Below are 230,686 nucleotides of genomic sequence, written 5' to 3' on the forward strand. Positions count from 1 at the left end.
ATCTGCTGGGGGCCTTCGCTGTTTCCTTGACCTGTGTATGATTCGGCCGGTTACAACCCCCGAATAGGAGAACACCCCAGATGGACATCCTCAGCGGCCTCGCCACCTACATCAGCACCATGATCTCTGCTCTGGCCAGCGGCTCGGGCGACTGAGTCATCGGCAACCGGACTCTCTGCCGTCGGCGAGTTCACAGTACTTTCACAACCCACAGCTAGCCGTTGTGCAGCCAGAATCCGGATGATGGAGGGTACGCCGGTGGAGCTGCCCCCGGAGCAGTGACGAAAGGGATCCCCATGGTGGTGCTCACAGCACCCAACCAGGAGACGACGACGCCGACCGTTTCGGCTACGACGTCCGGCTTCCGCTGGCGTCGGCTGTTCCTACCGGCTACCTACGGCTACGGGGCGCTGCTCATCCTGGTGACCGTGCTGGTCTCGGTGCTGAGCAACTCCGCGCAGACTCGGGTCATGCTGCACGCCAGCACGAATCTGTACAACCTGCTGAACGGCCACATCGGCACACTGCTGTCCAGCGCGCTGCTGATCGGCGATACCGACACCTCACTGCTGGTTCTGCCGCTGCTGATCTGTCTGCTCGCCCTGGCCGAGCTCAAATTCGGCGCGAGCCGCCTGATTCGCATATTTCTCGCCGGACACCTCGGATCGACGCTGCTGGTCGCATTCGGGCTCTGGGTGGCGGTCCAGGCCCACTGGCTGCCGCTGGAGATCACGCACGCCGAGGACGTCGGCATCAGTTACGGCTCGATGGCGCTGATCGGGGCCTTCCTGGTCCTGATGCCGTCGCGTTGGCGGCCGACCTGGGCGATCACCTGGCTCGCCGTCGCCGTCGCCGGTGTGGCGATGGGACGCTCCTTCACCAATGTCGGGCATCTGCTGTCCGTATCCATCGGTCTGCTGGTGGGCCTGTGGTTGATCCGCGGCGGCCGGACGGTTCCGCAGCGTTTCAAGCGGATCGAGATCGTGCTGCTGGTCATCGCGACTCTGCTCGGATACACGATCCTCGTGGGCTGAACAGCGCACAGCTGAGGAAGGTGTCCATGGTCGGGGTGATGACGGCCGAGCGGGCACAGAGCGGAATATCTTCTGTCATCGCAGTTCTGCGTCGGCGACACTGGCTGCCGGTCACCGTCGGCTATGTGGCGGCGCTGATCGTGGTCGCGGTGATCTACGCGCGGGTCGGGCCCGATGTTCAGGCTCGAATCCTGGCGGGCACCAGTACGAATCTCGACAATCTTCGGCACGGCCGTCTCGGGACGCTGCTGTCCAGCGCGTTCGTCATCGGGGATACCGATTCGACGATCACGAATGTCCCGCTGCTGGCCTGTCTGCTGGCACTGGTGGAACTGCGATTCGGTGCGCTGCGGGCGATCTGGACCTTCCTGGCCGGTCATATCGGCGCGACGCTGCTGGTGGCGGTCGGCCTGTGGGTGGGGATCGGTATGCACTGGCTGCCCAGCAGCATCGGTGATTCCGAGGATGTGGGGATCAGTTACGGCGTCATGACGCTGTTCGGCTCGCTCGTCGTGCTCGTGCCGAAGGGCCGGCGGATTCCGTGGGCCGCGGTGTGGCTGGTGATCGCGGTGAAGGGGGTGGTCGACATCCGGGATTTCACCAGTGTCGGTCATCTGCTGTCCTACCTGATCGGTACCGGGATCGGGGTGCTGATGATCGCCCGCGGTCGGTACGCGGAACGTCGGATGAGTTGGTTCGATCCGGTTCCGCTGGTGGCTGCTTCGGCGCTGGCGGTGTCGTTTCTGCTGAATTGACCCGGCGTCGCGGATCGTAGGTGGCCCTTGCTGATCGGGGCTGTGCGGCGGTCGCCTAGAGTGCCTGGGGTGCGCCTCGTGATTGCTCGTTGTCAGGTCGACTACGTGGGTCGGCTCACCGCTCATCTCCCGATGGCTCGACGTCTGCTACTGATGAAGGCGGACGGATCCGTACTCGTACATTCGGACGGCGGCTCCTACAAGCCGCTGAACTGGATGAGTCCGCCGTGCTGGCTGGAGGAGCGCGATGCCGCGTCCGATGGCGGCGCCTCCGTGGCTGCGGACGGTGCCGCTCCGGACGCCGAGGTGAGCGTCGCCGAACCCGCCAAGCTGTGGGTGGTGACCAACAAGGCCGGTGAGGAACTGCGCATCACCGTCGAGGAGATCGAGCACGACACCTCGCACGAACTCGGTGTCGATCCCGGGTTGGTGAAGGACGGCGTCGAGGCGCATCTGCAGGAACTGCTGGCCGAGCACATCGAAACCCTCGGTGCCGGTTATACATTGATCCGTCGCGAGTACATGACCGCGATCGGTCCGGTCGACATCCTGTGCCGGGACGCCGACGGCGCGACGGTCGCGGTGGAGATCAAGCGGCGCGGTGAGATCGACGGCGTCGAACAGCTCACCCGCTACCTCGAACTGCTCAATCGTGACCCGCTGCTCGCTCCGGTGAGTGGCGTCTTCGCGGCGCAGCAGATCAAGCCGCAGGCTCGCACCCTCGCCACCGATCGCGGAATACGCTGTGTCACACTCGATTACAACGCCCTCCGCGGTACAGAGAGCGACGAGTTCCGCCTCTTCTGACGAGTGAGTGATTTCCGTCACGCCTCAACGAGTTCTGATTGCCCACAGGGCAAATCCTCTGAACCTGCTACGTAACAACTGATTTCGTACGCACATGGGTAACTCCTCGGGAACCCCTGCAACGCAACCGAATACCTGACCGTCGGCCCGACAACGCAAGTCTCCCCGCGCCTGACGGCACGCTGAAGTCCCGGAGAGGCGGGGGAGTGAGGCGGACAGGCTCAGCTCCAGCGGCGGGTGATGGTTCTGGTGTGGCGGCCTCGCCAGCAGCCGGTGTGCCAGTGGCGGCGGTCATCTTCGCCGCCTACTGCGGCCCAGGCGACGATATGTGCTGTGCCCGGGGGGATTTCGTGATCGCAGCCGGGGCAGCGGTAGGTCTTCACCGCGCGGGAGCCCGGAATCGTGCGCACCACATAGGTTTCCGCGCCGCCGGGGCCGTTTTCAGTGCGTCCGAAGACGTCGCCGATCGGACGCGGCTCCCTCGGGGACCGCGCCGAGGATCTCCTGGGACTCGGTTTCCGGCGAGGCATGACATGTCGAGGGTAACCCGGCGGACAACTAAAGAAGGCCGCCCCCCTTGCGGGGGGCGGCCTTGGAACGGATATCTGTCGCCCGGGTGGGACCAGTGCTACTAGTGTGCGACTTCCGCGCTCTCGCGCTGCTCTTCGTCGACGACCTCATCCTCGGCATCACGCATCTCGGGGATGGCCTTCTGCTGGCGTCCGGACCCGGACTGCTTGCTGGACAGCGACCGCGGTTCGGGGGCGCCGTCGAGCAGTTCGCTCTCGCGGTTGACCGCGGCGAGCATGGCCGGAACGGAATCGAGCTGGCCGCGAATTCCCAAGAGCTGAGCCAGAACTCGGCCGCGCAGCACGCGCATCTCCTCGGCGAGTTCCTTGGCGTGGGCGATCTTGCGGTCGGCCTGCTGGGTGGCGTTTCCGACCAGACGGTTGGACTCGTCGGTCGCATCCTTGATGCGCTGCGCGGCGTCGGAGCGGCTGGTGGCCTCCAGCTCCTCCATGGCGCGGGTCAGCTTGGTGCGCCGGTCGGCCATGCTGACCTCGAAGTCCTGCTGCGCGGCCTTGCGCTTGGCCTCGGCCTCCTTGGTGAGGCGATCGGCCTCGGCCGTGGCGGCCTCGACGATCTTGGCGGACTCGGTCCGCGCGTTGGCGAGGGTCTGCTCGAACTCGATCTCGAGCGCCTCGCGCTTCTCCTTGGTCTCGGCCAGCAGCGATTCGTACTTACCACGCATTTCGGTGGCCTGCTGTTCGGCGATGGAGACCATCTCGGCGGCTTCGGCCTGGGCCTGCGCGCGGACCTCGGACGCCTCGTCGGAGGCCAGACGGAGCATGCGCGAGATACGGTCGCTCATGCCCTCCGCGGTGGTCGGGGGGACTGACAGACGGTCGACTTCCTTACGCAGCTCATCGATTTCGTCACGCGCATCCTCCAGCTGGGCGGCCAGGTTCCGGGCCTGGGCAGCGGCGGCATCGCGGTCGGTGGCGGTGACCCTCAGTTCGGCATCGAATCGGTCGAAGTAATTGCGAACTTCATCGCGGTCATACCCCTTCCGGACCACGGTAAAGGGCAACGCGACGAAGCGATTGCGATCGGGCTCAGTGGACGACATGCCCCACAAACTACCGCTTGCGCGCGTGCCATGGTGACCCGACCGCGAATGTCGTTACGAAAGGTTTTCGCGGTCGGATTGCGGTACTAGTGAGTAGGATTCGCGTTCGGCTCGACGAGCTCGATGAGCACACCGCCAGCATCCTTGGGGTGCAGGAAATTGATGCGCGAGCCCGCGGTGCCCGGACGCGGTGCGTCGTAGAGCAGGCGTACGCCCCGGTCTCGGAGATTGTTCGAAACGGCGTCGATATCGGTCACGCGGTAAGCCAGCTGCTGCAGCCCCGGACCGTTGCGATTGATGAATTTTGCAATGGTCGATTCCTCGTTGAGGGGAGCCAGCAACTGCAGAGCAGTCGACCTGTCTCCGGCAGCGGGCAGCGACAGCATTGCCTCGTGCACCCCCTGGCCCTCGTTGACCTCACGGTGCGTCTCGATCATACCGAGCTTTTCGGAGTACCAGGCCACAGCTGCGTCGAGATCCGGGACGGCGATGCCGACATGGTCCACGGCGATCACATAGTCGGCGGGAATGAATTCGGTCTTTTCGGAAGTGCTCACCTTTCGAACGGTAGCGCGCACCACCGTGGTGCTGTCGAGAGTGCCCGGGTTACCGTGGAGTATCGAGCGGTTACGTCCCGCCCGTACGCTGCATCGACTCGAGAAGTGAGGCTCATCGTGACCACCACCTCCGTCATCGTCTCCGGCGCCCGCACACCGGTTGGTCGGTTGCTCGGTGGGCTCGCCGGATTCTCCGGTTCCGACCTGGGCGGATTCGCGATCAAGGCCGCGCTGGAGAAGGGCGGAGTTGCCCCCGAGTCGGTCGACTACGTGATCATGGGCCAGGTGCTGACCGCTGGTGCGGGGCAGATCCCGGCCCGGCAGGCCGCGGTGGCCGCGGGTATCCCGATGGACGTTCCGGCGCTGACGGTGAACAAGGTGTGTCTGTCGGGTATCAACGCGATCGCGTTGGCGGATCAGCTGATTCGCGCCGGTGAGTACGAGATCGTGGTGGCCGGCGGGCAGGAGTCGATGACGCAGGCGCCGCATCTGCTGGAGAAGAGCCGGGAGGGCTTCAAGTACGGCGATGTGACGTTGCGCGACCACATGGCCTTCGACGGGCTGCACGACATCTTCACCGATCAGGCGATGGGCCTGCTGACCGAGCAGCGCAACGACGTCGATCGCATCAGTCGCGAGGATCAGGACGCGTTCGCCGCGGCCTCGCATCAGAAGGCGGCCGCGGCGTGGAAGAACGGCGTGTTCGACGACGAGGTGGTTCCGGTCGCCGTCCCGCAGCGCAAGGGTGATCCGGTGCTGTTCGGGCAGGACGAGGGCATTCGCGCGGACACCACGGCCGAGTCGCTGGGCAAGCTGCGTCCGGCGTTCCGCAAGGACGGCACGGTCACCGCCGGTTCCGCCTCGCAGATCTCCGACGGCGCGGCCGCGGTGGTCGTGATGAGCAAGGCCAAGGCGCAGGAACTCGGCCTGAGCTGGATCGCGGAGATCGGCGCCGCGGGTGTGGTGGCCGGTCCGGATTCCACCCTGCAGGAGCAGCCCGCCAACGCGATCGCCAAAGCCTGTGCGCGCGAAGGTATTTCGCCCGCCGACCTGGATGTGGTGGAGATCAACGAAGCCTTCGCCGCGGTCGGCGTGGCCTCGACCCGCAAGCTCGGCATCGACCCGGAGAAGGTGAACGTCAACGGCGGCGCGATCGCGATCGGCCACCCGCTGGGCATGTCCGGCGCGCGCATCGTGCTGCACCTCGCGCTCGAGCTGAAGCGTCGCGGCGGCGGTGTCGGCGCGGCGGCCCTGTGCGGTGGCGGCGGTCAGGGTGACGCTCTGATCGTGAAGGTGTAGCCCGGCAGGGGGTCGCGACAGCCGAGATTCGTTCGGGTGGATCTCGGCTGTATGACCGGCTCTCTCGATGCGGTACGGCTTCCCGGATGTGGGAAGTTGCGAAATCCTCTGTCGCCGACTGCCCCTAGGTTCGGTGAGGCACGGTGTCCGGCGTGTGGGGGGAACTCGGCGCGCCGGATGCGACATGAGAGAGAAAAGGCTCAATTTTGATCAACACCCGAAAGTTCATCGCTGTCTGTGCCGCCGCGCTCGGGATCTCCGCCGGTGCGGCGGCACTCGTCCCGGCCACGGCCTCCGCGGCGGCGCCGTACGGCGGCCAGTGCGGTGCGGGCTTCAACGTCGTCGACAAGCATGAGCTGAAGGCAGGCACGATCTTCCTCACCTACAACGGCAGGACCAACTGCGTGGTCACCGTGCGGGACCACGCGGGTGCGGCGATCCCGATGGGCGCCGCGGTTCGGCAATCGAAGGACCACTCGGCGGTGGTCATCAACGACGGGCACAAGTTCACCGACTTCGCCTTCGCGAAGGTCGAGGCGCAGGGCAAGTGCATCGACTGGGGCGGCTACATCGGGGACGACCTCTGGCAGCAGTTCAACGTGCACTGCGGCCGCTGATCCGCGTTTTCCTGAGAGAATGGGCACACCCACTACGAAGCGTCGTAGCCATTGGGCACAATGGGGAGTCATGGGCGAGATCTTCGACGTGAGCACCCTGGCCAAGCGGGTGCGACTTTTCGGCATCCTCGAGGTGTTCGGGTGGGTGCTGCTGTTCATCGGCATGTACTTCAAGCACGGGGTGACACCACCGGTCGAATGGCCGCTCATGGTGTTCGGCATGGTGCACGGGATCATCTTCCTGGCGTACGCGTTCAGCTTGCTGATGGCGTGGCGGGAGTTCGAGTGGCCGGGGCGCACGATCCTGCTCGGGCTCGTCTCGACGGTGATCCCGTTCACCTCGTTCTTGTTCGAGCGGTGGGCCATCCGGTCCGGACAGTTGGGCGAATTGAGCCCGGCCCAGGCACCTGCCGCCGCGGGCTCGTGACAAACTGGAAGCTGTGACTCGACCAGCTGCACGTCGTCCCTCGCCCGCCGCTGCTGCCGCCATGTCCGGCGCGGTGGATCTGTCCAGCTTGAAACAGCCTGCTGCCACCGATGTTCCGAGTGATCACGCGGTCACCGAGGCCAATTTCGAGACTCAGGTGCTGCGTCGCTCGATGCAGGTGCCGGTGGTCGTGGTGCTGTACTCGCAGCGCAGTCCGGGCAGCGTGGAGCTGGTGAAGCTGTTCGAGCGGCTGGTCGGCGAGGCCGACGGCGGCTGGGACCTGGCGACCGTGGAGGCCGAGCCGAATATGCGCATCGCGCAGGCGTTCGGTGTGCAGGGCATTCCGACGGTGGTCGCGGTGGCCGGTGGTCAGCCGCTGGCCGACTTCCAGGGCGCTCAGCCCGAGCCGCAGGTCAAGCAGTGGCTCACGGCGGTGATGGAGGCCGTGCGCGGGCAGTTGCCCGATTCGCCGGACGGTCCGCAGCCCGAGCCCGAGGATCCGCGTTTCACCGCGGCCGAGGAGGCACTGGACCGCGGTGACGTCGAGGGCGCGATCAGCGCCTACGAGGCGATTCTTGCCGCCGAACCGGCCAATGCGGAGGCCAAGGCCGCGCTGCGGCAGGTTCGCTTCTACTCGCGCACGCAGGGGCTGCCGCAGGATGCGATCGCCCGTGCCGATGCGGATCCGGCCGATATCGATGCCGCCTTCGCCGCCGCGGATATGGAACTGTTCAACAGCGAGCCCGATGCGGCCTTCACCCGCTTGATCAACCTGATCAAGCGCACCGCCGGCGATGATCGCAATCGTGTGCGCACGCGGCTGGTGGAGCTGTTCGAGCTGTTCGACACCGCGGACCCGGTGGTCGTCGCGGCCCGCCGCAAACTGGCGAGCGCGCTGTACTAGACGCCGGACGTGAGATTTTTCACGTCCGATATCTGTTCGGGGGCGAGCCAGATCCCGCTGTTGGGCGCGAGGGTGATCGCGGCCGAGACGGGCCGGTTGTGCCAGGGGATCTCGGCGGTGTCCACGCCGCCGAGGTTGCCGATTCCGCTGCCACCGTAGGGGATCGCGTCGGTGTTCAGGATTTCGCGCCAGTGGCCCGATACGGGCAGGCCGACGCGGTAGTCGCGGTGTTCGGAGCCGGAGAAGTTGTAGAGGCAGGCTATCGGCGAGCCATCGCTGGCGTAGCGCAGAAAGGCCAGCACATTGTGGTCCCGGTCGTCGGCCTCGATCCAGGCGTAGCCGCCGGGGGAGGTGTCCTGGGTCCACAGCGCCGGGTGGGCGCGGTAGGCGGTGTTGAGATCGGCGACGAGGGTGCGGATGCCCGCGTGCAGCGGATTGTCCAATTCGTGCCAGTCCAGGCCGCGATCGTGTGACCATTCGCGGAACTGTCCGAAGTCCTGGCCCATGAACAGCAACTGTTTGCCGGGATGTGACCACATGTATGCCAGCAGTGCTCGTACGCCGCACGCCTTGGCGAAATCGTCGCCCGGCATGCGCGTCCACAGCGTCCCCTTGCCGTGGACGACCTCGTCGTGACTGATCGGCAGGACGTAGTTCTCACTCCACGCGTAGACCGCGGAGAAGGTGATCTCGTTGTGATGCCAGCTGCGGTGCACCTGATCGCGGCCGAGATAGCCGAGGGTGTCGTGCATCCAGCCCATGTTCCACTTCATGGTGAAGCCCAGGCCGCCGACGTCGGTGGGACGGGTGACGCCCGGCCAGGTGGTGGACTCCTCGGCGATGGTGACCACGCCCGGATGCCGGGCGTGCACCGTAGCGTTCATCTCCTGCAGGAACTGCGCGGCTTCCAGATTCTCCCGGCCGCCGTGGATATTGGCCTCCCAGCCGCCTTCGGGGCGTGAGTAGTCCAGGTAGAGCATGGAGGCGACGGCGTCCACGCGCAGGCCGTCGATGTGGAATTCCTCGAGCCAGTACAGCGCGTTGGCCACCAGGAAGTTGCGGACCTGGTTGCGGCCGAAGTCGAAAACGTAGGTGCCCCAGTCCAATTGCTCACCCCGGCGCGGGTCGGGATGCTCGTACAGGGGTGCGCCGTCGAAGCGGGCCAGGGCCCATTCGTCGCGCGGGAAGTGCGCCGGAACCCAGTCCAGCAGAACGCCGATGCCCGCGGCGTGCAGGATGTCCACGAAGGCGCGAAAGTCGTCGGGGGCGCCGAATCTGGCGGTCGGGGCGTAGTACGAGGTGACCTGGTAGCCCCAGGATCCGCCGAAGGGGTGTTCGGCGATCGGCAGCAGTTCGACATGGGTATAGCCCTGTGCGCGAACGTATTCGGCGAGTCTGGTGCCCATCTCGCGATAGCCGTGTCCGGGCTGCCACGAGCCCAGGTGCACTTCGTAGATGCTCATCGGGGCGCGGGTCGGATCGGCGGCGCCTCGGGCGCGTATCCACTCCTGATCGTGCCAGCTGTAGGAGCTTTCGGTGATGACCGAGGCCGTGGCGGGGGGTACTTCCGTGGCGAAGGCGAGTGGGTCGGCGTGTTCGACGATGCCGCCGTCCGCGCCGTGCACCCGGAACTTGTATTTATCGCCCGGCCCGAGCCCGGTGACGAACACCTCCCACACGCCCGAGCCGCCGAGCCGCCGCATGGGGGCGGTGTTGCCGCTCCAGCCGTCGAAATCGCCGATCACGCTGACGCCGCGGGCGTTCGGGGCCCACACCGCGAAGGAGGTGCCCGCGACCTCGCCGTCGAGGGTGGTGTATCGGCGCGGATGCGCGCCCAGGACCTCCCAGAGCCGTTCGTGCCTGCCTTCGCCGATCAGGTGCAGATCCAGGTCGCCGAGGGTGGGGAGGAATCGGTAGCCGTCGGCGTCCAGGACCGTGCGGCCGCCGGGATAGGAGGTCAGCAGGCGGTAGTCCCACAGCTCGGGATACGGCACGATGCCCTCGAACAGGCCGTGCTCCACGTGCTTCAGCAGATGATCCTGGTCGCCGATCCGGGCGGACACCGAATCCGCGTGCGGCCGAAGGGCTCTGACGACGGTGCCGTCGGGATGCGGGTGCGCGCCCAGCACCGAGTGCGGATCCGGGTGGGTGCCCGCGGCCAGCAGGAGCAGATCGCGCCGATTCACCGGAATGTCCTGCGGTAGGCCAACTCCGCGCGGGCGGCCGCCGAGACCGGCGGCAGCGCGATGATGTGCGCGACGGCCCGGACCGGGTCCAGACGTACGTAATTGGTTTGGCCCCAGTGGTATTCCTCACCGCTCACCTCGTCCATGACGACCGGATGGTCGTGCCATTCGCGGCCGATCGCGGGCATGTCGAGCGAGAGCATGCCGTCCTCGGCTCCGAACGGGTCCAGATTCACCACGACCAGTACCGCGTCGCCGGTGGCCGGATCCACCTTCGAATAGGCCAGCAGTGCGTCGTTGTCCACGTGATGCACGCTCAGACAGCGCAATTGCTGCAGGGCCGGGTGGGCGCGGCGGATCTCGTTGAGTCTGGTCAGCCAGGGTTCGAGCGATTCACCGCGCGCGGCGGCCTCGGCGAACGGACGCGGGCGCAGCTCGTACTTCTCCGAGTCGAGATACTCCTCGCTGCCCGGCCGCACCGCCTGATGTTCGAACAGTTCGAAACCCGAGTACACGCCCCAGGCCGGGCCCATCGTCGCGGCCAGCACCGCGCGGACGGCGAACATGCCCGGACCGCCGTGCTGCAGGCTCTCGTGCAGGATGTCGGGGGTGTTGACGAACAGGTTCGGTCGCGCCTCGTCGGCCTTGGCGGCCAGTTCCAGGGCGAATTCGGCGAGTTCGTGTTTGCCGGTGCGCCAGGTGAAATACGTGTAGGACTGGGTGAACCCGCGCCGGGCCAGGCCGTACATCCGGGCGGGGCGGGTGAACGCCTCGGACAGGAAGATCACGCCCGGGTCGTCGCGGTGCACCTGCGCGATCAGCCATTCCCAGAAGTCGGCGGGCTTGGTGTGCGGGTTGTCGACGCGGAAGATGGTGACGCCCAGCGAGATCCAGTACCGGACCACGCGCAGCACCTCGGCGTAGAGGCCGTCCGGATCGTTGTCGAAGTTGATCGGGTAGATGTCCTGGTACTTCTTCGGCGGATTCTCCGCGAAGGCGATGGTGCCGTCCGGCAGGGTGGTGAACCATTCGGGATGTTCGGTGACCCACGGATGGTCCGGGGCACACTGCAGCGCCAGATCCAGGGCCACCTCGAGCCCGAGTTGCCGTGCGACGTCGACGAATTCGGTGAAATCCGCGACGTCGCCGAGGTCCGGATGGATCGCGTCGTGCCCGCCCGCGGCCGAGCCGATCGCCCAGGGGGAGCCGACGTCGTCGGGTTCGCAGGTCAGAGAGTTGTTGCGGCCCTTGCGGTTCACCTTGCCGATCGGGTGGATCGGCGGCAGGTACACCACGTCGAAACCCATCGCGGCGATGCGGTGCAGCTCCTTCGCGGCGGTGGCGAAGGTGCCGTGCACGGGAGCGCCGTCGGCGTCCCGGCCGCCGGTGGAGCGGGGGAAGAATTCGTACCACGAGCCGCACAGGGCACGGCGGCGTTGCACCTGGACGGTGAATTGCGGTCCGCGGGTGACCAATTCGCGTAGCGGGTGGGCGCGCAGGATCTCGGCCACCTCGGCGCCGAACGCCGGGGCCACGCGCGCGGGCAGCTGGTCGTCGCTGCGCAGTGCGGTCGCGGCCGCGCGCAGACGTTCCCACTGTTTCTTCGGAACCGCCTGTGCCGCACGGTCGAACAGGCGTGCGCCGAGTTCCAGATCGTTGGCCAGATCCGCGGCACTCTGGCCGACGGCCAGTTTCGCCTCCACCGCCGCACGCCATCCCGCGATCGGATCGCTCCAGCCCTCGATGCGATAGGTCCACGCACCCGGCTCGGTGGGGGTGAACACGGCGTTGAACACATCGGGTTCGTAGTCTGGGGACATGCGGATGCGCTGCGTGCGCGAACTGCCCGGGGCGCGCACCGCGAGGGTCGCGGCGACGGCGTCGTGCCCTTCGCGCCAGACCACGGTGCGAACCGGGAACACCTCACCGACCACGGCCTTGGCCGGGTATCGCCCCGGTCCTAGGGCAGGGGCGGTGTCATCGATGGCGATGCGACCGGTCACGGCGTCAACCGTACCGGTAATCCGGACATGTTCGCGCCGATGACGGCGGACGGGTGGCTGCCGGGTGGCGGGAATCGATATGGGACGGTAGGACCGAAGCGGAACGCTCGCCTCTCTTTCGCGGCGGGCACGACGACGGCGAAAACACAGGAGGACCCACCATGACCGCAGTGCACGGCGTGTCGGTAGACATCCAGACTCCCGACGGCGTTGCCGATGCTTATGTGGCTCATCCCGACGACGGCGCCGCGCATCCGGGCGTGATCGTCTACCAGGATGCGTTCGGCCTGCGGCCCGCGCTGCGCGCGGTGGCCGATCGCATCGCTTCGCACGGCTACACGGTTCTGGTGCCGAACGCCTTCTACCGGGCGGGCCGCGCACCGCTGTTCGATCTGCCGGACCCGATCGATCTGAAGTCGCGGCCGGAGATCTTCGAGAAGATCCGGCCGCAGATGCAGGCGCTGACGCCCGAGGTCGTGAAGTCCGATTCGGCCGCGTACCTGGACTGGATGGCGGCATCGGAGCTGGTCAGTGACGGTCCGGTCGGTCTGACCGGATACTGCATGGGCGGGCGGCTGGTGCTGTTCACCGCGGCCGCGCATCCCGATCGGGTGGCGGCCGGTGGCTGTTTCCACACCGGTGGACTGGTCACCGACGGCCCCGACAGCACTCATCTGATGGTCGAGCCGATCACCGCGGAGCTGTTCTTCGGCTACGCCGACAACGACCAGGGGGCGACTCCCGAGCAGATCGAGACGTTCGGCAAGGCGCTGGACGCGGCGGGCGTCACGCACACCTCCGAGGTGTACGAGGGCTCGATCCACGGTTACACCCAGGCCGACACCGAGGCGTACAGCGCCGAGGCGGCCGAGCGTCACTACCGCGATCTGCTCGCGCTGCTCGATCGCACGCTGGGCTCGAAGTAGTTCCGTCCGGTTCCCGGGCCGCCGCGTAGGACCGATACGGCGGCCCGGGAATTCGATGAGTACAGGTCAGAGCCCTGCGGCGGGGTTGTTCGGTGCCGCGTGCGCCATCCTCGCCGTGTAGGTTCTACCCAATGAAGGCATTGCGTCGCTTCACCGTCCGTGCCCATCTGCCCGAGCGACTGTCCGCGCTCGGCGAACTCGCCACGAATCTGCGCTGGTCCTGGCATGCCCCGACGCAGGACGTGTTCGCCGAACTGGATCCGCGGCTGTGGGTGGAGCTCGGGCGCGATCCGGTGCGGATGCTGGGGGAGGTCCCGGCCGAACGCTTGGACGAACTGGCCGCCGACGAGGCGTACCTGCGCACGGTCGACGCCGCCGCGGCCGATCTGCAGGACTATCTGACCAGGCCGCGTTGGTTCGGCCGACAGGATCAGGGCCCGCGGTGCATCGCGTACTTCTCGATGGAGTTCGGCGTCACCGAGGTGCTGCCGAACTACTCCGGCGGATTGGGAATCCTGGCCGGTGACCATCTGAAAGCGGCGTCGGATCTGGGACTTCCGCTGATCGGCGTCGGGTTGCTGTACCGCTCAGGGTATTTTCGGCAGTCGCTGACCGCCGACGGCTGGCAGCGCGAACATTATCCGGATCTGGATCCGCAGGGGTTGCCGCTGCGGCTGCTCGCCGGCGCCGATGGTTCTCCGGTCCTGGTGCACGTGCCGATGCCCGAGGGGCGGGTGCTGCGGGCACGGGTGTGGATCGCCCAGGTGGGGCGGATTCCGTTGCTGCTGTTGGATTCCGACATCGCCGACAACGATCCCGAGTTGCGCGCGGTCACCGACCGGCTGTACGGCGGCGATCAGGACCATCGGATCAAGCAGGAGATTCTGGCCGGAATCGGCGGAGTGCGCGCGGTGCGGGCGTTCACCCGCGCGCACGGGCTGCTCGATCCGGATGTGTTCCACATGAACGAGGGGCACGCCGGATTTCTGGGGATCGAGCGGATTCGCGAATTCATGTCCGGCGGAATGGATTTCGACGCCGCGCTGACCGCAGTGCGGGCCGGGACGGTGTTCACCACGCACACCCCGGTGCCCGCGGGAATCGACCGGTTCGCCGGTGCGCTGGTGCGGCGGTATTTCGGCGGGGATCACGGGGAACGCGAATCTCCGCTGCTGCCGGGGGTTTCGGTGGATCGCATCGTGGCGCTGGGCCGGGAGGCCGATCCATCGGTGTTCAACATGGCTCATCTGGGGTTGCGGCTGGCTCAGCGCGCCAACGGCGTCTCGCAACTGCACGGCGCGGTCAGCCGGAGTATGTTCGCGCCGCTGTGGCCCGGATTCGATCCGGCCGAGGTGCCGATCGGCTCGGTCACCAACGGCGTGCACGCGCCGACTTGGGCCGCGCGCGAATGGATCGACAAGGCAAGGGAATTCGTCGGGCCGGAACTGGTCGAGGAGGCGCGCGGCTGGGAACGGTTGCACGACGTCGATCTGCGCGAGCTGTGGTCGACCCGAAATGCGTTGCGCGGCATTCTGGTCGACGAGGTGCGTCGGCGGGTGCGGGCCTCGTGGCTCGAGCGGGGCGCGGCTCCGGCCGAACTGGGTTGGGTGGACGAGGTTTTCGACCCGGCGGTGCTGACCGTCGGGTTCGCTCGCCGGGTGCCGACCTACAAACGCCTGACTCTGATGCTGCGCGACCCGGAACGGCTGCGCGGCATGCTGACCGATCCCGACCGTCCGGTGCAGCTGGTGGTCGCCGGTAAGAGCCATCCGGCCGATGACGGCGGTAAGGGGCTGATCCAGCAGGTGGTGCGCTTCGCCGACGACATCGGCGTGCGGCATCGCATCGTCTTCCTGCCCGATTACGACATGTCGATGGCTCGGTACCTGTACTGGGGATGCGATGTGTGGCTGAACAATCCGCTGCGTCCGCTCGAAGCGTGCGGTACGTCGGGGATGAAGGCCGCGCTCAACGGCGGACTCAACCTATCGATCCGGGACGGTTGGTGGGACGAGATGTACGACGGCGAGAACGGCTGGGCCATCCCCACCGCGGACGGCGTGCGCGACGAGCACCGCCGCGACGACCTGGAGGCCGCGGCGCTGTACGAGACGATGGAACGCGCTGTGCTGCCGCGCTTCTACGAGCGCGACCACGACGGGGTGCCGGTGCGCTGGATGGAGATGGTCCGCCACACGCTGCAGACCCTCGGGCCGAAGGTGCTGGCCTCCCGCATGGTCCGCGACTACGCGGTCGGCTACTACGCACCCGCCGCGGCCTCGTATGCCGCTGTGGCACAGGACGATTTCGCCGGAGCACGGGAGCTGGCCGAATACCGCCGCCGGATCGAAGCGGCCTGGCCGCAGGTCAAGGTGCTCCAGGTGGACAGCTCCGGTCTGGCCGACATCCCGGTCATCGGCAACGAACTGTCCCTGCGCGCCCGCATCGATCTGGCGGGTCTGACCCCCGCCGATGTCACCGTGCAGGCGGTGCTGGGCCGCGTCGACACGGATGACGACCTGTCCGAGGTCACCGATATCGAGATGACGCACGTCGGAAGTGATTCCGGGACGGAGATCTTCACTGTCGAGACCCCCGTTCCGCTCTCGGGCGCGGTCGGCTTCACCGTCCGGATCCTGCCGCGGCATCGGTTGTTGTCCGGTCCCGCCGAACTCGGTCTGGTGGTCTCACCGAGTCCCTGAGCCGGTTCCCGCCTTGCGACCGGGCGCTCAGATCGGTTGGGTGAGTGTGCGTTTGAGGATCTTGCCGGTGGCGTTGCGGGGGAGGGCGTCCAGGAACATGACGTCGCGGGGGACCGAGAAGCGGCCCAGGCGGCGTCGGATGTAGACGCGGATCATATCCGGGTCCAGGGCGAAGCCGTCGCGGGTGACGATGAAAGCGGCCAGGCGCTGGCCGAATTCGCGATCGGGGACGCCGATCACCGCGACCTCGCTGACCTGCGGCAGATGGGACAGCGCCTCCTCCACCGGCCGCGGGAAGACGTTCTCGCCGCCGGAGATGATCATCTCGTCGTCGCGTCCGGCCACGAACAGTCGTCCCGCGGCGTCCAGGTAACCGACATCGCCCGTGTCGAGCAAGCCGTCGGCCTCCGAGGGCGGATCGGCATCGGTGTAGCCGTCGAACAGCATGTGGTTGCCGATGAAGATGTGCCCGGTCGCGCCGATCGGGACGGGGCGCAGATCATCGTCCAGCACAGCGATTTTCGTGCCCAGTGGAGGACGTCCGGCGGTGGTCGGTGAGATGCGCAGATCGGCCGGATCGGCGATACTCGCCCAGGACACTTCGGTGGATCCGTAGAAGTTGTAGAGGATGTCGCCGAAGGTGTCCATGAAGCGCAGCACCGCCGCGCCGGGCAGCGGTGCACCGCAACTGGCCACCACACGCAGGCTCGAGGTGTCGTAACGCGCTCGCACCGAGGCGGGCAGATCCAGGATCCGGTGCACCATCACCGGGACGACGATCAGTGTGGTGACCCGGAATTCGGCGATCATGCGCAGGCAGTCCTGGGCGTCGAAATGTTCGGGCAGGACCACCGTCGCGCGCAGCGGCGTACTGATCTGCAGGGCCGCCAGACCCCAGGTGTGGAACACCGGCGCGGGAATCAGCATCGTCTCGTTCATCCGCAGTGGGATGCGGGACAGCACCGCCGCGACGGTGCCGAATCCCTTGGGATGCGGTCGCACAGCGCCTTTCGACCTGCCGCTGGTGCCCGAGGTCAGCACGACCAGTCGGCCGTGATCCTTCGGCTTGGTGAAATCGCCTGTGCCGGAGTTGATCAGATCCTCGACCGTGCGGCGGTCGGGAAGCATGCCGTCGTCCACGGTGTGGTAGCACGGCAGATCCTGCGGGATGAACCGCAGTAGATCCTCCAGCTCCGGATCGGCGAACAGCACTGCCAGTCGGTGGTTTTCGGCGATCTGGGCGATTCGTTCGGCCGGTAGACCGGTATTGAACAGCACCGCCTCGACGCCGAGTTTACTTGCGGCGGACATGACCTCGACCATCTCGGCGCTGTTGCGGGACAGCACGCCGATGGCGTCTCCGGCTGTCAGACCCATACCGGCCAGTGCGCTCGCGAGTGCGTGACTGCGGGTGTGCACCTCGCGGAACGTGCGCTCGCCCCGGTCGTCGATGATCGCGGTGCGGCGCGGGGAGTGCGCGGCCGCGGCCGCGTAGCCGCCCGCCAGGGTGAAACCCCAGGCGGCCAGGCCGCTGAGCTGTTTGATCATCCGGTCCGGGCGCAGGGTGCGCACGACACCCGTGGCCAACATCTGCCGAGCGACTCCGGCCTGCAGGCGTATCGAGGACTCCTCACCGTTGGCCAGGATCGAGGTCGGGACGCGGTCGGCGAGGTCGACCATGCGCTTCAGCCCGGCCGTGATCCATTCGACGACAGCCGAATTCGACAGCGCGGGCACCAGCGGATGCACCCGGGCGGGCGCGAAGCAGGTGATGACGACCTGCGTGCCCGCGGACGCCCCGCGCAGCCGGATCGCGGCGAAACTGCGCTGGGCCGGGCACTGCAGCTCGACGGTGTGTGCCTCGCGGTTCAGGACCAGCCGGACGTCCAGGACACGGATCTCGGTATCGGCACCGCCCACGCGCATGCGCCAACTCGGTGGGCCGTCGATGGTCTCCACCGGATCACATGCGCCGATGCCCGGGAACAGTCGGGGGTAGGTCTCCGGGTCCGCGAGCAGCTTCCACAGAACTCGGGGAGAGATTGCGAGATCGGCACTCGCGTCGACGATTTCGGTAACCACACACTTGCACTTCTGGCTGGGCCGGTTCGACAGCTCGGTTCGGCGGCTGACGTATTTGTAACGGGCCGCGCACGACTGGTCAAGGCGAACTAAATATTAGGTGAATCATGCATTAAATTGCAGGTGGGTTGCATGTGTTCACACGTCACAGATACCCCTGGACGGGTGTGGTTGTCAACTATTCGCCGGCGAGGCGTCGGGAAGCCGATATCCGCCCGCCTCGCCACGCCGTCATCGTCGGACAGGTTGTTGTGTCAGTACGCGTTTGAGGATGTTGCCGCTGGCGTTGCGGGGGAGCGCGTCGATGACCACGACATCGCGCGGCACCCAGGCGCGCCCGAGTCGAACCCGGATGTAATCGCGGATCGCATCGGCGTCGATGACATAGCCCGGCCGCGCGACGATGAAGGCCGAGAGTCGTTGGCCCGATTCGCGATCCGGTCCGCCCACCACCGCGCTCTCGCTGATCTGCGGCAGGTGCGCCAGCGCCTCCTCCACCGGGCGCGGGTAGACGGTCTGGCCGTCGCAGACGATCAATTCCTCTGCGCGGGCGACGACGAACAGTCGTCCGACCGCATCGACGTACCCCACATCGCCGGTGTCGATCATGCCGTCCACCTCCTCCGGCGGCGGCGCGTCGATATACCCCTCGGTCAGCAGATGGTGGCCGACGAACACCCGTCCGATCGCGCCCACCGGCAGCAGCCGCGAATCATGATCCAGCACAGCGAATTTCGCGCCGAGCGGCGGACTTCCCGCGGTGGTGGGCGAGACCCGCAGATCGGCCGGTTCGGCGATCGCGCCCAGGGACACCTCGGTCGATCCGTAGATGGTGTAGAGGATCTCGCCGAAGATCTCGGTGAACCGCAGCACCGTCGCCTCCGACAATGGTGCGCCGCCGCAGGTTACGACCTCCAGGCTGGACAGGTCGTACCGCGCCCGGACCGAAGCGGGCAGATCGAGGATGCGCTCCACCATGATCGGCACGACGATCAGCGTGCGCACCCGATGCTCGGCGATCAGGCGCAGGCACTCCGCGGCATCGAAGCGATCCAGCAGCACCACCTGGGCCCGCAGCGGGAGGCTGATGTGCATGGCCGCCAGGCCCCAGGAATGGGATAGCGACGCCGCGATCAGCATGGTCTCGTTCATCACGAACGGCAGGCGCGACAGCAGCGCCGCGATCGAGGAGAATCCGCGCGGCTGCGGGCGGACCGCCACCTTCGCGGGGCCGGAGGTGCCCGCCGTCAGCAGGATCTGCCGACCGGGATGGTCCGGTTTGCCGACATCGCCTCTGCCCGCAGCGATCAGCTCCTCCACGCCGATCTGGTCCGGGCGGGCAGGATCGCTGAACGTGCTGAAGCGCATCACGTCCGGCGGTACGTACGCCGTCAAGGGTGCCAACTCCGGATCGGCGAATATCGCTGCCATCCGGTGGCTCTCGGCCAGGGAGGCGATCCGCTGCGCGGGCAGCCAGGTGGTCAGGAAGATCAGATCGGCGCCGAGTTTGGCCACGGCCGTGACGATTTCGATCATCTCGAGGTGGCTGCGCGCGAGCAGGCCGACGACATCGCCCGCGCCGATACCCTGCTCGGCCAGTGCCGTCGCGAGACGCCCCGAGCGGGCGTGGATGTCGCCGAAGCTGCTCGCACCCCGATCGTCCACCACGGCAATGCGTTTCGGGGTATGTCCGGCCATCGCCGCATAGCCGCCCGCGAGGGTGAATCCGTAGGTGGCCAGGCCGTTGATCTGTTTGTACATCCGGTCGGGCCGGATGCTGCGCAGCACGCCGGTGGACAGGATCTGCATCGCGACCCCGGCCTGGGTGCGCACCGTGGAATCCTCGCCGTTGAGCACCATCGAGGTCGGCGCGCCGCGCACGAGATCGACCAGTCGATGCAGTCCGAACGAGATCCATTCCGCCGCAGCGGCATTGGGCAGACTGGGCATGAGTGGATGCACGCGGTCGGGAGCGACGCAGGTGATGGTGGCGCGCGTGCGATCGGCGCTGCCGGACAGGGCCACCGCGGCGAAACTGCGTCGCTCGGTGCACTGCAACTCCAGGGTGCCCGCCGCGCGATCGGCGATCACCCGGACGTCGAGGATGTGGATCTCGGTGTCGCTGCCGCCGATGCGCATGCGCCACACGGGGCGTCCGTCGACGATCTCGTGCACATCGCACGCGCCGATACCGGGAAAGACCCTCGCGTAGTTACGCGGATCGGTCAGCAGATCCCACAGGACCCCGGGGGCGATCGCGAGATCGGCGCTCGCATCGACGATTTCTGTAACCACTCACTTTGCAATTCTGACGTGGCCGGTTCGACGGGCTCGGTTCGGCGGATAACGTATTTGTAACGGCCCGCTGGGGAACGGTCAATAACTTGCATATACGAGGGGAATTCTGCATTTAATTGCCCGCCGATTGCGTCTGTCGAATATCCGAAGTAATTCGGTGATCGACCGGCCAGCCATGTGTTCGCTGGCCTGGATCGGCACTGTCGCAATCGATTGCCGCTCGTTCGCGGGACCGGAGATGCGCAACCGCAACGTGGCATATAGCGTGCTCGACAGGCACGTCCGTTCGGCCCAGGTGGAGAAGTAGATGACAATCGATGCTCAGTCGGGTGTGAAGGGGCGCGTGGACGCCTACTTCGGTATCAGCAGGCTCGGATCGACCGTGAAGCGCGAGATCATGGCCGGCACCGTCACCTTCCTCGCGATGTCCTATGTGCTGGCGGTCAATCCTGCGGTGCTCGGCGACCACGGCACGTTGGGGGCCAAGGGAATTCCCACCCAGGCGGTGTTCACCGCGACCGCCGTCGCCGCGGTGGTGGGCACCCTCGTGATGGGTTTGTGGGCGCGCTATCCCATCGCCCTCGCGCCGGGAATGGGACTGAACGCCTTCTTCGCCTATTCGGTGGTGCTCGGCATGGGCATCCACTGGCAGGTCGCGCTGTCGGGCACGCTGCTGTCGGGCGTGATCTTCTTCGTACTCGCGATCACCAGGATCCGCGAGAAGATCATCGACGCCATTCCGATGCAGCTGAAACTGGCCGTCGGCGCGGGCATCGGCATGTTCGTGGCGTTCCTCGGGCTGAAGAACGCGGGTCTGGTGGTGGCCAGCGAGTCCACCTTCGTCCATCTGGGCGACTTCACCAAGGGGACCACCCTGCTGGCCCTGTTCGGTCTGCTGGTGACGGTGATCTTCCTGGTGCTCGGCTGGCACGGCGCGGTGCTGTACGGCATCGTCGCTACCACGATCGTGGGCATCGTCAGCGGGCTGGTCTCGCTGCCGCATGCGGTGGTGGCCATGCCGCACGGACTGGACAAGACCTTCGGGCAGGCCATCGTGAATCTGCCGCACGCGTTCACCGGACAGATGGCGATCGTCGTGCTGACCATGCTGTTCGTCGACTTCTTCGATGCCTCGGGCACCCTGATCGGCATCGCCAACCAGGCCGGGCTGCTGACCTCCGAGGGCAAGTTGCCGCGTGCGGCGCAGGCGTTCGCCTCCGATTCCATCGGCACGGCGGCCGGCGCGATCATCGGCACCTCGACCACCACCGCCTACGTCGAATCCACCGCGGGCGTCAGCGCCGGCGGACGCACCGGGATCACCGCGGTCTCGACCGCCGGGTGGTTCCTGATCGCGATGTTCCTGTTTCCGGTCTTCGACGTCGTCGCGGGCGCACCCTCGGTGACCGCACCCGCCCTGATCGTGGTCGGCGTGCTGATGTCCCGCTCGCTCGGTCAAATCGACTGGGGCGAACTGGAATACGCCATCCCGGCCTTCATCACCGTGATCATGATGCCGCTGACCTACTCGATCGCCAACGGCATCGCGATGGGTCTGCTGTTCTACCCGATCGTCATGGTCGCCAAGCGTCGCGGCCGCGAGGTCCATCCGGTCGTCTGGGTGCTGGCGGTGATCTTCCTGGCCTACTTCTTCTTCCTGGCAAACAGGTAACTTCACTGGTCAACCGGTAATTTTCGCGGTCGGGCGAACCAAGGGGCGTCCGATATCGTGGTCTCATCGAACGCAGTCCGCAACGTTGCTCCCGCCGACCATCGGCACCGAGACCACGAGGACACCGATATGACCACCACCGCGCCACACGTATCCGCCGCCGACTCGGCGGGCACGGACATCGGCCTGCTCGTGCTCCGGGTCGGTTCCGGCGGCCTGCTGTTCGTCACCGGAAGTGAGAAATTGTTCGGCTGGTTCAACGGCGCCGGATGGCAGCGAACCACCGAGAGCTTCGAGGGGATGGGCTACCAACCGGGCAAGGTGTTCGGCACCCTGGCCGGGCTGTGTGAATTCGCGGGGGGCGCGCTGCTCGTGCTCGGGCTGCTGACCCCGCTCGCCGCGGCCGTCGTCATCGGCACCATGATCAACGCGGTGCACGTGACCTGGCCGCACGGCCTGGTCGCCGCCTCCTCGGCGGTGCTGCTGATCGTCGCCGCGGCCGCCCTCGGCTTCGCCGGACCGGGTCGGATCTCGCTGGACCACGATCGTCCCTGGCATCGCCGGGGACTCGCCTGGGGGCTGGGAGCCGTGGTCCTGGGGGCCGTCGCGGCGGCGATAACGCTCGCCGTGAAGTGACGCCTACTTCCCGGCGGCGTCCAAGCGCTCGAGCGCCTTGACGACGACCTCGGGGTCGGCGGTCTCCCAGTAGGGCGGCAGCGAGGCGCGCAGGTAGGAGCCGTAGCGGGCGGTGGCCAGGCGGGAGTCCAGGATGGCGACCACGCCGCGGTCCTCGACGCTGCGCAGCAGGCGGCCGGTGCCCTGGGCGAGCAGCAGGGCGGCGTGATTGGCCGCGATCGACATGAAGCCGTTGCCGCCGCGGGACTCCACCGCCTTCTGCCGGGCCACCAGCAGCGGATCGTCCGGGCGGGGGAACGGGATGCGGTCCAGGATCACCAGGCTCAGCGATGGGCCGGGGACGTCCACGCCCTGCCACAGCGACAACGTTCCGAACAGCGACGTCTCCGGATCGTCGGCGAATTTGCGCACCAGCGCGCCGGTGGCGTCCTCGCCCTGACACAGGATCGGGGTGTCCAGGCGCTCGCGCAGGGCCTCGGTGGCCGCCTTGGCCGCGCGCATCGAGGAGAACAGGCCCAGGGTGCGTCCGCCCGCGGCGCGGATGAGCCGGTCGATCTCGTCCAGATACGCCGGGGACAACCCGTCGCGGCCGGGGGCGGGCAGATGTTTGGCGACGTACAGGATGCCGGATCTGGCATGGTCGAACGGGGAGCCGACATCGAGCGAATTCCACCGCACCACATCGGAATCCGACGGCGCCTCACCACCGTTGGCCAACGCTGAGTCGATGTGGCGTTCGCGGGGCCCTACGTGGTTACGCGAGCTGTCGCCTCCGGGCCCGTCGCTACCGCCGGCGTCCACCCGGTTCGCCGACTGCGCCGGTAGCCCCCAGGTGATCGCCAGGCCGTCGAAGGAACCGCCCACCTGCAGGGTCGCCGAGGTCAGCACCACCGTCGCGGTGCCGAACAGGCGGCTGCGCAGCAGGCCGCCGACCGAGAGCGGGGCCATGTGCAGGGTGCGGCGGGCGATGCCGCGCAGTTCGTCGGCGGCCAGCCAGATCACGTCGCGACGTGCGGCGGGATCGGACTCCTCGAAGGTGGTCAGCGCGCGGACCGCGGCGTCGTGCACCTCCTCGACCGCCGACAAGGCCATGTTGCGGGCCGCCACCTCTTCCGGATCGCCTTGCGGCGCACCGGAACCCGAGGGCGCCAGCGCGGTGCGGGTGTTCCACGCCGCGTCGCGGATCAGCGCCAGCACCGGGCCCGCGCCGCCGGGCAGCTGATCCCAGCGGCCGGGCGGCAGATCCTCGAGCAGTTCGTGCCAGGCCTCCGCGGCGCCCTCGAGCCGATCGACCTCCTGCTCGTCGACGAGTTTGGCGCAGCGTTTGGCGGCCGCGCTGATCGCGCTCGTGGACAGTTCCGCGGTCGCGACGCCGGTGACCCGGTCGACCAGTTCGTGCGCCTCGTCGATCACCACGACGTCGTGTTCGGGCAGCACCTGCACACCGCTGATGGCGTCGATGGCCAGCAGCGCGTGATTGGTGACCACCACATCGGACTGACCGGATTCGGCGCGGGCGCGCTCGGCGAAGCAGTCGGTGCCGAACGGGCAGCGCGATTTGCCCAGACATTCCCGGGACGACACGCTCACCTGCCGCCACGCTCGATCCGTGACGCCCGGGGCCACCTCGTCGCGATCACCGGTCTCGGTGTCCGAGGCCCAGTCGTTGAGCCGCTGCACCTCGCGGCCCAGGCGCGAGATGGCGAACGCGTCGAACAGTTCGGCCTCGGGTTCCTCGTCCGGAATCGCACTGTTGATCTTGTTCAGGCACAGATAGTTGTTGCGGCCCTTGAGGATCGCGAATTTCGGCCGACGCCCCAGCGGCCCGGCCAGCGCCTCGGCCAACCGCGGCAGATCCCGGTCCACCAACTGCCGCTGCAAGGCGATCGTCGCGGTGGAGACCACGACCGTGCGCCCGGTCTGCACCGCGTGCCGCAGACTCGGCACCAGGTAAGCCAGCGACTTGCCGGTCCCGGTGCCGGCCTGCACCGCCAGATGCTCCTTGGTGTCGATCGAGTGCGCGACCGCGGCCGCCATGGTCTGCTGCCCCTTGCGCGCCTTACCGCCGAGCGCTTCGACGGCGGTCGTCAACAAAGTTGGAACAGCGGGGAGTTCGGGCACTCAGGCAGACTAGCGCTCGGCTACGACACCCAATCAGAGACATAGCCCAGCCCGCGCACCTCGTTCTGCCGACCTGGGACGACGCCGACACACTCCGGAGCGAAGCGGAGGCCCCGAATACAGTTCAACTATGGATTTGGAACTCTGCTGACGTTCCCGAGAACGGGACGCGCTGGCCGCTGTGGCTTTCCGAATCGCCGTAGTAGCGGATGCGGTATCTGCCCTCGGGGGTGTCGGCCGGACTGTTCCAGGTGATGGTGACCAGCGAACTCGAGGCCGCGCCGCGCGCCCAGCGGAATGTGGTGGCCCAGTCGCCGTCGTCGGCGATCATCCGCCAGCGGCCCGCGTCGTAATGCTGCACCATCAGGTAGGTGCCGCCGCGGTGCAGATCCCGGTTGGGGTGGGCTCCGGCGAACTCGACGACGACCTTCTGGCCCGCCCGATAGGAGTTCTCCGGTTCGGTGACCACATCGCCGAAATGTTTGCCCGCGGGCGGAAAGTCCGGCGGCAGTGTGGTTTTCGCCGGTTTCTGCTGATCGGCCAGATCGGGGGCGGCGATGCCGGGCGAGACGGGCTGCCCGTCGCGCATCGCGGTCGCCAGCCCGGACACCACCTGTTGCAGGGCCGGCAGCTCCCACCGGCCGAACAGCGTGCTGGCGCCCTCGTAGCGCTGTTCGTCGTACTCCTCGGGGGTGGTGATGTAGTGGATGTACGCGTTGGCGTATCCGGCGACCAGGACGTTCGGCAACTCCGCGCCCATGATCTCGGCGACCGCGCGCCGCAGGCGAAGGCCGGCGGTGATGGTCACCTCGCCGGGGATGCCGATCAGGAACAGCTCGCCGATCCGGATCAGCTGGACCGGCGCGATCTCCTGCACGTACGGTCCGCCGAAACGGTTGAGCAGGCTGCTCGGGGCGACGATCGCCTTGGGTGACTGCGCGTCACGCAGTTTCGAGTTGAACCGGTAGGCGAGTCGGGACATCCAGTCCCACATGGGATTACGTCCCTCGCGGAAGGTCTTCCAATTCGTCGGGCCGTCGAAACTCGCACCGGCGAAGGCGGATGCGCCCGCGGCGGGTTTGGCGGTGCGGTGTTCGCTGCCGTCACCGGTGAACTCCGCGGACACGGTCATCGCCGACAGATCGACGTGGATCAACCGGCAGTCGATGTCCCCGGCCATCCGCGGCATGTACCCGTCGGAGAGTTTCGCGGCGGCCTCGTACTGCCGGGTGCCGATCTGCCGGGTGTTCTCGACTTCGTCGTTGGTGGGGCCGTGACCGGGTGCGCCGTCCAGATTCGGTGAGACGTCACCGGCATTGGTCTGTGCGAACGCGGCGACGAAATCCGGATCCTCGGAATCGACCAGATAGTCCACACCCTCGACGATGCGCTCCCAGTAGTAGGCCGCGTACCCCTTGTTGTCGCCGCTGATCAGCGTGTTGCGGTTGGTCATCGAGGTGCAGTGGGCGGCGAACCAGTCGATCGCGCCGACCGGCTCGCCGTCCCGATCGATGCGCAGCAGGGTGTTCTGCGGATCGATCGCGTCGGGGAAGAAATCCTTGTCCGCCTGCGGATTTCGGTCGAATGCGGCACGCGAGCGGTTGACGCTCGCGTCGCGCAGTTCACCGTGCGCCAGGCGCAGTGTGGCCGGGGCCAGATCCTCGTGCGCGCGTTCGACCGCCTCCACGATCCCCTCGACGATCGCGCGGAACGTCGCGGGCCGGAACCCGTCGGTCGTCTTGTTGTAGAGCTGGTGATGCGAATAGCCGCCCGGCCCGCAGTGGGTGTGCGTGGCGGTGATCATCACGTTGGATTCGCCGTAGGTGTCACCGAACCGACCGCCCAGCCGGCGCAGCACCTCCTGGGTGATGCTGGAGAAGATCAGCGGCAGATCGTTGATGATCAGCAGCACCCGGTGATCGGTGATCGGATCGGCGAATACGAAGGCGCGCGAACGCAATCGGGTGTGGATGCCGGTGCTCTTCTGATCGGCCATGCCGTATCCGAGCATCCCAGCCTCGGCCGGTTCGCCGGTGATATCGGCGATCGCGCGCCCGACCCGATGTCGGTCGGTCGAGTAGTTGGTGTCGGACATCGACCTCGTCTTCCGTAGTGTTGGAACCGGCCTGTGGACCTGGTCCAGTCTTCAACACCGTCAAACTAGTCGTGCGAGGGGCTGCCCGCAGAGCGAATGCCCACTCATGATTCGGCGTGTCCGACGAGTTCGATTCCGGCGGTGCGCATCTGCGCCAGTGCGGTCTCGGTGGTGGCGGGTGCCACAGCCGCGGTCAGGTCCAACAGTACCCGGGTGTTCAGGCCCGCCGCGCGGGCGTCCAGGGCGGTGGCGCGCACACAGTGGTCGGTGGCGATGCCGCAGACGTCGACGGTGTCGATTCCTTTGGCACGCAACCAGTCCACGAGTGACGCGCCCGCGTCGGTGCTGCCCTCGAAACCCGAATACGCGGCCGAGTAGGCGCCTTTGGAGAACACCTCCTCGATCGGGGTGGTGTCCAGATCCGGGTGGAAGTCCGCGCCGGGCGTGCCGACGCGGCAGTGCGGCGGCCAGGTGTCCACGTAGTCGGGATCATCGGAGAAGTGCGCGCCGGGATCGATGTGATGGTCCCGCGTGGCCACGATCGCGGCGTACTCGCTCGCGCCCAGGTATTCGCTGATCCGCCCGGCCACCGCCGCGCCGCCGGTGACGGCCAGCGAGCCGCCCTCGCAGAAATCGTTCTGCACATCCACCACGATGAGTGCCCTGGTCATCTCTACGTACCTCGATTTCGCATGTCGATACCGCTGGCCCGGTCCGAGACGTTACGGGATGAACGTGGTCGGGATCGCCGGTTCGCCGGGCGAGAGTTTCAGCCCCTCCCAGGGCAGGCTGACCAGGCCGTGGGCGACCAGAGCGCGGCTGTCCTGCAGGGGCGGGCGGTCCTCGATGATCTTGCCGCCACGCACCATCGGGGTCAGCAGCTCACGCGCCTCGAAGCCGTCGGTCTCCGGCGCCGGCCCGGACGCCGGGTAGACGATCTCCTCCACGATCGTCCCGGTGTGCCGGGACAGCCGCACCGCGCGTTTGGTGCCGCCGCGGGATTCCTTGTGACTGCTGCGCTTGGCCACCGGCACCCCCTCGACCTCGACCAGTTTGTAGACCATCCCGGCGGTCGGCGCGCCCGATCCGGTCACCAGGGAGGTGCCCACGCCGTAGGCGTCGACCGGTTCCGCGCGCAGTGCGGCGATCGAGTACTCGTCCAGATCGCCGGAGACCACGATGCGGGTGCGGGTCGCGCCGAGGGCGTCCAGCTGATCGCGCACCTGCCGGGCCAGCACGCCCAGATCGCCGGAATCGATACGCACACCGCCCAATTCGGGCCCGGCCACCTCGATCGCGGTGGCCACGCCCTGGGTGATGTCGAAGGTGTCCACGAGCAGGGTGGTGCCGACGCCCAGCGCCTCGATCTGACTGCGGAACGCCGCGGCCTCGTGCGCGCCGTCCGAACCGCTGTGCAGCAGGGTGAACGCGTGCGCGCTGGTGCCCGCGCCGGGAACTCCGTAGCGGCGCACCGCTTCCAGATTGGACGTCGCGTCGAATCCGGCCAGATAGGCCGCCCGCGCACTGGCCGGTGCGGCCAACTCGTGGGTGCGCCGCGAGCCCATCTCGATCATCCGCCGCCCGCCCGCGGCGCTGACCATGCGCGCGGCCGCGGACGCGATCGCGCTGTCGTGATTGAGGATCGACAGGATCAGCGTCTCGAGCACCACGCATTCGGCGAAGCTGCCGCGCACCGACAGAATCGGCGAGCCCGGGAAATACAGCTCACCCTCGCCGTAACCATCGATATCGCCGCGGAACTCGTAATCGCGCAGCCAGTTCATCGTGTCGGCGGGCAGGAATTTCTCGGCCACCGCCAGTTCGGGTTCCCGGAAACGAAATTCGGCCAGCGCGTCCAGCATTCGCCCCGCACCCGCGGCCACGCCGTATCGACGGCCGTGCGGCAATCGTCGTGCGAATACCTCGAACGTGCATTGCCGATGCGCCGATCCATCGGCGAGCGCGGCCGCGAGCATGGTGAGTTCGTACTGGTCGGTCAGCAGCGCGGTGCTGGTTGCGACATGTGCGGTGTCCACGTCGTCACTGTAGACAGAATCGGCGCGAGGATCGCGCGGTGAGTGCGCGGAAACGACATCGGTCGGGTGTTGTTTCTCCGGAGCCGAGTCGTACCCTGAAGGTTATGGGCTTGTGCATGAAGGACGCCGTCCGGGTCGCCGCCGATTCGGGCGGAGTGAACACGACGGCGGCGCACGGGGCGGGCCCGGGGGTGATGATGGCCGGGCAGGCCGTGCCCGAGGCGGTCGAGGCCACCGAGATCCTCGAGGCCGAGGATCGGCCGTGGGTGACGGTCGTCTGGGACGACCCGGTGAATCTGATGCATTACGTCACCTACATCTTCCAGAAGCTCTTCGGGTACAGCAAAGGCAAAGCAACCGAATTGATGATGCAGGTGCACAACGAAGGAAAGGCGGTGGTGTCCTCGGGCTCGCGGGACAGGATGGAACATGACGTGCAGCGTCTGCACGCCGCGGGCCTCTGGGCGACCATGCAACGTGACGAATGAGGCGGGCGACTACCGTAATCCCGTGCGCAAGTGGAGCAGAAAGAACTCGCTGAGCGGGCTCAAGCTGCGGTCGGAGATGGACGCGCGGGAGGCCGACGTGCTGCGTTCGCTGGTCGGAGCCGTCACCGGACTGCTCACCGAACGGGCCTCCTCGGGCCCCGACGACGAGCTGGCCGCGCTGACCGGGCTACGGATCGGCAATGCCACCCCTCCCGACGACCCCCGGCTGGCTCGCCTGCTGCCGGACTTCCACCGCCCCGAATCCGGTTCGCCCGACGCCGATCGCGCCGACCTCAACAGTGCCCTGCGCAGCCTGCACGAGCCGGACATCATCGATCGCAAGGTGGCCGCGGGCTCGGTGGTGCTGGACACGCTGCCCGCCCGCGGCGGCAAGATCCTGCTCACCCCGGAACAGGCCGACGCCTGGCTGACCGCCCTGAACGATGTGCGGCTGGCGTTGGGCACGGCCATCGGCATCGACGCCGACACGCCCGATCGGCTGCACCCGGACGATCCGCGCGCTCCGCATCTGGACGTCTATCACTGGCTCACCTGGATGCAGGACTCGCTCCTGAGCGCGTTGGCCCCGTAGGAATTCCTGATTCGAATCTCACTGCGCGAAAGTATTGACATCTCCTGCCACCACCACATTTCCCGGGGCGGTGCGGGAAATGCGGGGGCTGCGGCATCGGACCTGGGAATAGCCGAATATTGTTGGCCGTTGAGGACAGCGTTCCGGCGCCGCGGCGCGGAAATGGCCGGGCGTGAACGGAAGGATGCGACAGTGCTGGTGATCGAGGCCGATCTCGTGGACGCGATGGTGGCGCACGCGCGCGCCGATCATCCGGACGAGGCCTGCGGGATCATCGCCGGGCCGGAGGGTTCGGACCGCCCCGAGCGGTTCGTCGCGATGATCAACGCCGAACGCTCGCCGACCTTCTACCGCTTCGACTCCGGTGAGCAGTTGCGGGTGTGGCGCGAGATGGACGATCGCGACGAGGAAGCGGTCGTGGTCTACCACTCGCACACCGGGACCGAGGCGTACCCGAGCCGCACCGACATCTCCTACGCCTCCGAGCCGAACGCACACTACGTGCTGATCTCCACCCGCGATCCGGAGCAGCACGAGCTGCGCAGCTACCGGATCCTCGAGGGCGAGGTCACCGAGGAACCCGTCCGGATCGTGCCCGCCTACGCCGGTTCGTGAGCTACGAAGAACAAGGAGTCACCCAATGTCGGTAACCGTGTCCATCCCGACCATCATGCGTCCCCTCACCGGAGGTGAGAAGCGTGTGCAGGCCACCGGCGCGACGCTCGCCGCACTGATCGACGACCTCGAGGCCAACCACGCGGGCCTGCGCGATCGGCTGCTCAAGGACGGCAAGCTGAACCGGTACGTCAACATCTATGTCGACGACGAGGACGTGCGTTTCACCGGCGGCCTCGAGGCCGAGGTGCCCGAGGGCGGCACCGTGACCATCCTGCCGGCGGTCGCCGGCGGCGCGCGCTGACTTCCCGTGGCGCGCTACGAATCGCTGATCGAGACCCTCGGCAATACGCCGCTGGTGGGTCTGCGCACGCTGTCCCCGCAGTGGGACGGCGATGACCACGTGCGGCTGTGGGCCAAACTCGAGGACCGCAACCCCACCGGTTCCATCAAGGACCGGCCCGCGCTGAAGATGATCGAACAGGCCGAGGCGCAGGGTCTGCTGCAACCCGGGTGCACGATTCTCGAGCCGACCAGCGGCAATACCGGTATCTCGCTGGCGATGGCGGCCAAGCTCAAGGGATATCGCCTGGTCTGCGTCATGCCGGAGAACACGTCGGTGGAACGTCGTCAGCTGCTGACCATGTTCGGTGCGGAGATCATCGATTCACCGGCCGCGGGCGGTTCGAATCAGGCTGTGGCACTGGCGAAGAAGATCGCCGCGGAGAATTCCGAATGGGTGATGCTGTATCAGTACGGCAATCCCGCCAATGCCCTGGCGCATTACGAGGGCACCGGGCCGGAGATTCTCGCCGATCTGCCGGAGATCACGCATTTCGTGGCCGGTCTGGGAACCACCGGCACATTGATGGGTACGGGACGTTATCTGCGCGAACAGGTTCCCGCCATCGATATCGTCGCCGCCGAGCCGCGCTACGGCGAACTCGTCTACGGGCTGCGCAATCTCGACGAGGGATTCGTCCCGGAGCTCTACGACGAATCCGTGCTCACCTCGCGTTTCTCCGTCGGGCCCTACGACGCTGTGCGCCGCACGCGTGAATTGGTGCTTCAGGAAGGGATTTTCGCGGGGATTTCCACCGGTGCGATCCTGCACGCCGCACTCGGTGTGGCGAGTAAGGCGCGCAAAGCGGGGAAGCGCGCGGATATCGCATTCGTCGTCGCGGACGGTGGATGGAAATATCTGTCGACGGGTGCCTACGACGGAACGCTGGAAGAGGCCGAGGACAAACTCGAAGGCCAGCTCTGGGCCTGAGTTTCGGCCTTCGCTTCGCGGCAGCGGGTGCGATCGCTTCGATGTGTCGGGCGCGGTCAGTACTCTCGTAGAGGTGAGGTCCGGTTTTCCGAACCGCCTGGCCGTCGCCGGGGTGCCCCCGGACCTTGCGAGGAGGTGAGGTCCGATGACCGCGGGGATGGGATCGTCGTTCGATCCGGATCGGATCGCGGCTGTGCGCGCGCAATTGGACAAGACGTCCGGGGGCGTGTCGCGGGCGGCGACGAAACAGTTGTGGGCGCGGGCGATCGCGATCACGCTCGGGTTCGCGGCGCTGCTGTACGTCATCGAGGGGATCGACGTACTCGCCGGACACCACCTCGACCAGGCCGGGATCCGGCCGCGGAGCGCGGCGGGGCTCGAGGGGGTGGCGTTCGCGCCGCTGCTGCACGCGAACTGGGCGCACCTGATGGGCAATACGCTGCCGGTGATCGTGCTCGGACTGCTGACCATGCTGACCGGGATCGGCCGGGGGTTGAGTGCGACCGCGATCATCTGGGTGGTCAGCGGCCTGGGCGCCTGGCTGATCAGTGCCTCCGGGACGACCACGGTCGGTGCGTCGGGTCTGGTGTTCGGCTGGCTGCTGTATCTGATCTCGCGGGGGTTGTTCGCGCGCAACGTCTGGCAGGTCCTGCTGGGCGTGATCGTCGGGCTGCTGTACGGCGGAATTCTGTGGGGCGCACTGCCGGGACAGGCCGGAATCTCGTGGCAAGCACATCTTTTCGGCGCGTTGGGTGGACTGATAGCCGGTTGGGTACTCTCCGGTAATGAACGTCGTCATCGTCGCGGGGATAGTGTCGGCCGCCTCGCCTCGCCGTGACGGCTGTGGACCCCGGCCGACGAGTTGGGGGATCCCCTCTTGACCAGTAGTGCAGCGTGGGAGCATGGGGGAATGCGCCTTACCGTCATCGGGTGCTCGGGCAGCGTGTCCGGCCCGGATTCCCCCGCCTCCGGATATCTGCTGACCGGCCCGGGGATGACTCCGACGGTGATCGACTTCGGCCCCGGCGTGCTGGGCGCATTGCAACGTCATCTGGATCCGGGTGAGGTCGACATCTTCCTGACCCACCTGCACGCCGACCACTGCCTGGATCTGCCGGGTCTGCTGGTGTGGCGGCGATACCACCCGAATCCGCCGAGCGGGCGCGCGATCGTGCGTGGTCCCTCGGACGCACCGCTGCGGATCGGCAACGCCTCGGCCGAGGTCGGCGGGGAATGCGACGACTGGTCCGATGTGATCGATATGCACGCCTGGAAAGAAGGCGAATCGATCAGCTTCGGTCCCGGGCACACCGTCACCGCGCGCCGGATGTATCACCCGCCGGAGTCCTATGGCCTGCGGATCACCACCGCGGCCGGGCGGACCCTGGTCTACACCGGGGACACCGCGCTGTGCCCGGCGGTGTTCGAACTCGCGCAGGGCGCGGACGTCCTGCTCGCCGAGGCGTCCTGGACGCACGATCCGGGCAATCGTCCCGAGGGCATCCACCTGTCCGGCACCGAGGCCGGGATGGTCGCCGCCCAGGCCGGGGTGGGTGAGTTGCTGCTGACCCACATTCCGCCGTGGACCTCGCGCGAGGACGTCATCGCCGAGGCGAAGGAGCAGTTCACCGGTCCGGTGCACGCGGTTTCGCCCGGTGAGGTCTTCGATATCTAGGATTCGCCCCGCGTGCGGCGCCGTCCGGGCTCTCGGCAGGAGAGATTCGGGGGGAGCGCGGATTTGGTGATCGGCTACCACTAGGCTGCTGGCTGTGTCGAGACGAGCCGATGGCAGGGCGGACGATGAGCTCCGCGAGGTCCGCATCACCCGGGGATTCACCACTCATCCCGCAGGGTCGGTGCTGGTGGAGTTCGGGCAGACGCGGGTGATGTGCACCGCGAGCGTCACCGACGGGGTTCCCCCGTGGCGCCGGGACTCCGGATTGGGCTGGCTCACAGCCGAATACGCGATGTTGCCCGCGGCCACGCACACCCGCAGCGGGCGCGAGTCGGTGAAGGGCAAGGTCGGCGGTCGCACCCAGGAGATCAGCCGGTTGGTCGGGCGCTCGCTGCGCGCCTGCATCGACCTGGCCGCGATCGGGGAGAACACCATCGCCATCGACTGCGACGTGTTGCAGGCCGACGGCGGCACCCGTACTGCCGCGATCACCGGTGCGTACGTCGCGCTGGCCGATGCGGTGACCTATCTGGGGGCGGCCGGACGCCTGGCCGACCCGCAGCCCATCTCGTGCATGATCGCCGCGGTGAGCGTCGGCGTGGTCGACGGCCGGGTGCGCCTGGACCTGCCGTACGAGGAGGATTCGCGCGCCGAGGTCGATATGAACGTGGTCGCCACCGACACCGGAACTCTGGTCGAGATCCAAGGCACCGGCGAGGGGGCGACGTTCCCGCGCTCCACCCTGGACAAAATGCTGGATTCCGCGCTGGCCGGATGTGAGCAGCTGTTCGCCGTCCAGAAGGCGGCGCTGGAGCAGCCGTATCCGGGCGTGCTGCCCGAGCCGGAGAAGAAGAAGTAGTGGCGCGCCGGGTACTGGTCGCCAGCCGCAACGCCAAGAAGCTCGGCGAGCTGCGCCGGATTCTGGCCGAGGCCGGCGTCGAGGGGCTCGAGATCGTCGGACTCGACGAGGTGCCCCCGTACGAGGAGGCTCCCGAAACCGGCGCGACCTTCGAGGAGAACGCCCTGGCCAAGGCCCGCGACGGCGCTGCGGCCACCGGATTGGCCTGTGTCGCGGACGATTCCGGCATCGCGGTGGATGCCCTGAACGGCATGCCGGGCGTGCTGTCCGCGCGCTGGTCCGGCCGTCACGGCGACGACCCGGCCAACAGCGACCTGCTGCTGGGCCAGCTCTCCGACGTTCCCGACGAGCGTCGCGGCGCACAGTTCGTCTCCGCCTGCGCCCTGGTCGCCGACGGTCGCGAGGTCGTCGAGATCGGCGAATGGCCCGGCCACATAGCCCGCAAACCCGCCGGCGACGGCGGCTTCGGCTATGACCCCCTCTTCGTCCCCCACGGCGGCACCGTCTCCGCCGCCGAACTCACCCCCGCCGAGAAGGACGCCGCTTCCCACCGCGGCCGCGCCCTGCGCGCCCTGCTCCCCGCCCTGGCAGCTCTCGCCGAGTAGTTGGTCCCGGCCACCCCGGGACTTCGTCGTCGAGTGCGCGGAGTCTCGGGTGTCGGGCCGACGGCTGACCGGCCGGTCACCTTCAGGGCGTGTCCGGGGAGTTACTCGTGTTCTTCCGAGATCAGTTGTCGCGCAACCGCGTCAGAAGTTGTACTTTTCCTTGACCTGTTTGGCGTTGGTGTGTTCGACGAAGAAGGACAGCAGGGGGATGGTGCCTGCCAGGAGGGTGCCGATGGTGCGGCCGACGGGCCAGCGGACCTTGACGGCGAGGTCGGCGGTGACGATCAGGTAGACGAAGTACACCCAGCCGTGGACCACGGCGATCCAGTTGGGGGTGTGCACGTCGAAGCCGTACTTGGCGATCATCTCGGCGCACAGCAACAGCAGCCAGGTACCGGTGGCCCAGGCCAGCACGCGGTAGCGCAGGAATGCCGGTCGAACCTTGGCGGCCGACGCGCCGCGGGCGGGCGCGGCCGGGGCATCCGGGGCCGGGGTGGCCGCGGGTGCGCTCACTTCGGCGGTTTCGATGTTCTCGCTGGCGCTCAACCGGCGCTCCTCTCGGTCTCGCGGGCATCGAGCCCGGCGGCACGCATCTGCTCGTGCAGGTCCTGGGCGTGCAGATCGGCCAGGTACCTGTTGTATTCGGCGAGCACCGGATCCTGCGTGCGCTGCACGGTCGGCCGCTCGGGCAGGATGCCCGCCGGAATCTCGCGCTGCACAGCGGGTTTCAAGATCTCGGGCTGTTCGGACTCGGGGGCGTCGGCCTCGCGTTCGAGGCGGACGAACCGCACGTAGGCGAACACCACGAATCCGGCGAACAGCGGCCACTGCAGTGCGTAGCCGAGGTTCTGCCCGGTCCCGGTCCCGGATTGGAATCGTCCCCACTGCCACCAGCCCAAAGCGAGGCAGGTCAGCGCCGCGACGATCACCAGGATGATCAGTGCTGGACGGCGGTGCGGAGCGGACACGGCTACCACGGTACTCGTCTACTACACGTTCCGTAGGGGCAGGTCCACTCCAGGGTAGCGATTGCCGTCACCCCGATCGAGCACCCGTGACCGGGGCTACGACAGGGGCCGGGTCCGCGGGCGATCAGAACGTGTAGTGCACGCCGGTGAGCCGCTCGGACTCGTCCCACAGTCGGCGCTGCAACTCGCGGTCCTCGGACAGCTTGCTCGACGGTGATACCCGCACCGGCCCTTGACTGCCGAACAGCCGAGTCGGGCCCCAGTACCGGTTCGGATCTGCATCGGGCATGGTGGCGGCGAACAGACTCGAGTGCGCGGCGCGGGCGGGCGAGTGTCCGATCACCGCGATCGCCGGTTTGGCCACCTTGTCCACCAGGGTCTCGGTCCGGGTGAACAGATCGGTCGCCGAGACGCCGGGATGCACCGCGTAGGAGCGTTTGGTCGAGCCGGCCTCGCTCAGGCGTCGCTGCAGTTCGCGGGCGAACATCAGGTTCGACAGCTTGGACTGGGCGTAGGCGAGATTGCGCTGATAGCGGCGGTGCTCGTAGTTCAGGTCGTCGATCCAGAGCTTGGGCGTCTGGCGGTGCGCGATGCTGGCCAGGGTCACCACTCGATCGCGCACGCGGTCCAGCAGTAGTCCGGTCAGCGCGAAATGGCCGAGATGGTTGACGCCCCACTGGGTTTCGAAACCGTCCTTGGTGCGCGAGAACGGGATGTTCATCAGTCCGGCGTTGTTGATCAGCACGTCGAATTCGCCGCTGTGCTCGGCGAATTCGCGGACCGAGGACAGATCGGCCAGATCCAGCGCCGCGACCGTGACCTCGCCGTCGATTCCGTCGGCGACCTGCTGGGCGGTGGCGGTGTTGCGGCAGGCCATGATCACTCTGGCCCCCTTACCGGCCAGCGCGGCCGTGGTGTGCTTGCCGATGCCGCCGTTCGCGCCGGTGATGACGAAGGTGCGGCCGGTCAGATCGGGAATTTCGCTGGGCTTCCAGGTCATTGCGCGGACCTTTGCTGGTGTGGTCGTCCGGGCAGCGCCCTGCTGCCCGTCAGCAATCTTACTTAGGAGTAAGTTCTGGCGGAAGGTTCCAGCGTGGCGTGTCTGTATTTGCTAATTATTTGCTCATATGACCTTGGTCCTGGCTGTCTTCGTGTCCTGCCCGTAGAACCGGTGTTCCCGGCACATACTGAGCTGATGACCGGTGCCCCCGCAGCAGTCGCCGACGTGCCGGCTCCCGTGAGCCACACCCGCGCCAATGTCGTATTCATCACAGTCGTGCTCGGCATGCTCATGGCCGCGCTCGATCAGACCATCGTGTCCACCGCGCTGCCCACGATCGTGGCGGATCTCGGTGGTTCGGGGCATATGGCCTGGGTGGTCACGTCCTATCTGCTGGCCGAGGCCGTGGCGACCGCGCTCGCCGGCAAATTCGGCGACCTGTTCGGCCGCAAACTCATATTCCAGCTCAGCGCGCTGATCTTCATCGTCGGCTCGATGGTCGCCGGACTGTCCAACGGCATGCTGCTGCTGATCATCGCGCGAGCCATCCAGGGGGTCGGCGCGGGCGGGCTGATGGTGACCTCGATGGCGTTGATCGCCGATGTCATCCCGCTGCGCGAACGCGGCAAATATCAAGGCGCACTGGGCGCGGTCTTCGGCGTCACCACCGTCGTCGGCCCGACCCTGGGCGGACTGTTCACCGATCATGCGAGCTGGCGGTGGTGCTTCTACGTCAACGTCCCCCTCGCGATCATCATGATCATCGTTGCGGCACGGGCGATTCCGCAGGTGCGCACGGTGATCCGGCCGATCATCGACTACGCGGGGATCGCCCTGGTCGCGATCGGCGTGAGCTGTCTGATCCTCGGCCTGGAGTGGGGTGGTCAGCAGTACGCCTGGGGATCGGCGACGATCATCGGGCTGTTCATCGCGGCGGCGATCCTGTTGACCGCGTTCGTGTTCGTGGAACTGCGTGCGGCCGAGCCGATGCTGCCGATGCATCTGTTCCGCAGCAACGTCTTCACCGTCTGCTCGATCCTGTCGTTCATCGTCGGGTTCGCGATGCTCGGTGCGATGACGTATCTGCCGGTCTATCTGCAATATGTGGACGGGATCTCGGCCACCGCATCCGGCCTGCGCACATTACCGCTGGTCGTGGGCCTGTTCACCACCTCGATCATGTCCGGTCAGGTGGTCGGGCGGACCGGCCGATACAAATACTTCCCGATCGCCGGGACCGCGGTCATGGCGGTGGGTCTGTATCTGATGTCGACGATGGGGCGCAGCACCGGCATCTGGCTCGAATCGCTGTACATGCTGATACTGGGTCTGGGCATCGGGTTGACCATGCAGGTGCTCACCATCGTCGTGCAGAACACCGTCCCCTATGCGGATCTGGGTACCGCCACCTCCGGGGTGACCTTCTTCCGGACTCTCGGAAGCACTTTCGGCACCGCGATCTTCGGCACCCTGTACAACAATCAGATCGGGACCAGGCTGGCCGAGGCGCTGGCCCGCACGCCCGGGGTGTCGGCGACGACCGCGCAGACTCCACAGTTGTTGCGCAAATTGCCCGAGGCACAGGCGAATCCGATCATCGACGCGTACGCCGCCTCGATCGATCACGTCTTCCGCTGGGTGGTGCCGGTGGCGATCCTGGGATTCCTGGTCGCCTGGCTGCTGAAGGAGGTTCCGTTGCGCGACAGCATGCGTGCGGAGGCCTCGGACGTCGGCGGTGGATTCTCGGTGCCGGAGTCTTCGGATTCGGTGGTGCGCCTGGAGTATGCGCTGGCCAGTCTGATGCGCAGGCTGCGCGAGGACGAACTGCCCGATCCGATGATCCTGGCGGCCTCGGGCACCTCGCTGACCAGGGATCAGGCCTGGGCGATCGGACAGGTGCAGATGTTGCGCAGAGCGCGCGGGGAGGCCACCCTGGACGCCATCGCCCGCGCGCACTGGATGCCTCCCGAGGTCCTGGAACCGGTGTACGACAAGGCCGTTCAGCTCGGGACCATCGAATTCGACGGTCCGCGAATGCAACTCACCGAGGCCGGACTCGCCGAGTCGGATCGGATCAGGGCCGCCTGGCGCAGTTGGGTGTGCGGCCGGATCGACGACTGGGACTGCGCGAATCCGAACGACCGGGCGTTGTTCGACAAGGCGCTGGACAACATCGCCACCAAACTTCTCGACGAGTCCGATCGTCCGGAGTTGCTCACCGCACGAGTCTGAGCGGCTCCGGGCAGCGCGATCGCCCGCTGCCCGGAACCGCCCGGCGCACTGGACGAGTCAGGCCCAGACCAGCTCGGATCGCTCGTTCACCGGTGCGTCCCAGTCGATCACGTAACTCTGCTCGCGGCGCATGGTCTCCTCGAGCTTCATCGCCTTGGCCGCCAGCGGCATGACCACCGGCATCATCCGGCGCATCACCGGGCCCATGGTCTTACCGTGGTTGATCTTCGCCCCGCGCTCGGCGATCCGCTCCACCCGCGGGCGGCGGATCCGCTCGTAGGTCGCGAAAGCCGTTGCCGGATCATCGAAGTCGCGCAGGCAACGGGCCAGCTGCACCGCCGACTCCACGGCCTGCGAGGCGCCCTGACCGGTGCTGTTCGAGGGTGCGTGCACCGCATCGCCGACCAGGACCATCCGGCCGCGATACCAGTTCGGCACCGGCGGCATGATGTGCATGCCGCCGATGACGACCAGATCCTCCGGTGCGGTGTTGCGGGCGAACTCGCCGCCGGGGGTGTCCTGGCCGTAGGTCTCCCGCAGAGTGCGCAACCACTGCTCGTTGGGGATCGCGCGGGCCTGGGACATGCTCAGGTATTCCGCGTTCGGCAGATTCGCGCCCCACCCGATCCGGCCGTCGGGCATCGCGCTGTAGAGGTAGTAGGCGTTCTTGCCGAAGGCGAAGTACATCGTGTCCGACGGGACGGCCACCGAGCATTCGACGGATGCGCCGAAGCCCAGCAGGCCGGTGTAGTTCGCCGTGGGCGCGTTCGGGTCGATGAGCGTGCGGACCTTCGACTTGATGCCGTCCGTGCCGATCAGGATGTCGGCGGTGGCGCTGGTGCCGTCGGCGAAGTGCGCGGTGACGCCACCGGCGTGCTCGTCGACGGAGACCAGACGCTTGTCGTAGCTGAAATCCACTCCGGCGGCGACGGCGTGATCGTGCAGCGCCCGATGCAGATCGCTGCGTTCGACGATCTGCAGCGGTTCGACGTCCTGCAGGCTGGGCATCTCGATGTGTTTGTGGCCCAACGACATCACCTGGTGCCGGATCGGCTGCGCGACCTTGCGCACCGCGTCGCCGGCGCCGATGAGGTCCAGTGCGGCAAGGCCGTTGGCGGCGAAGCCGAGGGTGCTGCCGATGTTGTGGGCCGGGCCCGGGTACGCCTCGAAGACGCGGCCCTCGATACCGGCCATGCGCAGTGCGGTGGCGGTGACCGGTCCGGCGATGCCGCCGCCGATGATCAGTGCGGAACGAATTGCGGACATGAGTGTTCTCCCTGTGGATGGGTGTGGATGCCCGATCCGATTCGTGCGCGGGGAGCCCAGTTATCCTGTAGTTGCCACTCTTGGGCCGGGTTCGCCTGCGCGGATGCGGTTCGGGACGGTAAAGGGAATCGGGCTCGGGAAGGTGTTGCCGCACCTGACCGGGCTCGTTTTCTGCTACTGCTGGCTTGTTTCGGTGGACTGCGTGAAATCCCCCCTCTCCACCATGCCCGCGACCTCCTGCGGGTCCATGTTCTCGGCATGCATCCGACGCCACCAGCCGACGTCCGGGAAGGCGCCGCTCGCGATCTCCTCGCGCAGCGCGTCCACCCAGGCGACCTCGGCCTCGAGCATCGCGACGGTGAATTCGTTCTCGACCAGGAACAGTCGCGGGACCGCGCCGCGAACCTTGTCCATCTCGGCGCGATCTTCGGCGATCCGGCGGGTCAGGCGTTCGCTGCGCTGCTCGAGCAGGGCGATGACGTCGTCGGGAGGGATGATCGCGGCGACGGACAGGCCGGAGACGAACGGATGATGTACGGGCGCGGGGGTGCTGAGCAACTCCCGCGTCCAGTCCTCGGTCTCGGCGCGACCGGCGGGGGTGAGCGCGTAGATGGTGCGTTCGGGGCGGGCCCCGTCGCGTTCGCTGCCGACGATCTCCAGGAAACCGTGCTTCTCCAGGTTCTGCACCACGGTGTAGAGCGAGCCCCACTTGACGTCCATATCGCGTTCCTTACCGCGATTGCGCATCTTGGCCGCGATCTCGTACCGGTGCATGGGGCCCTCGACCAGCGTGGCCAGTACAGCCAGCGCCAGCAGATTGCCGACCTTCCGCCGTTTCATCGGGACTCCATTCCGTTGCTCGTCTACGAATATACGTCGACGAGTATTCGTACGCAAATATTGAATCGAACTTGGTGCCGCCCTCGGGAAGATCGCCTGCCGCGTCGGGGTCGCGCGGCTCAATAGACTGCGAATCCGGCAGTGCTGCGCGGTCGGTGCGGTGCGGTGCGACGGGGCGAGGTGACGGATGTGGTGGAGCGCGGTGCGGAGGGCGGGCTGGATCTGATTCAGCTGCGGACCTTTCTGGCGGTCTACCGAGCGGGTTCGGTGACCGCGGCGGCGCGGTTGATCGGGCTGTCCCAGCCCACTGTGACCACACAGTTGCAGATGCTCGAAAAGTGTTTGGGGAGACAGCTTTTCGAACGGCTGCCGCGCGGGGTCGCGCCCACGGCGGCGGCCGAGGAACTGGCCGCGCGCCTGGCCGGGCCGATGGATGCGCTCGAGGCGATCGCCGGGGGCGGGGCGCAGGCGCCGACCGCGCAACCGCCGGTGCGACTGGCCGGTCCCGCGGAGATGCTGGCCGTCCTGGCCCTGCCCGCGCTGGCTGCGCTGGTGGCCCGCGACGTGCGGCTCACGGTGACCGCCGGTCTGGCCGAGGACCTGCTGGCCGGGCTGCGCACCGGACAATACGACCTGGTGATCTCGGTGATCCGCCCGCGCGGGCGCACGGTGCGCGCCGAGGTCCTGATGGACGAGGAATTCGTCCTGGTCGCCGCGCCCGCGGTGGCCTCGGGCATCGATACCCGGCGGCTGCGGTCGGCGGATCCCACCGCTCTGGCAACCGTCCCGCTACTGAGCTATGCCGCGGACCTGCCGATTCTGCGTCGCTTCTGGCGACACGTCTTCCACGCCCGGCTCGATGCCGAACCGGGCGTCGTCGCCGCGGACCTGCGCGCCCTGACCGCCCTGGTCGCCGCGGGCGCGGGAATCAGCGTTCTGCCACGTTATCTGGTTGCCGCACAACTGAAGTCGGGTGACCTGATCGCCCTGCTGGACCCCGAAGACCCGCCGATCAACACCGCCTTCCTCGCCCGCCGCATCGGCGCACCCGCCCTCCCGGACGTCGACGCCGTACGCCGAGCCCTGCTCGCAGCGGGCCGCAGCTGGTGAATGGTCGGCGGTGGATGATCAGGCTCGGGCGCGCTCGCGCAGGATCTGTGCGGTGGTCTCGTCGGCGGGCAGGAATGCCTCGAGTTGCAGTTCGGACAGGGTGATGTCGGTGGCGGTGGCGAACGAGGTCAGGGTGGTGATCAGTCGCAGCTCACCGGCGGCGGTGCGCAGCCGCAGCGGGACGGCGAATCCGAGGTAGTCCGGTCCGGGATCGGTGGGTGGCAGATAGCTCTCCAGCTCGGCGGCCAGTGCCTCCAGTTCGGGATCGGGGCTGGCTCGGACTCGGTCGCGCAGGGCCTCGGTGACGTGGCGGCCCCATTCGGGCAGGTTGAGCACGTGCTGCGCGAGTCCGTCGGGATGCAGGGCCAGCCGTCGCACGTTGACCGGGGAGCGCAGCAGCTCGGGGGAGCAGCCCTCGAAGAACAGATCGAACGCGGCATTGGACTCGATCAGGGTGCTGTGGCGATCCACGATCAGTGCCGGATAGGGCATGTGACCGTCCAGGATCTGCCGCAGCGCCGTGCGGACCGGCTCCAATTCCGTTGTCTCCATATCGGATTCGCTGAATATCGGCGCATAGCCGGCCGCGGCCAGCAGGCCGTTGCGCTCGCGCAGTGACAGGCCGAGCGATTCGGCCAGCCGCACCACCATCGCCCGGCCGGGCTGCGAACGGCCCTGCTCGAGGAAGCTCAGATGACGCTGGGTGGTGTCGGCGCGGATCGCGAGATCGAGCTGACTCCATCGCCGCAGGCCACGCCACCGGCGCAGCTCGCGACCGAAGGCGGGCGCGGCCAGAACTGTGGTCATGGTCCCCATGATCGACCCCGCACGGCCACGCTGCCATTCCCTCGGGGGAATCGCGCAACGGTGACCCGGCCGGTCCACCACGGGGTACATCGGAGCTACGCCGCGATGCCGGGGCGGTGGCTAGGCTGGGGTGGGTGAAGATCTTCCTGGCAGGGGCGAGCGGTGTGCTCGGTAGCCGATTGACTCCATTGTTGATTGCGACCGGATGCCAGGTGGCGGGGATGACCCGGTCACCGGAGAAGGCCGAGATGCTCGCCGGACTCGGCGCCGAGCCGGTGGTGTGCGACGTCTTCGACGCCGCCGCGCTCGAGCAGGCGGTGCGGGCCTACGCACCCGATCTGGTCATGCACCAGCTCACCGACCTGCCCGACCGCGTCGAGGATCTGGCCGCCGGGCGCGCGGCCAATGCGCGGATGCGCAAGGAGGGCACCGCCAATCTGATCGCGGCGGCGCAGGCCGCGGGCGCGAAACGCTTTCTGGCGCAGAGTGTTGCGTGGGAGATGTCCGGGGAGGGCCAGGCCGCCAAGGAATTCCTGGAGTCCTCGGTGCTCGGCCTGAGCGGCGTGGTGCTGCGCTACGGCCAATTCTATGGTCCCGGAACGTATTACCCGGATGGTGCCGCACTCCCGGACTCGCCGCGTATCCACGTCGACGAGGCCGCCGCTCGGACAGTTCTGGCACTCGATCTCGGCAGCGGGATCTATTCGCTGACCGATGACGGGGCCTCGGATTTCGTACCGGTGAAATGAGGACGAGATGGTGAACGCCGACCTGCAACACCGCTGGGTGACCGCTTTCCAGCGCAATATCGGCAATCCGATTCTGCGTCGTCTGCCGAGTCAGACTCTGCTGGAGACCACCGGCCGCGTCAGCGGGCAGGCTCGGCAGACGCCGATCGGCGGGGCGCGTCGCGGAGATTCGTTCTGGTTCGTCTCCGAATTCGGTGAGCGATCCCAGTACATCCGCAACATCCGAGCGCACGACCGGGTGCGGGTGCGCTTGGGTGGGCGCTGGTACAGCGGGACCGCGCACCTGCTGCCCGAGGACGACGCCAAGGCCCGCATGCGGGAGTTGCCGAAGTACAACAGCGCCGTCGTGGGCGCATTCGGCACCGATCTGCTGACCGTGCGCGTCGACCTGGACTCCGACCGCGCGTAGGTCTCAATCCGAACTAAATACGGATCAGACCGTCCCCTGTGCCGTGATCTTCGTTAACGTGCCTGGTGAGTGGGCTTTCGGATCAGCGGTTCGACTGGTGGACGAAAGGTTCCGGCTATGGCTTCACCCGAGATCGGACAGGAGAACGAGCCGCCGGACGGCGAACGCGGCGGCGGGAAGTACATGGCGGTGGCCGCGGTCGCGGTCCTCGCGGTGGCGGTCGTGGTCGGCGTGCTCGCCGTTCGATCGGAGCAGGGCGTGCGGTCCACGTCTGCCGACACCACGGTCACGGTCAGCGAGGGGCCCGTGGTCCGCACCGAGGGAGTGCCGGGCGCGGGGAAACCGCATCAGGAGGGCGACGACTGCTCGCACGACTTCATTGCGGCGCGCTGGCAGCAGCGCGATGGCCGGTGGGTGTGTGCGCCACCGGGAATCATGAGTTCGATCCATCACGAGGGTGAGGACTGCTCGCACGGCGACCTGATCGCCCAGTGGGTGGTGGGCCCGGGACCTGCGTGGTTGTGCCAGACCCAGCGCCGGGTGACGACCGAGGCCCCAGCTCCCGCACCCGTTGTGCCGACGCGTCCGCACACCGTTCAGCAGGCTCCGGTGCAGCAGGCTCCGGTGCAGCAGGCTCCGGTGCAGCAGGCCCCGGTGCAGCAGGCCCCGGTTCATGTGCCCCCGCCCGAACCGGCTCCGGTGATCACCCAGCCGCCCGCTCCCGCTCCTGCCCCCGCTCCCGCTCCCGCGCCGCGTCCCGCTCCCGCTCCTCCACCGGCGCTGCCGAAACTGCCGTTCCAGCTGCCGCAGATTCCGTTCCCGCTGCCTCCGCCGCCGCGCTGAACCGGCGATAGCCGGGCTGTGACCAGGGAACTGTGGCGACGACGGCGCGAACGGTCCGGTCGGGGTACTAGGGTGCTGGAGTGCCTCGTGAACTCGCTGACCTGTCGTACGCTCGTTTCCTGGAAGCGTTCGAGACGGAACTCGAGCCCGATGCGGATTACGAGAGTGTGCACGTAGACGGGCTCGACTTCCATGAACTCGACGCCCGGGGCGTGCGATTCACCCAATCCGCGCTGACCACGGTCGAGATCACCGGCGGCACGTTCCGGTACGGCCGGTTCGACGATGTCTGGTTGCGCGCGGTGCGCTGGATCGGCACCAATCTGGGCCAGAGTGGTTGGTTGAACTCCGAACTCGTGGAGTGCGCGCTGTCCGGTGTGGAGGCCGTCGGTGCGGGGTTGCGCCGAATCCGTTTCGAGGGGTGCAAATTCGATTCGGTGAATCTGCGCAATGCGTCGTTGCAGGATGTGACGTTCAGCGATTGCGTCCTGCGGGACACCGACTTCGGTGAGGCGACGCTGCGGCGGGTGAGTTTTCCGGGGACCAGGCTCGACGGGATCACCCTGCACGGCTCGAGCCTGCACGATGTCGACCTGCGCGGCGCGACGACGCTGGATCTCACCGCCGGAATCGATTCACTCCGCGGCGCAACGGTGAGCACCCCGCAGTTGCTCGACTTGGCCCCCGCCTTCGCTCGGGCGGCGGGGATCACGGTGCGCGACAACTGATTCGGGCTCGGGCGTCGGTTCACGCTGCGGGACGGGGAATCCCGGAAGCCCGCGGCGCGCCAGCGGGATCAGCAGGTGGATCAGCGGGCCGATGCCGAATGCGTACACCACGGTGCCCACGCCCACGCTGCCGCCGAGCAGCCAGCCGGTCGCCAGGACGGTTGCTTCGATTCCGGTGCGGATCGGCCAGACGGACCAGCTGGTCCGGGCGACCAGTCCAGTCATCAGTCCATCGCGTGGGCCCGGTCCCATCCCTGCGCCGATGTAGAGCACGGTGGCGACGGCGTTGAGCGCCACGGCCGCGATCATCGCGGCGATCTGCACCGCCAACAGGTGTGGATGCGGCAGCCAGCGCAGGGCGTTGTCCACCGAGACGGCGATCACCACGACATTGCTCAGCGTGCCGAGTCCGGGTCGCTGCCGTAGCGGAATCCAGGCCAGCAGCACCGCGACGCCGGTCAGTGCGGTGACGGTGCCGAAGCTGATCGGCAGGTGCCGGGCCACGCCCTGATGGAACACGTCCCACGGATCCAGGCCGAGCCCGGCCCGGATCATCACGGCCATCGAGAAGCCGTACATCCACAGTCCGGTGTAGAGCGCGAGCAGGCGGCGTAAGAGCATGGTGTACAGCCTGACCGACCACTGGACCCGCAATACAGATCCAATCGTCGATTACTGGACTGGAAATTTGAATGGGGGGTGGTGTGGATAATTCGCTCGACTCGGCCTGTGTGCCGCAGTAGTCTGGCCCGCATGCGGAACTGTGCGCGCCTCGCGTGGTGGCTGCCCTGACGGGCGGCCGAGCTCCGTATGCTCCGAACATCACGGCCGCCCGAATCGGGCGGCCGTTCTCGTCTGCGTGACGCGGTGGCGGTCCGGCCGGGCGGCCCCAGCACGAAAGGCGGAACATCATGTCCCGGCGTATCACCGGCTTCACCCCCTCGGGGGAGCTGCATCTCGGCAATTATTTCGGCGCGATCAAACCCCTTGTCGACCAACAGATTCCGGACCGGAGCATCGTGTTCGTCTCCGATCTGCACGCGCTTACCCTCGACCACGATCCGGCCGCGGTGCGCAGGCGCACACTGGAATTCGCGACCGTGCTGCTGGCCGCCGGGGCGGATCCGGCGCGGAGTATTTTCCTGGTGCAGTCCCACGTGCCCGAGCACACCGAACTGCACTATCTGCTGGAGAGTGCGACCGGCTACGGCGAGGTGCGGCGGATGATCCAGTTCAAGGAGAAATCGCGGGACAGCGACCGGGTCCGGGTGTCGCTGCTGACCTATCCGGTGCTGATGGCCGCCGATATCCTGCTGTACCAGGCCGGGGAGGTGCCGGTCGGCGAGGACCAACGGCAGCACGTCGAGTTGGCGCGCGACATCGCCGAACGCTTCAACACCGCCTACGGCCGGGTGTTCACCGTCCCGCGCATGGTGAACCCGCCGGTCGCCGCGCGCATCATGGACCTGTCCGACCCCACGGCCAAGATGAGCAAATCGACCTCGGTCACCGGATCGCTACGCCTGCTCGATTCGCCGGATACGTTGCGCCGCAAGGTAATGCGCGCGGTCACCGATCCAGGTTCCGCAGTCGAATACGATCCCGAGAACCGCCCCGGCATAGCGAATCTGCTCACCATCCTGGCAGCCTGCACCGGCGAGGACCCCGCCGACGCGGCCGCCCGATCCGGCGGCTACGCCGACCTGAAACGCGCGGTCGCCGACGCCGTCATCGCCACGACCGACCCGATCCGCCACCGCTACACCGAGCTGAGCGAGGACCCGGAATCGGTACGGAAGATAGTGCAGGACGGCGCAATCCGAGCCCGGCTGATCGCAGGCGATACGGTGACCGCCGCCAAGCGGGCCATCGGCCTGCTCCCGGCCTGAGTGTCCGCAGATGACTCTACCGGCATCGGTCGCGAATTACTCTGGCGCGGAACGATAATGACCCGGTGCCGTGCCGAACTCGCGTTTGAATGCCTTGGCGAAGGCGTACTCCGAGACGTAACCGACGCGTGCGGCGACGGACCGCAGCGGTAGGTCGGCCTCGCGTAACATTCGGGCTGACAAGGTCATTCGCCACCAGGTCAGGTAGGTCTGGGGCGGCATGCCCACTGTCGCGGTGAAGCGTTGTGCGAAAGCCGATCTGGACAGTCCCGCCAGACTGCCCAGGCGCTGGACCGTCCAGGGGGAGGCCGGGTCCTGATGCATCGCCTGCAGGGCCGGTGCGAGGTCGGGATCCCGCAGGGCCGCAGCCCATCCGGTGTCGTCGCGGGCCGACTGTTCCTCGTGCCAGGCGCGCAGGATGTAGAGCAGCAGTACCTCGAGCAGGGGCGGCAGCACGCCGGGCGCACCGGGTAGCGGGTCGGCGTCCAGTTCGCGGCCCAGCAGATCGATCGCTCCGCGCAGGGTCGGATGGCGGCCCACGCGCGCGGGTAGATGCACCACCTCGGGGAGTTCGGCCAGCAGGGGATGCACTCTGTTCTGGTCGAGAAGGTATGCGCCGCAGAGCAGTACGGTGGTCGGCTCGCCGAGCGGAGAATCATCGGCTTCGCTCGGCTCACGCAGTGGCGTGTCGAGTGAATCGGCGATGGCGTGGCCGAGTTCGTGCGGAATGAAGGCCACGTCACCGACCACCAGCCGGATCGGATCGCCCTGCACCGGGATCAGCCAGCATGCGCCCTGCAGGACGACGTGGAATCCGGCACCGCGCTGCGCCGGGAAGCGAATGCCCCAGGGGGCGCGCAGTTCGGTGCGATTGGAATGGGGTTGGCCGATGCGCATGGCAGCGACCGCGTCGCTGAGTACGTCCACCGTCTCAGGGTACTGCGGAATGCATATGCGCCGGACGATCGGACATCTTCTCCGGACTCTCTGGCATGGATCATCCGATTCGACGTTCGTAACGTCATGGTGTCGGCATTCGGCCGACACAGGATCATCACTCGGGAGTATGCGATGAGGATTGCGGTGTACGGGGCCAGCGGATTCACCGGATCGCTGGTGGTGACCGAGGCTCGACGGCGGGGTATCGAACCGGTGCTGGTGGGCCGGGACGTCCGGCGGTTGCGCAGAGCCGCCGAGGAGGCGGGTGTGCCGAACGCCGAGGTGCGTGCCGCGGGGCTGGACGAAGCCCGGGAAATGGCAGCGGTTTTCGCCGAATGCGATGCGGTCGTGAATTGCGCCGGGCCGTTCACGCGATGGGGCGAACCGGTGGTTCGTGCGGCGATCGCGGCCGGACGGCACTACGTCGACACCGCCGGCGAGCAGCAGCACATCCATCGGATACTCGGTGAATTCGATTCGGCAGCACAGGAATCAGCGATATCAGTTGTTCCGGGAGTGACGGACGACGGCGTCCCCGGAGATCTGGTCGCGCATCTGGCCGCCGCGCGGGTATCGATCGTCCGGGACGTTCTGATCGCGGACCTTCGTCTGCCAGGCGGCGTTTCGCGCGGAACGGCCCGATCGATGCTCGCGGTCGTCGGTAGTACGGGGCTCGAGTACGCCGCCGGTGGCTGGCATGCGGACAGTGGCGAGGAGTTCGATCCGATCACACCACCGGGGCAGACCCGGCCCGCATCCTTGCGCGCCTTCGCATTGCCCGGGGTGGTCACGATTCCCCGGCACGTCGCGGCCGGACGGGTGCGCGGTGCGATCCGGACGGAGGTGGCGACGTTGTTCACCGGGCTGACCGAGGAAGTGGCCGAGACGATTCCGGAGGTCGTCCCGATGCAGGCGCGACAAGCTGGGCAATGGCTCATGTTCGCCGGGGTGACCGGCGGGCACGGAGAGCGGATCCACGGCTGGGTCACCGGGCCCGATGGGTACGGTCTCACCGCGGTCATCGCTGTGGAGACCGCGCGTCGTCTGGTCGAGGTGGGTGCGCCCGCCGGTGCGCTGACTCCGGCACAGGCCGTGGACCCTGCGGATTTCCTGGAATTCCTGACCTCCGCGGGTGCGCAATGGCAGGTGGGCGAGGACTGAAATATCGGTTCAGAGACCGGAAACGCCTGCCAGTTGGCCGATGCCGTAGGTCACCGCCATGGCGAGTGCGCCGCCGATGACCACGCGCAGGACCGCGCGACGCGGATTGCTGCCGCCGAGGCGGGAGCTGATCGAACCGGTCAGTGCCAGGGCGATCAGCACGGCCGCGAAGGTCACCGGGATCCGCCACGACACCGGCGGCAGCAGGATCGCCAGGATCGGCAGAATCGCGCCCAGGGTGAACGACACCGCCGAGGAGATCGCCGCCTGCCACGGACTGGTCAGCTCGGCGGGGTCCAGGCCGAGTTCCGCCTCGGCGTGGGCGGTGAAGGCGTCGTGGGCGGTGAGTTCCTCCGCGACCAGGCGCGCGGTCTCCTCGGACAATCCCTTGCCCTCGTAGATCTGTGCCAGTTCGTTCAGTTCGTAATCGGGTTCCTCGGTCAGCTCCCTGCGCTCCTTGGACAGCAGGGCCCGTTCGGAATCGCGCTGTGTGCTCACCGAGATGTACTCGCCCACGGCCATGGAGATCGCGCCCGCCGTGAGCCCGGCCACACCCGCGGTCAGAATATTCGCGGTCGTGGTGGTCGCCGCCGCGACACCCACGACCAGCCCCGCGGTCGACACGATGCCGTCATTGGCCCCGAGCACCCCGGCCCGCAACCAGTTCAACCGCGAAGCCAGCCCGTTGCCGTGCGGTTCGTGCGGATGCGCCCCGTCCCCGAAGCCCCCGACCGTCCTGTCCACGACGAGCAGCCTACGGTCGCGCCACGCGTCGGTGGTGGAGGCCGCTCACCGGGATACGGTCATGCCGACATTCTCGGGGAGCAGATTCCGGGCTGGGAGGTGGGCCGGTAGGTGGATACACTCCGCCGATGCCGCTCACCTTTCCCTCGCATTCGCTGGCCGTGCTTCCGCTGAAGATACGGTGGCCGCGGCGGTGGGACGGGGTTGCGTTGGTGGTGGGGTCGGCGGTGCCGGACGCGTCGTATCCGGTGGCGGGGTTCTTCTCGATGCCGGAGACGCATGCGTTGGCTGCGTTGCTGTGGTGGTGCCTGCCGGTGGGGATCGTGGGGACGGTGGTGATTCGGTGGGGCGCGCCGTCGATCGCGGCGCATCTGCCGCGGCTCGGGGGATTCGATCTGCCCGCCTACGGCGTACTCGGTGAGGTGCGGCATCGGTGGTATGTCACGGGGTATTCGATTCTGATCGGCGCGCTCACGCACATCTGCTGGGACGGATTCACCCACGATCCGGCGGGCGGGCACGGTTGGGCGGTGGCCCGTTTTCCCGTGCTGCTGCATTCGGGATTGTTCGGCAGGCCGTGGTGGTATCTGCTGCAACAGGCGTCGACCGTGGGTGGTGCGGTGCTCGCGATCGGGGTGTTCTACTACATCGGCCGTCGCGGACTGATCCGAACCTGGCACGGTGCGCCGCGGGCCGTTGCGCGCGCGCCGCGCCGGTTCTGGTCGGCCGCGGGGCTGGTCGCAGTGCTGAGTCTGATCCTGATCTCGTTGATGCCCTTGGCATTTCAGCCCTTCGTACTGGGCGTGCGGTTGCTGTACGTCGCGGCGATCTCGCTGCTGGCGGGTGCGTTGGTGACACGTTCGGGCCGGGGGTCCTATCCGGGGGTAGCATCCGTGGCGTGAACCCGCTTGTCGCACGTGTGATGTCCACCGTCGCCGGTCAGCTCGGGCATCCGAGCGGGCTGCTGGGCAAAGGGGTGGGGCGGATACTCGACCGCACCAATCGATTCGTGATCCAGGAGAGCGTACTGGGCGCCGCGATCGTGCCGGGGGAGGCGGCGGCCGATATCGGGTTCGGTGGCGGAGTGGGACTTTCGCTGCTGCTGGACCGGGTCGGTGCGGACGGCACGGTGCACGGTGTGGAGCTTTCGCGGGATATGTTGGCGGGGGCCAGATCTCGGTTCACCCGGGAGATCGGTACCGGGCGGCTGCGGGTGCTCGAGGGTTCGCTCACCGAACTGCCGCTGGCCGATGCGAGTCTGGATGCGGTGATCACCGTCAACACGGTCTATTTCGTCGCCGAACTCGACCTCGCGTGTGCGGAGTTGGCGCGGGTGCTGCGGCCGCAGGGGCGGGTCGTGATCGGCATCGGCGATCCCGATGCGATGAGCTCTCTGCCGTTCACGGCGCACGGATTTCGGCTGCGTCCGGTCGCGGAGCTGACCGATGCCCTCGAACGCGTCGGTCTGACCGTCGAACATCGTGCCCTCGAACGCAAACCGTTGCCCGGTCACCTGCTGATCGGTCGCCGGGCCTAGCGGTTGCCTCGGCCTCAGAGTTTGCGCGCGTCGGCTGGGACGAGTGCGGCCTGGGCGAATCGGTAGATCTCTTCGGCGGCGTCGAATTCGGTGGATGTCACGGTGTTCGGGCCGTTGTCCCATTCGGGCGGAGTCGGTTTGCCCGGCCAGGTGTGCCCGCCGTCGAACACCGTCCATGCGGTGACCCGGCTGCCACCGACCCCGCCCTCGACGGCATGTCTGCTGGACCGGTCGGTGGTGACGGTCGTGCCTTCACCCGAACATCGGTTCGCAGCCTGCCACCACGCGGCGGATTCGGCCAAACCCAGTGTGCGGCCCCGCAATTCACCATCCGGCCCACGATGACGGGAGTAACCGCCGGTGATCGGCACCGCCTCGTCGGCCGTTCCGTTGATCAGCAGGGCCGATACCGCGTGCGTGGGCTCGATCCGTTCCAGCGCGACCGGCAGACCCCCTGCCACCGCGCCGAATGCGGGCACCAGATCACTCGATTCGAGTCCGAGACGATGTGCCATGAACGCGCCGTTGGAAATCCCCGCGGGGATGGTCCATTCCGGGCGGGTGCCGAATTCCGCTGCGCACCAGTGGATCAGCTCACGAAGAAATGCGACGTCATCGACACCGGCCTCGTCGGCGAGAGTGACGCCGCGCCCGTCCGCCCAGCATCGATCCCATCCGTCGGGATAGGCGACGGCGATGCCCCACTCCTGCGCGTGCGCACCGAAACTGGTCCACTCGTCCATCATCAGCCCGGGACGTCGCTGCTGCGAGGGCAATCGCGAGGCATTCCCGTGTAATGCCAGCACCAGCGGCGCGCCGTCCTGCTGCGGCGCGCGCAGCCCGAACGTGCGCACCCGGCCGTCGACCGTCAACTCGGCCGCTGTGAACTCACCGGACATCGGCGCCCCTTCCTCCCCGAAGCTCATCCGACCAGAATAGGCGGCCCCGAGTGCCCGGCACCGGACGGATTCTCCGGGAATCAGCGGGCGAAGTCGGCGCGCGAGTTCGCCCGGAATGCGCCGGATCGCCTCGCGGGCAGTGCGATCGCCGCCCCGGCCCGGCGGACGGGCCGGTCAACGCGCCGGGAACCCTGGCGTGCGCCGGTTCGCGTGGCCGGTACTCTGGTGGCCATGGTGATGCGATGGACTGCACTGATGGTGTGCGCGTTCGTCGTCTCCGTGTGGGCTGCGCTGCTGTTTCCGGCGGGTGAGTCGAATTCCCTGCTGGCCCTGGGCACCGCGGTCATGGTGGCATTGGCCGTAGTGGCGGCGCATTCCACTCGGGTGCGGTTGCTGCCGGTCGTCGTTCGCACCGGTCCGCCGGTGTCGGCGCAACGGCGGCGGCGCGGATCGTTCCTGCGGCAGAGCAATCCGGACACAGCGGGCCGGGTGCGGCCCAGGGCGCCGGGACACGGCGGCTGACCGCGCGGCTGCGCGGTCGGCCTCTTCGCCGACCCTGTTCACCATAGGCCCGTTCGCGGGTACCTCGTAGTGAGGTGTTTGCCCATGCTCGATTTCGTGTACTATCCCCTGTCCGGCGTGTTGTGGTTGTGGCACACCGGATTTGCCGCCCTCCTCGGACCGGCCAGCGGCCTGGCCTGGGCGCTGGCGATCATGTTCCTCGTGCTCACCCTGCGCGCCGCGCTGTACAAGCCGTTCGTGGCGCAGGTGCGGTTCCAGCGCACCATGTCGGTGCTGCGGCCCAAGATGAAGGAGTTGCAGGAACGGCACGCCGGCGACAAGGAGCGTCTCGCGGCCGAGATGCGCACACTGCAGCAGCAACATCAGTTCAACGTGTTCAGCGGCTGCCTGCCGGTGATCGTGCAACTGGTGATCTTCGTGGGCCTGCTGCACGTGTTGAGTTCGTTCGGCCGCACCGGATCCGGTTCGATCGTGCGCTTGCTGTGGCATCCGGTGCATGCCGCCGCGGCGCAGACGGTGACCTCGAACTACTTCTTCTCCGTCACCCAGGTGCAGTCCTTCCTGCACGCCAAGTTGTTCACCGCACCGCTGACCGCGACCCTGCTGACCTCCGGATCGGCCTGGGGCCCGGTCGCCGCGGTGGCGATCCCGCTGGTCGTGATCGGTGCGGTGGCCACGCATTTCACCGCCCGCGCCTCGGTGGTCCGGCAGACCGAGATGACCACCCAGACCCGGCTGATCAACTTCATGACCATGTGGTTGTTCCCGCTGGGCACCCTCGCGGCCGGGCTGGTCATGCCGATCGGCGTGCTGGTGTACTTCGCCACCAGCAACACCTGGACGTTCGTGCAGCAGTACTTCGTGCACAAGCGATTCGGGCCGGTGGACGCCGAACCGGCGGTCGAACAGCTGAGCTGACCGACGGTCGAGATCCGGTGCGGCGCACGGCCGCACCTCATCTCATCCGTGCGTCCCGGTCGGCTGCGCGGCGGTGGAGAGCGCCTCAGCGCGCCTGGTCGCCCGGACGGGCGGAACGACCGCCGCGTCCGGGCCTGCGGGGTGCGCGATCACCACCGCCGCGACCGTCAGGATCTGCTCGATCTCGACATCGCGCGAGGCCAGCCGGGCGATGATGCCCAGCCGACGTTCGGCGCTGTGCGGCCCGATCGGAATCTCCCGCGAGCCGTTCTGCGCGATGAACCGCTGCCAGCGCGCATCCCAGCGCGTCGGCAGCCCGTCGCGCACGGCCCGGTAGGCATCGAGGTCGAGCTCGCGATGGCGGACCGGATCGATCATCAGGTCCGCGATACGCTCCTCGGCGCTGGTGAGCAGGGGTGAGCGCTGCATCGGGCGGAGAAACCCCGCCTGCACGACCAGTCGCCGACGGTAGTCCTCGACGGGTTTGCGCAGCAGCTCCCGGTGCCGCTGTGCCTCGACGACCAAACGGCTGCCGGCACTGTCATCGGACGTCGACGAGCGGAGCTCGGACATGGACACGCCTTTCCTAGGGTTGCGGATTACTTTGCGGTGCAACCTGATCGGCGTCCGATACGGCTATTGTGCCCTAGGGGTACGACAAGTTCGGTGAGGCAGCGGGTCGCTGCGTCCGGGGTGCGGTGTGAACGCCCGTCGTGGTTGCTCCGGGAACTGCTGCGCAGTGAGTGTATCGAACAAATGTTCGAACAGCCAGAGGTTGTCCGGAGCGTCGCGGCGCGTCCCGGTCAGTCGGGGTCGCTTGTCGCCGTGCGGTTTCGCGCGCCGACGATGCCGTACAGCAGGAGGTCCTCCAGCGATTCGGCGAAGCCGTCCAGATCCTCGACGTCGCGGATGCACATGGCGAACAGGGCCGCACCGGCGATCGTGTCCAGCAGGGTGTTCGGGTTCAGGCCGGGGCGGGGGGAGGCCGGGTCGGCGGGCAGGTATTCGGCCAGTTCGTCGCGCGTCGGAGTGTCCAGGCGGGCCGAAAGTTTCTGATACAAACCCGAATCCGCGCGCATTTCGGTCATCAGGCCGGGCATGGCCGCGCGCGCTTCGGCCGAGCCGAACAGCTGGATCGTGCCCCCGATGACCTTGCGGATCTCGGCGATCAGATCGGGGGCGACCTGCTCGGAGCCGACGTCCGGGAATACCGCCTTGGCGATCAGATGTGCCTTGGACGGCCAGCGGCGATAGATCGCCGGACGGCTGACGCCGGCGCGGGTCGCGATCGCATCGATGGAGGTCGCGGCGTATCCGCGTTCGACGAGCAGGCTGCGGGCGGCCTCGAGCACCGCGCGGTCCACCGCGGGATCGCGGTGCGGGCCGAGGCGATGGCGTGTGGTCACGAAATGCATCCTTGTCAGCGCGGACGAGAGTCGTTACAGTCTGTCACATCTAAGTCGTTACATACTGTAACTGCTGGAATTCTAGGAGGAGTCGTGCCCGCCGACGCGCATGTCACCACGCCCGCCGAGACTTATCGCCCGGTGCCGCTGCTGCAGGACAAAGTCATCGTGCTCTCGGGCGTCGGGCCCGGTCTGGGGCGTTCGCTGGCTCTGGAAGCCGCGCACATGGGTGCGGATCTCGTGCTGGTCAGCCGGACCGCGCGGCGTCTGGAGAAGTTGGCCGAGGAGATTCGCGCGCTGGGTCGCACCGCGGCGGTCGTCCCGACCGACATCACCGACGAGGATCAGCGCGTCGCACTGGTCGAACGCGCCCTGGCCGCATTCGACCGGATCGACTGCCTGATCAACAATGCCTTCGCCATCCCGCCGATGGATCCGATCAGCCAGATCGATCCGGCTGCCCTGCGCGTGGCGAACGAGACGAACGTCTTCGCGCCGCTGCGGCTGTCGGCGCTGTTCGCCGACGCTCTCGCGCGGTCCCGGGGCTCGATCATCATGCTCAACTCGTGCGTGTCCTACAGTTCGCAGCCCGAGTACTCCGGCTACAAACTCTCCAAAGGCGCTCTGGCGCACCTGGCTTCGTCACTGGCCACCGAGCTGGGACCGCGCGGGATCCGGGTGAACAGCGTCGCGCCGTCCTATGTGTACGAGGACATCAACAAGGCGTACTTCGACTGGCTCGCCTCGCAGGCGGGTGTCACGCACGACGACATCTACCGTGAGAAGGCCGCGCCGACCGATCTGCAGCGGCTGGCCGCGCCCGAAGAGGTGGCCCGCGCGGCGCTGTTCCTGGCCAGCGATCTGGCCACGGCCGTCACCGGGCAGATGCTGACCGTCGACTGCGGCGAATTCCACCGCTGAATCAGGAGGACCCGTGTCCAACGAGAAGAAGCGAATCGTGCTGTGGGGTACCGGTGTTGTCGGGTCGATGGTGCTGGCGCAGGTCCTGCGGCACCCGCGGTTCGAACTGGTCGGCGTGGGCGTGAGCAATCCGGCGAAGGTCGGCGTGGACGCCGGCGATCTGTGCGGGGCCGGGAAAACTGGTGTGGCGGCGACGAATTCGGTCGAGGAGTTGATCGCGCTGCGGCCGGACGCGGTGGTGCACTACGGCCCCACCGCGCAGTTCGCCGATGAGAACATCCGGGTGATCGGTGAATTCCTGCGTGCCGGAATCGATGTGTGCTCCACGGCCATGACGCCGTGGGTGTGGCCGTCGATGCAGCAGTTGCCGGACGTGTGGCGCGATCCGATCGCCGAGGCGTGCGCGGCGGGCGGCGCGTCCTGTTTCACCACCGGTATCGATCCCGGCTTCGCCAACGACCTGTTCCCGATGACGTTGATGGGCCTGTGCGGCGAGGTCACCTCGGTGCGCGCCTCGGAACTGCTCGACTACACCGATTACGAGGGCGATTACGAATTCGAGATGGGCATCGGTCATCCGCCGGAATTCTCTGCGCTGCTGGAACATCCGGATCTGCTGATCATGGCGTGGGGTGCGACGGTGCCGATGATCGCGCACGCCGCCGGTATCGAACTGGACCGCATCACCACCACGTGGGACAAGTGGGTCACCCCGACCGACCGCCGCTCCGCGAAGGGTACGGTCGCGGCGGGCACGGTCGCCGCGATCCGCTTCACCATCAACGGCGTCTACCGGGACCGTGAGGTCATCACCCTCGAGCACGTCAACCGGATCGGTCTCGACGCCGCCCCCGACTGGCCCGCGGGTACCCGCGACGACGTCTACCGCGTCGACATCCTCGGCTCCCCGTCCATCTCCCAGGAAACCTCGTTCCGGTTCACCGACGGCTCCGGGCGCACTCCCGCCGTGGCCGGTTGCCTGGCCACCGGCATGCGCGCCCTGAACGCCGTCCCCGCCGTCAACGACCTCCCGCCCGGCTGGGTCACGGCTCTGGACCTGCCCCTGATCCCCGGAGTCGGCACCATCCGCTGAACAGCCTCGCTCGATTCTCGCGCGACCGCTTCGGGAAGTGTTCCGACACCGAAAGATCGGCCGCCGACACTGAAGTGCTTCGTGCCGGAGGTTCCGGAGCGATTGTCGAGACCTCTTCGGCCGGAACATTATTCGCCGCGCCCTGCTACCTGCGGGGTGCGGCGAACGGCTTTGTCGGCCAACGGTTTCAGGTCAACCGAGACCGGCGGTGAGTTTGTGCATGCAGTCCGTGACGAGGTCGGCGGGGGAGCCGGGGCCGGTGGCGGGTGCGTCGCCGGTGGCCCATTGTTCGAGGGCCACCCGGATGGCTCCGGCGGCCGCGACGGCGGTGAGACGTAGTCGGAGAGTGTCGGTTTCGGGGGACAGGCCGGTCAGGACCGTGAGCAGGGACTGCTCTCCGGTGAGGTTGACGCGGTGCCACACCGCGCGCAGGGCCGGATCCTGTTCCATGGCGCGCAGCAGACCGCGCATGACGTCCATTTCCGTGCCGTCGTCGCGTGGGGTCAGGGCTCGGGCGGCGGCGGCGGCGAACTCCGCGGGGGTGGGCAGGCGCGCGGGTCCGTCGGCGAGGGAGTCCAGCCAGCGGGACGCGCCGGTCGACAGCAGCGGTTCCACGGCATCCTCTTTGGTGCGGCAATACCGGTAGAACGTGCGTAGGCCGACGCCGGATTCGGCGGCGATCCGCTCGGCGGTGACCGTCGCGGTGCCTTCCGCGGCGAACAGTCGTGCGGCCGTGCGGGCGATCTCGAAACGGGTCTGTGCCTTGCGTCGCTCGGACAGGCTCGGTCGCGATGCCGGGGCCGGTCGTGCTGCGGGCATCCTCGGCACCTCCTTCCGGTCCTATAATACCGGAGATTGCCATAGTGGCATGACGTGCCACTCGGGCGTAATGTGTCAGCAAGAATCTCACATCGGGTAAGGAGTCCCCCATGGAACGTTTCGCCGACCGTCGAGTCCTGATCACCGGCGCCGGATCCGGGATCGGCCGCGCTACCGTGCTTCGCATCCTGTCCGAGGGCGGCACCGTCGTCGGCGCGGACGTCAACGAGGCCGGACTCGCCGAGACCGCTGCGCTGGCAGCCGAACGAGGCACTGCCGACCGATTCGGCACGGTGCGGATCGATATCTCCGACGAGTCCTCGGTGCAGACCGGAGTCGCAACCGCGCTGGAGAGGCTCGGTGGGCTGGACGCGCTGGTCAACGCCGCCGGAATCCTGCGCTCGGCGCATACGCACGAGTTGTCGCTGGCCGACTGGAATCGGATCATCACCACCAATCTCACCGGCACCTTCCTGATGACTCGCGAGGCGCTGGCCCCGTTGCTCGAGACCGGGCGCGGGGTCATCGTGAACTTCGCCTCGACCTCGACCTTCTTCGCGCACCCGTACATGGCCGCGTACGCCGCGTCCAAGGGCGGCATCATGTCGATGACGCACGCGCTGGCCGCGGAGTACGCCAAGCAGGGGCTGCGCGTGGTCGCGGTGGCCCCGGGTTCGATCTCCAGCGATATGACCGACGGCCGCGGTCCGGGCCTGCCGGAGGACGCGGATCTGCAGCTGTTCATGAAACTGATGCCGATGCTGGGCAAGGGATTCGCCTCGCCCGATACGGTCGCGGGCGTGGTGGCCATGCTGGCCTCGGACGACGGCGCGTTCATCACCGGAACCGAGGTGCGCATCGACGGCGGCACCCACGCCTGACCTCGCCGGAGGAAGTTCGTCCACGGCAATTCGCGACGAAAAACTGAAACGTATTCTACCCTGATCGCGGATCGACAATCTGGAGGTTTCTGTGACCGATCTGGCCGCTATCGAGGACATTCGCTCGCTCAAATATCGCTATCTGCGCGCACTGGACCTCAAGAACTGGGACGAGTTCGCCGGAACTCTCGCCGAGGATGCCACCGGGGCCTACGGCTCGCCGTCCGGCGGCGGTCCGCTGAAGTTCGACAGCAGGGACGCCATCGTCGGCTACATGCGCTCCGCGCTGGAGAACGACATCATCACCGTGCACGTGGGCAATCACCCGGTGATCGAGGTCGATGGCGAAACGGCCAGTGGCACATGGTGTCTGGAAGACACCGTGATCGTCCCCCAGTACGGCGTGATGATCCGTGGCGCGGCCTATTACCACGACCGCTACCGGCGCATCGACGGTCGCTGGTATATCGCGCACACCGGATACGACCGCATCTACGAAGCATCGATGCCGTTGCAGGACTTGGGTTTCCGGCTCACCGCCAACCGCTGGGCGGACCGGTCCCCGGATCGGGGCTGATCCGGGAATCGGTTCGCGGTCCGGCACAGGCGTGCGGTGCACTGCTCACGGCCGGGCCAGGGAGTGATCCCGGCGGATCGCGGAGGGGGTCGTGTCCCACCAGCGTTGGCAACTGCGGGTGAAGGTGGACTGTTCGGACAGGCCGAGTAGTGAGGCGATCTGACTCATCGGCAGGTCGGTGGTGGTGAGGTAGCGGCGGGCCTCGATCCGGCGCACCTCGTCGAGGATGGCGGCGAATCCGGTGCGTTCGGCGGCCAGGCGACGTTGCAGCGTGCGCGGGTGCAGCATCATCAGCCGGGCCACGGCCGCGATATCGGGCGTGCTGGTGGGAAGGAGTTGTTCGACCGCGGCGCGGACCTGCGGGACGATCGATCCGCCCGCGTCGGCGGCCTGTTCGGCGAGGAAGGCGATGGCCAGCCGGTTCAGGTGTTCGTCGCCGCCGGGTACCGCCCGGGTGGCCAGGCTGCCCGGGACTCGCAGCATCGCGACCGGACGGTCGAATCGCACTGGCGCACCGAAGAATTTCTCATAGGTCTCGCGCGGTGCGGGCGGGTGATACGGCAGTTCGACCGAGCGCAGACCGTAGGGGCCGTCGACCAGCCGCAGCAGCGTTCGGTGCAGGAAGGCCAGTCCGAGATCGGTGCCCTGCACCAGGGACGGCAGCCCGGCCCGCACGCCGTAGTGCAGCGCCGTGACCGAGCGGTCGCCGTAGGGGTCGGGTTCGAGGGTCAGGCTCAGCGACCTGGCGTGCACGAACAGATAGCGCGAGGTGCATTCCAGTGCGTCGGCCAGGGTGGGGGAGTTGCGGATGGCCAGCGCGAGCGGGCCGAGCATGCTCAGATCCTGCCGTGCGCCGATCCGCAGGCCCAGGTCGGGGCGGTGCAGGCGATCGGCGGCGATCTCCAGCGTGAGGGCCATGGCCTCGTCGGAGACCAGCAGATCGTCCGCGTCCAGGGCGGCGATCGGCAGTCCGGCCGCGGCGGCGAACTCCTCGGCGTTCCCGCCCAGCTCGGCTACCGTGGCACGGAAACCTCGCAGTCCGGCCGACCTGATCACCGACATGTCGTCCAGAATCAAATACTTGTCGCGCAGAGTCAAGAAGGAGCGCGTGTGCCCCAGCACACTGGAGATATGGAACATCTCGATGTCGTCATCGTCGGCGCCGGCCTGTCCGGAATCGGTGCCGCCTACCGGTTGCAGACCGAGCTGCCGGACAAGAGTTACGCCGTGCTCGAGGCCCGCGAAGCACTCGGCGGAACCTGGGATCTGTTCCGTTATCCGGGCGTGCGGTCGGACTCGGACATGTTCACCCTCGGCTATCCGTTCAAGCCGTGGCGTGATGCGAAGTCCATCGCCGACGGGCCCTCGATCCTGCGATACGTCCGGGAGACCGCCGAGGAATTCGGGATCGACAAGCGAATTCGCTACGGCACCAAGGTGATCGGCGCACAGTGGTCGACCGACGAGTCGCGCTGGACGCTCACCGTCACCCAGGGCGGCGAAACCCGCACGCTCACTTGCGGATTCCTCTACAGCTGCGCCGGATACTACGACTACGACAAGGGGCACACTCCGGAATTCCCCGGAGTGGAGAGTTTTTCGGGCACGATGGTGTACCCGCAGTTCTGGCCGGAGGATCTGGACTACGCCGGAAAGCGCGTGGTCGTGATCGGCAGTGGCGCGACGGCCGTCACCCTGGTTCCGGCGATGGCCGAGCAGGCCGAGCAGGTCACCATGCTGCAGCGTTCGCCCACCTGGATCTCCGCGGTTCCGGGCCGGGACAAGTACGCCGACAAGATCCGTGAACTGCTGCCGCCGCAGCTGGCGCATCGCGTGATCCGCACCAAGAACATCCTGTTCAATGTGGGTTTCTATCAGTACTGCCGACGTCGCCCGGAGGCGGCGCGCAAATTGCTGACCGGCCTGACCACGCGCATTCTCAAGGACGAGACGCTGGTGGCCGAACATTTCACCCCCAATTACAACCCGTGGGATCAGCGCCTGTGCGCGGTGCCGGACGCCGATTTCTTCAAGTCGATGCGCAAGGGCAAGGCCGAGGTGGTCACCGACCACATCGACACCTTCGTGCCCGAGGGGATCGCGTTGAAGTCCGGCCGGGTGCTCGAAGCCGACGTCGTGGTCTCGGCCACCGGATTGAAACTGCTTGCGTTCGGCGGTATTTCGCTGGTCGTGGACGGCACGCCGATCAACCTGTCCGAGCAGTTCGTCTGGCAGGGTGCGATGCTCACCGGCGTGCCGAACTTCGCGGTGTGCATCGGCTACACGAACGCCTCGTGGACCCTGCGTGCCGACCTGACCTCGCGTCTGGTCTGTAAGGTGCTGGCGCACATGGATCGTCGCGGCTATCCGGCCGTCGTCCCGCAGCCGCACGGACACCTGGACGAGCATCCTCTCCTGGACCTGGCCGCCGGTTACATCCAACGTTCCATCGGCGATTTCCCCCGTCAGGGCAGCCGCCACCCCTGGAAGGTCCGGCAGAACTACCTGCTGGATTCGGCCACCACGATGCGCACCAATCTGGACAAGACGCTCGAGCCGGTGCGTCCCGCACCGGTGCTGCAGCGGGCCTGAGCCCGGGCTGCGCGCCGAGCGGGACCGCTCGGCGCGCAGTGGCATTCAGGCCAGCAGTAGGCCGCCGTCGACGGTCAGGATCGTTCCCGTGACGAAGCTGTTCTGCATCAGATGAAGATGGGCCGCGGCGATCTGTTCCGGTTCGCCGATCGTGCCGGTCAGCGTGTGCTGCGCGAGGGTGGCGAACAGTTCCGTGCGCTGCGGTTCGGGGATGCCGTCCCACATCGGCGTGCGGACCGTACCCGACCGGATCGCGTTGACCCGGATCGGCGCGAGTTCGACGGCCAGTCCGCGGACCAGGCCCTCTGTCGCGGCCGCACTGGCGGCCGCGAGTGCCCTGCCCGGCGCCGGGCGGACGCCGATCGTCCCGGAGGTCAGCGCGATCGAGCCACCGGGCCGGATCCGGGGCGCCGCGTACTTCACCGCGGTGATCGCGCCCCAGAGGCGGACGTCGAACAGTGCGCGCGCGGCGGCGAGCGGGGTGTCCTGCAATCTGCCGGGAGGCGCCGCGTCACCGGCGGTGAAGACCAGGTGGTCCAGCTCGCCGACGTGTTCGAACAGCGCGATGACGTCGTCCTCGCTGTGCAGGTCCGTCACGACTCCGTCGCAGCCGTCCGGTAGTCCGGCCAGCGCTGTGTTCAGGCGCTCCTTACTGCTGGACGCGATCGTGACCGCCGCACCCGCCGCCGCCGCGGCATGGGCGGTGGCCAGTCCCATCCCCGAGCTGCCGCCGATGATGACGATCCGCTGCTCGGTGAGAGTTGACTCGGACATTGTTTCTCCTGCTCTTCGGCGATGATGTCGCACGGGCGAAGTGATGACTCAGAGTGTCATCGTAGCAGTGATGACACTCTGAGTCATCAGGTTAGGATGGTCGTCATGCCGCGATGGGACCCTCTAGCCGAGGAACGGCTGCGTGCGGCCGCGCTGGAGTTGTATGCCGAGCACGGATACGAGAACGTCACCGTCGCGCAGATCACCGAGCGGGCCGGGCTGACCCGACGCACCTTCTTTCGCTACTTCGCCGACAAGCGCGATGTGCTGTTCGCGGGATCCGACCGGCTGGCCCCGGCGCTGGCCGAGGCGGTCCAGGGTGCGGACGCCGCGCTCGCACCCTTCGATGCCGTGCTGGCCGGTCTCGTGACGGTCGGCGATCTGCTGGCCGAGCGCGTCTCGTCGACTGCCGCGCAACGTCGCGCGATCGTCAAGAACAGCCCCGAACTGCGGGAACGTGAGCGGACCAAATTCGCCGCCGTGGCCGATCTGCTGGCCGACGCACTCGAACGACGTGGTGCGTCGAGTTCGGAGGCGAGTTTGCTGGCCCAGGTCGGGATCGCCATCTTCGTCGAGGCATTCGCACGCTGGGCCGATGACACGCAGTCCACCGGATTGGCGGAACTCGTGCGCGAGGTGTCGGCCGAACTCGCGGCCCATCTGGGGGCCGCTGCCCGCGCAACGGATCCCGGCCCACGGTGATCTTCGAATTCGGTGTTGCGCGACCTGATCAATGCGGAGGCGGTCGGTCATCCTCCGACCGCGCTGTTCGGTCTCTACTGAGCTCGGGCCGAGCTCGGGCCGAATCTGCGAGCCGCCGGAGTCGGCGTGCGCTCCGACAAGTGCTCATGTCGGCTGGTCGGGGCGGGGGATGTCGGAGGGGAGGGGATGGTCCGGGTCGAGGGCGGGAAGTCCGTCGATACTGTGCGAATTGTCGCCGGCGATGCGGTGGGCGAACTTCTCGTCCGGCTGCCGGGCGTGGTGGGCGTCCAGGACCGGGCGTTCGCCGACGAGTTCGTAGTAGGGCACCGAATATCCGCACGCATCGGCGATGCGCTCGACCCGGATCACCACGACCGCGCGCACGCCGGGATGATCGGTGCCGAAATGCGTTCGAAGATCGGAGAATTCGGGATCGTCGGGCCGAACGACCCGGCCGGTGCCGAACAGTCGCAGAATCCTGGAGTTGCGGGTGAACGAGCAGAACATCAGGGTGATCCGGCCGTTCTCCCGGATGTGGGCGATGGTCTCCGCGCCGCTGCCGAACAGATCCAGATACGCGACCGTGTGATCGTCCAGGATCGCGAACGTGTCCTGATATCCCTTGGGCGACAGATTGACTCGTCCGCCTTCCGACGGCGCACTGGCCACGAAGAACATCGCCTGCGCCCGAATGAACTGCCGCAGTTGATCATCCAGCCGAGAGAACTCCTTGGCCATCGGCACACCTTCCCCTCGAACCTGCGGCCAGTGTAACGACCGGCCTCACATCAGGCCCAGATCGATCTCCACGGGAAACGGTGCGGACGCCTTGATCACCCCGGTGAACATTTCCCCTGATCGGTACGTCCCCGTGGCCGGGTCCAGCACGTAGGTGTAGACGATCGGAACACCGGTCGCGGCCTGTTCGATTCGCCAGTAGAACCCGATACCCGCTCGGGCATACTGTTCGACCTTCACGATCCGGTCGGTAGTTTCCGAACCCGGGGATACGACTTCGGCGACGAGCAGCACATGTTCGGGACGGGTGGGGGTGATATCGATCGTGTCTGCTCGATACACCACGACATCCGGTCGGCGATTGTGCAGCGGCACGTCCTGGAGTCGGACATCGAAGTCGGTATCGGCGTTCCAATCCGGTCCCGCGGCGCTGTCCAGCGAATTCGCTAGAATCCTGGCAAGGCGATTGTGGCGTTTGGAAGCGCTGGGGCTCACGACGACCATCCCGTCCACGATCTCGATCCCCGCACTCTGCTCCTCGGACCAGGATTCGTATTGCTCCACCGTGATCTGCTCGTGCATCCACGCGGGTGTTATCGACTGCACAGCCATAGCGCTCCTCCCGGCCATCCGTCGGGCGGGCCCGATCCCGCTGAACGCAGTGTACTTCCCGGATCGCGGTCGAAGACGCGCCGCGCGAGGATGTCCGAGGTCTCCGGCACGTTGCGGCTCAGGCTGATTGCTGGATGCGGATGATGCTGTCCGCGGGATTGCGGAAGGTGCGGTCACGGACGCTGTAGGGGTGGTCGGTGAGGTCCCGGAGGACGGAGACTCGGCGGAATTCGACTCCGGAAGGAATGGATTCTCGCCGGACCGCGATTGTCGAGTTGTTCCCGGCGGTATCGTGTATTCCGATACGGACTCGTTCGTGAGGATATTCACTGTGGTGTGCCGTTCCGGCAGAAGGAATCTGGCGCGATACCGCTCGCGGGCGACGTTGTCGCAGGTCGCGCTCGTGTGGACCGGGTCGGAAGTTAGGGTTGTAAAACCTTGGTGTGCAATGGGTTACCTCATTTCGGCTAGCCTTCCATTGCTGGAATGAAGTGCGGGAAATGGTTACCGTTATTTCGTGCTGAGAGATGAGGCAGTGCTGGACGAGCGGGTTGTGGTTGCGCCGGTGGCGCATCCGGAACCACACGGTATCGGGTTGGCCGCGCGGTTGAATTGGCTTCGGGCGGGAGTTCTGGGAGCCAATGACGGAATTGTTTCCGTGGCGGGGATCGTCGTGGGTGTGGCGGCGGCCACGGCCACCCGGTCGACAATTCTGACCGCGGGGATCGCGGGGCTGGCGGCGGGGGCGGTATCGATGGCGCTCGGGGAATACGTGTCGGTGAGTACCCAGCGCGACAGTGAGCGAGCGATCCTCGAGGTGGAGCGGCGCGAACTCGTCGAACAGCCGGAGGCGGAACTGGCCGAACTGGCCGCGATCTACGAAGGCAAGGGCCTCTCGCCGGCGACTGCGTGGAAGGTGGCCGAGGAACTCACCGAGAACGACGCCTTCACCGCACACGCCGAAGCCGAACTGGGGATCGACCCGACCGACCTGACCGATCCCCGGCATGCCGCGTTCTCCTCGGCACTGTCGTTCACCCTCGGCGCACTGCTGCCGCTACTGGCGATCCTCACCCCGACGGCGATTCGCGTCCCGGTGACGGTGGTCGCCGTGCTGGTGGCGCTCGCGCTCACCGGGGCACTGGGTGCGCGGCTCGGGCAGGCTCCCGTGCTGCGAGCCACGGTGCGGGTACTGCTCGGCGGCGCGCTGGCGATGGCGAGTACCTACCTGATCGGCCATCTGGTCGGCCTCGCCATCTGACCTGGGGGCCCGGCGATCACACCTCGGCCGGGATCCGGTCCCGCTTGCGCGCCTCGCGCGCGAGCGACCGATCCCGCTGTTCCTCGAACCGCAGACAATCGGCCTGCAACTTCTGCAGGAATTCCCCGAGCTCATTGCGGATTCGATCCCCGCGCGGCCCGAAATCGTTGCGCTCGAACACATTCCACTTGCGCAGCACCGGCATCACCACCTCTTCGAGGTGCTGGCGCAGATCGTAGATGCCGTGCTTGGCCATCAGCACGCCGTTGCGCCGCCAGTCCGGCATGCCCGCGCCGGGCATCTGGAAGTTGCACACGATCTCGGTGATCGCCTCGAGCGCCTGATCCGGCGAAAGGTCCAGCGCCGCACCGCACATGTTGCGGTAGAAGATCATGTGCAGATTCTCGTCCGCGGCGATGCGCTGCAGCATGCGGTCGGCGATCGGGTCGTCGCACGCCTTGCCGGTGTTCCGGTGTGAGACGCGGGTGGCCAGCTCCTGGAAGGTCACATAGGCGACCGAATGCAGGAACCCGCGGTCGCTGACCTGCTCGACGGTTCCGCCGCCCTCCCGGATCATCTTCACCGGGTTGTACCCCTGGGTCATATGCGTCATCCGAGCCTGTTCCAGCGCAACGGGATCCACCGCCCGGGTGACCACCAGATAGTCCCGGATGACGATGCCGTGCCGGTTCTCCTCCGCGGTCCAGCGGCCGACCCAGGTCCCCCAGGCCCCGTCCTTGGAGAAGTTCTCCGAGATCTCGCGGTGGTAGGAGGGCAGGTTGTCCTCGGTGAGCAGATTGGTGATCATCGCCGCCTTGGCGATCTCGCTCAGTGTCGACTGCGCCGGGTCCCAGTCCTGCCCGTCCATGGCGGCGAAGTTGCGCCCCGCGTCCCAGGGCACGTAGTCGTGCGGGTGCCACGCCTTGGCCATGGATAGATGCCGGTCGACGTTCTGTTCGGCGACGGGTTCCAACTCCATGAGCAGTTCGAGCTGTGTGAGGTTCCTGGCCACGATGAAGCCCTTCCTCCAAGTCGGATCGGCGAGTGGGACGGTGCGCGAAGAAACCGGTAGAGTGCAATAGCGATCGGATAGCTGCGCATCACACGGCAACCCCGATCGGTTCCGCCCCCGATAATGTAGTCCGACCCAGCCGGGCGCTCGAGGGCAGGAGGGTGCGTCGCGTTAAAGAGGACAAAACTCCTGCTGAAGGTATGCTCGATCCCCGGCGCCCTGCCGAGCCGGCTGTCGTGCCTGCCGTTGTCGGTGCTCCAACGTTTCTCACCAGGTGTATTCGCCGAAGGATTGCCGTTGAAAGCGAGTCGAGCATGACGAGTGTGAGCAGTAAGGGTTTTCCCAGTGTGGTCGTCACCAGCATGGCGGCGACCACGTCGATCGCCGGTGATGTGGATTCCACCTGGAAGGGACTGCTCAACGGCGAGAGCGGGATCGATGTCCTGGACGACGAGTTCATCGAGCAGTTCGAACTTCCGGTGCGCATCGGCGGCCATCTGAAGGCCAAGCCGGAGGAATCGCTCCGCTGCGAGGAGGCTCGGCGGCTGTCCTACGTGGAGCAGATGGCGCTGGTGCTGGGGCGTGAGGTCTGGCGCAACGCGGGCAGTCCCGAGGTGGACCCGCAGCGGCTCGGGGTGTCGATGGGCACCGGAATCGGCGGCGTGGAGATCTACATCGATGTGACCAACCGGATGGCTCGCGGCGGCTATCGCAAGGTCTCGCCGCTGGCCGTGCAGCAGATCATGCCGAACGGCGCGGGTGCGGTCGTGGGACTGGAGGTGGGCGCGAAAGCCGGTGTTTCGACGGTGGTTTCGGCCTGTTCGTCCGGTTCGGAGGCGATCGCCAACGCCTGGAAGACGATCGTGATGGGCGATGCGGACGTGGTCGTCACCGGCGGGGTGGAAGGTTCCATCCAGGCCGTCCCGATCGCCGCGTTCACCATGATGCGCGCCATGAGCACCCGCAACGACGAGCCCAAACGCGCCTCCCGCCCGTTCGACAAGGACCGCGACGGATTCGTCTTCGGCGAGGCCGGGGCGATGATGGTGCTCGAGACCGAGGAACACGCCCGTGCCCGCGGCGCGAAGATCCACGCGCGCCTGATGGGAGCGGGAGTCACCTCCGACGGTTTCCACCTGGTCGCCCCGGATCTCGAGGGCAAGGGCGCCGCGCGGGCGATCAAGCGGGCCATCGAGACCGCCGGTTTGTCGAAAGACGATGTGACACATGTGAATGCGCACGCCACCGCGACCTCGGTCGGCGACACCGCCGAGGCGCTGGCGATCAACTCCGCGATCGGCAACCACGCCTCGGTCTACGCGCCCAAATCCGCGCTGGGACATTCGATCGGCGCGGTCGGAGCGCTGGAATCCGTACTCACGGTGCTCAGCATCCGCGACGGCGTCGTGCCGCCGACGCTCAATCTCGACAACAAGGATCCGGAGATCGACCTGGACGTCGTGACCGGACAGGCCCGCAGTGCCCGGATCGATTACGCGGTGAAGAACTCCTTCGGCTTCGGCGGCCACAACGTGTCGCTGGCATTCGGCCGGTACTGAGCCGGAACCGTCGAAGCTCCTGCTACTGTTCGGGCTTCGCGGTGTCGATCTGTGTTCGATTGTCATCGCACGTCCGCTGGGCGTGCGTGAAAAAGGATAGGGAATGATCGGCGAGACCTTTGACGACTATCTCGATGAGCAGGGCAATATCTCGATCCGCAGCGATGCGACCATGATCGATTTCGTCGACAAGCACAGTGCGGCAAGCGCCGACGACCTTGCCTACCGCTACATCGACTATTCGCGCGAGCGTGACGGCGAGTACCAGGAGCTGACCTGGGGCCAGTTCGGCGTCCGACTGCGCGCGGTCGCGGCGCGACTGCAGCAGGTGACCGCACCGGGCGATCGGGTCGCGATTCTGGCACCGCAGGGACTGGATTACGTGGTGGCCATGTTCGCGGCGGTCTACGCGGGCAATATCGGTGTGCCACTGTTCGATCCGGAAGAATTGGGACATCCCGGTCGCGTGTATTCGGTGCTGCGCGACTGCCGCCCCTCGGCGATTCTGACCGCGAGTTCGGCCGCGGCGCGGGTGCGCGAGATCTTCCGCGAACTCCCGGCCGCGCAACGCCCCCGCATCATCGCGGTCGACGCGATCCCGGACAGCGTCGGCGAGAGCTGGATCCGCCCGGACGTCAAGATCGATGACGTGGCCTATCTGCAGTACACCTCGGGCTCCACGCGCGTGCCCGCCGGTGTCGAGATCACCCATCGCGCAGTGGGCACCAACCTGCTGCAGATGATCGACGCTCTCGGCATCGACGAGACCGCGCGCGGGGTCACCTGGCTGCCGATGTTCCACGACATGGGGTTGTTGTGCGTGATCCTGCCGGTGGTCGGCGGCGGATTCATCACCATCATGTCGCCGAGTGCCTTCGTGCGCCGCCCGTACCGGTGGATCAAGGAATTGGCCGCCGCCTCGGACGGCGCGTCGACCTACGCCGCCGCACCGAATTTCGCGTACGAGCACGCGGCGGTGCGCGGCCTGCCGAAACCGGGCGAGGATCTGGATCTGTCCAATGTGATCGGCCTGATCAACGGCAGCGAGCCGGTGTCGGTGACCTCGATGACGAAGTTCAACGACGCGTTCACCCCGTACGGGCTGTCCAAGACCGCGATGAAGCCGTGCTACGGCATGGCGGAGGCGACGTTGTTCGTCTCGGCGACCAGACGCGCGGACGAGGCGATGGTCGTTCACGTCGACCGGACCGAACTCAACGCCGGGCGGATGATCGAGGTGGATTCGACCTCGGACGGCGCGGTTGCGCAGGTGTCGTGCGGCTATGTCGCGCTGTCGCAGTGGGCGACGATCGTGGATCCCGAGACCGGGGCCGAACGCCCTGACGGCCATGTCGGTGAGATCTGGCTGCACGGGGACAACATGGGCATCGGCTACTGGGGCCGGGAGCAGGAGAGCGCGGAGACCTTCCGCAACCGGCTGACCGCGCGGCAGCCGAACAGTCACGCGGAAGGCACTGTGCCGGAAGCGGATTGGATGCGCACCGGTGATTTCGGCGCGTACTACGACGGCGAGTTGTACATCACCGGCCGGGTCAAGGATCTGGTGATCGTGGACGGGCGCAACCACTATCCGCAGGATCTCGAGCAGACCGCGCAGGAGGCCTCCAGCGCGCTACGGCCGGGATTCGTGGCGGCGTTCTCGGTACGGGCGCAGGAGTTGCCGGCCGCGATGCGTGCGGACGGGGTGTCCGCGGGGTCGGAACATCTGGTCGTCGTCGCCGAGCGCGGCACCGGCGCGGCGAAACTGGCGCCCGAGCCGATCGCCGAGGTGGTCCGGGCGGCGATCGCGGCCAAACACGGTGTGGCGGTGTGGGATCTGTTGCTGGTCCCGGCCGGGTCCATCGCCCGCACGTCCAGCGGGAAGATCGCGCGACGCGCGTGCAAGGCGGCCTATCTGGAGGGGACGCTGCGCGGCGGACGCCGTCAGCAGGAGTTCCCGGACGTCGAACCGGAGTAGCGGCCGCCTCGCGTGCACCGCATGTCCCTGGTACGCCGCAGTCTCAGGCACGCCAGAGCTGATCGCCCGAGCGGGAGATGACGATGTTGGGCACCACCGCGCGGGCGGACAGCCGGGAGACCGCGAGCACCATCTCGGCGATGTCCGCGGTGGGGAGCATGGCGGAGGGCTCTAGTTCACCGTGCTTCCACGCGGTCATATCGGTGTCGACGTAGCCGGGGGAGATGGCCGTCGCACTGACGCCGCGCGCGGACTCCTCGAGCGAGACCGTTTCGCACAGCGAGATGAGCGCGGCCTTGGTGGCACCGTAGAGGGCCAGGCCGGCCTCCCCGGCGACACCCGTGATCGAGGCGAGCGCGACGATCTTGGCCCCGCGCCGCGGGTCGGCCTCGGCCCTGGAGCGCAGCAGCGGCAGCGCCGCCTGGATGAGCGCGAGCGGGGCGCGGAAGTTGACGTCGAGCATCCGGTCGCGGGCCTTGGCGGTCAGTTCCGCCACCGTGCCCACGCTGCCGGTACCTGCGTTGAGCACCAGCAGATCCAGGCCGCCGAACCGCTCGGCGTGCGCGTCGACCAGCTCGGTGATCCGCGCTTGTTCGGCCATGTTCGCCGCGAACGGGTGGATCTGCGCGCCGGTCTCCCCGTGGATCTCCTGCGCGGTCTGCTCGAGGGTTTCGGCGGTGCGCGCGGCGATGGTCACCGCGTATCCCTCTCCGGCCAGGCGGCGGGCGACTTCGGCGCCGATACCACGTGAGCCGCCGGTGACCAGTGCGCTGCGAACAACCGTCATGACCCAGCCTTCTCGATGATGCGGAACGATGATCTCGAGGTTAAGTTAACACGGGTTCGCCCTCTGTCGATCTGCTGGGCCGGTCGATCGCCGACGGCCGGACGAATGCTTGCCGCCAGCCGCCGCTGCCGGGGCATCGGCGGGTGCTCGCAGGCCCCGGTCCGGTCCATGTCCGGCGGCGATCTGTGGCAGACTCGGCACCGCACGATGCGGCCGCTCGACGACCGTGCGTGGAAGGGTATGCGGGAGTTGGGATTGCGATGGAGCTGAGCACCATCGAGCGCCAGGTGGCGCAGGACAGGCGTGCCGCCACCCAGGAGCGCTCGGCCGAGGCCGATCTGCGCCTGGCCGCCTCGCTGTGTGATTTCGCCCGCGCCCTGATCGCGACGAAGAAGGACGGTTCGGACCGGGATCGGTCCCCGGGCTCGCTGGAACCGGCGCAGGAGGCGGTGTTGATCCGGCTGCGCTGGCTGATCCGGGGACAGGTCACCGCGGAGTTCGCCGGGCAGGTGCAGGAGGCGCTGCGGCTGTTCGAGGAGGCCGCGCGCACCATCGGTCACCGTGAGCTGGCGACGTCGACCATTCGGCAGGCCTGCGACGCATATCACCAGGTGGCCCAGAAGTATCCGGCCGCGGCCGCGGTCTGCGCCGACGGGCTGTCCAAATGCGGTGTGTGGCTGTGCCGGTTGGATCCGTCCGCGGCGGTGGACGCCAGTGCCGAGGCGGTGCGCATTCGCGCGGGTCTGTTCGCGGCCGATCCCGACCAGTCGGGCCGCTACTATCTGGCGAGCCTGAACATGTTGCTGCGGACGCTGATGATCGGACGCTCGCGCAAGCAGGCGCTGGCGATGTACCGCGAACGGTATTCGGCCTGGACCAGCCAGCCGATGACGAGCCGGTTGCGCGCGACCCCCATCGCCGAACTCGACTTCACCAGCAAAACCGTTGCCGCACTGGGGAAGCTGGAGTGTCAGACGCTCGAGCGCGCGGGTTATCTGACCCAGCAGCAGATCCTCTACCAGACCTCCGGCGATCTGTCGACGATCGAGGAGATCAACTGGAAGCTCGGCCTGGTCGGGCTCAAACCCCTTGCGGCCGGGGCGCTTCCGGACCTGCCGTCCAAGCCGGTGGAGATCGCCACCTCCTTCGGCGCGATCGCGGTGCGTTGCACGAGTCCCGATGCGGTGGCTCAGGTTCGCGCGGCCGTCATCGCCGCCTACGCGGTCGACGGCGTGCAGCCCACCACCAGCACCTCCTTCCAAGGTGTGCACGAAACGCATTGGCACATCCCGGATCCGAAGATGAATCTCACCGAAAACCTCGGTGACGACGTGGTGCTCGTGCAGCGCTGCGGCGGCAGCTGGATCTCGGTGGCCAGCCTGTACTGGGAACTCACCCCCAGCGGTAGAAACCCATTGGCTCTGCGGCTTTCGCAGAAGTGGCCGGTGATCACGGTGAACACCACCGAGCACATGTCCTACGAATTGTGCTGGTACGCAGATGGTGTCGCCGCTCAGTATGCCGCTCTGGGGCGTCCGGCCGGACAACCCGCACTGGACAAACCCCTGGCCCCCTTGAACTTCGCGGTCCTGGCCGACTACGGCGCGGACTACGCCTCGGAGACCCAGGTCCGTGCGGCGTTCGGCAACACCGCGACGTTCTCCAAGCTCACCAATCTGCCGACCAGCGGCATCCGGCAGGCCGGGCAGGCGCATGCGCTGGCCGATTACGGCGACCGGGTGTTGTTCCTGCGCAGTACCGGATCGGATTGAGTCGCGATGTCGGATCCTGCGTTATCGCAAGCGGTTACGCCGCGGTGGGAGTACGGCGGCCGTTACTACGTGGTGTGGCGGGTCACCGACAGCGGTGAGCAGGACACCCTGGGCTGGGAACTCGAGGACGTGGGCCCCTCGCCGGGGCGCGGTATCGTACTCGAGGCGTTCGGACAGGACGCCTCCGGAGAATTCGTGTTCACCGCCTTCACCGACCAGCCGCTGCCGTTCGCCCTGGTCCACCGGTTCGTCGTCGAGGCGGCCCGGGAGATCCCGGCGCAGTAGCGGGCCACGCCCCGGTGCAGCGGGCCGGGATGAAAACGCGGCACGTCCATGTTGGACAGTTGTCCGTCCTTTTACCGGGCGGTGACGAATGACCTGTGTCGATAGGCCATGGTTCGGTGCGATCCTGCGGTGAGAACCGCCGACCTCGGGTCGCCCAGTTCCGCCGACCTCGGAAAACGCCGACGCCGACTCCAAGGCCGCGGCCCGGGTCGATTCTGGACCGAGTGGAGCGGAGGAGCGAAGCGGGGGAGCGGAGGGAGGGAAGAATCGGCCCTTCGGGGGCCGCGGCCCCGCCGGAGCGAAGCGGAGGCCAACAACACAGTAATCGATTTGCGATGGGGTGCCTGGGCGTATGTATAGTTGGCTTCGGCAACTAGTTGTATGCGCTAACCAAGTCTGCAGATCTATGGGAGAAGGTGAATCCCCATGACCACTATCGGCCTCGACCCCGAGGTACCTGCCGTCGGCTCCGGCAGTACAGTCCTCGACGACGCCGATCGCCTCGGCACCCAGTTGGTGCGGTTCATGCGGGCACTGAACCGTGCGAAGACACAGATGTCCAAGCACGGTCCGGACGGATTGGACAGACTCGCATACTCGGTGCTGTTCTGCCTGGTCCACGACGGCCCGCAGCGTACCGGCAAGCTCGCCGAGCAGCTGCACGCCGAAATCTCCACCATCAGCAGGCAGACACGATCCCTCGTCACGCACGGCATGGTCGAACGCCGGGCGGACCCTGTCGACGGCCGCGCCTGCGTGCTCGCCGCCACCGAGGAGGGAGTGCGCGTCTTCGAAGAGACTCGCCGGCAACGGAACCTCTGGCTCGCCGGAATCCTGGCCGACTGGCCCGCGACGGAGCGGTCCGATCTCATCACACTTCTCGACCGGCTCAACGCCGATATCGAGACAGCCCCATCGCTGTGTACAGCCGAACCGAAATAGGGTTTGAACAATTATGACGACTTCGACAACCGAGGCGCCGGTGGCTCGGTCCGGACCAGTGGAGGAAGAGAGTACGTTCCTCTCCCACCGCCAGGTTCTGACGGTGCTGTCGGGCCTGCTGCTGGGCATGTTCCTGGCGGCGCTGGATCAGAACATCGTGAGCGTGGCGATCGTTCGGATCGCCAACAGCCTGCACGGATTCGATCAGCAGGCCTGGGCCACAACGGCCTATCTGATCACCGCGACCATCAGTACCCCGCTGTACGGCAAGCTGGCCGACATCTACGGTCGAAAGCCGTTCTTCCTCACCGCGATCGGCATCTTCGTCATCGGTTCGGCGGCTTGTACGTTCGCCACCTCGATGTACGAGCTGGCCGGATTCCGTGCCTTCCAGGGCCTGGGCGCCGGTGGTCTGATGTCGCTGGCGATGACCATCATCGGTGACATCGTCCCGGCCCGTGAGCGCGTGCGCTACCAGGGCTACTTCATGATGGTGTTCGGCATCTCCACGGTGCTCGGGCCGGTGCTCGGCGGCTGGTTCTCCGGCTTCGACCACCTGTGGGGCCTCGAGGGCTGGCGCTGGGTGTTCCTGGTCAACGTGCCGATCGGCATCATCGCCCTGGGGGTGGTGGCGCGAGTGCTGAACGTGCCGCATCGAAGGCAGAGTCACAAGGTCGACTGGTGGGGTGCGATAGCGCTCGCGATATGTGTCGTCCCGCTGCTGATCGTGGCCGAACAGGGCCGCGGCTGGGGCTGGGGCGAGAGCAAGTCGATCATCTGCTACGGCATCGGCGCGGTCGGGCTGATCCTGTTCATCTTCGTCGAATACGTGATGAAGGATGCGGCGCTGATCCCGCTGCGGCTGTTCAAGAACTCGACCTTCAGCGTCGTCATCGCCGGCGGATTCATCGTCGGTATCGCGATGTTCGGTGCGATCTCCATGGTTCCGCTGTACTGGCAGGTGGTGCGTGGCTACTCGCCGACCTCGGCGGGTCTGCTGATGCTGCCGCTGGTGGCGGGCATCATGATCGGTTCGCTGATCTCCGGGCAGGTCACCCGGTTCACCGGCCGGTACAAGGTCCTGCCGGTGGTGGGCACGTTCATCATCGCGCTCGGCGCGCTGCTGTACTCGCAGGTGCACTACGACACCGCGATCTGGCAGCCGCTGTTGTTCAGCGCCGTCATCGGCCTGGGTCTGGGCTGCTGCATGCAGACGTTGATCATCGCCGCGCAGAACGCGGGCCCGCGCTCGGACATGGGTGTGTCCACCGCGTCGGCGACGTTCTTCCGGCAGATGGGCGGCACCCTGGGTGTCGCGGTCTTCCTGACGATCATGTTCAACCTGCTGCCGCACAAGATCATCGACGCGTTCGGCGGACATCTGCCGGCCGGGTTCGACACCTCGAAGCTCGGCAGTATCCAGAGCAATACCAGCAGCATCGCCTCGCTCCCGGCGATGGTGAAGGATCCGATCCTGATCGGCTTCACCAACTCCCTGCACGGCGTGTTCTACTCCGCTGCCGGGGTGGCGCTGGTGGCCTGCCTGGTGCTGTTGTTCATGAAGGAGATCCCGCTGGCGGACCCCAAGGCCGCTGCGGCGAAGGCGGACGAGCCGATCGACGCCCCCACGAATTCTTGGGAGGAAAGTCAGGTCTGGGAGGGTGCGGCACAGGCACTCTCCGAGCCGGAGCCGGTGCTGGCCGGTGCGGTCGCGGGCAGGCATGCCGCGATCGTGCGCAATGGCAACGGCGCGGCTGCGCATACGAATGGAACGGCGGTGTCACAGATGGCCATAAGGAGTTCGTCGGCCGGATTCGCCTCGGCGGACGGCGAGGTTCGCACGATCGGCGGTCGGATCAGACGCGAGGACGGGCGGCCGGTCGCCGGCGCCGCGCTCACGCTGATCGATACGCGCGGTCACCAGGTGTCCCGGGCGACCGGTGACGCCGAGGGCGGCTACACGATCGGTGCGCCCACGTCGGGCAGCTATGTCCTGATCGTCTCGGCGGGCGGACATCAGCCGTCGGCGGTCAACGTGACCGTCGGCAACGGGTCGCAGTCGCTGGACGTGGCCCTGCAGGGTTCGGGCGAACTGTCGGGCGTGGTGCGCTCGGCCGGACGCGGTGAGCCGCTGCCCTCGGCGACGGTTACCCTGACCGATATGCGCGGCGAGGTCGTCGGCGCGGCGGTCACCGGACAGGACGGCGCGTACGTCTGCCACGGCGTGGTGTCCGGGGTCTACACCCTGGTCGCGGTCGCCGATCACATGCGGCCCAACGCGCTGACGCTGAGCGTGCCCGAGAGCGGGCTGCTGCGGCACGACATCGAGCTCTCGCCGATGACGGTGCTGTCCGGTGCGGCCTGGGCCAACGGGCACGCGGTGCCCGATGCGCAGGTGACGGTGCTGGATGTCAGCGGCACGCCGGTCGCGACCGCCCGCACCGATGCGGACGGCCACTACCTGGTGTCCGATCTGCCCGAGGGCGAGTACACCGTGGTGGCCAGCGGCTACCCGCCGGTGACCAGTCAGGTCACCGTCGCGGGCGGCGAGATCAATCACGATGTGCGGCTCGGCTACGAGGAGGCGACGAAGCAGTCATGAGTGGACTGACGGCACGTATTCACACCACCGAAGGGTGGCCGGTACCGGACGCGGTGCTGACGGTGACCGATCTGAGCGGCCGTCAGCTCGCGCGGGCGACGGCCGGAGCGACCGGGGAAGTGGCCACCGAGCCGCTGCCCGCGGGCGTGTGCACCGCCATCATCACCGCGCCGGGTTTCCAGCCGGTGGCGCAGGTGGCCCGGGTCGGTGCGGACGGCTCCGGTCGGCTGGGACAGATCGTCCTGGCTCCGGAGGCGGGGACCAATCCGGCCCCGCCGGCCGGTCCGTGGACCATCGACCCGGTGCACTCGACGGTGATCGCGACCGCGCGGCATCTGGGCATCGCCAGTATCAAGGCACGCTTCGCGGAGGTGAGCGGTCGGCTGAACATCGCCGAGACCCTGGAGAATTCGACGGGTTTCGCCGAGATCAAGACCGCGAGCATCGATACCGGCATCGGCATGCGCGACGACCACCTGCGGTCGCCGGACTTCCTGGATGCCGAGGAGTATCCGGTGATCTCGTTCAGCGGCAGCGGTTTCCGCCGCGTCGGCGGTGACAAGCTGGTGATGGCGGGCGAGTTGACCCTGCACGGCCAGGTCCGCCCGATCGAGCTGGACATCACCTACGGCGGCTACGGACCCGACCCGTGGGGCGGTGTGCGCGCGGCGTTCCACGCCGAGATGCAGTTGCACCGCAACGATTTCGCGATCGACTACAACGCCATGGTGCGCGCGGGCATCGCCGCGGTCGGCACCACGGTGAAGATCGATCTCGACATCGAACTCGTCCAGGGTGATCAGCTGCCTCAGATGTAGTGCGAATTCCTTTGGGCCGCCCCGATTTCCGAACCGGGGCGGCCCATTGTCGGATCAGGGCGGTCTTCGCGGCGGTCAGCCTCGGAGCAAGGGATGCGGCAGGGCGCTGATCTCGGCGGGGTGGGTGACCGGTGCGGTATGGGCGACCTCGTCGAGCAGGACGAGTGGCTCCGGCGTTCCCGGGCGACACTCTTCCCGGCTCCGGGATCGCCATCGGGCACGGTCCCGCGTATGGTCGGTTGACCGCGGCGAACTCGGGCGGCGCGGTAACCACCGGTGAATCGGTCGTCACGGTCCGGGACTCGGCTCTTCACACAGATGCGGTGTCGAGCCGTGTGCTTGTTCACCTGCTGGATGTGTCGTCGAGGGATCCTGTTGTCCAGTGTGCGAGCCGCGAGCGCCGGCGGTCGGCCACGACCGGTCGCGAGCAGCCGGACAGAGCCGTCGGGTGTGGTGGCACGGATCCCGGAGAACCGAATCGAAGCAGAACGGCAGGCGTGCGTGGTACTGGAGCATTCAGCGGGCGGGGTTGCGCTGCAATCCGCTTCGGAAGTGAACATCTCGGTCGAACATGTTGTGGCGCAGTCCGATTCGATCGGAGCGCGGGGTAGCGACTATGCGGCGCTGATGCGGCGGGTGCGGTCCGCCGGACTGCTCGAGCGACGGGTGCGGTACTACGTCCGGCTCGCCGCGATCGCCATGACGGTGCTGGTGGCCGGGTGGGTGGTCTTCGTCGTCGTGGGTGACTCGTGGTGGCAGCTGGTCACCGCCGCCGTGCTGGCCGCGACATTCACCCAGTTCGCCTTCCTGGGCCACGATGCCGGGCATCGGCAGATCTTCCGCACCCGGCGGGCGAATCACCTGTTCGGTCTGATCGCCGGGAATCTCTGTATCGGGGTGAGCGTCGGCTGGTGGACCAGTAATCACAACCGGCACCACGCGCACCCCAACACCGAGGGGGCCGATCCGGACATCATGGGCGTGCTGGCGCACTCCGGCGCTCGGGCCGCGATCGGGCGGGGCGTGCGGCGGCTGATCTTCCGCTACCAGGGGTGGTTGTTCTTCCCGATGTTGTTGCTGGAGGGCGCGAGCCTGCACGGCGCCAGCGTCAAGGCCGTGCTGCGGTGGCCGATGCGAGATCGGGGCTGGGAGGCGTCGTTGCTGGCCGCGCACGCGGTCGGCTATCTCGCGCTGGTCGCCGCGGTGCTGCCGCCGGGCAAGGCGCTGGCGTTCATCGCGGTGAATCAGGGGCTGTTCGGGTTGTTCATGGGCTGCACCTTCGCGCCGAATCACAAGGGGATGGCCGTGCTGGGGGAGGGGGAGTCCATCGACTTCCTGCGTCGTCAGGTGCTGACCTCCCGCAATGTCCGCGGTGGGCCGGTGATCGACGTCGCGATGGGCGGTCTGAACTATCAGATCGAACATCACCTGTTCCCGTCGATGCCGCGGCCCAATCTGCGCCTGGTCCGGCCGCTGGTGATCCGGTTCTGTGCCGAACGCGGAGTGCCGTACTGCGAGACCGGGTTGCTGGAGTCGTACTCGCAGGCGTTGCGGCATCTGAACGAGGTCGGCAAACACGCCCGGTGATCGGCCCGGCCGGAGTGTTCTCGCGACCCTCCCCGGCACGGGCGGACGATCCGCTGTGCTGAGGTGAGCGATCGGTGTCGGCAGTGTGTGGACGGTCGGTGCACTGAGGCGAGAGGTAATATTCCCTTTCGCGTATATACCTGATGAAGTATATTGAACAGGTGGCAGCCGATCCGTTCTCCGTGGTCGCCGAGCCGCAGCGTCGGCGGATACTCGATCAGCTGCGGACCGGGCGGGCAACCGTCGGTGAGCTCGTCGATCGGCTGGAGTTGTCCCAGCCGACGGTGTCCAAACATCTGAAGGTGCTGCGCGAGGCGGGTTTCGTCACGTATGAGGTGGCGGCGCAGCGGCGGGTCTATCGTCTGGCTCCCGGTCCGTTCGAGGAGCTGGACGGCTGGCTCTCGCCCTATCTGCGGCTGTGGCACCACCATCTCGACGCCCTCGGGCGCCACCTCGACAGAAAGGATCGGCCCTGATGAGCACGCAATCCTATCGACCCAGCCCCCTGCACCCGGTCGAACTCGTGGACGCCGGCGGGCAGTGGTCGCTGGTGTTCACTCGCGATTTCCCGCATCCGCCGGAGGCAGTCTGGTCGGCCCTCACCGATCCCGGCGAACTGGCCGAATGGGCGCCCTACACCGCCGATCGATCGCTGGCGGCGCTCGGCCCGGTGACGCTGATCATGATCGACGGCGAGACGAAACTCGAACTGCCGGGCGAGGTTTCGCAGGTCGACCGACCGCGTCTGCTCGAATACACCTGGAGCGGTGAGATATTGCGCTGGGAGATCACCGAAACCACCGGTGGCACAACGCTTCGCCTGACTCACCACCTGTCCGACCGCGCCCAGGCCGCGATGATGGCCGCGGGCTGGCATCTGTGCCTGGACGTCGCCGCACTCCTGCTCGCGGGCACGCCCATCGGCCCGATCGTCGGCGCGGACGCGATGAACAACGGCTGGTCCGAACTGAATCGCGCGTACTCGGCCGAACTGGGCGTGGAACCGATCGAACCGCCGCTGTCCGGCGACGCGGGGCGCTGAGCGCGGACGCCCCTGGACTGTGGAACAGCATCGCCTGCCGCAAACGCTATCTGGACGACCGGCTGGCCGAAGCGGTCGACGCGGACATCGAAGCGGTGGTCCTGCTGGGCGGATAGGGCTGAGTATCACCGCTGTTGGGGGCCCGGCGATCGATGTGCTGTGATTCGTCGGCGAATCGACCGGTGGTGAAGATGCGGGACGGCTGGAGAGTGGATGGCGACGGCGGGTGGCGGCGGCAAGTTGAGCAGGCGTGTCGTCCTGGCTTCGGCATTGACCGCGGCGTGGCTGGTCGCGGACGGCTCCTCGGACAGCTTCGGCGGGGACGGCAACCGGAGCGCGGCGGGGGTGATCCGCGGTCGGGCGCACACCGATGTGCTGTTCATCGGGGCGCATCCGGACGACGAATCGTTCAACCTGTCCACGTTCGGGCAATGGCGGGAAAACCTCGGCTGGAGCACCAGTGTCGTCACCATCACCCGCGGTGAGGGCGGCGGCAACGCCGTCGGGCCGCAGGAGGGACCGGAACTGGGGCTGATCCGCGAGACCGAGGAGCGCCGGGCGGTCGGCATGGTCGGGATCGAGAACATCTACTACCTCGACAAGCCGGACTTCTGGTACACCCTGTCCGCGCCGTTGACCGCGAGTATCTGGGGTGAGCAGGACACCTTGGCGCGCCTGGTGCGGCTGGTACGTCAGATCACGCCGCACACGATCGTGGTGATGGATCCCCGGCCGTTCAATCAGCATGGCGGCCATCAGTTTTCGGCGCGTCTCGGGATCGAGGCCTTCCGATTGGCAGCCGATCCGCGGGCGTTCCCGGAGCAGATCACCGTCGAGGGGCTGACGTCCTGGCGCACGAACCGTCTGCTTGCCCAGAACTACGGCTTCGGATCGTTGCTCGGGCCGAACCCGCCGGGGCAGCAACGCACCGATCCCGAGACCGGGTTGCCGGTCGTCGGGGTGTGGTCCGGCACGCACTCGGACGAACACGGAACCACCTGGGCGCAGGTCGAGCGCAACGCGGCGCGGTTGTACTGCACGCAGGGTTTCGCCGCGATGCCCGCGCAGGTGTCTTCGGATCCGCAACAGCTCGACTCCGATTGGTTCAGCGTGCTGGCCGAGGACGGTCGGTTCACCGAAGTTGCCGTGCATCGGCAGACCGGGCTCGAGCCGTTGTACGCCGAATTCTGTACCTGGGCGGACCGAGTCGGACTGCCGTGGCTGGCCAACCGGGTCCGGCCGGACTACCCGCCGAACCCGGCGACGACGATCCCGGCCGTTGCCGTCGCCCCGACGCTCAACGGCACCGAGGGCCCCGGTGAATACCCGGGCCCGGAACTCCCGCTCGCGGTCTGGCAGGGCGATGACCGGTGCACCGCGACGGCGAAGGTGTCCAGGTACGGCGACGAGTTGTACGTGCTGGTCGACGTGACCGACCACCGCAAGGGCGCCACGCTGGCATGCGACGACGTGAAACGGCACTGGCGCACCGACTCGGTCGAGATCACCATCGATCCGCGCGGTGACTCCGACGACACGTCGACCACGCTCAAGGCAGGCATCCTGCCGTATACCAGCGGCGGGTGTGGTCCGGCCGCCGAGCGTGACGGCGACAATCATCAGGGTCCGGTGCGGGAGACCGCGCCGGGAATTCAGGTGGCCGCGGTGGTCACCGAGCCGTATCGGGGATACACGGTCGAGGTGAAGATCCCGTTCCGGGAATTACCGGCGCCGGTCGATCCGGCGGGGTTCGCGATGAACATTCTGGTCTACAACTCCGACACCGACGACAAGGTCGGCCAGACCCGCCTGGCCTGGTCGCCGTTCGGCAGCCCGCAGGCCGACCCCTACGTGTGGGGTACCGCGACACTCGCGGACTATCGGCCCGCGGCAGACGGGCCGGCGACCAGGATTGCGCCCGTGATTCCGCAGGCCGCAGCGCGCAGCGTCGATTCGCCGGCTGCGCTGGCTCAGGTCCGGCGTACCGGAGTGTCGATCATGAGCGCGTCGCGGTCGGTTGCCGCTCGCTAGCTCGAGTTTCCGGCGCTGTGGAGTGCGCACGAACTGGGGCATAGGTTAACGGGCCGTTAATCAGCGGCATGTGCATGTCACAACCTCATCAATGAGCCGTTACGTGGCGACGAAGACCTTGCTGAGAGTTCAATCGTGAGTTAACGTGCCGTGTACAGCAAATTCAACGCTGGATTCCGGGGACTGTCGAGCAGCCCTGATGCCCGATCGACCAATGGGACACACCTCTTTTCGAGCGAGTGTCCTCGGCACCCCGGAGACTGCTATGCACACCAATCGGATAGTCGGCGATTCACCTGCGCCGACCTCGGTCACCACCATCCACGGCAGCAAGTCCACTCGTCGGCCACCATGCGCGGACGGCCCCGACGACTGGGACATGGACTCCGGAAACCCGGACTCGTGGCGAACGGCCGTGCGAATCTGCGCCGAATGCCCGCTGTACACGAACTGCCGCGAGCTGGCCGAAACCCTGGCTGCGCGCGGCAACGGTCCCCGGGGCATGATCTGGGCCGGCGTCGCTTACGACAGCATGGGCAAGATCGTGGAGAATCTGGACCGGCATCGGGTCGCCTCGATCGATCACAAACGGCCACTGCGAATTTTCCACAACGGCGAACGCCCGGTTCGTGCCGACTCCGCATCGTCCACGCCGCGGCGGCGTATTGTGCTCGGGCATCGGCTGCGGCCGACCGGGACCGGCCACTGACCGTTCCCGGGCATGACGGCGAAACATACTGTGGCGGTGGGATATTCATGACAATGTTGGCGTTGGAGATCGGCCCCGAGGGTCTCGCGGCTGGTCCGGTTGCCCCGGGGGCCGATGATGAGGACATTCAGCGGATTCCGATCCCGGCCACCGATGTCTGGGACGCCTGCCGGGACCTGTTACTCGACGTGGCCAAGGACGATGAGGTCACCGCGGTGGGTATCGCGTCGGCGGGGCCGATCGATATGGGCGCCGGAGTGATCGCGCCGGCCGACATCGCCGAATGGCAGACGGGATTCGGCATCGTCGAGGCGGTGCAGAAGATCTTCCCCGTCGCGACGGTTCGGCTCGCGCTCGACGGCGTGTGCGTGGGACTGGCCGAGCGCACCTTCGGCGCGACGCAGACGGCGATGGACGCACTGTCGATATCGGTGTCGCACCGAATCACGGCCGGTGTCATGGTGGGTGGTTTCGTCGTCGTCGGTCGTACCGGCAATGCCGGGCACATCGGACACGCACTGGTTCCGGGATTCGACGACCCGTGTGAATGCGGCGGTCGCGGTTGCTTGGAGACCGTGGCCGGCGGCGCCGCGCTGCTGCGCTGGGCGCGCAGCCAGGGCTGGGTGGGGAACTCGCTCGGCGCGTTGACCGAGACGGCCAAGGTCGGTGACGAGATCGCGGCCCAGGCCCTGGGGCGTGCCGGTACGGCCCTGGGGCTCGTGATCGCCTCGGTCGCACCACTTCTCGACATTGATCTGGTCGTGGTCGGCGGCCAGGTCGCGCAATCGGGTCCGGCGCTGTGGAGGCCGCTCGCCGCGGCTGTGGCGACGCACGCGCGGCTCGGTTTCCTGACCGGCCTGCGGGTTCTTCCCTCGGAGCTCGAGGGGTTGGGGCCGCTCGCGGGCGCCGGCGTCCTCGCGATGACCGCGGCCGAGGGGTAATCGGCGGGGCGCCCGGCCGACGATTCACGCCGGGCGCCCTGTTCCTCGAATCACCTGCTGTAGCAGGCATTACATCTCGACACGGCGTCCTCGCCGGTCTGCTTCTCATGCGCTGTATGCGCTCGTTCCGGTACTTCACGTCGCCCGCCTTCTGCCGTATTGAATGTACCGTTAAATAACGGTACATTGATGCCGTCATGATGTGGCCCTGTCGGGTCACCACCGGAGGAACGGCTGGTACGGGCGGGTTCGATGCAAAGCGGCGCAGTGATCCCATGGATGACGATCGAAATGTTGACACCGGATGCGATGTCTGTGGCATCGGCGGGGGAGTCGCCCCGCGGTTTCTCGGACTGGCAACGCGTCGTGCAACGAGTTCTCGCCAAGATGCCGGCGGTCTACGACAGTTTCACCACCGCCCGTCTCGCGGCCGCCATAGAGGCGGCGCGCAATCAGGCCGAGGATGTGGACGTGCCGATTCCGACCCGGTCGGGCCTGCACGAACTGAAGATCCGACCGGTGTTCGGGCCCGCGGGCGATGTGCACGCGATCCGGTTGTGGCTCGGACCGGTGACCGCCCGGGTTCCCGAACTGCGGCACGCGGTGGGTGCGATCTGGGATCTGAACACTCAGACCGTGCAGTTGCCCAGCGGCATCGCCCGCTTTCCGGGCATCTCGGCCGAGGAATACGCGCCCAGGATGTCGATCGCGGGGCTGTTCCACCGGATGTCCGCGTTCGATCGGCACGCCGAGGTGCTCGACCTGCTGTACGAGCCCAAGCGTGGTGACAAACTCCAGTTCGATGCCACAGTGCTGCACGCATCGGGAGGAGTGGGGCGTTGGCGTGTCACCATTCGTGCCCGCGACGACGATCGGACGCGGGGTGCGTGGTGGCTGATCGAGGACGTGTCGTCGGATGACACGCGTGCCGCGCTGGCCACTCTCGAGCGGACCGGATTGCGGGAAGCTCACCGACGGGCGGGAACTCATCTCGCTGTCGTTCAACTCGACTACACCAGCATTTCCCATTGGCTGACCGATCCGGCTCCCTGGGTCCGCTGGGACTATCTGTTCTGCCCGGTCGACGTCTTCCATCCGGACGATCGAGCCCGGCTCGCCGACCTCGGCGACCGGCTGCGGGCCGGTGAAACCGCGGGGGTGACGGTGCGGGCGCTCAACTACACCGGCGGCTACACGCCGACCTCGCTGCTGCTCTACCCGTACCCCGGATATTCGAGCAGGCAGCTGGCAATCGCACAGCTGCTTCGCGTGGCCGACGACGTTCCCGTGCTCGAACCCCAGCGCCTCACGTTCGATACCCGAGAGCGGCACGGCCCGATCGGATACGACGAGCAACTACGGTATTGGCTCGCCGGCCGAATGAACCGCAGCTCCGCCTGACCGGACGACTGTTCCCAAGGGCGGGAACAGTCGTCCGGTAGTGAACGGCCAGGCTATCTACCATTTCGAGAGTGCGGACAGTTGTTGGCAGATCGGCAGATTCGGGCGATGAGTTACTTCGCCGAATGGCCGCACGCCGCCGCCGCGACAACGTGGTGGTCGCTGTCCTGGCTGTCCTGGCCGTCCTCGGCGGCGGACGCACGATCCTCGGCTGGTTCTCCACTCCGCCGCGCGGCCCCTCGGACGACACGACCACGAGGATCATCGGAAGATCGCAGCTGGCGGAATCATTTGCCCGCGATTTCGTGGTGACGTATCTGGGCGCGTCGGCGAATCAGCAGGACAAGATCGCCGAATATGTCAGCGCCGGTCAGCAGGTCACACTGCCGTCGGCCGGACGTCAGGTATCCGACGCGGCCGTCGTATTCGCCGAGCGGGAGATTACGAATGCCCAGCTCGACGTGTGGACCGTGACGATCTCCGCGCGGGTGGGAAAAGGGGCCGGAACCAGCGCGCCGGCCAGCACCAGCAGTAGTTCGACGACCACCAGCGCCGCGTCGAATACTGGCACCGCGAGCAACACCTCGGCGTCGGCTGGTTCCGCGCGGCAGTACTACCGGGTCGCGGTGTCGGTTTCCGCCGGGCGAGTACGCGCGCTCACAGTGCCCGCAGCCGTCGAAGCTCCGGGGCGAGGCTCGGACCTGGCACTGGCGAATGAGAACTCGTGTAGCGCGGATACCCCGTTCGGACAGGTTGTCTCGGGGTTCCTGACCGCGTACTTGACCGGAACCGGTGATCTGTCCCGGTACACGGTGCCGAATTCGGGAATAGCCGCGCCCACACCGCCACCGTTCGTCTCGGTCGATACGGTCATGGTCGCCGCCGAGAGCTCGGGCTGCGGCGCCGACGGCGCGACGACGGCCCGGATCCTGGCCACGGTCAATCCGAAGGCGGCCGATGGAGTGTCGCCGACGCTGGCCTACCCCCTGACAATGATCCTGAGCGCGGGGCAGTGGCAGGTGCAGCGGATCGATCCGCTTCCGCCACTGCGTAATCCGCTGTCGGTGGTGGTCGGTCAGGCCACTCAGGGCCCACAGCCACAGAGTTCCCCGTCGTCGAGCGCGACCACAACCACGCCTTCCAGCGCCGTGCAAATTCCACCGGCGACACAGAACTGATCCGGAAAGGACAGTCTCATGGGTAGTCAACTGAGCACTATCTTGGTCTATATCCTGCAATGGGTTCGCTGGGGCGGGATCATCCTGATAGCGATCGTCGGGATGTGCATTCTCATTTCCGAGGCCGCGAAATCCAAGCTCTCGCCCTCACGGATCATCACCGTCACGGGATCGGCGCTCCTGGCGGCGGTGCTGTTCTGGCTGCTGCCCACGCTGGTGAACTATGCCCGTGTCGATTCGAACTCGATCGTTCCCGACCACCCGATCGGGAGCTATCAGTGACCACTCCGATCAAGGTGTTCACGCCGATCAAGCGTGTCCCCACCATGATCGGCAAGGCGCAGAACGGGCAGAAGCTGCCGTTCGGGCCCTATACGCTGCCCCAGATCGCCGGTGGGGCGACCCTGCTGGTGATCACTTCGGTGTGCGCGATGACCTTTCCGATCAATGTGGCGGTCACATTCGTGTTCGGATTGGCGCTGACGGTGTTGAGTGTGTTCGGGCTGGGTTTGGTGCCGTACACGGGGGTGCGGATGACGTCGAGGGTGCTGTGGCTGGGGCGGTTGATCCTTGTTCGTAAGCCGGTTTCGGCCGCCGGTGGTCTGATCGATGCCAGGTCGACCGACACCGCAACGTTCGTCGAGAAATCCGTGGTTGTCATCCTGCCCGCAAGCACGCGCGGCGCGGCGCGCGAGGCGCTGAGCACATCGCCACGGCCACTCGCGCTTGCCCACCTGGACAGCACCGGTGCTGTGGCGGAACCCGGAGGACGCAACTGATGGCATTCGAGCGTGATCTACAGCCCACCGCCGCCATTCGCGGAAATCTGCAGTTCACCCATTCCGGCATGGTAACCGCAACCTATTTCATCAATCCGCTGGGTTACGGGTTGCGCAACACCTCCGACAAATTCGATGTGAAGATGGCGCATCACTCGCTGATCTCCAATCTTCCGAATGGCTCGCTTCTCCTGGGAATTCAGGCGCGGCTCAATACCCTCGATGTATTGACGAAGATGGTCGAGGGGGTGGATCTCGATGAATGTGAGGACTACGCAGCCGAGGTCGTCGAGTCTTACGATCGTATCCGCACGATCATGCCGCAGACGCGCGTATACCTGCTGACGATACCGGTCGGAACGACCTCGACGACGGGGGTTTCCGCGTTGTCGCGCATGTGGCGCGGCAGCACGACCACGATCGATGCCACCGGTGTATCGCGTGAGGAACTCGACAAGTACACCGAGGCGGCGAACGAGATCTTGTCGCGTGTCGGTGGGGATTTCGAACCGGTACCGGTACCGGCCGCCTTGTTCCAGTGGCTGTGGGAGCACTATCTCAATCGAGGCACGGGCGGTGAATCGTTCGCGCCCACACGAGCGGAAGTCCTCGATGATGTAACTGCCGCGGTGTTTCGATCCGCGGCGCTCGACGAGGGCGCTTATACCGATCGATCCCGGCGGCTGCGACCCTCGTTCGTGCCGGTGATCAAAGTGGTGCAGCCGGAATTCGACTATCTACCGTCCTATCAGGCCATGCTCACGCCGCACTCGTTTCCGTACTCGGGCATGAGGTTTCCCGGTGGCAGCGAGTTCCTCAATGTTCTCGATGGTATGCCGGAGGTTACCGTCGACTGGGGGATGCGGGTTTCGACCAAGCCCGCCGATCAGGTGCTCAAAGGTAACGAGTTGAGTCTGCGAAGGCTGGGCGAGCAGATGGATCAGCGTGATCAGGAGATCTCCTTCGCGCAGAACACCTTGGCCTCCAAGGTGCAGATGCTCGGTGAGTACAACGAGCATTTCGAGGTGAACGGCGGCGAGTCCGAGGTGTCGTTCACGACTGTTATCGCGGTCGGCGGCCCGACCCGCGAGAGCACCTTGGACGCGGTCAACACTCTCAAACGCCGTTACAAGCGCTTTCAGATCGAGATGACCGCACCGGCCGGCGCGCAGGTCGATCTGTGGTCGATGCTGATTCCCGGTAGCCCGCGGCGGCGGGCATTCGACGACTTCGCGCACATCCTCCCGTCGGACATGTGGGCCGGGTTCGTACCGTTCAACACCTCTCAGGTCGGAGACGACAGCGGACCGGTGATTGGTGTCAACCTGATGTCCGGCCACTTCGAACCGATTCATTTCGGCATCATGGAAGCCGCCCTGCACGATCTGTCCGCATCGTTCGCGGTGACCGGTGAACTCGGCTCGGGAAAATCCTACTTCTTGAAGCTCATGGCGGTGCTGGTCCACGATATGGGCGGGCAGTTCCTGGCCATCGATCGCAGTCAGGTCGGAGAATGGGAGCACTTCGCCAGGTCGATCGATAACGCGGTCGTCATCGATCTGGCGAACCCGACAGTGTCGCTGGATCCGCTGCGGATGTTCGACGGCCGGGTCGCCGGCGAACGAACTCTGGATTCGATTCTGCCGCTGCTGGATCTGTCGCCGACTTCCGGCGCCGGCGCCTCCCTCAGCAATCTGCTGACGCCCAGATCCATTGCCGAGCATCACATTCAGAGTCTGCTCGACCTGTTCCGGCTCGTCTCCACAATGCGTGATCAACCCGGAAATGTGGACGACTACGCCGACCTGGCGGGTCGGCTGGGCACGATCGCGAACCGGATGCCCGTGCTGTTCGATCCGAAGCTGCCGACACTGCGTCTCGACGCCGCGGCCACCGTGGTGCGCAGCCACGGCCTGGCTCTGCCTACCGCCGAGGAACTCGTCACACCGCACCTGTATAACCGATTGCCGCTGACAAAACGGCTCGGGACGGCGCTGTACGAGTTGGTGGGCGTGGCCGCACGGGAGGCATTCCTCACTGACAACGGGAGATTCGGGCTCCTGGTGGGTGACGAGGCGCACCACTTCACCCAGACCCAGGTCGGTTCGTCGGTGACCTCGGACTTCAGCCGCGATGGTCGTAAGCACCTCGCCGCGATCGGACTGGCCTCTCATGACCCGGCCACCGACTTCCAAGGCGCGGCGCACAATCTCATCCCCAATCGTTTCGTCTTCCGGCAGCGCGATGAAACCTTGGCTCGCAACAGCCTGGAATGGCTCGGGGTCGACCTGGAACAGGCGTCTTTCCTGCTATCGATGCTGCGGGAGGAAACCTCACCGCCGGTCGGCCCGGGGCGGCAGGTGCCGGAGGCACGTCGAGGTGAGATGTTCATGCGGGACGCGCTGAACCGGATCGGTCGCGGCAAGATATTGGGCCCAGCTCGCGAGGACCGGGCAGTGGCGATCACCAGTACGCCCTCGCCGGTTGTCGGGAGTCGTCGCACGGCCTCATTGGAGAGACAGGTAGCCAGATGAGTACCCCTGATGACCGATGGGTTCGCCTGAGAGTTGATCGATGGCCTCGGTCGTTGTGGGACATGGAATTCTGGAATTCGGACCGCTGGAAGCTATCCGCGGTGTACCGGCGATTCCGTAGCTGGATCAGGGCGAGTCGGCGGCGGAGGTGGACGGCCTGGGTGGTCGGCATCTTCCTGGTTCTTTTCGTCTTCCCGGGAGTGGTGGGCGGAATCGCCAATGCACTCGTAGATCCGAGCACTGCGTCATCGAGCGTCGATGCCGGATGGTCGGGGGTCAGGGATTCGTCGGGCGTCCCGCTGTCGCGATACATGATGGTCATCAATCACGGCGATATCTTCCATCCTGGCTACACGATTCTGTGGGCGGCACTGAGCATGGTGGCAGAAGGCTACCTTTTCTTCGGTGATTTCTGGATCTTCTCGTTCGACAAAGTGATGAGTTTCGGGTGGATGAATTTCATCGCCACTCCGTTGCGGGCGACAGCGAGGACCTTTACCGGACAGATAGCGACGCCGCTCGTATTTGTGGTGGCTGTCACGATCGGCGCCTTTTTTGTTGCTTATTTCATTGTGCGTGGCCTGATCTCCAAGGCTGCCATGCAAATAGTGACGATGGTTGTCATCGCGATATTGAGCCCGGTATTCTTGGCTGACCCGCTCGCCGAGGTGCTCTCCTCGGACGGAATACTGGCGCAGGGGCGTGACGTCGGTGTCGCGGTGGCTGCCGGGTTGAACGGGGAAGGCACCCGAGATTCGACAACCCTGGTAGATTCCATGCAGGGAATTCTGACGGACAATTTGGTTCGTAAACCTCTGCAGGTGGCGAATTTCGGACACGTGGTCGATGTGCGGCCGGCATGCAAGAATGCGTGGTCGGCGGGCATTATGGCGGGTAGCGAAGATCAGGTGAAGAACGGGCTGAAGAACTGCGGCGATACCGCTGCATATTCGGCAGCCAACAAACCGGGCTGGTCGCAGTTCGGGATCTTACTGCTGCTGTGCGTCTTGGGGGGCGTTCAGGGTATTGTCATTTTCAGGATATCCGTAAAGATCATGATGTCGATTCTGGATGCGATATACCACGGATTTCTGGCAATTTTTGGACTTGCCGCCGGTGGGTACATATACGGTCCGACGCAAAACTTCACGATCTCCAATATCGTGCACGGCTTCATTGCTGCTTGGCGCATGATCGTGGAGATTGTTTTCGTCGCTGTCTACCTGCTGTTTCTGGGTGATCTCTTCGAACAGGCCGACGGCCAAGTTGTGACGGTTATCGTGCTCAGTGGGATCGTCATGATTATCATGATGGCCCAGTTCAAACGGATCAGCGAGAGCGTCACCCGGGGTGGTGCAGCGATCGCCGGCAAGATATCGGCATCGGTTCACGGTGGTATACCAGCCTACGGAGTGGCTGGTGGTGGAGGAGGAGGTGGCGGAGGGTCATCGGGTTTAGGTGGTGAAATGGCGGCAGCCAGTCACAAGATGCTGATGTCCACGGTTGGAATGCAGGGAATCATGGCTGTGTCCGCACTCAGCGCTTCGCCGTTGGCCACATGGCTGACCAGGGGCAGGCGCAACCCGTTGAACCGCCACTCGGGAATAGAGCGGGATGCACTTATAGCCGGCTGGGAAAATTCGGCGGACCCGCTCTGGGCGATCGCTCAGAGGCACAGCCGGGAGATTGGGGCGAATCCGCTCTGGCCGATCGCTCAGATGCACGGATTGGAGAATCAGGCGGACGGCCTCTGGCCGATCGCTCAGAGGCACAGCCGGGAGGTTGGGGCGAATCCGCTCTGGCTGACCTCCCAGTTGCACGGAATTGAGAATCAGGCGCACGAAGACTGGCCCTTGGCTCAACGACAGCAGCAAATCGACCGACGTAGCATGAGAGATATGGCGTTGGCGGCCGCGATGCGTCATGGGGGAGTCAACACTCCAGAAGGTACGACGGCGGCTATGGGAACTTTGTTGAATCGTGGCGTGGTGTTCCGAGATATAGTTGGCGTGATGGAAACGGCAGGATTCACTGACAGAGGACTTGTCGAAAGGGCGCAAGAGTCCTGGGGCTTGATGGTGGATAGATCTCGCGGTTCCACCTTCAAGAGTCCACTCATGGGTAATCTTGCAGCTGCGACCCTGCAGCTGAGGAACAGGATGTATGACTTTTCGCAAAACCAAGGCGGTGTCACGATGGAAGACGTGATGGCCGACGTGGGAACACTGCATCGGACGCTGGAAGTGTATCGCGGGGAAGCGTCGAAGCATGTCAATCTGGACGAGTTGGGAAGTCGAGCCAACACGGTTCAAGGTGAAGATTTCGGAGGTGAATCAGAATATGTGGTCGACTACGTGTCGAACCCGACACTGGCGAAAATTAAAGCCTTGCAAGAATTCTCCGAAGGCAATTTCCGGTTGCCTGATGTCGGCGATCTGGTAACCAATCCCGGCGGTTCTCATTTGCCGGATACTGCAAATCCGAGTCATAAGGATGCCCAACTCTATGAGGCAAAAAAGTGGCTGAATAACATGCGGATACCCGACTTGAATGGGTCTCCTATCCCGGAGGAGGATCGTACTAGGTTCCTCAGGGAGCATGCGGATCGCATGCTGGACGCTATCGGCGACTATCAATTCCAGGCGATAGATAGCGCATACCATAGTTTCCGGCTGGATCCTGGAAACCCGGATTGGATCAGGCGGCTTCGAGCCACAGTCAATGCTGCACAGACGACCGACCGATTTGCTTCAGGTTCTTCCAGGTCTGGAACAAACGCGATGAACCCACCTGGTTGGGGCGGTTCCAGCGATCCAGTTCGCTGGCATGCGAGCTTTGACCCGTTGGGGCGCCGACTGGGGCAGATTCCGTGACGCTGAGGTGAGGATGCCGCAATGCTTCCAATGCTTCGCAACCTTCTTTTCGGTCGTTTACTTACCAGCGGCCCCCTCCGTCGGCGTCCTATGTTCGGGCAGCTCCTGTTCCTCGCGCTCATGCTCCCGAGCGGGGTGCTGATCGGCATAGTCGTTGTGATAGCCGTGGCGGCTCTCGTAGCCACATTGATCTGGGTGGTGCTGATGGTCGGGAGTGCGACATCGGCTTCTTCGGCCGATCTGTACTACCAATGCGACAGTGCGGTGGGCCCGGACCCGTCCGCTACCGAAACCTTCATGCCCACGACCGCCGAAAATGCTGCCCGCGAAACGTTGTCGCCGTCGGAGGTGCCGACGACGAATCCTTATGCGAGTCTGACTGTCGCGCCCGACGAGTCGGACGTCACCGACTGGCAGCGCGCCTGCGTCAGTGCGATGCCGTCGGCGCCCTATCAGCTGCCGCCGCTGCTCACCGCGAATTATGGGCCGACAGCCGCATGTGCGCGGAAGTTGGCGCTGGCAGCGGCGCAGCCCGCGCCCGGGCCCGGCAGCGCCGAGACGTTCGCGCAGTCGGCCCAGTCGTTGATATATCTGGCGTCCGGCGCGTCCGGTACCGGCAGTTGTGCGGTGGGCATCGCCGGGGTGGGAGCAACGGCTCAGCCGTTGCCGCCGGGCGTCGCCGCATCGTCGAGCACCTCGGCGCAGGGGGCGTGCAACCAGCTGACGAATACCGCCTCACTGCAGGTTGCGCTGCCGAATACCATTGCCGCACAGAGCCGTTGCGGACAGCGGGTCGATCGGTCCGCGGTGTCGCCGGGAGACTTGGTGTTCTGGGACTATCACGACTATTCGCCGACTCGAATGGGGATCGCGGTGGACACGACGCAGATGGTGACGAGTGATCCCGGTTCGGGTCAGGTTGTGCAGGAGGCGATTCCGGCCGCGTCCGACGTGCGGGTGAAGCGGGTTCTGAAGGGGAGTTCGTGACCAGCGCCGAGGCGTCGCCGACAACGGTTTCCGAACCCGGGACCGGCCAGGACCAAGCCGCGGGTGATCCGGCTGCGGTTGCGGCGACGCCGTGGACGAGGCCGGGACAGCAGCGGGCACGGCCCGCAACGGATGGTCAGCAGCAGCCGGGGGTGGTGCCCTCGGGTGGCAATGGTCAAGTGCAGCCGGTGAGTTCGGACCTGACCCCAGCGGCGAACACGGGTTCGAACATGCAGGCCGCGACACCGGGCCAGAATGGTGTGTCCGCGAACCCGGCGCAGAACGCGGTGACTCCGGGATCCAGTGCTGCTGCCACGAGCGCACCCATCACCAACGCGAGTGCGTCACCGCCTGCGACCTCCGGCACGGGGGCTAAGGCCGCCACACCGTCCGCTGCCTCCGCCGGGCAGGGCGCTGCGCAGCCGGGGACGGCCGGAAGCATGCCGTCGCAGTGGGCGCAGTCCCGTGCTGCGCAACACAGCAACACCAACCCTTCGGCCGGTAATTCGGACCCCCTCACGCAGTTGGCGCCGGCCGCGATGATGGCCGCGAGCGTGTTGCCCATGCTCGCGTCGGCGCTCAGCGGGCTCGGCGGATCCGGTGGCAGCGGCAGCGGAAGCGGTAGCGGAAGCGGTAGCGGCGGAACGAGTAGCAGCGGAACGACGAACGGAACCGGTAGCACCGGCGCGTCCTCGGATGCTCAGGATGCGTTGAACCAGCTCGACGGTGTCTACGGCGACGGCAGTACGAGCAGCCCCTCGACCGGGTCCGTGCAGAACCAGGTCGATACCAGCGGTAGCGGGTCGGGAATGTCGGCGCTGAAGGCTACGCAGGAGTATCAGCAGCACGCCGGTACCGCCTACAACAATCTCGACACCGAACTCGCCTCCTTTCTCCAGTACCTCGCCGGAAACCAGTCCGTCGATCGAGATGCCCTCAGTCAAGTCATCGACAACACCAACAGTCAGTTGGCCCAACTCGGCTCCGCCGCGTACACCAGGGACGGCGAAGTAAAGGTCCACCAGATCCTCGTCTCGGCCTTGACGAATGCTTTGAAGATCGTCGGCAACAGCAACGTCAACGCCAATGCGGTCGCCGTCGAGATCAACCGGCTCACCGACCAGTTCCTCTACAATCTCGTCGGCGTGGACTATCCCGCCGCCGAGGGCATATCCGGGGCCAGCACCGGCTCTTCGTCCGCCGCGCAGAAAGCAATTTCCGTCGCGCTGTCGGAACAGGGGAAACCCTACGTATACGGCGCCGAGGGTCCGTACGCATTCGACTGCTCCGGTCTGACCCAGTACGCGGCTGCTTCCGCCGGGGCACAGATTCCCCGCACGGCCGCACAGCAATACCAGCAGCTGCCCAAGGTCAACTCGGCAGATATCCAGCCCGGTGACCTGATCTTCCCGGCGGCCGAGTTCAACAACGGCAGCCCCGGGCACGTGATGATGTATATCGGCAATGGGCAATGCATCGAGGCGCCGCACACGGGTGCGACGGTCCGCGTGGTGAATCTGCCCAACAGCTTCGCTGCCAGCCGGTGGACATGACTCGGCTACGGGTTGCCGCCGAGGTTCCCATCGTTGGGAATCCTCGACAATGAACACATCGTTTGGAGAACGCCGGGCGCGGTTCGGATCGCACTCGAGACGCTCTCGCCGGATGACGAAGCAGCTGAATCGAGAGGTGGACCTGACCGTGGTGTTGCACGAGTTCCGCGGAAGCGGCAACACCCGTGTCGGTCGGCATGACGTAGCTGTACACAAATTGGTCGGACGGATATCGATCCGCGCCTTCGCTTCAGGTAGGTGATCTGTTATGTGGGGCTGGGTCAGTAAGACACTGCAAACCAAGCTGATCGGTGGCATCAACGTCCAGGACGTGCTTATCGGTGCGGCTGCGGTTGGGGCGACGGTCGCAACCGGCGGTCTCGGGGGCATCGCGGCCGCGGCGATCGGCGCTGGGGTGGGAGGGGTGGGGAGCGGGGTGCTCACCGGGCTCGAGACCGGCAGCGTCTCGAGTGGGGTTACCGCGGGTCTTCTCGGTGCCGCTGCGGGGATCGGTGGAGGGGTGGCAGGGCGCGGTGTCGAGGCTCTGCTGGTGCGTGGTGTCGGATCGAGAATCGGGCAGAGACTGATTACGACAGCAGCTACTCGCACCGCCCTGACAAATGCCGCGCGAACCTCACTTGTGGGTGATACCCACCTGTCCACTGCCCTAGGTGTGGGCGGAGGTGCCGGCCTCGCCGCCTCGGCCTCGCCGCAAAGTAAGACCTACACGAGTCTCCCGACGAGAATCCTCAAGCCGACGGCTGCAACCTGAGGAGGGGATCCATGGAGATGCATCATATGCGGATTCCCGACATGGATGATCCCGATTATCCGCACGAATATGATTACTATCCCTACACTTTGAAGTTCTCTCAAAAGGTTGTCGACTTCTGTAAGAAGAGTTTCGATAGTTTCGGTGATCCCGACAAGGTGAAGCCGCCCACTGTCAAAGACGCTCCGCAGCTCCCGGACTCGGTCAAGACATTGGTGAACAGCGGCAAGGGAAGCTCCCAGGGGTTTTCGAACTATGCCGATGTCGCGGACACTCTCAATCAAACGATCCTGGATCTCCAGGACGCCGATAAAGCCTTGGTTTCAGCGGTCAAGGACGCTGGCACCGCCTCGCGGGAGGGCATGCAGGCCATCAACCTCTTGATCGACGAGGTGAATTCAGTCGCACCGAAGATTCCACCTTCGGGAATGAGTGAGAACGACTTTCTCTATACGAATATGAACGCGGCCTTCACCGACGCAGAGGCGGCTGTCAACAAGGCTCAAGGTGGTCAGGATGGCTCCAGTAGTGAAGTGAAGAAACTGACCGATCAGGTCAAGCAGGACGAGAAGGATAAAGTCGACCTCAAGAATCAGGTCGACAAACTACAGAAGGAACTCGACGCGCAGAAGGGCGGGGCGAGCGGGTCGGGCGGTGCATCCGGCAGCTACGACCCCGGGGCTCTGGGTAACAACACCGGCGCGTCCGGGGCCGTCGGGTCCGGCGCCAGCGGGTCCTCCGATATCAGCTGGAATCCACCGGATCTGGGTGGGGCCAGCGGCTCGAGTGACGTCAGCGGCGCCACCGGTTCCACCGACCCGTCGTCTTCCTCTTCGACCGACCCGAGCACATCCGGGACCGGCGGCAACACCGGTTCGTCGGCCACGCCTGCGTCCGATACCTCCGGCTCCTCCGGACTTTCCGACATGTCGAGCATGCTCGGTCCGATGATGGAGATGATGCAGATGCAGGCGATGATGCGGAACCAGTCCGATCAGAACCCGAACAATCAGCTCAATCAGCCGTATCCACCCGGCTACCAGCAGGCTCCCGGCACGCCCCCCACGACGCCGCCGACCCAGGCAGCCCCGGCGGCTCCCGCCCAGGCTCCCGCGCAGAGCGCTCCGAACGGTCCGGGAACCACCGCTCCGCCTGCCGGGCCTCCCGCTCGGGTACCGGGCGCCGACGGCCTCGTGGACTACACATTCCCGGACGGTCGCGTGCAGAAGGTCTCCCCGGTGGTCGCGAGCGCACTGGATGCGGCGTTCGCGAATCAGGCCGGTACCGACGCGCAGGCCGCTTACGCGCAGGGTGCGAACACGCCCGCGAAGTGGACCGACAGCAAGCAGATCGGCGATCGCGTCGATCCGAGCCAGCTGATGACCGGCGACGTCGCCACCTGGGACGGCAACCACACCGCGATCGTGATCGTGTGGAGTTCGGCCCAGGGCGCCGGACCCGCTCAGGGCGGCGGTTCGGGCCCGAGTGCCGATTCCGGTCAGGACGGCAGCCTGCAGATCATCGTCGACGGCCAGCAGAAGGATTTCACGCCTCAGATTTCCGGAAAGTCGGGCGACTTCGGCAACTTCTCCGGATTCGCCCATCCACACGGGATCGAGGCGAGCGCATCGAACGACGCGGCCGCGACGCATGCGGTCCCGACGGTCGGCGACCCGACCGGAGGGCAGTCGCTACAGCACGCCGCTGCGCCGGGCAGCTGATGGTGAGTCGAGGGTGAGAGGAGGCAGGCGTGGAGTCGTTGAATGTCGACCCGTCGGAGCTCGTCACGGTGGCTTCGAATCTCGCCGATCTGGCGCAGACCACCGGGCAGGGGTTGCCGGCGGGATGGGTGCTGCCCGCGGGCAGTGACCACATCTCCGGTGGCTTCGTGCCGGGCGCGAACACGCAGGCCGCCAACCTGCTCAACGGCACGCAGGGTGTTCTGCACCTGGTGCATCAGCATGCGCACAAGACCGGTTCCGCGGCTGCCGATTACACCCGAGCCGACGATACGGGTGCGCGGATGGTCGGGGGCAGCGGTCGCGACGTGCTCACCAATCCGGTCGCCGAACCGGTGGTCCCCACCGCCCGTCGGTCGCCGACATTCAACCTGCCGACCCCCGGCGTCGAAATCGACCCGCTGACGTTCGCGACTCAACTGCGGTCCGGTCCCGGTACCGGCCCCGCGGCCGCATTCGCCGGGAACATTCGCAGTTACCTCGACAGCTCGCATCGCATGGCGGTCGAAGGGGTGAATCAGGCTGCCCAGGCGTTGCAGAACTGGACCCCCGTCGGTACGGAGGCGGCGGCTCAGCTGAACCAACATCGCACCTGGTTGGACCAGCTCGGTACCTCCCTGAACCAGCTGGCTGACGGGATCGACACCTACACTTCGGCTTTCGATACCGCCAAGGCCAAACACCCCACACCCGAAGAGATCATCGCCGCCCGCAAGGAGTTGCTGGCCGCGATGCGATCGAAGAACGAAGCCGGTGTGGCGGATGCGCTGGCCAAGACGCAGGAGCAGAACGCCCGATCCGCCGAGGCCATCGCGGGATATTCGACAGCCGTCAATTCCAAGGGCACGCAGAATAATTCGAGCAGCAGCTCGAACGACAGTAGCTCGGGCGACAGCAGTTCCAACAGCAGCTCGAGCGACAGCAGCCAGATGATGAGCACCTTGGCGAGCCTGCTGCCGACGATGATGAGCTCGATGATGTCCAACGGCATGAACGGGATGAACCAGAACGCCGGTCAGGATTCGATCGGGGATCTCGCCGACTACGCCGGTGACTACGGTGGTCTCGGGGGCGGCGATGGCAGTATGCCGATCGGCGATGTCGCCGATGCGGTGAACGGGGTGAATTCCGGGGCCAACCCCTTCCAGGTGGCCTCGATGCCGATGGTGGCCTCCGCTGCTCGCCTCACCAGTTCGCCGACCGCGGCCCGCGCGCCGGTGATCGAAGCCCTGGACACGGCGTCGGCCGCGGCGGGCCGGGCCGCGGGCGGCAGCTCGCCGTACATGCCGTACATGCCGATGGCGCCGGGAATGAACGGGGCCGGCGGCAACCAGGACCGCAACCGCGTGGTGGCGTGGCATCCCGATCGGCTGATGTACGTCGACGACACTCCGCACACCGAACAGGTGATCGGCGAGAAGCCGACGATCGCACCGTCCGTGACACCACCGACACCGTCGAACTCTCAGGCCCCGAGCCAATCCGGAGGTACAGCATGAGCGATATCCACCCCGATGTGCAGGCGGCACTCGACGCTGCGCGCGAACTGCGGCACAAGATCGCCGATCTGCGCGAGCGGATCGACGGCATCGCCGCGCGCCGCCCCTCACCCAGCGGCGCGGTCATCCCGGAGGTCGATGCGATGGGCCGGTTGACGTCGCTGTATCTGGTGCCGGGCACCGTCGATCGGCTCGAGTGCGGCGAACTGATCACCGAGATCATGGCGGCGATCCGGGACAGCACCGCCGATGCCGCCCGCCAGTACGAGCAGCTCATGGATCGGGATCCGTGGGGCGAGGGCAGCGACTCGGACGCGGAATCCGATGCGGAGCTCGTCTTGTGACCGAGCCGGGCAGCGTGACCGTCGCGGACACCGTGCGGTGGTTGCACGAAGAGGGGTTGGTCCGGCTGGCCGGGGTCGCGGATCACCGCACGGGCCCGATCGCGGCCTACACCGTCGAGGTCGCCACGGGATTGGTCGCGGCCCATCCCGCGACCGGCGCCGGTCGCGGCTCGGATGTGACGACACTCGCCGCCGACGACCTACCCGTTCCCGTCGGTACGTCGAAACGGCTGGTCATCGCCGGAGTCACCACCACGGAGGCGGTACTCGTCGTGGATCTGTCGTCCTCGCTGACCATTTCGATCAACGGTGACCGGCCGGAGACCGTGGCCCGCTCGTGGGCGATGCAGCTGTTGCTGAATCCGGAGGTCACACTCACGACCAACAGTGCCACGGTGGCGCTCAAGGCCGGTCCGCGCTTTCGGCAGAGCTTCATTCCCGGCAGCGGCGCGACGATCATCCAGGTCGACGACAAGAACCCGCCGATCACCACGGTCACACTCAATGCCGCGACCGACGGGCCCGATCACCTGGACATCTCGCCCGCCAGATCGGGCGAGATGTACCTGGGGGCACGGTTCTGGCAGCTACGTCAGGTCATGACCATCGACGACGATGCCTGGGCCGCTCTCCAGGAGCAGTTGACGGGCCCCGTGCCGAGCGCGTCAGCGGATCCCGGCTTCGGGATGGAATCCGATCCCGCCGTACGTTTTTAGGAGTAGTCGATGACCGAAACCCCTGCCCTGGACCAAGCCGACGACGTCGGAGATGCGGCGCCCAACTGGCGAACCATGACCTACGAGGTGTTCAATCCCGACCACAGTGTCGGCGTCGCCTGCGGGCGGGACGGCGAGATCGTCGGGTTGCACATCACCGACGACGCTCGCGACAACGGGGATGCCTGGTTGGCCGCGGAGATCGTCCGGCTCGCCCGGCTGGCACACCAGAAATCGCGGGTGGGCCTGCGGGCGGAGATGGAGTTCAACGGCACCCGTCCGTACACCATCGACTCGTTCGATCTGCCCACCGAATCCGCCTACCGCGCAATGGAAGCCGCCGAATTCGGCACTGCTTCCTGAACCGCGATCCGAGACAGGACCGGCATGTCAGACGATCTGAATATCAACCCCGACGAGGCGATCGCAACGTCCGGCCGCCACCACACGGCAATCCACTCGTTCACCGGGCAGGTCACCACGATCGCCGACGGCTTCACGGTGACGGGCAGTGAGCTGTCGCTGCTGGACCAGGAGCTGCGGCGGATACCGGCCGAGATCAAACGATGGTTCGCCGACATGGTCGATTCCGTGAACGGCGGCACCGACGTCGGCTACCATCAGGCCCGATACGCCAGCACCAGCATCGCCGATGCGGATGGCGCGGGGGGCACGCAGGTGCACGGCTAGGGCCCGGTCGACCAATGGACGCGGACCGCGACAGCCCGTACTGGAATGCCATCGTCGGCGACAACTGGCCGGCGATCTCGCCCACGGACTGGGGAAACCTGGAGGTGGCGGCGCGCAACGGTGCTGCTGCGCTCGATCCGGCCGAGGCCGAGCGTGCCCGCCGGGCCTTCGACGATGCGGCGCCGAGCAGTGTGGGGCTGCAGCCGGTGAAGGACCACATGCTGGCCCAGAAGGCGACTCTGGACCGGCTCGTCGACGCCCTGGTGGCCGCGGCCGACACCTTCCGCGACATCTCCGCGATCGTCCACCGGACTCGCCACCGGATTCACGACATCGTCGAGAAGGCGACCGGCAAGATCCGCGGGGTGATCGCCGAGGCTTCGCGCGATGGCAACAGCGATCCCGAGGTCGAACACGATCGGATTGCCACGATCATCGACAATGCCCGGGACGATGTCGCCAAGGTGATGGCGGAGGCGTTGAGTTCGATCGGCCCACACGGGTTGCCGGAGCTCGCGGTGCTGGCCGAGCTGCTGGGGCAGCCGGATCCCTGGGCTACCGCGCACCCTCGATCCGGCGGAGGCGGCGCCCCCGGGGGCGCCCCCCGGGCCTCCGGGAACGGGCACAGATTCGACAATGCCGGGCCGCACCGGATTCAGCTGTCGCCGGATGGTGGTCCGCCATCCGTTCCGGCGTTGCAGGCACTGGCGAGGTTCTTCGATCAGTTCGGGCTGCAGCCACCCGTATCGGTTCTGCCTGGTCCGGCGGGGCAGCCTTCGGATATTCCAGGGGACGCTGCGGTAGCGCCGAACCAGCAGTGGGCGCCGCCGACATCGGCGCCGCCGTCCTATGGCGACAGCACGGCCGGTGCCCCGGCCGAATCGTTCGCGCCGGGTACCACGCCCTCCGGGACCGGGCAGCTACCCGGCGGATCGGATGTTCCGGTGACGTCGGACTCCGGCGAGGCGTATTCGGGTTCGGCTGAGCCGGTTTCGCAATCGGCAACCGATTCGGGTGGATATCACACCGATGATCCGGTGCCGGTGACGAATTCGTCATCCGGTCCTGCCTCGCCCGGGACCGCTGCCAGGACCGAGGGGGGCTCGGACGAAACGACCAGCACGGCAGCGGGGTTGATGGGTCCCGGAATGATCGGTGCGATGCCGCCCTCGACAGGGGTTCCGCAACAGGTCGTTTCGTCGGCGTCGGCTGCGGCCCCCTCGCCCGTGTCGGCGAATCGCGCGATCGGAGTCACGCCGGATGCGAAGATTTCGGCGGACGTCAGAGCTGGTGCGGCTCCACGGGTTTCGGTGACACCGACCGGACCGGTCCCCGGCGCCACGACGCCGGGAACCACCGCCTCGGGTGGTCCGGCGCACCCGGTCGGCGGTTCGGGTGTCGCCACGGCACAGGCCAAGGGGCAGGCGTCGGCTCGTCACGGTTCACCCGAGGACGCCGCCGGGGATGCCGACAAGGACAAGGACCAGGACGAGGACACCGGCGAATCGGCAGCCTCCCAGGGCAGCAATCACATTGTCCGGGACGCGGTGGGTGCCGCGATGCTTGCCGCGGCCGCACCGACATTCATGCTGGGTGAGCGGGTCGACGGTGACCTGGTGCTGGCGCGGTCCCTGTTGTCCAGTCTGCTGGCGGTCACCGAATCGGTCACCGTGGGGCTCGGCTGTGCGGTGTCGCTGATGCGGCATCCGGGCGGGGTGGCCGCATTCGTGACCACCACCGAGGGACGTGGCTGGTTGCCCGCGGGCGTCTACCTCCCCCGTGAGATGTCGATACCGTGGGTGTGGTCCGCTGCGGACGGTGCTGCGTGGGAGGGCATTTCGGACCCGGCCCGGGTGCTGGCGGAGTTCGCCGCGGCCTGGGGCAGGAAAACTGGCGCCCGGCTCTCGGCGCTCGTCTCGTCGCAGCCGATCGACGACGGACTGCACCGCCAACTGGGCGGCGCGCCTTCCCAGGGCGGGGTGGCCGCGGCGCCGACCATGGATTTCTCCTGTGCGGCAGCGGGTTTGGCGGATCGCTTGGAGCTGGTGGGTGCACCCCATCTGCTGGAGCGGGTGACCGCGGTACCTGCCGAACGAATCGCCGCACGCTGTCTCGAACTCGCGACCGACGCACATGCGCGGGTCGTGAAACTGGGCTCCGGTGTCGGTTCGTCGCTGGGAGCTGGTGCAGCACGGGAGCGGATTCTGCAGGCGCTGCGACAGGGCCGGACCGTGCCGGACGAATGGTGGGCCGAATTGCGCGACATCGACGATCTGCTGGTGGCCTCGATGCTGCCGTTGCAGGCGGACGTTTCACGTATTCCATTGGGGGAGTTGCGATCCGAGTCTGCGGACGGGCAGTCGGCCGCGACGCTGCGAGGAATGTTGTTCGAGCGCCGCTGCGATGAATTGGTGTTGCTGATGTCGACGGCGGAGCCGAATCGTCAACTGTTGCGGGATGTGGTCTACGCGCACGGTCAACTGCTCGATCACCCCCGCTTCACGCCGTCGCCGTCCGCAGCGGCCGAGACCGTCGTCCAGCGTCGGCCGACGATCACCGCGGGCCCGGGACGATAGGATTTCCCGGCCGCGGGCCGGGGCGAACCCGGATGCTGCCCGACTACCCGACAGTGGGAAGGGTAGATACTTGAATACGACGAAAACCCCCGAGCGAGAATGCGGTGGTGCCCGGTGAGCTCAACCGCTACCAAGAAAAAATACGAAATCGATCTGGACAGTCACTGCCCGCCCGCGGCCTCGCCCGGGCTCCGACACCTCATCGATACCGCGCAGGAAACCATTCAGACCTCGGTCGATCTGCTCGGGTCGGGGCAGGCCACAGAAGTGCCGGACCTCGTGAAGCTCCTGAACGACAAGAAGCTGGCCACGGTCCGCGATGGCAAGGCCCAGATGGTCGACAACTATTCGACCAAGATGTCCGACCTCGATGACATAAAGTCCACGATCCACAAGCAGGACACCGGCGTGAAGTCCTCCGCCAGCAAGACCGGCACTATAGCGGCGGACACCTGGTCGCAAATCGAGAAGACGATCGATCAGCTCACCGGCACACTGGATTCGGCTCACGACTGGCAACCGGCCAAGGATGCCACGTACCTTTCCGCCAGCAGGGAAGCGCCGCTGACGAAAGCCGTCCTGTCCGCCGTCGTCTCCGTTCACGACGAGGTCCAGATCGCCATCGATGGGGTCCAGTCGCAGGCCGACGACGTCGGCAGTTCCCAGGCTCCGTACGTTCCTTCTCCCTACACCGGCGGGAACTCCGGATCCAGCAGCTATGTGCCGGTCGACGGATCGGGCGGCTACGACAGCAAATACACGCAATCGGTGACCAGTTCGGGGGGCAGTACCAAGCGCGAGTATCTCGATAGATCCCAACTGGAGCAATACATCGGCAAGGCATTGGATGCCCTCGGTATCACCGATCCCGCGGCGCGAGAGAGGTGGACCGAAGGCTACCTGACCCTGATCCAGCGCGAATCCGGTGGCAATGTCGGGGCCATCAACCTGTCCGATTCGAATGCCGTCGCCGGACATCCTTCCCAGGGCCTGACACAGACGATTCCCAGTACGTTCGGGGCGTACCACGTCGCCGGAACGTCGAGTTCCATCACCGACCCGACCGCCAATATCGCCTCCAGCATGAATTACGTCATGCACCGGTATCACGTGTCCCGGGACGGCGCCAATCTCACCAGCAATGTCCAGCAGGCGGATGCCAGTCGGTCGCCGATGGGTTACTGATCGCGCCCGGTGCCGATGTCACGGCGTCCGAGGGGATATTCGCGTTCGAGCACCGGTGCTCCACGGTCGTGATGAATCGTGATGCGCAGCAAGCCCGGGGCGGTGGCCCTGTCGACGTATACCTCCCATCGGGCGTAGGTATGCGGGGATCGAGGGGTCCGAGTGAGCAGCAGTGCGGCGTTCACGCTGATTCGGGACATGTCGTCGTATCCGTCCAGCATCGATGTCAGCACCCGGCGCAGGGGCTGGCCGAACGTGCCGAGATCGGCGTTCGGGGCGGGCATAATCGTCAGCAGTCGCTCGCCGTCCGGGGTGTCGTCGCTGGTGAGTGTCAGATACGTGGCATCTCCCCGTTCGCCTGAAAGGGTGATCTGCGTGTGGCTGATTCCGTCCCTGCTGCCCTGGTGCAGCCGCGGGACTCCGCCCAGCAATTCGACCAGAGCCGGTGCCACGGTGCCGATCGTGCCGTGGACCGGGACCGGGCTGTCGGTGACATCGTCGGCCCGGTTCGCGGCCGGATCGTAGTCCCCGGCCCGCTCGACGTCGCCCGACGTGCCGAAACCGCGTGCCAGCCAGGGAATTGCGACCTCCGGTCCCGATGCCAGCAGGCGTAGTTCCTGCCAGGTCAGGGCATTCGGATCGGCGGCGATCCGGGCGAGGATCTCGTCGTACGCTTCGCTCGCTCGTCGGGCGATTTCGCGCTGTTCCCCGGGTGTGAGCGGGCGATTGCGCTGATCCTCCAACGTGTCGGCGGCCTTCGGTGGCACGGCCCACTCGCCGGTCGCGGTGCGGTGGTTGTGGTAGTAGATCTCGCCGTCGGTGCCGAGCACGCGTACCGCATCGATCCGCACCATCGGGTCCTGCGATTCGAGTTCGGCAACGGTGGCCGCCGACCCCGGGACGGCATCGTCATGAGCCTGCTCCGGGGTGAGCACCCGCCGGTTTCCGGAGAGGCGGCCTTCCACATAGCGCATGACGGTTCGGTGTTTGGAGACATGCGGTTGTACCGCAATGACATCCAGTTCCACGGTGTAGGAGGCATCGGTGAATCGCGAGAGAGTCCCGCCGACCCCTCGGGTGTTGGTCAATGTCTGTTCGAGCAGGACGTTGCATCGCAGGGCGATCGCATAATCGATCGCCATCTGCTGCCACCGCCACGCGGCATCCATGAGCAGGCCGGTGGCTGTGTCGTCGAGGGCCATCAACTGTTCGTAGAGCGGATGGAAGCGCAGGAAGGTGTCGATCGTGCCGATATAGACCACGCCGCCGCGCTGCGCGAAGGCCCGAATGATCAACGGCAGCACGGTCGACTTGCCCGCACCGGGTTGACCGCCGAGCACTCGCACCACGGGATCCGGCAACTCGACCCGAAACTCTTGTCCGTCAAGGACTCTGACGTTGTCTTCACCCGGGACCTCGTGCCCGAAAACAGCACCGATCACCTTCTCGCGGAAGGTGTCGTCCACTTCGGCGTCGGACAGTTCGTACCGCTCGGGTGCCAAGACATCGGTATCCGGCTGGTTCGACTGCGGTTCGCCGTTCGCGCCGGGAGCGTCGGACCTTGGCTGAACTAGTTGCGCGACAGCTGATTCCGGCCCTATCGTCGTCTGCTCGCCGGGAGGTGCGGCACTTCCGGGCCGGCCGTGCTGGGCGCTGTCTCCGCGCGTGTGGTCGGCGGGTCGGCCGGCATGGATATTGGGGAATCGCCGTTCACGCGGGTGTGCGTCGGGGATTTCGTCCGCGCGTGGTTGTTGTCGGGCGTCGAAGACCTGGGCGAGAATGGCGACGATCTTGCGTGGATCGCGGTGGAGTCCGTCGATGTGCGTGCCATCGGCGTTTTTCAGATGGCGTGCATGTGCGCCGACGGCTTTGCCGTCGAGTCTGCGGGTGTCGTCAGGGTGGAAGACCTCGACGACGTCCTTGCTGGCGAAGACGTCGACGACGACGGCGTGGGCACCTTTGCCGAGGCGTTCGAGCAGGTCGATGATGGGTTGGTGGGGGTCTGTGCCGGCGTCGGGGTCGACGGTGATCTCGAGGAGTTCGCGATTTCCGCCGAGGTGGTGTTCGACCCCGTGTACGAGGATTTCGCCGTTCTGCTCATCGTTGACGTCGTCGAGTGGGACTCCGGCGAATCCGACTGTCGAAGGCGGGTTTACCCCGCGCAGTCCCGCGGCTTGTGCGTCGTGGAGCGCATTCGGAACACAGTGGTTGTCCAGCGCGGGTGGGCGAGGCTGGGTGGTCGTGCGGGCGGCGGCTGGTGCCTCGCTCGAGACTTCTTGTGGGGGGACTTGTTTGGTCCCGTTGTCCGATCGATCGGCGGATCGCCAGGGTGTCGACCGTTTCGACGCGATTGCACCAGCCCGGGGTGCAGGCACGCCTGTCGATGGTGTCAGGAGCTCGGCACTCGGCGGAGGGAGCGTCTCCCGCACCGACACCGGCGCGTTGAAGGGTGTGTACCAAGGGATTCCGGCGTCAGCCAGTACTTCCTGCAGATATTCGTCGGGTGGATTTCGATGGAAGACGAGCCCGACGAGGTCGCGGACCGTCACACCGCCGAAGATATGGCCCTCGATCTCGATTGGTTCGTCGGACGAGAGCCCGACGTAGTCCCGGTTGATGCCCTCGAGACCGAAATAGCCGAGCTCTTTGTGCCTGCTCGGGGTCGCGCCGAATGATTCGGGCTGCGGATCGGTGATCAGGCTCGGGATGGTCTGTGTGCCCCACGGGCTGCCGACACACGCCGTTGTGCGCGGGGCGAGCGCCGGATTGACGATGCCATCCACGTCGCCGTATTCCCTGGCGACATCGTCGTCGAATCGCCAGGGTCTCCCGCTGTTACGAATACGGGCGTAGACCGGCCGAAGCTGCGCTGGAAAGTCGGGTCCGATTCCGAACAACTCCTGCTCGAGCTGGTCCCGGCTTTCCAGAAGGTACAGACCTCTCCGGCTGACAGTCTCGAAAGGGGTCTTGAATCTGCCGTCCGCGAATATTTTGTGTAGCACAAGTGATCTGGTGCGAATCACGATGTCGCCGCTGAAAGCTGGGCGGAGCTCCGCGGACAGCATCGGACGCAGCTGGCCGACCCCGATGCCCAGCTCTGTCGCCAATGCCGCCGTCCGGCGCTCGTTGGCGACATATCGCCTGGTGTAAGCGCGCTCCGCGGCATTCGGGATGAGTTGCACGGCCGCGGCTTTCAGGTGTTCCGCTCGCGGGTCACCCGCTTCCTGCGCGTCGAGTAACGAGGTGAGCAGCTCCACCGCGGCCTCATCTGGTCGACGGAATGCCGGTGCTGTGCCCACGGCCGGAGGCGTCGTGTGCGAAGCTTGCTGCGGGGCACCGGGAGCCGCTGCGCCCCAAGGTGTTCCGTTGTTGTTGTGAAAGCCCAAGTGCGGGTTTCCGGCCAGACCGTGGCCGACGCCGAACCTGGGTGCGCGCTCACGTCGCTTGTCGCATAGGCCGAGATCGACCGCCGGGTCGGCAGCATTGTCGAAGGACACCACTGGTCCAGGGGGCGGTCCGCTGGCGCCTCCGGGGGGTGTGGTTCGATTTCGAGCGTTCTTCTCGGCGACTCGGCTCGCGGCGTCGGGTGATCCGGCATCGAGCCCGCGCGGTGTGTTCCGGATCAGCACACCGGTGATGTTGTCGTGCCCTCCCTTGGCGAGAGCTTGCCCTTCGAGGGCTTTCACAGTGGTGAGCAGACTCCCCGATTTCTCCCAGGAACGACGTACGATGTCGGCGAGCGCCTCGGCCTCGAAGGTGTCGTTCCACATTCCGTCGGTGCACAGCAGCAGGAAATCGCCGGGCTCCAAGGGGATCGTTTTCGCGTGCGACTCACCGCCGGACGGGATGCTCAGCGATCGTGAGATCATGTGCGCTCGCGGGTCCCGCATGGCTTCTGCTTCCGACATGCCCAGTCGTTGCATCAGTATCGTCAGCATCGAGTCGTCCTCGGTGACCCGCTCCGAACCGCCGACGCGAGGCGAGAGCCGGTACCCTCGACTGTCGCCTTCCCAATCCAGCGCCGCCTGGTCCGGCTCGACCACTGCTGAGATGATTGTGCAGTCCGGTAATTCCTCCTCGGGCAGGTCGGCGTACTCGGGCAATGTGGCCAGAGCCCGAACCGCGGTCTTGGCGGCGGCTGTGCCGCGCTGGGCGATCTCCACCGGGTCGAATCGTCCGGCAGCGCGTGCCGCGGTCAGGGCTGCCACCATTTCGTCGACGGCCGCGTCCGCGGCCTTCCGCGCGGCAATATGGGCATTGGCCGAGGACGACCGGCCGTCGCATACGACGGCCACCTGCACCGGTGTACCAGCGACGTCCACCTCCGCCACCGCGAATCTGTCCTCGTTGGTTGCGTGCCGCAAGCCGATATCGCTCACCGCGGCAAGCGAGCCCCGCTCTTCCTCGACGTGCTCGGCCGGCCCGGCCTGGCTGTCGTGAGCCGGTGCCGGGCTCTCTTGTGCTGGTGCAGAGGATGTTTCGGGTGGTGCCACGCGTGGGTCGGGTGGTGCCGCAGGTGATTGCGGAGGTTGTGGTGCTGTCGGCGCTTGCTGCTCGAGCGATGTCACTTGCGTTTGCGGCGGTGCCCCGTGCGCCGCGGACTGTCCAGGGCGGGCCCGGATCTGCTGCGCGACAACCAATGCCGCTGCCAGGTCGTGGAAATCACGCCCGCCAGCCCGGAAGGTAGTGACGACCGCCGCCGCAGTTCGGTCCATCTCACCTGCCGCAGCGGCATTGTGCACCAACCATGCTGCCGTTGTTGTGAAGTTGTCTTTCAGTAGCTCCAGACGTTTCTGGGACACCTTCCCATCGGGCACCTGCACAAACGACAGGAAGTCTTCCAATAGTCCGACGACGCGGTTCAACTTCCAGTAGTGCTCGGTGGTGGCGCGTACGTCGGCATCGTTGGTCAGGTCCACTTCGTCCACGTCGATCGCGGCGCGGACCATTTCCTGGGTAGCTCGTTCCCACACCTGATACAACTGGCTGTGATCGACCCCCGCGAGCAGGCCGGTGTCGCGGGCCGGCACCTTTGCGCCGGTGGGAAGAGCTTCGAGCTCCTCCGCAATTGCTTCGAGAGTCTCGTTGGCATCCCGAAGAGAAGTCTCTGCCCGCTGCCCCAGCGCAAAATCCACCCCGTGCACGAAATCCATCAATATGCCGAGCTGTTCCGCGGTGCCTGGCGCACGCGTGCCCTGTTGTACGGCCAGCAGCTCATCCAGCAGGGCCAGGGGTTGTTCCAGCTCGTGAAGCGCCACTACCGCGTGCGTGGGATCGGCCGCCGCGTGCGCTAGTTGCGTAGCGACCGCGTTCCGCACCGCCTGGAGATTGTCGAGGTCGACATCCGGTGGTGGGGGAGCGGTGGCCGGGTTCTGTTGTGGTGCGGGATCGTTGGCGGCTCGAGGCTTGGGTGCGTCCCAGGGGATGCCACCCTGATTGTGGAAGGCGACGCCTCCCTGGGGAATTCCTGCGAATCCGGTGTCAGCTCCGAATCGTCGGTGGTTCTTGGGCTGCGGAAGGCCCATTGCCGCGTGCTGGTCGAAATGGTGGAACTGCGCTACCGGGCCGGGGGGAGGTTCGTTGTACCTCAGCGCACCGTCACCTGGACGCCTCGGTCGGTCGGTCCGGGGAAGGTAGCCCATGCGCAGGGCGACGGCCATCAGATGTGGCCGGTTTCTGGCTCCGAGCCGGTCGCGGATCGAAGCCTGGCGTACATCCACGGTGTGCCGGGACACGTGAAGGTGTGCCGCGATCTCCTCGTTCGTATCGCCGTTCGCGATTCGCCTGAGCATATCCGAGTCGTCGGGGGCCAGTTCAGGACGGCCGGTGCCGGAAGGCGCTTGGGCGGGTCCGGGTTCGGTAAGAGGCAGAAGGCCGGCTCGCATGGTCACGACCACCAGCTGTGCGCGGCTGCGGACGCCGAGCTTCTCAGCGAGCTTGCCCACGTTTTTGTCCACCACACGCGAGGACACGCCGAGGTCCGCCGCGATTTCCTTGCTCGTCTCGCCGTTTGCGAGCCGGGTGAGCAGGTCGATGTCGTCCGGGGGCGGCTGGGGGATGTCGGTGTCGGGAGCCTGCAATGGGGCGGCAGGCAAGGGAATGCCTCTGTGCCGTCGCGCCGCGGCCAGGACCTGTGACCGGTTGTGGGCTCCGAGCGTTTGGCGGATACGACTCCAGTGGTCGCGAACCTCCTCATCGGACAGATCGAGTGCCGCCGCGATCTCGCCGTGCGTCTCACCGTTCCCGACGCGAGTGACGATGTCGATTTCGCGGACGGTGAGTGCGTGCTCCGCGATGTACTCGGCCTCGGTAGCCATCTCCGACCGGGACCGGAGATCGAGCTTTTTGCGGATTTGGGTCAGATACCATCGCACGGTCGTCGGCGTCACATCGAGAACTTCCGCGATCTCCTGATTCGACTTGTTCGCGCGTACGAGCTCGAGCACCTCTAATTCCCGGTTCGCCAGGCCGAACTGACTCGCCGGCTTCGAATCGAGGTCCGGAGTGGCGTGTTTGCCGGCTGCCGGTAGTTCGGCCAGGGCGCCTTGGCCGAGCGGTGACGCCTGCACCAACTGGATGAACTTGCCGAGGGCACCGCGCTGCAGCGGACCGAGTGCGCCGCCGGGTTGCCTCGAGGTCACCACTTCGGTAATGACCTGGCGCTCGGTGGGGTTCATGTTGAACCATGCCTGAACGGCATGCTGTGCGGCGTCGAGTAGCCACGCTTCGATGTCGGCATCCTCGGGTACCGGCCACTGTCGAGATTCCGCTATCCGAAATATGACGCCGTTGATGTACTGCGCAACCGGTCTCAGCCGGCCGACCTCGCGGCCGATCAGGACTTTGGAGGCAGGCGCCAGGAAGGTGAGCACGTGTCGAAGCGTTCCGGGGCCGTACTGCTCACGCAGTTCTCGGAATGCCGCCTCGTCACCTTGGTGGGCTCGCTGTATCGGTGTGGGCGCAGCGGGTTCCTCCAGGGCTGTGGTGTCCAGGCTGATACCCCACCTTCCTACGGCCTGCAACATGTCTACGAAATTACTGGCGTCGAGTTTTCCCACGATCCACCGCATGCTGTTCGCGAGGTCGCGGGTTGATATTTCGAGCGTCGACTCAATTTCCGGGTTGGACACGCCCTCCGCGATCAATGCGACAATCTTGATTTCGAGATTCGTCAGCTCGGGTCGCGGGTCCGCCATGGGCGGCGGTGGTGTGAGCGGGATATCTCCCCTGCGCAGAGCCACCGCTACCTTCGCCTCTCGGCGAAGTACGCCGTACTTCTTCGTGATGTGAGTAATATGCTCGTCCACGGATTTCGGGGAAATTCCCAGGAGTATCGCGATTCGCTCGTTCGTCTTGCCCTCGGCAATCAGAGTGAGCACTTGGGTTTCGCGTCCGGTCAGATCGGGGCGAGACTGGTCGGCGGGCGTCTCGGGTGTGGCGGGGAGGGTGCCCGCTCGCTGAGTGACGGCAATCGCTGCCGCTAGATTGGGCACGCCGAGTTCGTCTTCGATCTCGGCCTGGCGGGCTAGGACCTCATCGGTCGATATGCTCAGCGACTGGGCCATCTGCGCGGTCGTTCGATCGTTCGCCACCAACGCGAGCAACTTGATTTGGGGCTCGGTCAGTGTGCCGGGAGGTGGTTGTGCGCCCGGATTCGCCTCGTCCTCCAACTGTGGCCGGTTCATCGGGCCGGCCACATGATGTGCCAGGTCGACGATGCCTCTGATCGCTCTCGGCGCCAGAGCGCCGATGCCGTCGCCGCGAGAGATGGCATTAGTGGCCTCGGCGATTCTCCAACGCACTGGGCGGTCCAGTCGGTCGACATCGCGCCAGAATTGTTCGATATCCATGTCGGCGATCCGGTTGTATCCCGGATCAGATTCGGAAAGACCTTGCGTGCGCAATACCTCCAGCATGCCTTCACGTATCGGCCGGAACCATTGCTTCTCTGTGGCCTGCTCGGCGATCTCACCCAGCCATTCAGCGATATCCATCCGGTCGGGCGACTGCCAATGACGTTGGCCGGCAACGACAAATACGTCGTCGTTGATCGCACGCGCCAATCCCATCTGTATCGGGAGTTGCGGTCCGCGTCGGCCGCCGGAAACCCTCATCATGGCCAATACATGTTGAAAGGTCAGGCTGCGCAGTGCCTCCAGTACGTCCGGGTCAGGCTCTCGGCCCGGCTGAACCGCCGCGAATTTTTCGGCATGTCCGGGTGCCTCGGTTGTAGCGCTGTCCTCGGGTGCGTCGTTGTCGGCGGGGCGGCCGACGTGGAATCGGGAGGAGACGGGGCCGCGGGGGACCGCGCCGGGGAGTTCGGTCGGCAGGTTGTCGTGGTCGAAGGCGAGGACGAATGCCCGGACCACTCGTCGCGGGTCGCCGTGCGGGACATTGTTGCCAGTGGCGTCGATCAGGAATCCGTGTCCGCCGACTTTCTGTTGATTGCCGTCGGGCAGGGTTACCGTGGCCTGGTCCTCGGGGGCGAATTCGACGACCACTGCCACCTGTCGTGCGTGTGGTTGTGCGTCGGGGCCCTCGGGTTGCAGGCGTTGGCGGACCCAGTCGACGACTTCGTCGACGGAGTGTTCGGCGTCCGGGTCGAGCGGGATTTCCTGGAATGCGCTGGGTGCGCCGTTTTCCAGGTGTGGCATCCGGTCTTCGAGGCCGTCGTTGCCGACCAGTGGCATGCCTGCCAAGCCGATCTCGGCAGGGGCCGGTTCGCGTACGGGTACGCCGGCGGCATGCAGGTCCTGGAGCATTACCACCGCGCAGTTGTTTCGGCCGGTGTCTGGCACGTCGGCTGCCGAGCTGCTAGCGGGCCGGTGACTGGAAACACCGTTCGGCTGTGGGGTGACGGTCTCGGTGGGGGGAGTGTCGGAATAGGGAGTGTCGGAATCGGTGACGGTGGCAGGTGCGGTCTTGCCCCTTGGTGCGCTGTTCTCGACCGGTGGGTGAAGCGAACCAGGGTTGGCGGCCCATTGATTGTTCGGATTGTCCGGGTGGTGATGGAATGCCACTGCGCCGTCGGGTATCCCGGCGAAGCCGACGCCGCCCATCCGATTGCGAGCACCTCGGATGCGTCGCGGACCGAGCCCCGTATCCGGAAAGGGCTCGTAGAACGATGTAGTCGGGCCGGGTGGTGGCTGTTCGGGTGCGGATCCGCCCTTCGGTGGGAAAATTCTCTTGCGACGTGGCTTTCCGGGCGGGTTTTCCTCGGTAGCGAGGGGGTCGGCTTCGGTTGCGTTCGAACGCCGGTCTGTTTCAGCTTGGATTTCGTGATCGAACCGCGCCTGCCACTCTGTGTCGGATTCTCCGTTGGGAGGTCTGTATTCCCTGGCGGCCTGCAGATCGGTGAGCCACAACTGTAGGTCGTGTAGATATTTCTCCAGAAGCTCCGGCCGTTTTCGGTCGCTCCCCTCGGTAGCCGTCTCTTCCTGCTCTGTTGTCTGCTGGTCGAAATCTGCGACGGTGACCGCGTTCATCTGTGCACGCAGATAGATTCTGACAACTTTGTCCAACCTGTCGACGGAGGCGAGCATTTCTTGATTCGATTCGCATGACGCTCTCAAATTATCGACCGCCGCGCGCCATTTCAATGAGTCCGGTGCATCGTGAAGTTCGGAAAGTTCGAATGTGCTTGCCAGGTCGTCGCGAATCTGTTTCAGTGCCGATACGGTGGCTGCTGGATCCAGAATCGATGGGTCCGGGTATTCCTGTGCGTTGCTGTATATCTCATCCAGTTTATCGAGTATGCCACGGAACGAAGATAGCTGATTCAAACGTGCGTACAGCGGCTCGGAGTCCAATATTCTGAACCATGCCGCCTCGATCTTTGATTTGGGGTAGTAGCTTCCGCGAGTGAAATGCATCGCGAAACCGTTATGCAGCCACGGGTCGCGCTCCGGATCGATGTGCTCATTACCGGTCGGTCTTATTCGGAAACCGTGCTGCAGCCGCCAGCGGGCGCCTTCTGTACGATCCGGTGTTCCGAGCAGGCTGTCGCCGAATCTCAGGTCCTGGGCTCCGGGTGTGTGGAAGAAGCGCGGCCACGCATCCGAGCCTTCATGTCCGGGCACCTCATCGGCATCGTATCCCGGAATGTACTCCGCGTAATAGAAGTCGTCGACACGCACGATTGCAGGTGGCTTGGCTCCGGCGTCTTCGAGTGTTCTCGCCGCCAACTGGGCTCGAATGGCCTCGTCCGTGCTCGGAGTCGCCTTCAGGACCGCTTTGTATTTGTTATTAAAGGTAATCAGCGTTACCTGGGATGATATCGTCGGGTCGCCGGAATCTCTCTCGAGTATTTCTTCGTCGGCCTCACCTGATCTAATTGCTTCGATCAGCTTCTCTCGAAAAGGTCGCTCGTCCGTCAGGTCGTTCATCCAGTAAATGAATTCGTCATTCTCGTACTTCGATACTTCGGAGTGCGACCTGGCATCGGGCGCTATGTCGTCGTCGATATCCGGTACCAGCTCGACGGTGTAGTCCGCATCTGGTCCAACGTGAACCCGAATATAGTTCACCGGCAATCTGAGCACGTCGACCAGATGGCGGATATCCACGTCGCGGGTGGATAACAGATATCTCGGATCCTGTAGCGGCGATGCCACAATGACGAATTGATCGTCCACTATTCCGACGCCTTCGGAGATCTGTTCGGCTCCGGCAGCGGCAAGTATCTGCCGGGAGAGTAATATGCCGAGTGCGAAGCGGACGTTGTCGACGTGTCCGCGGGCAGTTTCTATATGTGCGTAGAGTATGTCGAACTTGTCGACCAGCTGCTGCATCGCCTGTTCGTCCGATAATACCCGAGATGCCACACGGTTCACGACGGGTTGCCGAAGCACGGCGTCGAGGCGAGTTTGTTGGGTCGCCTTCAGGTCATCGATCGCCTGTTGTATTTCTTCGACGTTCTTCCCATATAGATGGCTCAGATCCACGCCGAGTGTCTTCGCTGGGCGCAACGCCTCGATCACAATTTCGTCTGCCTCGGACCGGGCGGACTCGAGGGCTCGTCGCATCGCCGGTGGCAGTTCTCTGGGGGTGTTTTCGTCCGCGGGTGTGCTGTTGTCTGCGGAGTGGCCGACGTGGAATTCGTCCGACACCGGGCCGCGTTCGCATGCGCCTGGGAGTTCGGTTGGCTGGTTGTCGTGGTCGAAGGCGAGGACGAATGCTCGGACGACTCGTCGTGGGTCGCGGTGGGGGAGGTTGTCGTCGGTTGGGTTGTCGGCGTGGATCAGGAATCCGTGTCCGCCGACTTTCTGTTGATTGCCGTCGGGGAGGGTTACTGTGGCTTGGTCTTCGGGGGCGAATTCGACGACCACTGCCACTTTGTGTGCGTGTGGTTGTGCGCCGGGATCGTCGGGTTGCAGGTGTTGGCCGACCCAGTCGATGATTTCGTCGACGGAGTGGATGGTGTCCGGGTCGAGTGGGATTTCCTGGAATTCGTTGGGTGTGCCGTCTGCTTTGTGGGGCATCCGGTCTTCGAGGCCGTCGTTGCCGACCAGTGGCATGCCTGCCAAGCCGATCTCGGCAGGGGCCGGTTCGCGTACGGGTACGCCGGCGGCATGCAGGTCCTGGAGCATTACCACCGCGCAGTTGTTCTGGCCGGTGTCTGCTACGTCGGTTGTTGCGCTGGCGGCTGTTCGGGGTGCGGAACCGCCTACCGGGAGTGGGGGCGTGTCTTGGGTGCCGGGTGTCGGGTTCTGCGTGGTGACCGGTGCGCGGGGCTTGGTGGCGTCTGGCGTGGTGTCCGAAACACCTTGTGCTGGTGGACTCTTGGATCCATCGGACCCGGCTTCGGGGTGCTGTCCGCGTCTGCCGACGGCGCCTGTCCGGGCTCCGGCGGGACCCGCCAGCCTGGGATCCGACGATGTGCCGTCGGCCGGTGGCGCATCAGTACCTCGGGCCGCCACCGAGGAGCGGTATACGGGCTGCCACGGCGTGCTCGGACGGCCGAGTTGCGTGGCGTAGCGGCCCAGGGCCGAGTACAACGCTCCCGGGGAGGTATACCCGGAGTCGTCGATCGTGTGGAAGCCGACCAGCCGCAGGCCGTGCAGCACCTCGAACAGCGAGTGGTGCTCCGGCGAGATGAATCCGATGATCATGCCGGCGATGTCGCTGATCGGCACCGCCGGTGGCGTCCCCGCGGGGAGATTGAGCATGAGCAGGGCGGGGCTGCCGAACCGGGAGGCAGCACCGGAGATCCCCGCGGTGAGCGGAAATCTGTTCCCGACCGTCTCCAGGAACCAGGGATCTTCGGGGCCGAGATGCTGCAATACCGCTCCCGGACGCAAGGGTAGTTCCACCACATAGTGGTCGGGGTCGTCGAGTTGCAGCGCTGTGTCGACGTCGATCACGCCTTCGTCGTAAAACGCCAATACACCGTTGACGACCGCCTCGCCGTCGACGCGGACTTTGTGGTCGTGGTCGTTGGGGTCGTACTCGTAGAGCGGCAAGGCGTATCGCAGGGTCGGGTCCTCGGCGCGCAATTGGGCCTCGAGCGCGGCCACGTCGACGCGCCCTTTCTCGTCGCGTGGCAGCGTCCTGTTCGGGTCCGTTTCCAGTCGCTCCTTGCGGAGCTTGCGCAGTTCGCCGAGGGCCTCCAGTTCCCGTCGTGACAACGGCTTGAACAGCGCGAATTCGTGCAGGTGCAAAGCCCGGCGCCGCATGTGGGCGTCTCGTTCGGGGCTGTTGCTCGGTTCGTAGATGTGGCTGCGGGTGTATTGCGCGAAAGAGGCCTTCGCTGCCTCTTCGGGCGCGACCCAGTGGCTGACCGCTCGAACGTCCTTCGCCGTGATCGGGGTGCCGGGATGTGTGGCCTGAATTGTTTCGAGGATCGATGCCTGCACTCGTTGCAGCATGTCGATATCGAGGTTCAGTCCGCGCGCGACAGGTTCCCAGACTTCATATTCCTGGTTCAGGAGCCGGGCAAGTCCCTCGTTGAGCGTGGTGCCCGCGGCATGCTCGGCGCTCACGTTGCGGTTGGTGGCGTTGAATATCGCTGCCATCAGTTCTCGCAGGTTGCCATCGGCGATCAGCTCATCCAGCGACACCGACGGCAACACCATGCCGCCCTCGATCTCGTTGTTGAAGTAGAAGGCGGCGTCGATCTGCTCCTGAGTGGCGTCGGGATGCAATCCGGGCAACACCACATTCCGCAGCCGGTTCAGCATCCAGACCGCTGCCGCCCGGCTCTCCGGGCGGTCGTAGAACCAACTCGCCAGCGGGAGGTCCATCTGCATGCGCAGTGTCCGCCAGCCGGGCTCGCCCGGCAAATCGTCGGCTGCGGGGATCTTCGGGGCAGTCTCGGCCAGGTTCTGGAGAGCTCGGGCGGACAGGAAGGTCGCGGGTATCGGCGACGCGACTCCTGGAACGGAACCTGTTGGTGTGTGGTCGGTTTCCGCGGCGAGCCGTTCCCGCTCGTGCCGCCGATCGACCACGTTCTTGACGTCTTCAGGTGTCGCTTTCCGGCCGGGCGCCGCGCCAGGGCCGGTTCCGTCACCGCTGGTACCCGCGGTCCACGGCGTGGCCGAAGGCGCCGGACTCTTCCGGGCCGAGTTCTTCGGTGCCGCAGCAGGTGCGGCTTTGCCGGGGCCCCATTGGTTTTCGGGGTTGTTCGGGTCGTGGTGGAAGGCCACTGCACCGTCGGGGAGTCCGGCTCGGCCCGCTCCGCGTGCTCGGGGCTTGCCGAGGCCGAGCTCTGCTCCGGGCGCAACGCCGTCGAAGGACACGGTCGGGTCGGGGGGGAGCGCATTGCGTGCGGGGGCGCCGCCGGGGAGCTTCGGTTGCTTGGTTCGGCGGGCGGTGTTCGCCTTGTGTTCCCGCAGCTCGCCCCGGACGCGTTCGGCATCATCGAGAAGGACGGATTTCCTGCGGAATTCCTCGACCAGCGGGAGTGCCTGCGTCTGATTCGGGTTCAGCGTGTTCTCGCGCCGGAGTTGCAGCAGCGCTCCCAGGAGCCTGTTCACGGCCTCCGCGGTCGCGATATCGACGCGCCCCTTGCTGAGCTCGAGCAACTTCTGCCGCAGTGCGTCCACCTCCTGCCGCAGCGTCGCCAGTTTTTCCGTATCCGCGACCAGCTCTTGGACAGTCGGCAGTGGAGTGCTCGAACCATCGGGCGTCGGCGAGTTGGCTGTTCCCTTCGGCCTTTTCGGTTGCACGCCGGGTTGCGGACTCGTCGGGTTCGGGGGTTCGGACGGCTGCTCGGGAGGACTGCTCGGTGTTTGCGCGGCATGGTCCGGTCCGTCGTCACGGAACTCCGCCCAGACGGTCTTTCCGTCCGGGCGGGCGTCGATCCCCCATGCGCTGGCGAGGTTTTCCATCAGACCGAGGGCGTAGCCGTGCTCCTCCATCAGGTCCTCGGCTGTGGAACCGACGCTTCCCCGCTGCCGGATCGGCAGATTCGGGCTGTGATCGCTGACCTCGACGCGCAGTGTGCCCGCGGTCGTGCGGACTCGCAGTTCCGCATCGCCAGAGGTGTGCCGTTTGGCGTTCTGCAGTAGCTCCGACACCACCAACATCGCGGAGTCGATCAGCTCGCCCGGTACGCCGGCTTCGGAATTCAGCCTGCGCAACCTGCGCCGTGCCGCTCCGGGCGCCCGGTCGAGCTTGTCCCGTGGGAAGTGCTGGCTGCCGGCGGTGTCCGAGCCTTCCAGCGACGGATCCTCGCCTCCCGCGCGTTCGAAGAAGCGGAAACCTACCGTCAATCCGGCGGACCGGGTCAGCGTGAAGCCCCACGGCCACTCCAGATCGTCCAGCAGTTCCACGCCCGGCCAGCCCTGAGTCGTATCCCCCGGGCGGACCGGCAGTTTCCGGGTGGCGCCGGTTACCTCGATCGATACCCACCGGTTGCCTGGCTCCCCGTGGATTTCGGCCGATACCTGATCCGACGCCGGTAGTTGGCGCGCCAACTCCCAGGCGATCGCGACGGCCATGTCCACCTGTTCCGGATTGGGCCAGTCGGCCAGGACGGGGTGGACCGGTTCGACGGCCGCCGCCACGGTCTGCAGTCCGAAGAATCGAGTAGCGGTCTCGACGAAGTGCACGACGGCGGGTGGCGCATCCGGGCGCCTGCCGATGCCGCGCAGCTCGTGCAGCGGGTCGGCACTGACCGGCGGCAGCCACTCCATACTCGGTTCCTGCGGGCCGAGCGCCGTGAGGAGTTCTTCCAGTTGTGTTGCTGTGCGGTTCAATTCGTCGCGGGGCGGCGCGGGCCGTCCGGCCGTCGCGTCCTGGACGGTGATGTCGTGGGTCACCGAGCGACCGATCCATGCCGGAACCAGTGCTATTTCCTCGGCGAGCTCCTCGGGACGAGGTCCACGCTCGGCACGGCCGCGATCTTCCGCCGCCTTCTCGCGAAGCCTGTCCTCCACGAGCTTGATCGCCTGGCGGACGGCGGGCGGGGAACGTCGGATCAGCGATGGCGCCACGCCGATCGCTTTCGCCAGATCCGCGGTGGCACGGTCGATCTCGGTGGCGCTCGGGCTACCGGACGACCGACTCTGCGTCGGCGGGTTCGCAGCGTCCGGGGCCGTCGGTGGCATGGGCGCCGGGTCCGGTGGCGGCGTGGGGGGCTGGGATTTCTTGTGACGCTTACCCGAACCGCCGGCCGACGCCGACGCCCACGGGACCGGGCGGATCGGCACCACCGGCGGCGCGGGCGGCGGGGCCAGTTGGGTGGACGGGAGTCGCTCCGGCCCAGGGATTCCGCTCTCGTCGGGAATGCGACCGAGGTTGGGGTCGTCGGGATTCAGGCGCGGAGCGGCCGGTCGCTGCGGTGCGTCTCGGGCGTCCTTGTCCAGGGGCGGGGTGAAGTGGTCGGGTATGACTTTCTGGTCGGGTTCCCTGGCGGGGAGTGCGGGCAGGTGCGCGGGCGGCGTCGCGTCGTGCTGGGGCGGGTGGGTGTATTCGGCCGGTCGTGTGTTCGTGTCGGTCCCGCCGGGGGCGGCCGCCGGGTCCGGCAACGTCCCCGGCTGTTGAATGCCGGTGACCTCGGCGGGCCGATCCGCCGGAGCCCAGGGGAGTTTCGGCACGATGGGTGTCGTCTCGCGATCGGGTTCCGGCTCCGGAGGACCCGAGACACCGGGTATCACAACGTAATCCGACTGGCCGAACTCGATTTCCCTGGGTGCGTCGTCGGGCATCGGGAGATCCGGAACGCCGTCGAGCGTGGGATTGGCGAGGTGACCGGGCACCCGGGTCACGATCTCGTCGCCCTGCGGGATGGTGAACTCTTCCGGCGGCACATCGGGGATTTCGGTGCCGCCGGGCCGGTCGCTCATGGCGGCGGTCCCGGCCGACATCCCGCCGGTGAGGCCCGGATGGATCGCCTGGGTGCCGCCCACAGCTCCGAATCCCGTCGCGGGCCCTGGCGAATTCTGTTGTGCTGCAGGAACAGCAGCGTTGGGGGAAACGCTGGTCCCGGGTGTGACGGAACCGCCGTGAGCCGGTGCCGTCGGTGTCGCCGCCGCTTGGTGCGGTGTGGCGGTCGGCGCATTCGGCGGTGCGTCGGGGACGCGCGGGGTCGCGGTTTCGCCGGGAGTGTGGGCCGATCCCGTCGCTTCCGGGTGCGTTGTCGGCGAGATCGATTGTGCGGCGGGATCGAGCGCGCCGGGTGCGGCATGTCCGGGCGACGATGTCGTTTCCCCGGCGTGCGGTACCGACAGACTCTCGTGTGGCGCGGTACCCGCTGCCAGCGTGTCGGTGTGCTCGGACACGGCCGGGATCCCGGGGTCCGGGCTCATCGGTGGTCCGGGAGGCTCGCCGTCGAATTGCGTTGTGAGTTCTTGGAATTCGGTGTCGAAGTCCAAGTCGAGAGCGGGCCGCCGGCCGCCGGTCGCCGGACGTTCGAGCACGGCGGCACCGCGCATGTTGTCGCGCGGCATATCGAGTTCGGGTCGAGCTCGGGACCCCGCATTCGAATCCAGTTCCACCTGGGGTACCAGCCGCCCGTCCGGATGAACGTGCTGCTGGACCGGATCCACGCCGGTGTGTCCGGCCTGATCGGGCTCGAACACGATCGCGTAGGTCTTGTCGGCGTCCAGATCGTTCAGCCAGTGCCCGACCGCGTCCTGGACCTCCGTGCTCATTTCGACGACCGGTTGCCCGTTCTTGTCGAGGATCCACTCGACGACCTCGTTGCCGGACACCTTGCGGGCCATGTCGCCGATCCGCTCGTAGATCTCGATCCCGCCCTCGGCATTGCGCGTCACCACGGCGGCGTGCGCACCGGTGCCGTTGCGCTGCACGCCCATCAGCGCCGCCCCGCCCTTGGTTCTGATCTCATCCACGAGGGCCTTCGGAGACTCGACGCCGCCGGGCCGCCAGTCTCCGCGCACTGCCTGTGCGGCCCGGTGCCCACCGACGCCCGCGGTGGCGGCGTCGTCGCCGAGCGCTGTCGGATCGACCTCGAGCCCGGTCAGTTCGTGCATCTTGTTCACCGCGTAGGGGACACAGTGGCTGGGCCCGCCACCGCCGTCGTCCGCGGGCACGAAATGCGCGCCTCCGTCGTCGCCGGGAGGTACCGCCCCCTCTCCCTGCCCGGTGCCGGGCCGGGGTGAACTTTCCTCGTGGTGGGGTGAATGGATCTGTGAGACGCTGTGTTCCGGTTGTCCGGTGGGTTCGCCGGTGGGATCGGAGACGGTCGGACCTTCGTGGCCGCCCTGGCCGCCACCGGCCTGGCCGCCGTCGGCCGCGCCATGGGATTCGGTCGTATGCGGGGAATTCGCGGCGCCGGGATCGGTCCTCACCGCGGAGTCGGCGGCATGTGCGGCCGATGGCTCCACCGGCGCCGGGGGCACTCCCCGTTCCGCGCTCGCCTGCACCGTGACACGTCCTGGCGGATCGGACCGGCCGACCGGGGCGCCATGTGTCGGTGACCCCGCGAGCTCGGTGGTCGCGACCACCCTGCGGACGGACTGCGCGCCGACCGGCGCCGTACCGCCGTCGCCGTGCGGGATCGGAGACCGCTCGCCCCGCCACGGCGGCGCGGCGGTCGGCGACGACGGTCGTGCCGAATCAGGTTGTGTACCGCCATCTTTCGACGGTCCCACAGCGCCACCGTCGCCCGGTTCACCCTTGTTCTGCAAGAATTCGGCGATCTGCTGGTGGAGATCGCCGGGGTCGCCGCCGTTGACGAATTCGGCCAGGGCGTCGGCTTCCGGCCCCTCCGGAAGATCACGGGCGACCTTCTGCACGATCTCGTCGCCCAGGGACATCATCTCGGGGGTGAGACCGTCCGGCCGCGGTACCTGACCGTCACCGACGACTTGCGGATCCCGCGCCGACACCACCGGATCGATCGGCGCCCCCGCCCCGGACTCCGGTCCGGCCCGCGGCGTCGCCGTCGCGGCCGCCCGCCCGGCTCGCATGGATGCTCCTGCGGCACCGACGAATCCGGCGCCGGCGCCCGCCATCGCCATTTCCGCGAGATTCTTGGTCTGGATCGGCTGGCCGGTCAGTATCGCGGCGGTCACTCCGCCTGCCACTCCGCCGGCCGCGCCGCCCGCCGCGCCCACCACCACCGTGCCGAACACATGCCCGGCGACCCGGAGGAATTTCGACGCGGAGTTCGCGCCGATCCGGCTCACCGCCGGAGTCATCGCCCGGCCGACCTCGGCGCCGACCAGACCGCCGAACGCGCCGGCCGCGGTCGCCACACCGGCCGACTTCCAGTCGATCGACGTGCGGTGCCCCTGCACGATCTGCGCGACCTGCGCTCCCACGTTGACCCCACCACCGATCACGGCGCCCAGCCCCACGCCGCGCGCTACCAGGGACAGATGCGGATGCTCGATGCCGAACCGAATTGCCTGCTGCCGCAGCCACTTCAGCAGATCACGGAAACTCAGCTTCATGGCGGTATCGGCGGCGATCCGGTCGGCAACCGTTTTGGCGGCCATGAAACTCGCGATATCCACCGCCAATTGCACCAGCAGAGCCGCTCCCGTGCCGATGATCACGTACTGCGTGAACTCGAGTGAGTTTGCCGCCTCGTACAAGCGCTCGGCGTTGCTGTTGCACTGCGCGATCTGCGCCCTGGTATCGGTGATCTGCCGGTCCAGCTGTTTACGGATCGCCTCGCCGCTGGCTCCCTGGATGGCCGTGGCGGCGTGCCCGGCGCGCACCGCTTCGAGCCGCTGGAGGGTCTCCCCGAGCCGGTGCGACGCCGTCACCCAGGAGTCGGCGTCGCGGCGCATCGCATCCGGGTCTCCCACCGGGAGGTGTCCGAGCACCATATCCACCAGCCAGGACGGAAAGCCCGGCGGAATGTGCACGCTCACGGCGAATTCGCCCGCTCACTCGCACGCTCGACGATCAGCCGGTGCAGCACTCGCGCCGGCGCACCGGCGTGCTCGCCGCGCAGTTCGACCTCGGCGAACGCCGCCACCAGAGCGTCACGCGGGTGAAAACGACCGTCCACGAAGCTGCGGCTGCTCAACTGCGACCGCCAGCGCCGATAGCCGCCGACGACCCCGGCCAGCGTCTCGGTCCCGTGCCAGGGCCCGCTGATGCGCTGATACTCGGCGATCAGCGAGCGCTGTGCCAGCCCCCGCACCTGCGGACCTGCCGAGATCTCCATGATCCGGCCGAAGGCGTGGATCATCGTCGAATACACCGGCCGGGCCTCGAATTCGAGGATGGATTCGCCGGATTGTGTTGTCGTACGGATTTTTTCGGAAAGCCGATCATGATCGGTGATGGTGGCTCTGTCGAGCAGGATCCGCGCCCCGGCCTTCGCCCCGGCGGCTTTCCTGCCCGTCGGTGCGGGCACCACGCGGGATACCGCACCGTCGGTGAGTTCGGTGATCTCGATGCCGGCCAGGACCAGGAACGGATGTCGCTCGAGCATGGCGTCGACGGCTGCCGCGATCTCCTGGACCGTCGTGCCGTCGATATCTCCCGAATCGAACCCGACGAGATTCAGGTCGTGCCGATCCGCCAGGGCCCGTGCCGTCGCGCCGCCGGTGCGCTCCGGACCCACCGAGACCCTGGCCGGCTGTGCCGTTCCGCGTTTCGGTCGCGCGGCCGGTTCCGGCTTCGGCGGTATCCGGCCGGGTGCGCGTCGCCGGGGCGGGAGTACCTGTCCGGGTGCGGGATTGCCCGGAGAATTCGGCGCCCACGGTGTACCCGGCGCATTGCGCTGCGGCGATGCCTTGGCCGACGACCAGGGGCTCTCCGAGGACGAGACCCTCGACGACGATCCGGCGGGGGCGGCGGAGGTGTCCTTCGGGGCTGCGGAAGCCGCGTCAGGGGACGAAACTGCTTGCGGCGCACGGGATGACTGGGGCGCGACGGTCTCGGTGGCGGAGGTCGGCGCCTGCTGCCCGGCAGCCTGCGGCGCGATGCCCGGACCGGAGGGAACGGACGGCGACGTCGTCGGGACATCGGGACCGGTGTTCGGCTGGTACACCGGCGATCCGGGGTCGACGGCAGTATCGCCGGGAGCCGCGATGTCGCCGGAACCTGTTGTGGCGTCGGGGGAGGGCGAGGCGGTGGCGGAGGTCGGGGACGTCGTGTCACCGGACGTCGGCGTCGCCGCGGGCACGGTCGTCGGCTGTTGCTGCCCCACCTGATTCGGCGATGTACCTTGCGGCGCAACATAATCCGACCCGGAACCCTGATTGCGCAATTGCTGGGCGCCGAGTTGGTCCTGGTTCCGGATCGTCTCGGTTGCGTCTCCGATGTTCTTTCCCAGTGCGCGCAGATTGTCGGCCAGGTTCTGAAAGCTGGTCAGCCCGTTCTTCGCCGCGGGTGCATAGCCCTCGGCGAAGACATGGCCGGGTTCGTCGTCACCCCAGCACTCGCCCTCCCGGTCCAGGGCATCGCGCAATTGGTTCAGATCCTGCTGAGTGGCATCGGCGATGGACGACAGTTCGGTCGCGAGCGCGCTCGCCAGATCGGCGTCGATGCGCAACGACTCACCCATACGCGACCCTTCGACCTCCACCGGTGAGAGCGAGAGGATGATTGCCCCGTCACCGGCCGCTATCGGTACAGTGTCAGCTCTTCCCGTCGGTGGGAAGTTCGTCGTTCGGCTGCGGGTCCCGGAGGCTGGGTGCACCGGGCACCAGATCGGCCAGATCCGGGAGTGCCTCCGCGGCCGCGGCGATCGGGGCGATGATGGCCTGCACCTGTTCGTGCGCGAGCCGCGCGGCTTCTCGCCCGGCCTCGGTCACCGAGCGGCCGAGCCGGTCGGGGTTGCTGCGCATGGCTTCCGGTGTGAACCGCACTTCGGTCAGCACGCCGGCCGTATCCACGGTCACCTCGACCAGGCCGTCGGCGGATTTCGCCGTCGACCGCGCCGCCGCCAGCTGTGCCTGGACCTCGGACAGGTGTGCGCGTTGTTCCTCGTAGGCATCGAGGATGTGTTCGACCTGGTTGCGGATCCCACTGTTGGCCGTGCGCAGCCCTTGTTGTTCCCATCGATCCACCGGGACGCTCCTTGTCCGCGCCGCGTCAGGCGGCCGTGCTCTGGCGGGCAGCGAATCGCTGCTCGAAATCGGCGATGTACTTCGACGGGGCGATCGAGGAGGACGAATGCTCCAGCACGCCGTCGTCCGCGAGGTAGAAGATCGCCCGGCCGATCGCCAACTCCTCGTCGGGCACCGGCACATAGACCATCCAGCCGACGCTGAATCGCTCGGCAACCAACTGGGACAGCGGATATCCGGTGGTATCGAGCCGCCGTCCGGTGATGTAGTCCCGCACGCGGGCCGTCGCGGCCTCGGCCGGCAGGGGTTCGGGCGTCGGTGGCACCAGCCCGGCCAGTGAACACTGATAGAGCGCACCGTCGATGTCGGCGCCGTCGCCGAAGACGTCGGCCAGCAGGTCCCGGGTTACCCTGCCCGCCTCCGCAGCGGATACCAATTCTGCTGCGGCAGTGCGGATTTCGCTGCTTCCGCGACGCTCCGCCGGGCCGGCGATGATATCCACCACGGTGTCGCGGGTCCATATCCCCGGGACCGCCGAGTCGCACTCCGCTGCCGAGGGTGACTGCCCGCGATACCAGCGCCCCGCTTCCCACCAGTAGCAGAAGGACAGCAGGCCCATGCCCGCGCGCGGGTTCAGTACCGGGTCGGCCAGCCACTCGGGTGCACCCGCATAGAGATCCGGCATCGGCGCACCCTCGGCATACGCGGCCTGCAGGCTCGGCGCGTTCCATACGCCGCCGGACAGCACCGCTCGTCCGGAGGGCAGCGCGCACAGCGTGGAGCCCCCGCTGGCGACTCCCTCGAATACCCCGATCCACGGCTGCATCCGCGGGCCCAGCTCCGATCCGGTGGCGATGAAGGCCGCGGCGAGCGTGGCCCACCTCGCCCACATCAGCGGAAACGGCGGGAATTCGCTCTCGGCGAGCCTCGCCCACACGCGGTCCGTGCGATCCGAACGTGCCTGGGCCGCAGCCTGATTGGGCGTGCGTCGTTGCCGGTCGCCGTGGCCGGTGTAGGCGGCCAGCCACACCGGCACATGCGCGCGCGGAAATGCCTCCAGGTCGGCCCGGTACACCTCGGGTGTGAACAGTTGGCCCGCGGGGAACGGCTCCTCGCCGTAGTCGTAGTCGACCTGCAGCGCCCCGGAATTGTCGAGTACCACCAACATTCGCCACCACGGTCCCGCGCTCGACTCGGCGGCGGCCGCCCGCAGCCCCCGGGCGTGCGCGAGTACCTGCTCCGGTGGATCCATCGGTACCACCCGATCGCCGACCGAATACACCAGATGGCACAGCTCGGCGGCAACGGTGATGGCGAACACCGCATCCACCCGCTCCCAGCCCGTGGGGCCGTGCAGCGTCAGCTCTCGGGCGAGACCGTCGTCGGTGGCCGGTCCGCGCGGCTCGTCGGCCACACCGTCCTCCTCGTTCTGCTGTGTCTGTGCACCGTCGACGGTATCGGGCCGCATGTGCGGCTTCGATCCGCAAACTGTTCCCAGAGATGGGAACCGTCGACAATGGTGGCAACCCGGGTGGGAAGGAGTTGTTCAGCGTGCCGGAGAGCAGCATCAATGTCGACATGGCTACCTTGCTGTGGTTGGCGGAACAACACAGACAGGTCGCCCGCGACATTCTCGAGTGGTCCAAGCAGCCGACGGACTGGCTCGACAACTTCCTGCCGAGTTACGGAACCATCGCGTACCCGGTGTATCAGGCCCTGACGAACTACTACCAGGTCAGGGAGAATGCGGGCATCAATCTGGCAGGTCAGCACGACCACACCGCGGATCAGCTGGTGAACGCTGCCCGCGCGTACGAGTACGCGGACGGCCAGGGCGCTTCGAATATTCGGAATGCCGGTGGGGAACAGCATGATCCGACCGGAACCAACCAGCCGATGGTCCCCGGCGCCGGTCCTTCCACGGGCGGCAGTACGCCCGTCACCGATCACTCGCCCGTCAGCGCGTCGCCGAACGGTGCGACTCCGGTGAACGGTGCCGGCGGCCCGACGTCCTCCGATACCCCCACCGGGGTCGGAACCCTGCCCGCGGCGAATGCGGGTGGCGCCCCGGACGACGGCGCGATCGGCCACTCCGGTCCTACCGGCCCCACCGGTCCCACCGCGCCGGACTCGGCCACCGCCACACCGTCACTCACGGGTCCGATGTCGAACGGACCGGCGGGATCACTCCTGTCGGGCGGATCGGTCTTCGCTCCGGGCGACGATCGCGGGGCCGGGCAACCCCCCTCGGCCGCCGACGCGTCGCCGGTTCCCATGCCGACGCCGTTCGCGGCCGCGGTCTCCGCGGCGCGCGAACGTGATGCGCAACCGTCGTACGTGGTGGGTGAGCAGGTCGACAACGATCTGGTGGTCGCCAAGGCGCTGCTCGGTGCGGTGCTGGCGGCGGTGGATTCCTCGGTGCTGGGCCTGCACTGGTCGGTCGCGGTGATGCGGAGTTCCAGCGGTGCCGGTGTGTTCATCACCTCGAACGAAGGTCGTGGCTGGTTCCCGGCCGGACTGTTCCTGCCGCGCGAGGTGTCCACGCCCTGGATGTGGGACGAGTTCCTCTCGGCCGATTCCGGCGAATTGGGCTCGCCGTGGGAGGGCATCTCGGATCCGGCGCGAGTACTGGCCGAATTCGGTCTCGCCTGGGGTGCGAAGGCGGGTGCCCGACTGACCGCGCTGGCGTCCTCCGGGCCGATCGACTCGGGATTGCGCACACGTTTCAACGATGCCGCGATGGCGGATATGGTCGGCCCGGCCTACGACGTCGATCTGCGAGTGTTCACCCCCGACACCGCCGACAGGCTCGGGCTCGCAGGCTCCGCGGAGTCGCTGGAACAGGCAGCGGCGGTGCCGGATGCCCAGATCGCGCAGCGCGCACTGGAGTTGGCGGTGGATGCTCAGGCGAAGGTGGGGATCGGCGCCGCGCTCCCCGCCGACGCCGGCGGTTCGCGGGCACTGCGCCAGCGGATTCTCGAGGGATTGCAGTCGGGGCGTGAGATCCCGGCCTCGTGGTGGGCTGAACTGCGTGAGGCCGACGACCTGCTGACCGCGGCGATGCTGCCGCGGCGGGTCGATGTCAGCCGGGTCGAACCCGGTGACCTGCGCGTCGATGACGAGGTCGCCGCGCTGCGCGCGATCGTCTTCGAACGCCGCTGCAACGAACTGGTGCTGCTGCAGGCCGGGGAGCCGTCACGGCAGCAACTGCGGGACGCGGTGTACGCGCACGACCAGATCGTGAAACATCCGCGGTTCGTCGAGGTTCCGCCGGCAGTGTCCGCGGCCGAGTCCGAGCGCGTCGCAACCCCGGTGGCTTCCCCCGGTCGGGTCGTGGCCCCGAGTGTCACGGCCGGTCCGCCCCCCGGCGTCGTTTCGACCGCCACCCCGCCGTCGGTGGCGCCGCCGGTGGTGGCGCCACCGACGCCGCGGCCGGACGTCGCGCAGGAATGAGGTAGCGGTGTTCGCGGCCGGTGAGGTCGATGGCGGAAAGGATTGGCCGGGGCGATGGGTAGTTCCAAGGATGATCCGACATCGGCCAATGGGAAGGACACGCTGGGGGACACCCAGTATCTCGCTCCGGGCGAATCCCTGAAGAACGGCGACAGCACGCTCACCTGGGAACCCAACGGTCAGCTGGTGCTCAGCGACAAGGATCGCGGCGTTCTGCAGACCTGGGATACGACCCTCGCCAACGCGTCCGATGTCGACGGCACTCGATTGCAGGTCGGTTCCAGCGGCAACCTCGTAATCGTCAAGGGCGGGAAGCAGATCGGGACCGTCAAGGACCTGTCGTCGATGGAATGCACCATCAAGGCAGGGCTCCAGCTGCAGAAAGACGGATCACTGGATGAGACGTCGAGTGGCAAGCCGACGGGCCGGGGCTATTACAAGCAGACAGCATCCGAGTACAAATTTCCGCTGTACTATCCGCTCGGAGAATCGAAGGCTCTGCGGGCGACGATCTCCGTGGGGGAGTCGTCCGTCAACAGACTGGCCCGTCCGTTGCAGTTGGACAAACCGTCGACGCGGCCCGATGTCCTGAAGAAACTGATCGAAGACAAGCTGATAGATCCGGACGATCATTCGGTGATGCTGGACAAGTACACCGACAAGGTCGACGACATAAATTCCATCAAGAAATGGCTCAACGGCCTGGACGGTGATACCGACGGCCATACTGCCGAGGTTCCCGCTTATGTGACCAGCGGGCTCAAATACATCGATAAAGAGGTCGCAGGCGTGCGTGACAAGCTGAAGGCCGCCGCGATTGTGATGACCTCGGCCAACGCTACCGGGGCGCGTACCACCGCCATCCCTGCCGATAACAAGATCCCGAGCAACCTGGAGAACGAGCTCATCGGTGACGTCTTCGACCTCATCGACAAGGTGCAGGGCAAGGTCGATGCCGTGAACCAGCATATGCAGGATCTGAAGAACACGATCAACAAGAATTCCCCGGATTACAAGCAGGGATACGCCGACGGGAAGGCTGCCGGTGGCGGCGGGGGCGGCGGACACGGCAACGGGACCGGCACCGGGACTGGAACCGGGACCGGCACCGGGACCGGGACTGGGACCGGCACCGGGACTGGCAACGGGAGCGGGAGCGGCAGCGGAAGTACGAGTGCGAGCGGAAGTTCCGACCCTCTGGCCAAGATTCTGAACCCGGATGATTTCAGTGACGGCACCGGCACCTCCGACAGCACCGACAGCACCCAGACCGACAGCAGTGGAACCGACAGCAGTACGGATTCCGGCCAGACAGCGACGGATGCGTCGGCCACCCAATCGAACAGCGGTTCCACCGGAAGCTCGAACAACGCGCTGACCTCGCTGGTGAGCGCGATCGCTCCGCTCCTGGCAACAGTGCCGACGCTGGGAAACTCGTTGAACTCGTTCATGCATCCACAGCAGATGGTGAACAACAACAATGGCGGCAACGGCGGTTCGAGCACCGTCGCGCCGGGTACTGCGACGGCGATTCCCGCTGTGGCGCAGGCGAATCCGCAGAGTCTGGCGAACTCGCTCTCCGGTGCGGTACACGCGGCCGCGGCCGGCACGCCGCCTCCGGTGGCCAATCCGAATGCCATGGTGGATCTGCAGATGAACGGCGTCGGCTCGGTCAAGGTGCCCTCGGTGGTGGCCGAGGCACTGCACAACGCGGCGCAGAATCCCAACGGCAGCGATGGCTGGGGCGCGTATACCGGCACCGCGGGACATCCGCCGGGTACAGCTGTGGACAGCTCGCAACTGCAGACCGGCGATGTCGTCCAGTGGCAGCACCGCAGCGCGCTGATCGTCAAGGACGACGCCGGAGTGCACGCGATGATCGGTGGGCAGCCGGTGCCGCTCCAGGATCCGAACTTCCCGCCCGGCGGGAAGAGTCAGTACGGCGACTTCATGGGCTTCTTTCATCCCGGCGGTGTCCCCGATGGCTCCGGTCAGCAGACGGTGCCCGAGGACCAGCCCGCCACCCAGGCCGTGGCGGCGGCCGGAACGCCGAATCCATCACCGGCGGGAGGCCGGAACCCGCAGACCGTCGCCTGACCCGAACGGTGTTGTCCGCGAGCGGGTTACGCCTGGTTCGGGGGAGCGACGGGATTCGGGGCCGCGGTTGTCACGTTGGGTGCGGTGGTGTTACCCGGCGTCGTCGGTGTGGAACCGTTCAGTGGCGTGGGAGCGGAATTGTTCGGCGGCGTGGGAGCGGAATTGCCTTGCGGGGCAGCGGGATCGCTCTGGGGAGCGGTACCGGCGTTGTTCTGGGGCGTGGCGGCGGGAATGTTCTGCGGCGCGGCAGAGGGGTTGTTCTGCGGGGTGGCGGCAGGATTGTTCTGCGGCGCGGCATTGGCGGCCGGCGCGTTGGGGTTGTTGGGTGCGGCCTGGTTCGGCTGGCCCGGATTCGGCTGAGACCCGTTCTGGCCGTTGTGGTTCTTGTTCTGGTCCGGCTGCAGCATCTGCGTCAATGTCGGGGCCAGCGCCATGAGTCCCACGGGGATCATCATGGCGAGAGGGGCCAGTTGCGACAGGAGGCTGCCGAGCCCGTCACTTCCGGACGTGGACGAACCGCTTCCCGAGGAGCTGCCGGAAGACGAGCCGCTTCCCGAGCCCGAAGAACTGCTCGAGGAGGAACTGCCGTCGCCGCTGCCGCTTCCGGAGGAATTGCCGGCCAGACTCTGGTTGTAGGAGTAGACCTCGTCGACCTTCTTGTAGACCGCATCCACCGCACTGGCGATGTACTTCATCACCGTGGACTCGTGGCCCTTCAGCAAGGCCGCGGGAACGGCTGCCAGAGCGGTGTTGAGTTTTTCGACGATATCTTCGATGGCGGTCAGGGTCTCGCTGTGCCCATCCGCGACCTTGAGAGTGGTCGTCGCGACCTGCTGGTCGTACGCCAGGAGTGATGTCTGTGCGGTCTGTACTTTATTCAGGGCCTGTTTGTACGCCTCGGTGCTCTCGCCTTCTCCGAGGTCGGTATACACCACTGGTTGCAGCAGATCATCGACCGACGGCGGCAGTTCCGGCATATTCCGGCCCAGTAGATCCACCGCTGTCTGAATTGCTTCGTGCGCCATCGAAATGAATGCCCGTAAAGCTTTCGATGCGCCGGTGGGGACCGTCAGCGGGGGGACGGGCCAATAGTGCCCGGTCTTCCCCGTGGTCGCGCAATCGGTGCTCTGGCTCGTCGCGCTCGTGGTGGTGGCGGCCGGCTCCTGGACGTACTGGGCGGGCTGCGCTGTCGCGACGTCCACGCCCAGCTGCTGCTGGCCGAGGGATGACAGGGACGCCAGGCCCGCGGCGTCTACCTCTGATCCGTTCGCCATGCTGTCGCATCGCCTCCAATCCGGTCCCTGCTTATTGTCCGGCCTTCCCGAGATTGGGAAGCAGAATGGTTTCGCTTCCCGGACCGATTGCCGCATAGTCGTCGACAACCCGCTCGGGAGTAGCGCGGAACCCCCGTCGGCTCGCGAATGGCGGGCCGATTTGAGAGGGCGATCGCGGATGAGCGCTGGGGAGTCGGTCCAATGTCGCCGCAATTGACAGACGATCTGGACGGGATTTTGCGTTCGCTGCTCGGTCTCTATGGCGCCGGGCAGCCGTCGGCGGCACATGTGCCGTCCGCTGTTTCGGAGATCGCCGCCGGCGCCAACGGACATTCCGGCGCCGCGATGAACGGTTACGGGGACGCTCGCGGCATGCAATCGGCGGTTGCCGAAGCGCACGCCGGCAAGGATTCGGCTGTCGGCAAGACCGTCTCCGCGTCAGGTGATGGCACTCTCAACGGGCGCAACCAACTGACCAATCAGATCGCGGACCTACGGGATCGTGTGCGAGCGATCTCCGCGTTCGGCGATACCCGCTTCAGCGGGCCGGCGCTGCTCGCCGCCGCACACGCGACGATCACCGACGCCACCAAACAGGTCGATGCCGATGTCGCCGCTGCTCGCCGGCATGCGGCGAAGATCGTCCCGCCCGCGATTCCGCAGGCGTCGCGCAGCAGTGGCGGATCGTCGAATCGTCGGCGTCGTCGACCACGCACACGATCGGGCAGCCGATCGCGTTACCGGATCCGGCGCCCGGTGACCTCGGATGGGACGGCCGGTGGCAACGCGGTCAGCGCGGCCAGTGGCTGGCTCGGCACGCCGTATATCTGGGGTGGCGGGGGCGCCGCAGGCCCGAGTGGTGGCGGCTTCGATTGCTCCGGGCTCACCCAGTACGCGGTCGCGAAGGCCACCGACGGGCGGGTCGTGTTGCCGCGGACCACGTACGAGCAGATCTACAGCGGAGTCCGGGTGCCGATGCAGGATGTACGACCGGGTGATCTGGTCTTTCCTGCCAGCTCGTTCAGTGCGCGGGGACCCGAGCACGTCCAGTTGGCGGCCGGGAACGGCATGGTCATCGAGGCGCCGCATTCGGGTTCGACGGTCAGATGGTCGCGAATGCCGAGTGAAGCGGTGGTCGTGCGCGTGATGTGAATCCCAGGCCGGTGTCGTGACGCGGGGGCGTCCGAGGCGGCGGCCGGTGCGTTGTCCGGACGTCACCGGCCGCCGTTGCGGGCGAGTCATCGGGATGAGGGGAACCGATGACTCGTACGGGGGGATGACCCCCCGTCGGTACCCGGCGGCTGGATCGCAGCCACCGGGCACCGTCCTGAGGTTCGGGCCGACAGGATGAGGGAACTGCTGACCCGAGAAAAATCGTACCGTTAAATAACGGCACGGTCAATAGTGGCTCGATAAATGGGTGCCTGAGCAGCTGTAAGGGGTGGTGGGCGGGTTCGTCGACGTCTCTGGCCGCGCGACGCGGAGCACTTCCCATGAATGGGAACTGCATCGGGAGGGTTCGCGGCGGCGAGTGTCTATCGTTCGGGCAGGCGAGTGCGGCGAAAGGGAAATCCAGGTGTCTGCGGCCGAGGACGCGTTCTACACGGGTGTCCAATCGTTGGGATTGGTCGCCGGGGGGATACGCAACGAACAGCAAGCGTTGGCGGCGTTTCGCGCCGCCACCGATCTGGACCCGGACATGTGCGATGCCTGGTTGGGCCGCGCGATGTCCGGCGAGGTCACCTCCGAGGTGGTCTACGGGGCCTATCGGTCTGCGCACAACCTCTACCGGGATCAACAACGCGCCGGTCTGGTCGATCGCGCGCTGTGGTGTCAGGTCGAGATCGGGATCTACGGACTACGCGTCGCGATGGCCGATCGCGATCAGATCGCGGTCGCCCAGGCGTGCTCCTACGCCGAGGGCGGTGAGTGGCAGGAAGCCATCGCCATTCTCGATCAGGTGCCCAGCGACGACGTGTCGGACTTCGTCCGGATGTCGCTGTACTTCCGGACGAACCGGTGGCTCGATGTGATCAACGCTCGCCGGGCCAAATCGGTGCTCGAAGACGGACTGCTGGACATCGGCGCCGAACTGATGGCTGCCCGATCGCTCGCACATCTGGGACGGTTCGGCGAGGCGATGCCCAGGGCGCAGCGGATCGTCGAGGACAGCGCCTCGGGCAACCTGTCGTACATCTGGGCGGACGCGCACTTTCTGCTCGGCATGCTGCACCGGCACAACGGCGACAACGAGAGCGCCGACCGAATCCTCAAGGGCCTGCAGGGATCCGGCCTCTGGTCCGAACGCGAGGAGTGGCAGCGTGCGGTCCGGGACAAGACCTACAAGCTCGAGGTGACCACTCCGGATCTGCTCGCCTCGCGCACCGACCTGTGGGATCCGTCCTCCGGACAGGATCCGCGCGAGGCCGCGGCCTCGGCCGCCCGCGAAGAACGCGAATCCCTGCTGACCGAGGCCTCCGAGCTGCTCGAGGCCCAGATCGGCATGGATTCGGTGAAGGAACAGGTCGATCGGCTCAAATCGGGTGTCCTGATGGATCAGGTCCGCGCCAAGCGCGGGCTCGCGGTGGAATCCAAATCGCAGCACCTGATCTTCTCCGGACCGCCCGGCACCGGTAAGACCACCATCGCCCGCGTGATCGCGAAGATCTTCGCCGGTCTCGGCGTTGTGGAGAACTCCGAGGTGATCGAGGTTTCCCGCAACGACATGGTCGGCACCCACCTCGGCCACACCGCGCCCAAGACCAACGCGCTGATCGACTCCGCGCTGGGTGGGGTGCTGTTCATCGACGAGGCGTACACCCTGGTCCAGGAAGGGTTGTCCGGCGGTGATGCCTTCGGCAAGGAGGCCGTGGACACCCTGCTGGCCCGCATGGAGAACGATCGCGACAAACTCGTCGTGGTCATCGCGGGCTACGAGGATCAGATCGATCGGTTCCTGGCCTCGAACGACGGGCTCTCCTCCCGGTTCACCAAGCGGATCCGGTTCTCCAGCTACGGCGCCGGCGAACTGGTACAGATCGCCGATGTCATTGCGCGCAAGAAGGATTCGCTGCTGTCCTCGGAGGCTCGCGAGGTGCTGCACGAGCGTTGTGCCGAGCTCGCCGAACAGTCCAGGAACGGCCGCCGCCTGATCGATCTGGTGGGCAACGGCCGGTTCATCCGCAATGTGGTCGAGGCCGCCGAGGCCGAGCGCGATTACCGCTTCACCAAGGACAACGTGAATGTGGCGGCGATGAGCGACGAGGAATTGATGACCGTCGCCGCACCCGACATCACCGCCGCACTGGCAGGTTTGGCACCGACCACGACGAGCTGACGCGGTGCCACGCTTCCGGGTGGTGACCAAACACCAGATTTCGGGGTGGCGGTTTCTGCTGCACCGCATCGAGCATGCACTGGTCCGCCGCGACGCGTCGATGGTCGACGACCCGCAGCGGGGCCGCTCCACAGCCTTGTCGATCGGCATCGCGTTGGCATGTGTGATCGTCGCGGGCGCTGCGGTGATGGCGTTCTTCAAGCCTGCCAAACAGGTCGCCAACGCGAATATCGTCTCGGACAAGGATTCCGGCGCGGTGTACGTCCAGTTGAGTGGCCGGCTGTATCCCGCGCTGAATCTGACCTCCGCCCGGTTGATCACCGGTACGGCGGAGAATCCGACTCAGGTGTCGCGCGAGGAGATCGCGAAATATCCGCGGGGGCCGTGGGTGGGTATTCCGGGAGCGCCCGGCACCATCGTCGACGACGGCAACCGCAGTTCGTCCTGGGCGGTGTGTGATACCGCGCGGATCGGCGCCGCCGCGCCGATCGATCCCTCCACCGGGTTGCCGACCACCGCATGGTCCCCGGTGAAGACCACCGTGATCGCCGACGCGCTCACGGTCGACGGCGACACCGCGCGCCTGCTCGCCGACGGCGAGGCTCGTCTGCTGCGCAGCGGCACCACGACCTGGCTGGTGTACAACGATCGGGACAAGGGGGTCGTCCGCGCGTCGATCAACCTCGCCGATTCGGCGGTGACCCTGGCCCTGGGCATCGATCCGACCACGCCGGTGATCGTCGCGTCGCCGGGTTTGATCGGCGCTATCGCCGAGGTGCCGCCGCTGCGGGTGCCCACGGTGCCCGGCGCCGGCACGGTGGCCACCCTGACCTCGGGTCTGACCGTTCCGGTCGGATCGGTCCTGACGATGTCCACACCGGACCGCGGCGCGTCCTACTACCTGGTTTCGCAGACGGGCTTGGTGCAGGTCAGCGCGGTGCTCGCGGCAATGATCCGCAACGCCAACTCGCACGGCACAGTGACGACGATGTCGGTCGGGCCGGATGTCGTCGCGGCCAATCTCCGCCCGGGGGCCTGGCCGGGCACGGACACCTTTCCGGCTCGATCGGTGAAGGTCGTCGACGCGCGGTCCACCGTGACCTGCTATCACTGGTCGCGCGGCAACGGCGATCCGAATGCCGCGACCGAGTTGATCGTCGGCCGGCAACTCCCGCTCTCGCCCGAAAAGCAAAGCCGGGCAGTCGATCTGGTGACCGGGTCGGTATCGCACGGCACGACCGCCGATGCGGCATTCGTGGATGCGAGCGTCGGGCGGTTCGTGCAGGTGACCGGAACGGATCCGGGATCGCCGCTGCGTGAGGGCATGTTCTGGATCTCCGACAGCGGGGTCCGCTACGGACTCGACGTCGCACCCGGCGACAGCGGCGACCAGACCCTGGCCTCACTCGCGCTGCGCTCGCCGGTGCCCGCGCCGTGGAGCATCGTGTCGCTGTTCGCGGTCGGTCCCGCTCTGTCACAACGAGATGCGCGCATCGAGCACGACGGCGTCGCGGTCGACAAGGCCGCCGTCGGGCTCCCGACCCAAGCCGGAGGCTGATCGCCATGACCGCCACTCGTCGATTCGTGCGACCGGCCCGTGCGGTCCGCGGCCCCAAAGCGCCCGCGGTCACCGAACTGCGGCTGCAACCGCCGACCGAACTCCCCAGGCCGGTACCGCCGTCGCGGCTGCGCATGATCATGCCCGTCGTGATGATGGCCGGCATGGGCGGGATGATGGTGATGATGTTCCGCAGCGGCGGCGGCATGTCACCGACGATGCTGATGTTCCCGGCCATGATGCTGGTCTCGACGCTGGGCATGATGGGCGGGGCGATCAGCGGCAACGGTGCGGGGGGTGCGGCCGGGCTCAACGAGGAGCGCAAGGACTATCTGCGCTCGATCGCCGACAACCGCAAGTCCGTACACGCGGCGGAAGCGGAGCTGCATACGTTCCTGCGGCACACCCATCCCGGTCCCGCCGAGGTTTCGAGGCTGATCGGCGGCACCCGGATGTGGGAGGTACAGGTCGCGAGTCCGCAGTTCCTGCGGGTGCGAGTCGGCCGCGGCCGGATCGCCAACCAGGTGCGCGTCATCGTGCCGGAGGCGGCGCCCACCTCTGATCTGGATCCGGTCGGTGTGGTGGAGGTGACCCGCTTCGCGAAGGCCTATTCGACGGTGGGCGGCATGCCGGTCGCGATCAATCTGCTCTCGGCGCCGCAGGTCGGCTTCGACGGGGACGCCGCGGCGGTGGCGGGGCTGGTCCGGGCGCTGATCGCCGAGGTCGCCGTGCTGCACGGACCCGATCAGGTGTGCATCGCCGCGGTGCTGCCGAATCCGGACGCCCCGGAATGGGCGTGGCTCAAATGGCTGCCGCATACGCAACACCCGAGTGACACCGATGCGATCGGGTCCAGCCGCATGGTCTACCGCAGTGTGTCGGAACTGCGTTCGAAGGTGCTCGCCGGACTCAATCGGGGACCGTTCTCCGCGAATACTCAGCCCACCCTGGACCGCCCCCATTTCCTCCTGCTCGTCGGCGTGGGCGGAGCCGCCACCGACCGCGATATCTCGGGCATCGACGGATGTACCTGGATCCGGCTGGGTACCGGCGAACAGAGCCTGCCGCGGGCGCTGGCCTTCCAGGTGGGTGAGGACCATCAGCTGCACGAGGTGACCTCGCGGGGCCTGCGGCGGGTCGGTATGGCCGACACGATGTCGATGAGCGCGACGACGGCCCTGGCCCGCGGACTTTCCCCGTATCGCCTGTCGACGGTGGTGGAGGCCGTGGCCGCCGAGCAGGCCAGCGGCGGCACCTCGTGGGAGGAGATGGTCGGTATCGCCGACCCCGGCGCTCTCCGGGTGGAACGGCAGTGGCCCCGCCGCCGCGACAGTGACCGGGCGCGTCTGAGTATCCCGGTGGGGCACGACCCCACCGGCCAGCTCGTCTATCTGGATATCAAGGAGTCGGCCGAGGAAGGTATGGGCCCGCACGGCATGTGCATCGGTGCCACCGGTTCGGGCAAGTCGGAATTCCTTCGGACACTGGTGCTTTCGGCGGTGGCAACGCATTCGCCGGACGTGCTGAACCTGCTGCTGGTCGACTTCAAGGGTGGCGCGACGTTTCTCGGCTTCGACCGGTTGCGCCACGTCACCGCCGTGGTCACCAACATGGAGGAAGAGGCCGATCTGGTCACCCGCATGGAGGACGTGATCAACGGCGAAATGGCGCGCCGGCAACGGATCCTGCGCGACGCGGGCAACTTCGCGAGCGTCGCGGACTACGAGCGCGTCCGCGAGCAGGGCGCCGACCTGCCGCCGCTGCCCACCTTGCTGATCATCCTCGACGAATTCGCCGAGCTGCTCGAGCAGCATCCGAGCTTCTCGAAACTGTTCGTGGCCATCGGGCGGCTCGGTCGCTCGCTGCGTATCCACCTGCTGCTGTCCTCACAGAAGGTGCCCGCCAACCGGATGGGGGAGCTGGAAGCCCACCTGTCGTACCGGGTTGCGTTGCGTACCAACCAGACCAGCGATTCCCGCGACGCGATCGGCACCGCCGACGCGTACCACCTGCCCAAGAAACCGGGTTCGGCTTATCTGCGGGTCGGGTCGGGTGACCTGCAGCGTTTCCAGGCCGCCTATGTCGGCGGTGGCTATGTCGCGCCGGCACAGGTCTCCGCGGCCAGTACCCAGCGCGCCCGCCGGCCCGGCGGCGGTTACCGTCCGCCGCAGCGGTTCACCGCCGCGTTCATCCCCAACACGCGGCCGGAGCAGATCGCCGAGCCCGAGCCGATCGCGCCGCAGGCCGTCGAGGCCGAGCCGGTGACGATCATGGAAACCGTGCTGCAGCAACTTGCCGGCCACGGTCGGGCCGCGCACGCGATGTGGCTGCCGCCGTTGAACGTCGCGCCGACGCTGGACCGGCTCGTGCCCACCGTGCCCGCGGGTGCGCTGCGGATACCGGTGGCGATCATGGACAAACCGCGTCAGCAACGCCAGGACGTGTGGTCGGTGGACCTGTCCGCTGCCGGTGGTCACGCGGCGATCGTCGGTGGTCCGCAGTCGGGCAAGTCGACGGCGCTGCAGACCTTGATCATGTCCGCCGCGCTGACGCACACTCCGGAGCAGGTGCAGTTCTACTGCCTCGACTTCTCCGGCGGTTTGTCCGCGCTGCGCGGTGTACCCCATGTCGGCTCGGTCGCCTCCGCCCGGGAAGGCGACCGGATCAGGCGCACCTTCGCGCTGATCACCGGCCTGCTGGCGAGCAGGCAAACACTGTTCGCCGAACTCGGTATCGACTCCATGCGCGAGTTCCGGCGGCGGCGCGGCACTCCGGGAGAATCGGCCGATCTCACCGCGCGCGGAGATGTGCACGGCGACGTGTTCTTCGTCATCGACGGATGGGATATCGGATTCGCTTCCAACGGACCGTATTTCGACGAGTACCAGCCGGTCATGGAGTCGATCGCGCTGCAGGGCCTCAATTACGGCGTCCACCTGTTGATCAGTAGTTCGAGATGGGCTGCCATCCGCCCGTCGGTCAAGGATCTGGTGCAGACGCGGCTGGAGATGCGGCTGGGTGACCTGACGGACACCGTATTCGGTGCGCACCGGGCGATCGTCGCGGCCATTCCGCCGGATCGTCCGGGGCGCTGTATCTCCAACGAGGCGCTGCACATGCTCACCGCGCTGCCGCGTACCGATGGTGTGGGCGAACCCGAGTCGGCGGCTGCCGGTTTGGCCGCTGCCATCGTGCAGTTGAACGAGCGGTACCAGGGCCGCAAGGCTCCCGAGGTCAGGCTGCTGCCGGCCGCGATCGGCCTGGACGAGATCCGGGCGGCTGTTCCGGAGCCGACCACCGCGGCGCAGCGCCTGGTGGTGCCGTTCGGTATCCGCGAATCCGATCTGCGACCCGCCGCAGTCGATTTCGGTGTCTCGACGCACATGATCGTGGTCGGCTCGTCTGGATGCGGTAAATCGACCGTGGTGGGTGCTCTGCTGGAATCCATTGCGCGACAATTCACTCCGGACCAGGCCCGGATCCTGCTGATCGATTACCGTCGCCAGCACATGGAGGCCGTGCCCGAGGAGCATTTGATCGGTTATCTGACCAGCGAGCGTGATCTGATCGAGGGACTGCCCCCGTTCGCGGCGAAGATGCGTAGCCGCCGGGCGCCGGACGGTGTCACCTCACAGCAGCTCAAGGAGCGCTCGTGGTGGACGGGGCCGGAGATATTCGTGGTCATCGACGACTACCACATGGTCGCGCAGCGCGGGCAGATGAATCCGCTGGATTCGTTGAAGGACATCATCGTCGACGGTCGCGATACCGGGCTGCACGTCATCGCCGCGCGCAATATCGCGCAGGCCGATATGGCGCTCTACGACAATGTGATGGGGCAGATGAAGAACCTCAACTCCTCGGGACTGATCATGGACGGCTCGCGGTTGGATGGTGTGCTCATCGGAGATGTGAAGCCGAGCAAGCAACCTCTGGGGCGCGGGATCTTCGTCGAACCGCTGCATTCCCGCAAGGATCTCGTCCAGGCCGCCTGGAGGCCGGAGCAGGACTGAACCGCAGGTCGGGGCTCGATTGGCAAGATGTCCCCAAGAGTGGGAATGCCTTAGCGTTCTTGATATACGACCCGCACGGGTCTGCATCGGTTAGGAGAATGCCATGGCTCTCGAGGTTACTCCAGAACATCTCTCGGTCATCAGTGGGCAGCTCGGCATCACCCAGGCCGACGTCCTGCAGACCATTGCCGAGGCCGCGCCGCTCGCTGTTCCGTTCGCTCCGGGCGCCGACATCGTGAGTGCGCTGTTGCCGCCCGCGGCCTTCGAACATGCCGGCACGTTCTTTCCGGCGGCACTGCACGGAATCGGCTGCGGTGCGGAGGCATCCGCGGTGCTGCCCGTGATCGGTGCGGATTATTTGATTGCCGATCTGCTGGGGGGCGGATCGGTTTTCGGTCAATCGACTTTCGTCGAATAATCGACGACCCCTCGTGCGAAAGCTGATGTCATGCTGCTGCCATTCGATTCCCTCGTGCTGGCCGCACATGCGATCATCGATCCGGTGCTCATAGGTCCCGGCACATTCTCCACGGTTCTCACCGCCGAATCCTATGCGGCCATCGCCGCACAATTGCACGCCGCGGCGGCCGGCACCGACGGCTCGATGACCCAGATGGGCGAGACCTGGCGGGGACCTTCATCCGATACCGCGCAGGCGGGTTTTCGGGAGCATTCGGCATGGTTGCGTGCGCAGGGTGACGTGGCTGCCGCGACAGCCACCCAGTTGCACGCCGTCGCGACGGCGTACACCGCGGCACAGCAGGAGATGCTGGCGGTGAGCGTGTGGCTCGCCGAATTCGAGGTTCGGCAGGCGGCTTTGGAGGCGGCCAGTGTGGCCTGCAATCCGGTCCTGCCGTTGGCATGCGCGATGGATACCGAGATCTTCCTGATCATCGGAACCGCCCTCGGTGTCATGGGCGGTTATGCCGCAACGATGGGTCCGATTCTGGCCTCGTTCCCGGAACCGGTGCTCGCGCAGCCGATCGTCGCGAGTCCGGGCGGTCCGGTGATGCCGACCGCGATGTCGGTCGACTATCTGACCTCGGGCGGCTCGCGCGGGCTCGGAACATCGCTGGTCTCCTCGCTGTCGCGTACCTCGTCCCCGAGCCTCGGCTCGGGCAGCACATCCGGGCCGGACGGCCACGAGATGCCTTCCGGCACTACGCAATCGACGGATCCGACGAGTCCGGATTCGCCGGCCGCCGAACAGGCGGCGCAGAATGTCGACCCCTCGGTCTCCGGTTCCGATTCGGGGACGAACGGATCCGACAACGCGGTGACCGAACACCGGGACCTGTCCGGGACGTCGCAGAACTCGGCCACGCCCACGTCGGCGATGTACGCGGGACGCGGCAGCACGGTCGCCCTCGGGTTGACCCGCGGCGGATTGGGGTCGATGTCGGGAGCCTCGACCGGGTACCGGATGCCCTCGAACTGGCGGTCGGGCATGGGCGCCAAGGCATTCGGCGCCTCGTCGGCCGAAGCGCCGGAGGCGCCGTTGGCCCGCGCGGCGCCGCGCGGGGCGATCGCCCCCGAGGGGCGCATGCGCCGTCGCCGCGACGAGGACGAGACCAGGGCGTCGAAGGTCTACACGCCGGGCGAACCGCAGGACGTCCCCGTCCTGGAGTACGCACCGGTCGTCGGCGTCATCGAATACACAGATGAGGGCGGGTCCGATGAGTGATCGCCACGGCGGTCGCGGTGGGCGGCGTTTTCGACAGGACCGCCGTACTGCATCGCCGCACCTCGAACAAGCTTCCGCGGTGATTCGGCCGGGGTTGACAGTAAGTCCGCGAAAGGAATGAGAAATGAGCAAACTTACTCTTGCGCATCCAGAGCATCTGGTCGCCGGCGCCAAGGCCACGGCAACCGCTCACGGAGAACTTCTCGGCCACATCAGTCAATTGCAGGCGAACCAGGGAGAGTGGCAGAACGCCCTGGGCGGGCAGACGGGTACGCAGACCCAGAGTGCCGTCCAGAATGCGATCGGGTCGGCCCAGCGGCTGGCCGACTACCTCGATCAGAATATTCTGACGCCGCTCCGGGATGCGCATGTAAAATTCGATCAGGCGGCACAGGATTCGGCGAATATGGTGGGTAAGGGCACTGCCTTCGCCGACGACAGCGCCAATAGCAGCTACACCGCCGGCAATACCAATTTCTCGAAGGTGGACACGAGTTTCTGACTCGTAGTCGATCATTCGGCAATATTTCTGATACGAAAGGTTTGTACATAAAATGTCTGCATCTGGCGGCGGCGTTGTAAGCGCCAAATACGACCTGGTCAACCAGGCATCGATTCATACCACGCACATCGCGGGTGGTATGAATCAGACCAACGGCGACCTCGGCAAAATGTGGGTGGCGTTGGTCCAGGGATTCCAGGGTCAGGGTTCGGACGCGGCCCAGCAGATTCTGGCCGAATTGAAGAAGCGGCTGGACGCCTACGAGAACGACCTGTCGGCGCTGAACAAGACGGTCGTGAAAGCGGTCGACTACATCCAGCACACCGACCACGCCGTCAGCGCCGGGTTCCTTTCGCACATCTGACGGTGATGCCCGGGAACACGACTACTGATGTCCGATAACGGAACGGCTGCACTGCCGTCGGCCATCGGCCAGCCGTCGAGCGAAGGAGTGAACGAAGAACCGGTCGCCCTCGACCTGAATGTCGATGCCGCCCTGTTGTTGAAACATCTGGTCGGCATCGACTCCTATCCACCGGTACTGGCACTGCTGCCGAGCAGCTACCACCTCGGTGGTCTGGACCCGGCGTACGAGGCGGTAGCCGAGCGGCTGGCCGAAGCGGGTGTGCTCATCGACAACACCGTTCACCCGCTGGTGGAGCACTGGTTGCAGTGTCTGTACCGGCCCGATGTCGAATTGGCTTCCCGCATCGTGGATTTCGGGCCGCAGGGCGAGCCGGGAGATATGTTGCGATTCTCCCTGGTGCGTTCGCAGGACACTCATGTGCTCGCGGTGCGCTGTGGCGACCATGTCGTCATCCAGCCAGTATTCCGACCGGACCGGCAGCTGGACACGGTCACCGCCGCTCTGTCCGCCGCGCTCGGCCCCTGCGAGGCGTTGCGGTTCGACCCGATCACGGCGCGGTCCGAGCAATTGGGTGAGGTGTTGTCCGACCCGGCCGAGTGGCGACGAGGTCTGGTCGAGCTGGGTGCCACAGCACATACCGCCGGTGTGCTCAGCCGGGTCTTCGGTGATGTGGTGCGGCGTGCGGAGGTGGTCGTGATCGAGCACCACGACGGCTCCACACCACAGCCCGGGGTGTGCCTGAGTGTGTTCGACACCGGATCCGGCCGGTTCGTCGTCTCACCGAGTGTGGCTTTGGACGGCGAGGTCTGGGCGACCTACACCCCGGGGTACGACACGGCCCTGCACGCGGGAATCGGGGCACTGATCGATATGTTGCCCGGCCGCAGCTGGTTCGAAACCAGCAGAACCGGCTGAAATGTTCTCGCTGGGTTCTTCGAGAGGATGAGGGAAATGAACCGAGCACCGAGTATGAACGGTCATTCGACCGAGTCCGTACGGGCTCGGGGCGGTTATGACGCCTTCTTCGCGCCGGTCGACGAGCAGGCTCAGCCGGCGCGGAAGGAGATCGCGGCCGCCGAAGGGACGAGCGCCTCGGCCTCGGTGGCGCCCCCGACCGGTGGCACGCCGGATTTCTCCGCGGGTCGGCCCGAAGTTCCCGCACCGCCGCGAGAACCGGATCGCAGCGCACAGTTCGAAGGTTCCGGATCGGTGACCGCCACACCGACGCCGCGGCCCGCCGCGACGTCGTCGGCCGATGACCGGTACCAGAACCAGACGTGGTCGGCGCAGGAGCCGACGCCGGCCAACACCGCACCACCCGCGGCAGCCCCGCCCGCGCAAGCCGCCACGGCCGCACCACGATTCGACGCCGCCGCCGGAAACTCCGCAGCGGCATGGCAATCCGCGAAAATCCCCGAAACCTCCAGGGCCGCAGAGCAGCCCGACGCGGCCCCGCCGACGGCCCGGGTGCCCGACCGCGTCAATTACGACACCGCCGCGCGTGTCGAGGTGCTGCCTGCCGCGCTGACCTCAGTGGATCTCCTGGCCGACATCGCCGCCGCCCGGCGCGCCCAGTTGAAGTCCCAGAGTGGTATGCGTGGCGCGCTGAACAAGGTCGGCTTCAATCTGGGATTGTCTCCGGCCGAACAGCGCACCGAGAATCGCCGCGGCCGCATCCGCCGTCAGCTCACCTCGACCTATCAGATCGCGGTGATCAGCGTGAAGGGTGGTGTGGGCCGGACCACCGTGAGCGCCGCCCTCGGTTCCACCTTCGCCAGCTTGCGGCCGGACCGTGTGGTCGGCATCGATGCGAACCCGGATTTCGGGGATCTGCCGACCCGCACCTGCCGCCATCCGTACGGCCTGACCCTGCGCGACCTGGCGCAGGCGAGGAATCTGGACGCCTTCTCCGCGGTGCACTCGTTCACCTCGATCAACAATTCCGATCTGGCGGTGATCGCGTCGCCGTGGAACACCGAGGCCACCGAAGCGTTGTCGGGACAGGAGTACACGACGGCGGTCGAGGTGCTGCGGCGGCATTACAATCTCCTGATCGTCGATTGTGGGACGGGCGTGCTGGATTCGGTGACCAACGCGGTGCTGCGAACCAGTGACGCGGTCGTGGTCGTCACCCCGGCCACCGTCGGCGGGGTGAAGGGTGCGGTCGCGACCCTCAATTGGCTGAATTCACATGGGCTGCACCAGCTGATCGCCAAATCGATCATCGCGATCGTGCGCCACCATGCGGCCCGGCCGACGGTCGAGGTCGACGAGATCGAGAAGCTGTTCGCCTCGGCACAGCGGCCTACCCGCCTGGTGCCCTACGACGAGCATCTGGCAGAGGGCGGCGAAATCGATCTGCGATTGCTCGAGAGCGATACCGCGCTGGCGTTCGAGGAACTGGCCGCCGCGGTGGCGGACGGATTCCCCAGCTACCCGGCGGCCTCGGGTGACCGCGGAGGGTGGCGATGAGCACAGCCTATGCACCGGCTCCGGCGCAGGCGCAGGCCTCCGCGGAGGTCGCGCGGGCTCGTATCGCGATCATGGTGGCCAGCTACCAGGTCGATGTGGTCGTACCGACCAAGTTCACGATCGAGACCTACATCGATGACCTGCTCGATGTGCTGGCAAGTTCGATCGACGACGACACGGTCGACTTCACCCCGCCGAGCGGGCAGTGGAGCCTGGCTCGTCCGGGCGAACCGCCGATGCCACGCTGGCGCAGCCTCGCCGATCACGACATCGTCGACGGCGCCGTGCTGATGCTGTCGGTGGTCGAAACGGCGGAGATGTTCACCCCGGTGGTCGAGGACATCACCGATGCGCTGGCTCGGATCAACGAACGCGAATTCGCCGAGTTCGACGCCGAGACCGCCAAGATCGCCGGTTTGACCGTCCTGGTGGCCGGCTCGGTCGCGACGGCGGCGATGTTGTCGCTGTCGTGGTCGCGGTCGGGGTCCCTCGGGTGGTGTGGCCTGCCGGCCCTGCTGCTCGGCGCGGTCTGCTGGGCGGCGGCGCTGATCACAGGGCGGCGGCACGCCGCACCGGCGCTGTGCCTGGGACTGTCGCTGACCGCGTTGCCGCTGCTGTTCGCCGGTGGTGCGATGCTGGTGCCGTCGGCGTACGAGCGGCCCGGTGGGTTCGCCGCGGCCAATGTGGCCGCCGGAGCGGCCGTGGCCGCCGTCGCCGCGGCCACGATGATGCGGCTGACACGCCGGGGCATCGCCACGTTGATGACGGTCACGGTGCTCGGTGCGATGGTGACCGTCCTCGCGTTCCCGTTGGCCTATGTCGATATTTCGGTGGGACAGGTGGCCGGCGGCGCCGCCTTCGTCGGACTGGTCGGGCTCACCATGGCCCCGCGGCTGGCGGTGGCAGCCGCCCGCATCCGGCCGCCCGACCTGCCGGACCCCGGCAACGAGGTCGCGCCCGCGACCCTCGCCGACATCTTCGACACCGAATCGGCTCGCGAGATGGACCAGGGCCACGATCCGGCCGATGATCCCGAATTCCGTTACCAGCACAGCGAATCCGGCATCGAAGGCCGGGCCCGGCTGGCCGTGACCAGCTTGCGCGGATTGATTGCCGCGATGTCGGTGCTGCTGCCGACCGCCGCGGTGCTGTCGGCCGCGGCGAGCCCGGGGGGCATCCGGGAGATCGTGCTGGCCGCGGCCGTCGCCGGGATCCTGGTGCTCAGGGCCCGGTGGCATCCGGACCGGGTCCAGGCGCTCTCGCTGCTGGCCGCTGCTGTCGCGACGGTGGCGGGTGTGGGCTTCGTCCTGATGGGAGCGTATGACAGCGCGCCGGCCCGGCTCCTGGTCGCCGTGGTGGTCATTCTCGCGGCGGGCACCGGATGCCTGGCGGCGATGAAACTGCCGGACAAGCGACTCTCTCCGGTCACTCGTCGCGTCGTCGACCTGATCGAGTACACGTTCATCCTGATCATCCCGATAATCGCCTTCTGGATCATGGGTGTCTACACCGCGATGCGGGCGATCTGATGCGACTTACCATTCCCGCGGCCATGCTGGCGGCGTTGGTGATGGCCTGTGCCGCGGCCCCGGCGGCGGCGCTGGATCCGCCCGTGGTGGTGGCCGGTCCGACACCTCCCGACGGTGCGCCCGGACCCGAACTGCCGACCAAACAGGACAAGGGTTGCCTGGCGACCGGTGTCCTGCGCGACAGCGATCTGACACAGGTGCCGCCGCCGGATCGAGCGCTGGATCTGCGGCGTGCGCGAGCGCTGAGCCGTGGTGCCGGTGTCTCGGTCGCCATCGTCGACACCGGGGTTTCGCCGAGTCCGCGGCTGCCGAACCTGACCGGTGGCGGCGACTACATCGCCGCCGGCGGCGACGGCCTGTCCGACTGTGACGCGCACGGCACGCTGATCGCCGGAATCATCGGTGGCGCAGCGGATTCCGGGGACGGCTTCGCCGGTGTCGCACCGGATGCCAAACTCATCTCCATCAGATACCACTCCGGCGCGTTCCGGGCCGACCTGCCCGCGAGTTCCGACCCGAACCAGCAGGTGAACCTCGATGTCCGGGCTCTGGCCCGCGCCATCACGCATGCGGCGAATCTGGGGGCCGGCGTGATCACGGTGGCCCTGCCGGTCTGCATGGCTGCCGATGCCCACGTCGATCAGTCGATAGTGTCCGCTGCCATCGCCTACGCCGTGCACGTCCGGGGCGCGCTGATCGTGGCCGGCGCCGGCGACACCGGCAGTTCGGGCTGTGAGCAGAATCCGCCCATCGATCCGGGTCGGCCCGCCGACTCCCGGAACTGGGCGGCGGTGAAGACGATATCCACGCCGGGCTGGTTCGCGCCTGATGTGCTGGCCGTCGGATTCACCAACGCCAACGGTGCGGCGATGACGGATTCGCTTGGGGGACCGTGGGTTTCGGTCGCCGCACCCGGCGCCGGAATCGAGTCGCTCGGCCCGGGGGGCGGTGGGGTGATCAACGGTGTCGGCGAGCCGGACAAGCTGGTAGCGGTCGGTGGTGCTTCGTTCGCCGCGGCCTACGTCAGCGGGGTCGCTGCGCTGCTGCGGTCGCGTTTCCCGAACGAGACGCCGAGCGAGATCGCCTCGCGGTTGACCGCTTCGGCGCATTCGCCCGCCGGTGGCGTCGACAACACGGTCGGGGCCGGTGTCATCGATCCGCTGGCCGCTTTGAGTTATCGCACGCCGCCCAAGCCGCCGGTCGGGCTGTTCCGGTGGTCGTCGCTGACCATGCCCGAACCGCCGCGCCCCAGGGATTACCGGCCGGCCGCGGTGGCGACGATCGTCGTGGTGGTCGCCGTCCTGCTGGGACTGGGCGCGAGTTATGCGAATTCCGTGATCGGGAGACGGCGGTGAGTATTCGAGTCGGCAGTCTCGATCGTGGACCGGTTGCCGCAGTGGTGATCGGCGGCAGCTTCGTGCTGGTCGGGATGTGGGGTCGGCTGCCCTGGTGGATCGGCCCCTCGGTGGTTTCGGTCCTACTGGTCTCCGCGATCGTCCGAGTGAACGGGCGCAGTGCGGTCCGGTGGTCGCTCGACTGGGCCGGGTATCGGGTCGGTCGGACCGCTCGTGCCCGGCTCCGCGCCAGGCCGCTGTCCGTGCGGGATGTGACGATAGCCGCCGGGGACTGCGGTATCCACGAGGCGGGCTCGATACTGGTCGCGATGATCCAGTTGGCGCCGAATCTGGACCTGCCCACGGTGATCGGCGAGAACACGCTGTACACCGAGGACACCGTGCCGGTCGACGCGTTGTTGCCGATGCTCGACCAGTACGGCATCGACATCGACATCGACATCGTGACGACCGCGCAGCGGGTCAGATCGGCCAGCAGTTACAGCATGCTGTACGACCAGTTGATCGGCTCGCATCCGGTGGTGGGAAATCGGCAGACCTGGCTGGTGGTCCGCCTGGACCAGGAACGCAATCTCGAGGTTCTGGCCCGGCGCGGGCCGGTCGAGGAGTCGGCGCCCAAGGCACTGGCCACCGCGGCACATCGGATCGCCGCCCGCCTACGCGAACGCGGGACGGCCGCCCACGCGCTACCGGCGGAAGCCCTGGGCGAGGCGATCAGGTTGCTGCACGCGGGAGTCGAACTGTCGGACCTGCGCGAGAAATGGGGCCACCTGGAGTCCTCGGTGCCGGGGCGGAGCGTATCCAGTTTCCTCATCGACTGGACCCGGCTGGACGGCGCGGGTCTCGACGATTGTTGGACCTGGAACCGGGGCCGGACCACCCTGGTGGTGAGCCTGACCGGTGGCGCTCTCGGATCGCGCGGTCTGGTGCGCTACGTCGGGCCCGCTCTGAGCACCTCGCCGCCGGGCTATCTGCGTTCGCTGGGCGGGTGGCAGTCCGTGGCACTGCTCGCGACGCTCCCCACCGGAACCTCGATCCGGGATGTGCCGCGCGACGATTCGGGCAACGACCTCGCATCCGACGAACTGCTCGCCGAACTGCCCATCGCGATCGGTCCCAACGGGCAGATCCTGGGGGCCATCAGCGGGCAACCACAGCACACCCTGGCGCTGCCGCTGTTCGATCCGGCACGCTACAATCCGCAGCGCCGAACCATCGATGTTCACGCGAATCTTCCTGTGGCACAACAGATCGTGCTGCGGGCGATGGTGGTCGGGGCGGATGTGGAGGTACATTCGACCCGTCCGCAACGCTGGTCGCAGCTGGTGTCGGTGGTCGGTGATTCCACGTCGCTGAGGTTGGCGCAGGATCCCGACGGCGCGGAACCGGGACCCGCCGTGTCGCCCGCCACGATCGCCGTATTCGACCAGATGCCTCCGAGGGTGTCGGCTGCGCACACCACTGTCACCATCAGTGAGCCCGGCGCACCGCACCGCCGCACGGCGGATCTGGCGATCGATCAGGTCACTGCGACCTCGGTCGATGTCAGCATCCCGATGCGGACCGTGCGGGTGGATTTGATCGAGCCGCGCGGCGAAACCCGGTATTTCGAATCTTCATCCGCGATACCTGAAGTGTCGGGTCCGGGCACCGCACTCGAGGTATCTACAACAGTTCCACTGCCCGACAACCCTCGTGTGCGGTGATTGGAGGCGACGGTAGTGTTTATCAATGTGGCTGATTCTCAGACGACCGACGAAGATTTGCTCGAGCAGGACAGTGCAGAAGTGTTGAGTCCGAGGCAGGTGGCAGCGACAATCTTCTCCAGTCGGCTGTCGGATTTGATTGCCGAATCGGTCGTTTCGACGGAGGACGGATTGACCCGGTCGCTGACGCTCTACACCTTGGCGCAGCATCTCGAGTTGGCCTATCCGGATGTTCCGGTATCGCAATCGGGCCTGTACCGGCTCATACACGGTGAGGCGATTCCGCGGCTCGATCTGATTATCGCCTTGGCGCGGGTATTCGACGTGCCGCCCGAATACTTTGTCACACCGGACAAGAACTCCTGACCGCCGCGGCCGCATATTCTCCTGGGTGGGAATAGTGGTCGATCGGCGGAACGTGGTGTCGTGGATATCATCTGAGGATGTCCGAATCGGACCCGGGAGACATTTTCATTCGCCGTCGTGGTGCGGTTCTGGAGGCTCTGCTTTCCGATCCTGCCCTGGGGCAATCCGGCGCTGACCCTTCGGCGGGCGCATCGTCCGTCACTGGTTCGGCGATCAGTGCGCCGACGATCATCCGTGAAGGCGCCGAAGAGTCGGCGGCAGGTGATCCGGTCGGAGTCGAGCCCGATTCCGATCTCGGATACGCGGCGCCGAGTCCACGGCGCACCGGCGGTGCTCCGAAGGCCAGCGATCGCATCATGGCGTTGCTGAACGGCGAGTCGTCGGATCCCTCCTCGGGCCTGGAATTCTCCTCGGACCCGGGGCAATCGGCCGCGAACAGATTCACCGCACCGACGGAGGCGGCGAGCAAGCCGGAAGCGCCTCCCACGGTCAATGGTGGTGCAACCCAGGCTTCCTCCGCGTCCCAGTCGCCCTCCGCCGCCAAGTTCGGCCGCGATCTGGTGGTCCAGCTGCGCAAACCCAGGGTGGCTCTCATCGTGGGCGCGGTGGTGGTCGTGTTGCTGGTTCTGCTGCTCGTCACGACCGGCGGCAACGACAAGAAGACGAATCAGCTCGCGGTCATCACGCCGGTGGCGGCGGCGCCGACCTCCTCGGCTGCCCCGACGACGACGGAGGCGGCGTCCTCCACCATCCAGGTGAAATCGGCACGGGCACACTGCCCGTCGGGCAGTACCGATGCGATGGACGCCTTCGGTGGCCAGTCGGGAAAGGCATGGTCGTGTGTGCGGGCCTACAAGGTCGACGGGCAGGTCCTGACCATCGACCTCGGTAAGGCCTACGAGGTGGACTCGATCGGCATCGACCCCGGCTGGGACGGCGTCGGTGCGGACGGCGCGGATCAATGGACCAAGTACCGCACGGTCAGCCGCGTCTCGTATCAGTTCAACGATTCCAACCTGACCACCTACACCCAGGAGACTCTCGACGAGCGCAGCCTCGTGGTCACGAAGCTCTCACCGCCGGTTCGAGCGTCGAAGGTCACGCTGACGATCCTGGAGTCGAAGGGCGACCCCTCAGCCAACACCACCGCCATCTCCTCGATTGTGATCACCGGAAATTGAGCATTTCGCACCTGGTCTGCCAATACTGTTCGCACCATAACGCCGGTGCGGATTCGCGCTGCGCGCACTGCGGTGCACCGCTGTCCGGCGCAGGGGTGGCCGAGGCCGGGCATTCGATGCTGACCGGAGCGGGTCGGGGTGCTTCGGCCGTCGAACATGCGGTCGTGGGCACCGCGAAAGCCGTGGCCGACACCGGGGCAACTGCGGAGGCGGCGACGGTCGCGAGCGGCCTGCAACGCTTGCTCAGCACGCTGCTGCCGAAGGTGACCTGGCAGGTCGCCGCGGTGGCTCTCGCGCTGATGGGGATTCTCGCCACTGTGCTCATCAGGTCGTGTTCGGGTGGCCTGCCGTCGATGCCCGGGATGGACCCGCTGAACACGCTGCCCCAATCGGTGCGGTCGGCCGCATCGTGCCCGCAATCCGGAGGCGACAACTGTGTGATCGCCGGCACCGATCTACTCCTGTCGGGAGGTCTCACCAGCGGGCGAGCCCTGCCGTTGTCCGTGCAGGTCGACAGCCCTGATCAGTTGGCCGACACCGTGCGCCGCTGGCGTGCGGCGGACCCCACGGTCCTGGTCGACGGCCCGGTTTTCGTCGCCATCGGCCCGTCGACCACCGCGTGGTACGCCGACCTCCGTACCGGGTTGCACATCGAAACGGGCACCTTCGCCAGCCGGGACGCTGCCCGAACCTTCCTGGTGCGGGCCGGGCTGATTCGGTGATGCGGCCCGGGTTACGCAAACCCCGTTCCCAGTTCTGGGGATAAATCCGCGAAGTGTTATGGCACACTACTTTATGTACCGTTAGTTAGCGGCATATAAGTCGCGACGACGAGTCTCGTAACCGAGGGAAGGCCCGGTCCGATGGCGGCAATCACCCAGCAGACGATTCCACTGAAGCGGTTCCGTGACGCTCCGACCGATCTGGAGGCGGTGTACTTCCGTTGGATTCAGCGCGGCGCCGCGGCACCGACGATCACCGATCGCGCCGAGCGGATCTTCCGCACTCATCTCGAGCTCGCGGTGGTGCGCAGGCCGGGCCTCGTGATCACCCGTGTCTACCGGCCCGACGACGGCAGCGGGCTCGGGCCTGCGATCCAGGTCGTCAACGACGACATGCCGTTGCTGGTCGATACGGTGACCTCGGCGCTGCGCCAGCTGGGCGTCGCGGTCGCCGAGGTCGTTCACCCCGTATTCGACGTTGCCCGGGACACCGTGGGCAGGCTGCAGTCGGTGGTGCCGCGCGAGTCGGCCGGTCGGCCCGACCGGCCCGGGGGGAGCGGCCGGGTGGCCTCCGAGTCCTGGATCCACGTACAGCTGGACCCCTCGGTCGACCCCGAACTGCTCGATCGCGTCGAACGAGTGCTCACACCGCTGCTGGCCGAACTGCGGCGGGTGAACGACGACTCCACCCGCATGGTGAGCACCATGAGCGCGCTGGCCGACCGCCTGGATCGGATGGTGCGCGTGGCCGGCGACACCGAGATCGACGAGAGTTCGCGGCTGTTGCGTTGGCTGGCCGACGGTCACTTCACGGTGATGGGCTACGGCTACTACCCGGTTGCCCGGACCGATCCGGCGACCGATGCCGAGTTCGGCCAGGCGACCGGAACCGGGCTCGGTGTGCTGCGCAACGGCCTCGGTGTGCTCGGCGCCGGTTCGGTCGGTGCGGCCGCCGGCGGTTCGGTGCTGCAGCTGGCCAACGGTTCCATCGAATCGGTGCTGCCGGGCGCGGCGGACCTCTGCTTCATCAGTGTTGCGGACCCGGGTCGGGAAAATCCGGTCGCCGAGGTGCCGGAGACGATGCCGGGTCAGCACGTGTTCGTCGGAACCTTCACCGTGACCGGATTGCATGAGGACATCCTCGACATCCCGGTGATTTCGCAACGGATCCACAAGGTCATCGAGTGGGCCGGGCTCGACCTGAACTCCTTCTCCGGGCAGGCGATGCTCGAGGTGCTACAGACCTTCCCCCGCGTGGAGCTGTTCTCCACCGAGGCGCGGCGGCTGTTCGAAACCGTATCCTCGGTGATGAATCTGGGGTTGCGCCGCCAGGTGCGACTGTTCCTTCGCCGGGACAACCGCAGCAGGGCCGTCTACTGCCTGGTCTACCTGCCGCGAGACCGGTATTCCACCGAGGTCCGACTCGCCATGCAGGATGTGCTGGCGGCCGAATTCGCCAGCACGCAGATCACCTATTCGGCGCGCGTCACCGAATCGGACTTGGCCGTAGCCTATTTCACGGTGCACCGGGACCAAGCGATCGAGCCGGTCGACCTCTCCGAAGCCAACCGCGACCGGATCCAGGAACTCCTGTTCGAGACCACGCGCACCTGGTCCGACCGCCTCGTCGCCGCGGCCGCGAGCGCTCCGGCGATCACCACGGCCGTCGCTCAGCGGTATGCGGATGCGTTCCCGACGAGCTACCAGCAGGAATACGAACCTGATCGGGCACTCGCCGATCTGCGGCGGCTGGCGGCTCTGGCCGATGGCGGGGTCGAGTCGAATCTGTACCGCGACCCCGAATCCCCTTCGGGGGAGTGGCGTTTCACGCTGTTCGTCGCCGGCGCCGAGGTCTCGTTGAGCCGGGTGCTGCCGCTGCTGCACAGCCTCGGCATGGAAGTGGTCGACGAACGGCCGTACCGGATCGAACTGCCCGGCAAGGCGGCTCGATGGATCTACGATTTCGGGCTGCGCGTGCCGGCGACGCTGTTGCGCGGCGCGGTCGACCAGGACCTGGAATCCGAACTCGCCCGGTCCTCGATGCTCGATACGCGCCCGGAAAATGGTGTGCGGCAACGCTTCTCCGATGCCGTCGCCGCGATGTGGCTCGGTCGTGCGGAGGTGGACGGCCTCAACGAACTCATCTTGCGGGCCGGACTGCACTGGCGTCAGATCGCCGTGCTGCGCGCCTACGCGAAATACCTGCAGCAGGCCGGTTTCGCTTACACCCTGGGCAATATCACCCGAGTCCTGTCCACACATCCCGCGGCTGCGCGGTGGTTCACCGAGTTGTTCGACGCCTACTTCGATCCCGATGGCGTCCCCGCGGTGGCGTCCGCACGCGCGGCGGCGGTATCCGGGCGGCTGCAAGCCGACATCGATGCCGTGGTCAGCCTGGACACCGACCGGATCCTGCGGGCGTTCCTCGGACTGATCACGGCGACTCTGCGCACCAACTACTACCGTCGCGACGACGCCGGGGAGCCCCGGGAACATCTGTCGTTCAAGTTGGACCCACATGCGATCGCCGAGTTGCCCAGGCCCAGGCCGCAATTCGAGATCTTCGTGTACTCGCCGCGGGTGGAGGGCGTACACCTGCGGTTCGGTGCGGTGGCGCGTGGGGGCCTTCGGTGGTCCGATCGCCTGGAGGACTTCCGGACCGAGATCCTGGGGCTGGTCAAGGCGCAGGCGGTCAAGAATTCCGTGATCGTGCCGGTGGGTGCCAAGGGCGGATTCGTGGTCAAGCATCCCCCGGCCGCAACCGGTGACGCGGCGGCGGACCGGCAGGCGATGCAGGCCGAGGGCGTGGCCTGCTACCGGACATTCATTTCCGGCCTGCTGGATCTGACCGACAACGTGGATCGCGTGTCGCGTGCGGTGGTGCCGCCCGAGCGGGTGATACGCCGCGACGGCGACGACACGTATCTCGTTGTGGCCGCGGACAAGGGCACCGCGAGCTTCTCCGATATCGCCAACGAGGTCGCGTTGGCGTACGGCTTCTGGCTCGGTGACGCATTCGCCTCGGGCGGGTCCGTGGGCTACGACCACAAGGCGATGGGGATCACGGCCAAGGGCGCCTGGGAGAGTGTGAAGCGGCACTTCGCCGAGCTGGACATCGATACACAGGCACAGGATTTCACCGTGGTCGGTGTCGGAGACATGTCGGGTGACGTGTTCGGCAACGGGATGCTGCTGTCGCGGCACATTCGACTGGTCGCAGCCTTCGATCACCGGCACATCTTCCTGGATCCGAATCCGGATGCGTCGAGTTCGTTCGCCGAGCGGGCGCGGATGTTCGCGTTGCCGCGGTCGTCGTGGGCCGATTACGACACCGCGCTGATCAGCGCGGGCGGCGGCGTCTACGATCGGTCGGCCAAGGCCATCCCGATCACGCCGCAGGTGCATGCCGCTCTCGATCTCGCCCCGGGGGTGACCGCGCTGCCGCCGGCGGAGGTGATCAAGGCGATCCTGCTCGCCCAGGTCGATCTGCTGTGGAACGGCGGAATCGGCACCTATGTGAAGGCGTCGACCGAATCCCACGGCGATGTCGGCGACAAGGCCAACGATCCGGTGCGCGTCGAGGCGAATCGCCTGCGGGCCAGGGTGATCGGCGAGGGCGGCAACCTGGGCCTGACTCCGCTGGGCCGCATCGAATTCTGCCGCAACGGCGGCAAGTGCAACACCGACGCACTGGACAATTCCGCGGGTGTGGACTGCTCGGACCACGAGGTCAACATCAAGGTTCTGCTGGACGGCCTGGTGACCGGCGGTGAACTGCCCGCGGCCGACCGTGACCGGCTGCTGGCCTCGATGACCGACGAGGTCTCCGAACTCGTTCTGCGGGACAACATCTCGCAGAACTTCTGCATGGGCCTGTCCCGGGGCGATGCGCGCTCGATGCTGGAGGTGCATCGCAGACTGATCGCCGATCTCGAGGCCCGGCACGGCCTGGACCGGGCGCTCGAGGCATTGCCCTCGGATGCCGAACTCAGCGAGCGGGCAGCGCTCGGCGAAGGGCTCAGCTCACCCGAGATCGCGAATCTGCTCGCGCACGTGAAGCTCTCGATCAAGCAGGAACTGCTGGCAGGTGATCTGCCGGACAGCGCGGCCTTCGCCGCCCGGCTCCCGGGCTACTTCCCGGAGCCGCTGAGCGAACGGTTCGGCCCCGCGATCCGCAGGCATCCGCTGCGCCGGGAGATCGTCGCCACCACGGTGGTCAACGAGATGATCGACTACGGCGGTATCACTTTCGCCTTCCGGCTGGCCGAGGAGGCCGGAGCCGACGCCGCGGACGCGGTGCGCGCGTTCACCGCGGCGGTGGAGATCTTCGATCTGCATTCGCTGTGGGAGCGCATTCGCACCACGCCGATGCCGGCCGCGGTCCGCGACGAACTGGAACTGGAAACCGAGCGCACGCTCGATCGCGCCTGCCGCTGGCTGCTGGCCAATCGCCCGCAGCCGATCGCGATCGGCGCCGATATCGCGAGGTATCGGGAGGGGGTGCGGACGCTGTCGGTGCCCGCCTGGCAGCCCGGTCCGCTCGCGGCCGATCTGCTGCGGCGCTCGCGCGGGCCGATCGATCGCGGCGCACCGCGCGACCTGGCCGAGGAGGTGTACCTGCTGATCCACCGGTTCTCGCTGCTGGACGTACTCGACATCGCCGATATCACCCAGCGTGACGCGCAGGAGGTCGTGGCGCTCTACTTCGCTCTGGACGACCGTTTCGAGATCCAGCGCCTGCTCACCGAGGTAGCCGGTCTGGATCGCGGCGACCGCTGGCGCACACTGGCCCGGCTGGCCGTGCGCGACGATCTGTACGGTTCACTGCGCTCGCTCACGATCGACGTCCTGACCATCACCGAACCCGCCGAGAGCGCCACGGAGAAGATCGCCTACTGGGAGTCCACCAACCGCCCCCGCCTGGCCCGCGCCCGGTCGGCGCTGACGGACATCTTCGCAAGCGACAGCAAGGATCTCGCGACCCTGTCCGTCGCCGCCCGCCAGTTCCGCGGTCTGGTCGGCACCGGTGAGGCAGGCCCGGCGATCATCGACTGACCGACGCGGCGTCACCGACCGGGTCGCGCCCTGTGGGAGCCGCCCGGTCGGCTGTGCCGCCCGGGTGGCCCGGTCGGCTGTGCCGCGTGGCGTGGTCGCCGACGATGTCTGGTTGGTCGAGTCCACGGCACGACTTCCGAGCGCCCGCGCTGTTCGATCCCGTCGGCAGCGTTCGCGGGGAGTGACGACGCCACGGGCGTGGGCGATGTCCGCGCTCGTCGGTGTTGTGGCCCGGCCGTCAGCGTCCGGTGGCCACACCGCAGGAGCTACAGAATTTGGCTGTTGCGGCCAGCTCGTGTCCGCAGGCCGTGCAGTGGTGTGGCTCAGGAGATTTCAGGTGTTCGCCGCAGTTGGCGCAGAATCGCCCGCCGGCCGGGTTGGGGGTGCTGCAGGCCGGGCAGATGGGCATGGCGGCGGGTTGGGCCGGTGCCGGAGCCGGATGTGCGGTCGTGTGCGGCGCAATTGCGTTGAGGCCCAAGGCCGCACCGAGAAATCCCGCGCCGCCGCCCCCACCCTGGGCGAGTCCGTGGCCCGCGTCCAGCGCCAATTCGCCTGCCGCGTAACGCTGGAAGTCGCCGGTGAGGCGGATGTAGGTCTTGTCCTTGGCCAGGCGCTTGAGCCGATCGGCGTCCTCGGGCGCGAGGGTGATGTCGAAGTTGCCCATTCGCGGTATGCGCAGACCGTATTCGTAGAGGGTGGTGTTGGTCTGGCGCAGCACCGCCGATTCGATGGCGTGCAGGTGCGCGGGCAGCCCCAGAACCGGCCATTCCTGGCCGGAAATCCCCTGTGTGATGGTCACTTTCATGGATTTCAGGAGCAGTTCCGAACACCAGTTCCGCACCGCCGCGGGATCGGTGAGATCGGTCGTTCCGGACAGTGAGGTGATCAGCTGCTCGGGTTCGCGCACCGACAGCGCGAATTCGCCGAAGGCCCGCAACGTCACCACCTGCTCACTGGCCGGGTCGACGATATCGGCCAGTCGCCCACCGAATTTGACGCCCGGAAACTCCCGGGTGGAGACGAAGTACAACTCGGCGCGATAGAAGTTGCCGCCGGTGACAGAGTCGACCAGCGCGCCCAGCACCGGCAGCTCGTCGGCGTCGACCCGGTGCCGTCCGGGGCCCATCGTGGCGACCACCTGGCCGGATTTGACGAACAACGCCATCTCGTCGGCGTTGACCAGCGCCCGGGAGTAGCGGCGGATGCTCACATCCGGCCACTTGTAGACCAGCTGGCTCTTGCGGGCCTCGGGGACGGCGATGAACTCCCTGTCGAACCACGCCACAGCACTACTCCCTCAGTGAATCAGACCGTACGACGCGCGAAAATAGCTCGCACACCCAGGATTACGGCCGGAACGACCGGAATCAGCAACAGCCACAACCAACTTCCCGACAGCACACTCACTCCGACCGCCCCCAGGACCACGATCGCCGACAGCGCGGCGACCGGAGCCAACGGGCGGGCGGGCGGTTCGGTCGAGGGTCTGGGCGCCTGGCCCGGCAGATCCGCGAGCAGACCGGCCAGCTCGACCCTGCTGGTGGCGGCTGCGGCGCGCGTGGTGAGTTCCTCGAACTCGACCGGGCTCAGCCGACCGACGCTCAGATGATGGGCGAGTTCATGCAGTGCGCGCTCACGATCAGCTGTGCTGAGTCGGGCGTACGGCATGTCATCCACACTGAGCAGAATAAGTCCGCGAACCGGGGCGGCTCGTCGGTCCGAATTACCACCAGCGGGAAGTCTCCCGCTGCTGCGGTGGCCCTAGAGTGCGGCTTCGAATGCGTCGGCGACGACGGAACGAACCAGCTCCATCGTTCCCGCACCGGATTCGCGGCGCACCGAGGTCATATCGACCTCGGGCAGGCCGCAGGCCACCGCCCACTGCCACGGCTCCAGGTCGCCGTCGACGTTGAGGGCGAAGCCGTGGCTGGTGACGCCGCGGCTCTGGCGCATGCCGATGGAGACGATCTTGCGGCCCGTCGCACTGGTCCACACTCCGGTCAGCAGTTCCGCGCCGGGCGGGGTGTCGCGGCGTTCGGCCTGGACGCCGAGCCGGCCCAGCGCCTCGATGAGGCGGAACTCCACCTCGCGGATGTAGTCCACCACCCCCTCGCCCGCGCCCAGCTTCACGATCAGGTACCCGACGAGCTGGCCGGGTCCGTGATAGGTCAACTGCCCGCCGCGCGTGGTCTCCACCACCGGAATGTGATGTGCCGGATCGGGCAGATGTTCGTGCGGAGTACGCCGCCCGACCGTGTACACCTGCGGATGGCTCAGCAGCCACAAGGTGTCCGGCCGCTCGTCCCGCTGCCGCTGCTCGACCAGCTCCGCCATCCGCGCCATGGCCTTGTCGTACTCGACGAGATCATCCTGAACGAGCGTCAACGGCCTGGACTTCATGGGGGCGAGTTTAATCGCCCGCATGTCGGGGCCGATCACGCAGCGGCCAGTTGCAGGATGAGCGTGACGGCGACGGGGAGCAGGTACAGCATGGGGTACGGGGTGGTTTTGTACGAGCGCGCGCGCAGCGTGGTCGCCACCGCGCCCAGGAAATACAGGATCAGCCCGATGGCCGCGGCGACGCCGAGAGCGGGCAGGAAGATCCCGACGATCAGGCCGAGCGCACCCGCCCCCTTGGCGAGAGCGAGCCAGTTCCACCAGGATTGCGGCACCCCGTAGTCCACCAGCGAGTCGACCACGAACGCCTTCCGCGCGAACAGCGAGTAGCTGGAGAACCCGACCCACAGAGCCGTGATGACAGCGACGACGTAATAGGCGATGCTCATTGGAATTCGTCTCCTTCCACGGGGTTCGAACCGTGTATGCCGGGTAGACGAAACAGGAATCCCGAGTGTGACAGGGTCGCCGAGATACGACGCGCGTCACCCTCCTCGGGGATGCGATCCACGCCATCAGCCCCGCCTCGGGGGCGGGGCGTGTACTGCGCTGCGCCATGCCGCCGGTCTGGCGCACGCACTGACCGACGCGGCCGACGGTGATCTGCACGCTGCCTTCGCGACTACGAACGACACATGTTCGACTACGGGTTCGCCGCAGTGCGGGAAGGAGCGGCCAATGGGGAGCGATTCCTGGGCCGGAAGCCTCTGCCGCTGCAGTAACTTGGAGCGGAACGGGGGAGCGCAGGGAGGGAAGAATCGACCCTGAGGGGGCCACGGCCCCGCCGGAGCGAAGCGGAGGCAGAAAATACCGTGACAACCAGTGCTGAGGTTCTGATCGATGGGTACGAGCGGGTGCGGGAGGTCGTGCACGAAGCGGTGGACGGGCTCGGGGCGGCGGCGCTGAGTTTCCGGGTCGATCCGGGCGCCAACTCCATCGCCTGGCTCGTCTGGCATCTGACCCGCGTGCAGGACGATCATGTGGCCGATGTGGCCGGCGTCGAGCAGGTCTGGACCGCGCAGAGCTGGTTCGACCGGTTCGCCCTGCCGATCGACCCGCGGGAGACGGGATACGGCGATTCCGCCGAGGATGTGGCGGCGATTCAGGCATCGGCCGAACTGCTCACCGGCTACTACGACGCGGTCCACGAGCAGACGTTGCGCTATGTGCGCGAGCTGACCGACGCGGATCTGTCCCGGGTGGTGGACACCCGATGGGATCCGCCGGTCACCCTCGGTGTGCGGCTGGTCAGCGTGATCTCCGACGATCTGCAACACGCCGGACAGGCCGCCTACCTGCGCGGGGTCATTGCGCGGACGAGTTAGGCAGCGCCTCGCGGGGGATGCCGAACCCGTTGGCGGAGGACGGGTTCGGCACCTTCTGCAGGAGTTCGCGGCCGTGCAGCCGCAATGCCGCGTCACCGCCGTCGTATGCCTGCTCCACGGCCGTGGGTTCCGGGGCTGGGTCGTCCTCCTCGGATTCGCGTTCGGCCGCCTGCGCCTGGCTGGTCTGCCCGCGATGCCTGCGCGTGTACACCCAGCTGCACAGGACCGCCAGGAAGATGATCGCGACGCCGATCAGCCCCGTGGTGACCTCGTCGATGGCGTGTCCGGTGGACCACAGCAGGATCACCGCCAGCGCGCCGATGGCCCAGTGCGCGCCGTGTTCGAGGTAGACGTAATCGGCCAGGCTGCCTTTGCGCACCAGGTAGACGGTGATCGAGCGGACGAACATCGCGCCGATGAGCCCCAGCCCGAGCGCGATGATGATCGGATCCGCGGTGATGGCGAACGCGCCGATCACGCCGTCGAAGGAGAACGACGCGTCCAGCACCTCCAGATACAGGAAGCCGAAGAAGGCCGCCCGCCCGGTGGCGACCACGGCACGGGACGGACCGGTGTGTTCGGTGTCGAACTGCGCCCCGAGACCGTCGACCAGCAGGTAGGTCACGATGCCCAGGACACCGGCGACCATCACCACGCTCGCCTCGCCGTCGGGCACGACCACACCCGCCACCGCCACCAGGACGATCAGGGAGAACACCACGGGGAACATCGCGAACCGGCCCAGCTGGGCCAGTGGGCGTTCGACCCAGGTCAACCAGGTGATCTCGCGCTTGGTGCAGACGAAGTTGAGGAACAGCATCAGCAGGAACATCCCGCCGAAGGTGGCGATCTTGGGATTGGCCTGGTTCAAGAGGGTTTCGTAGCTGGGCGTCCCGTCGGGGAAGTAGTGCGCACCGCCCGCGGGCGGGTGCAGCGCCAGATTCAGCGCCTGGATCGGATCGAGGTGCGCCCCGATCGCGACCACGACGAGCGGGAACAGCAACCGCATCCCGAAGACCGCGATCACCACGCCGACGGTCAGGAACATGCGTTGCCAGAACACGCTCATCCGTTGCAGCACACCGGCATTCACCACTGCGTTGTCGAACGAGAGGGATACCTCGAGGACGCCGAGCACCGCCGCGGCCACGAGAGCCTGCGGCCCACCGTAGATCAGCGCTGTAACGAGCGCTGCGATAGCGACGATGAACGACGGAGCGAACACTCGCAAAAACATGACGACGCGCCTTTCGTCAGCCCTGGCCTGAGCCCGCGGCGTGCTCATTCGATGGATCACGGCACCTGTGCGGCGATCGTTACCCTGACCACGATTGTGACAGTTCTTGCGCGGGTACGACAATCGGTGTGCCTGCCGAATTTGATCTCCGCAGGTGCAACGGGTGCGAAACGCCTGCCTGGCGGGGGTGTCGAAGATCGTCCGGAATGTCCGGATCTGCCGGGCCGGAGAGGAAATTCACGCCGCGAGGGTCTCAGGCGGGTGCGATCAACTCCGCCAGATGACGTGGCGAAGGTGATCCGTGCGCGAGCATGCGGTCGTGCCAGTCCCGCACGCTGGTGCCCGCCGGACGCGCCGCCGCGATCGCGGAGACCTCCGTGTAGCCGACGAAGTAGGTCGACAGCTGAGCCGCGCTCAACTGCGCGCGCCGCCATTTGCCCGCCGCCTCGCCCTCCTCCTGGAATCCGCGCCGCTGCATCAGATCCATCGCCTCGGCCTCGGACATGTCCGCGCAGTGCACGCCCTGATCCAGGATGGCGTTGATGGTCATCCGCAGATGGGATTTGAGCCGTTGCAGCCGCACCGGCAGGCCGCCGAATCCCCGCTCGGACATCAACTGTTCGGCGTAGACGGCCCAGCCCTCGATGAAAGTGCCGCTGGCGCACAGTCCGCGCGCGGCGGTGGACCCGCGGAACCGGCGGGCGTGGGCCAGTTGCAGATAGTGGCCCGGCATCGCCTCGTGCACGGTGAGATTGCGCATCATGTGGTCGTTGTATTCACGATAGAACGAGGCGACCCGCTCGGCGGTCCAGTCCTGCGGGGTCGGCGAGATGGCGAAAAATGTGGGCGCGCCGTCGGTTTCGAGCGCACCGGGGGAGTCGCAGTAGGCCACGGCCACCCCGCGAGCGAATTCCGGCATCTTCTGCACGACCAGCGGATCGTCGATCAGTGTCACCAGATCCTGTGCGGCGGTGAAGGTCTGGGCTTCCTGGAGAGCGGTGGTCGCGGTGGCCAGCACGGTCTCGTCGGTGGGATGCTCGGCGGCCAGGCGATCCAGCGCCGCGCGCACGGTCTCGTCGGTGGGATTCCCGACGCCCAGGAGTTCGCCTGCGGCGCTGCGGATCTCGTCCTGGACGTGGTCCAGATGCCGATGTGCCCGATCGAGTACCTGCGCGGCGCTCAACTCGGTGTCCAGGGTGTGCCACAGCGTGGCCTCCCAGAGCCGGCGGCCCAGGCGCGGGTCGCGCTCGCAGTGGTCGAGTCGTTCGGTGAGCCAGCCGGTGAATTCGGTGAGGGCGGTCGTGGCCGCGTCGGCGGCCGCGGCGATTCGCGCGCCCGGCACCTGCTCGGCCAGCACGGGGGTCTGCTCGCGGATCAGCGCGGACACCCCCGCGAACTGCGCGATCGCGGTCTCGACGTGGATTCTCGGGCAGTCCCGCAGCACGGCGCGGGCGGTGGCCAGGGCGTCGGGCAGGGCGGCCAGGCGTGCGGTGAGCAGTTCGAGACGTTGTTCGGGCGGTGCGAAGGGCCGTGCCAGCAATCCGTGCAACAGCGGTCCCGGATTGTGCGCCAGCGGATTCCACTCGTGTTCGCGCAATTCCCCGAGGGTGAAGATCCGCCGGTCCACCTCGTGCTGCAACAGTGCGTGATCGACCCGGTCCGATGCGCCGAGATCCTCGGCGTCCACCTCGGCGAGGATGTGCGAAGCCTCGCGTAACAGGGCCGTCTGCGCCCGAACCGCCTCCGGCGACAGATCCGGCAGGCGGTCGTCGGCCCGGTGGTCCCCGACGTACAGAGCGGTCACCGGATCGGCCCGGAGTATCGCGTCGATGATCCGCCCGGCCCGCGTTACGAAGCTCTCGGTCATGCGGTCACGCTACCCGGCACGCTCTGCCCGCACCGCGCGCGCGGCGGTGCGGGCAGCCTTGCGGCGCCGGTGATTCAGTACCAGTGATGGGCCTGCCAGAACGCCCACGCGCCGTCGGGGCCGCCGTATCGCTCGCACATGTAGGTGTAGGCCCAACGGATCTGGGTCGCGGGATTGACCTGCCAGTCCGCGCCGAACGGGGCCATCTTCTGCGGCGGCAGCGCCTGTCCCAGGCCGTATGCCCCCGACTTCGGGTTGATCGCGAAGACGTTCCACGAACTCTCGTTGGTGATGACGTTGTCGAAGGAGGGAAACTCGTTGGCCGGCACGATCATCCGGGCCAGTGTGCGCGGTGCGAAACCCATCACCGGCATCACCAGGCTCAGGCCCATACCCGCGAGATTCGGTCCGAGGGTCGAGGATCCGGTCCCGGAAGACCCCGCTGCGGAGGATCCCGCCGCGGAAGATCCCGCCGCCGAGGACCCTGCCGACGCCGATCCGGAGGCCCGGCTCGTCCGCGGCGCGGCGTCATCGCACAGGGCACGGCATTCCGCGCGCGCGGGAGGCGCTTGCCAGAGTGTCGCAAGCCCGATGGAAACGGCTGCGGCGCAGAGTAGTTCGGTGATGATCCGGCTGTGACGAGACGTTCCCTGCTTCGACATGTCGGAGCCCTCCACATCGACCTGCTGTGCTGACACGGGCGGGTTACGAAAGGAGCATGCTCAGCAAAGCACGAGTTCAGGACATTTGCGGCAAGGTTGTCGCACCGTATCCACACCGTTACAAGACCGTTCGGGAAGATACGGCGTGTTCCGTGCGCACCGCGCGTGGGATGTGTGGCGCGGGTGTGGATGTGCGAGTCAGGACAGGTAGCGGGCAAGTTGCGGCATTGCCTCGCGCGGATGGTCCGCGGTGACGCCCTGGGCGATCTCGGTGTACTGCCAGCCGTCGTGCGTGCGCAGCAGGATGCCCATGATCATGCCGGTGTGCGGCCCGCGCAACATCGTCTGCCAGGTGATCTGACTGCCGGACCGGCGGTCCAGCAGGCGGCAGAAGCCGTTCTGGATCTTGTCGAATGTCTGTCCGGTGTAACAGGTTACGAGCAGCGCGACGCCGTTGATCCGGCTCGGCAGCCGATCCAGGTCGAGGGTGATCGTCTCGTCGTCACCGGGGCCTTCGCCGGTGAGATTGTCGCCGTGCAGGCGCACCGCGCCGTCGCTGGAGTTCAGCCGGTCGTGGTAGACCGCCTCCACCAGTTGGTCGCCGCTGAACAGCAGTGCGGCCGCGTTCAGGTCGATATCGCTCTGTCGCGGGCCGAACAGCCGCCACTTCGGCGCATCCCAGCCCAGTCCCATCGCGATATTGTCCAGCGGTGCGCCGTCCGTGGCGCGCAACGGGATCGGCACGACCCGCCCCTTCCGTGCGGAACTCCCCGCATTCGAACCAATGATGCTGTCCCACTGTAGGTGCCGGTCGCCGGCACGGCCACGGCGACGAGGTCTCGCGATGAGCGCGATCCCGAAATGCATCCCTGGAGATGTAAGTATCGTCACTCCGGGGGACGGGGCGATGGGACGTGCACGGACCGGTGACGCCATCGGACGGACCGATCCGGCGGCGAGGCGCCGAGCCGAAGCCCGCTGCGGCTAGGCCGATCCGCACCGGTTACCCGCTGGTCACCTCGGATGATCGGGATGCTCACCCGTCGCTATCCGTAGCGAATTCCCAGGTGCGAGAGCATGATAGCTTCGGGCGCTCGCCGCCCGTTGTTGGGCTGGTGTTTCTGCTGCGGAAATTTCGGTAGTGCACAGCGCGACATAAATCTATCGTGATGTAATTCGCGGGTGAATCGGCGGCTCGACGGGCCTTCCGGCGCATTCGAAGTAGGTACCGTGGGAGTGATGTACGCCGGATGACAGCGATCGAACCCCTGGAGCAGGCCGCCCCTCTCGTGGGGCGTCGCACGGAGATCGAGCGGATCGCCGCGCTGATCGACCGGGTCGTGACCGATCGGGGCGGCGCTTTCGTGCTGATCGAGGGCGAACCCGGAATCGGGAAGACCTCGCTGCTGCACAGCGCCGTCGGCATGGCCGCCACGGCGGGGATGCGGGTTCTGCTCGGTGCGGCGACCGAGGCGGACCAGTCGATTCCCGGTGCGGCAATCGGTTCGTGCGTGGCACTGGGCGATCGGGACGGTGGCGCGGACGGGTATCGGCTGGGTTCGCTGTTCGAGGACGCCGACCCGCGACGTCCGGTCTCCGAGCTCGCCGCCACCGCCGCCATCTCGGATCTGCTGAGTCAGTGGTGCGCGGACGGACCGGTGGCCGTGCTGGTGGACGACATCCACTGGGCCGACGCGGCGAGTCTGTCGGTGCTGCGCTGGCTCGGCGTCGCGGTGGACAGCATGCCGCTGCTGGTCGTGGTGGCCATGCGTCCCTATCCGCTGGGGCCGGGCCTGCCGCGCCTGCTCTCGGAGTTCGACGCGGTCGGTGCGCGGCGAATGTCATTGGGGCCGTTGGCCGATGCGGACGTCACCCGGCTGGTCGAACGGTCCCTCGGCACGCCGCCCGGACCGCAACTGGACGCCCTGATCGCGGGCGCCGCCGGAAATCCGCTGTACCTCACCGATCTGCTGCACGGTCCGACCTCGGTCGAGCCCGGGGCCGGGCTCTCGGACGCATTGGCGGCGACGATCGCGCGCCGGCTGGACTTCCTGCCCGAATCGGCCCGGCACACCCTGGAGGTGGCCGCCGCGCTGACCCCGCGTATCGATCCGGTGAAACTGGCGGAGATCCTGGGGATCTCGCTGATCGATGTATGGAACGAGATCCGCACCGCGGTCGAGGCTCGCGTGCTGGTGCACGACGGTGACGAGTTGGTCTTCCGGCACGATCTGATTCGCCGGGTCCTCGCCGAACAGGTGTCCCCGTCGATCCGGGAGACGTTGCGTCGGCACGTCGAGGTGGCCGGGCTGCACCTGATGCGGATCGCCGAGCCCGCCGCGAGCGCGGGCGAGGCGGCGGGACGACCGACTCCGCCGACGGCCGCGGTGGATCGGGTGGCCGAACTCATCGCGGGCACGGTGGCCGCCGCAGCCGCGGAATCGCTGGTGGAGAGCCTGTCGGCGCCCAGCGACCCGACCACGGTCCGGTTGTTCCGCGGACTCGCCGACGGCGATGTGGACGTGGTCGCCGAGGCCGTGGCGGAATTCGCGCGCTCGGAGCGTCCCCGGTTCGCCGCACTGGCGGGGGAGAACCTGGCGGAGATGCTGGTTCGCAACGGCCGCACGGCGGAGGCGCGCACCGCGCTGGAGACGGCGGTGCGACGTTACGAGGAGCTCGACGCGGTACCGGAGACCGCCCGGGTGCAGGCTCGGCTGCGCGAACTGGGTGTGCGGCGTGGTGCGCGTGGTCCGCGGGGTCCGCACGGACGGCCCAAGACCGGCTGGGATGCGTTGACCGTGACCGAGGAGAAGGTCGCGGTGCAGGTGGCGCAGGGATGCTCCAATGCCGAGATCGCCGAGAAGATGTTCCTGTCCCGGCGAACCGTGCAGACGCACGTGTCGAACATCCTGTCCAAACTCGGCCTGCGTTCGCGCGTTCAGGTGGCGGTGGCGTACGCGCAGCCTCGATGAGGTGCGCTCACGCGATGTTCCGGTGCCCGGTGAAGGCGTGATCCAGCAGTTCGGTGAGTGCGCGCGTCACCGCGAGACGGGCGGTCTCGGTAGTGGATTCCCCTCCGGCGCGATCGTCGGTGAGGCGACCGGAACGTTCGGAGGTCTGCCCGTCGAGGCGGTGGAACAGTTCTCCCACATGACGTTCGGCGATCCGATCGCAGTCCGCGCGTAATCGTTCGATCAGTGCGAGCGCCTCGGCCGAACTCAGTCCGGCATCGACCAGGCGGGTGGCCGGATCGGCGGGCTGTGGAGCGGGACGGCGGATCGCGAGCGTCTTGCGGTCGTCCGGTGCGGGTCCGGCGTTCGCGGTCGGATCCGTCACCGGCTGCGGGCGGGTGACCGCGATCGTGGCCCGCTCGGCAGGTTGTCCGGGCACGCCCAGGACCTCGGCGAGCCCGTCACCGCGATCCCATGCCTCGAGCAGTTCGCGGATGCCGTTGAGCTTCATCCCGCGGCTGAGCAGGCGGCTGATGGTCTGCAGCCGGTGCAGATGTCCGGAGCCGTAATAGCCGATGCGACCACGCAATTCGGGAGAGGGCAGCAGACCACGCTCGTGATAGACCCGCACACTGCGCACGGTGGTATCCGCCACCCGCGCCAGCTCATCGATCGTGTATTCCGCCTGCACAGCCAGACCCCCTGGAAGCCCAACTCATCTCGATATGTACCGCGATACAACGGTGCCATGGTCAACGGTATGTCTCTGAAGACCGTAGGTCAATGTACCGTTAATTGACGGCACAATCTATTGCGGTTCGAGCTGTAGTGGGTTAGCGTTCGAGTACGGCGAGTTTCGCCGGTTCCGGGGACCGTTGATCGGCCCCGATGACGTCCCTTCCATGGACACGCCCGTCCCGTGGCGTGCCCTCGGCATCCTCGGAGACGGCTGTGACCACTTTCGAAACACCCGCACCCATAGCGGGATTGCATGCGCCGACGCGTGATTCGGCGTCCTCCTCCGCATTTCCGCCCGCGAGCGCGCGGCGACCGTCCTGTGCGGAGGGCCCCAACGACTGGGATCTGGACGTCGGCACGCCCGACTCCTGGCGTACTGCCGTCCAGATCTGCCAGGACTGCCCGCTGCTGAGTCAGTGCGCGGAATCGGCTCGTGCACTGACGGATCGGGGGATGGGCCCGCGGTCGATGATCTGGGCGGGCGTGGCCTACGACGCCAACGGACGGGTTCTGGAGAATCTGGATCGCCATCGGATCGCCGCCGTCGATCACAAGCCTCCGCTGCGGATCATCCGGCACAGCGAGCGCCCCCGGAACGCGGAGCGCGCGTCGGCCGTGCCCCGGCGGCATCTCGTGCTGGGCCGAGGTTTGCAGTCCACCGGTACCGCCTGCGGCTGACCTACTACATTGGCACCGCGAGTCGGCCTCCGGAGTACCGGATCGTCGCTCGCGGCAGCCGAATCCGTCCGTTCCCATCGAGGTGACAGCACAGTGTCAACACCCAGCACTATCATTCGAAGTCTGGTCCCGGCGCGAATGGACCGGTTGCCGTGGGCCAGATTCCACTGGCTCATCGTGGTCGGTCTCGGGGTGTCCTGGATCCTGGACGGGTTGGAGATCCAGATCGTCTCCAGCATGGGCTCGCTGCTGCAGAATCAGCACACCCTGCACCTGACCCACGGTGAGGTCGGTGCGATGGGCTCGTGGTACCTGGCCGGACAGGTGGTGGGCGCGCTGTTCTTCGGCCGGATCACCGACAAACTCGGCCGCAAGAAGCTGTTCATCCTGACTCTGGCGATCTATCTGATCGGCAGCGGGCTGGCCGGGTTCTCCTGGAATGTGATGTCGCTGTTCGTCTTCCGGTTCATCGCGGGCATGGGAATCGGCGGCGAGTACACCGCCATAAACTCCGCGATCGACGAGATCATGCCCTCGAAATACCGCGGCCGGGTGGATATCGCGATCAACGGAACCTACTGGGGCGGTGCGGCTCTGGGCGCCGCGGCCAGTCTGCTGCTGTACAACGAGCACTACGTGCCCGTCGAATGGGGTTGGCGCATCGGGTTCTTCATCGGCCCGGTGCTCGGATTCATCATCATCTTCCTGCGTCGCCAGATCCCGGAGAGCCCGCGGTGGCTGCTGACCCACGGCCGGGCCATGGAGGCCGAACGCACCGTGGACGAGATCGAGGAGCACGTGCGCAGCAGGGGAGTGGACCTGCCGCCGGTGGACCAGAGTCAAGCGCTCGAGATCGTCGAGCGCGATCGGGTGTCCTATCTGCAGATGGCGCGAATCTTCTTCGGCCGCTACCCGTCCCGGTCCTTCCTCGGATTCACCATGATGGTGACCCAGGCATTCCTCTACAACGCCATCTTCTTCACCGAGGCGCAGGTCCTGACCCACTTCTATCACGTGCCCGACGATCACACCGGGTACTATTTCTTCCCCTTCGCGATCGGCAATCTGATCGGCCCGATCGTGCTGGGACCACTGTTCGACAGCATCGGGCGTCGCAAGATGATCTGCGGGACGTACGTGCTCTCCGGTGTACTGCTCGCCTTGTCCGCCTGGGCATTCCACGCCGGGATCCTCAATGCCGCCACACAGACCGCGTTCTGGTGCGTCATCTTCTTCTTCGCCTCGGCGGGTGCGTCCTCGGCCTATCTCACGGTGAGCGAGATCTTCCCGCTGGAGCTGCGCGGCCAGGCCATCTCGTTCTTCTTCGCCATCTCCCAGGGTGCGGGCGGGGTGCTGGCGCCCTATCTGTTCAGCCTCCTGGTGGGCGGGGCCGACAATCCGAGTCTGGATCGGGTGCCGCTGGCGATCGGCTATCTCATCGGAGCAGCGGCGATGATCTTCGGCGGCCTGGTCGCCTGGTTCTTCGGTGTGGACGCCGAGGGGAAGTCCTTGGAGCACATCGCCGATCCGCTGTCCAAGGCGAATGCGGACGAGCTCGGGGAGTCCGGCCGAACGCGGGTCTGAGCAGAGCATTCCCGGGCCCGGTCGAGCGCGGTTGCGCTCGGCCGGGCCCGCTGGGTTCCCAGGACTGGGATTAATGTGCCGATGTTTGGCGGTACATTAGGTGGCGATATGATTTTCGTCACCTGAAAGGCCGTGTCATGACAGCCGTTCACCCGCCCAGGTCGACCACTCCGTCCGCAGGCCTACATCACGAGGACACCGGGTATCGCAAATCGCTGCGGCCCAGGCAGCTGCAGATGATCGCCATCGGCGGCGCAATCGGCACCGGACTGTTCCTGGGATCGGCGGATCGGCTCGAACATGCCGGGCCAGGACTGTTCCTGGTGTACGCGGTATGCGGCGTATTCGTCTTCTTCGTGCTGCGGGCCCTCGGTGAACTGGTCGCACACCGGCCGTCGTCGGGATCGTTCGTGTCCTACGCGCGCGAGTTCTACGGGGAGAAACTGGCTTTCGGCGTCGGCTGGATGTACTTCTTCCACTGGTGCATGACCGGCATCGTCGACATCACCGCCATCGCCACCTATGTGCACTACTGGGGCGTGACCGAGGTCATCCCGCAGTGGGCGATCGCGTTGGTGGCACTGGTGATCGTGGTCGGGTTCAACCTGATCTCGGTGCGCTGGTTCGGTGAACTGGAGTTCTGGGTCGCGCTGATCAAGGTCGTCGCCCTGGTCGCCTTCCTGGTCGTCGGCTCGATCATCCTCGGTGGCCGGTTCACCATCGGCGGCCAGCAGACCGGATTCGGTCTGCTGGCCGCGAACGGCGGGCTGTTCCCGGTCGGTGTGCTGCCGCTGGTCACCGTGACCACGGGTGTGGTGTTCGCTTACGCCGCAGTGGAATTGGTCGGCACCGCGGCGGGCGAGGCGGAACGTCCGGAGCAGGTCATGCCGCGCGCGATCAATACCGTGATCGCGCGGATCGCGCTGTTCTACGTCGGGTCCCTGGTGCTGCTGGGCCTGCTGCTGCCGTACGGCGATTTCGTGGGCGGCCAGAGTCCGTTCGTGACCTTCTTCGCCCGGCTCGGCGTGCACGGCGCGGGCAGCATCATGAACCTGGTCGTGCTGACCGCGGGCTTCTCCAGCCTGAACGCCGGGCTGTATTCGACCGGCCGCATTCTGCGCTCGATGTCGGTGAACGGCAGCGCACCGGCCCTGGGGGCGCGGATGTCCGGCTCGGGCGTGCCCTACGTCGGCATTCTCGCCACCGGCGCGATCGCGCTGATCGGCGTGGGCCTCAACGCCGTGGTGCCGGACAAGGCGTTCGAGATCGTGCTGAACATGTCGGCGCTGGGCACCATCACCGCGTGGTCGGTGATCGTGGCCTGCCAGCTGCGCCTGTGGCGGTGGAGCCGCAAGGGCCTGGCGCAGCGCCCGGCGTTCCGGCTGCCGGGTGCACCGTGGACCGGGGTGCTCACGCTGGTGTTCCTGCTCGCCGTGGTCGTGCTGATGGCGGTCAGCGACGACGTCGTGCAACGCGGCGCGGTGATCGCGGTCGTGGTGGTCATGCTGCCGGTGCTGACCACCGGCTGGCTGCTGGCCCGCAAACGGGCCGCCGATGTCGCGGCGACCTGGCGTGCGGTGAGCGCGCAGTCGCCGCACCTGCCCGAACCGCCTGCGCCCGAACCGGATTCGCAGGATCTGACGGTTGACGTGGTGGTCGAGTCCGACCGGACCTGAGCGTCCCGGGGACCGGGCCAACGCCCGGCAAGCATATTCCCACCGGAGGGAACAACTCCTCCACGACGATAGCGATGGCGGACCAGAATGAGAGCCCGACTCACCTATGGGTACGAAAGGTTCCCATGCCCGAGCACTCCGAGGCGCCCGACCAACCGCTGCCGCACCCGTGGGCCAATCGGCGCATGCGCGGAAGCGAGATGCCGCGTCGGTCGACGACTCATCCGTGGGCTACTCGGGGCCCCGTCCCGCCCGAGGGGCGGATACCGAATTCGGTCCTGTCGGAGCGGTTTTCGGCACAGCGCGCCCGTCCGGTGGCGCGCCGGCGCGACGAGGCCGAGTTCGAACTCGAACTGCTGGCCGAGTCCGATTCGGCCGCGGTCGAATCCGACCCCGAGGCCGACACCGGTGGTGGATCGGGCCGCAGCGCCCGGTCCCGGCCCAGTGTGCGCAAGTTGGGCGGCGGGCTGGTGGAGATGCCCAAGGTGACTCCACTCGATCCGCGTGCCGCGGTGCTGACCGATCCCGAAGTACACGAGATCAAACGATTCTGCTGGAAATGCGATGCGCCGGTCGGTCGCCGGACCACCGACGGCCCCGGTGAGATCAGCGGCACCTGCGCGGCCTGCGGATCACCGTTCAACTTCCGGCCCACGCTGGTGCCCGGCGAGTTGGTCGCCGGGCAGTACGAGGTCCAGGGCTGCCTCGCGCACGGCGGCCTGGGCTGGGTGTATCTGGCCGTGGACCGCAACGTCAGCGACCGCTGGGTGGTGCTCAAGGGGCTGCAGAATCCGCTCGACTTCGAGGCGCACGTGGTGGCGCTGGCCGAACGGCAGTTCCTCTCGGAGATGGCCTATCCGGGCATCGTCAAGATCCACAACTTCGTCAAGCACGCCTCCGTGGGCCGCGATATCGCGGCCGGATACATCGTCATGGAGTACGTCGGCGGTCGGTCGCTCAAGAAGATGCTCGATGTACTTGCCCCGCAGCGTATCCCGGTGGCCGAGGCGATCGCATATCTGATGGAGGTACTGCCCGCGCTGGACTACCTGCATTCGTTCGGCCTGGCCTACAACGATCTCAAACCGGACAACATCATGGTCAGCGAGGACGAGGTCAAACTCATCGACCTCGGCGCGGTCGCCGCACTCGATTCCTACGGAAGTATCTACGGCACACCGGGATACCAGGCGCCGGAGATCACCGAGACCGGGCCGACCGTGGCCGCGGACCTGTATTCGGTCGGTCGGACCCTGGCCGCGCTGATGCTCGATCTGCCGGTCGAACGGGACGGCAACCTGGCCCCGGTGATCCCCTCGCCGGAGCAGGAGCCGCTGCTGCGGCGGTACCCGGGATTGCACCGATTGCTCTGCCGGGCAACCGAACCCGATCCGCGCCGACGCTTCCCCTCGGCGTATGCGATGTACTGCCAGCTGGTCGGCGTGCTGCGGATGGTGCTGGCCGTGGACAGCGGTCGCGAACATCCCCAGGCGTCGGCCGAATTCGCCTCCATACTGGGCGATTTCGGTATCGACACGCTCATCGGACAGACCGATCGCGTGATCGACGGCACGCAGCGCATGCCCATGGTGGATGTGGCCGATGTGGTGGCCGCGCTTCCGGCGCCGCTGATCGACACCGAGGATCCCAGCGCCGAACTGCTGCTGCCGCTGCTGCGCGGTGACCCGCATCAGGTCCTGGACGCGTTGCGGCGCACCAGCGCTCGGATCGCGGCCGGGGTCGTGGCCGAGCCGGAATCCTTCGAACTCGAGGGTGCGCTGGCCGCGGCGCAGGCCCATATCGAGCTGGGGGATGTGGTCCAGGCTCGGGCGTTGCTCGACGAATTGGCCCCCCGTCACGCCGACGACTGGCGCATCGAATGGCATCTCGGTGTCGCCGCGCTGCTGGACGGCGATTTCGAGCTGGGCTACCGGCATTTCGACACCGTGCACTCGATGGTCCCCGGTGAGATCGCTCCGCCGCTGGCGCTGGCCGCCGCCGCGGAGCTGATGCTGCAGCATCTCGACGAACCGGGCGATCCCGACCGGCTGCACGATGCCGCGATGGAGCACTACCGCACGGTGTGGCGCACCAATCACGGCGTGGTCAGCGCCGCGTTCGGGCTGGCCAGGCGGCTGGCCGCGGACGGCGAGCTGCTCGAGGCGGTCGCGGTGCTGGACGAGGTGCCCGCCGCGTCACGGCATCACGCCATCGCCCAGATGACCGGATCGCTGCTACTGGTCTCGCGGCCGACCGCCGAGATCACCGAGCGAGACCTCGACACCGCGGCCGCGCGCCTGACGGCCCTGCCGGACGACCCGCGGACCCTGCAGTTGAAGGTGATCGTGGTGGGTGCGGCGGTGGAGTGGTTGCGCGCCGGCGCTCAGCCCGCGCGGCTGCAGAGCATCCTCGGATTCCCGGTCACCCCTACCGGTTTGCGGCAGGGACTGGAATCGAGTCTGCGCGCACTGGCCCAGATCGCGCCCGACCGATGGCACCGGTATCGGCTCATCGATCTGGCCAATCAGGTGCGTCCGCGCAGCTGGTGGTGACCGCCGACGGCGGCGATACCCACCCGCGAAGATACCCACGGGTATTTCGGTGTGGTTTCCTTTATGTATGGCGAGTGCGGAGTACACGATCGATGAGCTCGCGCGGGCGGCGGGGACGACGGTGCGCAGTCTTCGCGTGTATCACGAACGCGGCGTGCTGCCCTCCCCGGAGGTCCGTGGCAGAACGGGGTTCTACGGGCCCGAACATCTGAATCGGGTGGCCACCATCAGCCGGTTGCTGGATCGCGGGATCAAGCTCAACGGCATCCGCGAGCTGCTCGAGGCATGGGATCGGGGTGACGATCTCGGTGACATCCTGGGCGTGATCGAGCCGGACGCGTCGCCGGAGATCGAACCGTCGTCCGATGACACGATCGCCGCCACCGAACTCGCGGAGCGGTACAGCAACGTCTCGCACGGTCTGGCCCGCGTGGTCGGCCTGGGGTTGTACGAGCCGGTGGACGCGGCGACCTATCGGGTGGTCGATGCGAAGCTGGTGCGGGTGGTCGAGCAGTTGACCGGCATCGGGCTGCCGGCCGAGGAGATTCTCGCCGACCTGGAGAAGATGCGCACCGACTGCGACCGCATCGCGCGGCGGGTGGTGGAGATGTTCCAGCGCACCGCCTGGCCGCAGTATCAGGAGTCCGGGCGCGGCCCGGATGACCTGGCGCACTTGACCGATCAGCTCACCGCGACGCGCGCGGTCGCCGTGCAGACCGCCACGGAGCTGGTCGAGCGGTCCATCACCAAATATCTGGACGGCGACACCGAGCTGACCGAAGTGCTCGCCGAGGGCTGAGTCCGACCCGTCTGCGCCCGGCGGATCGCGCCGCGCTGGGCGTCACCGCGCGGGCGTGCCCGCGTATCTCACATCGTCGCGAAGTTCCCAGCGGTGGAAAGGTTGCAAGTTTAATGTGCCGTTGTCTAGCGGTACATTAAACGGGTGATAAGCACTGCTCGTGAGATCGACGTCGCCGGGCAGCCCTTCTTATAAGACGTCGACGGACGGTACCAAGATGAATGTCTCGAAGCTCAACGGTGTTCAGCGAAATCCCTTCGGTTCGCGTTTCCTGACCTGCGTCGCGGTCGCGGTCGCGGTGTCGATCGGTTCGGCGGGCCTGGCAGGTGCGGCTCCCGGATCGGGCGGCGGCGGCCACAGCAGCGGCGGCGGGCACTCGAGTCCGGCCGGTACGTCGCACTCCGGCGCGAGCTCGCCGGGATCACACAACAGCGGGACGCCCAGCGTCCACTCGGGGCCGTCCTACTCGGGGCCGTCCCACTCGTCCCCGTCGCTCTCGTCCCCTTTGCAGCATTCCGCGCCCGCGCAGTCGGCCCCCGCGAATTCGCTCTCGAATCCGACCGGTCCCGCGCAGTCGGCCCCGCATCACAGCGAGCAGTCGAACGTGATCCCGAACATCACCCTGCCGCACCGGTCGAATCCCGACGGGAGTCAGAACTCGGTTCCGGCCCCGGCGGCGGATCTGCAGCGGTCCCTGCCGGTTCCGGCGCCCGGCTCGGCCTTCAATCAGTGGCTGCGGGACGGCGCGATGCTCTGGAACATCATGGCTCCGCCGGTGCAGCCGGATCCGCAGAACAGCGTGGCGCCCAACAACAGCCACGGCGGCTGCAACGCCACCCGCCCGCAGTGCGGCTGACGACCGAGAACGCTTCCCGGAACTGGGAATCGGCTGTGGATGTGCCGATGGTGTTTGACGGTACGGTGTCGGCAACATAGTTTCGATTTCAACAGTTGGTTGCGACGGGTCCGTGCAGCGCACGGCACCCTCGCCCCCGAAACTGGTGTCTTGCCTGTTCGGCCGCGGCCGTGGTGCCGGAACCTTCCGCCCGGAAATGTTGTTCGTCTACGTATCTTGGCGGATGTTTCCGCGATCGCCGCGGGGTTGCATGCTTGGCATGGGGTCGTTTGGAGTACCGCGCACCAACCCGTGGCTGACGGTGGAGATGTTGGCGCCCGAAGGCATGTCGGCGGCGTCGGTCGGCGGACAGCCGCGAGAGTTCGCCGGTTGGCAGCGCGTCGTGCAGCGGCTGCTGGCCAAGATGCCCTCGGCCTACGGCCTGTCCACCAGAACTGCCTGCGAGGCCCTCACGACCGCGTCCCGCGATGCGGTCGATGTGGATCTGCGGGTGGTCACCGACGCCGGTCCGCACCGGATGCTCGCTCGCCCGGTCCTCGGGCCCGCGGGTGACGTGCACGCGGTGCGGCTGTGGATCGGACCGGCCGATGCGCGAGCGCCGCTGCCGCCTTCCGCGGTCGGCGGGATCTGGGACATGGCCTCGCAGACCATCCGGTTGCCCGCCGGGGTGACCGAACTGGCCGGGATGTCGCCGGAGGATTACGCGCCGACGATGTCGATCGCGGAGCTGTTCCATCGCTGGACCGGTTTCGACCGGCACGCCGAGGTGCTGGATCTGCTCTACGATCCGAATCCGGGTGCGAGCCTGCAATTCGAAGTGACAGTAGGGATTTCGGCCCGCTGGCTGATCTCCATGCGGGCGCGTGACGATCTGCGCACCCAGGGTGCGTGGCTGCTGATCGAGGACACCGGCCCGGTCGATCCGGGTGCGCAGGTGACCACGCTGGAGCGGGTCGCCCTGCGTGAGGCGCATCGCCGCGCCGGGACGCATCTGGGCGTGCTGCAGGTGGAGCACGCGAGTATCTCGCACTGGCTGACCGATCCGGCGCCCTGGGTGCGCTGGGACAATCTGGCCTCCCCGGTCGAAGTGTTCCATCCGGACGACCGCGCGCAGCTGGCCGAGGTGGCCGAACGGCTGCGCTCGGGCATGGCCGCGACGGTGTCCCTGCGGGTGCTGAACCATTGCGGCGGTTACACCCCCGCGTTGCTGTCGCTGTATCCCTATCCCGGTTACTCGGCCCGGCATCTGGCGATCGCCGAATTCGTGCGTGCCGCGCTGCCGGAGGAGTCCGTATCGGTCAAAACCGCTCGCATGGTGGTGGAACGGACGCGGTGTCGCACGGCGATGGCCGAGGAGCCCGTGCCCGCGCGTGGTCGCCTCTCCTGGCGCGAACCGTGATCTCCTCGGTGGTGATGGATTGTTGCAGCTGGTGAGAGGCACATTAACGTAGATGTATCATCGAGTGGTATGAATATCGCCGAACTGCACCGGTTGGTTCGTGTGCTGCGCGAGATCGCGTCGAGTTCGACCGGGGGCACCGGTGATCGGCAGATGTCGGCCGGGATGGTGGCGATCATGCAGGATGTCACCGGGCATCCGGACTCGGCCATCGGCGATATCGCCGAACGGACCGGTCTGGCGCAGAGCTTCGTCTCGAAAACCGTTGTGCGCCTGCGGGAACAAGGTGTCTTCCAGGTTTCCCAGGATCCCCGCGACGGCCGCCGCACGCTGGTCGCCGTCCGCCCCGGCAGCGTGGCGCGCAAACAGGTGCCCGACACCTCGGCGCCCATCGAGGAGGGCGTACGCGCGGTATTCCCGGAGCTCACCGATGCGCAGATGAACCGAATCATGTTGGGCCTGAGCGTCCTCGCCGACGAGATTCTCGGTGACCGCACACCCGAGCCGCAGATTTCGGCCCACCGAGCGCGGAACTGATTCCGGGCGTTCGCCGCGGTACGCGAATCCCGCCGCCCGCGAAGGCATTTCCCGATCACGGGAAGATATCGCGCTCGGCCTTTCCGGGAATTTCGGTAGATTCGGGCCATGCTCGCCGCATTCCCCGATGTCGCACGTTACTACCCCTCGACCTCCGAGGCGTGGGAATGGCAGCTCGACGGACATTGCCGCGGAGTGGATTCGGAGGTTTTCTTCCATCCCGACGGTGAGCGCGGCCGGGCTCGCATCGAACGCGCTCACCTGGCCAAACGCATCTGCCACAGCTGTCCGGTACTGGATCGCTGCCGGGAGTACGCACTCGCGGTCGGTGAGCCGTTCGGGGTATGGGGCGGAATGACCGAGGAGGAGCGCCGGACCTTTCTGGAGAATTCCCGGACGTCGCGATCACGCACCGAATATCGGACACCGCACAGCGGTTATCGAACCTCCTGGGGCCGAGTGCCATTGGCATGACTGACGGCGATCTGTACCCGGGAGGTGAAATCGAGTTTGGCCAGAATGCTCGACACGTGCGTCTGCACGGTTCGCCGGGACAGCAGCATCTGCGCGGCGATCTGGGAATTCGACAAACCCTCGGTGACGAAATCGGCGACCCGCCGTTCGGTGGGAGTCAGTGCGGCCCAACCGGATTTCGGGCGGTTGCGCGGGCCGCGCCGGCCGTGCCGCAGTCCCAGGCCGCGCAACCGGGCCTCCGCGCGAGCGACCGCCCATTGGGCATCCATCCCGGCGTACACCTCGACCGCCGCGTCCGAGGCCGCGCGCGCGGCATCCATCCGGCCCGCCTGCGCGTACACCGCGGCCAGATTCTCCTGCGCGTGCGCGGTGTAGAACGGTCGCCCGGCCGCGGTGAACAGTTCGGCCGATTCGGTGAGCAGGGCCGGATCCTGTTGCGCCAGACCGGTACACAGCAGCGCTGTGGCATGCCGGGAGCTGGTCGCGATCCGCTCGTCGGACTGCTGCGCGGCACGCGCGATCGCCTGCAGATCCGCCGAACGTTCGGTGACCGCCGCCAGCCGGGCCATCTCCGGATAGACGTGGTAGAGCGTGATCTCGGTCCACGGCGACTCGACCTGCGCGCACGTGGCCAGCAACAGATCCAGCGCCTCGCCGGGCCGCCGGTCGCGTTCGAGGGCCACCGCCCGAGCCCAGGCGCGCACATGCAGACCCGTGCGGCCGGCGATGTCGTCGATCAGCGGCGGAATGGAATCCGGTGTGTCGGTGAAGGTTCCCCGGTAGACGCCGATCAGGGCGATCAGGCTCGGCGCGACGCGCGCGTAGCCGAACACGTCCGCGGTGTCGTGACATCGGGCCAGTGCGGCCAGGGCGTCGTCCCAGCGCCCGCTGGTGAAATGCAGTTTGCCCACTGCCAGCAGGTTCGCGGTCTGCATCGCGCCGCCGCTGCGCTCCTCGTAATCGACGGTGGCGGTGAGGACCTCCTCGGCCCGCTCGGGCCGGTCCAGTTCCATCAGGCACTGGCCGCTGACCAGGTACGGATTGAAGTGCGCGAAGGTGCTGCGACCCTGGCTCAGGGCCTCGTACTGCCGAATCAGGTTGTCGCCCAGCTCGATACATTCCTCCAGGCGGCCCTGGTAGTACCGGACCAGTCCGAGCGAGAACTGCGCCATGCCGATCGAGACCGGATCGGCGAGTTCGAACCCGAGGGTGCGAGCGCGATCGGCGGCCCGTTCCGCGTCGTCGAGCCGATCCAGCAGATGGGAGACCACGGCCAGGACGCCCTGATGCCGCGCCTCGCGGACCGGGGGCGCGCCCTCGTGCACGGCCGTGGTCGAAACCTCGTGTGCGGCAGCGACTTTGCCCTGTGCCAGACATGCCTGGGAGAGCAGCCACAGGAAATCCCCGCGCTGCGGCTGCCCGGGGTCGGGCAGTCCTTCCAGAGCTTCGCGCGCCACGCGCTCGGCCTCGGCCGCCCGTCCGCTCCACAGCAGGGCGCGCACGAGCAGCATTCGCAGCCGATTCGCGGCCGGGGCCTGCGGATCCGAGGTGATGGTCGTGCTCAGCAGTCGCACGGCGCTCTCGGGTGCGCAGATCATCAGCCGGTTGGCCGAGGTGAGCAACCAGTCGATGCTCGGCGAATCCAGCTGGACTCCGGCCGAAATCAGATATCCGGCAATGCGTTCGATCGGTCCGCCCGTGCCGATCAGGGTCTGCGCGGCATGCCACTGCAGACTGGCCCGGGTGGTCCCGGGCACCTGGTCGGCGAACACCCGGCGGATCAGATCGTGCCGGAAGATCAGCCCCGTGCGTCCGGAGATCAGCACCCCGACATCGGTTGCCAGGGCGACGATCTCCTCGATCTCCGCGGCCTCGGCTCCCAGCACGCTGGTCAGCTCGCCGGCCTCGACCCCCGCGCCCAGGGCGGCCGCGAGCGAGAGCACCCGCTGCGCATTCGTCGGCAGATAGTCCAGGCGGCGCAGGATGGCCTCGGTCAGCGAGACCGGAAGGTGTGGGTCGGCGCCTGCGCCGGGCGCCCCGGCGGCGAGTTCCACCGTCCCGTCGTCGGTGATGGTGAGCTGTCCGGCCTGTCGCAGCCCGGCCACCAATTCGGTGATGAACAAGGGATTTCCGCCCGCCCAGGTGAGCGCGCGGACCAGCCCGGGGCCGACCGGCGCGCCGAGCACGGCCGCGGCGAGTTCCACGCCGGCTGGATCGTCCAGTGGCTCGAGCCGCACCTGGGCCGCGCCCGCCGCGGTCACCCGCTCGATGACCTCGGTCACCACGCCCTCGCGCGGGAGCGGGCGCAGTGCGAGCACGATCAGCAGGGGCAACTCGTCGATCAGCTCCGCGAGCCGTTCGATCGTGCGCAGCGTGGCCGGATCCGCCCAGTGCGCATCGTCCACGACGACCGCGACCGGACCTGTGGCGCAGAGCCTTTCGACGATCTCGGCGAAGGTGTCGATCACCGAGTTCGCCCAGCCGACCGCATCGCCCGCGGCCGTGGGGTCGCCACGCAGCAGCGCCCGCGAGCGGTCGATCAGCTCCGCCGGGACCGCGTCGGTGAACCAGTCGGCGGTCGACCAGGTCCGCGTCGCCGCGAACGGCGTGTGCATCTCGAGTTCACTGGCGGCGCAGGCCAATACCCGCATGCGCACCCGGTCCGCCGAGTCGAGGATCCGCTCGAGCAGTGAGGTCTTGCCGACCCCGGGCGCACCGTCGATGATCACGACGCCGCCGTGTCCGGCGACGGTCTGTGCGAGCCGCTCGGCGCCGACGATCAGCTCGCGTTCGCGGCCGACCAGACGACGATCGTGCGCGTCGTCCTCGCCGCCGCCATGGGAAACGTCCGACATACCAACTCCAGCTCCGGCCAGGCGCTCGATATTACTCACGGGTGGCCCCTCCCCGAACACTCGGGCACTGCTCACTTCTCGCGATCGGTGTGTCGCATTTGTCCGAGTCGGCGTGTCGCCTCGGCTTCGCAGCTCTTCCCGCCCGTGAGAACTCCGTAAGTAATGTGCCGTTGATTAACGGTACATTATTCCTCGTGATAAGCCTCGGCTGTGCCGGTCACGAGATCGACCCCCGAGGTAGCGACCCGCACACGAAAGAAGCGGTAATGAGCAGAATCAACGGACCTGTGTCACGGCGGTTCCGGGCGGCCCTGTACGCCCTGGCCGCGATCACCGCGACCGGGCTCGGCGCGGCGGAGATCCCGGCGGCGCACGCGGACGCCACGGGGCAGCCGTGCCTGTGGGCGGGAAACAGCTACCGGCAGGGCCAGGTGGTGTACGCGGGAGGTTTCGCCTTCAGCTGTCACATGGACGCCTTCGGTGTTTCGCACTGGAACAAGGACGGCGCGTCGGGGCATCACAGCACGGTGTCCAACCCGGGCGCGACCGGTAATCCGGCCGGTAGCTTCAGTCCCGGCGCCTGGCAGCCCGGCACCTCCTACAACGACTACTGCGTCGGCAATCAGCTGATCGAGGGCAGCGCGGACATCTACACCGCGGTCACCGACAACAGCGGCCTGTTCGTGTACTGGCGATCGGTCGGGCCGATCTCCTGGTGGAACTTCGACTCCGGTGTGCGGCCGCCGTCGGCGAGCTGGCGCTCCTCGAGCCTGTGCCAGGACGGCGTGCTGACCTGACGCGTGTCCGAGAGCTGCGTCGTCGAGATCTGCGGAGCCTGCCGTCTTCACAGCCTTGCCACAGGTAGGGCACAGTGCACTGATAACGCATCATCGTCTACTGGACCGGTCGCCGGTACGGTTCGTCGGTGACATCGGCAGGTGCACGACATCAAGACATGACGACGGAAAGGCTCCGCATATGGCCCGGGATCTGACGCAGCTGGAAATTCTCTCCGAATTGGAGCCCGTCGCCGAGCAGAATCTCAACAGGCACCTGTCGATCGCCAAGGAATGGCATCCGCACGACTACGTGCCCTGGGACGCCGGGCGCAACTTCGCGGCGATGGGCGGATTCGACTGGGACCCGTCGCAATCGGCGCTCGGTGAGGTCGCCAAGGCGGCGATGATCACCAATCTGCTCACCGAGGACAACCTGCCCTCCTACCACCGCGAGATCGCAGAGAACTTCTCGATGGACGGCGCGTGGGGCACCTGGGTCGGCCGCTGGACCGCGGAGGAGAACCGGCACGGCATCGTCATCCGGGACTATCTGGTGGTCACCCGGGCGGTGGATCCCGTTGCGCTGGAACGGGATCGGATGATCCACATGACCAACGGCGCGCAGTCCCCGGACGACTGGGGCGGATTCCTGGAGAACGTCGCCTACGTGACGTTCCAGGAGCTGGCGACCCGCGTCTCGCACCGCAACACCGGCCGGGCCTGCGACGAACCGATCGCGGACCGGATGCTGCAGCGCATCGCCACGGACGAGAACCTGCACATGATCTTCTACCGCAACCTGTGCGCGGCCGGGCTGGATCTGGTGCCCGATCAGCAGATCGAGGCGATCACCCGGATCGTGACCAACTTCGTCATGCCCGGATACGGCATGCCCAATTTCCGCCGCCACGGCGTGATCATGGCCAAGCACGGCATCTACGATCTGCGCCAGCACCTCGAGGAGGTCGTGCGGCCGGTGCTGAAGATCTGGAATGTGTTCGGCCGCGACGACTTCGGGCCGCGCGGGGAACGCGCCCGGGACGAGTTGGCTGCCTTCCTGGAGAAGCTGGATCGCGACGCGACCAAGTTCGAGGAGCAGCGCGACCGGCTGCTGGCCCGCGAGGCCGCCCGCGCGACCCGGGAGCGGGCCACCATCTAGGAACTCTCCGGCGGGCTGCCCGCCTTCGGCAGATGCACGGTGAACGCCGTGTCGCCGGGCTCGCTGGTCACCGTGATGTCGCCGCCGTGCGCCCGCACGACGGCGCTGGCGATGGCCAGGCCCAGCCCGGTGCTGCCGGTGTGGCGTGAGCGCGAGGAGTCACCGCGGGCGAAGCGCTGGAAGATCTCCGGCACCAGTTCGGCCGGTATGCCGGGGCCGGTGTCGCGCACCCGCCACCGCACGCCACCCGCGCCGTCGGATTCCAGGGAGGTGGTGACCACGGTGCCGGGGCCGGTGTGCACTCGGGCGTTGGTGAGCAGATTGGCCAGCACCTGATGCAGGCGCGCGGCGTCGCCGGTGATCTCGACCGGTTCGTCGGGCAGGTTCATCTCCCACTGGTGATCGGCTCCGGCGATATGGGCGTCGGTGACCGCGTCGGCGGTGATCCGGGTCAGATCGACCGGTTCGTGCTCGAGCGGGCGGCCCGAATCCAGGCGCGCCAGCAGCAGCAGATCCTCCACCAGACCCGACATCCGGATGGCGGCGGCGTCCACCCGGCTCATCGCGTCCGCGACCGCCGGGGGCACCTCATTGCTGTTGCGTTGTGCCAGTTCGGTATAGCCTCGGATGGCGGCCAGCGGGGTGCGCAGTTCGTGACTGGCGTCGGCGACGAATCGACGCACGCGCGTCTCGCTGGCGTAGCGGGCCGACAGCGCGCCGGTGATGTTGTCCAGCATGCGATTCACCGCCGCGCCGAGTCGGCCGACCTCGGTTCGCGGATCGGCGTCATCGGCCGGAACCCGAACGGGCAGTTCGACTTCGCCGTGATCCAGCGGCAGATCCGCGACCCGGTAGGCGGTCGCGGCGACCCGGTCCAGCGGGGCCAGCGCGCGGCGAATCAGTGTGATACCCACCGTGATCGCGATCAGCAGCACGATCGCGGCGACGATCCCCAGGACCATCAGCACCCGCAGCAGCGTCGCATCGACCGGCGCCATGGACAGCCCCGTCAGAACCGTCTGCCCGTCATCGGGTCCGGGCTCGGCCACCACCCGATATCTCCCCAGACCGTCCAGGCTCATGGTTCGCGAACGGCCGTCGGCGGACACCGCGGCGAGTTGACGTTCGGCGGTGTCGCTCAGCGCGGTGCGATTGCCGTCCGAGCCGAGTTTGCCGACCGCGGTGATCGTGCGGCCCTCGATGATCGCGCCGATCTCATCGGGCGGCACTCCGGGCCGGGACAGGAACTCGGGTCCGGGACTGCTGGTCGGCGTCGCTGTCTCGGAAGCCTGCGGGGGCCCGCTGGTCGTCGCGGCCGGAGCGGACACCGGTGTATGCGCTGCCGTCGGCGGCTGCGCGCCGGTGTGTTGCGGTGTGGCAGTGGATGTTCGGGCTGTCGAGGGCGATTGCGCGAGAGCGGGCGGTTGTGCCCCGGGGCCCAGTGGTGTCGCATGCGGGCCGGGATGCGTGACGTGTGTGCCGTGCGGCCCCGGCCCGGACGGTGGAGCCACCGAACCCGGACCCGCCGACTGCGGGCCCGGATCCGCGTCGGACGGGGGTGGCCCGAAGAAGGGCGGCGGTCCGCTGACGGCCATCTGAGCGCGGTTCTGCGCACCCGCCAACTGACCGTCCAACTGGTCCACCAGGAACTGGTGCAATGCCAGTTCGGTCGCCACGCCGATGCCGATCACCACCGTCACGAGCAGCAGCAATTGCCCGGCCAGCAGCCGCGCCCGCAACGACCAGGGACGCGGACCGACCGGTCGGCCAGAGGGGGCGGCGGTGATCACCGCACGGATTGTCCCACCAGCCCAGAAGTCACCGTGCGCCGGTCGGCCGTGTTGCACCCAGGACGGCCGCGCGGCACCCGGTATCCGCTGCCCCGGGCCACCCGCGCTCATTTCCGCAGCGCCGCGACTGTTCGAGCGAGTCTCGGGTGCGGAGTCGGTCGTCCGGGATCAGCGTCCAGGTAGGCCCGCCATTTCGAGGCCCGTGCCGTGCCGCAGTCGTGGCGGCCGCGTCCCCGGGCCTGGACTCAGGCCGCTCGACGCAATCGTGAGTCCGGAGGCCACGATGTCGCATCGGGCTCGAACCGCGCTCAGTCCCGCAGCGCCGCGGCTGCTGCGGCCGCTTCCCGGATGCTCGGCCAGTCGGCTGCGGCCAGTGCGGTGGCGGGGGTGAGCCAGGATCCGCCCACGCAGCCGACATTGGGCAGGGCCAGGTAGTCGCGCACGGTGGCGGGGGTGATGCCGCCGGTCGGGCAGAACCGGACCTGCGGCAGCGGACCGGCGAAGGCGCGCAGAGCCGCTGTGCCGCCGGAGGATTCGGCGGGGAAGAACTTCATCTCGGTGATGCCGCGATCCAGCACGGTGAGGATCTCCGAGATCGTCGCCACGCCGGGCAGATACGGCAGGCCGGTATCGGCCAGGGCATCCAGCAGGTGCGGGGTGGTCCCGGGGCTCACCAGGAAGCCCGCCCCGGCCGCTGCGGCGGCCTCCACCTGCAGCGGAGTGACCAGGGTGCCCGCCCCGACGACCATCTCGGGCACCTCGGCCGCGATGGCCTCGATGGCGGGCAACGCGGCATTCGTGCGCAGGGTGATCTCGATGATGCCGACGCCGCCGTCGAGCAGGGCGCGGGCCAGCGGGACGGCGCGATCCGGGTGGTCCAGGACGACGACGGGGACGACCGGTGCGATATCGAGGATGTTCATACGGTCTCCGGAATGAGTCGGTGCTGTTCGAGCGCCACGGCGGCGCCGCGCAGCGCGGGTGTGGCGGCCACGATGAGTTCGGTGGCCACGGGATCGAGATAGCCTGCGATCGACCGGTTTCCGATGAACCGGGCGCGGAAGTCGCTGTCGGCGAGGAAATCCACGATGCCGGGCAGGATGCCGCCGCCGAGCAGTACCCCGCCGCGTGCGCCGAGGGTCAGCGCGACGTTCCCGGCGAACGTGCCGAGCATCCCGCAGAACATCGAAAGCGCTTCGCGGGCAAGGTCATCGGTACCGCGCCGACCCGCCGTGCACACCTGCTCGGGCTGCTGGGCGGCGGGCGTCACTCCGTGCACGACACACAGTGCCCGGTACAGCCGCCCGAGTCCGGGCCCGGACAGCGCGGTCTCGGCGTCCACGACCGGATGCTGTTCGCGCAGCACCCGGGCGACCTGCGTCTCCTGTTCGGTCTCCACCGGCAGCCCCGCATGTCCGCCCTCACCCGGGATCGCGATCCAGCGCTGCTGTACGCGCATCAGCCCGCTCACGCCCAGTCCGGTGCCCGGTCCGATCACCACCATCGGCTCCGCGGCCCACCGCACGCCGCTGCCGATCCGTACGAAGGCCGAATCCGGCAGATCCGGTACGGCCAGCGCCAGCGCGGTGAAATCGTTGATCAGTTCGAGCCTGTCCAGTCCCAGTCGTATCCGGCTCTCGGAGATCGAGAAGTCCCAGTGCGCGTTGGTGAGTCGGAACCGGTCGCCGCGCACCGGTCCCGCGACCGCGGCGCAGGCCATCGAGGGCCGGGCGCCGGACGGGATGCGATCGAGGTAATTCTCCACCGCCGCAACGAGATCCGGAAATTCCGCGCAGCGCAGGATACGGACCTCGAGCGCTTCGCCGCCGAGTTCGGCCACCAACCCGAATCGGGCATGGGTACCACCGATATCGGCGACCAGCCAGGGCGCGCCGGGGGTGGGCGCGTGCGTCGCGGGCGCGGCGATCCTCATGCCGCGCCGAAGACGCTCGCGCCCCGATCGGCCGGGCCGACGGCGGTGCGGAAGCAGTCGAACAGTTCGCGACCGGTGCCGATCGGCGTGGGCGCGGCCTGTGCGGGCTCTCTGGCGGCGAGTTCGGCCGGATCCACCAGGATGTCGAGTCTGCCTGTCTCGCCGTCCAATTCGATGGCGTCACCGTCCAGGATGCGAGCGATCGGCCCGTCTGCCGCGGCCTCGGGCGTCAGATGCATCGCCGTGGGCACCTTGCCCGACGCGCCCGACATCCGGCCGTCGGTGACCAGCGCGACCGCATGTCCGCGATCCTGCAGCACCCCCAGAGCCGGTGTGAGCTTGTGCAATTCGGGCATGCCGTTGGCGCGCGGCCCCTGGAAACGCACGACCGCGACCATGTCCCGGTTCAGCTGCCCGTCCCGGAACGCGCTGAGGAATTCCTCCTGATCATCGAAAACCCTTGCCGGAGCGCGAACGACGCGATGTTCGGGCGCGACGGCCGAAACCTTGATCACCGCGCGGCCGAGCGATCCGTCGAGCATGCGCAGGCCACCGTCGGGTGCGAACGGGTCCGCTGCGGAGCGCAGCACGGATTTGTCGCCGCTGTCGGAAGGTCCACGGTGCCAGGCGAGTTCGCCGTCCGCCTCGAGGATCGGGGCCTCGCGGTAGTGCGCGCTGAGGCCGTGCCCGGCGACGGTGGTGACATCGTCGTGCAGCAGTCCGGCGCCGAGCAGCTCACCGATCAGCAGCGGCATGCCGCCCGCCCGCTGGAAGGCGTTGACGTCGGCGACACCGTTGGGATAGATGCGGGTCAGGGTGGGCACCACGGCCGACAGATCCGCGAAATCGTCCCAGCGCACGTCGATTCCGGCCGCGGCGGCCATCGCCACCAGATGCATCGTGTGATTGGTGGACCCGCCGGTGGCCAGCAGCGCGACGATGCCGTTGACGATGGCGTGCTCGTCGATCACCTCGCCGATCGGGGCCGCTCCGCCGCGCAACGCGGTGAGCTCCACGACGCGCCGCCCCGCCGCGATCGTCAGCGCGCGGCGCAGCGGGGTATTCGGCGCGACGAAACTCGCGCCCGGCAGATGCAACCCCATCACCTCCATCAGCAGCTGATTGGAATTCGCCGTGCCGTAGAAGGTGCAGGTGCCTGGACCGTGATAACTGGCCGATTCGGCGGCGAGCAGGTCGGCTCGGGTGGCGGTGCCTTCGGCGTAGCGCTGCCGGATCCGGCTCTTGTCGGCATTGGGCAGGCCCGAGGGCATCGGTCCGGCGGGTACGAACAGCATCGGCAGATGTCCGAAGGACAGCGCCCCGATCACCAGGCCCGGCACGATCTTGTCGCAGACGCCCAGCAGCAGCGCGCCGTCGAACATGTCGTGGGACAGCGCGATCGCGGTGGACATCGCGATGACGTCCCGGCTGAACAGCGACAACTCCATGCCCGCCCGGCCCTGGGTGATGCCGTCGCACATGGCCGGAACGCCACCGGCCACCTGCGCGACGCCGCGGGCTCCGGTCACGGCCTCGCGCAGCACGTCCGGATAGTCCCGGTACGGCTGATGCGCCGAGAGCATGTCGTTGTAGGCGGTGACGATGGCGATATTGGGCTGCGTCGCACCGTGCAGCGCGAGTTTGTCCGCCGGTGCGCAGGCCGCGACGCCGTGCGCGATATTGCTGCACGCCAACGACATTCGAGCCGGGCCGCGGGAGGCGGCGGCCCGGATGCGAGCCAGGTAGGCATGTCGGGTGCTCGCGCTGCGCTCGGTGATGCGGGCGGTGACGGCGGCCAGAACGGGGTGGGTGGGCGAGTCGAGGTGGACCGGCATCGCGGACTCCTTCATATGTGATCGGCCACACAGAACGCTAGACATACTTAAGTTCTTTTGCAAGCAAACTTTGGTTTTATAAGAACAAAACAATCTGCTGTATGCGCTCGAGCTGGACGGATACTGTGGTGCCCGACAAGCCCGGCATGCCCGGGTCGCAGGGCCGGAGGCGGCGGTGGAACGAAACCGCGTAACCCCCGGTCGTGTCCGACGGATTCGGTGAGGAGGTGCGGTGACCGGTCGACCGATGGCGACGCCCGGCGTTTCGGCGGGCGATGTGCTGGGCCTGATCCGCAGTAACGAGGTGGTCACCCGCGCGGACATCCGCCGGTTGACCGGACTGTCCCGCACGGCGGTGACGCTGCGGGTGGAGCAACTGCTCGAACGCGGCTTGGTCGTCGAGCGTGCCGACGGCGGTTCCACCGGCGGCCGTCCGCCGACGCGGCTGATGTTCAACCCCGAATCCGGTCTGGTGCTGGCGGCCTCGACCGGTGCCAGCCGTGCCCAGGTCGCCGTCTGCGATCTTGCCGGCCGGGTGCTCGCCGAAGCCGAATTCTCGGTTCCCGCAAGCGGAGTCACCGAATCTCTGCTGGTCAGCGCGGCCGATCGGATGGAGGCGCTGCTCGAGCGGACCGCGGAGGCATCCGGGGTGCGGCGGGCGGTGCACGGCGTCGGGGTGAGTGTGCCCAGTGCGGTCGATGTGGCCACCGGGCACAGTGTCGGCACCGGTCCGGCGCTCGGCGAGGTGGCCGTCGCGGAATACTTCACCGCGCGATTCGGTGCGCCGGTCCGGGTGGACAGCGATGTCAACGCACTGGCTCTGGCCGAGCACGCCCGCCATCCCGAGGTCTGTGATCTGTTGCTGCTCAAGGCGTCCACGGGGATCGGCGCGGGCATCATCGCCGGTGGGCGGTTGCAGCGCGGGGCCTGGGGCGGTGCGGGGGAGATCGGGCACATCAAGGTCGCCGGAGCGCCGGAGCGGGCCTGTCGCTGCGGCGATATGCACTGCCTGGAGACCGTGGCCGGTGGCTGGGCGCTGCTGGAACAGCTCGCCGCGCAGGGGAAGTCGGTGTCGGGTCTGCCCGAGCTGGTGGACCTGGTGCACGCCGGAGATCCCGAAGCGCTGCGGGTGGTGCGCGAGGCCGGACGCCGGATCGGCGAGGTCCTGGCCGCGGCGGTGAATCTGCTCAATCCGGCGCTGATCATCGTGCGCGGGGATCTGTCGCATGCCTACGAACCGCTGGCGGCCGGTATGCGCGAGCTGATCTACCAGCGTTCCTCGGCATTGGCGACCCGCGCGCTGCGGGTGGAACCGGGTGCGCCCGACGCGCCCACGGGAGTCGCCGCCTGTGCCGCGATGATCCTGGAACAGGTGCTCTCGCCCGCTGCCGTCAACGCCCTGTTGGATGCCTGAATTCGGTAATTGGGACGCGCTTGTCCGATATCCCATGAGATCTTCGTCACAGTTCTACCATCGGACGCATGCAGGCCCTGCGAAACGGATCGACGATGATCGAGGGGCGGGTGGCGTGCGAGACGCCAGGGGGAGCGACGATGGCATTCCGGGGTGGGCCCGGAATCCCCGTCGCGGTTGCCGCGCGGGGTGAGGCTCGCGGGGCGAGGTCGGCAATTCTCGCGGGGCGCAACAACTTCGGATTCCGGATCCGATATACCGACGGATCGGTGGTGCGCGCCGAACCGCTGGACGAGGTGAGTATCGCGCTGCGGCGGGGTGACGGCGCCGCCGTCGGCACGATCCTGCGCGGGGACACCGTCACCGCCGTCGCGGCCACCGGCGGCACGCTGTTCCACGTCGTCCCCGATCCCGAGGAGTCGTGCACACCGGAACTGTTCCGGCTCGTCCTGCTGGACCGCTCGGGCGGGGAATTCGGTCGCCTCGACGTCATCCGCACCGTCGACGGCTGGTCCTCGCATCGCCTCGCCGACCCCATGGGCGACACCTACCTGTGGTGGGACCGCACCGGCGTACGGCTACCGGTCCCCATCCTGGGCACTCGCCTGGCCGCACCCCATCCGCTCGACCGCGTCGAACGCGATATGGCCCTCGCCGCCTGCACCGATATCGCCCTGAGCCTGCGCCCGTACATCCCCGCCATGCGTTCGGGCTGCACCGTCGGCCCCTGAGCCGTGATCGGCGCAACGCGGTCGCGACCGACATTCGTCCGGTCAGGGCTGTTCGTGTCGGCGCTGATCCGCGATGGTGCTGGAAGACGCCGGGTCACTCGGCGTTTCAGCGGGCGACTCGACGAATTGCACGATCATGTCGGCGAGCTTGCCGGTCAGGTCGTCGAACTTGTTGCGGGCCAGCACTTTCCGTACGTGGGCCAGCTGGTCCGCCCAGAACTGCGTTTGGAGGAATGCGGTTGTGCGAGAACGCAACACCTGGGCGAGGAGTTCCAGCGCCGGGCTCGGCACTCGCGGACTCGTCGTGGGATCGAAGGACCGCTCGTAAAGCTGCCGGACGAGTCATTTTCCTGGGCGTGGATCTGCTTGTCCGCCAGGTGCGTTGCCCGACGGCGCTCAGCGTCTCCCAGGCACGGTTGTCGTCGATCGCACGTCGGGTAGGCCCAGGTTGTCGCGCAACGTGGTTCCGGTGTACTCGGTGCGCAGCGCGCCGCGGTCCTGGAGTAGCGGCACCACCTGATCGACGAATTCGTCCAGGCCCCAGGGCACCAGATGGGAGCCGAGGATGAACCCGTCCGAACCGTCGTTGTCGACGAAATCGGCTATCTGCTCGGCGATTCGGGCCGGAGTGCCGACCAGGGGGCCGCGTTCGAACTGGTCGATGACGACCTCGCGCAGGGTGAGCTTCTTCGCCTCGGCGACCTGGCGCAGGCGTTCGGCCGTGGCGAAACGGTCCTGGTGCACGAAGGCGCGGCCCTGGATGATCGGCGGTGCGTCGGGATCGGGATCGATGGCCGGCACCGGGCCCTCGGGGTCGTACTCGGACAGGTCGCGATTCCAGATCTGTTCCAGCAGGATCAGCGCCGTCTGGCCGGTGACCTGGTCGTTGCGCACGGCGTGGTATTTCTCGATCGCCTCGGCCTGGGTGTCGCCCAGGACGAAGCTCGCCGAGGGCAGGATCTTGATGTCCTCCGCGGCGCGTCCCGCCGCGACCGCGCGAGATTTGATGTCCCGGTAGAACTCCGCGGCCTCGGGCAGTTTGCCGTAGGGGGAGAAGATGGCGTCGGCATTGGCCGCGGCGAAGGCCCGGCCCTGCGGTGAGACACCGGCCTGCAGGACCACCGGTCTGCCCTGCGGGCTGCGCGGCACGGTGAACCGCCCGGAGATGTCGAATTGGCTGCCGTGGAAGCCGAATTCACCGGCATCGGGGCGGGCCAGGAATCGCCCCGAGTCCCGGTCGGCGACGATGTCCTGCGCATCCCACGAATCCCACAGGGCGCGAACCGCATTCAGCGTCTCCTCGGCGCGGGTGTAGCGGTCGGCGGGATCGAGGAATCCGCCGCGCCGGAAATTCTGGCCGGTGAAGGCGTCGAACGAGGTCACCACATTCCATGCGGCGCGGCCGCCGGACAGGTGATCCAGACTCGCGAATTGCCTTGCCAGCTCGTAGGGTTCGTTGAAGGTGGTGTTGATCGTCCCGGCCAGCCCGAGGTGCTCGGTGACCGCGGCCAGCGAGGCCAGCACGGTGAAGGTGTCCGGGCGGCCGATGATGTCCTGATCGAAGATATGGCCCGCGCGCTCACGCAGGATCAGGCCCTCGGCGAGGAAGAAGAAATCGAATCGTCCACGTTCGGCGGTGCGTGCCGTGTGCTCGAAACTGCTGAAATCGATCTGGCTGCCCGCCCGGGGATCCCACCAGGCGGTGTGGTGGTTGACGCCGCCGAGGTAAGCGCCCAGGATGACCTGCTTACGGGGAGAACTCATATCGGCCTCGCTGGGTCAGGTGTTCGCGTAACGGTTGGGGACGGTGGTGGGCAATCCGAGCAGTCCGCGCAGCGAACCGTCCGGGTAACCGGTGCGGAACAGCTTGCGACGCTGCAGGATCGGGACCAGTCGATCCGCTATGGCGGTCAGATCGGTCACCGCGACGCCGGGGCGCAACCGGAATCCGTCCAGCCCCCGCGCATGCCAGTCGGCCAGCAGATCGGCGAGTTCCTCCGCGCTGCCGGTGAAAATCGCCGCGTCGGAGGTGAATTCGGATCCGACGGTCTCGTTCAGGCGGGCCAGTCGAGCTGCCCCGCTCTCGGCGTCGGTGTCGAGGAATACGACCAGGTCGGCATGGACCCGCAGTGGCTCGCCGGTGCGTTCGGCCTGCGCGGCGGCCACCTGTTCGAGAATCGGCTCCGGACCCTTCGCCCGGCCGGGGGTGATGAAGACCAGATCTGCTGTGCGAGCGGCGAATTCATAGATCAGCGGGGCGTGGGCCAGGGCGGTCACCACGGGCTGGCCCTGCGGCGGGCGCGGGGTGATGGAAGGGCCGCGCACCGTGAAGAACCGGCCGCGGAAGTCGATGTAGTGCAACTTGTCCCGGTCGATGAACCGGCGGGTGGCCACATCGCGGATCTCCGCGTCGTCCTCCCAGCTGTCCCAGAGACGACGGACCACCTCTACCGCATCGGCGGCCTCGTCGAACAATTCGCGCACCGCGCCCGCAGGCGCGCCCGCGACAACCGCCTCGGCGAGTTCGGCGGGGGTGGGTTCGTGCACCGTACGACGTCCGAAATGCGCAGCCTCCGCGGCGGTTCCGGACACCCGCACCTGCCACCCGGCTCGTCCGCCAGAGGTGAAGTCCAGTGTGGCAAGGGCTTTGGAGACGTGGAACGGTTCGGTATGGGTGGTCGTCACCACCGGGATCAGCCCGATGTGCCGAGTGATCGGCGCCACCCGCGCGGCGATCAGATGCGCGTCGATCCGGGCGCGCACCACCTCGACCGCATCTGCCGGAGTACCGCGCGCACCGGGCGGCGCGAGGCTGTCCTCGATGCTCACGAAATCGAGCAGGCCCCGCTGTGCGGTCCCGACCAGATCGGTCCAGTAGCCGGGGGTGAACAGTTCGTCCGGCCGGGAATCGGGTTCGCGCCACGCGGCGGGATGCCAGCCCGCCCCGTCCAGCGCGACGCCCAGATGCAATGGATTCGGTGCCATCGTCTCGGTGTTCCTGTCCGTGCGGCGAATAGGCGACCATGGTCACGATGCTGTCCGGAGGGTGCGGCGTCAACGATTGAAATCAGCTCGAGCCAAGGGAAATATACTGTGGGCGAGCAGAATTGAACGTTTCGTGACGATCGATACCACTGTGGGATCGCAGACCTCGCTGCACCCTCTCGACGATCCCGTGCGGACCTCGCTGCTCGGTGCGCACCGTCGGTTCGCCACCTGGGTGGGCCGGATCGGACGCTACGACCCGCAGGTCGCCCGGTTCGTCGGCCATCCGCCGGTACTGGACGAGCAGGACTGGGCCGATCTGGCGACTGTGCTGGGGCCGGGCGGTTCGACCGGACTGCGCGGGCACGGCCATATTCCCCCGGCGAGGTGGACGGTGCTCGACGAGATCGGTTCGGTGCAGATGGACGGCACCGCACTGGATGTCGCGCCGGATCCCGATCTCGAGGTGCTCACCGCGGCGGATGTGCCCGAGATCCTCGAGCTGATCGCCCGAACCCAGCCGGGACCGTATGCGCGACGGACCATCGAGATGGGCGCCTATCTGGGCCTGCGGATCGACGGCAGACTGGTCGCCATGGCCGGTGAGCGCCTGCATCCGCCCGGCTGGACCGAGATCAGCGCGGTATGCACCGACGCCGAATTCCGCGGCCGCGGCATCGCCACCCGCCTGATCCGCGCGGTCGGCGCCGGTATCCGCGCCCGTGGCGAACTCCCGTTCCTGCACGCCGTCGCGCACAACACCACCGCGATCGACCTCTACCGCACTCTCGGTTTCACTCTGCGCCAACGTTCGGCGCTGACCGTCGTCCAGGCTCCGGGGGCGCCCTGACCCCGGCGCCTACCTGAAGTCCATGAACTCCGACCCGCACCGCGCCAACCTCGCCTACATCCAGGTCGTCGGCGTCAGCGACCGAATGGAACAACACCGCCGCACCCGCCGCCGCTCCTGGGCCCGCCTCCTGGAACTGTCCGTAGCTCCCATGGTCGGCCCCACCGCCCGCCTCCGTGGCCCCGGCGACCTGGGCGCGAGCGTCCTGATCGGCGCAGTGAACGGCCTGGCCCACGAATGGCTGATGACCGACCCCCGCCCACCCATCGAAGAACTCGTGGATCTCCTTGTGCCCGTTGCGTTGTCGCTGATCGCAACAGACTGATATGCGATCGACCCCACACCGGTCCGACAACCTGATCGAGGTATCCGCTCCAGGCGCTTGCTCTTGCGGTGCTTGTCCTCAGGGCCGGTGGGGATGGACGGCACTTTCGAAGATCACCCGGACGGTGTCCGCGCGCAACCAACGATGGGTCAGTGACACGGGGCGGTCGGTTACGGTGTCGGTGTTGAGGCTTTCGACGTACCAGCCCAGGCTGGAGGTGGGGGCGTCGAGGTGGGTGGCCACTTCGGGGGCGAAGATCTCGGCGGTGGCCCGGACCCAGGCGCGTTGCGGGGTGAGGCCGAAGTTGATCAGGACCTCGTGCAGGGAGTCGTTGACGCGCATGGCGGCGGCCAGGTCCGGGACCAGCCGGGCGGGAATCCATTCCACGCCCCAGGCGGCCGGGCGGTCGTTGACGTAGGACAGCCGCACCAGGCGATGACAGTGTTCGCCGGGGTCGAGCCGGAGTTTCGCGGCCTGCTCGTCATCGGGGACCTCGACGGTGCACGAGCGCACCACACTGCGCGGGACCGCGCCCGCCTCGCGGACCGTGGCACTCCAGGAGGGAGCGCGGTCGGCGTCGATGCGGTAGTCGATGCGGTGGCTGGCGAAACTGCCCGCGCCACGAACCCGGCGGATGACGTTGCGGGCGGACAGTTCCTGGAGCGCGCCGCGGGCGGTCGAGCGTGCGACGCCGAATCGCTGGGCGATCTCGTGTTCGCTGGGCACGCGGTGACCGTCCGGCATCGCGCGGATCTCCTGCGCGAGCTGCCGAGCGATCTCGTGGTACTTGAACTCGTCCACGTCAGCGGACTCTAGTACGCCCAGGCACCGCCGGATCGGGGGACAGCGCACATCTTGTCCGGACAACTGCCGGGAAAAAGCCGGGAGTGTTCGTCACGACGCCACCCTGCTGCCCGATCGGGTTCACCGGTTTGTCGCACCGTGGTCAATCGAACTCGCGTGATCGGACGCGGTGTCGCAGTAGGTGAGGAGTCGGCATGATCAGGCCGAACTGTCCGAACAGGGCAGCGATGAACACAGGTACGACGATGCGGGACGAACTCGCCCGGACCGTGCGGGTGCGGCGATGACCGCGGCGGTGGGCGTCCGCGATCAGCTGGACAATGCGCCGGTCAGCCGATTCCACCTGAAGGCCGCGGTCACCGCGGGGATGGGATTCTTCACCGACTCCTACGACCTGAACGTCATCGGGACGGTCATGCTGCTGGTCGAACCGGAGTTCCATCTCGACGCCGGGCAGGTCGCCGAGGTCACCAGTTCGACCTTGCTCGCGGTGGCGATCGGCGCGTTCGTCTTCGGTCGGCTGGGTGATCTGCTCGGCCGACGTCGCGTCTACGGGCTCGAGGCGCTGCTGATGATCCTCGGCGCCCTCGGCTCGGCCTTCGCCCCGAACTTCCTGTGCCTGTTGATCGCTCGGTTCGTGCTGGGTATCGGCATCGGCGGCGACTATCCGGCCTCGGGGGTGCTGATGGCCGAATTCGCCAACCGCCGCAACCGCGGGCGGCTGGTCGGATTCACCTTCCTGTTCTACGTACTCGGGCAGGTCGCCGCGTATCTGGTCGCGTTCGTCGTGGTCTGGGCGGGCGCTTCACCGGGGCTGTCCTGGCGGTTGATCCTGGGGCTGGGCGCGGTGCCGTCGCTGCTGGTGCTGTGGAATCGGCGGCACATGCCCGAATCGCCGCGCTGGACGTTGGCGATGACCGGCGACGTCGATCGAGCGGCCACCGACCTGGCGGCCTTCTCCGGACGTGAGGTCCGCGCCCAGGCCACCGACCGCACCCGTTCACGTATGCGGTTCGGCCAGGCGCTGCGCTCGCGCCGGTTCCAGCAGACGCTGCTGGGCACCGCGGGCAGCTGGTTCCTGTTCAATGTCGCGGTGTACGGCAATTCGGTGAGTCAGCCGCTACTGATCCACAGCATCGCCCCGCACACCAGCACACTGGCCAATATCGGGATCAATGCCCTGCTCGTGGTCGGATTCAGTTTGACCGCCGCGCTGATCGGCCTGGCCGTGCTGGACCGGATGGGACGTCGGCCGCTGCAGATTCTCGGGTTCTCGCTCAGTGCGCTGTCGATGCTGCTGATCACGATCATTCCGGGTCTGACCACGACGGTGACGCCGTTCGCCCTGGTCTTCGGATTGTCGTTGTTCGGCATCGCCTTCGGCCCCAACTACACCACGGTGCTGCTGGCCGCCGAGAGCTATCCGACCCCGGTCCGCAGCACCGCGTACGGGATCTCCGCGGGTACGGCGAAGATCGGCGCGTTCGTCGGCGCCCTGGTCACGCCGGTCGTGCTCGCTCACCTCGGCCTGCGCCCGACCACACTCATCGCGGGCGTGTGCTTCCTGCTCGGCATCCTGACCACACTGGTAGTGGCCGAACCGCGCGATGTCGCACTGGACGAACCCGAAGTGCCGGACAGCGCGCCGGTCACCGAACCACCGGCCGTGGCGAGTTCGGCATGAGTGTGGCCGAGGTCCGATGGGTGAACCGACCGTAGGGAGTCCGGAATGAGCGAGATTTCTGTTCGGTACGCACGATGGGATGCGGTGGGTGAGCCGTTCACCGTGATCGACGGCGTGACGCCCGCGATCCCCGCCGACGGGTGGATCCTGGCCGAGATCGATATGGCGACGATCTGCGGCAGCGATCTGCATACCGTTCTGGGACACCGGAATTCGCCTGCGCCCAGCATCCTCGGGCATGAGCAGGTGGGTCGGGTCGTGGGGTTGGGCCGGAGTGCGCGGCCGACCTATTTCGACGGGGCGCAGATCGGCCTCGGGGATCGGGTGACCTGGTCGGTGACCGCCTCGTGTGGTGCTTGCGAGCAGTGCCGGGCGGGGAGGGAGCAGAAGTGTGCGCGGCTGCGGAAGTACGGGCATGCCGAGTTGACCGCGCAATGGCCATTGAACGGGGGATTCGCGACGCACTGTCTGCTCGCGCCGGGCACCACCGTGGTGCCGGTGCCCGGCGAGCTGCCCGACCGGGTGGCGTGTCCGGCCTCCTGTGCGACTGCCACGGTTGCCGCGGTGCTGGATGCGGCGAACCGGGACAGTCCGGCCGGGCCGCGACGCGTGCTGATCACCGGTGCCGGAATGCTGGGTGTCACTGCGGCGGCGATGGCCTCGCGGGCGGGCGGGGAGGTCGTCGTGATCGACCCGGATGCCGATCGGCGGGCGCTGGCCGCCCGGTTCGGGGCGGATCGGGTGCTCGGGGCCGATGAGCGGCCGAGCGGGTTCGATATCGCGATCGAGCTGTCCGGGAACGCCGCCGCGGTGGAAACCTGCCTGGCATCGGTGGGTGTCGGCGGGCGCGCGGTGCTGGCCGGATCGGTGTCCAGCAGCAGGCCGGTGGCATTCGATCCCGAGCGGTTGGTTCGGAATCTGGTTACCGTCACAGGTGTGCACAACTATCGCCCGGGACATCTGGAAACCGCGGTCCGGTTCCTCGCCGACAACCACGAGCGGTATCCGTTCGCCGAGTTGGTCAGCGGCGGTTACGGACTCGACCGGATCGATGACGCCGTGCGGGCCGCGGCCCAGGGGCCCGGCCTGCGGCAGGCGATAGTGCCCGCCGCGTGATCGGCCTGCGCGCGGCCCGCATCGTCACCGGGGAATCCGGTGACGCGATCTGCGGGCCGCGCTGGCTGACCGTCGACGGCGATCGCATCGTGTCCGTCGACGGCGAGCCACCGGCCGGTGCTGTCCTGCGAGATCTGGGGGAGCTCCAGTTGTGGCCGGGCATCGTGGATCTGCACGCGGATTCGCTGGCTCGATTCGAGAGTCCGCGTGCGGGGACGCGCATTCCGTTGGACGTCGCGCTGCACGATTTCACCGTCGACGCCGTCTCGCACGGCATCGTGCAGCCGTATCTGTGCGTATCGGTCGGCGAGGGGCCCGATCCGCAGAGCGGTTACGCCCGCGCGCACACGATTCTGCAGACCTTGGATGTCATCGAGGGGGTGCTGCCGGTACCGGTCCGCGTTCACTTGCGCGTGGACACGGGCGATCCGGGATCGATCGCTGCTGCCGAGGTGCTGCTGGACCGGCACGCCGATCGAATTCGGTTGGTATCCACCATGAATCACACGCCCGGACAGGGCCAGTATCGCGACGAGGTGAGCTGGCGAGCCGCCATGGGTGCGCGCCTGCACCTCGGCGACGGCGCCCTCGAGCACTGGCTGACCCGGCTGCGGGCGGTCGCAGCCGAGGATCCCGCACGCCGCCGGGCCGGCGCCGAACTGACCCGATCCGCCGGTGCGGTCTATGCGACCCATGATCCCGGCACCGCCGCCGACGTACGCGACGCTCACGAAAACGGTGCGCGCATCTGCGAATTCCCGATCACCGCCGGCGCGGCCGCGAGTGCGCACGGACTCGGGATAGGTGTCGTCATGGGCGCACCCAACGCCTGGCGCGGCGCGTCGCATCTGGACAATCTGTCCGCTCGCGAAGCCATTGCCGCGGGCACGGTCGACGCGCTCACCTCCGACTATCACAGCGGGGCGATGGTCCGTGCCGCAATCGAACTCGTGCGCGCGGGCCTGTGCTCCGCGGACCGGGCGGTCGGGTTGATGACGGTCGGTCCGGCGCGGCTGGTCGATGTTCCCGCGCCCGCGGCGGACGGTGTGCTCGCCGAGGCTCGGCCCGCGACGATGATCGCCGTGCGTACCGGCCCGATCCCGGCCGTAGTCGCGACCTGGTTCCGGGGTCGTCAGGTCGGCGGGCCGCTGGTCGAGGGCCGTGGGTGATTCCGGAATGTCTTCTGTGTCCTGATGATTCGTTCGGGTCGGCATTACCGAATCGGTACCGGGGAATTCTGTGCCCGAGGTACAAGATCAGGAATGATGGAACCGCACGGGTGGCTCGGTAGGTCCGGTCCGCCGCCGATCCAGACACCGCGGACCATCGATTGCCATCTGGTAGCCGAATGCTCTAGACAGGATCGGTCGAGATTTGCTATATCGCCGAAATGATAACTCACATCGGAAGTTTCGCAATCTCTAGCTCCGGATTCGGTGGATATGTCCGAAATTAGCTACGACACGCGAACCGACTTCGCGGAGATGTTCGAGAAGTAGCTGCGATGGCTCTAGAGTGGTGCGCGCCGCAGTACGCGGACTGCTCCCGGGGTGGAGCCGTCGGAGTGACCGAGTACGTGGTGCTCGATGGGTGGGGAGGCTTCCCGTGACACGTGGGCGACTCATGCCGGAAGCCTCCTCGCCTGCGCGTGCACCATGCGGGGCGGCGCTGAAATCTATGAGGGGAGAACGATAATGGGTTCACGGTCCGAGGTGTTGCGTCTCGTGGGCGAGGTCACCGATCGCTATGGTTCGCTCGAGGCGTTCTTCGCCCGGCTACGCGCGGAATTCGATGACCAACCGACCATGCAACTACCCGTGATCGATCCCGCCGCGATCGAACCGGTGGCGTGGTCGGCGGTGCCGGAGGATGACGAGATGTCCACGCCCGCCGCGGAAGTCGAGTCAGCGGCGGAATGCGACGACGATTACGACGACCGATACGTCGACGAGGACGACAGCGACGAGGACGAGTTCGCGGTCGAGCCGCAGCGGACCGGCGTGTGGGGCCGGCTGACCGGCCTGATGCGGTGAGCGAGCCCGGATCGACTGTGCGCCTTCACAGATCGGCGGTCTCCGGGAACAGCTTCTCGGCGCGTCGCAGTGCGGTGGCGAAATTGGTCAGGATCACCAGGGATGCATCGGACAGGCCGTCGGCATTGCGCGTCAGCCGACGTATCGCACCCTGCGCGAACGCGTCGATCACTGCTCTGTCCTCGTGCTGAATCCTGATCTCCGACACGCGATCCTCCCGTCCAACGAGACCGCGTCCCCGAATTGTCGCGCCGATCACGATCCGCCTGCTGTAGGCCCATCGTAAGCGGACATGGTGCCGTTCATGGGAACATCCCCGTCCGAGGCATCGACAGATGCTGACTCGGCCGTCGCCGCGCCTGGATGATGTCGGTCGTTATCATGTGACCATGCATCCCGAGATCCTCACCCAGGACGGCTACACCTCCGCCACGGTCGCCGAATCCCCTGTCCGCGAACTTTTTCCGGGCATCCGGCTGCGTTCGCTGTGGACCGGGGAGTCCGGCGCGCACGCCCACGTCCTGGAAATGGATCCGGGCAGCACGTGGCCGCGCCGTGACGTCCACGAACCCGGCCCCGAGGAGGTCTACGTGGTGGCGGGCACCTTCAACGACGGGGCCCGCGACTATCCCGCCGGCACCTTCCTGCATGCTCCCGCCGGTACCTGGCACATCCCCAACACCGCCACCGGCTGCACGTTGTTCCTGTTCTATCCGGAGGGGTAGGCGGCTATCCGACGGGGTAGTCGCCCTTGATGACGAAGTAGGAGCCGCGGATGGTTCCGGCCAGTTTCGACTTCTGCCTGGCGAATTTGAACGCGGCCAGTTCGGTCGGGACGTCCATCCCGTCGGAGAGCTTGAACCCGACCGCCCGTTTGCCGAGCTCGTCGACCGAGTACATGACGTTGATCGACAGGCCGCTCTCGTAGAAGACGTAGTCGAAGTGCAGGTCCTCCACCTGGAAGGCGGTGGCTTCCAGCGGGGGTGAGGCGATGACGATCCCGCGTTCGTCCTCGAGGATCCGGCTCACCCGATCGATGGTCGGTTGGGCGTCCTTCGCGGGCTCCACCGTGAAAACGTGGCCGTACTTGTTCTTGAAGTATCGGGCCTCGTTGGCCCGCAGTCCGGCCAGCGCCGCCGCCACCGGCGACGATTCCAGGCCCACGGTCGAAACGGTGTCGAAGTCCACTGTGTAGGGCATGCCGAACTCCTCAGCTCTGGGCCGCAGCACTCCGGGCCGAACTCTACAACCTCACGCGCGACCTTCCGGCAACCGCGAGGTCACTTCAGGACGTTGACCGCACGGGCGATCACCAGGATCCCGGTGATGAAGGAGATCGCGGCCTGCACGGTCATCATCATCTTCGCCCAGCGGGACAGCGGCATGACATCGGTCGGACTGAACGCGGTGGCGTTGGTGAAGGCCAGGTAGAGATAGTCGACGAATTCCGGTTCCCAGTTCCGGTCGGCGAGCTTGCCCAACTGCATCTGCGGGAACAGCAGATCGGGATGTTTCTTGCGACCGTGTGCGCGCGCGGCCGGGCCACCGCGGTCGAATTCCCAGTACCACAGCGCGAAAACCAGCACATTGGTCAGCCAGACCCCCGCCCCGGAGGACAGCAACGCCCCCGGATCATTGCTGAGCTGCCCGTCGAGCAGGCCCTGGACCAGCCGATCCACCGACCACGCCGTCGCCACGCCCAGTAGCCCCGACAACGCCAGACTCGCCCACCGCAACCACTGCGCCTCCCGGTCGATTCGCACCGGATTGGCCACGATCAACACCACCAGCAACACCAGCGCCAACCCGGGAACCAGCCACGTCGGCCGCACCGTCAGCCGATCGGGCAGCCCCCACTGCAGGGCGAGCACCACGAGTACCGCGACGGTCGCGGCCACCCGCGATTCGCCCGCACTACGCCGAGCCCAGGCGGGAACCGAGTCGGTATCGTCGCTCACCGCGCCCAGTATTCCCCCTGGACTTACGAATTGGTGGGACTCCGGTCCGCTCGGATCGAGGCTCGGCGACGGGGATCGCGTTCGTTACTCCGCCGTACCGGCTCGCGACCGATCCGGAGGATGCGTCGGCGCTGCCGAAGTGGGTGGCCCAGCGAGCGCCGATCCTGACCGATGAGCGTGTGGTCGAACTGATCTCGACCGCGACGATGCTGGGCGGCACCGTCGCGGATCCGTTCGCCGCGCTGATGGCGCGACACAGCGTGACCAGTCTGGTCGGCATGGTCCGGCAGGCGTGTCGCGAGGGTGTCGAGGCGGTTCCCGACGCACCGCCGGAACTGGTCGCGTTCATCGCCGCCATGGAGGCCGCACCGCAATGGCTCGATATGGAGCTGGTCCACAAGGGCGCTCGGCAGGCTCGCGTCGATGCGGCACTGCTGTCGCCCTTCATCACCCGGGGCGCGTTCATCGCCACGTTCACCAATACCTATGCGGCGCTGCCGATGGCACTGACCGGTGCGTTGTCGGGGCGGCGCGCGGCCAGGCGGGTCAACGAGACGGCCAATTTCTTCGCGGTCACCACGCTGCCGGGTGCGCTGGATCGGTACGGTCCGGGATTCGAGGCGGCGGCCATGGTGCGATTGATGCATTCGATGGTCCGCTACAACGCGCTCGAGCGGTCGGATCGCTGGGATCCGGAGATCTACAGGGTGCCGGTGCCGCAGGTCGATCAGATGCCCGCGGGGATGATCGGCTTGTATCTGCTGGCGATCCGGATTCGCCGGGCGGGACGCACCGAATTCACCCGCAGTGAGCGCGCCCTGGTCGAATTCGCGCGCTACCGCTGCTTCCTGCTCGGACTGCCCGAGGAGCTGCTGCCCACCACGGCCGAGGGGATCATCGCGGTCTTCCACGCCCGCGCCGCGTTACTACGCGACGGATTCGACGATGCGACCTGCGGCGGACTGATCCGCTCGACGATGGCGGCCTATCTGCGTGCGGGCGAGAGCCGATTCGACCGGATCGCCGACTCGGTCGAGAAGAGTTACAGCACAGCCGGTTTCGTCCTCGCCTTCTGTCACGGCAATCGACATGTCGCCCGGCGGATGGGGGTTTCGATCGGGGTGCTCGATCTCGTGCGGATCGCGCTGACCGCGCCCTTCATCATCGGTCGCGTCCTGGCCGTGACCGGCGCGAACCGCATCCCGATGCTGCGCCCGGCCGTCGACCGGTATCTCACCCGGCTGGTGAAGCGCCGCCTGGCCGCCTACGGAAATCCCGAATTCGTCAGCGACGCGAAAACGTACACACCGATCGCGCACTGAGACGGGGTTGCCGCGGGCTCGCACCCGCCACCGCGAGAACGACTCCGGTTCGACCCCGGCTCAAGGGTTTTCGTAGGTGCCGTCCAGGCGGGCGCGGCCGATGACGTGGCCGGTGATGGCGGTGATCGTCTGGTCGAGGGTGAAACCCGCCGGGACATCCGGGATTCGGTCGAGGGCGAACAGTTGGAAGACGTAGGAGTGCGGGCCGTGTGAGCGGATCGGCATCGGGCCCGTCCAGCCGCGTCGGCCCAGACCGCCTCTGCCGTGCCGGATCCCGGGGACCGGGCCGGGTGCGGCGAGGGCGTTGTCCGGCAGGCCCGCCAGCGCGGGATCGATGCCCAGGGCCAGGGCGTGGGTCGCCGGTTTTCCCAGGGGCACATCGGGATCCTGCACGACGAGGGCGAGTTCGACGGTGCCGGACGGGGGTTCGGTCCAGGACAGGGCGGGGGAGATGTTCGCGCCGAACACCCGGCCGCGATATTTCTCCGGCATGGGCGCTTCGTGCTCGAAGGCGGGGCTGGTCAGCGTGAAGTTCTCCGGGGCCTGCAGGTCGGGGTGGGCCCATATCAGGGTGTGGTGACCGGCACGCCGGTTGCGCAGAGCGACGCCGAGGGGGTTCGCGGGCATGTTCGATACTCCTGTCGTTCGGGTCCATTGTGATCACCGGCTCGTCAGGTCTGTCGTCGGCACCTGTTCCGGACTTTCGACGGCGCAGCCGAGGCAGCGCTGCGCCGGGACGCGATCACCAGCATGATGGGGGGATGTCTGAACTGGTGGGTGTATGCGTGGATTCCTGATATTCCTGGTCGTGGTGGTGATCGCGCTGGTCGTCGGGGATCGAGCGGCGGTCGTGCTGGCACAGAACGAGATCGGTGACAAGATCGCCGCCGAGTACGACATGGCGAGTCGACCGATTGTCAGCATCGGCGGCTTTCCGTTCCTGACCCAGGCCGTGGCCGGGAAGTATCACGACATCGAGGTCCGCGCCGGGGACTGGACCGGGGAGAAGATCTCCGTCCACGACCTGGACGTCACACTGACCGATGTCGCCGCGCCGCTGAGCGATCTGCTGAATCGCAATACCTCGAATCTTGTCGCGGATTCGGCGACCGCGACGGCCCGGGTGCCCTACGACACGGTGCAGCGGTTCGCCCCGTCCGGCGTGAAGTCGATCTCCTACGGCACGGACGGCATGCACGTCAGCGGGACGTTCAAGGTGGAGGGCATTTCGGTCCCGGGCACCGTCGTGGTCACCGTCTCGCCGACCGAGAACGGCATATCGGTCACCCCGATCTCCGTTCAGGCCGCCGTCGGTGGTCCGAGCCTGTCGCTGTCCCTGCTGCGGCAGACGCTCACCTTCACCGTGCCCCTGCAGAAGCTCCCGCTGGGCGCGCAGCTCACGGCGATCCAGCCCGCCGCCGACGGCCTGCACGTCACCGCCGTCGCCCACTCGGTGCACCTGTCCGACGCATCGTGAGGTACGCCGCGACCGAACTTCGTGTCGCCCCGGATTACGCGGACCCGCCCCAACGGGCCGTGACCGGGGAGTCCGGTAGCAGCGGACGCCGGTAGGACAGATCGTCGGTATCGCGGGTGCCCTTCGGATAACCCTGGTCGGTGAAGAACGGAGATCGCAGGACTCGCGCGTCGGCGGTGCAGCTCACCTCCACGGTGGAGTGGCGTAACGCTATGCGCCAGTGTCCTTCTCGGCGTTCGAGGCGATCGATGTACCGTCCGCTGAGGATCTGGACGGTGCGGCCGTCGGCGCCCAGCAGCACCACGATCGAATAGCTCTCGCAGTGCGCGAGATCGCCATCGATCTCGCAGGTGTGCGTGGTGATGTTGTGCGTATGCACCTGCGAGGTCGCCGCGTGGGTGGCGTTGGCCCAGTTCGCGTAGTCCGCACCGGTATTGGTCGCATTGCCGTGCCGGTCGACGGCGTCGGGATGGTAGGCGCTGCCGATCAGCTCGGCGTCGTGCCGGTCGCAACCACGCGCGTGCCGGGAGATGCAGTCGAGGATCTCCGCGCGGTCCTCGAGGTAGCGCAGCCGCCGATTCAGCTCGGCCGCTTCGGATTCGGTGCTCATCTCAGGCCACCGCCTCGACGCCGGTGGGCGTCGTGCGATGCATGAGCCGCCGTGCAGTCGGCTCGAATTCGACCGCACGATCCAGCATTCCGGTGTTGTCCCAGATCACCAGATCCCCGCGCCGCCATTGATGCCGATAGCTGAACCGCGGTTGCGTCGCCCACTCCAGCAGTCGCGTCAGCAGCGCGCGTTCTTACGAGGCGAGCGCGGCATCGGTCTTCGACGGATCGAGGGTGTTCGTCCAGTAGCGCTCGACGCCGTTGTGCCGCAACGGGATCGGCCGCATTCGCGCCGGTCGCTCCCGTTGTCTCGACTCCGAACGGCTTTCCGGGACGAATGGCGGCAGGCATCGGGCCCTCCTTGTTGTACAGATGTATAAGAATCTAATATAAACTATAGAAGAGTTGGATTCTCAAAAGGAGAGGCTGCATGCGGGCGCAACGGGGAGTGGGTATTCGCCGTTCGGGCACCCGGGTCGACATCCTGCGGGCGGCCGGTGAGCTGATGCTGACGCAGGGATATGCCGCGGTCACCTATCGCGGCGTCGCGGCTCGGTGCGGGGTGACGCCGGGGTTGGTCCAGTACTACTTCCCGACGGTGGACGAGCTTTTCGTGGCGATCCTCGAATCGGGCACCGACGATCTGGTCGAGCGGCTCGCGCATGCGGCCGCCGCCGAGCAGCCGTTGCGTGCGGTGTGGGAGTACGCCAACGACAAGGACGGCGCGGCGCTGCTGCTGGAATTCATGGCGCTGGCCAATCATCGCAAGTCGATCGGACCGGTCATCGGTCGCGGTGGTGAGCGTCTGCGGCGAGCGCTGGTAGTCGCGCTGGAACCGGTATTGGAGCGATACAGGCTGGGCGACAACGGGATTCCCGCTGCCGCCGTGGTGTTCCTGATGTCCGCGATTCCCCGGATGATCCAGCTGGAGGAGTCCTTCGGCACCGTCACCGGACATGGCGAGATGATCGCGCTGGTCGAGAAATATCTGGACCGGGTCGAACCGAGGAAGGGCGCATCGTGAGGGCGGTCAGCCAGCTGCGCCTGGGTGAGCCGGAGGTGCTGCACACCGTCGAGGTCCCGCGACCGACGCCGGGGCCCGGTCAGGTGTCGATCCGTCTGGGAGCCACCTCGGTGAATCCCGTCGACTGCAAACTCCGCTCCGGGTATGTGAACTTTCTCGGGACGCCGCCGTTCACGCTGGGGTTCGACGTCTCCGGCACGGTGGTCGACCTCGGGCCGGACGTCACCGAATTCGCTGTGGGTGATGAGGTTTTCGGCATGGTGCACAGCCGCACCGGTACCTACAGCGAATATGTGCTGGCCCGCGCCGACACTCTCGCGCCGCGTCCGGCGGGGCTCGACCACCGCACGGCCGCCGCGCTGGCCACGGCCGGTCTGACCGCGTGGCAGGCGCTCGGCCACGCGGATCTGCCGGGGCGTCGAGTGCTGATTCATGCCGCCGCCGGGGGAGTCGGGCATCTGGCCGTCCAGTTCGCGCGGCATCTGGGCGCGCAAGTGATCGGCACGGCGCGGGCGGTCAACAACGAATTCCTCCGCGAACTCGGCACCGATGAGGTGATCGATTACAGTACAACGGATTTCACCGATCGATCGGCCGACATCGATGTGGTCGTGGATCTCGTCGGAGGTGACTACGGGAGTCGTTCGCTGCGAGTTCTGCGACCGGACGGCCGCTACCTCACCGTGCAACGGTCCGATGCCGAGCACGACCCGCGGGCCTGCTCGATCACCGGCGCACCCTCATCCGGCGATCTGGCAACGATCGGTGCACTCGTCACGGCCGGTCGAATCCGGGTCCACATCCAGCGCACGCTCGGCCTCGGCGAAGCGGCCCGTGCCCATCGGCTCAGCGAATCCGGCCGCGTCCGAGGCAAACTCGTCTTGACCCCGTGGTGACCAGCGACGATCGGTGCGCTGTCCGGTCAGCGGGACTCGACCTCGCAAAGTGCTGGACGACTGTCTAAACACCTGTATCATGCAGAGGTCTCCATGGCGCGCCGGATGGGACGCGGGCGTTGCATCGCGCGGTCTGCGCGGGCCCTGGACCCTCGATCCGAGTTCGTTCCGATCGTCGCGCACCAGCCCCGCGGCGATCCCGATCGTGAAAGCAGTGTGACGATGAAGACACAAGGCGCCCTCCTCTGGGAATTCAACCAGCCCTGGTCGATCGAGGAGATCGAGATCGGCGAGCCGCGCCGCCGCGAGGTCAAGGTGCGGATGGAGGCGGCCGGGATGTGCCACTCCGACCACCATCTGGTCACCGGCGGCATTCCGATGGCGGGTTTCCCGGTGCTGGGCGGGCACGAGGGCGCGGGCGTGATCGTCGAGGTCGGGCCGGAGGTAGAGGATCTCGCGGTCGGCGACCACGTCGTGCTGTCGTTCATCCCTTCCTGCGGGAAATGCCCGTCGTGCCAGGCCGGTCTGCGCAACCTGTGCGATCTGGGCGCGCTGCTGCTGGCGGGCACCTCGGTCAGCGACGGCTCGCATCGGGTCACCGCGCGGGGTAAGGACGTCTTCCCGATGACCCTGCTGGGGACCTTCGCCCCGTACGCGGTGGTGCATCAGAGTTCGGTGGTCAAGATCGATCCGACGGTGCCGTTCGAGGTCGCCTGCCTGGTCGGCTGCGGCGTCACCACCGGATACGGTTCGGCCACCCGTGCCGCCGACATCCGCCCCGGCGAGGACGTCGCGGTCATCGGTATCGGCGGTCTGGGCATCGCGGCGTTGCAGGGCGCGGTGCACTGCGGGGCGCGCTACATCTTCGCCGTCGACCCGATCGAGTGGAAACGCGAGCAGGCGTTGAAGTTCGGCGCGACGCACGCCTACGCCACCATCGAGGAGGCCACGGCCGCGTGCGCGGAGATCACCGCGGGCGGTATGGCCAAGAAGGTCGTCGTCACCGTCGGGGAGGCGCACGGCCGTGACATCGACACCTGGCTCGGCATCACCGCCAAGGCGGGCACCTGCGTGGTCACCGCGATGGGCAATCTCGTCGAGAACGAGGCCACGCTGAACCTGGCCATGCTGTCGCTGCTGCAGAAGCGGTTGCAGGGCACCATCTTCGGCGGCGGCAACCCGCACTACGACATCCCACAGCTGCTGTCGATGTACAAGGCGGGCAAGCTGAACCTGGACGACATGGTCACCCGTCAGTACCGCCTGGACCAGATCAACGACGGCTACCAGGACATGCTCGACGGCAAGAACATTCGCGGCGTCATCCGCTTCACCGACGCCGATCACTGACTCGCACAGAGGTTTTCCGCATGCATCCGCGACGCATGCGGAAACCCGTGGCAGGACGTCATCCGGGTCGCCGAACTTCTCGGCTACACCGAATCGGATCTCACCGGCGAGAACACGATCAAGGTCGATGCCCGGCACGGCATTGATCTGGATGCCGTGCCTGAACTTCGCTTCTGAACCGCTCGTCGCTGTTGCAGGGGCGATGGTGTGATTGACAAGTGTTGTGGGGTAAGGGGATTCAGGGGACGGTCAGGGGGAGGGATTCCCAGCCTCGGACTGTGGAGGTTGGGGAGAGGGTCAGGGCGGTGGGGTCGACGTCCCAGGTCGGGAAGTGGGTGAGGAGTTCCTCGAGGGCGATCTTCGCTTCCAGGCGGGCCAGGGCCGCGCCGAGGCAGAAATGTGTGCCGAAACCGAAGGTGCGCAGGTTGGTCATCTTGCGGTGGATGTCGAAGCGGTCGGGATCGGACCAGCGGTCCTCGTCGCGGTTGGCGGAGGCGACCAGCAGCATGATGGCGCTGCCCGCGGGCACTGTGGCGCCGCGTATTTCGACGTCGGTGGTGACGTAGCGGGCGATCGCGTGGCCGGTGGGTTCGAGGCGCAGGGTCTCTTCGATGGCGTTCGGGATCAGGCGGGGATCGGCGACGAGTTCGGCGCGCTGATCCGGGTAACGGGCCAGCAGTGAACCCAGCCAGCCGATCAGCCGGGCGGTGGTCTCGTTGCCCGCACCGGCCACAACGGAGATGTAGGTCAGGATCTCCTGGCGGGTGAGGGTGCGCCGCACCCCTGCGGTGTCTTCGAATTCGGCGTGCAGCAACTCCGTCATCAGATCGTCGGACGGGTGGTCCGCGCGCCAGTCGATGTACTCCGCGAAGTGGTCCGCATGCGGAATCGCCTTGTCGGACACCTGCATCTGCTGTCCGGGCTCGGTGCGCAGGTTCGCGTCCGCGCGATCGCGGACGGCCTGCTGATCGGCCTCGGGAATCCCGAGCAACATGCCGATCACCCGCATCGGCACCTCGTTCGCGAACTCGGTCATGAGGTCGAAGTGGTCCTGTCCCGCCAGGCGTTCCAGCGAGCGGGTGCACATCTGGCGGATCTTGGGCTCGAGCGACAGCACCCGACGCGGCGTGAACACGCGCACCAGCAGCGACCGGTGAATATCGTGCGCCGGCGGGTCCTCCATCAGCAACGTCCCCGGCGGAATCTCGATACCGGCCTTGATGATCTCCAGAATCGGCCCGCGCGAGGAGGAGAACGTCTGCCAGTCCAGCAGCGCCCGATCGATGTCGTCGTGCTTGCTCAGCGCGTAGAAGTCGTGCCGATCGTTGTAGTAGAGCGGCGCCTCGGCCCGCAGCCGCTCGTACACCGGATACGGGTCGCCGGCGATGTCCCGATCGAAGGGATCCCAATAGACCGGATCTGCAGGACTCACGCGAAGCTCCTCGGCCTCTCCAGGGAGCCATCCTTCACTCTCCCCGTCGAGTAACTAAGTTACCACCGAGAAGAAGCTAGGTATTCGAATCGGAGAGTTATGTTCTCTCCCGGCCGCCTCGCAACTGGCGGATGTTCTCCAACCCGGGCGGCACCTGATCACCCACACGGGCCTGAGCCTTGTCGATGACATCCAGAACGTTCGCGAGATCCGCGCGAATCACCCCCTGCCGCACCAACTCCCGACGCCGCGCATCCACCTCCCGCTGCCTCGCCAGCCGCTCGGCCTCCCTCATCGCCGTCCGCTCCGCCGCCTGGCGATCACGACTCTCCCGGCCGATCGCCTCGATTCCCCGGACGACCTTCGCCCGCTGACGCTCTCGCCCCTGGGTCAACATGTCCTCCATCACCCGCGCCCGCTCCCCGGTCAGCCCGAGACTCGCCACCGTCTCCCGCCCCTGAACCTTCTCGTACCTGCGCACCTTCCGCATGGACCGAATCGCCGACCGGTGTGCCTCGGACAGCTCCCGCGCCGCGAACACCTTCCCCTCCGCCCGAGCCTGCTCGATCGCCCGCACATTCTCCGAGACGACCCGAGCAATGTCCTTCTTCCGCGTCTCGTTCTCCGTCGCCCGCACTTCCCGCCGCACACGCTCATCCCGGGCCCGCTCCAGCCGCGCCTGCTCCTTCGCCTCCCGCGCTTTCCTCTTCTCCAGATGCTTGGCAACGGTCAACGCCTGCCGAAGCTGTTCGCGCGAGACTTCCTGAACCGTGAATTGCCGAGGATATTTCTCCTGCAACTCCCTGATTTTGTCCTGCACCTCTTTGTCGATCCGCGCGCCCGCAACGACTGTCCAGTCGACAGAGCCACCGCGGTACATGTATCGGTCGTCTCTTGCCAACTGCGCCAGGGATCCCTCTTTGTCTACTCTGCCCGCCTTGTATTCGTATACCCGCCGAAGCTCGTTGTTTCGGACAGCGTATCGGCGGTAGTCTTCCTCGATTCGGTCGTTCCACTCGAATTCCAACGTCCCCCCATCGTTTGCGAATGCCAGAGTTCAGTTTTCGACCCACTCGGCCATCGGCGGCCGACCTGCTTTCACCCACTCTGCATAACCGTGGGCATTGCGGGTGAATATTTCGGACAGATAGTCGCCCCATTGCCGGTCCACGGCAGCGGTTACCAGATTGGCTACGTCCAGGTGGATGTCAATCCACTCGTGTCCGATGACCGGCCCGAAGTCCGGATAGCGTTTGCCGCCCATGCCGGGAACATTCAGCCATCGGCCTTCGAACTTCCGCCGGAACACCTCACCGAGGAAGCGCGTGATCTGATCTGCAATCTCGTGGTTCGCGGGTGCGGCGACATCCGACACCGTGCCGAAGCGGTCGATTATTTCACGCTCTACGCGGTCCAGCGCGGAGGCGGACCAGGGATCGTCCGGTATGTCCACAATCGTCTCGGTGAGGAACTCGGAGATCTGAGCGTCCATCAGATCGGGGTTCACCCACTCCAACCACTTCGGGTTTTCCTGATCATGTGCGAACTGAGCAAGCTCGGCCTCCCTTTCCGCCCGAAAATCGCCTATGTCCGTCTCCCCTCGCTACTGGCTATCCATGTCCACGATCCACCGAATATTAGCGCGCCCAGTCAGGCCCCGCGTAATAGTTCCGGTTATGTCCGACCGTCCAGCTGTCGCTTTATGCCGATTCCGGCCATACAGCACACCTCGTCGTAGCGGCGCGCGATGCGGATCGTTCCGTCCGGGTGCCATTCTTGCGGCGGGACGATCCCCGGATCGAGTACTTCCAATCCGGTGAAAAAGCTTTCGAACTCGGCCAGGGGCCGGGGAGTGTATGCGATGTTCGAGGACTCGTAGACGTGTCGAACGTCAGCCAAGACTTTCGGCGCGAAGTCAACCACCGTCTGGCACAACACCAGGGCCGAGCCCGGTGCCAAGGCGGCGGTCAGATCCCGAATCAGCTGCACTGCAGGAATATTCGCCCTCGAGTACTCTGTCGTGCCGACCAGTGAAACAACCACCGGCCGACGTAGGTCGATCACGGCTGCCGTCTCGACTCGGTCCAGGAGATCGCCGGTCGGATCGCATGAGAGCCAGAGCCTCTGGCCTTGGTCGCTGTGCTGGGAATGCAGTGCGGTGCCATGGGCGACCACGATCGGATCGTTGTCCGCGTAGATGATGCGGGCCGTCGGGCGTATCGAATCGATGATGATGTGAGCCTGCGGTTCGTAGCCGGGACCGACGATGAGGAACTGCTCCGCGCCGCGCCTCGCCAGTTCCGCGACAGCTCGACACTCGAAAGCGTTGCACGCCGGCGCGGATGCTGTCGCGGTCGGGAAGACCTTTCTCATCCGGTCACCGACCGCTCGATCTCTCTGGTAGTGATCCTTGCCCGCTGTCGGATAGCAGCGCACGCGTGCCGCCTGTGGCGTCGTGATGATGCGATCGATGTCGTCGGAAGACAGTTTGAGTGGCACACCGAGATCGGGCAGTCCAAGTGCCGCTGCATGATCCAGTGCGCAAGCTCGATGGACATCGATGCCCGTGACGAATGATCTTGCGGTGGAGAAGCTTCCACGCCCATCACCCGCCCGTCGGCCATGCGACGAGCGCGCACAGCACACGACGCATCAACTCGGGCGTCGGCTCGTCGACCTCCGGCAGATCGGTGCGGGTACCGGGCGATGCCCACCGCCAGTGCGCCCCTGAAATACGTTGCGGCAGTGAATCATACGCATGCTCAGGCATCCGTGCTCAGCCTTCCGTGCGCCAGTGGGCAGGAAGCCAGGGTAGTGCGACCCAAAGTCGTTATGCTGCAACGCTTGTCATAACTTCGGATAAGGATCAAGCCTCGGCCGGACAGGTTGGATACCACCCGTTTTTCGAAGGGGATGACCAAGTGAAGACTTCCGTACCGTCCACGAAACCCTCCAACGCTCTGCGCTGGGGGCACAAGAATCCCGAGATCGTCTCAGAAAGATAGCAAGGAGATACGACCAGTGACCATCGACCTCTCCAGTGCACGCTGGTTCAAATCATCGCAGTCCGGGGCGAAGACGGATTGCGTGGAAGTCGCTTGGCTGAAGGCCGGACACGTAGGGGTGCGAGACTCGAAGAATCCCACCGGCCCTGCGCTTATCTTCACTGCTGACGAGTGGAGCACGTTCACCGCCGGACTGCAGGAGGGCGAATTCAGCATATCCTGAAGTAGCGCAACGACTTACGGTTCTGAAGCCTCAGCTCTCTCGCGCGCGTCGAGTCACGATCGGAATTACCAACCAGCATCGGTAGATCCGGGCTCAGCGGGGAGGCTCCTGCGGCGGATATGGTGTGCCGTAGGGGGCCGGGTTCGGTTGTTGGGCAGGCCCTTGCGGCGGATATGGTGTGCCGTAGGGGGCCGGGTTCGGGTATTGAGCAGGTCCCTGCGGTGGGTACGGGGTGCCGTAGGGATTCGGGTGGGCGGGGCGTTTGGTTGAGGCGGTTCCGCTCACGGCGGTGACGATCACCGCGATGAGCAAGAACGGCACCGCTCCCAGGTAGGCCAAGTGGAAATTGATCGCGTCCATCATCAGCTGACCGATAACGGGCGCGACCACCGCCGCCAGGACGCCGAGCGCCGCCACCGTCGCGACCGCGATACCTCGCCGATCGTTGAGCCGGAGCACCAGCGCCACGATCACTCCGGCGGCCGCACCAGTGCCGAGCCCGCCCAGCACGCGCCCCACCAGCAGCAAGGTGCCGTCGGAGGCCAACGCGGTCAGCACGGTGCCGACGAGCATGACGCCGATCGCGGACAGGGTCACAGCTGTCGGGAATCGTGCACCGAGTGGAAGTCCGAGTCCGACGGCGAGTATTCCCGCGACCACATACGCGACGACGCAGGTCAGTAGCAGCGCTTGTCTGGATATGCCGAATTCGGCCTGGATCAGTGACCTTCCGTCGGTTCGGTAGATCGCGGTCAGCATGGCCAGGCCGATGATCACGGCGAGCCCGGGGCCGATCAGTGTCCACCCCGCACGGCCACCATTCGGCCGCGCCTCGGTCCGCTGCGGCGGCATAACGTACATGCACTTACCGTAGCTTTTGTGCGATCCGCGGTGGTCCACTCGACCGGAATCCGGCATCGCGAAAACGGTTGTGACTGTTATCCAAAACCCATCGGGTTCTGATCGCGAGTGTCGTCACCGGGCGATCACGAATCGCAGCGCCATCGGCTGATGGTCATGCGATCCAGGCAGGGGTTCCTCGTGGTGCGGGTTCCCCGGGGACCTGGGCGATGGCGTTTGCGTGGCCGCACACGAGAATGCGCACGTCGGTACCGACAGTTCGCCGTCGAGCACTGTCCAGATCTGCTCGGAGTCGAAGACGTGCAGCGGGCCGGAGGCGCCTGCTGTCATATCGACCTGCCACATCGAGAGACCGGCGGTATCGCCGACGGTCGGCGACGCGAGGGTGGTCATCACGCCGGCCGGAGTCTCGGAGCGGCGACGTTCGGTTGTGCGAATTACGGGGGACACGGGAAGCATCTTCAGAGACCGGGACGCCCGGGGAAGCGTTGCGCGGCCTCCCAGGCTGGATGACCTGAGCTGGTCCGCACCACTGGACCACCGAAATTGCCGATCCCAGATCGCCGAGCCATCAATCGGGCAACTCGCCGGCAAAGCACGATCGGTGATGCCGGTGGTCGAAAAACGGTGGCAGATAGCGTGATCAGCCTCCGGTATCACAGGGATTACAGCGACCCGACGTGAGCTACGGGCGGGAGTCGTCCTCGGCCTCGTCCGCGCGCGGCCGGGACGGGAGGATCTCCCGCGACCACGGCTTCCCCTCGAACAGGCTCACGAAGTCCTCCGCGAATTCGGCCAGTTCGCGGTGGCCCAGGGTGATGCCCAGGCTCGATTCGTTGACAAGGGTCGCGCCCAGGCTGCTGATCACCACCGACATCATCGCGGGCGACAGCCCCTCGACGTCGAATCCGCGACTGCTCAGGATGACGGTCAGCGCGGTGAGCTGACTTTCCCGATACCGCTCGGCGTAGGCGGCGATCTCGGCGCGGATCTCCTTGCGGTGGTTCGCCAGCGCCATGAATTCCATCAGCAGTGCGGTGCCGCGGGCGTCGGTGGCCGTCTCCCAGAGCGCGCGCATCGGATTATTCGAGGTCAGGGCCTTGCGCTGGCGTTCCAGATTGGCCTCGGCGCCCTTGCGGAAGACAGCCAGGAACAGGTCGTCCAGGGAGGGGAAGTAGTAGTAGACCAGGGCGGGATTCACCCCGATCTTCGCGGCGACGCGCCGGGTGGTGGCCCCCGCGTAACCCTCCTCCAACATGAGTTCGGCAGTCGCCTCGATCAGCTGATCGCGGGTGTCCGTATCGTCGCCGCGGCGACGCTTGCGCGGTGCACTCACAGGGCTTCCTCCCAACGGTGGTCCGCCACCACGTCCCGCTCGCCCACGCGCACGGCCACAGTGCCGGCGCGCGCCATCGATATGCGCGGTGCGCGCGGGAGCGATGCTGCACTCGCGAGCTCGCCGACGACTGCACTTCGCCGGCACCGGCCTCTCGTTGTGCGAGGTGTGCCCCGCGTCGATGCTTCACTCGCGGGCTCGTTCACGGCTGCCTCTCGCTGACGCCCGCTGCCGTTGTGCGCGGCGCGCGCTGTGCCGATGGTTCATTCGCGGGCTCGCTCACGTGACCGAATCTATCAACCGGTGACCGCTCGGCTGTCCGGCGGCAGCGTCTGCGACTCCGGCCGGGAATGCTAATCGATCGTTTAAGAACTTGGCACCCTGCACGCTTGATCTGCTGGCGATCTGGGGTAAGTGTGCAGGTAGATCTTGCGTGAAGCGTGCAGGTCGATCGCTGACGATTGACATGATTCGACGATAAGTGTTAAACATTTGTGGAGCAAGCGTCATCTGAATGACCCGTCTCGCAGCCCTGCGGAAGGCCTGGCTCAGGATCGCTTGCATGCTCTCCAAAGATGTTGGAGTGCACAGTATTTCATCACCATGGAGGTCGATCCGGTGGTTTCCGTCGAAGGGTTCGAAGGTTCTGTGGGGAACCGAATACTGATCGACCGATTAACATCCGTGATATCCCTCGGGGCGTGCGTGGCGGCCGCTGCGGCGCAACTGGGCGGGGTCGCCGGTCATCTCCGCTTCGCCGACAACGTCCTGGCCAAGGCCGCACCCGCGCAGATCGAAAGTGGTGCCACCCGATGAACGATTCGAACGATGGCGGACGCCTGGCCGGAAAGGTCGCGGTGATCACCGGAGCGGGGTCGGGCATCGGCCGGGCCAGTGCGCTGCTGTTCGCCCGCGAGGGGGCGAAGGTGGTCTGCGCGGATATCAGCGGCAGACAGGACAAGACCGCCGCCGATATCGGCGAGGCCGCGGTCGCGGTCCAGGTCGACGTCGCGAAATCCGTTGACGTGCAACAGATGATCGCCGCCGCGGTGAATTCGTTCGGGCGCCTGGACATCCTGTTCAACAACGCCGGAATGAGTGGCAAGCGGGGGCCGCTCGCGGAATTGGACGAGGACTCGTTCGACACCGTCGTCGCGGTCAATCTCAAGGGCGCGTTCCTCGGCATGAAGTACGCGATCCCGGCGATGCTGGCCTCGGGCGGCGGATCGGTGATCAACACGGCCTCGGCCTCGGCGCTGGTCGGCTGGAAGGGCATCGCGGCCTACGCCGCCGCGAAGGGCGGGATCGTGCAACTCACCAAATCCGCTGCGCTGGACTATGCGACGCAGAACATCCGGGTGAACGCGATCTGCCCCGGAATGACCTGGACCGGTTTGGCCGGCGCCCCCGAGGACAGCGAGCCGCCGACCGACGTGGTGCCACCGCAGCCGATGAAACGATGGGGCAAGCCCGTCGAATTGGCCTCGGCCGCACTGTTTCTCGCCAGCGACGAGTCCTCCTTCGTCACCGGGACCGCGATTCCGGTCGACGGCGGATACGTGGCCAGGTGAGTGCGATGAGCAGACCTTTCCGCTTCGCGGTGCAGGCCACCCGGGCGACGACGGCGGCGCAATGGCGGGACACCGCCACGCGTGTCGAGGCCGCCGGATATTCCACCCTGTTCCTGGCCGATCACTATCTGGGCAAGGGCCCTGCGGCGAAGGCGGCCAAATGGCCTCCGCAACATCTGGCTCCGATCGCGGCGATGTCCGTCGCCGCCGCGGTGACCAGCTCGCTTCGGATCGGGTGCCGGGTGTTCTGCGCGGACTACCACGTCCCCGGCGTGCTCATGAAGGAAGCGACCACGCTGGACCTGTTGTCCGACGGCAGACTGGAATTCGGCATCGGCGGCGGCTGGAGCGAGCCGGAGTACCGGGCCATGGGCGTCCCGTTCGCCCCGGGCCCGCAACGGATCTCGAAACTCGAAGAGTTCGTCGCGTTGTTCAAGGCGCACTGCGCGGGGGAACCGCTGGACTTCGCGGGCGAGTACGTCACCGCGCACGACTACGCGGGTTTGCCACTGCCCGTGCAGAAACCGCATCCGCCGATCATGATCGGCGGCGGCCGCAAACGGGTGTTGTCCCTGGCCGGGCGCGAGGCGGACATCGTCAGCATCAACAACGTCCCGTTCGACCCGGTCGACGCCGCGGGGCGCACGCCGCGGCAGGAAGCGGTGCGGCGATTGGGATTCGTGCGCGCGGGCGCCGGTGACCGGTTCGCGAGCCTGGATATCGAGAGTTCCCCGTTCTTCACCGCGGTCACCGACGATCCGGCTGCGGCGCTCGACCGGATCGCGGGGATGTTGCGCATCCCCGCGGGCGGTCTCGGTGATCACCCGAACGTTCTGGTCGGCACGGTCGATCGGATCGTCGAGCTGTTGCTCGAACGGCGAGAGATCTTCGGCGCCAACTACATCAGCGTGCAGCAGGGCGAATTCGAGGCGTTCGCGCCCGTCGTCGCGGCGCTGAACGGCAAATAGCGAGAGAAACTTCGGGAAGGATCGACATGGTCAAGCGTTCGCGCTACAGCGAATACAAGGATCGCTACCGGAACTATCGTTTCGAGCTCAGCGAGGACGGCATTCTGCTGATGCAGTGCCACACCGAGGGCGGCTCGCTGGTGTGGGACTGGAAGGCCCACGACGATATGGCCGACGCCTTCGCCGATGTCGCGGGCGATCGTGAGATCAAGGTGCTCATCCACACCGGCACCGGCGAGAACTACAACGCCGACTGGGGATTCATGCCCGACGGCTCACCCATCGATCCGCCGATCTATCAGGCCATGCCCGGTGATCGCGGGCTGTGGAAACTGGACGAGAAGGCCTGGTACAACCGCAATCTCATGTTCAACGTGCTGAACGTGGACGTGCCGATGATCAGCGCGGTGAACGGCCCGTGCAACATCCATTCCGAGGTACCGCTGATGGGCGATATCGTGCTCGCCTCGGAAGACGCCTGGTTCCAGGATGTTTCGCACTTCCCGCGCGGCCAGGTCCCCGGTGACGGGCAGCATGTGATCTGGAACTTCCTGGTCGGCCACAATCGCGGCCGCTATCTGCTGCTGACGGGCAAGAAGCTCGCGGCGCGCGAGGCGCTGGACTGGGGTGCGGTCGCCGAGGTGCATCCCAAGGACCAACTGCTGGACCGGGCCTGGGAATTGGCCCGCGAGCTGGTGAAACGCCCGCCGCTGACGTTGCGCTACACCCGCCAGCTGTTCACCCACGAGCTCAAGCGCGCCTTCCTGGACCAGATGGGGCAGGGCATCGGTTTCGAGACCTACGCCCAGCGCGGTTTCTTCCCGGCCGGCGGCCGGATGGAGGCGCTGGATCGGGCCTGGGACGACAAGCCCTGGTCCACCCCCGATCAGCCTGATACGCAATAGATTCCGAGGTTCTCGGGGCGCTGCTGCACCGCACCGCCGAGGAGATCGCCCACCTGCGCGACGCGGGTGTCATCTGGACGCTGTTTCCGAACCACGACAAGTCAGAAAGGTTGTGTCATGGCAATTCAGGAAAAACTCACCACCGGACGTGGCAAGTTCACGCCCGAGTATCCGGAGCTGGGCACCGGCCCGGTCGATTACGACGACGCGGTGTCCGAGGAGTTCTTCCGGGCCGAACGGGAGGCGGTGTTCAAGCGGTCTTGGCTGAAAGTCGGCCGGATGGAACAACTTCCACGCACCGGCAGTTACTTCACCCGGGAACTGCCCGGTCTCGGCTCGATCGTGATCGTGCGGCAGGCCGACGGCACCGTCAAGGCGCTGCACAACGTGTGCGCGCACCGCGGTAACAAGGTGGTGTGGCAGGAACATCCGGCCGAGGAGACCGCGGGCTCGTGTCGCGTGTTCACCTGCAAATACCACGGCTGGCGCTACGGCCTGGACGGCAAGGTCGCGCACGTCACCAACGAGGACCAGTTCTTCGACCTGGACAAGGGCGCCCTGGGCATGCCGGAGTTGCACTGCGACACCTGGGCCGGATTCATCTTCGTGAATTTCGATCCGCACGCCCAGCCGCTGCGCACCTTCCTCGGCCCGAAGTTCACCGAGGTGGAGAGCTACCCGTTCGAGCAGTTGACCGAGCGTTACGCCTACAAGACCCGGGTCAAGGGCAACTGGAAGTTGTCGATCGACACGATTCTGGAGTGGTACCACCCGCCGTACGTGCACGGCCGGTTCATCAATCCGGACGTGTCGAAGGCGGAGAAACTGGTGCCGCCGCCGGACGCGTACTACTACGACCTGTTCACCTCGCACATGCTGAACTCGGTGCCCGGCCCGCCGCAGCTGCCGCCGCGCGCCCCCGGCGAGCTCGGCCCGGCGAAGCGGGATCAGCGCTGGATCTACAAGCTGTTGCGGGCCGGGCTGTTCGGCCCCGACGACGTCGCCGACCTCGGGGCCCTGCCGGACGTGCTGAACCCCGGCCGGATCAAGTCCTGGGGTAACGACGCCTACTGGTTGTTCCCGAACTTCTCGGTGCAGATCTGGGCCCGCAATTTCTACATCACCTACCAGTACTGGCCCGAAGCGGTCGACTCGCACACCTACGAGCTCGACATCTATTTCGCGCCGCCGCGCAACGCCGCCGAACGGCTGGCGCAGGAGATGACCGCGCAGACCACCATCGAATTCGCGATGCAGGACTCGAACACCGTCGAGGCCACGCATTCGGCGCTGGCGACCGGCGCCAACCGGCAATTCCATCTCTCGGATCAGGAATTGATGATCCGCAACTTCCACAAGGTCATCCGGGACGCGGTGACCGCCCACCAGGCCCTCGACCAGAAATAAGGAGGAGCATCCGATGACGACCGCGGTTCTCCCCGAAGCATTCCGCGACCTCGAGCCCTATGTCGGCGAGTGGGCCAAGCCCACCCGGCAGGAGCGGTACGACACCCGGCTCGCGAGCACCATCGAACAACTCGACGCGTTCTACGACGCCATCGCCCCACACGCCGAGGCGGCCATCGAGCACCTGAACACGTTCGATCTGAACGAGTTGCCCGAGGCCGAGACCCGGCTGCTGTGGCTGATGTATTCGCTGGTGATGGTCTCCTATCCGGTGAACGTGTTCAAGCAGCCGCGTATCCCCGATTCCGGCGCTTCGTTCTTCGACACCGTTTCCGAACCCGCGGTGTGAGGCCGGTCATGGGACACAACGTTTCGGAACTCACGCCCACCACCGGCGTGGAGTTCACCGGCGTGCCGGGCGGTGAACTGCTCGACGAGAAGATCGCCGCGCAGACACTGGATGCCCTGGAACGCCGTGGCGTCGTGGTATTCCGGGAGGCACACGCGACCGACGACCAGTTGGTCGCGTTCGCGCGGCTGCTCGGGGAGGTGGTGCCGCTGCCGATGGGGAGTCATCCGAAATACCGTGAGATACAGAAGATCACGCGTGATGCGTCGAAGAGCAAACTCGCCGCGTACCGGGAGGGCACCTTCCACTGGCACATCGATGGATCCACCGATGCGGTGCCGAGCCGGGCGACATTGCTGACCGCGCGGGAGATCTCCGGCGACGGCGACGGCGACACCGAATTCGCGAATACCTATGCTGCGTATGAGGGTTTGCCCGAGGACGAGAAGCGTGAACTCGACGGTCTGCGGGTGGTGCACAGTTTCGCCGCGTCGCAGCTGCTGGTCGAGCCGAATCCGTCCGAACAGGAGCGTGCGGCGTGGGATCGCAACCCCTCGCGCGAACATCCGCTGGTGTGGACCCATCGCAACGGCCGCAGATCCATGCTGCTGGGGTCCACCGCCGACACGGTCGTGGGCCGCTCACCCGCTGAGGGACGAAAACTGTTGGACCGCTTGCTGGAATGGTCGACTCAGCCGCAGTACGTGGTCCGGCACACCTGGCAGGTCGGCGATCTGGTCGTCTGGGACAACACCGGCATGCTGCATCGCGCACTCCCGTACGGGCCCACGTCGACTCGTCTGATGCACCGTGCATCGCTGGCGGGCGAGGAGGCGGTCGCATGAGTGAACGGACAGCCGACGTGGTCGGTTCAGGCTCGTGCCCGAGCGGAATGTCTGCGAGGTTGCGGCATGAGTGAGCAGGCCGGGCGGGTTGCGGTAGTGACCGGCGGTGGTTCCGGAATCGGCCGAGCCATCTCACATCAATTGGCGGCGAACGGGTTTCAGGTCGCGATCCTGGATCTGAACGGTACGGCCGCGAAGACGGTCGCCGAGGAGATCCGCGCGGCGGGATATTCGGCGACGGCCTTCGGCGAGGTCGACATCTCCTCGCGCAGTCAGGTCGACGCCGCGATCGAGCGGGTGCGCGCGGAACTCGGGCCGGTCCTGGTCCTGGTGAACAACGCGGGGCTGACCGGGTTCAAGAAGTTCCTGCACATCACCGACGAGGTCTGGCGGCGGACCCTGGCGGTCAATCTGGACGGCACGTTCTACTGCTGCCAGGCGGCCGTGCCGGACATGCTGGCCGCCGGGTGGGGACGGATCATCAACATCTCCTCCTCCAGCGCCCATTCCGGCCAGCAGTTCATGAGTCACTACGTCGCGGCCAAGGCCGGTGTCATCGGGTTCACGAAATCCCTTGCGCTGGAACTGGGTCCGTCGGGAATCACGGTGAACACGATTCCGCCCGGTTTCGTGGACACCCCCATGCTGCGCAATTCGGAGAGTCACGGGCTGCTCGGCGGCACGGTGGATCACCACGCCGAACTCACGCCGGTGCGCCGCGCGGGCAGACCGGAGGACATCGCGGCGGCCTGCGCATTCCTGGTCTCGGAGGACGCCGGATACATCACCGGGCAGGTGCTGGGCGTCAACGGTGGCCGAAATACCTGAGTACGAACATCTTTGGAGACGATCATGACCACGGACCGATCAGCGGCATCTGTCGCCGCGGACGAGTCGAAGGCCGACCGGCAACTGTTGATCGGCGGACGGCTCGTCGACGCGGAGCGGACCTATCCGTCGTACAACCCGGCCACCGAGGCCCTGGTGGGCCATGCCCCCGATGCGACGGTGAACGACGCCCACCTGGCGATCGCCGCGGCGCGCGAGGCATTCGACAACGGAGTCTGGGCGACCGATGTCGGTCTGCGCATCCGGTGCCTGGAACAACTGCATCAGGCGTTGACCGACCACGTCGAGGAACTGCGCGCGCTCACCATCGCCGAGGTCGGTGCGACGCTGTCCCTCACGCGCGCAGCGCAATTGGAGGATCCGATCAAGATCGTGCGGTACTACGCCGATCTGCTGAAGACGTACTCCTTCACCGAGGATCTGGGCCCGGTCGAGTATCTCGGCCGGCAGCACCGGCGTTGGGTGGAGAAGGAGGCCGCGGGCGTGGTGTCGGCGATCGTCGCCTACAACTACCCGAATCAGCTCGCGCTGGCGAAACTGGCGCCCGCGCTGGCGGCCGGATGCACGGTGGTGCTCAAGGCCGCCCCGGCCACCCCGTTGGTGACCCTTGCTCTGGGCGAGATCATCGAGAAATACACCGACATCCCGCCCGGTGTCGTGAATATCCTTTCCTCCCAGGAGGTTTCGGTCGGCGAGGCGTTGACCATCCATCCCGAGGTGGACCTGATCACCTTCACCGGGTCGACCTCGGTGGGCCGGTCGATCATGTCCGCGGCCGGAAACGGGCTCAAACGGGTATTCCTGGAGCTGGGCGGTAAATCGGCCGCGATCGCACTCGACGACGCCGACTACAAGGGCGTCGGGCAGTACGCGGCGTTCGCCGCGACGCTCAATGCCGGGCAGGCATGCGCGCTCACCACGCGCCTGCTGGTGCCGCGCGCGGATCACGATGCCGTCGTCGAGCTCGTCGCGGCCAATATGGCGCGGGTGCGCTTCGGCGACCCGAACGACCGCAAAACCTATATGGGCCCGTTGATCAGCGCGGCGCAGCGCGAGAAGGTCGACGGTCTGGTCCAGCGCGCCGTGGCCGAGGGTGCGAACTTGGTGACCGGCGGTGAGAAGGTCGGGCCGGGATACTTCTACACGCCCACACTGCTCGCGGGCGTCGATCCGAACAGCGAGATCGCCCAGGAGGAGGTGTTCGGCCCGGTGCTGGCGGTGATCGCGCACGACGGCGACGACGACGCGGTCCGCATCGCGAACAACTCCGCCTACGGCCTGTCCGGCGCGGTGTTCAGCGCCGACCACGATCGTGCACTCGCGGTGGCCCGCCGGGTTCGCACCGGCACGTTCAGCATCAACGGCGGCAACTACTTCTTCCCCGACGCGCCCTTCGGCGGATACAAACAGTCCGGCATCGGCCGCGAGATGGGCGTGGCGGGTCTGGAGGAATTCCTGGAACGAAAAACCTTGGCGTCCATACTCGGCTGAGCCCGGCAATTCGAAACTCGGTGCGGCCGGTTCTTTTCCGGCCGCAGCGCAGTCACTTCTTCGTGAAACCGCGGGCGCAGAAGTCCCAGACTTCCTCGCCGGTCACCGGATACTGGGTTTCGTTCTCGGGATCCTCGGCGGATTGCGCGCTGAACATGACGGTCTGCATGACCATCGCGGCCATGCGCCGGGGAATGACGCCCTTGCGCAGGTGCCCGGCCTGTTCGGCCTCCTCCAGCAATTCGGTGAACAGCATGAGCACCGGGGCGTGCGCGAGTTTCACCTGGGCGGGATGGGTCACCAGCAGCTGCGGTGCGAAATCGGTGAACAGCGGCCGTCGCGCGGTCGGGTCCGGGCGGCACAGCTCGAACAGCAGCTCGATGACGATCCGCAGGCGCTGCACGGGATCGGATGCGTTGGTGGCCGCGACGCGCAGTTGGTCGGCGGTGCGGACCAGGGAGTCCTCGAACAATGCCAGCAGCAGTTCATGTTTGCTGTCGAACTGCAGGTAGAAGCTGCGCAGGGATTGCCGGGAGCGGTCCACGACCTCCTGGACGGTGAAGTCGGTGGTGCCCTTCTCGGTGATCAGTGCCTGCGCGGCGTCGAGGAAGCGCTGCACCCGCTGCTCGGCTCGCATCTTGGCGGTGCGCAGCGACCGCTCGACCGCGCGTTGCTTCCAGCCCGGTTCTTCGATGGGGCTTGTCACGGATGAACCTGTTCCTTGTCACTTGTGCAGAACATTGTTGCACTGTACCGGAGAATGTGATGTCGCCTGCCGTCTCCGATCCGCTCTTCATCCATGCGTGCGCGGCATCGGGCCATCACGAATCGGTACCGAAAGATCTTGGTTGAGAGCCTTGTCACACCAACGGTGGGCGATCTATCGTGGTGACCAACCTACTTGAGAGTTAGTAGGTTTGGTCGAGGAGGAATGCGGTGCGGCCCACCGCCGGCTTCCCCCAGCCCGGCTCGGTCGGGGCGTAACGCCGACCGTCGAGGCGGTGACATGCACTCATCAACCGGACGGGAATTCATATGGTTGTTCGATCCCTCGATACCGTCGATCCGGGTGTGGGCGCGATTCGCTCGGTCGCCGATGCGCGCGCGCACGCCTGCAGGCATCGGTTGCGGTACCGGGTGGCGATCATCGCCCCGAACGTCGTCGACGCCGTGCGCTCGGTGGGCGGCTGGGTCTTCGATCGGGTCATGGCGGGTTGGGAGGTCACCGTCGTGGTGCCGGATCTGGCGGATCGGGCGCCGTTGCAGATCCTCGGGGCCATCGTGGTGAACACGGAGGACGCGCTCGGTTCACCGCCGGACGCCGTGCAGATCTGGCCGCACGAACTCGTGGTCGCCGCAACGGTATTCGACTCCGATTCCCGGGTGCGTTCGGGTGTGACGGCCAATCTCGAGGCACATGGCGAGGAGATCATGTTCTGGGGCCGGTGCGAGGGTCGCGTCCGCGGCGTCGAACATCGGCTGTCCGCGGCCGCGCGGGCGTTCAAGGCCAGCGCGCTGACGCTCGCCGGGGAATCGTTCGAATCCGTCCCGGGCGTCGAGACCTTCCATCGCCGCGGCCCGCGCAGCGGATTCGAGGCCGATCTGGTGCATCTGAGCTCGTGGCCGCGTGCCCGCGGCGGGGCGATGGACTCCTTCGGCTCGGAAATCCGGCCGGACGCCGCCGCGGACGCCGTGGTCATCGACATCACGCGAGATGTGCGCCGCCTCCGATACAACGAATCCAACCAATAGTTCTCTTTTTCCTACCAATTCGCTCTCGAGAATGAGAAGCGCGTTCTACTCTCGACTAGAGCCCGGTTCTCGAACCGGGCCCCGCCGGGACGAATTCCCGGCGTCGAATCTCGGATCACCTCGATGGAGCGGCGGAGCGAGCCGCCGACTGTCGTACAGGGCATTGGAGCTCGACTATGCGTGTTGTCCCACCGGATCTGGTCGAACGGTACGAACGCGAGGGGTGGTGGACCGCCGACACGATCGCGGATCTGCTCACTCGCGGATTGGCCGACGCACCGGACACCGAGTTCCGCGTCCATTCCACCGCCCGGCCGTGGTCGGGCACTTTTCGCGACGTCGAACTGGTGGCGCGACGACTGGCCGGCGGCCTGCGCGCCCGCGGCGTCACCGCCGGAGATGCCGTCGCGTTCCAACTGCCGAACTGGATGGAGGCGGCGGCCGCGTTCTGGGCGGCCTCGCTGCTGGGCGCGGTGGTGGTGCCCATCGTGCACATCTACGGGCATCGGGAAGTGGGCCACATCCTCGAATCGGTCCGGCCGCGGGTGTTCCTCACCGCCGACCGATTCGGTTCGCGCACTTACGATCCCGAGGTGTACGCCGAGGTGCCCGTCGTCGGCGTCGTGGGCGGGAAGGATCCCGGCACGGACTTCGACGCCCTGCTCGCCGACCAGGCGTGGCAGGGGCAGGCCGCGGTGGATCCGGCCGCGCCGGTGCTGATCGCCTTCACCTCCGGAACCACCAGCGCGCCCAAGGGTGTGGTGCACAGCCACCGGACCCTGCTGTTCGAGACCCGGCAGATGACCGCGCGACGTCCCGCCGATCTGACCCCGCAACTCATCACCGCACCGGTCGGGCACTTCATCGGCATGCTGACCGCATTCCTGGTCCCGGTGCTGGAGGGCAGCACGATCGATATGGTCGACACCTGGAATCCCGAACAGGTGCTCGAGCTGATGACCACGCACGGCATCGCCGTCGGCGGCGGCGTGCCGTACTACATGACGAGTCTGATCGATCATCCGAACTTCACCCCCGAACATCTGGCCTTGATCAAGTACGCCGGGCTGGGCGGAGCACCCGTGCCGGTCGCGGTGGTGGAGCGGCTCACGGCGCTGGGGATCGAGGTGGCGCGGTCCTACGGGAGTACCGAACATCCGTCGATGACGGTGTCGGAGTACACCGATTCCCGCGACAAGCG

General features: G+C 66.9%; 193 protein-coding genes and 1 pseudogene (1 of these 194 cut by a window edge). 126 read left to right on the plus strand and 68 right to left on the minus strand.

What is annotated here, in order from left to right; all coding sequences use genetic code 11:
- Positions 1 to 296: 296 nt before the first annotated feature.
- From ON40_RS46350 to nucS, 3 genes are all read left to right on the plus strand, one after another.
- Positions 297 to 1,034: a rhomboid-like protein gene (locus tag ON40_RS46350; protein WP_051194619.1), complete on the plus strand. Its 738-nt coding sequence runs from the start codon at positions 297 to 299 to the stop codon at positions 1,032 to 1,034.
- Positions 1,035 to 1,060: 26 nt separating this feature from the next.
- On the plus strand, positions 1,061 to 1,789 hold the full coding sequence (locus tag ON40_RS46355; protein WP_157186835.1) for a rhomboid-like protein: 729 nt from the start codon (positions 1,061 to 1,063) through the stop codon (positions 1,787 to 1,789).
- 69 nt (positions 1,790 to 1,858) lie between these two features.
- A complete protein-coding gene (gene nucS, locus ON40_RS46360) occupies positions 1,859 to 2,596 on the plus strand; it encodes an endonuclease NucS (protein ID WP_040832384.1) in 738 nt (245 codons plus the stop codon).
- A gap of 221 nt (positions 2,597 to 2,817) precedes the next feature.
- On the opposite strand, the gene ON40_RS55365 is transcribed toward nucS, so the two are convergent.
- From ON40_RS55365 to mce, 3 genes are all read right to left on the minus strand, one after another.
- Entirely contained in the window at positions 2,818 to 3,126 is a 309-nt protein-coding gene (locus tag ON40_RS55365; RefSeq protein ID WP_083896455.1) for an Rv1322 family protein, read from the minus strand.
- Positions 3,127 to 3,227: 101 nt separating this feature from the next.
- Positions 3,228 to 4,226, minus strand: coding sequence for a coiled-coil domain-containing protein (locus ON40_RS46365; RefSeq protein ID WP_040832385.1), 999 nt, complete (start codon positions 4,224 to 4,226; stop codon positions 3,228 to 3,230).
- 86 nt (positions 4,227 to 4,312) lie between these two features.
- Positions 4,313 to 4,783: a methylmalonyl-CoA epimerase gene (mce, locus tag ON40_RS46370; RefSeq protein WP_040832386.1), complete on the minus strand. Its 471-nt coding sequence runs from the start codon at positions 4,781 to 4,783 to the stop codon at positions 4,313 to 4,315.
- Positions 4,784 to 4,900: 117 nt separating this feature from the next.
- Between mce and ON40_RS46375 the strand changes: the two genes are divergently transcribed.
- The 4 genes from ON40_RS46375 (at position 4,901) to ON40_RS46390 (ending at position 8,030) form a co-directional block, all read left to right on the plus strand.
- Entirely contained in the window at positions 4,901 to 6,082 is a 1,182-nt protein-coding gene (locus ON40_RS46375) for an acetyl-CoA C-acetyltransferase (protein ID WP_040832644.1), read from the plus strand.
- Between the two features lie 206 nt (positions 6,083 to 6,288).
- Positions 6,289 to 6,699, plus strand: coding sequence for a hypothetical protein (locus tag ON40_RS46380; protein WP_051194622.1), 411 nt, complete (start codon positions 6,289 to 6,291; stop codon positions 6,697 to 6,699).
- 70 nt (positions 6,700 to 6,769) lie between these two features.
- A complete protein-coding gene (locus ON40_RS46385; RefSeq protein WP_040832387.1) occupies positions 6,770 to 7,126 on the plus strand; it encodes a DUF3817 domain-containing protein in 357 nt (118 codons plus the stop codon).
- 61 nt (positions 7,127 to 7,187) lie between these two features.
- Positions 7,188 to 8,030 carry a tetratricopeptide repeat protein gene (locus ON40_RS46390; protein ID WP_040832389.1) on the plus strand — a complete coding sequence of 281 codons (843 nt, stop codon included), beginning with the start codon at positions 7,188 to 7,190 and terminating at the stop codon, positions 8,028 to 8,030.
- Here the strand turns inward: ON40_RS46390 and glgB are convergent.
- Together glgB and ON40_RS46400 are read right to left on the minus strand one after the other, a co-directional pair.
- Positions 8,027 to 10,216: a 1,4-alpha-glucan branching protein GlgB gene (gene glgB, locus ON40_RS46395; protein WP_051194623.1), complete on the minus strand. Its 2,190-nt coding sequence runs from the start codon at positions 10,214 to 10,216 to the stop codon at positions 8,027 to 8,029. The genes ON40_RS46390 and glgB overlap by 4 nt on opposite strands.
- The gene (locus ON40_RS46400) at positions 10,213 to 12,219 is read right to left on the minus strand and encodes an alpha-1,4-glucan--maltose-1-phosphate maltosyltransferase (protein ID WP_040832391.1); all 2,007 of its coding nucleotides are present in this window, start codon (positions 12,217 to 12,219) and stop codon (positions 10,213 to 10,215) included. Before ON40_RS46400 ends, glgB begins: the two co-directional genes overlap by 4 nt.
- A gap of 161 nt (positions 12,220 to 12,380) precedes the next feature.
- Here ON40_RS46400 and ON40_RS46405 point away from each other — a divergent pair, with 161 nt between their 5' ends.
- Together ON40_RS46405 and glgP are read left to right on the plus strand one after the other, a co-directional pair.
- Complete coding sequence (locus ON40_RS46405) at positions 12,381 to 13,145, plus strand: dienelactone hydrolase family protein (protein ID WP_040832393.1); 765 nt, start codon at positions 12,381 to 12,383, stop codon at positions 13,143 to 13,145.
- Positions 13,146 to 13,276: 131 nt separating this feature from the next.
- Positions 13,277 to 15,847 (plus strand): alpha-glucan family phosphorylase, encoded by a 2,571-nt coding sequence (gene glgP / locus ON40_RS46410; RefSeq protein ID WP_040832395.1) that lies wholly within the window; start codon positions 13,277 to 13,279, stop codon positions 15,845 to 15,847.
- Between the two features lie 27 nt (positions 15,848 to 15,874).
- Here glgP and ON40_RS46415 read toward each other — a convergent pair whose 3' ends face one another.
- On the minus strand, positions 15,875 to 17,929 hold the full coding sequence (locus tag ON40_RS46415) for an AMP-binding protein (protein ID WP_040832397.1): 2,055 nt from the start codon (positions 17,927 to 17,929) through the stop codon (positions 15,875 to 15,877).
- A gap of 231 nt (positions 17,930 to 18,160) precedes the next feature.
- Positions 18,161 to 20,224 carry an AMP-binding protein gene (locus tag ON40_RS46420; protein ID WP_040832400.1) on the minus strand — a complete coding sequence of 688 codons (2,064 nt, stop codon included), beginning with the start codon at positions 20,222 to 20,224 and terminating at the stop codon, positions 18,161 to 18,163.
- 310 nt (positions 20,225 to 20,534) lie between these two features.
- Here ON40_RS46420 and ON40_RS46425 point away from each other — a divergent pair, with 310 nt between their 5' ends.
- Both ON40_RS46425 and ON40_RS46430 read left to right on the plus strand, forming a co-directional pair.
- Positions 20,535 to 21,899, plus strand: coding sequence for an NCS2 family permease (locus ON40_RS46425; protein ID WP_051194624.1), 1,365 nt, complete (start codon positions 20,535 to 20,537; stop codon positions 21,897 to 21,899).
- Between the two features lie 129 nt (positions 21,900 to 22,028).
- The gene (locus ON40_RS46430; protein ID WP_040832402.1) at positions 22,029 to 22,535 is read left to right on the plus strand and encodes a DoxX family protein; all 507 of its coding nucleotides are present in this window, start codon (positions 22,029 to 22,031) and stop codon (positions 22,533 to 22,535) included.
- A gap of 3 nt (positions 22,536 to 22,538) precedes the next feature.
- Here ON40_RS46430 and ON40_RS46435 read toward each other — a convergent pair whose 3' ends face one another.
- The 4 genes from ON40_RS46435 to ON40_RS46450 all read right to left on the minus strand — a co-directional run bounded on the left by ON40_RS46435 (position 22,539) and on the right by ON40_RS46450 (position 28,787).
- The gene (locus ON40_RS46435) at positions 22,539 to 24,656 is read right to left on the minus strand and encodes an ATP-dependent DNA helicase (RefSeq protein WP_040832404.1); all 2,118 of its coding nucleotides are present in this window, start codon (positions 24,654 to 24,656) and stop codon (positions 22,539 to 22,541) included.
- A gap of 124 nt (positions 24,657 to 24,780) precedes the next feature.
- A complete protein-coding gene (locus ON40_RS46440) occupies positions 24,781 to 26,751 on the minus strand; it encodes a neutral/alkaline ceramidase (protein ID WP_040832406.1) in 1,971 nt (656 codons plus the stop codon).
- 104 nt (positions 26,752 to 26,855) lie between these two features.
- On the minus strand, positions 26,856 to 27,422 hold the full coding sequence (locus tag ON40_RS46445; RefSeq protein WP_040832408.1) for a nicotinamidase: 567 nt from the start codon (positions 27,420 to 27,422) through the stop codon (positions 26,856 to 26,858).
- A 51-nt stretch (positions 27,423 to 27,473) separates the two neighbouring features.
- Entirely contained in the window at positions 27,474 to 28,787 is a 1,314-nt protein-coding gene (locus ON40_RS46450; protein WP_040832410.1) for a nicotinate phosphoribosyltransferase, read from the minus strand.
- 194 nt (positions 28,788 to 28,981) lie between these two features.
- Between ON40_RS46450 and clpS the strand changes: the two genes are divergently transcribed.
- The 9 genes from clpS to ON40_RS46495 all read left to right on the plus strand — a co-directional run bounded on the left by clpS (position 28,982) and on the right by ON40_RS46495 (position 34,894).
- Positions 28,982 to 29,275, plus strand: coding sequence for an ATP-dependent Clp protease adapter ClpS (gene clpS, locus ON40_RS46455; RefSeq protein WP_040832648.1), 294 nt, complete (start codon positions 28,982 to 28,984; stop codon positions 29,273 to 29,275).
- Positions 29,276 to 29,297: 22 nt separating this feature from the next.
- Positions 29,298 to 29,867 (plus strand): oxidative stress transcriptional regulator AosR, encoded by a 570-nt coding sequence (gene aosR / locus ON40_RS46460; protein ID WP_040832412.1) that lies wholly within the window; start codon positions 29,298 to 29,300, stop codon positions 29,865 to 29,867.
- Positions 29,868 to 30,059: 192 nt separating this feature from the next.
- Positions 30,060 to 30,482: a M67 family metallopeptidase gene (locus tag ON40_RS46465; RefSeq protein ID WP_040832649.1), complete on the plus strand. Its 423-nt coding sequence runs from the start codon at positions 30,060 to 30,062 to the stop codon at positions 30,480 to 30,482.
- 25 nt (positions 30,483 to 30,507) lie between these two features.
- Entirely contained in the window at positions 30,508 to 30,786 is a 279-nt protein-coding gene (locus ON40_RS46470; RefSeq protein WP_040832414.1) for a MoaD/ThiS family protein, read from the plus strand.
- Between the two features lie 6 nt (positions 30,787 to 30,792).
- Positions 30,793 to 31,755 (plus strand): PLP-dependent cysteine synthase family protein, encoded by a 963-nt coding sequence (locus ON40_RS46475; protein WP_040832416.1) that lies wholly within the window; start codon positions 30,793 to 30,795, stop codon positions 31,753 to 31,755.
- 145 nt (positions 31,756 to 31,900) lie between these two features.
- On the plus strand, positions 31,901 to 32,593 hold the full coding sequence (locus ON40_RS46480) for a rhomboid family intramembrane serine protease (RefSeq protein ID WP_083896457.1): 693 nt from the start codon (positions 31,901 to 31,903) through the stop codon (positions 32,591 to 32,593).
- Positions 32,594 to 32,665: 72 nt separating this feature from the next.
- Entirely contained in the window at positions 32,666 to 33,430 is a 765-nt protein-coding gene (locus ON40_RS46485) for a cyclic nucleotide-degrading phosphodiesterase (RefSeq protein WP_040832418.1), read from the plus strand.
- Between the two features lie 94 nt (positions 33,431 to 33,524).
- Positions 33,525 to 34,289, plus strand: a complete 765-nt coding sequence (gene rph / locus ON40_RS46490; protein ID WP_040832420.1) for a ribonuclease PH — start codon at positions 33,525 to 33,527, stop codon at positions 34,287 to 34,289.
- The gene (locus ON40_RS46495) at positions 34,289 to 34,894 is read left to right on the plus strand and encodes a non-canonical purine NTP pyrophosphatase (RefSeq protein WP_040832422.1); all 606 of its coding nucleotides are present in this window, start codon (positions 34,289 to 34,291) and stop codon (positions 34,892 to 34,894) included. The genes rph and ON40_RS46495 overlap by 1 nt, the downstream gene beginning before the upstream one ends.
- 141 nt (positions 34,895 to 35,035) lie before the next feature.
- On the opposite strand, the gene ON40_RS46500 is transcribed toward ON40_RS46495, so the two are convergent.
- From ON40_RS46500 to ON40_RS46510, 3 genes are all read right to left on the minus strand, one after another.
- Positions 35,036 to 35,407 carry a DUF3817 domain-containing protein gene (locus ON40_RS46500; RefSeq protein ID WP_083896480.1) on the minus strand — a complete coding sequence of 124 codons (372 nt, stop codon included), beginning with the start codon at positions 35,405 to 35,407 and terminating at the stop codon, positions 35,036 to 35,038.
- Between the two features lie 29 nt (positions 35,408 to 35,436).
- Positions 35,437 to 35,862, minus strand: a complete 426-nt coding sequence (locus tag ON40_RS46505; RefSeq protein WP_040832426.1) for a glucitol operon activator — start codon at positions 35,860 to 35,862, stop codon at positions 35,437 to 35,439.
- 124 nt (positions 35,863 to 35,986) lie between these two features.
- The gene (locus ON40_RS46510) at positions 35,987 to 36,862 is read right to left on the minus strand and encodes an oxidoreductase (RefSeq protein WP_040832428.1); all 876 of its coding nucleotides are present in this window, start codon (positions 36,860 to 36,862) and stop codon (positions 35,987 to 35,989) included.
- Positions 36,863 to 37,057: 195 nt separating this feature from the next.
- Between ON40_RS46510 and ON40_RS46515 the strand changes: the two genes are divergently transcribed.
- Entirely contained in the window at positions 37,058 to 39,094 is a 2,037-nt protein-coding gene (locus tag ON40_RS46515; RefSeq protein ID WP_051194625.1) for an MDR family MFS transporter, read from the plus strand.
- A gap of 57 nt (positions 39,095 to 39,151) precedes the next feature.
- On the opposite strand, the gene ON40_RS46520 is transcribed toward ON40_RS46515, so the two are convergent.
- Positions 39,152 to 40,360, minus strand: a complete 1,209-nt coding sequence (locus ON40_RS46520; RefSeq protein WP_040832430.1) for an FAD-dependent monooxygenase — start codon at positions 40,358 to 40,360, stop codon at positions 39,152 to 39,154.
- A 174-nt stretch (positions 40,361 to 40,534) separates the two neighbouring features.
- A complete protein-coding gene (locus ON40_RS46525) occupies positions 40,535 to 41,200 on the minus strand; it encodes a PadR family transcriptional regulator (RefSeq protein ID WP_040832432.1) in 666 nt (221 codons plus the stop codon).
- A 180-nt stretch (positions 41,201 to 41,380) separates the two neighbouring features.
- Between ON40_RS46525 and ON40_RS46530 the strand changes: the two genes are divergently transcribed.
- On the plus strand, positions 41,381 to 42,310 hold the full coding sequence (locus tag ON40_RS46530; RefSeq protein WP_245568291.1) for a LysR family transcriptional regulator: 930 nt from the start codon (positions 41,381 to 41,383) through the stop codon (positions 42,308 to 42,310).
- An 18-nt stretch (positions 42,311 to 42,328) separates the two neighbouring features.
- Here the strand turns inward: ON40_RS46530 and ON40_RS46535 are convergent, their stop codons facing one another.
- The gene (locus ON40_RS46535; RefSeq protein ID WP_040832653.1) at positions 42,329 to 43,117 is read right to left on the minus strand and encodes a helix-turn-helix domain-containing protein; all 789 of its coding nucleotides are present in this window, start codon (positions 43,115 to 43,117) and stop codon (positions 42,329 to 42,331) included.
- Positions 43,118 to 43,251: 134 nt separating this feature from the next.
- Between ON40_RS46535 and ON40_RS46540 the strand changes: the two genes are divergently transcribed.
- The 4 genes from ON40_RS46540 (at position 43,252) to ON40_RS46555 (ending at position 45,846) form a co-directional block, all read left to right on the plus strand.
- The gene (locus ON40_RS46540; RefSeq protein ID WP_040832434.1) at positions 43,252 to 43,866 is read left to right on the plus strand and encodes an NAD-dependent epimerase/dehydratase family protein; all 615 of its coding nucleotides are present in this window, start codon (positions 43,252 to 43,254) and stop codon (positions 43,864 to 43,866) included.
- A gap of 7 nt (positions 43,867 to 43,873) precedes the next feature.
- Positions 43,874 to 44,275: a nitroreductase/quinone reductase family protein gene (locus tag ON40_RS46545; RefSeq protein ID WP_040832436.1), complete on the plus strand. Its 402-nt coding sequence runs from the start codon at positions 43,874 to 43,876 to the stop codon at positions 44,273 to 44,275.
- A 117-nt stretch (positions 44,276 to 44,392) separates the two neighbouring features.
- Positions 44,393 to 45,118: a hypothetical protein gene (locus ON40_RS52995; protein WP_040832438.1), complete on the plus strand. Its 726-nt coding sequence runs from the start codon at positions 44,393 to 44,395 to the stop codon at positions 45,116 to 45,118.
- An 80-nt stretch (positions 45,119 to 45,198) separates the two neighbouring features.
- Positions 45,199 to 45,846, plus strand: a complete 648-nt coding sequence (locus ON40_RS46555; RefSeq protein ID WP_040832440.1) for a pentapeptide repeat-containing protein — start codon at positions 45,199 to 45,201, stop codon at positions 45,844 to 45,846.
- Here ON40_RS46555 and yczE read toward each other — a convergent pair.
- Positions 45,754 to 46,467, minus strand: coding sequence for a membrane protein YczE (gene yczE / locus ON40_RS46560; RefSeq protein ID WP_083896481.1), 714 nt, complete (start codon positions 46,465 to 46,467; stop codon positions 45,754 to 45,756). The two genes, ON40_RS46555 and yczE, sit on opposite strands and share 93 nt — an antisense overlap.
- A 290-nt stretch (positions 46,468 to 46,757) precedes the next feature.
- Between yczE and trpS the strand changes: the two genes are divergently transcribed.
- A complete protein-coding gene (gene trpS, locus ON40_RS46565; protein ID WP_040832442.1) occupies positions 46,758 to 47,735 on the plus strand; it encodes a tryptophan--tRNA ligase in 978 nt (325 codons plus the stop codon).
- Positions 47,736 to 47,771: 36 nt separating this feature from the next.
- Here the strand turns inward: trpS and ON40_RS46570 are convergent, their stop codons facing one another.
- Positions 47,772 to 48,662 carry an AraC family transcriptional regulator gene (locus ON40_RS46570; protein WP_040832444.1) on the minus strand — a complete coding sequence of 297 codons (891 nt, stop codon included), beginning with the start codon at positions 48,660 to 48,662 and terminating at the stop codon, positions 47,772 to 47,774.
- Between the two features lie 144 nt (positions 48,663 to 48,806).
- Here ON40_RS46570 and ON40_RS46575 point away from each other — a divergent pair, with 144 nt between their 5' ends.
- Positions 48,807 to 49,835 carry a saccharopine dehydrogenase family protein gene (locus ON40_RS46575; RefSeq protein ID WP_040832655.1) on the plus strand — a complete coding sequence of 343 codons (1,029 nt, stop codon included), beginning with the start codon at positions 48,807 to 48,809 and terminating at the stop codon, positions 49,833 to 49,835.
- 9 nt (positions 49,836 to 49,844) lie between these two features.
- On the opposite strand, the gene ON40_RS46580 is transcribed toward ON40_RS46575, so the two are convergent.
- A complete protein-coding gene (locus ON40_RS46580; RefSeq protein ID WP_040832446.1) occupies positions 49,845 to 50,579 on the minus strand; it encodes a VIT1/CCC1 transporter family protein in 735 nt (244 codons plus the stop codon).
- Between the two features lie 128 nt (positions 50,580 to 50,707).
- Here ON40_RS46580 and ON40_RS46585 point away from each other — a divergent pair, with 128 nt between their 5' ends.
- Complete coding sequence (locus tag ON40_RS46585; protein WP_040832448.1) at positions 50,708 to 51,481, plus strand: DUF4184 family protein; 774 nt, start codon at positions 50,708 to 50,710, stop codon at positions 51,479 to 51,481.
- A complete protein-coding gene (locus ON40_RS46590) occupies positions 51,478 to 52,116 on the plus strand; it encodes a class I SAM-dependent methyltransferase (RefSeq protein ID WP_245568292.1) in 639 nt (212 codons plus the stop codon). The genes ON40_RS46585 and ON40_RS46590 overlap by 4 nt, the downstream gene beginning before the upstream one ends.
- A gap of 14 nt (positions 52,117 to 52,130) precedes the next feature.
- Here ON40_RS46590 and ON40_RS49045 read toward each other — a convergent pair whose 3' ends face one another.
- Positions 52,131 to 53,042: a CE1 family esterase gene (locus tag ON40_RS49045; protein ID WP_169542026.1), complete on the minus strand. Its 912-nt coding sequence runs from the start codon at positions 53,040 to 53,042 to the stop codon at positions 52,131 to 52,133.
- A gap of 204 nt (positions 53,043 to 53,246) precedes the next feature.
- Here ON40_RS49045 and ON40_RS46600 point away from each other — a divergent pair, with 204 nt between their 5' ends.
- The gene (locus ON40_RS46600) at positions 53,247 to 53,537 is read left to right on the plus strand and encodes a DUF6412 domain-containing protein (RefSeq protein ID WP_040832658.1); all 291 of its coding nucleotides are present in this window, start codon (positions 53,247 to 53,249) and stop codon (positions 53,535 to 53,537) included.
- A gap of 84 nt (positions 53,538 to 53,621) precedes the next feature.
- The gene (yidC, locus tag ON40_RS46605) at positions 53,622 to 54,455 is read left to right on the plus strand and encodes a membrane protein insertase YidC (protein WP_040832450.1); all 834 of its coding nucleotides are present in this window, start codon (positions 53,622 to 53,624) and stop codon (positions 54,453 to 54,455) included.
- 42 nt (positions 54,456 to 54,497) lie between these two features.
- Here yidC and ON40_RS46610 read toward each other — a convergent pair whose 3' ends face one another.
- Together ON40_RS46610 and ON40_RS46615 are read right to left on the minus strand one after the other, a co-directional pair.
- Positions 54,498 to 55,028 carry a hypothetical protein gene (locus ON40_RS46610; protein WP_040832452.1) on the minus strand — a complete coding sequence of 177 codons (531 nt, stop codon included), beginning with the start codon at positions 55,026 to 55,028 and terminating at the stop codon, positions 54,498 to 54,500.
- Between the two features lie 230 nt (positions 55,029 to 55,258).
- On the minus strand, positions 55,259 to 55,861 hold the full coding sequence (locus ON40_RS46615; RefSeq protein ID WP_245568293.1) for a TetR/AcrR family transcriptional regulator: 603 nt from the start codon (positions 55,859 to 55,861) through the stop codon (positions 55,259 to 55,261).
- 93 nt (positions 55,862 to 55,954) lie between these two features.
- Here ON40_RS46615 and ON40_RS46620 point away from each other — a divergent pair, with 93 nt between their 5' ends.
- Positions 55,955 to 56,782: an SDR family oxidoreductase gene (locus tag ON40_RS46620; RefSeq protein ID WP_245568294.1), complete on the plus strand. Its 828-nt coding sequence runs from the start codon at positions 55,955 to 55,957 to the stop codon at positions 56,780 to 56,782.
- Positions 56,783 to 56,795: 13 nt separating this feature from the next.
- Entirely contained in the window at positions 56,796 to 57,875 is a 1,080-nt protein-coding gene (locus ON40_RS46625; RefSeq protein WP_281033140.1) for an NAD(P)H-dependent amine dehydrogenase family protein, read from the plus strand.
- A 192-nt stretch (positions 57,876 to 58,067) separates the two neighbouring features.
- On the opposite strand, the gene ON40_RS46630 is transcribed toward ON40_RS46625, so the two are convergent.
- A complete protein-coding gene (locus ON40_RS46630; protein ID WP_040832456.1) occupies positions 58,068 to 58,694 on the minus strand; it encodes a TetR/AcrR family transcriptional regulator in 627 nt (208 codons plus the stop codon).
- A gap of 110 nt (positions 58,695 to 58,804) precedes the next feature.
- Between ON40_RS46630 and ON40_RS46635 the strand changes: the two genes are divergently transcribed.
- Positions 58,805 to 59,575 (plus strand): SDR family NAD(P)-dependent oxidoreductase, encoded by a 771-nt coding sequence (locus tag ON40_RS46635; protein ID WP_040832458.1) that lies wholly within the window; start codon positions 58,805 to 58,807, stop codon positions 59,573 to 59,575.
- Positions 59,576 to 59,666: 91 nt separating this feature from the next.
- Complete coding sequence (locus ON40_RS46640; RefSeq protein WP_040832460.1) at positions 59,667 to 60,152, plus strand: nuclear transport factor 2 family protein; 486 nt, start codon at positions 59,667 to 59,669, stop codon at positions 60,150 to 60,152.
- A 45-nt stretch (positions 60,153 to 60,197) separates the two neighbouring features.
- Here ON40_RS46640 and ON40_RS46645 read toward each other — a convergent pair whose 3' ends face one another.
- Complete coding sequence (locus ON40_RS46645; RefSeq protein ID WP_245568295.1) at positions 60,198 to 61,292, minus strand: AraC family transcriptional regulator; 1,095 nt, start codon at positions 61,290 to 61,292, stop codon at positions 60,198 to 60,200.
- Here ON40_RS46645 and ON40_RS46650 point away from each other — a divergent pair.
- Complete coding sequence (locus ON40_RS46650; protein WP_040832461.1) at positions 61,284 to 62,744, plus strand: flavin-containing monooxygenase; 1,461 nt, start codon at positions 61,284 to 61,286, stop codon at positions 62,742 to 62,744. The genes ON40_RS46645 and ON40_RS46650 overlap by 9 nt on opposite strands.
- Before the next feature lie 45 nt (positions 62,745 to 62,789).
- On the opposite strand, the gene ON40_RS46655 is transcribed toward ON40_RS46650, so the two are convergent.
- Positions 62,790 to 63,518: an SDR family oxidoreductase gene (locus tag ON40_RS46655; protein WP_040832463.1), complete on the minus strand. Its 729-nt coding sequence runs from the start codon at positions 63,516 to 63,518 to the stop codon at positions 62,790 to 62,792.
- A gap of 105 nt (positions 63,519 to 63,623) precedes the next feature.
- Between ON40_RS46655 and ON40_RS46660 the strand changes: the two genes are divergently transcribed.
- A complete protein-coding gene (locus ON40_RS46660) occupies positions 63,624 to 64,220 on the plus strand; it encodes a TetR/AcrR family transcriptional regulator (RefSeq protein ID WP_040832662.1) in 597 nt (198 codons plus the stop codon).
- Positions 64,221 to 64,364: 144 nt separating this feature from the next.
- On the opposite strand, the gene ON40_RS46665 is transcribed toward ON40_RS46660, so the two are convergent.
- Positions 64,365 to 64,958 (minus strand): pyridoxamine 5'-phosphate oxidase family protein, encoded by a 594-nt coding sequence (locus ON40_RS46665; RefSeq protein WP_040832464.1) that lies wholly within the window; start codon positions 64,956 to 64,958, stop codon positions 64,365 to 64,367.
- Between the two features lie 45 nt (positions 64,959 to 65,003).
- Positions 65,004 to 65,570, minus strand: coding sequence for a Uma2 family endonuclease (locus tag ON40_RS46670; protein ID WP_040832465.1), 567 nt, complete (start codon positions 65,568 to 65,570; stop codon positions 65,004 to 65,006).
- A gap of 520 nt (positions 65,571 to 66,090) precedes the next feature.
- Here ON40_RS46670 and ON40_RS46675 point away from each other — a divergent pair.
- Positions 66,091 to 66,831 (plus strand): VIT1/CCC1 transporter family protein, encoded by a 741-nt coding sequence (locus ON40_RS46675; RefSeq protein ID WP_373282097.1) that lies wholly within the window; start codon positions 66,091 to 66,093, stop codon positions 66,829 to 66,831.
- Positions 66,832 to 66,847: 16 nt separating this feature from the next.
- Here the strand turns inward: ON40_RS46675 and ON40_RS46680 are convergent, their stop codons facing one another.
- Complete coding sequence (locus ON40_RS46680) at positions 66,848 to 67,843, minus strand: acyl-ACP desaturase (RefSeq protein WP_040832466.1); 996 nt, start codon at positions 67,841 to 67,843, stop codon at positions 66,848 to 66,850.
- A 314-nt stretch (positions 67,844 to 68,157) separates the two neighbouring features.
- On the opposite strand from ON40_RS46680, the gene ON40_RS46685 reads away from it, so the two are divergent.
- Together ON40_RS46685 and fadD32 are read left to right on the plus strand one after the other, a co-directional pair.
- Positions 68,158 to 69,402: a KasA/KasB family beta-ketoacyl-ACP synthase gene (locus ON40_RS46685; RefSeq protein ID WP_040832467.1), complete on the plus strand. Its 1,245-nt coding sequence runs from the start codon at positions 68,158 to 68,160 to the stop codon at positions 69,400 to 69,402.
- Between the two features lie 103 nt (positions 69,403 to 69,505).
- Entirely contained in the window at positions 69,506 to 71,380 is a 1,875-nt protein-coding gene (fadD32, locus tag ON40_RS46690; protein WP_040832468.1) for a long-chain-fatty-acid--AMP ligase FadD32, read from the plus strand.
- A 43-nt stretch (positions 71,381 to 71,423) separates the two neighbouring features.
- Here the strand turns inward: fadD32 and ON40_RS46695 are convergent, their stop codons facing one another.
- Positions 71,424 to 72,167: an SDR family oxidoreductase gene (locus tag ON40_RS46695; protein ID WP_040832469.1), complete on the minus strand. Its 744-nt coding sequence runs from the start codon at positions 72,165 to 72,167 to the stop codon at positions 71,424 to 71,426.
- 260 nt (positions 72,168 to 72,427) lie between these two features.
- Here ON40_RS46695 and ON40_RS46700 point away from each other — a divergent pair, with 260 nt between their 5' ends.
- From ON40_RS46700 to ON40_RS46785, 19 genes are all read left to right on the plus strand, one after another.
- The gene (locus ON40_RS46700; RefSeq protein WP_040832470.1) at positions 72,428 to 73,939 is read left to right on the plus strand and encodes a hypothetical protein; all 1,512 of its coding nucleotides are present in this window, start codon (positions 72,428 to 72,430) and stop codon (positions 73,937 to 73,939) included.
- Between the two features lie 6 nt (positions 73,940 to 73,945).
- A complete protein-coding gene (locus tag ON40_RS46705; protein ID WP_040832471.1) occupies positions 73,946 to 74,224 on the plus strand; it encodes a hypothetical protein in 279 nt (92 codons plus the stop codon).
- Positions 74,225 to 74,650: 426 nt separating this feature from the next.
- Positions 74,651 to 75,166: a MarR family winged helix-turn-helix transcriptional regulator gene (locus tag ON40_RS46710; protein WP_040832472.1), complete on the plus strand. Its 516-nt coding sequence runs from the start codon at positions 74,651 to 74,653 to the stop codon at positions 75,164 to 75,166.
- Between the two features lie 13 nt (positions 75,167 to 75,179).
- Entirely contained in the window at positions 75,180 to 77,768 is a 2,589-nt protein-coding gene (locus ON40_RS46715; RefSeq protein ID WP_040832473.1) for an MFS transporter, read from the plus strand.
- The gene (locus ON40_RS46720) at positions 77,765 to 78,586 is read left to right on the plus strand and encodes a YceI family protein (protein ID WP_040832474.1); all 822 of its coding nucleotides are present in this window, start codon (positions 77,765 to 77,767) and stop codon (positions 78,584 to 78,586) included. Before ON40_RS46715 ends, ON40_RS46720 begins: the two co-directional genes overlap by 4 nt.
- Positions 78,587 to 79,138: 552 nt before the next feature.
- Positions 79,139 to 80,173 carry a fatty acid desaturase family protein gene (locus ON40_RS46725; protein ID WP_245568296.1) on the plus strand — a complete coding sequence of 345 codons (1,035 nt, stop codon included), beginning with the start codon at positions 79,139 to 79,141 and terminating at the stop codon, positions 80,171 to 80,173.
- A gap of 161 nt (positions 80,174 to 80,334) precedes the next feature.
- Positions 80,335 to 80,649 (plus strand): ArsR/SmtB family transcription factor, encoded by a 315-nt coding sequence (locus ON40_RS46730; protein ID WP_083896482.1) that lies wholly within the window; start codon positions 80,335 to 80,337, stop codon positions 80,647 to 80,649.
- Positions 80,649 to 81,215: an SRPBCC domain-containing protein gene (locus tag ON40_RS46735; RefSeq protein ID WP_040832476.1), complete on the plus strand. Its 567-nt coding sequence runs from the start codon at positions 80,649 to 80,651 to the stop codon at positions 81,213 to 81,215. Before ON40_RS46730 ends, ON40_RS46735 begins: the two co-directional genes overlap by 1 nt.
- A 17-nt stretch (positions 81,216 to 81,232) precedes the next feature.
- Positions 81,233 to 81,331, plus strand: a complete 99-nt coding sequence (locus ON40_RS55370; protein ID WP_373282098.1) for a class I SAM-dependent methyltransferase — start codon at positions 81,233 to 81,235, stop codon at positions 81,329 to 81,331.
- 97 nt (positions 81,332 to 81,428) lie between these two features.
- Positions 81,429 to 83,246 (plus strand): sugar-binding protein, encoded by a 1,818-nt coding sequence (locus ON40_RS46740; RefSeq protein WP_083896460.1) that lies wholly within the window; start codon positions 81,429 to 81,431, stop codon positions 83,244 to 83,246.
- A gap of 265 nt (positions 83,247 to 83,511) precedes the next feature.
- The gene (locus ON40_RS46745) at positions 83,512 to 83,955 is read left to right on the plus strand and encodes a hypothetical protein (protein ID WP_040832477.1); all 444 of its coding nucleotides are present in this window, start codon (positions 83,512 to 83,514) and stop codon (positions 83,953 to 83,955) included.
- Positions 83,956 to 84,002: 47 nt separating this feature from the next.
- Positions 84,003 to 84,896: an ROK family protein gene (locus tag ON40_RS46750; RefSeq protein WP_040832478.1), complete on the plus strand. Its 894-nt coding sequence runs from the start codon at positions 84,003 to 84,005 to the stop codon at positions 84,894 to 84,896.
- 279 nt (positions 84,897 to 85,175) lie between these two features.
- Positions 85,176 to 86,297 (plus strand): GAF domain-containing protein, encoded by a 1,122-nt coding sequence (locus ON40_RS46755; RefSeq protein WP_040832479.1) that lies wholly within the window; start codon positions 85,176 to 85,178, stop codon positions 86,295 to 86,297.
- Positions 86,298 to 86,422: 125 nt separating this feature from the next.
- Positions 86,423 to 87,475 (plus strand): conjugal transfer protein, encoded by a 1,053-nt coding sequence (locus ON40_RS46760; RefSeq protein WP_040832480.1) that lies wholly within the window; start codon positions 86,423 to 86,425, stop codon positions 87,473 to 87,475.
- A gap of 18 nt (positions 87,476 to 87,493) precedes the next feature.
- A complete protein-coding gene (locus ON40_RS46765) occupies positions 87,494 to 87,757 on the plus strand; it encodes a hypothetical protein (RefSeq protein WP_040832481.1) in 264 nt (87 codons plus the stop codon).
- 14 nt (positions 87,758 to 87,771) lie between these two features.
- A complete protein-coding gene (locus tag ON40_RS46770) occupies positions 87,772 to 88,254 on the plus strand; it encodes a hypothetical protein (RefSeq protein WP_174435131.1) in 483 nt (160 codons plus the stop codon).
- Entirely contained in the window at positions 88,254 to 90,788 is a 2,535-nt protein-coding gene (locus tag ON40_RS46775; RefSeq protein ID WP_040832482.1) for an ATP-binding protein, read from the plus strand. The genes ON40_RS46770 and ON40_RS46775 overlap by 1 nt, the downstream gene beginning before the upstream one ends.
- A gap of 161 nt (positions 90,789 to 90,949) precedes the next feature.
- Positions 90,950 to 93,661: a 6TM ABC transporter family protein gene (locus tag ON40_RS46780; protein WP_157186836.1), complete on the plus strand. Its 2,712-nt coding sequence runs from the start codon at positions 90,950 to 90,952 to the stop codon at positions 93,659 to 93,661.
- A 90-nt stretch (positions 93,662 to 93,751) separates the two neighbouring features.
- On the plus strand, positions 93,752 to 94,648 hold the full coding sequence (locus ON40_RS46785; protein WP_040832484.1) for an NlpC/P60 family protein: 897 nt from the start codon (positions 93,752 to 93,754) through the stop codon (positions 94,646 to 94,648).
- Between the two features lie 175 nt (positions 94,649 to 94,823).
- Here ON40_RS46785 and ON40_RS53655 read toward each other — a convergent pair whose 3' ends face one another.
- On the minus strand, positions 94,824 to 95,330 hold the full coding sequence (locus ON40_RS53655; RefSeq protein WP_169542027.1) for a hypothetical protein: 507 nt from the start codon (positions 95,328 to 95,330) through the stop codon (positions 94,824 to 94,826).
- A gap of 88 nt (positions 95,331 to 95,418) precedes the next feature.
- Here ON40_RS53655 and ON40_RS53660 point away from each other — a divergent pair, with 88 nt between their 5' ends.
- The 9 genes from ON40_RS53660 to ON40_RS49055 all read left to right on the plus strand — a co-directional run bounded on the left by ON40_RS53660 (position 95,419) and on the right by ON40_RS49055 (position 105,722).
- Entirely contained in the window at positions 95,419 to 96,201 is a 783-nt protein-coding gene (locus ON40_RS53660; RefSeq protein WP_169542028.1) for a C40 family peptidase, read from the plus strand.
- 783 nt (positions 96,202 to 96,984) lie between these two features.
- Positions 96,985 to 98,694 (plus strand): hypothetical protein, encoded by a 1,710-nt coding sequence (locus ON40_RS46805; protein ID WP_040832487.1) that lies wholly within the window; start codon positions 96,985 to 96,987, stop codon positions 98,692 to 98,694.
- Between the two features lie 29 nt (positions 98,695 to 98,723).
- Positions 98,724 to 100,211 (plus strand): PPE domain-containing protein, encoded by a 1,488-nt coding sequence (locus tag ON40_RS46810; protein WP_040832488.1) that lies wholly within the window; start codon positions 98,724 to 98,726, stop codon positions 100,209 to 100,211.
- Positions 100,208 to 100,555 carry a YbaB/EbfC family nucleoid-associated protein gene (locus tag ON40_RS46815; protein WP_051194628.1) on the plus strand — a complete coding sequence of 116 codons (348 nt, stop codon included), beginning with the start codon at positions 100,208 to 100,210 and terminating at the stop codon, positions 100,553 to 100,555. Before ON40_RS46810 ends, ON40_RS46815 begins: the two co-directional genes overlap by 4 nt.
- Complete coding sequence (locus ON40_RS46820; RefSeq protein ID WP_063713249.1) at positions 100,552 to 101,271, plus strand: hypothetical protein; 720 nt, start codon at positions 100,552 to 100,554, stop codon at positions 101,269 to 101,271. The genes ON40_RS46815 and ON40_RS46820 overlap by 4 nt, the downstream gene beginning before the upstream one ends.
- 9 nt (positions 101,272 to 101,280) lie before the next feature.
- Positions 101,281 to 101,634, plus strand: coding sequence for a hypothetical protein (locus ON40_RS46825; protein ID WP_040832489.1), 354 nt, complete (start codon positions 101,281 to 101,283; stop codon positions 101,632 to 101,634).
- 24 nt (positions 101,635 to 101,658) lie between these two features.
- Positions 101,659 to 101,961: a hypothetical protein gene (locus tag ON40_RS46830; protein ID WP_040832490.1), complete on the plus strand. Its 303-nt coding sequence runs from the start codon at positions 101,659 to 101,661 to the stop codon at positions 101,959 to 101,961.
- A 14-nt stretch (positions 101,962 to 101,975) separates the two neighbouring features.
- Positions 101,976 to 104,537 (plus strand): hypothetical protein, encoded by a 2,562-nt coding sequence (locus ON40_RS46835; protein WP_040832491.1) that lies wholly within the window; start codon positions 101,976 to 101,978, stop codon positions 104,535 to 104,537.
- A gap of 114 nt (positions 104,538 to 104,651) precedes the next feature.
- On the plus strand, positions 104,652 to 105,722 hold the full coding sequence (locus ON40_RS49055; protein WP_051194629.1) for a transglycosylase SLT domain-containing protein: 1,071 nt from the start codon (positions 104,652 to 104,654) through the stop codon (positions 105,720 to 105,722).
- Here the strand turns inward: ON40_RS49055 and ON40_RS46845 are convergent.
- The 4 genes from ON40_RS46845 to ON40_RS46860 all read right to left on the minus strand — a co-directional run bounded on the left by ON40_RS46845 (position 105,716) and on the right by ON40_RS46860 (position 128,627).
- Entirely contained in the window at positions 105,716 to 125,008 is a 19,293-nt protein-coding gene (locus ON40_RS46845) for a LuxR C-terminal-related transcriptional regulator (RefSeq protein WP_157186838.1), read from the minus strand. The genes ON40_RS49055 and ON40_RS46845 overlap by 7 nt on opposite strands.
- Positions 125,005 to 126,654: a WXG100 family type VII secretion target gene (locus ON40_RS46850; RefSeq protein WP_040832495.1), complete on the minus strand. Its 1,650-nt coding sequence runs from the start codon at positions 126,652 to 126,654 to the stop codon at positions 125,005 to 125,007. Before ON40_RS46850 ends, ON40_RS46845 begins: the two co-directional genes overlap by 4 nt.
- Positions 126,655 to 126,727: 73 nt before the next feature.
- Complete coding sequence (locus ON40_RS46855) at positions 126,728 to 127,159, minus strand: YbaB/EbfC family nucleoid-associated protein (protein WP_051194630.1); 432 nt, start codon at positions 127,157 to 127,159, stop codon at positions 126,728 to 126,730.
- Between the two features lie 25 nt (positions 127,160 to 127,184).
- Positions 127,185 to 128,627 (minus strand): hypothetical protein, encoded by a 1,443-nt coding sequence (locus ON40_RS46860; protein WP_245568298.1) that lies wholly within the window; start codon positions 128,625 to 128,627, stop codon positions 127,185 to 127,187.
- A gap of 83 nt (positions 128,628 to 128,710) precedes the next feature.
- On the opposite strand from ON40_RS46860, the gene ON40_RS46865 reads away from it, so the two are divergent.
- A complete protein-coding gene (locus ON40_RS46865; RefSeq protein ID WP_157186839.1) occupies positions 128,711 to 130,612 on the plus strand; it encodes a type VII secretion target in 1,902 nt (633 codons plus the stop codon).
- Between the two features lie 54 nt (positions 130,613 to 130,666).
- Positions 130,667 to 132,709, plus strand: coding sequence for a hypothetical protein (locus ON40_RS53000; protein WP_040832498.1), 2,043 nt, complete (start codon positions 130,667 to 130,669; stop codon positions 132,707 to 132,709).
- A 26-nt stretch (positions 132,710 to 132,735) separates the two neighbouring features.
- On the opposite strand, the gene ON40_RS49060 is transcribed toward ON40_RS53000, so the two are convergent.
- Positions 132,736 to 133,983, minus strand: coding sequence for a RodZ family helix-turn-helix domain-containing protein (locus ON40_RS49060; RefSeq protein ID WP_051194631.1), 1,248 nt, complete (start codon positions 133,981 to 133,983; stop codon positions 132,736 to 132,738).
- A gap of 201 nt (positions 133,984 to 134,184) precedes the next feature.
- Here ON40_RS49060 and ON40_RS46880 point away from each other — a divergent pair, with 201 nt between their 5' ends.
- The 17 genes from ON40_RS46880 to ON40_RS46960 all read left to right on the plus strand — a co-directional run bounded on the left by ON40_RS46880 (position 134,185) and on the right by ON40_RS46960 (position 159,830).
- Positions 134,185 to 135,135: a C40 family peptidase gene (locus tag ON40_RS46880; RefSeq protein WP_040832500.1), complete on the plus strand. Its 951-nt coding sequence runs from the start codon at positions 134,185 to 134,187 to the stop codon at positions 135,133 to 135,135.
- Positions 135,136 to 135,559: 424 nt separating this feature from the next.
- Complete coding sequence (eccA, locus tag ON40_RS46885; RefSeq protein ID WP_040832501.1) at positions 135,560 to 137,320, plus strand: type VII secretion AAA-ATPase EccA; 1,761 nt, start codon at positions 135,560 to 135,562, stop codon at positions 137,318 to 137,320.
- 22 nt (positions 137,321 to 137,342) lie between these two features.
- Positions 137,343 to 138,878, plus strand: coding sequence for a type VII secretion protein EccB (gene eccB / locus ON40_RS46890; protein WP_245568299.1), 1,536 nt, complete (start codon positions 137,343 to 137,345; stop codon positions 138,876 to 138,878).
- A 5-nt stretch (positions 138,879 to 138,883) separates the two neighbouring features.
- Complete coding sequence (gene eccCa / locus ON40_RS46895; RefSeq protein ID WP_051194632.1) at positions 138,884 to 142,891, plus strand: type VII secretion protein EccCa; 4,008 nt, start codon at positions 138,884 to 138,886, stop codon at positions 142,889 to 142,891.
- 103 nt (positions 142,892 to 142,994) lie between these two features.
- Positions 142,995 to 143,309: a hypothetical protein gene (locus ON40_RS46900; protein ID WP_040832503.1), complete on the plus strand. Its 315-nt coding sequence runs from the start codon at positions 142,995 to 142,997 to the stop codon at positions 143,307 to 143,309.
- A gap of 30 nt (positions 143,310 to 143,339) precedes the next feature.
- Positions 143,340 to 144,575, plus strand: coding sequence for a PPE domain-containing protein (locus ON40_RS46905; protein WP_040832505.1), 1,236 nt, complete (start codon positions 143,340 to 143,342; stop codon positions 144,573 to 144,575).
- A 124-nt stretch (positions 144,576 to 144,699) separates the two neighbouring features.
- Positions 144,700 to 145,077: a hypothetical protein gene (locus ON40_RS46910; RefSeq protein WP_040832506.1), complete on the plus strand. Its 378-nt coding sequence runs from the start codon at positions 144,700 to 144,702 to the stop codon at positions 145,075 to 145,077.
- A 52-nt stretch (positions 145,078 to 145,129) separates the two neighbouring features.
- Positions 145,130 to 145,441 (plus strand): hypothetical protein, encoded by a 312-nt coding sequence (locus tag ON40_RS46915; RefSeq protein ID WP_157186840.1) that lies wholly within the window; start codon positions 145,130 to 145,132, stop codon positions 145,439 to 145,441.
- Between the two features lie 27 nt (positions 145,442 to 145,468).
- Positions 145,469 to 146,359: an ESX secretion-associated protein EspG gene (locus ON40_RS46920; RefSeq protein WP_245568300.1), complete on the plus strand. Its 891-nt coding sequence runs from the start codon at positions 145,469 to 145,471 to the stop codon at positions 146,357 to 146,359.
- Between the two features lie 36 nt (positions 146,360 to 146,395).
- Positions 146,396 to 147,916, plus strand: coding sequence for a CpaE/TadZ family protein (locus tag ON40_RS46925; RefSeq protein WP_040832509.1), 1,521 nt, complete (start codon positions 146,396 to 146,398; stop codon positions 147,914 to 147,916).
- Positions 147,913 to 149,445: a type VII secretion integral membrane protein EccD gene (gene eccD / locus ON40_RS46930; RefSeq protein ID WP_040832676.1), complete on the plus strand. Its 1,533-nt coding sequence runs from the start codon at positions 147,913 to 147,915 to the stop codon at positions 149,443 to 149,445. The genes ON40_RS46925 and eccD overlap by 4 nt, the downstream gene beginning before the upstream one ends.
- The gene (gene mycP / locus ON40_RS46935; RefSeq protein WP_040832511.1) at positions 149,445 to 150,800 is read left to right on the plus strand and encodes a type VII secretion-associated serine protease mycosin; all 1,356 of its coding nucleotides are present in this window, start codon (positions 149,445 to 149,447) and stop codon (positions 150,798 to 150,800) included. The genes eccD and mycP overlap by 1 nt, the downstream gene beginning before the upstream one ends.
- The gene (gene eccE, locus ON40_RS46940) at positions 150,797 to 152,506 is read left to right on the plus strand and encodes a type VII secretion protein EccE (protein ID WP_051194633.1); all 1,710 of its coding nucleotides are present in this window, start codon (positions 150,797 to 150,799) and stop codon (positions 152,504 to 152,506) included. Before mycP ends, eccE begins: the two co-directional genes overlap by 4 nt.
- A gap of 15 nt (positions 152,507 to 152,521) precedes the next feature.
- Positions 152,522 to 152,872 (plus strand): helix-turn-helix domain-containing protein, encoded by a 351-nt coding sequence (locus ON40_RS46945; protein ID WP_051194670.1) that lies wholly within the window; start codon positions 152,522 to 152,524, stop codon positions 152,870 to 152,872.
- Positions 152,873 to 152,949: 77 nt separating this feature from the next.
- A complete protein-coding gene (locus ON40_RS46950; protein ID WP_040832514.1) occupies positions 152,950 to 154,053 on the plus strand; it encodes a discoidin domain-containing protein in 1,104 nt (367 codons plus the stop codon).
- Positions 154,050 to 154,775, plus strand: coding sequence for a hypothetical protein (locus tag ON40_RS46955; protein WP_040832516.1), 726 nt, complete (start codon positions 154,050 to 154,052; stop codon positions 154,773 to 154,775). The genes ON40_RS46950 and ON40_RS46955 overlap by 4 nt, the downstream gene beginning before the upstream one ends.
- A 141-nt stretch (positions 154,776 to 154,916) precedes the next feature.
- Entirely contained in the window at positions 154,917 to 159,830 is a 4,914-nt protein-coding gene (locus tag ON40_RS46960) for an NAD-glutamate dehydrogenase (RefSeq protein ID WP_051194634.1), read from the plus strand.
- A gap of 238 nt (positions 159,831 to 160,068) precedes the next feature.
- On the opposite strand, the gene ON40_RS46965 is transcribed toward ON40_RS46960, so the two are convergent.
- From ON40_RS46965 to ON40_RS46980, 4 genes are all read right to left on the minus strand, one after another.
- A complete protein-coding gene (locus tag ON40_RS46965; RefSeq protein WP_040832517.1) occupies positions 160,069 to 161,115 on the minus strand; it encodes an SPFH domain-containing protein in 1,047 nt (348 codons plus the stop codon).
- Positions 161,116 to 161,135: 20 nt separating this feature from the next.
- A complete protein-coding gene (locus ON40_RS49065) occupies positions 161,136 to 161,498 on the minus strand; it encodes a DUF1707 SHOCT-like domain-containing protein (protein WP_157186841.1) in 363 nt (120 codons plus the stop codon).
- Positions 161,499 to 161,591: 93 nt separating this feature from the next.
- Positions 161,592 to 162,230, minus strand: coding sequence for a lipoyl(octanoyl) transferase LipB (lipB, locus tag ON40_RS46975; protein ID WP_040832519.1), 639 nt, complete (start codon positions 162,228 to 162,230; stop codon positions 161,592 to 161,594).
- A gap of 35 nt (positions 162,231 to 162,265) precedes the next feature.
- Complete coding sequence (locus ON40_RS46980) at positions 162,266 to 162,616, minus strand: DoxX family protein (protein WP_040832520.1); 351 nt, start codon at positions 162,614 to 162,616, stop codon at positions 162,266 to 162,268.
- Between the two features lie 423 nt (positions 162,617 to 163,039).
- On the opposite strand from ON40_RS46980, the gene ON40_RS46985 reads away from it, so the two are divergent.
- Entirely contained in the window at positions 163,040 to 163,552 is a 513-nt protein-coding gene (locus tag ON40_RS46985; RefSeq protein WP_040832521.1) for a mycothiol transferase, read from the plus strand.
- Here the strand turns inward: ON40_RS46985 and ON40_RS46990 are convergent.
- The 4 genes from ON40_RS46990 to ON40_RS47005 all read right to left on the minus strand — a co-directional run bounded on the left by ON40_RS46990 (position 163,533) and on the right by ON40_RS47005 (position 168,062).
- Positions 163,533 to 164,789 (minus strand): DUF475 domain-containing protein, encoded by a 1,257-nt coding sequence (locus tag ON40_RS46990; RefSeq protein ID WP_083896465.1) that lies wholly within the window; start codon positions 164,787 to 164,789, stop codon positions 163,533 to 163,535. The genes ON40_RS46985 and ON40_RS46990 overlap by 20 nt on opposite strands.
- 253 nt (positions 164,790 to 165,042) lie before the next feature.
- Entirely contained in the window at positions 165,043 to 166,656 is a 1,614-nt protein-coding gene (locus ON40_RS46995; RefSeq protein WP_040832522.1) for a DUF885 domain-containing protein, read from the minus strand.
- A gap of 74 nt (positions 166,657 to 166,730) precedes the next feature.
- The gene (locus ON40_RS47000; protein WP_051194636.1) at positions 166,731 to 167,048 is read right to left on the minus strand and encodes an aggregation-promoting factor C-terminal-like domain-containing protein; all 318 of its coding nucleotides are present in this window, start codon (positions 167,046 to 167,048) and stop codon (positions 166,731 to 166,733) included.
- Positions 167,049 to 167,516: 468 nt separating this feature from the next.
- Positions 167,517 to 168,062, minus strand: coding sequence for a TerD family protein (locus ON40_RS47005; RefSeq protein ID WP_051194637.1), 546 nt, complete (start codon positions 168,060 to 168,062; stop codon positions 167,517 to 167,519).
- A 506-nt stretch (positions 168,063 to 168,568) separates the two neighbouring features.
- Here ON40_RS47005 and ON40_RS47010 point away from each other — a divergent pair.
- Complete coding sequence (locus ON40_RS47010) at positions 168,569 to 170,290, plus strand: helix-turn-helix transcriptional regulator (protein ID WP_040832523.1); 1,722 nt, start codon at positions 168,569 to 168,571, stop codon at positions 170,288 to 170,290.
- Positions 170,291 to 170,297: 7 nt separating this feature from the next.
- Here ON40_RS47010 and ON40_RS47015 read toward each other — a convergent pair whose 3' ends face one another.
- On the minus strand, positions 170,298 to 170,960 hold the full coding sequence (locus tag ON40_RS47015) for a MerR family transcriptional regulator (protein WP_245568301.1): 663 nt from the start codon (positions 170,958 to 170,960) through the stop codon (positions 170,298 to 170,300).
- A 260-nt stretch (positions 170,961 to 171,220) separates the two neighbouring features.
- Between ON40_RS47015 and ON40_RS47020 the strand changes: the two genes are divergently transcribed.
- The 9 genes from ON40_RS47020 to ON40_RS47060 all read left to right on the plus strand — a co-directional run bounded on the left by ON40_RS47020 (position 171,221) and on the right by ON40_RS47060 (position 181,562).
- Positions 171,221 to 171,685 (plus strand): hypothetical protein, encoded by a 465-nt coding sequence (locus ON40_RS47020; RefSeq protein ID WP_157186842.1) that lies wholly within the window; start codon positions 171,221 to 171,223, stop codon positions 171,683 to 171,685.
- A 93-nt stretch (positions 171,686 to 171,778) separates the two neighbouring features.
- Complete coding sequence (locus ON40_RS47025) at positions 171,779 to 173,269, plus strand: MFS transporter (protein WP_040832526.1); 1,491 nt, start codon at positions 171,779 to 171,781, stop codon at positions 173,267 to 173,269.
- Positions 173,270 to 173,406: 137 nt separating this feature from the next.
- On the plus strand, positions 173,407 to 174,945 hold the full coding sequence (locus ON40_RS47030; RefSeq protein ID WP_051194639.1) for an amino acid permease: 1,539 nt from the start codon (positions 173,407 to 173,409) through the stop codon (positions 174,943 to 174,945).
- Between the two features lie 125 nt (positions 174,946 to 175,070).
- Entirely contained in the window at positions 175,071 to 177,497 is a 2,427-nt protein-coding gene (locus ON40_RS47035; protein ID WP_040832527.1) for a serine/threonine-protein kinase, read from the plus strand.
- A gap of 67 nt (positions 177,498 to 177,564) precedes the next feature.
- Positions 177,565 to 178,296: a MerR family transcriptional regulator gene (locus ON40_RS47040; RefSeq protein ID WP_040832528.1), complete on the plus strand. Its 732-nt coding sequence runs from the start codon at positions 177,565 to 177,567 to the stop codon at positions 178,294 to 178,296.
- 217 nt (positions 178,297 to 178,513) lie between these two features.
- Positions 178,514 to 179,152 carry a hypothetical protein gene (locus ON40_RS47045; protein ID WP_040832529.1) on the plus strand — a complete coding sequence of 213 codons (639 nt, stop codon included), beginning with the start codon at positions 178,514 to 178,516 and terminating at the stop codon, positions 179,150 to 179,152.
- 259 nt (positions 179,153 to 179,411) lie between these two features.
- Positions 179,412 to 180,551, plus strand: a complete 1,140-nt coding sequence (locus ON40_RS47050) for a GAF domain-containing protein (RefSeq protein WP_051194640.1) — start codon at positions 179,412 to 179,414, stop codon at positions 180,549 to 180,551.
- Positions 180,552 to 180,620: 69 nt separating this feature from the next.
- Positions 180,621 to 181,088: a winged helix DNA-binding protein gene (locus tag ON40_RS49070; protein WP_051194641.1), complete on the plus strand. Its 468-nt coding sequence runs from the start codon at positions 180,621 to 180,623 to the stop codon at positions 181,086 to 181,088.
- A gap of 108 nt (positions 181,089 to 181,196) precedes the next feature.
- A complete protein-coding gene (locus ON40_RS47060; protein WP_063713251.1) occupies positions 181,197 to 181,562 on the plus strand; it encodes a WhiB family transcriptional regulator in 366 nt (121 codons plus the stop codon).
- Here ON40_RS47060 and ON40_RS47065 read toward each other — a convergent pair.
- A complete protein-coding gene (locus ON40_RS47065; RefSeq protein WP_157186843.1) occupies positions 181,526 to 184,456 on the minus strand; it encodes an ATP-binding protein in 2,931 nt (976 codons plus the stop codon). The two genes, ON40_RS47060 and ON40_RS47065, sit on opposite strands and share 37 nt — an antisense overlap.
- Positions 184,457 to 184,683: 227 nt before the next feature.
- On the opposite strand from ON40_RS47065, the gene ON40_RS47070 reads away from it, so the two are divergent.
- Positions 184,684 to 185,214, plus strand: a complete 531-nt coding sequence (locus ON40_RS47070) for a hypothetical protein (RefSeq protein WP_157186844.1) — start codon at positions 184,684 to 184,686, stop codon at positions 185,212 to 185,214.
- 181 nt (positions 185,215 to 185,395) lie between these two features.
- On the plus strand, positions 185,396 to 186,355 hold the full coding sequence (locus ON40_RS47075) for an acyl-ACP desaturase (RefSeq protein ID WP_040832532.1): 960 nt from the start codon (positions 185,396 to 185,398) through the stop codon (positions 186,353 to 186,355).
- Here ON40_RS47075 and ON40_RS47080 read toward each other — a convergent pair.
- The 4 genes from ON40_RS47080 to edd all read right to left on the minus strand — a co-directional run bounded on the left by ON40_RS47080 (position 186,352) and on the right by edd (position 191,913).
- Positions 186,352 to 188,145 (minus strand): sensor histidine kinase, encoded by a 1,794-nt coding sequence (locus ON40_RS47080; protein WP_245568302.1) that lies wholly within the window; start codon positions 188,143 to 188,145, stop codon positions 186,352 to 186,354. The two genes, ON40_RS47075 and ON40_RS47080, sit on opposite strands and share 4 nt — an antisense overlap.
- A gap of 308 nt (positions 188,146 to 188,453) precedes the next feature.
- Positions 188,454 to 189,068, minus strand: coding sequence for a bifunctional 4-hydroxy-2-oxoglutarate aldolase/2-dehydro-3-deoxy-phosphogluconate aldolase (gene eda, locus ON40_RS47085; protein ID WP_040832533.1), 615 nt, complete (start codon positions 189,066 to 189,068; stop codon positions 188,454 to 188,456).
- The gene (glk, locus tag ON40_RS47090) at positions 189,065 to 190,078 is read right to left on the minus strand and encodes a glucokinase (RefSeq protein ID WP_040832534.1); all 1,014 of its coding nucleotides are present in this window, start codon (positions 190,076 to 190,078) and stop codon (positions 189,065 to 189,067) included. The genes eda and glk overlap by 4 nt, the downstream gene beginning before the upstream one ends.
- Positions 190,075 to 191,913, minus strand: coding sequence for a phosphogluconate dehydratase (edd, locus tag ON40_RS47095; RefSeq protein ID WP_040832688.1), 1,839 nt, complete (start codon positions 191,911 to 191,913; stop codon positions 190,075 to 190,077). The genes glk and edd overlap by 4 nt, the downstream gene beginning before the upstream one ends.
- A gap of 232 nt (positions 191,914 to 192,145) precedes the next feature.
- Here edd and ON40_RS47100 point away from each other — a divergent pair, with 232 nt between their 5' ends.
- Both ON40_RS47100 and ON40_RS47105 read left to right on the plus strand, forming a co-directional pair.
- Positions 192,146 to 193,327, plus strand: a complete 1,182-nt coding sequence (locus ON40_RS47100) for an ROK family transcriptional regulator (RefSeq protein WP_245568303.1) — start codon at positions 192,146 to 192,148, stop codon at positions 193,325 to 193,327.
- 68 nt (positions 193,328 to 193,395) lie between these two features.
- The gene (locus tag ON40_RS47105) at positions 193,396 to 194,058 is read left to right on the plus strand and encodes a hypothetical protein (RefSeq protein WP_040832536.1); all 663 of its coding nucleotides are present in this window, start codon (positions 193,396 to 193,398) and stop codon (positions 194,056 to 194,058) included.
- Between the two features lie 42 nt (positions 194,059 to 194,100).
- Here the strand turns inward: ON40_RS47105 and ON40_RS47110 are convergent, their stop codons facing one another.
- The 3 genes from ON40_RS47110 to ON40_RS47120 form a co-directional block, all read right to left on the minus strand.
- Positions 194,101 to 194,349: a hypothetical protein gene (locus ON40_RS47110; RefSeq protein ID WP_040832537.1), complete on the minus strand. Its 249-nt coding sequence runs from the start codon at positions 194,347 to 194,349 to the stop codon at positions 194,101 to 194,103.
- 105 nt (positions 194,350 to 194,454) lie between these two features.
- Positions 194,455 to 195,822, minus strand: a complete 1,368-nt coding sequence (locus ON40_RS47115; protein ID WP_040832538.1) for an NtaA/DmoA family FMN-dependent monooxygenase — start codon at positions 195,820 to 195,822, stop codon at positions 194,455 to 194,457.
- A 15-nt stretch (positions 195,823 to 195,837) separates the two neighbouring features.
- Positions 195,838 to 197,043, minus strand: coding sequence for an LLM class flavin-dependent oxidoreductase (locus tag ON40_RS47120; RefSeq protein WP_051194642.1), 1,206 nt, complete (start codon positions 197,041 to 197,043; stop codon positions 195,838 to 195,840).
- Positions 197,044 to 197,176: 133 nt separating this feature from the next.
- Here ON40_RS47120 and ON40_RS47125 point away from each other — a divergent pair, with 133 nt between their 5' ends.
- Together ON40_RS47125 and ON40_RS47130 are read left to right on the plus strand one after the other, a co-directional pair.
- Positions 197,177 to 197,893, plus strand: a complete 717-nt coding sequence (locus ON40_RS47125; RefSeq protein WP_040832540.1) for a GNAT family N-acetyltransferase — start codon at positions 197,177 to 197,179, stop codon at positions 197,891 to 197,893.
- Positions 197,894 to 197,915: 22 nt separating this feature from the next.
- Positions 197,916 to 198,218 carry a hypothetical protein gene (locus tag ON40_RS47130; protein ID WP_051194643.1) on the plus strand — a complete coding sequence of 101 codons (303 nt, stop codon included), beginning with the start codon at positions 197,916 to 197,918 and terminating at the stop codon, positions 198,216 to 198,218.
- Positions 198,219 to 198,296: 78 nt separating this feature from the next.
- On the opposite strand, the gene ON40_RS47135 is transcribed toward ON40_RS47130, so the two are convergent.
- A complete protein-coding gene (locus ON40_RS47135) occupies positions 198,297 to 199,019 on the minus strand; it encodes a GntR family transcriptional regulator (RefSeq protein ID WP_040832541.1) in 723 nt (240 codons plus the stop codon).
- 184 nt (positions 199,020 to 199,203) lie between these two features.
- Here ON40_RS47135 and ON40_RS47140 point away from each other — a divergent pair, with 184 nt between their 5' ends.
- The 4 genes from ON40_RS47140 to ON40_RS47155 all read left to right on the plus strand — a co-directional run bounded on the left by ON40_RS47140 (position 199,204) and on the right by ON40_RS47155 (position 203,855).
- Positions 199,204 to 200,706: an MFS transporter gene (locus ON40_RS47140; RefSeq protein ID WP_051194644.1), complete on the plus strand. Its 1,503-nt coding sequence runs from the start codon at positions 199,204 to 199,206 to the stop codon at positions 200,704 to 200,706.
- A 45-nt stretch (positions 200,707 to 200,751) separates the two neighbouring features.
- Positions 200,752 to 201,822 (plus strand): zinc-binding dehydrogenase, encoded by a 1,071-nt coding sequence (locus tag ON40_RS47145; RefSeq protein ID WP_040832542.1) that lies wholly within the window; start codon positions 200,752 to 200,754, stop codon positions 201,820 to 201,822.
- Positions 201,819 to 202,991 (plus strand): amidohydrolase family protein, encoded by a 1,173-nt coding sequence (locus ON40_RS47150; RefSeq protein WP_040832543.1) that lies wholly within the window; start codon positions 201,819 to 201,821, stop codon positions 202,989 to 202,991. The genes ON40_RS47145 and ON40_RS47150 overlap by 4 nt, the downstream gene beginning before the upstream one ends.
- A gap of 525 nt (positions 202,992 to 203,516) precedes the next feature.
- Positions 203,517 to 203,855, plus strand: a complete 339-nt coding sequence (locus ON40_RS47155; protein WP_040832544.1) for a hypothetical protein — start codon at positions 203,517 to 203,519, stop codon at positions 203,853 to 203,855.
- A gap of 25 nt (positions 203,856 to 203,880) precedes the next feature.
- Here the strand turns inward: ON40_RS47155 and ON40_RS47160 are convergent, their stop codons facing one another.
- Positions 203,881 to 204,063 carry a hypothetical protein gene (locus ON40_RS47160; protein WP_157186846.1) on the minus strand — a complete coding sequence of 61 codons (183 nt, stop codon included), beginning with the start codon at positions 204,061 to 204,063 and terminating at the stop codon, positions 203,881 to 203,883.
- A gap of 181 nt (positions 204,064 to 204,244) precedes the next feature.
- On the opposite strand from ON40_RS47160, the gene ON40_RS47165 reads away from it, so the two are divergent.
- The gene (locus tag ON40_RS47165) at positions 204,245 to 204,580 is read left to right on the plus strand and encodes a cupin domain-containing protein (RefSeq protein WP_040832691.1); all 336 of its coding nucleotides are present in this window, start codon (positions 204,245 to 204,247) and stop codon (positions 204,578 to 204,580) included.
- Positions 204,581 to 204,584: 4 nt separating this feature from the next.
- On the opposite strand, the gene ON40_RS47170 is transcribed toward ON40_RS47165, so the two are convergent.
- A complete protein-coding gene (locus ON40_RS47170) occupies positions 204,585 to 205,055 on the minus strand; it encodes a DUF8821 family protein (protein WP_040832546.1) in 471 nt (156 codons plus the stop codon).
- An 80-nt stretch (positions 205,056 to 205,135) separates the two neighbouring features.
- The gene (locus ON40_RS47175) at positions 205,136 to 205,813 is read right to left on the minus strand and encodes a DUF1345 domain-containing protein (RefSeq protein WP_040832547.1); all 678 of its coding nucleotides are present in this window, start codon (positions 205,811 to 205,813) and stop codon (positions 205,136 to 205,138) included.
- Positions 205,814 to 205,956: 143 nt separating this feature from the next.
- Here ON40_RS47175 and ON40_RS47180 point away from each other — a divergent pair, with 143 nt between their 5' ends.
- Positions 205,957 to 207,135 carry a DUF2236 domain-containing protein gene (locus ON40_RS47180; RefSeq protein WP_373282094.1) on the plus strand — a complete coding sequence of 393 codons (1,179 nt, stop codon included), beginning with the start codon at positions 205,957 to 205,959 and terminating at the stop codon, positions 207,133 to 207,135.
- A 60-nt stretch (positions 207,136 to 207,195) separates the two neighbouring features.
- Here ON40_RS47180 and ON40_RS47185 read toward each other — a convergent pair whose 3' ends face one another.
- Positions 207,196 to 207,762, minus strand: a complete 567-nt coding sequence (locus ON40_RS47185; RefSeq protein WP_040832549.1) for a YbhB/YbcL family Raf kinase inhibitor-like protein — start codon at positions 207,760 to 207,762, stop codon at positions 207,196 to 207,198.
- A gap of 154 nt (positions 207,763 to 207,916) precedes the next feature.
- Here ON40_RS47185 and ON40_RS47190 point away from each other — a divergent pair, with 154 nt between their 5' ends.
- Positions 207,917 to 208,612, plus strand: coding sequence for an LmeA family phospholipid-binding protein (locus tag ON40_RS47190; protein WP_040832550.1), 696 nt, complete (start codon positions 207,917 to 207,919; stop codon positions 208,610 to 208,612).
- 34 nt (positions 208,613 to 208,646) lie between these two features.
- On the opposite strand, the gene ON40_RS47195 is transcribed toward ON40_RS47190, so the two are convergent.
- Together ON40_RS47195 and ON40_RS51040 are read right to left on the minus strand one after the other, a co-directional pair.
- The gene (locus ON40_RS47195; protein ID WP_040832551.1) at positions 208,647 to 209,222 is read right to left on the minus strand and encodes a nuclear transport factor 2 family protein; all 576 of its coding nucleotides are present in this window, start codon (positions 209,220 to 209,222) and stop codon (positions 208,647 to 208,649) included.
- A 1-nt stretch (position 209,223) separates the two neighbouring features.
- Positions 209,224 to 209,412 (minus strand): annotated as a pseudogene (locus tag ON40_RS51040) (TauD/TfdA dioxygenase family protein); the annotation flags it as partial.
- A gap of 239 nt (positions 209,413 to 209,651) precedes the next feature.
- Here ON40_RS51040 and ON40_RS47200 point away from each other — a divergent pair.
- The 3 genes from ON40_RS47200 (at position 209,652) to ON40_RS47210 (ending at position 212,491) form a co-directional block, all read left to right on the plus strand.
- Positions 209,652 to 210,245: a TetR/AcrR family transcriptional regulator gene (locus tag ON40_RS47200; protein WP_040832552.1), complete on the plus strand. Its 594-nt coding sequence runs from the start codon at positions 209,652 to 209,654 to the stop codon at positions 210,243 to 210,245.
- Positions 210,242 to 211,141 carry an NADP-dependent oxidoreductase gene (locus ON40_RS47205; protein WP_040832553.1) on the plus strand — a complete coding sequence of 300 codons (900 nt, stop codon included), beginning with the start codon at positions 210,242 to 210,244 and terminating at the stop codon, positions 211,139 to 211,141. Before ON40_RS47200 ends, ON40_RS47205 begins: the two co-directional genes overlap by 4 nt.
- A 222-nt stretch (positions 211,142 to 211,363) precedes the next feature.
- Positions 211,364 to 212,491, plus strand: a complete 1,128-nt coding sequence (locus tag ON40_RS47210) for an NDMA-dependent alcohol dehydrogenase (RefSeq protein WP_040832692.1) — start codon at positions 211,364 to 211,366, stop codon at positions 212,489 to 212,491.
- Between the two features lie 238 nt (positions 212,492 to 212,729).
- Here ON40_RS47210 and ON40_RS47215 read toward each other — a convergent pair whose 3' ends face one another.
- The 4 genes from ON40_RS47215 to ON40_RS47230 form a co-directional block, all read right to left on the minus strand.
- Positions 212,730 to 213,923, minus strand: coding sequence for a cytochrome P450 (locus tag ON40_RS47215; RefSeq protein WP_040832554.1), 1,194 nt, complete (start codon positions 213,921 to 213,923; stop codon positions 212,730 to 212,732).
- A gap of 97 nt (positions 213,924 to 214,020) precedes the next feature.
- On the minus strand, positions 214,021 to 214,824 hold the full coding sequence (locus ON40_RS47220) for a hypothetical protein (RefSeq protein ID WP_157186847.1): 804 nt from the start codon (positions 214,822 to 214,824) through the stop codon (positions 214,021 to 214,023).
- 156 nt (positions 214,825 to 214,980) lie between these two features.
- A complete protein-coding gene (locus tag ON40_RS47225; protein WP_040832556.1) occupies positions 214,981 to 215,430 on the minus strand; it encodes a hypothetical protein in 450 nt (149 codons plus the stop codon).
- Between the two features lie 167 nt (positions 215,431 to 215,597).
- Positions 215,598 to 216,569 (minus strand): SAM-dependent methyltransferase, encoded by a 972-nt coding sequence (locus tag ON40_RS47230; RefSeq protein WP_083896469.1) that lies wholly within the window; start codon positions 216,567 to 216,569, stop codon positions 215,598 to 215,600.
- 375 nt (positions 216,570 to 216,944) lie between these two features.
- Between ON40_RS47230 and ON40_RS47235 the strand changes: the two genes are divergently transcribed.
- Entirely contained in the window at positions 216,945 to 217,151 is a 207-nt protein-coding gene (locus ON40_RS47235; RefSeq protein WP_040832558.1) for a DUF397 domain-containing protein, read from the plus strand.
- A 93-nt stretch (positions 217,152 to 217,244) separates the two neighbouring features.
- On the opposite strand, the gene ON40_RS47240 is transcribed toward ON40_RS47235, so the two are convergent.
- The 3 genes from ON40_RS47240 to ON40_RS47250 all read right to left on the minus strand — a co-directional run bounded on the left by ON40_RS47240 (position 217,245) and on the right by ON40_RS47250 (position 219,348).
- The gene (locus ON40_RS47240; protein WP_083896470.1) at positions 217,245 to 218,012 is read right to left on the minus strand and encodes an MFS transporter; all 768 of its coding nucleotides are present in this window, start codon (positions 218,010 to 218,012) and stop codon (positions 217,245 to 217,247) included.
- Between the two features lie 114 nt (positions 218,013 to 218,126).
- The gene (locus ON40_RS49075) at positions 218,127 to 218,462 is read right to left on the minus strand and encodes a hypothetical protein (RefSeq protein ID WP_157186849.1); all 336 of its coding nucleotides are present in this window, start codon (positions 218,460 to 218,462) and stop codon (positions 218,127 to 218,129) included.
- A 235-nt stretch (positions 218,463 to 218,697) separates the two neighbouring features.
- Positions 218,698 to 219,348, minus strand: coding sequence for a TetR/AcrR family transcriptional regulator (locus ON40_RS47250; protein ID WP_040832560.1), 651 nt, complete (start codon positions 219,346 to 219,348; stop codon positions 218,698 to 218,700).
- An 812-nt stretch (positions 219,349 to 220,160) separates the two neighbouring features.
- Between ON40_RS47250 and ON40_RS47255 the strand changes: the two genes are divergently transcribed.
- The 8 genes from ON40_RS47255 (at position 220,161) to ON40_RS47290 (ending at position 227,733) form a co-directional block, all read left to right on the plus strand.
- Complete coding sequence (locus ON40_RS47255) at positions 220,161 to 220,919, plus strand: SDR family NAD(P)-dependent oxidoreductase (protein ID WP_040832562.1); 759 nt, start codon at positions 220,161 to 220,163, stop codon at positions 220,917 to 220,919.
- 5 nt (positions 220,920 to 220,924) lie between these two features.
- On the plus strand, positions 220,925 to 221,887 hold the full coding sequence (locus ON40_RS47260; protein ID WP_040832695.1) for a TIGR03621 family F420-dependent LLM class oxidoreductase: 963 nt from the start codon (positions 220,925 to 220,927) through the stop codon (positions 221,885 to 221,887).
- A 26-nt stretch (positions 221,888 to 221,913) separates the two neighbouring features.
- The gene (locus ON40_RS47265; protein WP_040832563.1) at positions 221,914 to 222,792 is read left to right on the plus strand and encodes an enoyl-CoA hydratase/isomerase family protein; all 879 of its coding nucleotides are present in this window, start codon (positions 221,914 to 221,916) and stop codon (positions 222,790 to 222,792) included.
- A 117-nt stretch (positions 222,793 to 222,909) separates the two neighbouring features.
- Complete coding sequence (locus ON40_RS47270) at positions 222,910 to 224,199, plus strand: aromatic ring-hydroxylating oxygenase subunit alpha (RefSeq protein WP_040832564.1); 1,290 nt, start codon at positions 222,910 to 222,912, stop codon at positions 224,197 to 224,199.
- Positions 224,200 to 224,212: 13 nt separating this feature from the next.
- Positions 224,213 to 224,548 carry a hypothetical protein gene (locus ON40_RS47275; protein ID WP_040832565.1) on the plus strand — a complete coding sequence of 112 codons (336 nt, stop codon included), beginning with the start codon at positions 224,213 to 224,215 and terminating at the stop codon, positions 224,546 to 224,548.
- Positions 224,549 to 224,556: 8 nt separating this feature from the next.
- Positions 224,557 to 225,393, plus strand: coding sequence for a TauD/TfdA dioxygenase family protein (locus tag ON40_RS47280; RefSeq protein WP_040832566.1), 837 nt, complete (start codon positions 224,557 to 224,559; stop codon positions 225,391 to 225,393).
- Positions 225,394 to 225,459: 66 nt separating this feature from the next.
- Positions 225,460 to 226,221, plus strand: coding sequence for an SDR family NAD(P)-dependent oxidoreductase (locus ON40_RS47285; protein ID WP_040832567.1), 762 nt, complete (start codon positions 225,460 to 225,462; stop codon positions 226,219 to 226,221).
- Positions 226,222 to 226,245: 24 nt separating this feature from the next.
- Positions 226,246 to 227,733: an aldehyde dehydrogenase family protein gene (locus ON40_RS47290; RefSeq protein WP_040832569.1), complete on the plus strand. Its 1,488-nt coding sequence runs from the start codon at positions 226,246 to 226,248 to the stop codon at positions 227,731 to 227,733.
- Positions 227,734 to 227,785: 52 nt separating this feature from the next.
- Here ON40_RS47290 and ON40_RS47295 read toward each other — a convergent pair whose 3' ends face one another.
- Complete coding sequence (locus tag ON40_RS47295; RefSeq protein WP_040832572.1) at positions 227,786 to 228,439, minus strand: TetR/AcrR family transcriptional regulator; 654 nt, start codon at positions 228,437 to 228,439, stop codon at positions 227,786 to 227,788.
- Positions 228,440 to 228,768: 329 nt separating this feature from the next.
- Here ON40_RS47295 and ON40_RS53815 point away from each other — a divergent pair, with 329 nt between their 5' ends.
- Together ON40_RS53815 and ON40_RS47305 are read left to right on the plus strand one after the other, a co-directional pair.
- Positions 228,769 to 229,485, plus strand: a complete 717-nt coding sequence (locus ON40_RS53815; protein WP_051194646.1) for a hypothetical protein — start codon at positions 228,769 to 228,771, stop codon at positions 229,483 to 229,485.
- A gap of 176 nt (positions 229,486 to 229,661) precedes the next feature.
- On the plus strand, positions 229,662 to 230,686 hold the 5' portion of the coding sequence (locus ON40_RS47305) for an AMP-binding protein (RefSeq protein ID WP_040832573.1). Its footprint extends 523 nt past the window's final position; the window shows 1,025 of its 1,548 coding nt (coding positions 1-1,025); its start codon is at positions 229,662 to 229,664; its stop codon lies beyond the right edge, outside the window.

Origin of the sequence: Nocardia jiangxiensis NBRC 101359 (assembly GCF_000308615.1) — a bacterium.
GTDB lineage: Bacteria > Actinomycetota > Actinomycetes > Mycobacteriales > Mycobacteriaceae > Nocardia > Nocardia jiangxiensis.

Excerpts from the sequence above, each read along its gene's own strand:
- ON40_RS46350 (WP_051194619.1), top strand. The coding sequence starts at position 297 with ATGGTGGTGCTCACAGCACCCAACCAGGAGACGACGACGCCGACCGTT.
- ON40_RS46355 (WP_157186835.1), top strand. The coding sequence starts at position 1,061 with ATGGTCGGGGTGATGACGGCCGAGCGGGCACAGAGCGGAATATCTTCT.
- ON40_RS55365 (WP_083896455.1), bottom strand. The coding sequence starts at position 3,126 with ATGCCTCGCCGGAAACCGAGTCCCAGGAGATCCTCGGCGCGGTCCCCG.
- ON40_RS46365 (WP_040832385.1), bottom strand. The coding sequence starts at position 4,226 with ATGTCGTCCACTGAGCCCGATCGCAATCGCTTCGTCGCGTTGCCCTTT.
- ON40_RS46385 (WP_040832387.1), top strand. The coding sequence starts at position 6,770 with ATGGGCGAGATCTTCGACGTGAGCACCCTGGCCAAGCGGGTGCGACTT.
- ON40_RS46390 (WP_040832389.1), top strand. The coding sequence starts at position 7,188 with ATGTCCGGCGCGGTGGATCTGTCCAGCTTGAAACAGCCTGCTGCCACC.
- ON40_RS46405 (WP_040832393.1), top strand. The coding sequence starts at position 12,381 with ATGACCGCAGTGCACGGCGTGTCGGTAGACATCCAGACTCCCGACGGC.
- glgP (WP_040832395.1), top strand. The coding sequence starts at position 13,277 with ATGAAGGCATTGCGTCGCTTCACCGTCCGTGCCCATCTGCCCGAGCGA.
- ON40_RS46425 (WP_051194624.1), top strand. The coding sequence starts at position 20,535 with ATGACAATCGATGCTCAGTCGGGTGTGAAGGGGCGCGTGGACGCCTAC.
- ON40_RS46430 (WP_040832402.1), top strand. The coding sequence starts at position 22,029 with ATGACCACCACCGCGCCACACGTATCCGCCGCCGACTCGGCGGGCACG.
- ON40_RS46440 (WP_040832406.1), bottom strand. The coding sequence starts at position 26,751 with ATGTCCGACACCAACTACTCGACCGACCGACATCGGGTCGGGCGCGCG.
- ON40_RS46445 (WP_040832408.1), bottom strand. The coding sequence starts at position 27,422 with ATGACCAGGGCACTCATCGTGGTGGATGTGCAGAACGATTTCTGCGAG.
- clpS (WP_040832648.1), top strand. The coding sequence starts at position 28,982 with ATGATGGCCGGGCAGGCCGTGCCCGAGGCGGTCGAGGCCACCGAGATC.
- ON40_RS46470 (WP_040832414.1), top strand. The coding sequence starts at position 30,508 with ATGTCGGTAACCGTGTCCATCCCGACCATCATGCGTCCCCTCACCGGA.
- ON40_RS46480 (WP_083896457.1), top strand. The coding sequence starts at position 31,901 with ATGACCGCGGGGATGGGATCGTCGTTCGATCCGGATCGGATCGCGGCT.
- ON40_RS46485 (WP_040832418.1), top strand. The coding sequence starts at position 32,666 with ATGCGCCTTACCGTCATCGGGTGCTCGGGCAGCGTGTCCGGCCCGGAT.
- ON40_RS46510 (WP_040832428.1), bottom strand. The coding sequence starts at position 36,862 with ATGACCTGGAAGCCCAGCGAAATTCCCGATCTGACCGGCCGCACCTTC.
- ON40_RS46515 (WP_051194625.1), top strand. The coding sequence starts at position 37,058 with ATGACCGGTGCCCCCGCAGCAGTCGCCGACGTGCCGGCTCCCGTGAGC.
- ON40_RS46520 (WP_040832430.1), bottom strand. The coding sequence starts at position 40,360 with ATGTCCGCAATTCGTTCCGCACTGATCATCGGCGGCGGCATCGCCGGA.
- ON40_RS46525 (WP_040832432.1), bottom strand. The coding sequence starts at position 41,200 with ATGAAACGGCGGAAGGTCGGCAATCTGCTGGCGCTGGCTGTACTGGCC.
- ON40_RS46535 (WP_040832653.1), bottom strand. The coding sequence starts at position 43,117 with ATGACCACAGTTCTGGCCGCGCCCGCCTTCGGTCGCGAGCTGCGCCGG.
- ON40_RS46545 (WP_040832436.1), top strand. The coding sequence starts at position 43,874 with ATGGTGAACGCCGACCTGCAACACCGCTGGGTGACCGCTTTCCAGCGC.
- ON40_RS52995 (WP_040832438.1), top strand. The coding sequence starts at position 44,393 with ATGGCTTCACCCGAGATCGGACAGGAGAACGAGCCGCCGGACGGCGAA.
- yczE (WP_083896481.1), bottom strand. The coding sequence starts at position 46,467 with ATGCTCTTACGCCGCCTGCTCGCGCTCTACACCGGACTGTGGATGTAC.
- trpS (WP_040832442.1), top strand. The coding sequence starts at position 46,758 with ATGTCCCGGCGTATCACCGGCTTCACCCCCTCGGGGGAGCTGCATCTC.
- ON40_RS46575 (WP_040832655.1), top strand. The coding sequence starts at position 48,807 with ATGAGGATTGCGGTGTACGGGGCCAGCGGATTCACCGGATCGCTGGTG.
- ON40_RS46585 (WP_040832448.1), top strand. The coding sequence starts at position 50,708 with ATGCCGCTCACCTTTCCCTCGCATTCGCTGGCCGTGCTTCCGCTGAAG.
- ON40_RS49045 (WP_169542026.1), bottom strand. The coding sequence starts at position 53,042 with ATGAGCTTCGGGGAGGAAGGGGCGCCGATGTCCGGTGAGTTCACAGCG.
- ON40_RS46600 (WP_040832658.1), top strand. The coding sequence starts at position 53,247 with ATGGTGATGCGATGGACTGCACTGATGGTGTGCGCGTTCGTCGTCTCC.
- yidC (WP_040832450.1), top strand. The coding sequence starts at position 53,622 with ATGCTCGATTTCGTGTACTATCCCCTGTCCGGCGTGTTGTGGTTGTGG.
- ON40_RS46610 (WP_040832452.1), bottom strand. The coding sequence starts at position 55,028 with ATGTCCGAGCTCCGCTCGTCGACGTCCGATGACAGTGCCGGCAGCCGT.
- ON40_RS46630 (WP_040832456.1), bottom strand. The coding sequence starts at position 58,694 with ATGCCCGCAGCACGACCGGCCCCGGCATCGCGACCGAGCCTGTCCGAG.
- ON40_RS46635 (WP_040832458.1), top strand. The coding sequence starts at position 58,805 with ATGGAACGTTTCGCCGACCGTCGAGTCCTGATCACCGGCGCCGGATCC.
- ON40_RS46650 (WP_040832461.1), top strand. The coding sequence starts at position 61,284 with ATGGAACATCTCGATGTCGTCATCGTCGGCGCCGGCCTGTCCGGAATC.
- ON40_RS46645 (WP_245568295.1), bottom strand. The coding sequence starts at position 61,292 with ATGTTCCATATCTCCAGTGTGCTGGGGCACACGCGCTCCTTCTTGACT.
- ON40_RS46655 (WP_040832463.1), bottom strand. The coding sequence starts at position 63,518 with ATGTCCGAGTCAACTCTCACCGAGCAGCGGATCGTCATCATCGGCGGC.
- ON40_RS46660 (WP_040832662.1), top strand. The coding sequence starts at position 63,624 with ATGCCGCGATGGGACCCTCTAGCCGAGGAACGGCTGCGTGCGGCCGCG.
- ON40_RS46665 (WP_040832464.1), bottom strand. The coding sequence starts at position 64,958 with ATGGCCAAGGAGTTCTCTCGGCTGGATGATCAACTGCGGCAGTTCATT.
- ON40_RS46670 (WP_040832465.1), bottom strand. The coding sequence starts at position 65,570 with ATGGCTGTGCAGTCGATAACACCCGCGTGGATGCACGAGCAGATCACG.
- ON40_RS46685 (WP_040832467.1), top strand. The coding sequence starts at position 68,158 with ATGACGAGTGTGAGCAGTAAGGGTTTTCCCAGTGTGGTCGTCACCAGC.
- fadD32 (WP_040832468.1), top strand. The coding sequence starts at position 69,506 with ATGATCGGCGAGACCTTTGACGACTATCTCGATGAGCAGGGCAATATC.
- ON40_RS46695 (WP_040832469.1), bottom strand. The coding sequence starts at position 72,167 with ATGACGGTTGTTCGCAGCGCACTGGTCACCGGCGGCTCACGTGGTATC.
- ON40_RS46700 (WP_040832470.1), top strand. The coding sequence starts at position 72,428 with ATGGAGCTGAGCACCATCGAGCGCCAGGTGGCGCAGGACAGGCGTGCC.
- ON40_RS46705 (WP_040832471.1), top strand. The coding sequence starts at position 73,946 with ATGTCGGATCCTGCGTTATCGCAAGCGGTTACGCCGCGGTGGGAGTAC.
- ON40_RS46710 (WP_040832472.1), top strand. The coding sequence starts at position 74,651 with ATGACCACTATCGGCCTCGACCCCGAGGTACCTGCCGTCGGCTCCGGC.
- ON40_RS46715 (WP_040832473.1), top strand. The coding sequence starts at position 75,180 with ATGACGACTTCGACAACCGAGGCGCCGGTGGCTCGGTCCGGACCAGTG.
- ON40_RS46720 (WP_040832474.1), top strand. The coding sequence starts at position 77,765 with ATGAGTGGACTGACGGCACGTATTCACACCACCGAAGGGTGGCCGGTA.
- ON40_RS46735 (WP_040832476.1), top strand. The coding sequence starts at position 80,649 with ATGAGCACGCAATCCTATCGACCCAGCCCCCTGCACCCGGTCGAACTC.
- ON40_RS46740 (WP_083896460.1), top strand. The coding sequence starts at position 81,429 with ATGGCGACGGCGGGTGGCGGCGGCAAGTTGAGCAGGCGTGTCGTCCTG.
- ON40_RS46745 (WP_040832477.1), top strand. The coding sequence starts at position 83,512 with ATGCACACCAATCGGATAGTCGGCGATTCACCTGCGCCGACCTCGGTC.
- ON40_RS46750 (WP_040832478.1), top strand. The coding sequence starts at position 84,003 with ATGACAATGTTGGCGTTGGAGATCGGCCCCGAGGGTCTCGCGGCTGGT.
- ON40_RS46755 (WP_040832479.1), top strand. The coding sequence starts at position 85,176 with ATGACGATCGAAATGTTGACACCGGATGCGATGTCTGTGGCATCGGCG.
- ON40_RS46760 (WP_040832480.1), top strand. The coding sequence starts at position 86,423 with ATGGCCGCACGCCGCCGCCGCGACAACGTGGTGGTCGCTGTCCTGGCT.
- ON40_RS46765 (WP_040832481.1), top strand. The coding sequence starts at position 87,494 with ATGGGTAGTCAACTGAGCACTATCTTGGTCTATATCCTGCAATGGGTT.
- ON40_RS46775 (WP_040832482.1), top strand. The coding sequence starts at position 88,254 with ATGGCATTCGAGCGTGATCTACAGCCCACCGCCGCCATTCGCGGAAAT.
- ON40_RS46785 (WP_040832484.1), top strand. The coding sequence starts at position 93,752 with ATGTTCGGGCAGCTCCTGTTCCTCGCGCTCATGCTCCCGAGCGGGGTG.
- ON40_RS46805 (WP_040832487.1), top strand. The coding sequence starts at position 96,985 with ATGGAGATGCATCATATGCGGATTCCCGACATGGATGATCCCGATTAT.
- ON40_RS46815 (WP_051194628.1), top strand. The coding sequence starts at position 100,208 with ATGAGCGATATCCACCCCGATGTGCAGGCGGCACTCGACGCTGCGCGC.
- ON40_RS46825 (WP_040832489.1), top strand. The coding sequence starts at position 101,281 with ATGACCGAAACCCCTGCCCTGGACCAAGCCGACGACGTCGGAGATGCG.
- ON40_RS46830 (WP_040832490.1), top strand. The coding sequence starts at position 101,659 with ATGTCAGACGATCTGAATATCAACCCCGACGAGGCGATCGCAACGTCC.
- ON40_RS46835 (WP_040832491.1), top strand. The coding sequence starts at position 101,976 with ATGGACGCGGACCGCGACAGCCCGTACTGGAATGCCATCGTCGGCGAC.
- ON40_RS46850 (WP_040832495.1), bottom strand. The coding sequence starts at position 126,654 with ATGGGTGAGTCGTTGCGCATCGACGCCGATCTGGCGAGCGCGCTCGCG.
- ON40_RS46860 (WP_245568298.1), bottom strand. The coding sequence starts at position 128,627 with ATGCGGCCCGATACCGTCGACGGTGCACAGACACAGCAGAACGAGGAG.
- ON40_RS53000 (WP_040832498.1), top strand. The coding sequence starts at position 130,667 with ATGGGTAGTTCCAAGGATGATCCGACATCGGCCAATGGGAAGGACACG.
- ON40_RS49060 (WP_051194631.1), bottom strand. The coding sequence starts at position 133,983 with ATGGCGAACGGATCAGAGGTAGACGCCGCGGGCCTGGCGTCCCTGTCA.
- ON40_RS46880 (WP_040832500.1), top strand. The coding sequence starts at position 134,185 with ATGTCGCCGCAATTGACAGACGATCTGGACGGGATTTTGCGTTCGCTG.
- eccCa (WP_051194632.1), top strand. The coding sequence starts at position 138,884 with ATGACCGCCACTCGTCGATTCGTGCGACCGGCCCGTGCGGTCCGCGGC.
- ON40_RS46900 (WP_040832503.1), top strand. The coding sequence starts at position 142,995 with ATGGCTCTCGAGGTTACTCCAGAACATCTCTCGGTCATCAGTGGGCAG.
- ON40_RS46905 (WP_040832505.1), top strand. The coding sequence starts at position 143,340 with ATGCTGCTGCCATTCGATTCCCTCGTGCTGGCCGCACATGCGATCATC.
- ON40_RS46910 (WP_040832506.1), top strand. The coding sequence starts at position 144,700 with ATGAGCAAACTTACTCTTGCGCATCCAGAGCATCTGGTCGCCGGCGCC.
- ON40_RS46915 (WP_157186840.1), top strand. The coding sequence starts at position 145,130 with ATGTCTGCATCTGGCGGCGGCGTTGTAAGCGCCAAATACGACCTGGTC.
- ON40_RS46920 (WP_245568300.1), top strand. The coding sequence starts at position 145,469 with ATGTCCGATAACGGAACGGCTGCACTGCCGTCGGCCATCGGCCAGCCG.
- ON40_RS46925 (WP_040832509.1), top strand. The coding sequence starts at position 146,396 with ATGAACCGAGCACCGAGTATGAACGGTCATTCGACCGAGTCCGTACGG.
- eccD (WP_040832676.1), top strand. The coding sequence starts at position 147,913 with ATGAGCACAGCCTATGCACCGGCTCCGGCGCAGGCGCAGGCCTCCGCG.
- mycP (WP_040832511.1), top strand. The coding sequence starts at position 149,445 with ATGCGACTTACCATTCCCGCGGCCATGCTGGCGGCGTTGGTGATGGCC.
- ON40_RS46950 (WP_040832514.1), top strand. The coding sequence starts at position 152,950 with ATGTCCGAATCGGACCCGGGAGACATTTTCATTCGCCGTCGTGGTGCG.
- ON40_RS46960 (WP_051194634.1), top strand. The coding sequence starts at position 154,917 with ATGGCGGCAATCACCCAGCAGACGATTCCACTGAAGCGGTTCCGTGAC.
- ON40_RS49065 (WP_157186841.1), bottom strand. The coding sequence starts at position 161,498 with ATGCCGTACGCCCGACTCAGCACAGCTGATCGTGAGCGCGCACTGCAT.
- lipB (WP_040832519.1), bottom strand. The coding sequence starts at position 162,230 with ATGAAGTCCAGGCCGTTGACGCTCGTTCAGGATGATCTCGTCGAGTAC.
- ON40_RS46980 (WP_040832520.1), bottom strand. The coding sequence starts at position 162,616 with ATGAGCATCGCCTATTACGTCGTCGCTGTCATCACGGCTCTGTGGGTC.
- ON40_RS46990 (WP_083896465.1), bottom strand. The coding sequence starts at position 164,789 with ATGTTTTTGCGAGTGTTCGCTCCGTCGTTCATCGTCGCTATCGCAGCG.
- ON40_RS46995 (WP_040832522.1), bottom strand. The coding sequence starts at position 166,656 with ATGACCGAGAGCTTCGTAACGCGGGCCGGGCGGATCATCGACGCGATA.
- ON40_RS47000 (WP_051194636.1), bottom strand. The coding sequence starts at position 167,048 with ATGGGCCTGAGCCTGGTGATGCCGGTGATGGGTTTCGCACCGCGCACA.
- ON40_RS47010 (WP_040832523.1), top strand. The coding sequence starts at position 168,569 with ATGACAGCGATCGAACCCCTGGAGCAGGCCGCCCCTCTCGTGGGGCGT.
- ON40_RS47030 (WP_051194639.1), top strand. The coding sequence starts at position 173,407 with ATGACAGCCGTTCACCCGCCCAGGTCGACCACTCCGTCCGCAGGCCTA.
- ON40_RS47035 (WP_040832527.1), top strand. The coding sequence starts at position 175,071 with ATGCCCGAGCACTCCGAGGCGCCCGACCAACCGCTGCCGCACCCGTGG.
- ON40_RS47040 (WP_040832528.1), top strand. The coding sequence starts at position 177,565 with ATGGCGAGTGCGGAGTACACGATCGATGAGCTCGCGCGGGCGGCGGGG.
- ON40_RS47045 (WP_040832529.1), top strand. The coding sequence starts at position 178,514 with ATGAATGTCTCGAAGCTCAACGGTGTTCAGCGAAATCCCTTCGGTTCG.
- ON40_RS47050 (WP_051194640.1), top strand. The coding sequence starts at position 179,412 with ATGGGGTCGTTTGGAGTACCGCGCACCAACCCGTGGCTGACGGTGGAG.
- ON40_RS49070 (WP_051194641.1), top strand. The coding sequence starts at position 180,621 with ATGAATATCGCCGAACTGCACCGGTTGGTTCGTGTGCTGCGCGAGATC.
- ON40_RS47060 (WP_063713251.1), top strand. The coding sequence starts at position 181,197 with ATGCTCGCCGCATTCCCCGATGTCGCACGTTACTACCCCTCGACCTCC.
- ON40_RS47070 (WP_157186844.1), top strand. The coding sequence starts at position 184,684 with ATGAGCAGAATCAACGGACCTGTGTCACGGCGGTTCCGGGCGGCCCTG.
- ON40_RS47075 (WP_040832532.1), top strand. The coding sequence starts at position 185,396 with ATGGCCCGGGATCTGACGCAGCTGGAAATTCTCTCCGAATTGGAGCCC.
- eda (WP_040832533.1), bottom strand. The coding sequence starts at position 189,068 with ATGAACATCCTCGATATCGCACCGGTCGTCCCCGTCGTCGTCCTGGAC.
- glk (WP_040832534.1), bottom strand. The coding sequence starts at position 190,078 with ATGAGGATCGCCGCGCCCGCGACGCACGCGCCCACCCCCGGCGCGCCC.
- edd (WP_040832688.1), bottom strand. The coding sequence starts at position 191,913 with ATGCCGGTCCACCTCGACTCGCCCACCCACCCCGTTCTGGCCGCCGTC.
- ON40_RS47105 (WP_040832536.1), top strand. The coding sequence starts at position 193,396 with ATGCAGGCCCTGCGAAACGGATCGACGATGATCGAGGGGCGGGTGGCG.
- ON40_RS47115 (WP_040832538.1), bottom strand. The coding sequence starts at position 195,822 with ATGAGTTCTCCCCGTAAGCAGGTCATCCTGGGCGCTTACCTCGGCGGC.
- ON40_RS47120 (WP_051194642.1), bottom strand. The coding sequence starts at position 197,043 with ATGGCACCGAATCCATTGCATCTGGGCGTCGCGCTGGACGGGGCGGGC.
- ON40_RS47130 (WP_051194643.1), top strand. The coding sequence starts at position 197,916 with ATGAACTCCGACCCGCACCGCGCCAACCTCGCCTACATCCAGGTCGTC.
- ON40_RS47145 (WP_040832542.1), top strand. The coding sequence starts at position 200,752 with ATGAGCGAGATTTCTGTTCGGTACGCACGATGGGATGCGGTGGGTGAG.
- ON40_RS47155 (WP_040832544.1), top strand. The coding sequence starts at position 203,517 with ATGGGTTCACGGTCCGAGGTGTTGCGTCTCGTGGGCGAGGTCACCGAT.
- ON40_RS47165 (WP_040832691.1), top strand. The coding sequence starts at position 204,245 with ATGCATCCCGAGATCCTCACCCAGGACGGCTACACCTCCGCCACGGTC.
- ON40_RS47170 (WP_040832546.1), bottom strand. The coding sequence starts at position 205,055 with ATGCCCTACACAGTGGACTTCGACACCGTTTCGACCGTGGGCCTGGAA.
- ON40_RS47185 (WP_040832549.1), bottom strand. The coding sequence starts at position 207,762 with ATGCCCGCGAACCCCCTCGGCGTCGCTCTGCGCAACCGGCGTGCCGGT.
- ON40_RS47190 (WP_040832550.1), top strand. The coding sequence starts at position 207,917 with ATGCGTGGATTCCTGATATTCCTGGTCGTGGTGGTGATCGCGCTGGTC.
- ON40_RS47195 (WP_040832551.1), bottom strand. The coding sequence starts at position 209,222 with ATGAGCACCGAATCCGAAGCGGCCGAGCTGAATCGGCGGCTGCGCTAC.
- ON40_RS47200 (WP_040832552.1), top strand. The coding sequence starts at position 209,652 with ATGCGGGCGCAACGGGGAGTGGGTATTCGCCGTTCGGGCACCCGGGTC.
- ON40_RS47210 (WP_040832692.1), top strand. The coding sequence starts at position 211,364 with ATGAAGACACAAGGCGCCCTCCTCTGGGAATTCAACCAGCCCTGGTCG.
- ON40_RS47240 (WP_083896470.1), bottom strand. The coding sequence starts at position 218,012 with ATGTACGTTATGCCGCCGCAGCGGACCGAGGCGCGGCCGAATGGTGGC.
- ON40_RS47255 (WP_040832562.1), top strand. The coding sequence starts at position 220,161 with ATGAACGATTCGAACGATGGCGGACGCCTGGCCGGAAAGGTCGCGGTG.
- ON40_RS47260 (WP_040832695.1), top strand. The coding sequence starts at position 220,925 with ATGAGCAGACCTTTCCGCTTCGCGGTGCAGGCCACCCGGGCGACGACG.
- ON40_RS47265 (WP_040832563.1), top strand. The coding sequence starts at position 221,914 with ATGGTCAAGCGTTCGCGCTACAGCGAATACAAGGATCGCTACCGGAAC.
- ON40_RS47270 (WP_040832564.1), top strand. The coding sequence starts at position 222,910 with ATGGCAATTCAGGAAAAACTCACCACCGGACGTGGCAAGTTCACGCCC.
- ON40_RS47275 (WP_040832565.1), top strand. The coding sequence starts at position 224,213 with ATGACGACCGCGGTTCTCCCCGAAGCATTCCGCGACCTCGAGCCCTAT.
- ON40_RS47280 (WP_040832566.1), top strand. The coding sequence starts at position 224,557 with ATGGGACACAACGTTTCGGAACTCACGCCCACCACCGGCGTGGAGTTC.
- ON40_RS47285 (WP_040832567.1), top strand. The coding sequence starts at position 225,460 with ATGAGTGAGCAGGCCGGGCGGGTTGCGGTAGTGACCGGCGGTGGTTCC.
- ON40_RS47290 (WP_040832569.1), top strand. The coding sequence starts at position 226,246 with ATGACCACGGACCGATCAGCGGCATCTGTCGCCGCGGACGAGTCGAAG.
- ON40_RS53815 (WP_051194646.1), top strand. The coding sequence starts at position 228,769 with ATGGTTGTTCGATCCCTCGATACCGTCGATCCGGGTGTGGGCGCGATT.